The 225,650-nt window shown below is 73.0% G+C and carries 203 protein-coding genes, 3 tRNA genes, 1 riboswitch and 1 other annotated feature (1 of these 208 running past the window's edge); of the genes, 103 read left to right on the plus strand and 103 right to left on the minus strand.

Annotation, left to right across the window (positions count from 1 at the left end; translation table 11 throughout):
- The first annotated feature begins 123 nt into the window (after positions 1-123).
- The 3 genes from ACZCLJ_RS12890 to ACZCLJ_RS12900 are packed head-to-tail and all read left to right on the plus strand — an operon-like array spanning position 124 to position 4,125.
- On the plus strand, positions 124-3,090 hold the full coding sequence (locus ACZCLJ_RS12890; RefSeq protein WP_463103987.1) for a response regulator: 2,967 nt from the start codon (positions 124-126) through the stop codon (positions 3,088-3,090).
- Positions 3,087-3,593, plus strand: a complete 507-nt coding sequence (locus ACZCLJ_RS12895; RefSeq protein WP_251153018.1) for a pyruvoyl-dependent arginine decarboxylase — start codon at positions 3,087-3,089, stop codon at positions 3,591-3,593. The genes ACZCLJ_RS12890 and ACZCLJ_RS12895 overlap by 4 nt, the downstream gene beginning before the upstream one ends.
- Positions 3,583-4,125, plus strand: coding sequence for a hypothetical protein (locus tag ACZCLJ_RS12900; RefSeq protein WP_463103988.1), 543 nt, complete (start codon positions 3,583-3,585; stop codon positions 4,123-4,125). The genes ACZCLJ_RS12895 and ACZCLJ_RS12900 overlap by 11 nt, the downstream gene beginning before the upstream one ends.
- A 58-nt stretch (positions 4,126-4,183) precedes the next feature.
- Here the strand turns inward: ACZCLJ_RS12900 and ACZCLJ_RS12905 are convergent, their stop codons facing one another.
- The 4 genes from ACZCLJ_RS12905 to gcvP all read right to left on the minus strand — a co-directional run bounded on the left by ACZCLJ_RS12905 (position 4,184) and on the right by gcvP (position 12,964).
- Positions 4,184-8,230 (minus strand): phosphodiester glycosidase family protein, encoded by a 4,047-nt coding sequence (locus ACZCLJ_RS12905; protein ID WP_463103989.1) that lies wholly within the window; start codon positions 8,228-8,230, stop codon positions 4,184-4,186.
- A gap of 226 nt (positions 8,231-8,456) precedes the next feature.
- The gene (gene gcvH / locus ACZCLJ_RS12910; protein ID WP_463103990.1) at positions 8,457-8,834 is read right to left on the minus strand and encodes a glycine cleavage system protein GcvH; all 378 of its coding nucleotides are present in this window, start codon (positions 8,832-8,834) and stop codon (positions 8,457-8,459) included.
- Positions 8,835-8,865: 31 nt separating this feature from the next.
- Positions 8,866-10,095 carry a glycine cleavage system aminomethyltransferase GcvT gene (gene gcvT / locus ACZCLJ_RS12915; protein WP_463103991.1) on the minus strand — a complete coding sequence of 410 codons (1,230 nt, stop codon included), beginning with the start codon at positions 10,093-10,095 and terminating at the stop codon, positions 8,866-8,868.
- Between the two features lie 22 nt (positions 10,096-10,117).
- Entirely contained in the window at positions 10,118-12,964 is a 2,847-nt protein-coding gene (gcvP, locus tag ACZCLJ_RS12920) for an aminomethyl-transferring glycine dehydrogenase (RefSeq protein ID WP_463106406.1), read from the minus strand.
- A 284-nt stretch (positions 12,965-13,248) separates the two neighbouring features.
- Positions 13,249-13,350, minus strand: a riboswitch (glycine riboswitch).
- A 132-nt stretch (positions 13,351-13,482) separates the two neighbouring features.
- Here gcvP and ACZCLJ_RS12925 point away from each other — a divergent pair.
- Positions 13,483-13,638, plus strand: a complete 156-nt coding sequence (locus tag ACZCLJ_RS12925; protein ID WP_463103992.1) for a hypothetical protein — start codon at positions 13,483-13,485, stop codon at positions 13,636-13,638.
- A 29-nt stretch (positions 13,639-13,667) separates the two neighbouring features.
- Here ACZCLJ_RS12925 and ACZCLJ_RS12930 read toward each other — a convergent pair whose 3' ends face one another.
- The 3 genes from ACZCLJ_RS12930 to ACZCLJ_RS12940 all read right to left on the minus strand — a co-directional run bounded on the left by ACZCLJ_RS12930 (position 13,668) and on the right by ACZCLJ_RS12940 (position 17,144).
- Positions 13,668-14,552 (minus strand): formate/nitrite transporter family protein, encoded by an 885-nt coding sequence (locus ACZCLJ_RS12930; protein ID WP_463103993.1) that lies wholly within the window; start codon positions 14,550-14,552, stop codon positions 13,668-13,670.
- Positions 14,553-14,673: 121 nt separating this feature from the next.
- On the minus strand, positions 14,674-16,089 hold the full coding sequence (locus ACZCLJ_RS12935) for a lactate/malate family dehydrogenase (RefSeq protein ID WP_463103994.1): 1,416 nt from the start codon (positions 16,087-16,089) through the stop codon (positions 14,674-14,676).
- Between the two features lie 134 nt (positions 16,090-16,223).
- On the minus strand, positions 16,224-17,144 hold the full coding sequence (locus tag ACZCLJ_RS12940) for a LysR family transcriptional regulator (RefSeq protein WP_251153008.1): 921 nt from the start codon (positions 17,142-17,144) through the stop codon (positions 16,224-16,226).
- Positions 17,145-17,357: 213 nt separating this feature from the next.
- Between ACZCLJ_RS12940 and ACZCLJ_RS12945 the strand changes: the two genes are divergently transcribed.
- Positions 17,358-17,666: a CBU_0592 family membrane protein gene (locus ACZCLJ_RS12945; RefSeq protein WP_251153007.1), complete on the plus strand. Its 309-nt coding sequence runs from the start codon at positions 17,358-17,360 to the stop codon at positions 17,664-17,666.
- A gap of 61 nt (positions 17,667-17,727) precedes the next feature.
- Here ACZCLJ_RS12945 and ACZCLJ_RS12950 read toward each other — a convergent pair whose 3' ends face one another.
- The 4 genes from ACZCLJ_RS12950 to ACZCLJ_RS12965 all read right to left on the minus strand — a co-directional run bounded on the left by ACZCLJ_RS12950 (position 17,728) and on the right by ACZCLJ_RS12965 (position 22,635).
- Positions 17,728-18,156 (minus strand): DUF1761 domain-containing protein, encoded by a 429-nt coding sequence (locus ACZCLJ_RS12950; protein ID WP_463103995.1) that lies wholly within the window; start codon positions 18,154-18,156, stop codon positions 17,728-17,730.
- A 94-nt stretch (positions 18,157-18,250) separates the two neighbouring features.
- The gene (locus tag ACZCLJ_RS12955) at positions 18,251-20,392 is read right to left on the minus strand and encodes an MSCRAMM family protein (protein ID WP_463103996.1); all 2,142 of its coding nucleotides are present in this window, start codon (positions 20,390-20,392) and stop codon (positions 18,251-18,253) included.
- 81 nt (positions 20,393-20,473) lie between these two features.
- Positions 20,474-21,409, minus strand: coding sequence for an endonuclease/exonuclease/phosphatase family protein (locus ACZCLJ_RS12960; protein WP_463103997.1), 936 nt, complete (start codon positions 21,407-21,409; stop codon positions 20,474-20,476).
- A complete protein-coding gene (locus tag ACZCLJ_RS12965) occupies positions 21,406-22,635 on the minus strand; it encodes a pyridoxal phosphate-dependent aminotransferase (protein WP_463106407.1) in 1,230 nt (409 codons plus the stop codon). Before ACZCLJ_RS12965 ends, ACZCLJ_RS12960 begins: the two co-directional genes overlap by 4 nt.
- Before the next feature lie 111 nt (positions 22,636-22,746).
- Between ACZCLJ_RS12965 and ACZCLJ_RS12970 the strand changes: the two genes are divergently transcribed.
- The 3 genes from ACZCLJ_RS12970 (at position 22,747) to ACZCLJ_RS12980 (ending at position 26,105) form a co-directional block, all read left to right on the plus strand.
- Positions 22,747-23,328, plus strand: a complete 582-nt coding sequence (locus ACZCLJ_RS12970; protein ID WP_463103998.1) for a DnaJ family domain-containing protein — start codon at positions 22,747-22,749, stop codon at positions 23,326-23,328.
- Between the two features lie 9 nt (positions 23,329-23,337).
- A complete protein-coding gene (locus ACZCLJ_RS12975; RefSeq protein WP_463103999.1) occupies positions 23,338-24,579 on the plus strand; it encodes an alpha/beta hydrolase in 1,242 nt (413 codons plus the stop codon).
- 77 nt (positions 24,580-24,656) lie between these two features.
- The gene (locus tag ACZCLJ_RS12980; protein WP_463104000.1) at positions 24,657-26,105 is read left to right on the plus strand and encodes a nucleobase:cation symporter-2 family protein; all 1,449 of its coding nucleotides are present in this window, start codon (positions 24,657-24,659) and stop codon (positions 26,103-26,105) included.
- A 71-nt stretch (positions 26,106-26,176) separates the two neighbouring features.
- Here the strand turns inward: ACZCLJ_RS12980 and ACZCLJ_RS12985 are convergent, their stop codons facing one another.
- Complete coding sequence (locus ACZCLJ_RS12985) at positions 26,177-26,722, minus strand: low molecular weight protein-tyrosine-phosphatase (protein ID WP_251153001.1); 546 nt, start codon at positions 26,720-26,722, stop codon at positions 26,177-26,179.
- Positions 26,723-26,840: 118 nt separating this feature from the next.
- Here ACZCLJ_RS12985 and ppk2 point away from each other — a divergent pair, with 118 nt between their 5' ends.
- Positions 26,841-27,749, plus strand: coding sequence for a polyphosphate kinase 2 (gene ppk2 / locus ACZCLJ_RS12990; protein ID WP_251153000.1), 909 nt, complete (start codon positions 26,841-26,843; stop codon positions 27,747-27,749).
- A 48-nt stretch (positions 27,750-27,797) separates the two neighbouring features.
- A complete protein-coding gene (locus tag ACZCLJ_RS12995; RefSeq protein WP_251152999.1) occupies positions 27,798-28,703 on the plus strand; it encodes an SDR family oxidoreductase in 906 nt (301 codons plus the stop codon).
- 331 nt (positions 28,704-29,034) lie between these two features.
- Here ACZCLJ_RS12995 and ACZCLJ_RS13000 read toward each other — a convergent pair whose 3' ends face one another.
- Positions 29,035-29,856 carry a class I SAM-dependent methyltransferase gene (locus tag ACZCLJ_RS13000; protein WP_463104001.1) on the minus strand — a complete coding sequence of 274 codons (822 nt, stop codon included), beginning with the start codon at positions 29,854-29,856 and terminating at the stop codon, positions 29,035-29,037.
- A 178-nt stretch (positions 29,857-30,034) separates the two neighbouring features.
- On the opposite strand from ACZCLJ_RS13000, the gene ACZCLJ_RS13005 reads away from it, so the two are divergent.
- From ACZCLJ_RS13005 to ACZCLJ_RS13015, 3 genes are read left to right on the plus strand one after another with little or no spacing between them, the layout of a single operon-like run.
- Entirely contained in the window at positions 30,035-31,042 is a 1,008-nt protein-coding gene (locus ACZCLJ_RS13005) for a WXG100 family type VII secretion target (protein WP_251152997.1), read from the plus strand.
- Positions 31,039-31,860, plus strand: coding sequence for a hypothetical protein (locus tag ACZCLJ_RS13010; RefSeq protein WP_463104002.1), 822 nt, complete (start codon positions 31,039-31,041; stop codon positions 31,858-31,860). Before ACZCLJ_RS13005 ends, ACZCLJ_RS13010 begins: the two co-directional genes overlap by 4 nt.
- On the plus strand, positions 31,857-32,642 hold the full coding sequence (locus ACZCLJ_RS13015) for a hypothetical protein (protein ID WP_463104003.1): 786 nt from the start codon (positions 31,857-31,859) through the stop codon (positions 32,640-32,642). The genes ACZCLJ_RS13010 and ACZCLJ_RS13015 overlap by 4 nt, the downstream gene beginning before the upstream one ends.
- Before the next feature lie 45 nt (positions 32,643-32,687).
- Here ACZCLJ_RS13015 and idi read toward each other — a convergent pair whose 3' ends face one another.
- Complete coding sequence (idi, locus tag ACZCLJ_RS13020) at positions 32,688-33,284, minus strand: isopentenyl-diphosphate Delta-isomerase (protein WP_463104004.1); 597 nt, start codon at positions 33,282-33,284, stop codon at positions 32,688-32,690.
- A gap of 168 nt (positions 33,285-33,452) precedes the next feature.
- Here idi and ACZCLJ_RS13025 point away from each other — a divergent pair, with 168 nt between their 5' ends.
- The 3 genes from ACZCLJ_RS13025 (at position 33,453) to ACZCLJ_RS13035 (ending at position 36,618) form a co-directional block, all read left to right on the plus strand.
- A complete protein-coding gene (locus ACZCLJ_RS13025; RefSeq protein ID WP_463104005.1) occupies positions 33,453-34,577 on the plus strand; it encodes an iron chelate uptake ABC transporter family permease subunit in 1,125 nt (374 codons plus the stop codon).
- Positions 34,574-35,674 (plus strand): iron-enterobactin ABC transporter permease, encoded by a 1,101-nt coding sequence (gene fepG / locus ACZCLJ_RS13030; RefSeq protein ID WP_463104006.1) that lies wholly within the window; start codon positions 34,574-34,576, stop codon positions 35,672-35,674. Before ACZCLJ_RS13025 ends, fepG begins: the two co-directional genes overlap by 4 nt.
- Positions 35,675-35,835: 161 nt before the next feature.
- Positions 35,836-36,618, plus strand: a complete 783-nt coding sequence (locus ACZCLJ_RS13035) for an ABC transporter ATP-binding protein (RefSeq protein ID WP_463106408.1) — start codon at positions 35,836-35,838, stop codon at positions 36,616-36,618.
- Between the two features lie 123 nt (positions 36,619-36,741).
- On the opposite strand, the gene ACZCLJ_RS13040 is transcribed toward ACZCLJ_RS13035, so the two are convergent.
- From ACZCLJ_RS13040 to ACZCLJ_RS13050, 3 genes are all read right to left on the minus strand, one after another.
- A complete protein-coding gene (locus ACZCLJ_RS13040) occupies positions 36,742-38,100 on the minus strand; it encodes a permease prefix domain 1-containing protein (RefSeq protein WP_463104007.1) in 1,359 nt (452 codons plus the stop codon).
- Entirely contained in the window at positions 38,100-38,474 is a 375-nt protein-coding gene (locus tag ACZCLJ_RS13045) for a PadR family transcriptional regulator (protein WP_251152990.1), read from the minus strand. Before ACZCLJ_RS13045 ends, ACZCLJ_RS13040 begins: the two co-directional genes overlap by 1 nt.
- A gap of 97 nt (positions 38,475-38,571) precedes the next feature.
- A complete protein-coding gene (locus ACZCLJ_RS13050; protein ID WP_463104008.1) occupies positions 38,572-39,546 on the minus strand; it encodes a squalene cyclase in 975 nt (324 codons plus the stop codon).
- Positions 39,547-39,769: 223 nt separating this feature from the next.
- Here ACZCLJ_RS13050 and ACZCLJ_RS13055 point away from each other — a divergent pair, with 223 nt between their 5' ends.
- The 4 genes from ACZCLJ_RS13055 to ACZCLJ_RS13070 all read left to right on the plus strand — a co-directional run bounded on the left by ACZCLJ_RS13055 (position 39,770) and on the right by ACZCLJ_RS13070 (position 43,798).
- Complete coding sequence (locus ACZCLJ_RS13055; protein WP_251152987.1) at positions 39,770-40,135, plus strand: hypothetical protein; 366 nt, start codon at positions 39,770-39,772, stop codon at positions 40,133-40,135.
- 83 nt (positions 40,136-40,218) lie between these two features.
- On the plus strand, positions 40,219-41,484 hold the full coding sequence (locus ACZCLJ_RS13060) for a glycosyltransferase (RefSeq protein WP_463104009.1): 1,266 nt from the start codon (positions 40,219-40,221) through the stop codon (positions 41,482-41,484).
- A gap of 127 nt (positions 41,485-41,611) precedes the next feature.
- Positions 41,612-43,090, plus strand: coding sequence for an NAD-dependent succinate-semialdehyde dehydrogenase (locus ACZCLJ_RS13065; RefSeq protein WP_463104010.1), 1,479 nt, complete (start codon positions 41,612-41,614; stop codon positions 43,088-43,090).
- 114 nt (positions 43,091-43,204) lie between these two features.
- The gene (locus tag ACZCLJ_RS13070; RefSeq protein ID WP_251152984.1) at positions 43,205-43,798 is read left to right on the plus strand and encodes a hypothetical protein; all 594 of its coding nucleotides are present in this window, start codon (positions 43,205-43,207) and stop codon (positions 43,796-43,798) included.
- Positions 43,799-43,942: 144 nt separating this feature from the next.
- Here the strand turns inward: ACZCLJ_RS13070 and ACZCLJ_RS13075 are convergent, their stop codons facing one another.
- Entirely contained in the window at positions 43,943-46,678 is a 2,736-nt protein-coding gene (locus ACZCLJ_RS13075) for a pectate lyase family protein (protein WP_463104011.1), read from the minus strand.
- Positions 46,679-47,047: 369 nt separating this feature from the next.
- Positions 47,048-49,366, minus strand: a complete 2,319-nt coding sequence (locus ACZCLJ_RS13080) for a helix-turn-helix domain-containing protein (protein ID WP_463104012.1) — start codon at positions 49,364-49,366, stop codon at positions 47,048-47,050.
- A 161-nt stretch (positions 49,367-49,527) separates the two neighbouring features.
- Here ACZCLJ_RS13080 and ACZCLJ_RS13085 point away from each other — a divergent pair, with 161 nt between their 5' ends.
- The 3 genes from ACZCLJ_RS13085 to ACZCLJ_RS13095 are packed head-to-tail and all read left to right on the plus strand — an operon-like array spanning position 49,528 to position 51,559.
- Entirely contained in the window at positions 49,528-50,349 is an 822-nt protein-coding gene (locus tag ACZCLJ_RS13085) for an alpha/beta fold hydrolase (RefSeq protein WP_463104013.1), read from the plus strand.
- Positions 50,349-50,813: a RidA family protein gene (locus tag ACZCLJ_RS13090; protein WP_463104014.1), complete on the plus strand. Its 465-nt coding sequence runs from the start codon at positions 50,349-50,351 to the stop codon at positions 50,811-50,813. The genes ACZCLJ_RS13085 and ACZCLJ_RS13090 overlap by 1 nt, the downstream gene beginning before the upstream one ends.
- Positions 50,814-50,839: 26 nt before the next feature.
- Positions 50,840-51,559: an alpha/beta fold hydrolase gene (locus ACZCLJ_RS13095; protein ID WP_463104015.1), complete on the plus strand. Its 720-nt coding sequence runs from the start codon at positions 50,840-50,842 to the stop codon at positions 51,557-51,559.
- A 92-nt stretch (positions 51,560-51,651) separates the two neighbouring features.
- Here ACZCLJ_RS13095 and ACZCLJ_RS13100 read toward each other — a convergent pair.
- Positions 51,652-51,734 (minus strand) — tRNA-Leu (locus ACZCLJ_RS13100).
- Between the two features lie 416 nt (positions 51,735-52,150).
- Here ACZCLJ_RS13100 and ACZCLJ_RS13105 point away from each other — a divergent pair.
- From ACZCLJ_RS13105 to pknB, 7 genes are all read left to right on the plus strand, one after another.
- Positions 52,151-52,858 carry an FhaA domain-containing protein gene (locus tag ACZCLJ_RS13105; RefSeq protein WP_251152977.1) on the plus strand — a complete coding sequence of 236 codons (708 nt, stop codon included), beginning with the start codon at positions 52,151-52,153 and terminating at the stop codon, positions 52,856-52,858.
- A gap of 10 nt (positions 52,859-52,868) precedes the next feature.
- Positions 52,869-53,375: an FHA domain-containing protein FhaB/FipA gene (locus ACZCLJ_RS13110; protein WP_463104016.1), complete on the plus strand. Its 507-nt coding sequence runs from the start codon at positions 52,869-52,871 to the stop codon at positions 53,373-53,375.
- A 6-nt stretch (positions 53,376-53,381) separates the two neighbouring features.
- The gene (locus ACZCLJ_RS13115) at positions 53,382-54,779 is read left to right on the plus strand and encodes a Stp1/IreP family PP2C-type Ser/Thr phosphatase (protein WP_463104017.1); all 1,398 of its coding nucleotides are present in this window, start codon (positions 53,382-53,384) and stop codon (positions 54,777-54,779) included.
- The gene (locus ACZCLJ_RS13120; protein ID WP_463104018.1) at positions 54,779-56,356 is read left to right on the plus strand and encodes an FtsW/RodA/SpoVE family cell cycle protein; all 1,578 of its coding nucleotides are present in this window, start codon (positions 54,779-54,781) and stop codon (positions 56,354-56,356) included. The genes ACZCLJ_RS13115 and ACZCLJ_RS13120 overlap by 1 nt, the downstream gene beginning before the upstream one ends.
- Positions 56,353-57,816: a peptidoglycan D,D-transpeptidase FtsI family protein gene (locus ACZCLJ_RS13125; protein ID WP_251152973.1), complete on the plus strand. Its 1,464-nt coding sequence runs from the start codon at positions 56,353-56,355 to the stop codon at positions 57,814-57,816. Before ACZCLJ_RS13120 ends, ACZCLJ_RS13125 begins: the two co-directional genes overlap by 4 nt.
- Positions 57,813-59,450 (plus strand): serine/threonine-protein kinase, encoded by a 1,638-nt coding sequence (locus ACZCLJ_RS13130; protein ID WP_463104019.1) that lies wholly within the window; start codon positions 57,813-57,815, stop codon positions 59,448-59,450. The genes ACZCLJ_RS13125 and ACZCLJ_RS13130 overlap by 4 nt, the downstream gene beginning before the upstream one ends.
- A 110-nt stretch (positions 59,451-59,560) precedes the next feature.
- Positions 59,561-61,624, plus strand: a complete 2,064-nt coding sequence (gene pknB / locus ACZCLJ_RS13135; protein WP_463104020.1) for a Stk1 family PASTA domain-containing Ser/Thr kinase — start codon at positions 59,561-59,563, stop codon at positions 61,622-61,624.
- A 166-nt stretch (positions 61,625-61,790) separates the two neighbouring features.
- On the opposite strand, the gene ACZCLJ_RS13140 is transcribed toward pknB, so the two are convergent.
- Genes ACZCLJ_RS13140 through ACZCLJ_RS13155 form a run of 4 tightly spaced genes read right to left on the minus strand, consistent with a single transcriptional unit; the run spans position 61,791 to position 64,223 of the window.
- Positions 61,791-62,441 (minus strand): aminodeoxychorismate/anthranilate synthase component II, encoded by a 651-nt coding sequence (locus ACZCLJ_RS13140; RefSeq protein WP_251152970.1) that lies wholly within the window; start codon positions 62,439-62,441, stop codon positions 61,791-61,793.
- Positions 62,438-62,641 (minus strand): hypothetical protein, encoded by a 204-nt coding sequence (locus ACZCLJ_RS13145; protein ID WP_463104021.1) that lies wholly within the window; start codon positions 62,639-62,641, stop codon positions 62,438-62,440. The genes ACZCLJ_RS13140 and ACZCLJ_RS13145 overlap by 4 nt, the downstream gene beginning before the upstream one ends.
- Positions 62,638-63,417 (minus strand): class E sortase, encoded by a 780-nt coding sequence (locus tag ACZCLJ_RS13150; protein WP_251152969.1) that lies wholly within the window; start codon positions 63,415-63,417, stop codon positions 62,638-62,640. The genes ACZCLJ_RS13145 and ACZCLJ_RS13150 overlap by 4 nt, the downstream gene beginning before the upstream one ends.
- Positions 63,414-64,223 (minus strand): DUF881 domain-containing protein, encoded by an 810-nt coding sequence (locus ACZCLJ_RS13155; protein ID WP_463104022.1) that lies wholly within the window; start codon positions 64,221-64,223, stop codon positions 63,414-63,416. The genes ACZCLJ_RS13150 and ACZCLJ_RS13155 overlap by 4 nt, the downstream gene beginning before the upstream one ends.
- 279 nt (positions 64,224-64,502) lie before the next feature.
- On the opposite strand from ACZCLJ_RS13155, the gene ACZCLJ_RS13160 reads away from it, so the two are divergent.
- On the plus strand, positions 64,503-64,757 hold the full coding sequence (locus tag ACZCLJ_RS13160; protein ID WP_251152967.1) for a cell division protein CrgA: 255 nt from the start codon (positions 64,503-64,505) through the stop codon (positions 64,755-64,757).
- Positions 64,758-64,846: 89 nt separating this feature from the next.
- Here the strand turns inward: ACZCLJ_RS13160 and ACZCLJ_RS13165 are convergent, their stop codons facing one another.
- Positions 64,847-65,569 (minus strand): rhomboid family intramembrane serine protease, encoded by a 723-nt coding sequence (locus tag ACZCLJ_RS13165; protein WP_463104023.1) that lies wholly within the window; start codon positions 65,567-65,569, stop codon positions 64,847-64,849.
- A gap of 203 nt (positions 65,570-65,772) precedes the next feature.
- Positions 65,773-66,312, minus strand: a complete 540-nt coding sequence (locus tag ACZCLJ_RS13170; RefSeq protein ID WP_463104024.1) for a peptidylprolyl isomerase — start codon at positions 66,310-66,312, stop codon at positions 65,773-65,775.
- A 149-nt stretch (positions 66,313-66,461) separates the two neighbouring features.
- Between ACZCLJ_RS13170 and ACZCLJ_RS13175 the strand changes: the two genes are divergently transcribed.
- Positions 66,462-67,619 carry a hypothetical protein gene (locus ACZCLJ_RS13175; protein ID WP_463104025.1) on the plus strand — a complete coding sequence of 386 codons (1,158 nt, stop codon included), beginning with the start codon at positions 66,462-66,464 and terminating at the stop codon, positions 67,617-67,619.
- 95 nt (positions 67,620-67,714) lie between these two features.
- Here the strand turns inward: ACZCLJ_RS13175 and ACZCLJ_RS13180 are convergent.
- The 6 genes from ACZCLJ_RS13180 to gyrB all read right to left on the minus strand — a co-directional run bounded on the left by ACZCLJ_RS13180 (position 67,715) and on the right by gyrB (position 74,129).
- Positions 67,715-67,787: transfer RNA gene (locus tag ACZCLJ_RS13180), tRNA-Ala, on the minus strand.
- Positions 67,788-67,828: 41 nt separating this feature from the next.
- Complete coding sequence (locus tag ACZCLJ_RS13185) at positions 67,829-67,948, minus strand: DLW-39 family protein (protein ID WP_251152963.1); 120 nt, start codon at positions 67,946-67,948, stop codon at positions 67,829-67,831.
- Positions 67,949-67,976: 28 nt separating this feature from the next.
- Positions 67,977-68,050, minus strand: a tRNA-Ile gene (locus tag ACZCLJ_RS13190).
- A gap of 137 nt (positions 68,051-68,187) precedes the next feature.
- The gene (locus ACZCLJ_RS13195) at positions 68,188-69,138 is read right to left on the minus strand and encodes a DUF3566 domain-containing protein (RefSeq protein WP_463104026.1); all 951 of its coding nucleotides are present in this window, start codon (positions 69,136-69,138) and stop codon (positions 68,188-68,190) included.
- Positions 69,135-71,750: a DNA gyrase subunit A gene (gene gyrA / locus ACZCLJ_RS13200; RefSeq protein ID WP_251153053.1), complete on the minus strand. Its 2,616-nt coding sequence runs from the start codon at positions 71,748-71,750 to the stop codon at positions 69,135-69,137. The genes ACZCLJ_RS13195 and gyrA overlap by 4 nt, the downstream gene beginning before the upstream one ends.
- 300 nt (positions 71,751-72,050) lie before the next feature.
- Positions 72,051-74,129: a DNA topoisomerase (ATP-hydrolyzing) subunit B gene (gyrB, locus tag ACZCLJ_RS13205; protein ID WP_285821147.1), complete on the minus strand. Its 2,079-nt coding sequence runs from the start codon at positions 74,127-74,129 to the stop codon at positions 72,051-72,053.
- 594 nt (positions 74,130-74,723) lie between these two features.
- Between gyrB and ACZCLJ_RS13210 the strand changes: the two genes are divergently transcribed.
- Positions 74,724-76,235, plus strand: a complete 1,512-nt coding sequence (locus tag ACZCLJ_RS13210; RefSeq protein ID WP_463104027.1) for a hypothetical protein — start codon at positions 74,724-74,726, stop codon at positions 76,233-76,235.
- Positions 76,236-76,315: 80 nt separating this feature from the next.
- Here the strand turns inward: ACZCLJ_RS13210 and ACZCLJ_RS13215 are convergent, their stop codons facing one another.
- The 5 genes from ACZCLJ_RS13215 to dnaA all read right to left on the minus strand — a co-directional run bounded on the left by ACZCLJ_RS13215 (position 76,316) and on the right by dnaA (position 82,881).
- Positions 76,316-76,816: a DciA family protein gene (locus tag ACZCLJ_RS13215; protein WP_463106409.1), complete on the minus strand. Its 501-nt coding sequence runs from the start codon at positions 76,814-76,816 to the stop codon at positions 76,316-76,318.
- Between the two features lie 109 nt (positions 76,817-76,925).
- Positions 76,926-78,248, minus strand: a complete 1,323-nt coding sequence (locus tag ACZCLJ_RS13220) for a DNA replication/repair protein RecF (protein ID WP_463104028.1) — start codon at positions 78,246-78,248, stop codon at positions 76,926-76,928.
- A 55-nt stretch (positions 78,249-78,303) separates the two neighbouring features.
- Entirely contained in the window at positions 78,304-79,239 is a 936-nt protein-coding gene (gene gnd / locus ACZCLJ_RS13225; RefSeq protein WP_251152958.1) for a phosphogluconate dehydrogenase (NAD(+)-dependent, decarboxylating), read from the minus strand.
- Between the two features lie 43 nt (positions 79,240-79,282).
- On the minus strand, positions 79,283-80,413 hold the full coding sequence (dnaN, locus tag ACZCLJ_RS13230) for a DNA polymerase III subunit beta (protein ID WP_251152957.1): 1,131 nt from the start codon (positions 80,411-80,413) through the stop codon (positions 79,283-79,285).
- 1,034 nt (positions 80,414-81,447) lie between these two features.
- A complete protein-coding gene (gene dnaA, locus ACZCLJ_RS13235) occupies positions 81,448-82,881 on the minus strand; it encodes a chromosomal replication initiator protein DnaA (RefSeq protein WP_463104029.1) in 1,434 nt (477 codons plus the stop codon).
- A 583-nt stretch (positions 82,882-83,464) separates the two neighbouring features.
- Between dnaA and rpmH the strand changes: the two genes are divergently transcribed.
- The 9 genes from rpmH to ACZCLJ_RS13280 all read left to right on the plus strand — a co-directional run bounded on the left by rpmH (position 83,465) and on the right by ACZCLJ_RS13280 (position 91,111).
- Complete coding sequence (rpmH, locus tag ACZCLJ_RS13240; protein ID WP_012880118.1) at positions 83,465-83,602, plus strand: 50S ribosomal protein L34; 138 nt, start codon at positions 83,465-83,467, stop codon at positions 83,600-83,602.
- A gap of 4 nt (positions 83,603-83,606) precedes the next feature.
- Complete coding sequence (rnpA, locus tag ACZCLJ_RS13245) at positions 83,607-83,975, plus strand: ribonuclease P protein component (protein WP_463104030.1); 369 nt, start codon at positions 83,607-83,609, stop codon at positions 83,973-83,975.
- Positions 83,972-84,343 carry a membrane protein insertion efficiency factor YidD gene (yidD, locus tag ACZCLJ_RS13250; RefSeq protein WP_463104031.1) on the plus strand — a complete coding sequence of 124 codons (372 nt, stop codon included), beginning with the start codon at positions 83,972-83,974 and terminating at the stop codon, positions 84,341-84,343. The genes rnpA and yidD overlap by 4 nt, the downstream gene beginning before the upstream one ends.
- A gap of 54 nt (positions 84,344-84,397) precedes the next feature.
- Positions 84,398-85,462, plus strand: coding sequence for a membrane protein insertase YidC (gene yidC, locus ACZCLJ_RS13255; RefSeq protein WP_463104032.1), 1,065 nt, complete (start codon positions 84,398-84,400; stop codon positions 85,460-85,462).
- Between the two features lie 44 nt (positions 85,463-85,506).
- The gene (locus ACZCLJ_RS13260) at positions 85,507-86,037 is read left to right on the plus strand and encodes a Jag family protein (protein ID WP_463104033.1); all 531 of its coding nucleotides are present in this window, start codon (positions 85,507-85,509) and stop codon (positions 86,035-86,037) included.
- A gap of 150 nt (positions 86,038-86,187) precedes the next feature.
- Positions 86,188-86,850 (plus strand): 16S rRNA (guanine(527)-N(7))-methyltransferase RsmG, encoded by a 663-nt coding sequence (rsmG, locus tag ACZCLJ_RS13265; protein ID WP_463104034.1) that lies wholly within the window; start codon positions 86,188-86,190, stop codon positions 86,848-86,850.
- A gap of 116 nt (positions 86,851-86,966) precedes the next feature.
- Positions 86,967-88,391 (plus strand): ParA family protein, encoded by a 1,425-nt coding sequence (locus ACZCLJ_RS13270; protein ID WP_463104035.1) that lies wholly within the window; start codon positions 86,967-86,969, stop codon positions 88,389-88,391.
- Positions 88,388-89,746 carry a ParB/RepB/Spo0J family partition protein gene (locus ACZCLJ_RS13275; protein ID WP_463104036.1) on the plus strand — a complete coding sequence of 453 codons (1,359 nt, stop codon included), beginning with the start codon at positions 88,388-88,390 and terminating at the stop codon, positions 89,744-89,746. The genes ACZCLJ_RS13270 and ACZCLJ_RS13275 overlap by 4 nt, the downstream gene beginning before the upstream one ends.
- 672 nt (positions 89,747-90,418) lie before the next feature.
- Entirely contained in the window at positions 90,419-91,111 is a 693-nt protein-coding gene (locus ACZCLJ_RS13280; RefSeq protein ID WP_463104037.1) for a hypothetical protein, read from the plus strand.
- A gap of 335 nt (positions 91,112-91,446) precedes the next feature.
- On the opposite strand, the gene ACZCLJ_RS13285 is transcribed toward ACZCLJ_RS13280, so the two are convergent.
- From ACZCLJ_RS13285 to ACZCLJ_RS13320, 8 genes are all read right to left on the minus strand, one after another.
- Positions 91,447-92,373: a D-alanine--D-alanine ligase family protein gene (locus tag ACZCLJ_RS13285; protein ID WP_251152951.1), complete on the minus strand. Its 927-nt coding sequence runs from the start codon at positions 92,371-92,373 to the stop codon at positions 91,447-91,449.
- A gap of 234 nt (positions 92,374-92,607) precedes the next feature.
- Positions 92,608-93,957, minus strand: a complete 1,350-nt coding sequence (locus ACZCLJ_RS13290) for an aminotransferase-like domain-containing protein (protein WP_251152950.1) — start codon at positions 93,955-93,957, stop codon at positions 92,608-92,610.
- A gap of 75 nt (positions 93,958-94,032) precedes the next feature.
- Positions 94,033-94,365: a thioredoxin gene (gene trxA, locus ACZCLJ_RS13295; RefSeq protein WP_251152949.1), complete on the minus strand. Its 333-nt coding sequence runs from the start codon at positions 94,363-94,365 to the stop codon at positions 94,033-94,035.
- A 74-nt stretch (positions 94,366-94,439) separates the two neighbouring features.
- The gene (gene trxB, locus ACZCLJ_RS13300) at positions 94,440-95,468 is read right to left on the minus strand and encodes a thioredoxin-disulfide reductase (RefSeq protein ID WP_463104038.1); all 1,029 of its coding nucleotides are present in this window, start codon (positions 95,466-95,468) and stop codon (positions 94,440-94,442) included.
- A gap of 121 nt (positions 95,469-95,589) precedes the next feature.
- The gene (locus tag ACZCLJ_RS13305) at positions 95,590-97,515 is read right to left on the minus strand and encodes a protein kinase family protein (RefSeq protein WP_463104039.1); all 1,926 of its coding nucleotides are present in this window, start codon (positions 97,513-97,515) and stop codon (positions 95,590-95,592) included.
- Positions 97,516-97,636: 121 nt separating this feature from the next.
- Complete coding sequence (gene murJ / locus ACZCLJ_RS13310; protein WP_463104040.1) at positions 97,637-99,550, minus strand: murein biosynthesis integral membrane protein MurJ; 1,914 nt, start codon at positions 99,548-99,550, stop codon at positions 97,637-97,639.
- Positions 99,547-101,685 carry a DUF6049 family protein gene (locus tag ACZCLJ_RS13315; protein ID WP_463104041.1) on the minus strand — a complete coding sequence of 713 codons (2,139 nt, stop codon included), beginning with the start codon at positions 101,683-101,685 and terminating at the stop codon, positions 99,547-99,549. Before ACZCLJ_RS13315 ends, murJ begins: the two co-directional genes overlap by 4 nt.
- Positions 101,682-102,425 carry an NUDIX hydrolase gene (locus ACZCLJ_RS13320; RefSeq protein WP_463104042.1) on the minus strand — a complete coding sequence of 248 codons (744 nt, stop codon included), beginning with the start codon at positions 102,423-102,425 and terminating at the stop codon, positions 101,682-101,684. The genes ACZCLJ_RS13315 and ACZCLJ_RS13320 overlap by 4 nt, the downstream gene beginning before the upstream one ends.
- A gap of 58 nt (positions 102,426-102,483) precedes the next feature.
- Here ACZCLJ_RS13320 and ACZCLJ_RS13325 point away from each other — a divergent pair, with 58 nt between their 5' ends.
- Positions 102,484-103,968, plus strand: coding sequence for a CCA tRNA nucleotidyltransferase (locus ACZCLJ_RS13325; RefSeq protein ID WP_463104043.1), 1,485 nt, complete (start codon positions 102,484-102,486; stop codon positions 103,966-103,968).
- A gap of 300 nt (positions 103,969-104,268) precedes the next feature.
- On the opposite strand, the gene ACZCLJ_RS13330 is transcribed toward ACZCLJ_RS13325, so the two are convergent.
- Positions 104,269-105,828 carry an MDR family MFS transporter gene (locus tag ACZCLJ_RS13330; protein ID WP_463104044.1) on the minus strand — a complete coding sequence of 520 codons (1,560 nt, stop codon included), beginning with the start codon at positions 105,826-105,828 and terminating at the stop codon, positions 104,269-104,271.
- A gap of 380 nt (positions 105,829-106,208) precedes the next feature.
- Between ACZCLJ_RS13330 and ACZCLJ_RS13335 the strand changes: the two genes are divergently transcribed.
- Positions 106,209-107,492 carry an epoxide hydrolase family protein gene (locus tag ACZCLJ_RS13335; RefSeq protein ID WP_463104045.1) on the plus strand — a complete coding sequence of 428 codons (1,284 nt, stop codon included), beginning with the start codon at positions 106,209-106,211 and terminating at the stop codon, positions 107,490-107,492.
- Here the strand turns inward: ACZCLJ_RS13335 and ACZCLJ_RS13340 are convergent, their stop codons facing one another.
- The 3 genes from ACZCLJ_RS13340 to ACZCLJ_RS13350 all read right to left on the minus strand — a co-directional run bounded on the left by ACZCLJ_RS13340 (position 107,493) and on the right by ACZCLJ_RS13350 (position 110,915).
- Positions 107,493-108,824 carry an MFS transporter gene (locus ACZCLJ_RS13340; RefSeq protein ID WP_463104046.1) on the minus strand — a complete coding sequence of 444 codons (1,332 nt, stop codon included), beginning with the start codon at positions 108,822-108,824 and terminating at the stop codon, positions 107,493-107,495.
- 307 nt (positions 108,825-109,131) lie between these two features.
- Complete coding sequence (locus ACZCLJ_RS13345; RefSeq protein WP_251152940.1) at positions 109,132-110,223, minus strand: inositol-3-phosphate synthase; 1,092 nt, start codon at positions 110,221-110,223, stop codon at positions 109,132-109,134.
- The gene (locus tag ACZCLJ_RS13350) at positions 110,220-110,915 is read right to left on the minus strand and encodes a PadR family transcriptional regulator (RefSeq protein WP_463104047.1); all 696 of its coding nucleotides are present in this window, start codon (positions 110,913-110,915) and stop codon (positions 110,220-110,222) included. Before ACZCLJ_RS13350 ends, ACZCLJ_RS13345 begins: the two co-directional genes overlap by 4 nt.
- Positions 110,916-111,318: 403 nt before the next feature.
- Between ACZCLJ_RS13350 and ACZCLJ_RS13355 the strand changes: the two genes are divergently transcribed.
- From ACZCLJ_RS13355 to rplI, 5 genes are all read left to right on the plus strand, one after another.
- A complete protein-coding gene (locus tag ACZCLJ_RS13355) occupies positions 111,319-113,706 on the plus strand; it encodes a transglycosylase domain-containing protein (RefSeq protein WP_463104048.1) in 2,388 nt (795 codons plus the stop codon).
- A 192-nt stretch (positions 113,707-113,898) separates the two neighbouring features.
- Positions 113,899-114,189 (plus strand): 30S ribosomal protein S6, encoded by a 291-nt coding sequence (gene rpsF / locus ACZCLJ_RS13360; protein WP_251152937.1) that lies wholly within the window; start codon positions 113,899-113,901, stop codon positions 114,187-114,189.
- 160 nt (positions 114,190-114,349) lie between these two features.
- Complete coding sequence (locus ACZCLJ_RS13365) at positions 114,350-114,892, plus strand: single-stranded DNA-binding protein (RefSeq protein WP_251152936.1); 543 nt, start codon at positions 114,350-114,352, stop codon at positions 114,890-114,892.
- A 91-nt stretch (positions 114,893-114,983) separates the two neighbouring features.
- The gene (rpsR, locus tag ACZCLJ_RS13370; protein ID WP_021481584.1) at positions 114,984-115,220 is read left to right on the plus strand and encodes a 30S ribosomal protein S18; all 237 of its coding nucleotides are present in this window, start codon (positions 114,984-114,986) and stop codon (positions 115,218-115,220) included.
- Positions 115,221-115,239: 19 nt separating this feature from the next.
- Positions 115,240-115,686: a 50S ribosomal protein L9 gene (gene rplI / locus ACZCLJ_RS13375; RefSeq protein ID WP_251152935.1), complete on the plus strand. Its 447-nt coding sequence runs from the start codon at positions 115,240-115,242 to the stop codon at positions 115,684-115,686.
- Positions 115,687-115,886: 200 nt separating this feature from the next.
- Here rplI and ACZCLJ_RS13380 read toward each other — a convergent pair whose 3' ends face one another.
- Positions 115,887-117,242 (minus strand): MATE family efflux transporter, encoded by a 1,356-nt coding sequence (locus ACZCLJ_RS13380; protein WP_463104049.1) that lies wholly within the window; start codon positions 117,240-117,242, stop codon positions 115,887-115,889.
- 331 nt (positions 117,243-117,573) lie between these two features.
- Between ACZCLJ_RS13380 and ACZCLJ_RS13385 the strand changes: the two genes are divergently transcribed.
- Complete coding sequence (locus ACZCLJ_RS13385) at positions 117,574-120,222, plus strand: replicative DNA helicase (RefSeq protein ID WP_463104050.1); 2,649 nt, start codon at positions 117,574-117,576, stop codon at positions 120,220-120,222.
- A gap of 252 nt (positions 120,223-120,474) precedes the next feature.
- Here the strand turns inward: ACZCLJ_RS13385 and ACZCLJ_RS13390 are convergent, their stop codons facing one another.
- The gene (locus tag ACZCLJ_RS13390; protein WP_463104051.1) at positions 120,475-122,667 is read right to left on the minus strand and encodes a KAP family P-loop NTPase fold protein; all 2,193 of its coding nucleotides are present in this window, start codon (positions 122,665-122,667) and stop codon (positions 120,475-120,477) included.
- Positions 122,668-122,776: 109 nt separating this feature from the next.
- Here ACZCLJ_RS13390 and ACZCLJ_RS13395 point away from each other — a divergent pair, with 109 nt between their 5' ends.
- Together ACZCLJ_RS13395 and ACZCLJ_RS13400 are read left to right on the plus strand one after the other, a co-directional pair.
- Positions 122,777-123,298, plus strand: coding sequence for a hypothetical protein (locus ACZCLJ_RS13395; RefSeq protein ID WP_463104052.1), 522 nt, complete (start codon positions 122,777-122,779; stop codon positions 123,296-123,298).
- Positions 123,291-124,181, plus strand: coding sequence for a hypothetical protein (locus tag ACZCLJ_RS13400; RefSeq protein WP_463104053.1), 891 nt, complete (start codon positions 123,291-123,293; stop codon positions 124,179-124,181). The genes ACZCLJ_RS13395 and ACZCLJ_RS13400 overlap by 8 nt, the downstream gene beginning before the upstream one ends.
- Before the next feature lie 122 nt (positions 124,182-124,303).
- On the opposite strand, the gene ACZCLJ_RS13405 is transcribed toward ACZCLJ_RS13400, so the two are convergent.
- Together ACZCLJ_RS13405 and ACZCLJ_RS13410 are read right to left on the minus strand one after the other, a co-directional pair.
- Positions 124,304-125,541, minus strand: a protein-coding gene (locus ACZCLJ_RS13405) for an IS3 family transposase (RefSeq protein WP_463104054.1) whose coding sequence is annotated in 2 segments (ribosomal slippage) — positions 124,304-125,262 and positions 125,262-125,541 — 1,239 coding nt in all. Because the reading frame shifts where the segments join, the coding sequence is not laid out codon by codon here.
- Positions 125,150-125,263: a sequence feature (AL1L pseudoknot), on the minus strand. (Overlaps the previous gene by 114 nt.)
- Positions 125,542-125,985: 444 nt before the next feature.
- Complete coding sequence (locus tag ACZCLJ_RS13410; RefSeq protein WP_463104055.1) at positions 125,986-126,510, minus strand: DnaJ family domain-containing protein; 525 nt, start codon at positions 126,508-126,510, stop codon at positions 125,986-125,988.
- An 82-nt stretch (positions 126,511-126,592) separates the two neighbouring features.
- On the opposite strand from ACZCLJ_RS13410, the gene ACZCLJ_RS13415 reads away from it, so the two are divergent.
- On the plus strand, positions 126,593-127,222 hold the full coding sequence (locus ACZCLJ_RS13415) for a TetR/AcrR family transcriptional regulator (protein ID WP_463104056.1): 630 nt from the start codon (positions 126,593-126,595) through the stop codon (positions 127,220-127,222).
- 106 nt (positions 127,223-127,328) lie between these two features.
- On the opposite strand, the gene otsB is transcribed toward ACZCLJ_RS13415, so the two are convergent.
- Positions 127,329-128,102: a trehalose-phosphatase gene (gene otsB, locus ACZCLJ_RS13420; protein WP_463104057.1), complete on the minus strand. Its 774-nt coding sequence runs from the start codon at positions 128,100-128,102 to the stop codon at positions 127,329-127,331.
- Positions 128,103-128,374: 272 nt separating this feature from the next.
- Here otsB and ACZCLJ_RS13425 point away from each other — a divergent pair, with 272 nt between their 5' ends.
- Positions 128,375-128,722: a DUF1330 domain-containing protein gene (locus ACZCLJ_RS13425; RefSeq protein WP_463104058.1), complete on the plus strand. Its 348-nt coding sequence runs from the start codon at positions 128,375-128,377 to the stop codon at positions 128,720-128,722.
- A gap of 155 nt (positions 128,723-128,877) precedes the next feature.
- Here the strand turns inward: ACZCLJ_RS13425 and ACZCLJ_RS13430 are convergent, their stop codons facing one another.
- Entirely contained in the window at positions 128,878-129,378 is a 501-nt protein-coding gene (locus ACZCLJ_RS13430; protein ID WP_463104059.1) for a DinB family protein, read from the minus strand.
- 301 nt (positions 129,379-129,679) lie between these two features.
- Here ACZCLJ_RS13430 and ACZCLJ_RS13435 point away from each other — a divergent pair, with 301 nt between their 5' ends.
- Entirely contained in the window at positions 129,680-129,814 is a 135-nt protein-coding gene (locus ACZCLJ_RS13435) for a hypothetical protein (RefSeq protein WP_463104060.1), read from the plus strand.
- Between the two features lie 196 nt (positions 129,815-130,010).
- On the opposite strand, the gene ACZCLJ_RS13440 is transcribed toward ACZCLJ_RS13435, so the two are convergent.
- Positions 130,011-131,690: a discoidin domain-containing protein gene (locus ACZCLJ_RS13440; protein WP_463104061.1), complete on the minus strand. Its 1,680-nt coding sequence runs from the start codon at positions 131,688-131,690 to the stop codon at positions 130,011-130,013.
- 235 nt (positions 131,691-131,925) lie between these two features.
- On the opposite strand from ACZCLJ_RS13440, the gene ACZCLJ_RS13445 reads away from it, so the two are divergent.
- Both ACZCLJ_RS13445 and ACZCLJ_RS13450 read left to right on the plus strand, forming a co-directional pair.
- On the plus strand, positions 131,926-133,482 hold the full coding sequence (locus ACZCLJ_RS13445; protein ID WP_463104062.1) for an HD domain-containing phosphohydrolase: 1,557 nt from the start codon (positions 131,926-131,928) through the stop codon (positions 133,480-133,482).
- Positions 133,483-133,527: 45 nt separating this feature from the next.
- Positions 133,528-134,745: an MFS transporter gene (locus ACZCLJ_RS13450; protein WP_463104063.1), complete on the plus strand. Its 1,218-nt coding sequence runs from the start codon at positions 133,528-133,530 to the stop codon at positions 134,743-134,745.
- A 137-nt stretch (positions 134,746-134,882) separates the two neighbouring features.
- Here ACZCLJ_RS13450 and ACZCLJ_RS13455 read toward each other — a convergent pair whose 3' ends face one another.
- Complete coding sequence (locus ACZCLJ_RS13455) at positions 134,883-135,380, minus strand: MarR family winged helix-turn-helix transcriptional regulator (protein ID WP_463104064.1); 498 nt, start codon at positions 135,378-135,380, stop codon at positions 134,883-134,885.
- Between the two features lie 135 nt (positions 135,381-135,515).
- Between ACZCLJ_RS13455 and ACZCLJ_RS13460 the strand changes: the two genes are divergently transcribed.
- Positions 135,516-136,307: an SDR family NAD(P)-dependent oxidoreductase gene (locus ACZCLJ_RS13460; RefSeq protein WP_463104065.1), complete on the plus strand. Its 792-nt coding sequence runs from the start codon at positions 135,516-135,518 to the stop codon at positions 136,305-136,307.
- Positions 136,308-136,421: 114 nt separating this feature from the next.
- Here the strand turns inward: ACZCLJ_RS13460 and ACZCLJ_RS13465 are convergent, their stop codons facing one another.
- Positions 136,422-137,222 carry a methyltransferase domain-containing protein gene (locus ACZCLJ_RS13465; protein WP_463104066.1) on the minus strand — a complete coding sequence of 267 codons (801 nt, stop codon included), beginning with the start codon at positions 137,220-137,222 and terminating at the stop codon, positions 136,422-136,424.
- Between the two features lie 202 nt (positions 137,223-137,424).
- Between ACZCLJ_RS13465 and ACZCLJ_RS13470 the strand changes: the two genes are divergently transcribed.
- Together ACZCLJ_RS13470 and ACZCLJ_RS13475 are read left to right on the plus strand one after the other, a co-directional pair.
- A complete protein-coding gene (locus ACZCLJ_RS13470) occupies positions 137,425-138,219 on the plus strand; it encodes a 3-ketoacyl-ACP reductase (RefSeq protein ID WP_463104067.1) in 795 nt (264 codons plus the stop codon).
- 11 nt (positions 138,220-138,230) lie between these two features.
- Positions 138,231-140,360, plus strand: a complete 2,130-nt coding sequence (locus ACZCLJ_RS13475; protein ID WP_463104068.1) for an FAD-binding protein — start codon at positions 138,231-138,233, stop codon at positions 140,358-140,360.
- Positions 140,361-140,419: 59 nt separating this feature from the next.
- Here ACZCLJ_RS13475 and ACZCLJ_RS13480 read toward each other — a convergent pair whose 3' ends face one another.
- Positions 140,420-141,085, minus strand: coding sequence for a class I SAM-dependent methyltransferase (locus tag ACZCLJ_RS13480; protein WP_463104069.1), 666 nt, complete (start codon positions 141,083-141,085; stop codon positions 140,420-140,422).
- 181 nt (positions 141,086-141,266) lie between these two features.
- On the opposite strand from ACZCLJ_RS13480, the gene ACZCLJ_RS13485 reads away from it, so the two are divergent.
- From ACZCLJ_RS13485 to ACZCLJ_RS13505, 5 genes are all read left to right on the plus strand, one after another.
- Positions 141,267-142,202: an ABC transporter ATP-binding protein gene (locus tag ACZCLJ_RS13485; RefSeq protein WP_463104070.1), complete on the plus strand. Its 936-nt coding sequence runs from the start codon at positions 141,267-141,269 to the stop codon at positions 142,200-142,202.
- The gene (locus ACZCLJ_RS13490) at positions 142,202-142,996 is read left to right on the plus strand and encodes an ABC transporter permease (protein WP_463104071.1); all 795 of its coding nucleotides are present in this window, start codon (positions 142,202-142,204) and stop codon (positions 142,994-142,996) included. The genes ACZCLJ_RS13485 and ACZCLJ_RS13490 overlap by 1 nt, the downstream gene beginning before the upstream one ends.
- A gap of 6 nt (positions 142,997-143,002) precedes the next feature.
- A complete protein-coding gene (locus tag ACZCLJ_RS13495; protein ID WP_463104072.1) occupies positions 143,003-144,346 on the plus strand; it encodes a sensor histidine kinase in 1,344 nt (447 codons plus the stop codon).
- Entirely contained in the window at positions 144,343-144,963 is a 621-nt protein-coding gene (locus ACZCLJ_RS13500; RefSeq protein WP_251152915.1) for a response regulator, read from the plus strand. The genes ACZCLJ_RS13495 and ACZCLJ_RS13500 overlap by 4 nt, the downstream gene beginning before the upstream one ends.
- 137 nt (positions 144,964-145,100) lie before the next feature.
- Positions 145,101-145,661 (plus strand): hypothetical protein, encoded by a 561-nt coding sequence (locus ACZCLJ_RS13505; protein WP_463104073.1) that lies wholly within the window; start codon positions 145,101-145,103, stop codon positions 145,659-145,661.
- A gap of 50 nt (positions 145,662-145,711) precedes the next feature.
- Here ACZCLJ_RS13505 and ACZCLJ_RS13510 read toward each other — a convergent pair whose 3' ends face one another.
- Positions 145,712-146,698, minus strand: a complete 987-nt coding sequence (locus tag ACZCLJ_RS13510; RefSeq protein ID WP_463104074.1) for an aldo/keto reductase — start codon at positions 146,696-146,698, stop codon at positions 145,712-145,714.
- Between the two features lie 58 nt (positions 146,699-146,756).
- Positions 146,757-147,983, minus strand: coding sequence for a D-mannonate dehydratase ManD (gene manD / locus ACZCLJ_RS13515; RefSeq protein ID WP_463104075.1), 1,227 nt, complete (start codon positions 147,981-147,983; stop codon positions 146,757-146,759).
- Positions 147,984-148,173: 190 nt separating this feature from the next.
- Between manD and ACZCLJ_RS13520 the strand changes: the two genes are divergently transcribed.
- On the plus strand, positions 148,174-149,163 hold the full coding sequence (locus ACZCLJ_RS13520) for an adenosine deaminase (protein ID WP_463104076.1): 990 nt from the start codon (positions 148,174-148,176) through the stop codon (positions 149,161-149,163).
- Positions 149,164-149,217: 54 nt separating this feature from the next.
- Here ACZCLJ_RS13520 and ACZCLJ_RS13525 read toward each other — a convergent pair whose 3' ends face one another.
- Both ACZCLJ_RS13525 and ACZCLJ_RS13530 read right to left on the minus strand, forming a co-directional pair.
- Positions 149,218-150,234 carry an aldo/keto reductase gene (locus tag ACZCLJ_RS13525; protein ID WP_463104077.1) on the minus strand — a complete coding sequence of 339 codons (1,017 nt, stop codon included), beginning with the start codon at positions 150,232-150,234 and terminating at the stop codon, positions 149,218-149,220.
- Positions 150,235-150,236: 2 nt separating this feature from the next.
- The gene (locus ACZCLJ_RS13530; protein ID WP_463104078.1) at positions 150,237-151,130 is read right to left on the minus strand and encodes an aldo/keto reductase; all 894 of its coding nucleotides are present in this window, start codon (positions 151,128-151,130) and stop codon (positions 150,237-150,239) included.
- A 144-nt stretch (positions 151,131-151,274) separates the two neighbouring features.
- On the opposite strand from ACZCLJ_RS13530, the gene ACZCLJ_RS13535 reads away from it, so the two are divergent.
- The 4 genes from ACZCLJ_RS13535 to ACZCLJ_RS13550 all read left to right on the plus strand — a co-directional run bounded on the left by ACZCLJ_RS13535 (position 151,275) and on the right by ACZCLJ_RS13550 (position 154,937).
- Entirely contained in the window at positions 151,275-152,039 is a 765-nt protein-coding gene (locus ACZCLJ_RS13535; RefSeq protein ID WP_463104079.1) for a flavodoxin, read from the plus strand.
- Positions 152,032-152,769, plus strand: a complete 738-nt coding sequence (locus ACZCLJ_RS13540) for an SDR family oxidoreductase (protein WP_463104080.1) — start codon at positions 152,032-152,034, stop codon at positions 152,767-152,769. Before ACZCLJ_RS13535 ends, ACZCLJ_RS13540 begins: the two co-directional genes overlap by 8 nt.
- A gap of 91 nt (positions 152,770-152,860) precedes the next feature.
- On the plus strand, positions 152,861-153,763 hold the full coding sequence (locus ACZCLJ_RS13545; protein ID WP_251152907.1) for a helix-turn-helix transcriptional regulator: 903 nt from the start codon (positions 152,861-152,863) through the stop codon (positions 153,761-153,763).
- Positions 153,764-153,911: 148 nt separating this feature from the next.
- The gene (locus ACZCLJ_RS13550; protein ID WP_463104081.1) at positions 153,912-154,937 is read left to right on the plus strand and encodes an NAD(P)H-binding protein; all 1,026 of its coding nucleotides are present in this window, start codon (positions 153,912-153,914) and stop codon (positions 154,935-154,937) included.
- 20 nt (positions 154,938-154,957) lie between these two features.
- Here the strand turns inward: ACZCLJ_RS13550 and ACZCLJ_RS13555 are convergent, their stop codons facing one another.
- The 3 genes from ACZCLJ_RS13555 to ACZCLJ_RS13565 are packed head-to-tail and all read right to left on the minus strand — an operon-like array spanning position 154,958 to position 158,382.
- Positions 154,958-156,631 (minus strand): ABC transporter permease, encoded by a 1,674-nt coding sequence (locus ACZCLJ_RS13555; protein ID WP_463104082.1) that lies wholly within the window; start codon positions 156,629-156,631, stop codon positions 154,958-154,960.
- Complete coding sequence (locus ACZCLJ_RS13560) at positions 156,628-157,641, minus strand: ABC transporter ATP-binding protein (protein ID WP_463104083.1); 1,014 nt, start codon at positions 157,639-157,641, stop codon at positions 156,628-156,630. The genes ACZCLJ_RS13555 and ACZCLJ_RS13560 overlap by 4 nt, the downstream gene beginning before the upstream one ends.
- A 54-nt stretch (positions 157,642-157,695) precedes the next feature.
- Entirely contained in the window at positions 157,696-158,382 is a 687-nt protein-coding gene (locus ACZCLJ_RS13565) for a TetR/AcrR family transcriptional regulator (RefSeq protein ID WP_251152903.1), read from the minus strand.
- 152 nt (positions 158,383-158,534) lie between these two features.
- On the opposite strand from ACZCLJ_RS13565, the gene ACZCLJ_RS13570 reads away from it, so the two are divergent.
- Genes ACZCLJ_RS13570 through ACZCLJ_RS13580 form a run of 3 tightly spaced genes read left to right on the plus strand, consistent with a single transcriptional unit; the run spans position 158,535 to position 162,185 of the window.
- Complete coding sequence (locus ACZCLJ_RS13570) at positions 158,535-159,443, plus strand: hypothetical protein (RefSeq protein WP_463104084.1); 909 nt, start codon at positions 158,535-158,537, stop codon at positions 159,441-159,443.
- A 43-nt stretch (positions 159,444-159,486) separates the two neighbouring features.
- The gene (gene glsA / locus ACZCLJ_RS13575) at positions 159,487-160,533 is read left to right on the plus strand and encodes a glutaminase A (protein ID WP_463104085.1); all 1,047 of its coding nucleotides are present in this window, start codon (positions 159,487-159,489) and stop codon (positions 160,531-160,533) included.
- A complete protein-coding gene (locus ACZCLJ_RS13580; RefSeq protein WP_463104086.1) occupies positions 160,530-162,185 on the plus strand; it encodes an MFS transporter in 1,656 nt (551 codons plus the stop codon). Before glsA ends, ACZCLJ_RS13580 begins: the two co-directional genes overlap by 4 nt.
- Here ACZCLJ_RS13580 and ACZCLJ_RS13585 read toward each other — a convergent pair.
- Positions 162,143-163,255 carry a helix-turn-helix transcriptional regulator gene (locus ACZCLJ_RS13585; RefSeq protein WP_463104087.1) on the minus strand — a complete coding sequence of 371 codons (1,113 nt, stop codon included), beginning with the start codon at positions 163,253-163,255 and terminating at the stop codon, positions 162,143-162,145. The two genes, ACZCLJ_RS13580 and ACZCLJ_RS13585, sit on opposite strands and share 43 nt — an antisense overlap.
- Before the next feature lie 134 nt (positions 163,256-163,389).
- Between ACZCLJ_RS13585 and ACZCLJ_RS13590 the strand changes: the two genes are divergently transcribed.
- Positions 163,390-163,785 (plus strand): RidA family protein, encoded by a 396-nt coding sequence (locus ACZCLJ_RS13590; RefSeq protein ID WP_463106410.1) that lies wholly within the window; start codon positions 163,390-163,392, stop codon positions 163,783-163,785.
- Between the two features lie 69 nt (positions 163,786-163,854).
- Here ACZCLJ_RS13590 and ACZCLJ_RS13595 read toward each other — a convergent pair whose 3' ends face one another.
- On the minus strand, positions 163,855-169,926 hold the full coding sequence (locus ACZCLJ_RS13595) for a PKD domain-containing protein (protein ID WP_463104088.1): 6,072 nt from the start codon (positions 169,924-169,926) through the stop codon (positions 163,855-163,857).
- A 243-nt stretch (positions 169,927-170,169) separates the two neighbouring features.
- Between ACZCLJ_RS13595 and ACZCLJ_RS13600 the strand changes: the two genes are divergently transcribed.
- Complete coding sequence (locus ACZCLJ_RS13600; protein WP_251152898.1) at positions 170,170-170,574, plus strand: hypothetical protein; 405 nt, start codon at positions 170,170-170,172, stop codon at positions 170,572-170,574.
- 7 nt (positions 170,575-170,581) lie between these two features.
- Here the strand turns inward: ACZCLJ_RS13600 and ACZCLJ_RS13605 are convergent, their stop codons facing one another.
- On the minus strand, positions 170,582-171,277 hold the full coding sequence (locus ACZCLJ_RS13605; RefSeq protein ID WP_463104089.1) for a M23 family metallopeptidase: 696 nt from the start codon (positions 171,275-171,277) through the stop codon (positions 170,582-170,584).
- A 128-nt stretch (positions 171,278-171,405) separates the two neighbouring features.
- Between ACZCLJ_RS13605 and ACZCLJ_RS13610 the strand changes: the two genes are divergently transcribed.
- Positions 171,406-172,029 carry a dihydrofolate reductase family protein gene (locus ACZCLJ_RS13610; protein WP_463104090.1) on the plus strand — a complete coding sequence of 208 codons (624 nt, stop codon included), beginning with the start codon at positions 171,406-171,408 and terminating at the stop codon, positions 172,027-172,029.
- A gap of 126 nt (positions 172,030-172,155) precedes the next feature.
- Here the strand turns inward: ACZCLJ_RS13610 and ACZCLJ_RS13615 are convergent, their stop codons facing one another.
- Positions 172,156-172,806: a fasciclin domain-containing protein gene (locus ACZCLJ_RS13615; RefSeq protein ID WP_251152895.1), complete on the minus strand. Its 651-nt coding sequence runs from the start codon at positions 172,804-172,806 to the stop codon at positions 172,156-172,158.
- A gap of 284 nt (positions 172,807-173,090) precedes the next feature.
- On the opposite strand from ACZCLJ_RS13615, the gene ACZCLJ_RS13620 reads away from it, so the two are divergent.
- From ACZCLJ_RS13620 to ACZCLJ_RS13630, 3 genes are all read left to right on the plus strand, one after another.
- Positions 173,091-173,645: a hypothetical protein gene (locus ACZCLJ_RS13620; RefSeq protein ID WP_463104091.1), complete on the plus strand. Its 555-nt coding sequence runs from the start codon at positions 173,091-173,093 to the stop codon at positions 173,643-173,645.
- Between the two features lie 70 nt (positions 173,646-173,715).
- The gene (locus ACZCLJ_RS13625; protein ID WP_463104092.1) at positions 173,716-174,732 is read left to right on the plus strand and encodes a metalloregulator ArsR/SmtB family transcription factor; all 1,017 of its coding nucleotides are present in this window, start codon (positions 173,716-173,718) and stop codon (positions 174,730-174,732) included.
- Positions 174,733-174,758: 26 nt separating this feature from the next.
- The gene (locus ACZCLJ_RS13630; RefSeq protein WP_463104093.1) at positions 174,759-175,196 is read left to right on the plus strand and encodes an arsenate reductase ArsC; all 438 of its coding nucleotides are present in this window, start codon (positions 174,759-174,761) and stop codon (positions 175,194-175,196) included.
- Between the two features lie 111 nt (positions 175,197-175,307).
- On the opposite strand, the gene ACZCLJ_RS13635 is transcribed toward ACZCLJ_RS13630, so the two are convergent.
- Positions 175,308-176,723, minus strand: coding sequence for an FAD-dependent oxidoreductase (locus ACZCLJ_RS13635; protein ID WP_463104094.1), 1,416 nt, complete (start codon positions 176,721-176,723; stop codon positions 175,308-175,310).
- A 60-nt stretch (positions 176,724-176,783) separates the two neighbouring features.
- Between ACZCLJ_RS13635 and ACZCLJ_RS13640 the strand changes: the two genes are divergently transcribed.
- Positions 176,784-177,176: an ArsR/SmtB family transcription factor gene (locus ACZCLJ_RS13640; protein WP_463104095.1), complete on the plus strand. Its 393-nt coding sequence runs from the start codon at positions 176,784-176,786 to the stop codon at positions 177,174-177,176.
- On the opposite strand, the gene ACZCLJ_RS13645 is transcribed toward ACZCLJ_RS13640, so the two are convergent.
- On the minus strand, positions 177,154-177,900 hold the full coding sequence (locus ACZCLJ_RS13645) for a cation diffusion facilitator family transporter (RefSeq protein ID WP_463104096.1): 747 nt from the start codon (positions 177,898-177,900) through the stop codon (positions 177,154-177,156). The genes ACZCLJ_RS13640 and ACZCLJ_RS13645 overlap by 23 nt on opposite strands.
- Positions 177,897-178,232 (minus strand): ArsR/SmtB family transcription factor, encoded by a 336-nt coding sequence (locus ACZCLJ_RS13650; protein WP_251152887.1) that lies wholly within the window; start codon positions 178,230-178,232, stop codon positions 177,897-177,899. Before ACZCLJ_RS13650 ends, ACZCLJ_RS13645 begins: the two co-directional genes overlap by 4 nt.
- A 145-nt stretch (positions 178,233-178,377) precedes the next feature.
- On the opposite strand from ACZCLJ_RS13650, the gene ACZCLJ_RS13655 reads away from it, so the two are divergent.
- Entirely contained in the window at positions 178,378-178,866 is a 489-nt protein-coding gene (locus tag ACZCLJ_RS13655) for an SRPBCC domain-containing protein (RefSeq protein WP_251152886.1), read from the plus strand.
- Positions 178,863-179,201 carry an ArsR/SmtB family transcription factor gene (locus ACZCLJ_RS13660; RefSeq protein ID WP_251152885.1) on the plus strand — a complete coding sequence of 113 codons (339 nt, stop codon included), beginning with the start codon at positions 178,863-178,865 and terminating at the stop codon, positions 179,199-179,201. The genes ACZCLJ_RS13655 and ACZCLJ_RS13660 overlap by 4 nt, the downstream gene beginning before the upstream one ends.
- Positions 179,202-179,287: 86 nt before the next feature.
- Here ACZCLJ_RS13660 and ACZCLJ_RS13665 read toward each other — a convergent pair whose 3' ends face one another.
- The 8 genes from ACZCLJ_RS13665 to ACZCLJ_RS13700 form a co-directional block, all read right to left on the minus strand.
- Complete coding sequence (locus ACZCLJ_RS13665) at positions 179,288-180,013, minus strand: anti-sigma factor (protein WP_463104097.1); 726 nt, start codon at positions 180,011-180,013, stop codon at positions 179,288-179,290.
- Positions 179,997-180,650, minus strand: coding sequence for an RNA polymerase sigma factor (locus ACZCLJ_RS13670; RefSeq protein ID WP_353050473.1), 654 nt, complete (start codon positions 180,648-180,650; stop codon positions 179,997-179,999). The genes ACZCLJ_RS13665 and ACZCLJ_RS13670 overlap by 17 nt, the downstream gene beginning before the upstream one ends.
- Complete coding sequence (locus ACZCLJ_RS13675; RefSeq protein ID WP_251152883.1) at positions 180,647-181,333, minus strand: class F sortase; 687 nt, start codon at positions 181,331-181,333, stop codon at positions 180,647-180,649. The genes ACZCLJ_RS13670 and ACZCLJ_RS13675 overlap by 4 nt, the downstream gene beginning before the upstream one ends.
- A complete protein-coding gene (locus ACZCLJ_RS13680) occupies positions 181,330-182,220 on the minus strand; it encodes a DUF4397 domain-containing protein (protein WP_251152882.1) in 891 nt (296 codons plus the stop codon). The genes ACZCLJ_RS13675 and ACZCLJ_RS13680 overlap by 4 nt, the downstream gene beginning before the upstream one ends.
- A 94-nt stretch (positions 182,221-182,314) precedes the next feature.
- The gene (locus ACZCLJ_RS13685; protein WP_463104098.1) at positions 182,315-183,139 is read right to left on the minus strand and encodes a cytochrome c oxidase assembly protein; all 825 of its coding nucleotides are present in this window, start codon (positions 183,137-183,139) and stop codon (positions 182,315-182,317) included.
- Positions 183,136-183,669, minus strand: coding sequence for a DUF2243 domain-containing protein (locus ACZCLJ_RS13690; protein WP_251152880.1), 534 nt, complete (start codon positions 183,667-183,669; stop codon positions 183,136-183,138). Before ACZCLJ_RS13690 ends, ACZCLJ_RS13685 begins: the two co-directional genes overlap by 4 nt.
- Before the next feature lie 109 nt (positions 183,670-183,778).
- The gene (locus ACZCLJ_RS13695; protein ID WP_251152879.1) at positions 183,779-184,432 is read right to left on the minus strand and encodes a response regulator; all 654 of its coding nucleotides are present in this window, start codon (positions 184,430-184,432) and stop codon (positions 183,779-183,781) included.
- A complete protein-coding gene (locus ACZCLJ_RS13700; RefSeq protein ID WP_463104099.1) occupies positions 184,429-185,526 on the minus strand; it encodes a sensor histidine kinase in 1,098 nt (365 codons plus the stop codon). Before ACZCLJ_RS13700 ends, ACZCLJ_RS13695 begins: the two co-directional genes overlap by 4 nt.
- Positions 185,527-185,693: 167 nt before the next feature.
- Here ACZCLJ_RS13700 and ACZCLJ_RS13705 point away from each other — a divergent pair, with 167 nt between their 5' ends.
- The 6 genes from ACZCLJ_RS13705 to ACZCLJ_RS13730 all read left to right on the plus strand — a co-directional run bounded on the left by ACZCLJ_RS13705 (position 185,694) and on the right by ACZCLJ_RS13730 (position 191,781).
- Complete coding sequence (locus ACZCLJ_RS13705) at positions 185,694-187,841, plus strand: hypothetical protein (protein WP_463104100.1); 2,148 nt, start codon at positions 185,694-185,696, stop codon at positions 187,839-187,841.
- A gap of 136 nt (positions 187,842-187,977) precedes the next feature.
- Positions 187,978-189,114: a winged helix DNA-binding domain-containing protein gene (locus tag ACZCLJ_RS13710; RefSeq protein WP_463106411.1), complete on the plus strand. Its 1,137-nt coding sequence runs from the start codon at positions 187,978-187,980 to the stop codon at positions 189,112-189,114.
- A 53-nt stretch (positions 189,115-189,167) separates the two neighbouring features.
- Positions 189,168-189,797 (plus strand): VOC family protein, encoded by a 630-nt coding sequence (locus ACZCLJ_RS13715; RefSeq protein ID WP_463104101.1) that lies wholly within the window; start codon positions 189,168-189,170, stop codon positions 189,795-189,797.
- 31 nt (positions 189,798-189,828) lie between these two features.
- Complete coding sequence (locus ACZCLJ_RS13720) at positions 189,829-190,263, plus strand: VOC family protein (RefSeq protein WP_251152875.1); 435 nt, start codon at positions 189,829-189,831, stop codon at positions 190,261-190,263.
- 35 nt (positions 190,264-190,298) lie between these two features.
- Positions 190,299-190,964 carry a pentapeptide repeat-containing protein gene (locus ACZCLJ_RS13725; RefSeq protein ID WP_463104102.1) on the plus strand — a complete coding sequence of 222 codons (666 nt, stop codon included), beginning with the start codon at positions 190,299-190,301 and terminating at the stop codon, positions 190,962-190,964.
- 34 nt (positions 190,965-190,998) lie between these two features.
- The gene (locus ACZCLJ_RS13730) at positions 190,999-191,781 is read left to right on the plus strand and encodes an inositol monophosphatase family protein (RefSeq protein WP_463104103.1); all 783 of its coding nucleotides are present in this window, start codon (positions 190,999-191,001) and stop codon (positions 191,779-191,781) included.
- Between the two features lie 21 nt (positions 191,782-191,802).
- On the opposite strand, the gene ACZCLJ_RS13735 is transcribed toward ACZCLJ_RS13730, so the two are convergent.
- The 4 genes from ACZCLJ_RS13735 to ACZCLJ_RS13750 form a co-directional block, all read right to left on the minus strand.
- The gene (locus ACZCLJ_RS13735) at positions 191,803-193,524 is read right to left on the minus strand and encodes an ATP-dependent DNA ligase (RefSeq protein WP_463104104.1); all 1,722 of its coding nucleotides are present in this window, start codon (positions 193,522-193,524) and stop codon (positions 191,803-191,805) included.
- A gap of 56 nt (positions 193,525-193,580) precedes the next feature.
- On the minus strand, positions 193,581-194,249 hold the full coding sequence (locus ACZCLJ_RS13740; RefSeq protein ID WP_251152871.1) for a PAS and ANTAR domain-containing protein: 669 nt from the start codon (positions 194,247-194,249) through the stop codon (positions 193,581-193,583).
- A gap of 104 nt (positions 194,250-194,353) precedes the next feature.
- Positions 194,354-195,058: a GAF and ANTAR domain-containing protein gene (locus ACZCLJ_RS13745; RefSeq protein WP_251152870.1), complete on the minus strand. Its 705-nt coding sequence runs from the start codon at positions 195,056-195,058 to the stop codon at positions 194,354-194,356.
- Positions 195,055-195,795: an ANTAR domain-containing protein gene (locus ACZCLJ_RS13750; RefSeq protein WP_463104105.1), complete on the minus strand. Its 741-nt coding sequence runs from the start codon at positions 195,793-195,795 to the stop codon at positions 195,055-195,057. The genes ACZCLJ_RS13745 and ACZCLJ_RS13750 overlap by 4 nt, the downstream gene beginning before the upstream one ends.
- Before the next feature lie 147 nt (positions 195,796-195,942).
- Between ACZCLJ_RS13750 and ACZCLJ_RS13755 the strand changes: the two genes are divergently transcribed.
- From ACZCLJ_RS13755 to ACZCLJ_RS13780, 6 genes are all read left to right on the plus strand, one after another.
- Positions 195,943-196,464: a hypothetical protein gene (locus ACZCLJ_RS13755; RefSeq protein WP_463104106.1), complete on the plus strand. Its 522-nt coding sequence runs from the start codon at positions 195,943-195,945 to the stop codon at positions 196,462-196,464.
- Positions 196,461-197,690 (plus strand): Nramp family divalent metal transporter, encoded by a 1,230-nt coding sequence (locus ACZCLJ_RS13760; RefSeq protein WP_463104107.1) that lies wholly within the window; start codon positions 196,461-196,463, stop codon positions 197,688-197,690. Before ACZCLJ_RS13755 ends, ACZCLJ_RS13760 begins: the two co-directional genes overlap by 4 nt.
- The gene (locus tag ACZCLJ_RS13765) at positions 197,687-198,085 is read left to right on the plus strand and encodes a hypothetical protein (RefSeq protein ID WP_251152866.1); all 399 of its coding nucleotides are present in this window, start codon (positions 197,687-197,689) and stop codon (positions 198,083-198,085) included. Before ACZCLJ_RS13760 ends, ACZCLJ_RS13765 begins: the two co-directional genes overlap by 4 nt.
- The gene (locus tag ACZCLJ_RS13770; protein WP_463104108.1) at positions 198,082-198,537 is read left to right on the plus strand and encodes a PRC-barrel domain-containing protein; all 456 of its coding nucleotides are present in this window, start codon (positions 198,082-198,084) and stop codon (positions 198,535-198,537) included. The genes ACZCLJ_RS13765 and ACZCLJ_RS13770 overlap by 4 nt, the downstream gene beginning before the upstream one ends.
- 119 nt (positions 198,538-198,656) lie before the next feature.
- Positions 198,657-199,259 carry a flavodoxin family protein gene (locus tag ACZCLJ_RS13775; protein WP_463104109.1) on the plus strand — a complete coding sequence of 201 codons (603 nt, stop codon included), beginning with the start codon at positions 198,657-198,659 and terminating at the stop codon, positions 199,257-199,259.
- 219 nt (positions 199,260-199,478) lie between these two features.
- Complete coding sequence (locus ACZCLJ_RS13780) at positions 199,479-200,540, plus strand: NAD-dependent epimerase/dehydratase family protein (RefSeq protein WP_463104110.1); 1,062 nt, start codon at positions 199,479-199,481, stop codon at positions 200,538-200,540.
- Between the two features lie 53 nt (positions 200,541-200,593).
- Here the strand turns inward: ACZCLJ_RS13780 and ACZCLJ_RS13785 are convergent, their stop codons facing one another.
- Complete coding sequence (locus tag ACZCLJ_RS13785; RefSeq protein WP_463104111.1) at positions 200,594-201,097, minus strand: GNAT family N-acetyltransferase; 504 nt, start codon at positions 201,095-201,097, stop codon at positions 200,594-200,596.
- A gap of 117 nt (positions 201,098-201,214) precedes the next feature.
- Between ACZCLJ_RS13785 and ACZCLJ_RS13790 the strand changes: the two genes are divergently transcribed.
- Both ACZCLJ_RS13790 and ACZCLJ_RS13795 read left to right on the plus strand, forming a co-directional pair.
- Complete coding sequence (locus tag ACZCLJ_RS13790) at positions 201,215-201,748, plus strand: MarR family winged helix-turn-helix transcriptional regulator (RefSeq protein ID WP_463104112.1); 534 nt, start codon at positions 201,215-201,217, stop codon at positions 201,746-201,748.
- Positions 201,741-202,604, plus strand: a complete 864-nt coding sequence (locus ACZCLJ_RS13795; RefSeq protein ID WP_463104113.1) for a haloalkane dehalogenase — start codon at positions 201,741-201,743, stop codon at positions 202,602-202,604. The genes ACZCLJ_RS13790 and ACZCLJ_RS13795 overlap by 8 nt, the downstream gene beginning before the upstream one ends.
- A 13-nt stretch (positions 202,605-202,617) precedes the next feature.
- Here ACZCLJ_RS13795 and ACZCLJ_RS13800 read toward each other — a convergent pair whose 3' ends face one another.
- From ACZCLJ_RS13800 to ACZCLJ_RS13835, 8 genes are read right to left on the minus strand one after another with little or no spacing between them, the layout of a single operon-like run.
- On the minus strand, positions 202,618-203,760 hold the full coding sequence (locus ACZCLJ_RS13800) for a glycosyltransferase family 9 protein (protein WP_463104114.1): 1,143 nt from the start codon (positions 203,758-203,760) through the stop codon (positions 202,618-202,620).
- A complete protein-coding gene (locus ACZCLJ_RS13805; protein ID WP_463104115.1) occupies positions 203,751-204,485 on the minus strand; it encodes an SDR family oxidoreductase in 735 nt (244 codons plus the stop codon). The genes ACZCLJ_RS13800 and ACZCLJ_RS13805 overlap by 10 nt, the downstream gene beginning before the upstream one ends.
- Positions 204,482-206,764 (minus strand): PfkB family carbohydrate kinase, encoded by a 2,283-nt coding sequence (locus ACZCLJ_RS13810; protein WP_463104116.1) that lies wholly within the window; start codon positions 206,762-206,764, stop codon positions 204,482-204,484. The genes ACZCLJ_RS13805 and ACZCLJ_RS13810 overlap by 4 nt, the downstream gene beginning before the upstream one ends.
- Positions 206,761-208,119 carry a glycosyltransferase gene (locus ACZCLJ_RS13815; RefSeq protein ID WP_463104117.1) on the minus strand — a complete coding sequence of 453 codons (1,359 nt, stop codon included), beginning with the start codon at positions 208,117-208,119 and terminating at the stop codon, positions 206,761-206,763. Before ACZCLJ_RS13815 ends, ACZCLJ_RS13810 begins: the two co-directional genes overlap by 4 nt.
- Complete coding sequence (locus ACZCLJ_RS13820) at positions 208,116-209,141, minus strand: glycosyltransferase (RefSeq protein WP_463104118.1); 1,026 nt, start codon at positions 209,139-209,141, stop codon at positions 208,116-208,118. Before ACZCLJ_RS13820 ends, ACZCLJ_RS13815 begins: the two co-directional genes overlap by 4 nt.
- A complete protein-coding gene (locus ACZCLJ_RS13825) occupies positions 209,138-210,316 on the minus strand; it encodes a glycosyltransferase family 9 protein (protein ID WP_463104119.1) in 1,179 nt (392 codons plus the stop codon). The genes ACZCLJ_RS13820 and ACZCLJ_RS13825 overlap by 4 nt, the downstream gene beginning before the upstream one ends.
- Complete coding sequence (locus ACZCLJ_RS13830; protein ID WP_463104120.1) at positions 210,313-211,989, minus strand: HAD-IIIA family hydrolase; 1,677 nt, start codon at positions 211,987-211,989, stop codon at positions 210,313-210,315. The genes ACZCLJ_RS13825 and ACZCLJ_RS13830 overlap by 4 nt, the downstream gene beginning before the upstream one ends.
- Positions 211,986-213,656: a carbamoyltransferase family protein gene (locus ACZCLJ_RS13835; protein WP_463104121.1), complete on the minus strand. Its 1,671-nt coding sequence runs from the start codon at positions 213,654-213,656 to the stop codon at positions 211,986-211,988. The genes ACZCLJ_RS13830 and ACZCLJ_RS13835 overlap by 4 nt, the downstream gene beginning before the upstream one ends.
- Before the next feature lie 188 nt (positions 213,657-213,844).
- Here ACZCLJ_RS13835 and ACZCLJ_RS13840 point away from each other — a divergent pair, with 188 nt between their 5' ends.
- Complete coding sequence (locus tag ACZCLJ_RS13840; protein WP_463104122.1) at positions 213,845-215,287, plus strand: aldehyde dehydrogenase family protein; 1,443 nt, start codon at positions 213,845-213,847, stop codon at positions 215,285-215,287.
- 147 nt (positions 215,288-215,434) lie between these two features.
- Here ACZCLJ_RS13840 and ACZCLJ_RS13845 read toward each other — a convergent pair whose 3' ends face one another.
- The 7 genes from ACZCLJ_RS13845 to ACZCLJ_RS13875 all read right to left on the minus strand — a co-directional run bounded on the left by ACZCLJ_RS13845 (position 215,435) and on the right by ACZCLJ_RS13875 (position 220,649).
- Complete coding sequence (locus ACZCLJ_RS13845) at positions 215,435-215,869, minus strand: Hsp20/alpha crystallin family protein (protein WP_463104123.1); 435 nt, start codon at positions 215,867-215,869, stop codon at positions 215,435-215,437.
- Positions 215,870-216,019: 150 nt separating this feature from the next.
- The gene (locus ACZCLJ_RS13850) at positions 216,020-216,235 is read right to left on the minus strand and encodes a CDGSH iron-sulfur domain-containing protein (protein WP_463104124.1); all 216 of its coding nucleotides are present in this window, start codon (positions 216,233-216,235) and stop codon (positions 216,020-216,022) included.
- Complete coding sequence (locus ACZCLJ_RS13855; RefSeq protein ID WP_463104125.1) at positions 216,232-217,242, minus strand: glycosyltransferase family 2 protein; 1,011 nt, start codon at positions 217,240-217,242, stop codon at positions 216,232-216,234. The genes ACZCLJ_RS13850 and ACZCLJ_RS13855 overlap by 4 nt, the downstream gene beginning before the upstream one ends.
- Positions 217,229-218,392, minus strand: a complete 1,164-nt coding sequence (locus ACZCLJ_RS13860) for an iron-containing redox enzyme family protein (protein WP_463104126.1) — start codon at positions 218,390-218,392, stop codon at positions 217,229-217,231. Before ACZCLJ_RS13860 ends, ACZCLJ_RS13855 begins: the two co-directional genes overlap by 14 nt.
- Positions 218,393-218,588: 196 nt before the next feature.
- Positions 218,589-219,212 (minus strand): DUF3618 domain-containing protein, encoded by a 624-nt coding sequence (locus tag ACZCLJ_RS13865; RefSeq protein ID WP_463104127.1) that lies wholly within the window; start codon positions 219,210-219,212, stop codon positions 218,589-218,591.
- Positions 219,209-219,718 carry a phage holin family protein gene (locus ACZCLJ_RS13870; protein ID WP_463104128.1) on the minus strand — a complete coding sequence of 170 codons (510 nt, stop codon included), beginning with the start codon at positions 219,716-219,718 and terminating at the stop codon, positions 219,209-219,211. Before ACZCLJ_RS13870 ends, ACZCLJ_RS13865 begins: the two co-directional genes overlap by 4 nt.
- Positions 219,702-220,649 (minus strand): hypothetical protein, encoded by a 948-nt coding sequence (locus tag ACZCLJ_RS13875; RefSeq protein ID WP_463104129.1) that lies wholly within the window; start codon positions 220,647-220,649, stop codon positions 219,702-219,704. The genes ACZCLJ_RS13870 and ACZCLJ_RS13875 overlap by 17 nt, the downstream gene beginning before the upstream one ends.
- A gap of 316 nt (positions 220,650-220,965) precedes the next feature.
- Between ACZCLJ_RS13875 and ACZCLJ_RS13880 the strand changes: the two genes are divergently transcribed.
- The 3 genes from ACZCLJ_RS13880 (at position 220,966) to ACZCLJ_RS13890 (ending at position 222,515) form a co-directional block, all read left to right on the plus strand.
- Entirely contained in the window at positions 220,966-221,223 is a 258-nt protein-coding gene (locus tag ACZCLJ_RS13880) for an acyl carrier protein (protein ID WP_251152845.1), read from the plus strand.
- Between the two features lie 23 nt (positions 221,224-221,246).
- Positions 221,247-221,489 (plus strand): hypothetical protein, encoded by a 243-nt coding sequence (locus tag ACZCLJ_RS13885; RefSeq protein WP_251152844.1) that lies wholly within the window; start codon positions 221,247-221,249, stop codon positions 221,487-221,489.
- A gap of 189 nt (positions 221,490-221,678) precedes the next feature.
- Positions 221,679-222,515: an alpha/beta fold hydrolase gene (locus tag ACZCLJ_RS13890; RefSeq protein ID WP_251152843.1), complete on the plus strand. Its 837-nt coding sequence runs from the start codon at positions 221,679-221,681 to the stop codon at positions 222,513-222,515.
- 127 nt (positions 222,516-222,642) lie between these two features.
- Here the strand turns inward: ACZCLJ_RS13890 and ACZCLJ_RS13895 are convergent, their stop codons facing one another.
- Positions 222,643-222,798, minus strand: a complete 156-nt coding sequence (locus tag ACZCLJ_RS13895; protein WP_463104130.1) for a hypothetical protein — start codon at positions 222,796-222,798, stop codon at positions 222,643-222,645.
- An 81-nt stretch (positions 222,799-222,879) separates the two neighbouring features.
- Positions 222,880-223,068, minus strand: a complete 189-nt coding sequence (locus ACZCLJ_RS13900; protein WP_463104131.1) for a hypothetical protein — start codon at positions 223,066-223,068, stop codon at positions 222,880-222,882.
- Positions 223,069-223,289: 221 nt separating this feature from the next.
- On the opposite strand from ACZCLJ_RS13900, the gene ACZCLJ_RS13905 reads away from it, so the two are divergent.
- From ACZCLJ_RS13905 to ACZCLJ_RS13915, 3 genes are all read left to right on the plus strand, one after another.
- On the plus strand, positions 223,290-223,727 hold the full coding sequence (locus ACZCLJ_RS13905) for a DUF6098 family protein (protein WP_463104132.1): 438 nt from the start codon (positions 223,290-223,292) through the stop codon (positions 223,725-223,727).
- A gap of 104 nt (positions 223,728-223,831) precedes the next feature.
- A complete protein-coding gene (locus ACZCLJ_RS13910; protein ID WP_251152839.1) occupies positions 223,832-224,914 on the plus strand; it encodes an acyl-CoA dehydrogenase in 1,083 nt (360 codons plus the stop codon).
- Positions 224,911-225,650, plus strand: partial view of a PIG-L family deacetylase gene (locus ACZCLJ_RS13915; protein ID WP_463104133.1) — the 5' portion only. The gene runs 706 nt beyond the window's last position; 740 of the gene's 1,446 nt are visible here — the first part of the coding sequence; the start codon lies at positions 224,911-224,913; its stop codon lies beyond the right edge, outside the window. Before ACZCLJ_RS13910 ends, ACZCLJ_RS13915 begins: the two co-directional genes overlap by 4 nt.

The raw sequence follows: 225,650 nt of genomic DNA on the forward strand, positions 1-225,650 counted from the left end.
CCCCCTGCTACCACCTGTGCCGTCCCCGTCCGCTCGCTCGTCGCCGCCCGATCGACCGTAACCCAGGGCGGCGCCGGTCGCCGCCGGACGGCGAGCACGTCACCCTTCACCTACGCTCGTCGCATGCAGGAGGGGCAGCGCGCGGCGGCGCGAGCCTGGGAGAGCTTCGTCCGCTGGTCCTGGGTGGCGGGCGTCGGGGTGCTCGTCCTCGTGGTGCTGCTCGCCAGCCCGCTCGACCAGGCGGTGCGCGAGGAGATCTCCCGCGCCTCGATCGCCGCGGCCGGGGTGGTCGCCGCAGTGAGCTGCGGCTGGCGCGCGTCGCGGTCGACGGGACGCCGACGCCGGGCCTGGGGCCTCCTCTCCCTCGGCGGCGTGGTGGGTCTGCTCGGCAACGTCTACGCGGCGGTCGTCGGCGACCCGACGACCGGGGACGTCGCCTACATCGCAGCCCTCTGCCTGGGGATCGTCGGCCTCGCGCTGTTCCCGACGGTGCGCCCCCGCGGGCAGGAGATCGTCCGCATGCTGTTCGACAGCGTGGTCGTGGGCGGGTCGGTCCTCTACATCGCGGTGTTCGCGGTCGTGCTCGAGGGCGAGTCGTGGCAGACCGCGCCCTCCGTCACGGCGTACGCCCTCCCGGTCGTCGACGCGCTGCTCGCCACCCTCGCCGTGCTCGTCATGACCCGTTCGAGCGCGTCCGAGCGCGTGCCGTTGGTGCTCGTGGGCAGCGGCTTCGTCCTCTACGCCGTCGCCGACGTCGCGTTCGCCCTCCTCTCGGCGGGCGGCGAGTTCGCGTTCGGCAGCCCCGTCGACGTGGCATGGGTGGGCGGCTACCTCGCCATCGCCCTCGCCGCACGGCATCCCGCGGCGTCGGGAAGCCCGCTCGCGGACCGGCGCGCCGAGGGTTCGGCCGTCCTCGGCACGGCAGTGACCTTCCTCCTCTTCCTCGCCGCGGCGCTCGTCCGCGTCGCCCAGGCGGACGACACGATCCCGGCGATCGCCAACGTCCTGTGGGTCGCGGTGCTCGTGGCCGTGGTCGCGCGCCAGATCCTCGTGGTCGTGGACAACGAGTCGCTCCGGCACGGGCTCGAGCGACGCGTGGAGGAGCGCACGGCGCAGCTGCGCTCGCTCGCGAGCGAGCGCGAGCGCACGCTCGAGTCGGTCGCGGACGGCATCTACGGCGTCGACGCGTCCGGCCGGGTCACGTTCGTCAACGCCGCCGGAGCACGCACGCTCGGGGCGTCGGCCGCGGACCTCGTGGGGCGCGAGGCCCACACGACGTTCCACGCACCGGCCGAGGACGGCACGGCGTACCCGGTCGAGCGCTGCTACATCACGGAGGCCGTGCGCGACGGCGTCACGGCCACGGCGGAGCTGGACGTGTACCGCCGCCTGGACGGCAAGGACGTCCCGGTCGAGGTGACCGCCAGCCCGCTGCGCGACGACGGGACGATCCGGGGCGCGGTGGTCGTCTTCCGCGACGTCGCGGAGCGACGCGAGGTCGAACGCATCAAGGACGAGTTCGTCTCGGTCGTCAGCCACGAGCTCCGTACGCCCCTCACGTCCATCCGCGGCGCGCTCGGCCTGCTCGAGAGCGGCATCCTCGACGGGGACCCGGCACAGGCGTCACGCATGGTCCACATCGCCCTCGCCAGCAGCGAGCGCCTCAACCGGCTCGTCGACGACATCCTCGACGTCGAGCGCATGGACGCCGGGACGACGTCGCTCGAGCTGGCGGACCACCCGGTGGACGAGCTCGTCGCCGCCGCGGTCGAGCAGGTCACGATCCTCGCGCACGACGCGGGTGTCCTCCTCGACACCTCCGGCACGGGGCCGGAGGTGGTGCACGCCGACGGGGAACGCATCGTCCAGACCCTGACGAACCTCCTCAGCAACGCGGTGAAGTTCTCCCCCGGTGGCGGGACGGTCCGCGTGTCCTCGGTCGCGGTCGGCGAGATGGTCGAGCTGCGCGTCGACGACGAGGGGCGTGGCATCCCGCCGGACAAGCTGGAGACCGTGTTCCGTCGGTTCGAGCAGGTCGACGCCTCTGACGCCCGGGAGCGCGGAGGGACCGGGCTGGGCCTCGCGATCGCGCGCAGCATCGTGGAGCGTCACAGCGGTCGCATGTGGGCCGTGAGCGACGGCGAGGGGACGGGCTCCAGCTTTCGTCTCACCGTCCCGCGTGTGGCGAGCCCGGCGTCCCGGGTCCGGCCCCCCGACCCGGAGGGCTCGGGGACGGTGGCGGACGGTCGTGCGATGCGGGGCGACACGGCAGACGACCTCGGGCTGCCGACGCCGCGGGTCGTCGTCGTCGACGACGACCCCTACGTGGTCGACGTCCTGCGCGAGGTCCTCGAGGCGCGCGGGTACGACGTCGTCGGGGTGACGGACGGCGACGAGGCGGTCGCGCTCGTCGAGGAGGAGCACCCCGCCGCGCTCGTCCTCGACCTCGCCATGCCCGGCACCGACGGGACCGAAGTGCTCGGCCGGCTGCGTCGCACCGCCGCGACCGCGGACGTGCCCGTCGTCGTCGTGTCGGGGACGCGTCCGACGGAGGCGCGCGAGGTCGCAGTGCTCGCGGACGGCTGGCTCGTCAAGCCGGTCGACCCGGCCCGGCTCGCGCAGACGGTGCACGACGTCATCAGGCTGCGTCCCCACCACGGCCGCGTCCTCGTCGTGGAGGACGACGACGACCTGCGCACCGTGCTCGCCACCGTCCTCGAGAGCGGTGGGCTCGTCGTGACGCAGGTGGCGTCGGTCGCCGAGGCCCGGGACGCCCTGACCCGCGCGGACGACCCCGACCTCATCGTGCTCGACCTCGCCCTGCCCGACGGCACGGGCAAGGACCTCGTCGCGGCGCTCCGTCGGGACGGCAGGCTCCGCCGGCTGCCCGTCGTCGTGTACAGCGGCTCCGAGCTGGGCTCCGACGAGCGTGCCGACCTCGGCCCGGGCCCCACAGTGTTCCTGACCAAGGGTCGGGCCGCACCGGAGACCATCCTCCGGCCCGTGCTCGACCTTCTCGACGCCGCCTCGGGGCTCACGCCCCGTGTCCACGTCGACGTCCCCCCGGCCCCGACCCAGAGGACCCCATGACCGACGCACTGACCATCCGTGTGAGCTCCGGCGCCGGTACCGGCCGGACCACCCTGGCCGCCTTCGACGCCGCGCTCATGGCCGCGGGGGTGGCCGACTACAACCTCGTGCGTCTCAGCTCGGTCGTCCCGCCGGGCAGCCGGGTGCTGGAGGTCGCCGGCGCCGACCAGCTGGTCGGAGCGCACGGCGACGCCCTGTACTGCGTGTACGCGGAGGCCCACGCGCAGCTCCCCGGGCACGAGGCGTGGGCGGGCGTGGCCTGGTCCCTGCGGGACGACGGGAGCGGCGCCGGGCTGTTCGTCGAGCACGAGGGCCCGTCGCACGAGCAGGTCGAGACGGACCTCACGCACAGCCTCGAGGACCTCTCCGCCACCCGCGGCGGGACGTACCACGAGGCCGGTCGCCACCTCGTCGGCATCACCTGCGAGACGCTGCCGGTGGCGGCCGTCGTCGTGGCGACGTTCCGCCGGGCGGGCTGGGAGGAGGCCGGCGATGCGCGCTGACGTGACGTTCGAGACCACGGTCACGGACGACGTCGCGGAGCGGTTCTGGCGTCTGTACCTCAAGGCGTTCGAGCCGTTGCGGACGCGCGCCGCGGCGCGGCACGTGCTGCACCACGAGGAGTTCGTGGAGGAGATGGAGGACCCGCGCGTCCTGAAGCTCCTCGCGCACGACGGTCAGGGCGAGGCGGTGGGCATGACGACGCTCGCGACCGACCTCGCTGCCGTGCCCTGGGTCAGCCCCGAGTTCTTCGCCGCGCGCTACCCCGAGCACGCGGCGCGCGGTGCCGTCTGGTACATCGGCTTCACGCTCGCCCACCCGGGCCGTCGCGCGACGCGGACGTTCATGGACATGATCGATGCCCTGGTCGCGCACCTCGCCGAGCACCGCGTGGTGTGCGCGTACGACGTCTCGCGCTTCAACGACGACTCCCTGCGCTTCGCGGACAACCTCCGGCGCCACCTCGAGCGCAACCAGGACGTCACCGTCGAGACGGTCGACCAGCAGTCGTACTACGCCACCACGTTCCACTGACGGTGCCACCGACGCGGCGCCGCGGGCGACCTCGGGTCGCCCGCGGCGCGGACGAGCGTCACCGCACCGTGACGGTGACCTCCCTGCTCCGTGTCTCCCCCGCGGCGTTGGTCAGCACGGCGACGTAGGTGTAGCGGCCGGGGGCCTTGCCCGTGAGGACGGTCGACGCCGCCTGCGCGGCCCCGCCCTCGCCCGGCACGAGCTCCTGCCGGTCGATCTCGACCCCGCCCTCGTACAGCACGTACCCGGTGGCCTGCGTGCCCCACCACTTGTTCACCGTGACGGTGTAGTCGCCGTCGCGGTCGTGGTTGTCGTGCGACAGGTCCGGCGTGCCGGGGTTCGCGTCCGCCACCAGGACGGTGTGCGCGCCGGCGCACGGGGTGACCCCCACGGCGTTCTCGAGCTCGCACGTGTAGGTGTACGCACCGTTCGTCCGGCCCGTGACCGGGACGGCGACCCGCTGCGCCCGCGTGCCGCCGTGGACGAGCGGCTGCGTGCTGACCAGCTCGCCGTCCTCGTACAGCCGCAGCGTCGTCGCGTTCTCGCCCCACCACAGGTCGACCATGACGGCGTAGTCGCCGTCCCGCAGGCCCGTGTCCCAGCCGTTGTCGTCGGTGATCCGCGCCTGCCCCGGCTTCCCGGCCGGGACGAGCACGTCGAGCGTCCCGACGACGTCGTTCACCTCGACCGTCAGCGTCGCCCGTCCGGGTGCGACGGCCGTGACCTCGTGGGAGACCGGGTCCAGCGCGACCACCGTCCCGCGCGGCGCGTCCTGCGCAGCGCCGACGAAGACGCCGTCCGTCCCGCCCCAGGCCGCCGAGACGGGCCAGGCGACCGGGACCACGCGGTCGTCGTCCTGGTTCACGGTCGCGCTCACCGCACCCGACGCGCCGACGGCCAGCTCGGCGGGACCCGCGACCTCCACGGTGTCCGCGCGCGCGTTGACCTCGACGGCGAGCCACCCGGCTCCCGGTCCCTCGGGCACCTCTCCGGACGGATCGGACCACCGGCCCTGCGCGGGGTCGATCCCGAGCATCGTCCAGCCCGTGAAACCACCGTCGTCGGGCGTGCTCGCGGGGCTCTTGCCGGAGTTGCCGTTGACGACGTACGGCACGCCGTCCTCGGTCTTCGCGTGGAAGACGCCGACGTGCGAGCCGACGCTCGCGACCGACTTGCCCGACGTCTCGCGGAAGTCCTCCAGCCAGCCGCGCACGACGTCCGCCTCGAGCCGGTCGACGAGCTGGCTCGCCTTCGTGGGCAGCGGGTCGTCGACGGGGTGGTGCGCCACGACGACGACGCCCGTCACCGCGTCGTCCGTCGCCGCGGCGTCGAGCTGCTCGCGCAGCATCCGGAGCTGGGCGTGGTCGGCGTTGAGCGTGCCGGCCGCGGTGTCGAGCAGCACGAGGCGTGTGCCGTCGACGTCGAGGTGGTGCGTGGTGTCGCCGAACTCGTCGACGAAGTTCTCGATCGAGCCGCCCATCACCTCGTGGTTGCCGGGCACGTAGTACCAGGGCAGGTCGGTCCCGCCGAGCTCGTCGTCGAGGATCTCGCGCGCGAGGTCGAAGTCGGCGGGCGACGCCTCGTCGACCAGGTCGCCGTTGATGACGAGCACGTCCGGCCGGGACGCGACGATCTCCCGGAGCGTGCGGCGCGCGCCCTCCACCGCCCCCGACTCCGGCGACCGTGCGACGAACTGCGCGTCGGACATCACGGCGACGCGGAGCGGGGACGCGTCGGTGGCGTTCTCCGCGACGACGACGTCGTCCTCGACGCGGCCTGCCGGCGGCGTCTCGACGGCCGGCGGGACGTGCGCCCGCAGGTCGCTGATCGTGATCGCCCCCGCGTACTGCGCGGACGCGCGCGTCTCGAGCACGCGCACGCGCTGCAGGCGCAGCGGGAAGTCGACGCCCGCGGGGACGGCGAAGGTGGCCTGCTGCCAGCCCTCCCACGAGACGTTCGGCCCGTCGAGCTGCGTCGTCACACCGTTGCGCTGCTGGACCTGCAGGCGCAGCCACGCGCCGCTCGCGTCGCCGTCGACCCACATCGTCAACCGCTGCGGCTGTCCCGCGATCTCGCGGGTCGCCTCCGGGACGACGGCGTACTGGCCGCGCGTCGCCGTGGACTGCGTGAAGTCGTAGGTGAGGCGCAGGCCGGGCGCGCCGTCGTGACCCTCGGCGGGAGCGACGCCGCCGCCGGGGGCACGGTCGTTCGCGGCCTTCCACGTCGCGGCGTCCGCGAAGTCGGCCACCGGGACCTGCTCGAGGGAGACGGCGACCGCCACCTGGGCCCGGTGCTCCCCGACGGCGAGGTCGAGCGTCGCGGCCCCCGACGGCGCGGTGCCGCGGACCGTGAACGTGCCGGACGTCCCCGGCTCGAGCGCGACGACGCCCTCTCCCCCGCTGACGACGACGTCGCGCGACTCGATCGGGGCGGAGTACCCGTCGGCGTCGTACCCCGTGAGGGTGAGCGTCGCGGTCGACCCGGCGTCGGCGAGGCTGACGACCGGCTCGTCGACGGCCACGCGGACCAGCGGCCCGAGGACCCGCAGCTCCTGGCTGCCGGTCGCCGTGCCGTCGGGGCCACCGACGGCGGTGACTGTGGCGGTGCCCGGTGCGACGCCGGTCACCGTGCCGTCGGTGGCGACCGCGACCGCGTCGTCGGTGCTCGCCCAGGCGGACGGCCCGCCCTCGACGGGCGACCCGACCTCGTCGTACGCCCTGGCGGTCAGCGTCCGGTGCAGCCCGGGGAACACCCGGTCGGCGTCGTCGACCGTGAGCGCCGGGGCCACGGCGAAGGCGCTCGCGACGCCCGAGCCGCCCGCGACGAACAGCCCGAGGCCGTTCGCGTCGCGGCGCTCGGTGCCGTCGGCCGGGGAGTTGAGGACCGTCGTCGACGCGTCGCCGGGCAGGCGCGCGTTCATCTGGCTCGACCCGCCGCCGTCGAGGTTGATCGCGTCGTCGGCGCCGAGCTGGCCCAGGAACTCGCCGAGCTCGGGCAGCGTCATGCCGGTGCTGTGCGACTGGCGCCCGTCGACGACCACGAGGTATGCGGTCGCGCCGTCCTCGCTGAAGCCGATCGCCGTGCGGGGGTGCCGGACCAGCGAGTGCCCGCCCTCCCAGGAGGTCGGCTCGCCGTCCTCGAGGAGCCAGTCGCCCTGGTCGCCACCGACCGCGACGGCGACGTCGCCCGCGTCCGCGCGCAGCCCGTACTCGAGAGTCACCGGGTCGCCGGGGGCGACCGCCGCGAGGGCGTCCGCCGCCGCGCCCGGCCGTGCGACGACGGCGCGCACGCCCTCGTCGAGCCGGCCGCTCCCGGGCGTGCCGACGGAGGTCGCCGTCCCGTCGGGGCTCACGAGCACCTCGACGCCCTGCTCCCCCGCCGCGAGGACGCGCGTGCGGGTGTGAGCACCCCACGCGCTGTCGAAGACGGCGACCCCTCCCGCCTGGACGGCCGTGACGTTGAGGCCGGCGACCGGGTGCGCTGCCTGCTCCGCGCCGACGCTCACGCTGCCCTCGAGGAACAGCTCGGCCAGGCGTCCGAGCCCGTCGGAGTCGATGACCGCGGAGCGCTCGCGACCGGATACCGCCGAGGACAGGAGGGTGCCGTCGTCCACGGCGGTGCCCAGCGGCGCACCGGAGCCGTTGATGTCGAAGAAGTCGCCGTTCACCGCGGCGACGGCGCCGCGCGACGCGGCCATCTCGCTGACGGTCGCGCTCCCGGCCACCGCGTCCGGGCCGAGGTACCCCACGCGCACGTCGTCCGAGCCGAGCTCGGCGACGAGCACCTCGCCGCTCAGCCACCCGTCCGGGCCGAGGCGCGTGAAGCTCGTCTGCTCGAGCCCCGGCGCGATCGTCCGCTGCACCACGTCGGTGACGAGGGCGTCGCCCGCGTCGTCGAGCGCGAGCTCGCGCGGTGCCGGCCACGCGGCGGTGGGTGCCGGTCGGGTGACGGTCCCCGCGGCCACCCCGCCGGGGGCTGCCGACGCCGGCACCGCGAGGCCCGTCGTCACCAGGCCGGCGGCGACGAGCGCCCCGGCGAGCCGCGTCGCCCGGTCCCGGGCCGTTCGGTGGGCGGGTGCCGGTCTCGGCACGGTGTCGAGCGTCATCGCTGAGGTCCTCCGGTCGGTCCTGTCATCGTATGGCGAACACTTTCACGCCATGGGTGACATGTGAAGGTTTTCGCCGTGACGTCTCGTGACCGGCCGCTCGGGCCGGACCGGACGTCGTCGTCCACGGTCCGGCACGGACCTTTCCGACAGGGCACCTCCCGGTGAACGCACGGGGCACCCCGGGCGAACTCGCCCGGGGTGCCCCGTCAGGTGTCGTGGCCGGTCAGTCGGCGACGAGCGCCTCGTAGGCGTCCGCCGAGAGGAGGTCGCCCGTCGCCGTGACGTCGACCTTGAAGAGCCAGCCGTCGGTGTACGGGTCGGAGTTGACGACGGCCGGGTCGTCGATCGCGGCCTGGTTGACCTCGGTGACGGTCCCCGTCACCGGCGAGAAGAGCTCCGAGACCGACTTCGTGGACTCGACCTCGCCGACGACGCTGCCGGCCGTGACCTCGGCGCCGACCTCGGGCAGCTCGAGATAGACGATGTCGCCGAGCGCCTCCGCGGCGGTCGAGGTGATGCCGACGACGGCCGGCTCGGACCCGTCGATCCACTCGTGCTCGGCGGTGTACTGCAGGTGCGACGGGAACTGGGCGTCGGTCATGGGGACTCCTTCGGGCGGGTGGCGACGGTGGTCAGGACTGCTGAGGACGACGGTAGAACGGGAGCGGCACGACCACCACGGGCTCGGCGCGCCCGCGGACGTCGACCGCGAGCTCCGTACCCTCGGCCGCGAGCTCGGGGCTCACGTACGCCATGGCGATGGGGTACCCGAGCGTGGGCGACGGCGCCCCCGACGTAACGGTGCCGATCCGTCGCGGCTCTCCCCCGGCCGCGGGCAGCACGACGGCGTACCCCGCGCGCGCAGGACGACGACCGAGGCCCTTCAGACCGACGAGGACGCGCGCCGGCGGCGAGACCTTGCGCGCGGCCAGGGCGTCCCGGCCGACGAACGGGACCGTGGACCCGTCGGACCGTGTCACGTCTGCCTTCTCGAGCTTCACGACCCGCCCGAGCCCCGCCTCGTAGGGCGTGGTCGTCGTGTCGAGCTCGTGCCCGTACAGCGGCATCCCGGCCTCGAGCCGCAGCGAGTCGCGCGCGGACAGCCCCGCCGGCACGAGCCCGTGCGGCACGCCGGCGGCGAGGAGGGTGCGCCACAGCGCCGCCGCGCGGTCGGCGGGGACGAACAGCTCGAAGCCGTCCTCCCCCGTGTACCCCGTGCGGGCGACGAGCGCGTCGACGGTGCCGTCCTCCACGGTGAGCGCGACGGACGCCGACGCGTAGTACTTCATCGAGCGGATCGTCTGTACAGGATCGTCCTGGTCACCTGCCGCACCGCTCGCGTCGACGAGGCCAGCGACGATCGCCTCGGCACGCGGACCCTGCACCGCGACGAGCGCCGTCTCGCTCCCCCGGTCCGTCACGACCGCGTCGAAGCCTTCGGCGCGCGCGACGAGCTCGCGTGCCACGAGCGGTGCGTTGCCCGCGTTCGCGACGACGAGGAACCGCTCCGCGGCCAGGCGGTACACGACGAGGTCGTCGAGCACCGAGCCGTCCTCGGCGCAGATCATCGTGTACCGGGCACGCCCGGGCGCGACCGCGGTGAGGTCACCGACGAGCGCGTGGTCGAGCGCCGCCGCGGCCTGCGGGCCGGTGACGTGGATCTCGCCCATGTGCGAGAGGTCGAACAACCCGGCCGCCTCGCGCACCGCGCGGTGCTCGGCGAGGTCCGACGTGTACCGCAGCGGCATCTGCCACCCGCCGAAGCTCGTGAGGCTCGCCCCGAGGGCGACGTGCTCGTCGTGCAGCGGGCTGAACCGGTCCGGCTCCCCTGCGGCTGCCTGCTCGGTCGACTGCTCCGTCATCGTGTGGTCCTTCCTGGTCGCGTCAGTGCGCGTAGGCGTCGAGGGGCGGGCACGAGCACACGAGGTTGCGGTCGCCGCGTGCGCCGTCGATCCGGCGCACGGGCGGCCAGTACTTCCCGGCGCGCAGGCTCGCGACGGGGTACGCGGCGAGCTCGCGGGAGTACGGCTTGTCCCACGAGTCCGCGGTGAGCGCCGCGGCCGTGTGCGGCGCTCCGCGCAGCGGCGACTCCTCGACCGACCAGCGGCCCGAGGCGACCGCGTCGATCTCGCCACGGATCGCGACGAGCGCGTCGACGAACCGGTCCAGCTCGGCGAGGTCCTCGCTCTCGGTCGGCTCCACCATGAGCGTCCCGGCGACGGGGAACGAGAGCGTCGGTGCGTGGAAGCCGTAGTCCATGAGGCGCTTCGCCACGTCCTCCGCGGTCACACCCGTCTCGGCGGTGATCCCCCGCACGTCGAGGATGCACTCGTGCGCCACGAGCCCGTTCGGGCCGGTGTAGAGGACCGGGAAGTGGTCGGCGAGCCGGCTCGCGACGTAGTTCGCGGTGAGGACGGCGGTCTTCGTCGCCTCCGTGAGCCCGTCCGGACCCATCAGCGCGACGTACGCGTAGGAGATCGGCAGGATGCCCGCCGAGCCGTACCGCGTCGCGGACACCGGGGTGCCCGACGGCGCGGCTCCCCCCGGTGCGCTCTCCGCGCCCGCGAGCGGGTCGCCCGGGAGGAACGGCACGAGGTGCTCCGCGACCGCGACCGGCCCGACGCCGGGACCACCGCCACCGTGCGGGATGCAGAAGGTCTTGTGCAGGTTCAGGTGCGAGACGTCGCCGCCGAAGTCGCCGGGACGGGCGAGCCCGACGAGGGCGTTGAGGTTCGCGCCGTCGATGTACACCTGGCCACCCGCCTGATGTACGAGGTCGCAGACCTCGCGCACGTGCTCCTCGTACACGCCGTGCGTCGACGGGTACGTGATCATGATCGCGGCGACGCGCGGCCCGTGGTCCTCGAGCTTGGCGCGCAGGTCGTCGAGCAGGATCTCGCCGTCGGCGGCCGTCGCGACGACCTCGACCTTCATCCCGGCGAGCGCCGCCGACGCCGCGTTCGTCCCGTGCGCCGAGGCGGGGATGAGGCACACGTCGCGCTCCGTGTCGCCACGCGACACGTGGTACTCCCGGATCGCCAGGAGGCCGGCGAACTCGCCCTGCGACCCCGCGTTCGGCTGGACCGACACGCCCCCGTAGCCGGTGATCTCCGCCAGCGCTCCCTCGAGCCCGTCGATCAGCTCCGCGTAGCCCTGCGCCTGGTCCGTCGGGACGAACGGGTGGATGTTCGCGAATCCCGGCCAGGAGATCGCCTCCATCTCGGCCGTCGCGTTGAGCTTCATCGTGCACGAGCCCAGCGGGATCATCGTGCGGTCCAGAGCGAGGTCCTTGTCCGAGAGACGGCGCAGGTAGCGCAGCATCGAGGTCTCGGAGCGGTGCAGGTGGAAGATGGGGTGCTGGAGGTACGTCGTCTCACGTCGGGCCCAGGACGGCAGCGCGTCGTCGCCTTCGGCGGGGGAGGCGCTCTCGGCAGCGACGCCGAAGGCCTCCAGCACCGTGGCGACGGTTGCGGGGGTGGTGGTCTCGTCGCAGGCGATCTGTACGTGATCGGCATCGGGGTTGTACAGGTTGATGCCTGCCGCTGCGGCTGCCTCGACGACCTGCGCGGCGCGGCCGGGGACGACCGCGCGCACGGTGTCGAAGAAGACGTCGTGCTCGACGGTGACGCCGCCCGCGCGCAGCGCCGCGGCGAGGGACGCGGCGTGGCCGTGGGTGCGCTCGGCGATCGCGCGCAGGCCGTCGGGGCCGTGGTAGACCGCGTACATCGACGCGACGATCGCGAGGAGAGCCTGCGCGGTGCAGATGTTGCTCGTCGCCTTCTCACGACGGATGTGCTGCTCGCGCGTCTGGAGGGCGAGGCGGTAGGCGGTGTCGCCGTCCGCGTCGATCGACACGCCCACGAGACGCCCGGGCAGTGACCGCTCGAGGCCCTTGCGCACGGCCATGAACGCCGCGTGCGGGCCGCCGTAGAAGAGCGGGACGCCGAAGCGCTGCGCCGAGCCGACGGAGACGTCGGCACCGAGCTCGCCGGGCGAGACGAGCAGCGTCAGCGCCAGCAGGTCGGTCGCGACGGTGACCAGCGCGGCGCGCTCCTTCGCCTCCGCGACGACGGGCCTCCAGTCCACGACGCGCCCGGACGCCCCGGACTGCTGCACGACGACGCCGACCAGCGCCGCCTCGTCGGGCAGGTCCGCGGGGTACGTCCCCGCGGCACGCGCCGCGGAGAGTCCCGCCTCGAGGCCGCCGGAGAGGTCCGCGACGACGACCGGGAGGCCGATCGCCCGGGCGCGGCCCAGCGTGACGGCGAGCGTCTGGGGGAACAGGTCGGCGTCGACCACCACGTACCCGGTCTTCGCGCGCGACGCGCGCCACATGAGTGCCACGGCCTCCGCGACGGCGGTCGCCTCGTCGAGCAGCGACGCGTTCGCGACGTCGAGACCGGTGAGGTCCTCGACGACCTGCTGGAAGTTGAGGAGCGCCTCGAGCCGGCCCTGCGAGATCTCCGGCTGGTACGGCGTGTACGCCGTGTACCAGGCGGGGGACTCGAGCACGTTGCGGCGGATCACCGGGGGAGTGGTGGTGCCGTAGTAGCCGAGTCCGATCATCTGCGTCTTGACGACGTTCTTCCCCGCGAGCTCGCGCAGGTGGTCGAGCACCTCGGTCTCGGTGCGCGCCGCCGGGAGGTCGAGAGGTCGGTCGGCCCGGATCGAGGCGGGCACGGCGGCGTCGACGAGCGCGTCGAGCGACGCGTACCCGAGCTGGTCGAGCATCGTCTGCACCTCGCGGCCGCGGGGGCCGAGGTGGCGCGGGGCGAAGGCTCCCGTGCTGGCGCCGTGCGGGGCGGCGGGGTCGAACGACTGCTGGGTCACGAGGGACCTCCGGTGGCGGGGGACGACGAGGGGTCCCTCCCCGCTCTGTCATCGGACGCACGCGTCGACCTGAGAGTTTTGCCGGTCCGCCATGCCCTCACGAGGGCCGGGGCGCGCCGGCTTGCACCGTCGGTGGGCCGCGCGTCGCCGGGTCCCGACGTCGAGCGGCCGCTTTCCAGAGTTGCCTCGCCGCGACGGTACGTGGGCCTGAGAGATTCCCGGGGAGGAAATTGCTCCTTCGGCGCCGGCGGTCACGTGGACCGTCCGGGCTCTCCCGTCGTGGTTCGGGCGGCACGGCAGCACTGTCCGTCGACGACGGGCGCAGCGCTACCGCTGAAGCATGAAGTTGTGAGGCCATCGTACCGGCAGCGCCCCCGGCGCAGTCCGTCTCGGGTCGCGCGTCTGGCAGGGTGGTCGCCATGCCCTCCGACACGATCGTCGACGTGGTCCTCCTGCTCGTCCTCGCCGGAGCGGGGATCCTGGGGCTCACCGTCGCGGGCGCCGCCGTGGTCGGGACCCGTGCGGTGCGGGCCACCACTGCCGGGACACGTCGGGGCGGTACACGGGCCTGCTGAGCCGGAGCGGGCGCAGCCCTCGCGGTCCGTCAGGCGGGCTCGGAGACCAGCTCGCGCTCCGGCGTCGGCCCCGCGACCGGTGCGACCGGCGCTGCGGGCGCGGCGTCGGCTCCCCCGCGCGCCTTCTGCCGCCCGTGCGTGGAGTAGAGGGGCAGGCCCGTCAGGAGGAGCCCGCCGACGAGGTTGCCGAGCACGGTGGGGATCTCGTTCCAGACGAGGTAGTCCATGATCGTGAACTGCCCGCCGAGCAGCAGGCCGGACGGGAAGAGGAACATGTTGACGATCGAGTGCTCGAACGCCATGAAGAAGAAGAGCATGACGGGCATCCACATGGCGATCGCCTTGCCCGGGACGTCCTTCGCGACCATCGCGCCGATGACTCCCATCGACACCATCCAGTTGCACAGCATGCCGCGCACGAACAGCGTCAGCATGCCCGACGCCCCGTGCTCCGCGTACCCGACGGTGCGTCCCTCGCCGATGTGGCCGATGGCCTGACCGACCTCGTTCGGCGGTGTGTCGAACCCGTACGTCACGACGATCGCCATCATCACCGCGACCGCGAACGCGCCGATGAAGTTGCCGACGAACACGAGACCCCAGTTGCGGAGGACGCCCCGCAGCGTGACGCCCGGGCGCTTGTCGAGCCACGCGAGCGGCCCGAGCACGAACATGCCCGTGAGCAGGTCGTACCCGAGCAGGTACAGCATGATGAAGCCGACGGGGAAGAGGATCGCGCCGAGAATCGCCTGACCCGTCGTCACCGTCACGGTGACGGCGAACGCGGCGGCGATCGCGAGGATCGCACCGCCCATCGTGGAGCGGATCAGCGTGTCGCGCGTGGAGAGCAGGACCTTGTTCGCGCCGGCCTCGACGAGGGTCGGGACGAGCTCGGCGGGCTTGACGTAGGACATGGGGCACGGCTCCGGGGGAGAGGTCGGCGTTGGCCTGCCGCGTCGTGCGGCGCTCCCGACGCTAGGCGCGGGGCGTTACCCCGGCGTGTCCCCGTCCGCGCGGTCTCGTTACGGTCTTCGCTCAGCCACGGCCGGCGTGCTGTGAGATCGCCGCGCGCTGCACGACGACGGACTTCACCGTGGCCAGCCGGCCCACCGCCCGCTCGAGCGCGCGCGTGCGGCGCTCCGTCGCGCTGAAGGTGACGTCGATGCGACCGACCCGGCCGCCGTCGACGGCCGGCCGTGTCGCGAGCGAGTCGAAGCTCACGCCGCGCGTGGAGAACACGCCGGTGAGCGCGGTGAGCGTCCCGGGCCGGTCGTCCCCGTGCACGGTCGCGACCCAGTCGACCTCGGCCGCCGTGCGCTCGTCGGTCCGCGGTGCGGACCGCTCGGCGAGCTCGGTGGGATCGGCCGGGCCCTCCGGGCGTCCTGTGACGGCGGCGAGCATGTGCCCGACGCCGTCCGCCGCCTCGGCGAGGCGGCGCGCCTCGTCGTCGGGCAGGGGATCGAGGAGGATGCGCGTCCAGCCCTCCGGTCCGAGCACGAGCGGAACGCCGAGGACCCCCCGGAACGGCTCGCCCGCGACACCGGTCGAGACCTCGCCGTCGAGGGCGACCTGGCCGGCGACGACGATCTCGCGCCCGTCGAGGAGCGTCTCCACGAGGTCGACCGTCGCGCTCGCCGTCCCCGCCGGGGTCTTGGCCCCGGACTGGTGGGTCATCCACGGCCGGGTGACCGTCCGCAGGTCGGCAGGCCACGAGTCGATGAGGTCGAACGCCGCGCCGATGTCCTGCGCGGCGACGGCCGCGAGCTCGCGCTTCGCCGCGGCGATCTCGTCGGGCAGGACGTCGAGGGACCGTCCGCGGCGCAGGGCCGCCACGGCGCGACGACGCTCGTCGAGGTCGAGGCCGCTCACCCGGACGGTCGACCACAGCGGCACGGCGTCCTCGCCGTGCTGCCCGCCGACGAAGCCCCCGACGCGGTGCCGCCGCACCCCGAGCTCGACCGCGATCTCGCGGCGGAACCGCAGGGTGTCGAGCCATGCACCCATCCCGAGCACCCGGTGCCGCCCGAGTCGTCCGGCCATGACGGCGACGCCGAGCTCGACGGGGTTCGTCACGACGAGCACGACCTCGTGGCCGGACCCGTACCGCGCGATGGCGTCGGCGTGCTCGGCGAGGACGGCCAGGTTCGTCGCCGCGAGCAGGCGGCGGTCCGGGTCCGCTCCGGCACGTGCCGGAGCCGTGAGACCTGCGGCGACGACGATCACGTCGGCCACGACGTCGGCAGGGGAGTGCGCGACGTCGAGCAGCGGCGCGTGCTCGTCGTAGGCGTCCACGAGGTCGGCCCGCAGCCCGTGCACCGCGCGCGCCGACGAGCCGTCGCGCCGTCCGACGAGCTGGAGGCGCGACGTCGGCGGCAGGACCCGCCGCTCGACGAGCTGCGTGCACACCTGGCGCCCGACGTCCCCCGTCGCGCCGATCACCGCTACGTCCACCCCGGCAGCGTACGTCGCAGCGTGTCCTACCCGGCCCGACCGGATGCGACCCGTTGCCGCGCGAGCGTCGGCGAGCCGACGTCGCCCCGCTGGGCGACCATGACGAGGACGGCCCCTGCTCTCGTCTCGCGGCGTCAGGCGAAGGAGATCTCCGCCGCGGCGTCGACCATCTCGTCGAGCACCGCGCTGACGACCGGCCGCGGCTCGTGCCGGGTGGCGCGGTGCCGCGCGACGAGCCGGCGCGAACCGAGACCCGGGAGACCGACGACCGTGACGCCGTCGGGCACCTCGTCGGACGCGCCGCCCTCGACCGCGAGCGCCGGGAGCATCGCCACGCCGAGACCGACGGCGACGAGCGAGAGCGCGACGTCGAAGTCGTAGTAGAGGTGCTGCGTCCGCAGGGTGCCGCCGAGGCCCTGGGAGAGGCGGCGCAGCGCGCGCGCCGCGGCGGTGTCGGGCTGCGGGCCGAGCCAGACGGCGTCGCGCACGTCGTCGAGCCGAGCGGGCGTGGGCATCGACGCCGGGACGACGAGGCGCCAGGGCTCCTCGAGCAGGACGACCTCGTGCGTGCCGCGCGGCGCGGGTGCCTCCGCCGCCTCGAAGTCGCGCTCGAGGAGGACGACGTCGAGCTCGCCGGCGCGCAGGAGACGCAGCGCCTCGGCGGGCTCGCGTTCCTGCACGGCAAGGTCGATCCCGGGCGACGTCTCGGCGAGCCGTGCCGCGACGGGGGCGACGACCGCGCGGATCGCGGACTGGAAGGCGCCCACGGCGACCCGACCCGCGACCTCGTCACCCAGGGCGGCGAGCTCCTTGCGCGCCTCGACGAGCTCGGTCTCGATGCGCTCGGCAACGTCGGCGAGCACGCGCCCGGCCGGTGTGAGGGTCACGCCGCGAGGGCCGCGGTCGAGCACGAGGACGCCCTCCTCGGCCTCGAGCCGCTGGATCTGCTGCGAGACCGCGGAGGGGGTGACTCCTAGCAGGTCCGCGGCCGCGAGCACACCTCCACCCCGGTGCACGGCAAGGAGGAAGGCAAGTCTGCGTGGGTCCGTCGCCATGTAGCGATACTAAACGGCTGGTCCAGCAACGTTCGATTGTGCTGAACGAGATTCCGCCCCACACTGGTGCACGGCGCCGATCGGTTTCCTCCTCCTTACGGGTCGGCGCCAGAGCTTCGCACCACCCGCGCCACCAGCCACGAGCCCGGAGCGCACAGCCACCGCAGCGTCGCGGAACCCCCTCCACCCACCTCCTCGTCGCCGGAGTCTGCTGTGCCCATCACCCTCGACACCTTCGTCATGTTCCTCGGCTGGATCGGCGCCGCCGCCGGCGTCGTCGCCTACGCGCAGGTCACCCGCGGCCGCTGGGCCGCGTCGTCCGCGCCGTTCCAGCTCACCAACCTCACCGCCGCCGGTCTCATGGGTCTCGTCGCGGCGGCCAACGGCGTGTGGCCGTCCGTCTTCGCCAACCTCGTGTGGATCGTCATCGGCGTCCAGGCCGTCGTGCTCATCGTCCGCGCCCGACGCCGCCGGGTCGTGGCGCCGGTCGCGGTGCCGGACGAGGTCGAGCTCGCCGCCTGACGACGGCGTCGAGCGCTGAACACCGGCCGCGAGTGCGTCGCTCGCCGCGACACGGCGGGTGTCAGACGCCGCCCGGTGGGATGAGGCCGATCAGCAGGCCCATGACCAGGAGCGTCACGAGCTCGTGCGCGCAGTTGAGCACGGTCAGCCCCACGGGCCGGCCCTCGAACGCGTCGTGCGTGACGAACCGCGCGGCCGTGAAGCCTGCCCAGAGCACGAGCGCCGTCAGCACCGCGTTGCCCAGGTAGCCGCCGCCGTAGAACGACCACGCCAGGTAGGTCGCACCCGCGAGCACCCAGGCGGTCACGAAGCTCACGACGAGGGTGACCACGATCGGCACGACGGCGTCCCGGCCCTCCCCGGACGGTTCCACCTTCGCGACGCGCGTCCAGTAGGTCCCGAACACCTTCGGCGTGTACCAGACCGATCCCACGAGCATGCTCGACACCGTGGCGGCCAGGACCGCCCAGTAGTTGATCTCCGGAACCATCGGACCGCTCCTTCGCCGTCGACGCCCTTGGTCGGAGCGTATCGACCACGGCCGCGGGGTGCGCGGAGTGCGCGGCGCCCGACGGCCCGCGCCGTCAGCGGTCGGACCGTGCCGGTGTCCCGGCTACGGGTGCCACCGCCGCCACCGCGCGAGCGCGTCGCCGGGCGGTCGCTGCGAGCACGCCGCCGACCACGACCAGTCCGAGCGCCGCCGCGAGGAACGGCGACGTCGTCGTCCCGGTCGCGGCGAGCGGGCCCCCGCTCTCGTCACCGCCGCCGGTGCCGGACGTTCCGCCGCCCGGTGTGCCGCCCGGCCCAGTCTGTCCGGGCGGCCCCGTCTGTCCGGGTGGGTCCGTCGGCCCGGGCGGGTCCGTCGGCTCGGGCGGGACGACCTGCGCGAGCGAGAAGTCCTGGTCGAGACGGCTCTCGCCGGCGGCGCTCAGCGTCGTCTGCCGCTCCGTGGACGTCGCGGTGTAGCCGTCGGGCACCGTGAGGACGATCGAGTAGTCGCCCGGGGCGAGGTCGCCGAGGAAGTAGGTGCCGCCTGCATCGGTCACGAGATCGACCGGGCCGCCCGGTCCGTCGACCGTCACGGTCGCTCCGGGCACGGGGACGCCCTCGTCGTCGGTGACCACGCCGCCGACCGCGCCCGGTCGCGCGAGCGCGAAGTCGACGTCCGTGACGTCCTCCGCCGCGACCGTCACCGTCTGCGTCGTGGGGCCGTCGGCCGTGTAGCCGAACGGGACCTCGACGCTCACCGTGTACTCGCCCGGTGGGAGGAGGTCGGTCGCGTAGGTGCCGTCGGCCGCGGTCGGGACCGTGACCGTGCCGCCCGGACCGGCGACCGACACGACGGCGCCCGCGACCGGCGCACCGCCCGCCGTGACCGCCCCCGACAGCGACGGCGGCGACTGGACGACGAAGTCGTTGCCCGTGCTGGGTGCCTCCTCGCCCACCTCCACCGTGATCGCCGGCGGCGTCGTCGTCACCGTGTATCCCTCCGCCAGGTCGGTGAGCGCGAACGCGTACTCGAGCGGCTGACCGGCCTCGACGTCCCACGCCACGTCGTCGATCACGTACCCGCCCTGGGAGTTCGTGACCGCCGTGAGCGGCGCACCCCCGCCCGCCGGCGTCAGGGTGACGGTGGCTCCGGGGACGGGCGTGCCGTCGTCGGACAGGACGGTACCGCTCACCGCGATCGGCCGGATCTCGCGCGCCGCGAGGTCGACGCCGGTCGCGTCGGTCTCGGAGAGGTCGACGCCCGCCACCGTCGGGGACCCGGAGGGGACGAGGCCGAACGGGAAGTCGCCGCCCGCCGCGGGCAGGGCGGTCAGCTCGACCGCGTACCCGTCCGCGGCGGTGTAGCCGAGGAAGGAGTAGGTCCCGTCGGCGGCGGACGTCGTCGTCGCGAGCGCCGTCCCGTCCGGGCCGAAGAGCGTGAGGGTGGCGCCCGGGACCACCGAGCCGGTGGGGGCGCCCGCGGCGTCGACGAGGTCGACGACGCCCGTGATGTCGCGCGCCAGCGACGCGAACCAGGTCTGGTAGACCGGGAGGCCCGACCGCTGGAAGAAGAAGACCGTCAGGCTGGTGACGGAGACGGTGGGCCGGAACCAGCCTGCCGCGCCGGACGTGTCGGTGGCGGCCGCGTTCCCGATCACCTCGCCGGTGACCGGGTCCCACGTCGCGACGTCGGTCGCGCTGCCCGTGCACGACGGCCCGGGCGTCACAGCGCAGTAGTTGAACCCGCCCTGCCAGCCGAGCTCGGCGCCCGTGAGCAGCCCGCCGCCCTCGCCGCGCGCGATCACGACGGCCCGGTCGGCGTCGATGTCACCCAGGACGAACGCCCATCCGCCCGCCGGCGTGGGCCGCTCGAACGTGTAGGTCGTGGTGGACGGCGAGATGGCGTTGTCCGCACGCGGCCGCAGGTTGAGGTACCCCTGCCCCTGGCTGGACCCGAACACCGCACCCGGTGGGGTCGCGGTGCTCAGCCAGCTGCTCGCGCCCGACTGGACGCCGACCTGCCCGCCGCGTGAGTCCGAGGTCACGGTCGCGGCGGGGAAGCCGCCGGCCGGGAGCTGCATCGTCGTCGTCCATCCGCCCGCCGAGCCGGTGAGCGGCTGCCAGTCCGCCCAGCCCGCCGTCGTCACGGCGCCCGCCGACGTCGTGGGGACGAGCGCCGCGAGCAGCACGAGGAGGAGCGTGGCGCAGCCAGCGAGGCCTCGTGTGACGTGGGGCACACCGCACACGGTAGGAGACGCCTGGCCTCACCGCGCGGGAAGCAGCGGCCGAGCCCGGCCGGCAGAGGGCGCGCGGGCACCTCAGCCCGGCACACCCTTCTGGTCGACGACGACGTCCACGACGAGCGCGCGATGGTCCGAGAGCCCCGTGTCCACGGCCACCGCGGGGCCGACCGGCCGCACGACCGGGCAGCCGGGACCGGTGTGGGCGAGCACGTGGTCGATCTGCCGCACCGGGTGGTCGACCGGGTGCGTGAGCCCGTGCGCGAGCGTGCTCCACCCGCTGAGCTCGGTGGGCTCGGGCGCCCGGAGGTTGAGGTCGCCGAGCACGACGAGCGGCCGGGGGAGCGGCGCGCACGCACGCACGAACGACCGGAACTGGTCGGCCGTGAACTCCGGCCGCGACGTCGTGTGCGTCGTGACGACGGTCAGCGTGCCCCAAGGGGTGCGCACCGCCCCCGCGAGCGCCGCCCGCGGCTCGTCCGGGACCACCCGGAAGGGGACGAGCCGACGAGCGCCCGGCACGGCGTCGCGGCGCCGCACCCGGGAACGCCACGGCATGCGGTCGAGCTCGAGGCGCAGCCATCGGTCGACGGGGTACCGGCTCACGAGCCCGATCCCGAACGACGCGACCCCGGGCATCCGCCGGGCACCGCGGCCCGGTCGACCTGCGGGTGCCCAGGCGCCGGACACGCCACGCAGCGTGGGGGACAGGTGGTGGTGCTCGGCGCCCAGCACCTCGGCGGCGACGGCGACGAGGTCGGCCCGGTGCGAGCGTGGCGAGTCGCGCTCGACCTCCTGGAGCGCGAGGACGTCGGCGTCCAGGGCGGCGACGGCGCGCGCGAACCGCTCGACGTCGACCGTCCCGTCGAGCGCGGCACCGTGCAGGGTGTTGAAGGTCGCGAGGCGGAGCGTCCCGGGAGCGCGCGGGGGCAGCGCCGTCGGTCTCGGCGCAGCCGTCGCGCTCGGCGCAGCCGTGGCGCTCGGCGGGGGCGTGGGGTGTCGCGGGGGCGTCACCGCTGCAGGGTGGCACGCCACGCGACGACTCGCTCGACGGCCTCGGCGACCGTCGTGGGCGCCGCTGCGAAGGAGAGCCGGACCCAGTCCCTCCCGTGCACGCCGTCGAAGTCGGTGCCCGGCGTGAGCGCGACCCCCGCCTCCGCCAGGAGCCGCTCGCACCAGGTCACGGAGTCCATGCCGTCGCCGGACACGTCGGCGTAGACGTAGAACGCGCCGTCGGCGGGGGCGACGCGCGACCAGCCGAGGTCGTCGAGGCGCGACAGGACGAGGTCGCGCGACGCCGCGTAGCGCGCGACGTTCTCCTCCGCGGCGGCGTAGCCCTCGGGCGAGAAGGCCGCGACCCCGGCGTGCTGCGCGAGCGCGGGCGGCGACAGCGCGACGTTGCCCGCGAGCGCGTCGACCGGTCCGACGAGCTCGTCGGGCAGCACGAGCCACCCGAGGCGCCAGCCCGTCATCGCCCAGTACTTCGAGAACGAGCTCACGACGACGGCGCCGTCGGGCGTGTACCGGGCCGCCGTCGGCGACCCGCCACCGATCGCCGAACCGCTCCGCGACACCAGGGGCGGCGATGTACGAGAGGAGGAGTCGTCGTCGTACACGATGCCGTGGTAGATCTCGTCGCTGACCAGCCGTACGTCGTGGTCGGTGCACCACGCGGCCACCGCCGCGAGCTCGTCCGGCAGGATCATCGTGCCCGTCGGGTTCGCCGGGCTCGCGAGCACCAGCCCGTCGAGACCCCCGCCGTAGTACGCCTCCATGAGCTGCGACACGGTCGGCTGGTAGCGCGTCTCCGGCCCGCAGTCGAGCTCGACCACCTCGCACCCGAGCGCGGCGAGGATGTTCTTGTACGCCGGGTAGCCGGGCCGGGCGAGCGCGACACGGTCACCGACGTCGAACGCCGCGAGGAACGCGAGCAGGAAGCCGCCCGACGACCCCGTCGTCACCGCGACGCGCGCCGGGTCCACCTCGACGTCGTACCAGCGGCCGTAGTGCTCGGCGATGGCGTGCCGCAGCGCGGGGACGCCGAGCGCCTCGGTGTACCCGAGGTCGCCGCTCTCGAGGAGCTCGATCGCGCGGCGGCGCACCACGTCCGATGCCCCGGTCGCGGGCTCGCCGGCGCACAGGTTGAGCACCGACGCCCCCGCGTCCCGGAGGCGGTTCGCCTCGGCCAGCACCTGCATGACGGCGAACGGCGGCACGTGCGAGCGCCGCGAGACCTTCATCGACCCGGACATGCCCCCATCATGCCGCCGCGGTCGCTCTGCCTAGGCTGGTACCGAGACGAAGCACCGAGCGATGCGACTGGAGGCACCGTGTTCCGCAGACGACGGAGAGTGCCCGACGACGACCCGGTCCGCCGCGCCGCGCAGTACCGCGTGGACCGCGAGGTCCAACGGGAGGACGCCGAGGCCGCAGCGGGGACGTCGGACGACGCGAGCCTCCCCGTCCGTGACGCCGGGGTCGACGACACCGGGACCGACGACGCCGAGACCGTCCGCACCCCGCGCCGGGTCCGACCGGAGGACCGCGCGCGCTACGTCGACGTCGTGATCGACCAGGCGATCCGACGCGGCGAGTTCGACGACCTGCCGCTCGCGGGCAAGCCCATCCCCGGCCTGACGGGCCGCCACGACCCGGACTGGTGGCTCAAGAGCGTCATCGAGCGCGAGCAGCTCACCGGGCTGGGGCCGCCCGCGATGCTGCTCAAGGCCGAGGACCGTGGCCTCGACGACCGCCTCGACCAGGAGCTCGACGAGCAGACCGTGCGCGACCTCCTCGCGGACTTCAACGCGCGCGTCGTCGACGCCCGCCGCCAGCTCCTCGGCGGGCCGCCCGTCGTGACGCCGACGCGCGACGTCGAGGCCGAGGTCGCGCGCTGGCGGGCTCGGCGAGCGCCCGGAGGACGCCGCTCCTAGGGTCGGTGCATGGCCGGCTGGGAGCCCGACGTCCTGGGCGACGACTACGAGCAGCTCACGCTGCCCCTCGTGCCCGACGACGAGGGCGACGTGGTCGCCACGCTCGTGCGGCGCCGTCGGGCGGGGGAGGGCGAGCCGGGCGCCGGCACCCCGGGTGGTCCCGAGCCCTACCTCGACGTCCTCTACGTCCACGGCTGGTCCGACTACTTCTTCCAGACCGAGCTCGCCGAGTTCTGGGAGGCCCGCGGCGCCCGGTTCCACGCGCTCGACCTGCGCAAGTACGGCCGCTCGCTGCGCCCCGGTCAGACGCCCGGGTACGTCACGGACCTCGCCACGTACGACGAGGACGTCGAGGCGGCCCTGGACGCGATCGGTCACGGCGTCCGGCGCACGAGCCGTCGCCGCCTCGTCCTCATGGGCCACTCCACGGGCGGGCTCACGCTCAGCCTGTGGGCGGCGCACCACCCGGGGCGGGCGTCGGCCGTCGTGCTCAACAGCCCGTGGCTGGAGTTCCAGACGCGTGAGGTCGGCCGTCTGCTGCTCGAGCCCGTGATGGGCGCCCGCGCGCGCCTCACCCCGACCCGGCCGCTGCCGAACGTCGACCTCGGTTTCTACACGCGGACCGTGAGCAAGGACTTCGACGGCGAGTGGACGTACGACCTCGCGTGGCGGCCGCAGCACGGGTTCCGGACGACGCCCGCGTGGCTGAGCGCCGTCTTCCACGGCCACCAGCAGGTCGCGCGCGGCCTCGGCATCGGGGTGCCCGTCCTCGTCCTGCTGTCCACGCGCAGCACGCTCGCGCCCCGCTGGGCACCGGAGATGATGCACACCGACACGGCGATCGACGTGGACGGCGTCGCGCAGCGGTCCGTCCAGCTGGGAGACCTCGTGACCGTCGCGCGCATCGACGGCGCGCTGCACGACGTCGTGCTCTCCGCCCGCCCGGTGCGTGCGCTCGCGTACGGGCGCCTCGCGCAGTGGCTCACGGCGTACCTCCCGGCCCCGGTCCCGCCGGCCGACGACGAGGCCCCCGCGCCGGGTCCCGAGCAGCCCGGCGCAGGGTCCGTGGACGACGGCGCGTCCACCGGGCACGGGCCGCGTCGCCTCGTGCGCGCCCTGCACGGCTGGGGCCGCCGGGTCGCGCGGACCGCGGGGGACGTCGTCGGGCACGTCCGGGGACGGGCACGCGGACGAGCACGGGGGCGGGAGCGACGCCGCCAGACCCGTCACACCGCGGAAACGCGGCGGTGACCGTGCGGTGACGGCCCGGCCCTAGCGTGCGGTCGACGGCGGCCTCCGGCCGCCGACCGGACGAGGAAGGGCTGCCCATGACCCAGGCGACCGCGCGCGACACGGAGCGCACCACGGATCCCGTCGACGAGGTGCCGCGGCTCGCACGGCTCTTCCCGCTCGGGCTGCAGCACGTCCTGGCGATGTACGCCGGCGCGGTCGCCGTACCGCTCATCGTGGGCGGGGCGCTCGGCTACTCGCCGAAGGACCTCGCGTTCCTCATCAGCGCCGACCTGTTCGTCGCGGGCATCGCGTCGATCATCCAGTCGATCGGCTTCTGGCGGTTCGGCGTCCGGCTCCCGCTCCTGCAGGGCGTGACGTTCGCGGCCGTCGGACCGATGATCACGATCGGCACGACGTACGACATCACCGCGGTGTTCGGCGCGACGATCGCGTGCGGGCTCTTCATGATCCTCGTCGCGCCGTTCTTCTCCGCGCTCCTCAGGTTCTTCCCGCCGATCGTCACCGGGACGGTCATCCTCATCATCGGCGTGACCCTCATGGACGTCGCCGCGGGCTGGATCACCGCCCAGGGCGAGAGCGCGGCGCCGTCGGACCTCGCGCTCGCCGCGGGGACGCTGCTGTTCGTCGTGCTCGTCGAGCGGTTCGCGCCGCCCGCGCTCGCGCGCGTGTCGGTCCTGCTGGGCCTCGCGCTCGGCACGCTCGTCGCGCTGCCGATGGGCAAGGTCGACTGGTCGGGCGTCGGCGACGCGGGCTGGTTCGCTCTCGTCACGCCGTTCCACTTCGGCCTCCCGACGTTCCCCCTCGCGGCGGTCCTCTCGATGCTCGTCGTCGGGCTCGTCATCATGACCGAGACGACGGGCGACATGATCGCGGTCGGCGAGATCGTCGAGAAGCCGGTGACGAAGAGGCGCCTCGCGGACGGCCTGCGCGCCGACGGCCTCTCGACCGTGATCGGCGGCGCGTTCAACACGTTCCCGTACACGGCGTTCGCGCAGAACGTCGGCCTCGTGAGCCTGACGAACGTCAAGTCGCGCTACGTCGCGACGATGGCGGGCGGCATCCTCGTCGTGCTCGGTCTCGTCCCGAAGGTCGGCGCGGTCGTCGAGGGCGTGCCGAGCGCGGTGCTCGGCGGCGCGGGCGTCGCGCTGTTCGGCATGGTCGCGGCGTCGGGCATCCGGTCCCTGACCAAGGTGACGTTCACGAACAAGAACATCCTCGTCGTGGCCGTCTCGCTCGGCGTCGCGCTCCTGCCGACCGTGAAGCCCGAGATCTACGCCGAGTTCCCGCAGTGGTTCCGGCTGATCTTCGACTCGGGCATCAGCTCGGGCGCGATCTGCGCGATCCTGCTCAACCTGCTGCTCAACGGCGACCAGCTCCGTGCCTCGCGGGACGGGTCGCGGCAGGACGAGCAGGAGCTCGCGCCGCACGACGCGCTGCGCGGCCCGGCCCCCGCGGTCACGTCGTACGAGGAGGCGACCTCCGCGCCGTCGGGCGAGCCGCAGCCGGGTACGCCCGACCGCTGACGTCGTGGGGGAGATGGGCCCGGTTCCGACCGCGGGACCGGGCCCATCTCCCGCCCACAGCGTGTCCCCGGTCAGCGGAGCGCGGCGCGCACGTGCTCGACGATGCCGTCCGCCGCCGCCTCGACCTCCGCCAGGCAGTCCTCGAAGTCCTGCGCCCCGCCGTACCAGGGGTCGGCGATGTCGAGGACCGACTCCGTCCCACCCGGTTCGACGTGCGGCGCGGCCGGGTCGAACGACCGGTACATCCGCAGGCGGTCGGCGAGGTCCTGGATGCCGGGGCGCTGCCCGGGGCCGCGCCGACCCTCGACGAGGCGGCGGAGCGCCCGCGCGTGCTGCGCCGTCATCGCGAGGACGAGGTCGCGCGACGCGAGGTCGTCGGGCCGGACCTGACGTGCGCGGTGCGTGCCGTCGACGGCATACCCGTGCTCGAGGAGGACGGTCCGCGCCCGGCGGTCGATCGGGTTCCCGCGCTCCTCGTCGCTCACCCCCGTCGAGTCCACCACGACCCGGTCGCCGAGCCCAGCCGCCTCGAGGCGGTCGCGGAGCACGATCTCGGCCATCGGTGAGCGGCAGATGTTGCCGGTGCAGACGGTCATGACACGGTACGGCTCGGGCATGCCATCATTCTGCCCGCCGCAGCCGCGTCCGCTGCCGGGAGCGCCCGGTGGCGCCAGCGCGCCGGAGGAAGCAGGTTGGACCTGCGGGGCGAACCCGTCGAGCACCGAGGAGACCTGCATGACCGTCGTGAACCCCCCGAACGACCTGCGCGAGTACATCGAGTTCCTGCGGGACCGCGGCTACACGGTCCGCGACGGGCACTCGCCCGACCCGGACCTCGTCGACCCCGAGGGGAACCCGGTCTACACGTGGCAGGAGGGGTACCCGTACGAGTCGCTCATGGACCGGGACGAGTACGAGCTCGAGAAGTACCGGCTCCAGGTCGAGCTGCTCAAGTTCCAGTACTGGCTCGAGGACAACGACCGGCGCGCGATCATCCTCTTCGAGGGCCGTGACGCGGCGGGCAAGGGCGGGACGATCAAGCGGTTCACGGAGCACCTCAACCCGCGCACCGCGCGCGTGGTCGCCCTGTCCAAGCCGAGCGACCGCGAACGCGGCCAGTGGTACTTCCAGCGCTACGTCCAGCACCTGCCGACGGCGGGCGAGATCGTGATGTTCGACCGCTCCTGGTACAACCGCGCGGGCGTCGAGCGCGTCATGGGCTTCTGCACCGACGAGGAGTACCGGACCTTCATGACGCAGGCGCCCGCGTTCGAGCGGATGCTCGTCGACTCCGGCATCCACGTGACCAAGCTGTGGTTCTCCGTGTCCCGCACCGAGCAGCGCACGCGGTTCGCGATCCGCCAGCTGGACCCCGTGCGGCGGTGGAAGCTGTCCCCGATGGACCTGGCCTCGCTGGACCGCTGGGAGGACTACACGGCGGCCAAGGAGGAGATGTTCCGGAGCACCGACAAGCGGTACGCGCCGTGGACGATCATCCGGTCCAACGACAAGAAGCGGGCGCGGATCAACGCGATGCGCCACTTCCTCACCCGGTTCGACTACGACGGCAAGGACCACGCCGTCGTCGGGACACCCGACCCGCTCCTCGTCATCCGGAGGAAGAACGAGCCGGCCGACGAGTAGCGCCCGGCTCGTCGCGCACCTGCGCGGGGTCGCACCTACCGTGGACGCATGACCATCAGGGCGGGATCCGGGCGCATCGCGGTGACCGGTGCGAGCGGCCTGCTCGGCTCGAAGCTCGCGTTCCGGCTCGCGGCCGAGGGTGCGCCGCAGCGGCTCGTCGTACGAGACCCCGCGCGCGCGCCGAACCTCGGCGACGACCCGCTGCCCGAGTCCGACGTCGCGGTCGTCGAGGACTACACCGACACGCCTGCGATGGTCCGGGCGTTCACGGGCTGCGACACGGTGTTCCTCGTGTCCGCGCGCGAGGACGCGGACCGGGTCGCCACGCACCGGGCCGCCGTCGACGCGGCGATCGTCGCGGGCGTCGGGCGGCTCGTCTACGTCTCGTTCGTCGGTGCCGCCCCGGACGCCGTGTTCACGTTCGCGCGCGACCACTGGCACACCGAGGAGTACGTCCGGGGGACCGGGCTGCGCCACACGTTCCTGCGCGACAACCTGTACCACCGCGGCCTCGCGCTCATGGTCGGGGACGACGGCGTCATCCGCGGTCCGGCGGGGGACGGCCGCGTGGCCTCGGTGTCGCACGACGACATCGCCGACGTGGCGACCGCCGTGCTCCTCGACGAGCGCCCGCACCGGCACGACGACGCCGTCTACGACCTCACCGGCCCCGAGGCCCTGACGCTCACCGAGGTCGCGGCGCTGCTCTCGGCCGCCTCGGGACGGGAGATCACGTACCACCCCGAGACGGTCGAGGAGGCCTACGCGTCGCGTGCGGGGTACGGCGCGCCGCCGTTCGAGGTCGACGGGTGGGTGTCGTCGTACACCGCCATCGCCGCGGGCGACCTCGCACGGGTCAGCGACACCGTGCGGCGCTTCACCGAGCGCCCGGCACGCTCGTTCGCCGGCTGGCTCGACGACTACCCCGACGAGTGGGCGCACCTGCGCCGCTGAGGACGTGGTCACGGGGGTTCTTCTCCGTGCGCGAAAACCTCTGGCGCGGTCCGCGCGGTCGGACGTACCGTCGTCGTACACGCGAAAGGAGGTGATCCGAGAAGTGAAGACTCTTCGGACTCGTGAGGTGGTTGCGCGCTAGTCGTCGCGCAACCGATTCGACTGACGGACCGGATGCGGTGAGCCCGTGAACCGGGCGGGACCTCCCGAAGGGAGGTTCCCGACGGCGAGCGAGTACCACGCGACCACCGGGGCCCGCGGGCGTCGTGCCCTCGTCCAGCACGACAGGGGAGGTCATCTCTCCGGCCCGCGGGCCTTTCCGTGCCCGCTGTCAGTACGCGCGGCGCGCGACGACGAGGAAGCGCGGCGCCTCGTCGACGAACTCGTGACCCGCCGCGAAGTGCAGGTGCAGGGCGCGCAGCGGCGCCTCGAACCGGGCGACCGCCGCGGGCGACAGGCTCGCGAGGTCGGGGACCTGCCACGCGACGACGCGCAGGTACCAGAGCAGCGACCCGAGGTCCCGGAAGCGGCGCAGCCCGCCGTGCTCGCGTGCGACGTCGACCACGAGGCCCGCGTCGCGCAGCACCTCGACCGCGCCGTCGAGCGTCACCGAGTCGGGGTCCCACGCGGGCTCGACGCCGAGCGCCGTGCACAGGCGGATGCCGTCGCGCGTGTCGACCTGCTGCGTGAGGAACACGCCGCCGGGCTCCAGGACCCGGCGCACCTCGTCCGGGTCGAACTCCTCGTGGCGGTCCAGCACGACGGCGAACTGGCCGTCGAAGAACGGCAGCACCTGGTCCTCGCCCCCCTCGACGGCGCGGACCTCCACGCCCAGCGGCGCGAGCCGACGTCGCGCCAGCGGCAGGTTCGGCGCCCAGCCCTCGGTCGCGGCCGACCCGGCGGGGAACGGTGCGAGCGACGCGAGCACCTCGCCGCCCCCGGTGCCCAGGTCGAGGACGGGCCCGCGGTCGCTCGCCACGAGCTCGCGCGCGAGCGCGGCGTAGTCCCACGGGAGCGGGTCCTCGACGACCCGTCCGTCCACCGCGGACAGGTCGGACCCGACCACCGGCACGGAACGGGCCCACGCGACGTGGGCCTCGAAGGACGCGTCGCGGGCGGGTGGGGCAGGGCGCTCGGGGACCGCGTCGGACATGCAGCGATTGTGCCCCGCGCGCCTGGGAGGCGCCCGGAGGCGGCGCGAGGCGTGCACCACGCGACTGCCGGTGCGGGCGGGGATGGGGACCTCTCCCCGTCGCCACGGCCCGACGCCGCGCGATAGCCTCCCGGAGCGCGTGCCGTCCCGGCACGGCGGGCGAGAGAGGACGGACGACGTGAGCGGTTTCTGGGGAGCCGACGTCAACCAGCTGCGCAGCCTCGCGCAGTCGCTGCAGTCCGCGTCGGAGCAGCTGAGCTCGACGACGGCCCAGGTGTCGTCGCTGGTCGAGTCCTCCACGCGCTGGCAGGGGGACGACGCGTCGCAGTTCCGCAGCGACTGGTCCGGGACGTCGATGGCGCTCCTGCGCGGGGTGAGCCAGACGCTCGCGGACGCGTCGCAGGCCGTGCTCCGCAACGCGCAGCAGCAGCACGACACGAGCACCGAGGGTGGCTCGATCCCGTCGCCGGGCGTCCCCTCGCCGGGCATCCCGACCGGCCCCGGCGGCGGCCCCCTCGGAGGCGGCGCGCCGGGCCTGCAGGGCTCGATCTGGGACGTCGGGCAGGTCGCGTGGGGTGGCGTGTCGCTCGTGCTCGCCGGCATGAAGGGCTGGAAGGTCGGCACCGCGCTCAACGGGTTCCTCCAGGCGAGCCGCCTCGCGGACGTGTCCGACGCCGCGGCGAGCGCCTCGGTCTTCGCGCGCGGCATGGTGCTCGACGACGCGATGGGCATGCTCGGCGGGCTCGGTACCGCGGGCCGGCTCCTGGGCGGTGTCGGCGGGGCGTTCGGCGTGATCGGCGGCTTCCAGCAGATGTTCGCGTCCGAGTACGACGGCGTGCGCGGCGGCGTGGACCGCGTGATGGGTGGCGTGTCCGTCATCGGTGGCGCGGGGACCATGCTCATGATGGCCGGCCTGCTCACCAACCCCGTGGGCATCGGGATCGTGGTCGGGGCCGGCGTCGTCGCGGGCGCATGGGCCCTCGGCAACCTCGTCGTCGACAACTGGGACGCGATCTCCGGCTTCGCCACCAACCCGGGTCCGTACCTCGCGGACGGGTGGGAGAACGTCCAGGACTTCGCGGGCGACGCGGTCGATACCATCGGGGACGTCGCGTCCGACGTCGGGGACGCGGTCGGCGACGGGCTCTCCGCCGCCGGTGACTTCGTCGGAGGGCTCTTCTCGTGACCGAGCAGACCGAGCAGCACATGCGGTGGTCCGTCAGCGACATCGCCGCGGCCGAGCAGACGCTCGCGCGCTCCACCGCGGGCGAGGTGACGCACGTCGTCACGCTCACCGACGAAGAGGTGACGATCCTCGACGGCCTCCACCACGAGCAGCTCGTCGCCCTCCCGTGGCTCGACGCCCAGGAGGGCGCGGACCGCGCGCTCGTCGGGCGGGTCGCGCTGCGCTCGCTCCTCGCGCGCGGTCTCGTCGTCCCGTCGGACGGCGCCGCCGCCCCCGGCCCCGACGGCGACCCGCAGGTCGGCATCGAGGCCGCGCCCGAGGTCACGGGGCCGCTCGTGCTCCGGCGCACCGCGAACGCGATCCTCTCCGCGGAGCGCACGACGGCGCTCGGCAAGCACTGGGTGTACGTGTACCTCCACGAGGACGACCGTGTGCTCGAGGAGGAGGTCGCGCCGAGCGGGCACCATGCGTTCAGCGTCTACCCGCTCGCGGACCTCGCCGGGCGTCTCGCCGTCTTCCTCGACCCCGCGACGAAGGCCGTGCTCGACGGCCGGTCGCAGACCTTCACCGTGGAGGAGTTCACGGCGCAGGCCCCGACCCTGCCGGAGATCTCCGACGCGGTCGCCGTGACGACGCTCGCGGGCGTCCGGGCCGGATCGGACGTGCTCGTCCAGGTCAGCGTCTACGCGACACCGGACGGTGTGTACGTCGTGCGCGGCGAGGAGCACGGAGCCGACGGCGCACCCGTGACGCTCACGCTGTCCGAGGTGGGTGCCGCGACGGTCCGCCGTCTCCCGCTCGAGCTGCTGGGCCGATGACGGCCGTCCCCGGCGCGCGCCCAGGTGCTCCCCTGCCGACCGGCGACCGCGCGACGGCCAAGGTCCGGCACCTCGCCGCGGCGTCGGGTCTCGGCGAGGTGCGCCACGTGTCCGCCGCGACGCTCAACGGGCCTGCGTGGACGGTCCTCGTGCTGATCGTGCTCGTGTTCTCGGCAGGGCCGTCACTCGTGGGCAACGCCGCGCCGTCGTCCGTCGCGGTGCTGCTGCCGGCGTTCGCGGCCCTCGCGGCCCTGGCCCTGTGGTTCCTCGCGTCGGAGAAGCTCGTGGTGCTCGACCACGGGATCCTCGTCGGCTCGTTCGCGCCGTTCCTGCGCCCTGCCGTCCTGCCGTTCACGGCGATCGACCCGCGCACGGTGCGGGCGGTCGTCGGCAACCAGCGCACGACGGGGCTGCTGCTCGCCGACCGGGGCGTGTCGGGCGCCTCGCGCACGGTGCTGTGGTCGCGCCGGTGCGTGACGTTCGTCGGGGTCAGCCCCGTCCTGGCACGCCGTGCCGCCGCCCGTCGCGAGCCCGTGTCGCTCGCGACGGCGCAGAGCGCCGACCTGTGGATGTTCTCCGCGCGCGACCCGCGCCGGCAGGAGGCGCTCGTCCGCGCGCTCGGCGAGACCATGCGGGCGGCCGGAGTGCCCGGCGCGCAGGACGTCGAGGCGCTCGCCCTGCCGCCGCGTCCGGTCGAGGTGTCGCCCGACGGCGCGGACCGCCTCGCGATCCCCGAGTGGATGCGCGGCCCGCGCGCGCGGCGCACACAACCGACCCGCTGATCCGGACCGCCGCGGCGGCACGTGGACGCCGGCCGGCCCGCCCCGTCAGGCCGTCGGCGACCCGAGCGCGGCGGCGAGCTGCGCCGTCGGGCCGTCGCCCGTGCCGGCAGCGGTGCGCAGCGCCGCGACCTGCAGGACCATCCACGGGCTGAACGCCCAGGGCGTGGCGTCCACGGCGCGCACGACGTCGCCCGGTTCGGCCCACGCGAGCTCCATGACCTCGTCGGGGTTCGGGTCGACGCCGCCCTCGGCGCGCGCCGTGTAGACGGGGCAGATCTCGTTCTCGACCACGCCGGACGCGTCGACCGCGCGGTACCGGAAGCCGGGGACGGCGACCTCGAGGTCGGTGACCTGCAGCCCGAGCTCGTGCTGCGCGTGGCGGGTGATCGACTCCTCGGTCGTCTCCGTCCAGCGCGGGTGGCCGCAGAACGAGTTGGTCCATACGCCGGGCCACGTGCGCTTCGCGAGCGCGCGGCGTGTGAGCAGGAGGCGGCCGGCGTCGTCGAGCACGTAGCAGGAGAAGGCCAGGTGGAGGGGCGTCTCCGTCGTGTGGACGGCGGAGCGCTCGAAGGTTCCGGTGCGGCGACCCTCGTCGTCCACGGTGACGACGTGGTCGGCGGCGACGGGGACGTGACGGGTCATGCCGTCACTCTCGCACACCGGGCGGGGCGACCCGAGACCGCGGGCCCGCCGTCAGGCGGTTTGCCGAGAGCACCGGTCGGTGAAATAAGGTGAGGCTGACCTTCGCCCTGAGGGTGCGACCGGGCGGGCCAGCCGGCCCGGTTCCGCCGAGCAGATCCTGAGAGCCGCATGTCCCCGTCCGCCGACACCCGTGCGCCGCGCGTCCCCACGCCGCGCGACGCGTCCGGCACGGTCGGCCCGCCCCCTCACGTGACGTCGTACGCACCCGACGACCGCCCCGCGCCGGGCCTCGCCCGCAGCAACGCCGCCCGCGGGCTCGGCCTCCTCCTCGCGGTCGTCGTGCTCGCCGGCGCGGTCGTGCTCAGCCTGGTCGTCGGGTCCAAGGCCGTCCCGGCCTCGACGGTCTGGGACGCGCTCACCGCGTACGACGGGTCCGCGGACCACGTGATCGTGCGCGACCTGCGCCTGCCGCGCACGGTCGTCGGTCTCCTCGTGGGCGCGGCGCTCGGCGTCGCGGGGGCGCTCATCCAGGCGATGACCCGCAACCCCCTGGCAGACCCCGGGATCCTGGGCGTCAACGCGGGCGCCGCGTTCGTGGTCGTGCTCGCGGTCGCCCTCCTCGGGATCACCGACATGTCGTCGTTCGTCTGGTTCGCGTTCCTCGGCGCGATCCTCGCGACGGTCGCGGTCTACGCGATCGGCTCGCAGGGGCGTGGGGGAGCGACCCCGGTGCGGCTCACGCTCGCCGGCGTCGCGCTCGCCGCGGTGCTCGGCGGGATCTCGCAGGGGATCATGCTCCTCGACCCCACCGTGTTCGACCGCATGCGGTTCTGGACCGCGGGCTCGCTCGCGGGTCGGACCATGGAGATGGCGGGGACGATCGCGCCGTTCGTCGTCGTCGGCCTGGTGCTCGCGCTCCTCGTCGCGCGACCGCTCAACGCCGTCGCCCTCGGCGACGACCTCGCGAGCTCGCTCGGCGCGCACGTCGGGCGCACGCGCGTGCTGGTCGGCATCTCCGTGACGCTCCTGTGCGGCGCCGCGACGGCCGTGGCGGGGCCGATCGCGTTCGTCGGGCTCATGGTCCCGCACGTCGCGCGCTGGACGGTCGGTCCCGACCAGCGGTGGATCATCCCGTACTCCGCGGTGCTCGCACCCGTCCTCCTCCTCGTCTCCGACGTCATCGGGCGTGTCATCGCGACCCCCGGCGAGGTCCAGGTCGGCGTCGTCACCGCGTTCGTCGGCGCCCCCGTGCTCATCGCGCTCGTGCGGCGCGCGAAGGCGAGCGGGCTGTGATCGCCCCGGCACCGGTACAAGGTACGCCGTCGGTCCCGCCCGACGACGGCGCCCGCGTCGACTTCGGACGCCCGACCCGCGTCGTGCGCGGGCTCGGCGGCCGCCTGAGCCAGCGGCTCGACCTGCGCACGATCGCCGTGTGCCTGGGCCTGCTGGTCGTCGCGCTCGCCATCGGGGTGGTCGCGCTCACGACGGGCGACTACCCGCTGACCGTCGCTCAGGTGCTCGGTGCGCTCGTCGGCGGCGCGGACGGCCCCGTCCAGATGGTCGTCGTCGAGTGGCGGCTCCCGCGAGCCCTCCTGGCGCTCGTGCTCGGGGCGTGCCTCGGGGCGAGCGGCGCGATCTTCCAGTCGCTCACGCGCAACCCCCTGGGCAGCCCCGACATCATCGGCTTCAACACGGGCGCGTACACGGGCGCGCTCGTCGTCATGACCGTGCTCGGGAGCGGGTACACGTCCGTCGCGGGCGGCGCGCTGCTCGGCGGGATCGCCACCGCCGCGGTGGTCTACGTGCTCGCGTACCGGCGCGGGGTCCAGGGCTTCCGGCTCATCATCGTCGGCATCGCGGTGTCGGCGATGCTCGCGTCGCTCAACACGTGGCTCATCCTCAAGGCGGACCTCGAGACCGCGATGGCCGCCGCCGTCTGGGGCGCGGGGTCGCTCAACGGGACCACCTGGGCGCAGGCGGCGCCCGCGTGCGCGCTCGCCGTGGTCATCGCCCTCCCGCTCGTGTGGCTCGCACCGCGCATGGCGATGCTCGAGCTCGGCGACGACGCCGCCACGGCGCTCGGCCTGCGCGGCGAACGGGTGCGCCTCGCCCTGGTCCTGCTGGGCGTCGCCCTCACCGCGCTCGCCACCGCCGCCGCCGGGCCCATCGCGTTCGTCGCGCTCGCCGCGCCGCAGCTCGCGCGCCGACTCACGGGCAGCGCGGGCGTCCGCATCCTGCCCGCCGCGGCGATGGGCGCCGTCCTGCTCGCCGCGAGCGACCTCGTCGCACAGCGCGCGTTCGCGCCGACCCAGCTCCCCGTCGGCGTGGTGACCGTGAGCGTCGGCGGCGCGTACCTCGTGTGGCTCCTCGTGCGGGAGGCCCGCCGATGAGCCGCCGACCGCTCGACCGCCAGCTCTCCCGACAGATCCCCCGACGTGGAAGGACACCCGTGAGCGCCACGACCTCCGCCGACCTGGTCGACGGCGACGCCGACCTCCGGACCGGGGACGCGCCGTCGGGCACGGCCGCGGACGTCCCGTCGGCCGACCGTCTGCACGCCGACGGCGTGACGCTCGGCTACGACGACCGCGTCATCTCCACGGACCTCGACGTGACGATCCCCGACGGGTCGTTCACGGTGATCGTCGGACCGAACGCGTGCGGCAAGTCGACGCTCCTGCGCGCGCTGTCGCGCCTGCTCAAGCCGTCGCGAGGCCAGGTGGTGCTCGACGGCCGGACCATCTCGTCGATCCCGGCGAAGGAGGTCGCGCGCCGCCTCGGCCTGCTGCCGCAGACGTCGATCGCGCCCGAGGGCATCACCGTCGCGGACCTCGTCGCGCGCGGCCGGTACCCGCACCAGAAGCTCCTGCGGCAGTGGTCGCGCGAGGACGAGGCCGCGGTCGTCGAGGCGATGGCTGCCACGGGCGTCACCGAGCTGTCTGCCCGGCTCGTCGACGAGCTCTCGGGCGGGCAGCGCCAGCGCGTCTGGGTCGCGATGGTCCTCGCGCAGGAGACCCCGATCCTGCTGCTCGACGAGCCGACGACGTTCCTCGACATCGCGCACCAGGTCGAGCTGCTCGAGCTGTGCACCGACCTCAACCGCGACCGCGGCAACACGCTCGTGGCGGTGCTCCACGACCTCAACCACGCGTGCTGGTACGCGACGCACCTCATCGCGATGAAGGACGGTGCGGTCGTCGCCGAGGGCGCGCCGGGCGACGTCGTGACGGCCGACCTCGTCGAGGAGGTCTTCGGGCTGCCCTGCCGCATCATCGACGACCCGGTCACGGGCACGCCCCTCGTCGTCCCGGAGGCACGGCCGCGCCGGGCTTGACGACAGTCGCCGTCGGGACCGGCACGCGCTGGCCTGGGGTGGCGTGCCGAACCCCGGGTCATGCGTCGATCGCAGGCTCGATCGGCGCGCAAACCGGGGTTCGGCGGGAGAAGTCTGAGCCGCTCAGACGAAGCCGAAGACCGGCGGGACCACGATCACGACGGCGGCCGCCCACACCGCGTAGACCGGCAGGAACCGGGTCTGCCAGCGCACGAGCGCGTCGAACGGCCGGTGCCTCAGGAACCGGACCATGAGGACGGCCGACCCGACGAGGTGGACGAGCAGCAGCAGGTTGAGCCCGAGCGCGACGGCCTTGTTGGGGCTGACGCCGAACTCGGCGATGCGCGTGAGCATGGCCGTCAGCGCGATCGCGTCGACCGCGAGCGCCCCGACGACGAGCGCGAGCTGCAGTCCGTCGAAGACCGTCGGCGGCGCGAGCGGGTCGCGGGCCGAGACCGAGTACAGCAGCAAGCACACGACGAGCACGAGGATCGCGTCCATGAGGATGAGCAAGTCGCGGTCGACGTCGGCGAGGTTCCCCGACGTGGCGAGCACGGCGAACAGCGCGACGAGCATGACGACGGTCAGCGGCGTGAACACGCGCGTGAGGACGGGTGCGATGTTCTCGACGACGTTCTGCTTGGCCTCCACGAGCCATGCCGCGACGACGAGCGCGCCGGGGACGCAGAACGGCAGGATCCAGTCCTCGAGGTACGGCTCGAGATCGACGTCGGCGAGCGAGAACACGCCGGCCGTGAGCCCGACGAGCACGCCGCCGCCGAGCGCGAGGAGCGTGAAGTACACCGCGAGCTCGCCGGTGAACCGCGCGAAGTCCATGCGCCGCGCGTCGGACCGCCATCGTCCGCCGACGTACGCGACGCCGACGAGCGCCCACAGCACGACCGGCGTGTGGATCGCCGCGATGATCTCGGTGGACCCGCCCGGGACGAACGGGTACGCGTTGAGCACGACGGCCAGAACGACGAACGGCACGAGCAGCGTCAGCCCCACCTGCCACGTGAGCCGCCGCTTCCAGGCGAAGTAGCCGGCGAGGAACGGGAAGACCAGCAGGGCGACGTTGCGCAGGAGCACCCACTCGTCGTCGACGAGCGACGTCGCCGTCCTGACCGCTACCCCCGCACCCACGGCCAGCGCGAGGACGACCGCGAGCTCGCGCCACGACCGCGTGCGGTCCGCCGGCTCCTCGCGCACGAGGACGAGCTGCTTCCACAGCCGGTCGGAGTGCTCGCGCGCGAACTCGCGCGAGACGGTGTCGAGGTCGCCCATGCGCTTCACGGCGACGAGGAACGCCTCCTCGTCGTCGAGCCCGGTGGCACGCAGGTCCTCGACGCGCTCGCGCAGGTGGTCCTCCATCTCGTCGACGTCCGCCGACGAGATGGCCTCACGACGGCGCACGTAGCCGCGCCACTGGTCGATCTGCGCCTCCAGCTCGGCGTGCGGCCCGGCCGTCGTGGGCGCCATCAGGCCCACCCGTCCGCGAGGCGCGGCGGTCGTGCGGGGTCCGGCTGCGCCGCCTGCCACACGCGCTGGAGCGCGTCGGCGACGACGACCCACTGGTCCTGCCGCTCCGCGAGCGCCTCGCGGCCCGAGGCCGTGATCGCGTAGTGCTTGCGGCGGCGACCGACGTCGGACACGCCCCACGACGCCTCCACGTGGCCGAGGCGCTCGAGCCGGTGCAGCAGCGGGTAGAGCATGCCGTCGGTCCACTGCATCCGGCCGTCGGACAGCTCGTCGACGCGCTTGAGGATCGCGTACCCGTAGGACTCGCCCTCCGCGAGGATGCCGAGCACGAGCGGGGTGGCCGACGCCGCGACCAGGTCCTTGTCGATGCGCACGGGGCGCCTCCTTCATACCTAGGACTGCTAGGGCTCGATAGCCTAGCAGGTCTAGGGGTAGGAGCCCGAGGTGTGACGTCCCCCGCGTGGGCCGCTCTCAGCGACCGTCCCACCACCGGAGGACGAGCGTCGCGTAGAGCGTCAGCCACCTCGACGGCTCGCCGGGCGGGACGTCGACCTCGAACCAGACCTGCCCCGGGTGCCGGTGCTCCTGGAGCCACGTGCCGTCGGGCCGGCGTCGCTCGCGCACGACCTCGACGGCCTCGGCCAGGCGGGGGTCGGGCGGCGTCCCGTCGACGATCGAGGCGCGGCGGAAGTAGTCGGTCGCGTGGAGCACGCTGTAGTACCAGCGGAACGGGTAGGCGAACCGCGTCGCCCAGTCACCGACGGGCTCTCCCGTGGAGAGGCGGTGGAGCAGGTGCCGCCGCAGCAGGTACTCCTCGCCCGTGGCGCGCGCGGCGCGGACCTCGTCGTCGCTCCCCGTGAGCTCCTCGTACGCGAGCAGCCCCCGCAGCGTGTTGAGCGTCGAGTGGAACGAGGAGACCGTGGCGCCCGCGACCCACTCGCAGTTCCAGCCGCCGTCGTCCAGGCGCCCGTCGATGATCCGACGCCGCAGTCCCGAGACGTCGACGCCGAGCCACGCGCCGTTCGCGAGCGTGTACCCGTTGATGCACCAGTCGACCTCGCCGTCCCAGTACGGCAGCTCGTCGTACTCCCAGCGGCAGCTCTCGGCCAGGAGCTCAGGGGTACGGCGGGCCCGCAGGACCGCGGGGTCGAGCCCCCACTCCCGCAGCGCGTTGAGCGACCACGTCGTCGCGGTCCACGGCTGGCCCTCCTCGGCCCGGCCCTCCGCGTCCGTCGCGGCCGAGCTCCCCGGGAAGTACGCGCCGCCCGCCCACCGACCGTCGGGGTCCTGGTGCGCGAGCAGCCGCGCGCAGAATCCCTCGGTCGCCACGCGGGATCTCGTCGCCTCCCACACGTCCGACGGCGCGTGGACCAGGTCGCGCTCGACCTGCCACCGCAGCGCCGGGTCGGCGTCGAGCAGCCAGCCGGTCAGGTCGTCGTCGCCCATGGACCGAGCGTAGGACCGCAGCGCAGCGCCTTCCAGGCCCCCGGCGGTCGGCACCTGGTGCGGCGGGGTCCGGGCCCGCCTGCTCGATCCGCCGTCCCGTCGTGGGAACCGGTGGCACGGCACGCCCGTGGAGAGAGCCGTCGCCGGGTTGCGTGCGCTGCCGGCCCCGACAAGGTGGTGGGACGCGGGCCGCCGGTGCCCGACGGCGAGCACAGGAGGAACGATGAGCGTGCCGACGAGCAACCCCGGGCCGATCGCGGACGTCTACCCCGGGCTGCGGGTGGTGGACAGCGCCGGCGAGGACGTCGGCACCGTGGAGGACGTCCGCACGGGCGACGCCGGCCTCGACGACAACGGCCCGGAGGACCGGGGCGGTCTCGACGACCTCCTCGGCGCGGTGATGGACGCCGTGACGACGGGCGAGGGCATCGCCGACACGGACCGGGAGCGCCTGCAGCGCCTGGGCTACGTGCGGATCGACGGCGCCGGGTTCCTCAGCGGCAACCGGTATGCGGCGGCCGAGGACATCGCCGCCGTCGAGGACGGCGTCGTGCGTCTCTCCGTCCCCGGCTCGCACCTCGTCGGCTGAGCGGTCCGGCGCGCTGCCGCGTACCGTGAGGACCGCGAGACAGCAGCCCTCGACGGCTGCACGTACTCCCGGACGGGGCGCCGATGCCGCACACCTACCTCTTCGCCCTGACCGACGGCGGCGGGACGGTCCCGCCCGAGCTGGGGGCCGCGCGTCGGCTCGTGGAGCGCGGGCACCGCGTGCGCGTGCTGGGCGAGGACTCGATGGCGCCCGAGGTGCGCGCGACGGGCGCGACGCTCGTCCCGTGGCGCCGCGCGCCGAACCGCCCCGACCGCGACCCGGCGAACGACCCGCTCAAGGACTGGGAGGCGCGCGGTCTCCTCGCGCAGGCCCGGGACATGGGCGAGCTCGTCATCGCCGGGCCCGCGCCCGCCGTCGCGCACGACGTCCTCGAGGAGATCGACCGCGAGCGACCGGACCTCGTCGTCACGTCCGTCTTCACGTTCGGCGCGATGGTCGCCGCGGAGTCGCGCGGCATCCCGTTCGACGTGCTGATCCCCAACGTCTACGCCCTGCCCACGCCGGGGCGCACGCCCTTCGGGGCAGGACTGCGACCCGCGCGCGGACCTCTCGGGCGCGCCCGGGACCGCGCCGTGACGAGCCTGTCGTCGCGCGTGTTCGACCGGTACACGATCGACGGGCTGAACGGGCTGCGCGCCCGCCTCGGGCTCGGCCCGCTGACGCACTCGTGGGAGCAGATGAGCGCCGCACGCCGCCACCTCGTCCTGACGAGCCCCGCGTTCGACCTGCCCGGCCCGCTCCCAGCGAACGCGCGGTACGTCGGGCCCGTGCTCGACGACCCGTCGTGGGCCGACGACGCCCCGTGGGCCCCTCCGCCCGGCGACGACCCGCTCGTCCTCGTCGCGCTGTCGTCGACGTTCCAGGACCAGGCCGCGCTGCTCGGTCGCATCGTCGACGCGCTCGCGATGCTTCCCGTCCGCGGCATCGTCACGACCGGGCAGAGCCTGGCGCCCGACGCGGTGCCGGGTGCGGCGAACGTCGCCGTCGTCGCGTCCGCGCCGCACCACGCGGTGCTGCCCGGCGCCGCGCTCGTCGTCACGCACGGCGGGCACGGCACGCTGGTCAAGGCCCTCGCAGCGGGGCGCCCCGTCGTGGTGCTCCCGCACGGCCGCGACCAGGCCGACAACGCGGTGCGCGTCACGCTGCGCGGCGCGGGCGTCGCGATCTCGCGACGGTCGTCCGCCGACCGCATCGCGCGGTCGGTGCGACGCGTGCTCGACGACCCCGCCTACGCCCGCGCGGCGTCCGTGCTCGGTGCCGCGATCCGCCACGACGCCGAGCACAGCACGCTCGTCACGGAGCTCGAGGGCCTCGACGCCCCGCAGTGAGGGCCGTGATCTCCGGCTCCGTCCGGCAAGCGGCCCCTCCGGCAAGCGGCCTCGTCCGGCAGACCGACGCGACATACCGCACGGTATGCTCGCTGCTGCCCTCTCAGCCGCCGGACGAAGGAGTCCCATGACCGACACCCGCGAGACCGCGCTGCTGGCCACCGTGCCCGACGCCCTGTTCGTCGGAGGGCGCTGGCGCGCCGCCGAGGACGGCGCGCTGCTGGGCGTCGACGACCCCTCGACCGGGGAGCGCCTCAAGGACGTCGCGGACGCGACGGTGGCCGACGGCGTCGCGGCGCTCGACGCCGCGTGCGACGCGTTCCCGACGTGGTCGGCGACGCCCGCGCGGCAGCGTGCCGAGGTCCTGCGGCGCGCGTTCGACCTGGTCCAGGAGCGTGCGGAGGACCTCGCGCTCCTCATGACGCTGGAGATGGGCAAGCCGCTGGCCGAGGCGCGCGGCGAGGTCGCCTACGGGGGCGAGTTCCTGCGCTGGTTCAGCGAGGAGGCGCCGCGGGTCCAGGGCCGCTACGGCCCGAACCCCGAGGGGACGGGCCGCATGGTCGTCTCTCAGCATCCCGTCGGGCCGTGCTTGCTCATCACGCCGTGGAACTTCCCGCTCGCGATGGCGACGCGCAAGATCGCGCCGGCGCTCGCGGCAGGGTGCACCGTCGTCGTCAAGCCCGCAGGCCTCACTCCCCTGACCACCCTGTTCCTCGCGCGGATCCTCGAGGACGCGGGCCTGCCGGCCGGCGTCGTCAACGTCGTCACGACGTCGCGCACCGGCCCGGTCTCGGAGGCGATCCTCCGGGACCCCCGCCTGCGCAAGCTGTCCTTCACAGGCTCCACGCCCGTCGGTCGGAAGCTCCTCGAGCAGGCCGCGGGCGGGGTCCTGCGCACCTCGATGGAGCTCGGCGGGAACGCACCGTTCGTCGTGTTCGACGACGCCGACCTCGACAAGGCCGTCGACGGCGCGATCGCGGCGAAGTTCCGCAACATCGGGCAGGCGTGCACGGCGGCCAACCGGTTCGTCGTGCACCGGTCGGTCGCGGAGGAGTTCGCGCGCCGCGTCACCGAGCGCGTGCAGTCGTTCCGCACCGGGCGGGGCACCGAGGACGGCGTGACGATCGGCCCGCTCATCGACGACCGCGCCGTCGCGTCGGCGACCGCGCTCGTGCGCGACGCCGTCGAGCGCGGCGCGAGGCTGCGCACCGGCGGGTCCGCGATCGACCGCCCCGGGTCCTTCTTCGCCGCGACGGTGCTCAGCGACGTCGCACCCGGCAGCGCGATCCTGCGCGAGGAGATCTTCGGACCGGTCCTGGCGATCGCCCCGTTCGACGACGAGGACGAGGCCGTCCGCCTCGCCAACGACACGGAGTACGGTCTCGTGTCCTACGTCTTCACGCAGGACCTCGCCCGCGGGCAGCGCATGATCGAGCGCCTGCAGACCGGGATGATGGGCCTCAACGTCGGCGTCGTGTCGAACGCCGCCGCACCCTTCGGCGGCTGGAAGCAGTCCGGGCTCGGCCGTGAAGGCGGCGCCGAGGGCATCCACGAGTACCTCCAGACGAAGTACACGCTCACGCCCGACCCGTTCGCGGCGTCGTGAGGACGACCTGCGCAGGACGCCCGCCGCGCGCTTATACCCCGCGTCGACCGTCCACGCACGTCAGACCGGACGAACGTGTAGATGTCCACCCGGATTAGACGTAGTGTCTGCGGCGTGAACATCTACCTCGTGCTGTCGCGGAGCCGCACCGTCCTGTCCCGGACGATCGCCCTGGCGACGCGCGACGAGTTCACGCACGCCTCCCTCGCCCTCGACCCAGGGCTCGACCTCATGTTCAGCTTCGCGCGACGGCGCGCGAACAACCCGTTCGTGGGGTGCTTCAAGCGCGAACGGCTCGACGACGGGCTCTACCGTGGCATGGACGTCGTGCCCGGGCTCGTGCTCGAGATCCCGGTGACCCCGGACCAGCACGCGGTGGTCTGCGCCCGGATCAGCGAGTTCCTCCTGGACTCGCACGCCTACTCGTACAAGAAGACCGGGCTCGTCAGCGTCCTGACCGGGCGCGGTTCGGAGGACGACACGCGCTTCGTGTGCTCCGAGTTCGTCTACCACGTGCTCCACGGTGCGGGCGTGTGCGACCTCGGGGTCGCTCGCTGGCAGGTGCGACCGCAGATGCTGCTGGACCTCCCCGGCGAGGTCGTCTTCCGCGGCGACCTCAAGGAGTACGCGGCGCGGCACCGTCCGGGCGGGGTCCCGACGGCACCCGCGCTGACGTTCGCCCCGACCGGGACGCGCGCGCTCGCCTGACCGTCCCGGGCGCCGTCGGGCACCGGACGCCCGGGCCGCGCGTCCGGCACCGCCTCGGTCGCACCGGGCCGGACGTGCGGAGGGGCGGGGCCGGGGGCCGTGACGGCCCCACGACCCCGCCCCTGCGCGGGACGACCTGGCCGGCTACCCGGCGTAGGTCTCGAGCTCGGCGATGCGCGGCGTGCCCGACGCGCTCGTGATCACGAGGTTGATCTTCTTCGTCGACGTCGCCGGGAACGTGACCGTCCCCGCGCCCGAGCCGGTCTTGAGGACCGCACCCGTGTCGTTGTTCACGAGCCGCCAGGCACCGAGCGTGCCGCCGCCCGAGGCCGTGCGGATGACGACCGACGACACGGTCTTCGCCGTGCCCCACTTGACCGAGATCGTGCCCGTGGAGCCGCTCGGCGACCAGTAGGTGCTGGCGTCACCGTCGATCGCGTTCCCGTAGCTCGTCCCGCTGGCCTTGCTCGAGCCGTCCGCGCCCGCTCCGATGCTCAGGTTCGTGCCCGACGGCGGGTCGGTGGGCTCGGTCGGGTCCGTCGGGTCCGTGGGATCCGTCGGGTCGGTCGGGTCGGTCGGGTTCGTCGGCTCGCCGCCGAACGTGACGCGCAGCGTGCCGTCGGCCGCAAACGACCAGCCGAGCGCGCCGTCGTAGGCACCGCACGCGGAGCCGTTCGACCCGCTGTAGAACGAGTTCCCGCCCGCGTCCGTGCCGACGGTCTTGTCGTTCGACCCGGAGTCGCACGACACGTTCCCGCTGTAGCGGTGGGTGCCCGCGTCGAAGCTGAAGTTCCGCTCCTCGTTGCCGACGGCCACGTTCCCGCTCATGGTGATCGAGCCCGGGTTGGAGTTGTAGGTGAAGCCGTGCTTGCCGTTGTCCACGGCGAACGAGTTCCGCACGACGTGGTTCACCTTGATGTCCTCGCCACCGAGCTTGAAGCCGTTGCGGTCGCCGTTGCCGGCCTGGCCGCCGTTGGACAGGGTGCCGTTCTCGTAGGCGAGGGAGCTCTCGATCGTCACGGCACCGATGGGCCCGGTGTCGGACTTGGTGTACAGGTCCCAGCCGTCGTCGATGTTGTTGTGGGCGACGGTGTTGCGGAACACGTTGCCCGGGCCGGACGTGAGCTTGGCCGCGAAGCCATCCGCGTCCTCGCCGTCGGAGTCGACGTTGTCGTGCGACTCGCTCGAGACGATGAGGTTGTTCGACGGCCACTCGCTCGACGGCGCACCCGCGACGAGGCGGGACAGCTGCAGGCCGGTGTCGTGGTTGTGGCGCGTCACGACGCGCTCGATGACGTTGTTGTTGCCACCGAGGAGGATCCCGTTGTCACCCGCGTGCTCGACGACGATCCCGTACACGTGCCACCAGTCGCCGCCGATCGCGAGACCGCGGTTCGCGGGGTCCTCGGCCTGGGCCGAGAAGTTCAGCACCGGCCGCTCGCCGGGGTAGGCCGACAGGAGCGTGCGGTTGCCCGACGTGCCGTCGTTGCCCGGCTCGATCGTGACGGTCTGCGACAGGTTGTAGGTCCCGCCCCGCAGGAAGATCTCGCCGCCGGAGGCGACGCGGTCGATCGCGGCGACGAGAGTCGTCGGCGCGGCGAGCGTGCCGGCCGCGCTCGCGCTGCCGTTCGGCGCGACGTAGATCGTCTCGGCGCTCGGCTCCGGCGGGTCGGTCGGGTCCGTGGGCTCCGTCGGGTCGGTGGGGTCCGTGGGCTCCGTCGGGTCCGTCGGGTCCGTCGGGTCGGTCGGGTCCGTCGGGTCCGGGTTCTGCGGCGTGCACGAGCCGTCGGAGACCTTGAGGCCCTTGTTCGCGCCGGCCGTCTGGTTCACGAGGGCCGGGACGCAGCTCGCGCCGTCCATCGTGTACGAGTAGGGGATCGAGACGCTCGTCGTCGACGTCACGTTCGGGCCGGCCGGCTGGATGTCGCCGCCGGGGGTCGACCACGTGATGTTGTCGAAGACGTTGCCCGCGACCTGCCACGTGCCCTTCTGGTCCGTGTAGAACGTGCCGAGGACGTCCTTCGAGTCCTCGAAGTAGTTGTTCTCCACCTTGGCCTTCGCCCCGGCGCGCGAGTTGATGCCCGACTCGTTGAGCTGGACGTAGTGGTTGTTGTAGATGTGCGCGATCCCGCCGCGCAGCAGCGGGGTGCGCGAGTCGAGGTTCTCGTACTTGTTGTGGTGGAACGTCACGAAGCCGTTCGAGGTGTCGCTCTCGCTCGAGCCGATGAGGCCACCACGCCCGGAGTTGCGCAGGATGCTGTAGGACAGCGTCACGTACTGCACGCCGGCCTTCATGTCGAAGAGGCCGTCGAAGCCCTCGGACTCGCCGCCCGACGCCTCGAGCGTGACGTGGTCGACCCACACGTTGCGGACGCCGCTCTCCATGCCGATCGCGTCGCCGCCGTTGGAGGTCGGGGAGCCCGACTTCTTGACGTTCTTGACGGTCACGTTCTGGATGATGATGTTGCTGGCCTCACGGATGTGGATGCCGAGCTGGTCGAACGTGGCGCCGCTGCCCACGCCGACGATCGTGACGTTGCTGATCTGCTTGAGCTCGATGACGCCTGCTGCGGTGTTGCAGCTGTCGCCCGAGACCTTGGCGGTGTTGCCGTGGTTGATCGTGCCCTCGACCTGGATCGTGATCGGGGTGTCGTCGCTGGCCCGGTTGCACAGGGCCGCGTGGATCTGCGTCCCCGTCGTGGCCCGCACGGTCTGGCCGCCGGCGCCGCCGGTGGTCCCTCCGTTCTGGGTCGCGTAGCCCGTCGGGCTCCCGGTCACGGCTGCGGTGGCCGTCGTCGCCAGGGCGGTCACGCCCAGGGCTGCTGCGAGGGACATCGCGGCCCCCGCCGCGACGAGTCGTCGTGCGACTGGTCGTCTCATCGTTGCCTCACCTTTCGTCATCGAAAATCGGGGCAGTTCTGTTGATGCTGTTGGTGCCGTGGTGCTCCGCCGACAGGTCTGGCTGACCCGTGCGCACCGGCGCCGACGTCGTCCGCTCCTGTGCGGACGGTCGTCGAGCTCGCTCTCACGTCCCCTCGACGAGCACGAGTCGTCCTGGGCAGTGCCCGCTCCGCCGTCGGAGCGGGCACACCCATGGAGACCCGGAGGAGGACGGGTAACCGGTTTCTCGATACTAAGAGACCGGTTTCTCAGGCGCAACCCCGAGTTCTTTGACCACATCCGGGACGATCCGAGAACTTTGCCGCTCGCGGCCTCTCGGCGTCCCGGACCGAGCCGGCGAAGCAGCCGTCAGCTGGAGCGGACGGACGGCGTCCCGCCGCTTGCGGACAGCCGAGCGGCCTCGTCCAGCAGCGGGAGCAGGGTGTCCCGGAACGCCGTGTTCACCCCGGTGGTCGACGTCACGTCGAGCCCTTCGAGAGCGCGCTCGATGTCCGCCCGGGCCTGTCGGCCGTCGCCCGTCGAGAGGTGGGCGATCGCGCGTGACCGCAGGGACATCCGGACGAGGGTGAGTCCCCGCACCTCCTCCGCGATGGCGATCGCGCGGTCGGCCGCGTCGATCGCCTCGGCAGGCCGGTCGAGCGCCACGAGCGCCTCGGACATCCGGTAGTGCAGGGTGCTGACCAGGAGCGTCATGGCCCGCGTGAAGACCGGCGCCCCGGCATGCACCTGGTCGTACGCGGCACGGTACTCGTCGAGCGCGAGCTGGTGGTGACCCGTCGCCCGCGCGAGGTCGCCGAGGAGGGACGCGGCGCTCGTCGTGCCCTCGCTGTCGCCGGCGAGACCGAACTTCAGCAGTGCGGTGCGACAGGCCTCGAGGCTCCCGTCGAGCCCGTTCTCCTTGAGCATCCAGCTGAGGTAGAAGTTCGCCCAGCCCAGCTGCTGGTGGTCCTCCGACGCCTCGGCGGCGGTGACCGCGAGCCGCGCGAGCCGGAGCCCTTCCACGCGGTCCGACGACTCGACGACGGTGGCCCACACGAGGTAGCCCAGGTGCATGGCCTCGAGCCGCTCGTCCCCGAGGGCGCGCGCCGAGTCCACCGCGAGGCCGAAGAACTCCGTCCAGTGCCCCCACTCCGCCCAGAGCTCCGAGAACCAGTGCATCGCGTCGGCCACGTCGACCACCAGGGTGTGCTCGCCGGCCTTCGCCGCCGCCTGCATCGCCGGCCACCAGTGATGCTCCTCGAGGCGGATCCAGGCGTCGGCCGCCTCCGCGTCGGCGAACGTCACGCCGGCGGGGCCGGCTCCCGCCGGCGACCGCTCCGGTTCGAACCAGGCACCGGCACGCTCGAGACTCCCGAGCAGCCAGTGCCGCAACCGGTCGCGCCGCGCCTGCGTCGCCTCGGCGGCACCGTCGGCGTCGGCGGCCTCCGCGTCGGCAGCGACCCGTCGCGAGGCGGCGAACAGGCGGACCAGGTCGTGGAGGTGGTACCGGTTGCCACCGCGGGCCTCCAGCAGACCGAGGTCGGTCAGCTCGTCCAGCCAGTCCTCGACCTCACCGGGGCTGACGGGGGACGCGAGGGTCGCGGCGGCGATCCGGGCGTCGAACGTTCCGGCGTCGAGCACGGAGATCGCGCGGAACAGCGTCGCGACCGCCGGCTCGAGGTCTTCGTAGGACAACGTGAAGGCTGCCTCGACCGCCAGGTCGCCGGCCACCAGCATCCGGAAGCGGTTCTCCGCAGACCTGATCCGCGCCGAGAAGTCGCCCGCGTGGACAGCCGGCGTGCTGGCGATCCGGTTCCCCGCGATCCGCATCGCCAGCGGGACGTGGCTGGAGAGCTCCGCGAGCTCGCGCAGGTCACCGACCTCACGCTGATCCGCGGGGATGATCTTCGCCAGGAGCTCGACGCTCTCCTCCGGCCTGAGGGGACCGAGCGTGATCCGACGCACCCCTTCCAACCCGGCGAGGGCGCGCCGCGACGTGACGACGACCGCGCTGTCGGCGTGGAGCGTGAGAACGGGCCGGACCTGCCGTTCCGAGTCGGCGTTGTCCAGCAGGACGGTCACCGACGTCTCGGCGGTCACGGCACGCCACCTGAGCACCGCGTCGTCGAGAGTTCTGGGCACCGCCTCACCGAGACCGGGGACCTGACGGAGCAGCGCGCCGACGACCTGGATCGGGGTCAGGGGAGACGAGCTCAGGCCGTCGAGGTCGAGGAACAGGACCGGACGCCGGGAAGGCTCGAGGCGGTGGATCGCCTCGAGCGCTGTCGTGGTCTTGCCGATCCCCGCCAGCCCGCAGATCACGACCGGTGCGACGCGGCCCTCTCCGGACGGGGTGAGGAACGACGTGATCTCGGAGATCTCGCGCTCCCGACCGCTGAAGTCCCAGACCCGGTGCGGCGCGACCGCCGAGGCACGTGGCCCCTGCGCGGGGACGGCTCGTCGGGCCCGCGACTCGCGCAGCAGCGCCTCGCGGTCCGCGGAGCCGAGCCGGAGACCACGGGCGAGCGCGTCGACGGTCCGACGGTGCGGCGCGACGCTGACGCCGCGCTCGACGTCGCCGATCGTCCGCACGCTCACCCCCGAGCGTTCGGCGAGCGCCTCGAGGGTGAGGTCGGCCGACGTCCGCAGGCGACGGAGCTGCTCGCCGAGCGTGGGGGGTCGGTTCACCGGAGGTGACTTCCCATTTCTGCCTGCTTTCTGCCTGGTCACCCGGCCGCGACGGCGGTGAGGTGGGGACAGGCGTTCGCCCGCGGCCCCGCTCGAGCGGGCGCAGACCCCACGTCCGGCCCATCAGCCGGGACGACATCATCAGCAGCAGAGGATATTTCATGCCCTACATCACGACGTCCGACGGTACCGAGATCTACTTCACGACCCAGGGATCGGGCCAGCCGGTCCTGTTCAGCCACGGCTGGCCGCTGAGCTCGGACGCCTGGCAGGTCGAGCTCAAGCTGCTCGCGGACGCGGGCTACCAGGCCATCGCGCACGACCGGCGCGGTCACGGCCGCTCCTCGAAGACGTCCACGGGCAACGACATGGACACGTACGCGCGCGACCTCGCGGAGCTGGTGGAGGCCCTCGACCTCCGTGACCTCGTCGTGGTCGGTCACTCGACAGGTGGGGGCGAGGTGGTGCGCTACGCCGCGCAGCACGGCGCCGGTCGGGTCTCCCGCGTGGTCACGGTGGGTGCCGTGCCCCCGCTCATGGTCCAGACCGAGGACAACCCCGGCGGGCTGCCGATCAGCGTGTTCGACGACATCCGTGCCGGCGTGCTGGACGACGCCTCGCAGTTCTACCAGGACCTCGCGGAGCCGTTCTTCGGAGCCAACCGCGAGGGAGCGAACGTCTCCCAGGGCGCGAAGGACGACTTCTGGCGGCAGGGCATGCTGGTGAACCTGTCGGCCGCGTACGACTGCGTGAAGGCCTTCTCCGAGACCGACTTCACCGAGGACCTCAAGGCCCTCGACGTGCCGATCCTCATCGCGCACGGCGACGACGACCAGATCGTGCCGATCGGTGCCGCGGCGCTCCGCTCCGCCGAGCTCGTGAAGCACGGCACCCTGAAGGTCTACCCGGGAGCGCCGCACGGCGTCTACGGCGACTTCCGGAAGGCGCTCGGCGCCGACATCCTTGAGTTCCTGGCCCGCTGATGCCGGACGTGAACGCGCGCCTCGCGGACCTCGGCATCACGATCCCGCACCGGTCGCCAGCACCCGCCGGCGTCTACGTGCCCGCGGTCGTCAGCGGCAACCTCGTCCTCACGGCCGGCCAGCTCCCTCTCGTCGACGGGAGGCTCCCCGTCACCGGGAAGGTCGGCGCCGAGGTCAGCCCCGAGGTCGCCGCCGACTGCGCACGCACCAGCGCGCTCAACGCCCTCTCGGCCGTCGAGGAGGTGCTGGGCACGCTCGACCGGGTCACGCGCGTCGTGAAGGTCGTCGGGTTCGTGGCGTCCGACCCGGCCTTCACCGGCCAGCCCGGTGTGCTCGACGGGGCGTCCGAGGTGCTCGGCGCCATCTTCGGGGACGCCGGGGTGCACGCGCGGAGCGCGGTCGGCGTCGCCGCCCTGCCGTTGGACTCGCCCGTCGAGGTCGAGCTGATCGTCGAGTTCGCATGACCCACCCCCACGAAGGAGCATCGAGAATGTCTGAAGAGATCACCGTCGTCCTGGTCCACGGCGCGTTCGCCGAGTCGGCCAGCTGGTCCGGTGTGATCCCCCGGCTCACCGACGCCGGGGTGGCCGCCGTCGCCACGCCGAACCCCCTGCGCAGCGTCACCACCGACGCGGAGAACGTGCGACGGGCCGTCGAGGGGATCGGCGGCCCGGTCCTCCTCGTCGGCCACTCCTACGGCGGCGCGGTCATCACCGAGGCGGCCGTGGACAACCCTGCCGTCGTCGGTCTCGTCTACGTCGCGGCGTTCGCCCCCGACCACGGCGAGAACGCGCTCGAGCTGACCGGCCGGTTCCCCGGGAGCACCCTCGGCGAGACCGTGCGCCCGTACCCGCTCGGTGACGGGACCCACGACCTGGTCGTGGACCGGGACCTCTTCCCCGGCCAGTTCGCCGCCGACGTCCCGGCCGCCGACGCCGCGATCCAGGCACGCACGCAGCGCCCGATCCGGGACTTCGCCCTCGGCGAGCCGCAGCCGGCGCAGACCCCTGCGTGGAGGTCGCTCCCGTCGTGGTTCGTCTTCGGTGACGCAGACAAGAACATCCCGGTGGAGGGCCTGCGGTTCATGGCCGAGCGTGCCGGCGCCGTCTCGATCACGGAGATCCCCGGCGCGTCCCACTCGGTCATGGTGTCGCAGCCCGGTGCGGTGGCCGACCTGATCACCGAGGCGATCGCCCACCTGTCCAGGTAGTCGTCTCGTCGAACGCAGAAAGTCCCGGTCAGGATCACCTGACCGGGACTTTCTGAAGGTCTTCCGACTGAGAAGTCGAAACCCTCTCCACGTGCGCGAGGGGGGACTTGAACCCCCACGCCCTTTCGGACACTGGCACCTGAAGCCAGCGCGTCTGCCATTCCGCCACTCGCGCGTGCCGCAGAAGACTAGCAGGACCAGGCGTTCCCCCGGAAATCGCGCCGTCGAGCCGGGAGCCACCGCAGCCGCTGCTCGCCGACCACGACCCCACGCGCCGTCGAGCACGACATCACCGTCGTCCCGGGCCGCTCGACGACCTCCAGGTCGTGCTCGGCACCCAGGGGCGACGCGCGTCGCGCGCGGGCGCCTGCCCGACGTTCACATCGTCCGCCACGAACGCGCCACATCCGTCCCGGATTCTCCCGGCGAAACGGGCCGACGCCGCAGACGTGGTCGATACGATCTAGGTAGTCTGCCTGGACGCGGGTCCGCAGGCGGACCAGCAGCCGGACCAGCAGTCGGGCCGCCGAAGAGATCAGCAGGCTCGTCAGCAGCACGGACGTGAGCGAGCGACGAACGGGAGGAGGTGGCATGGGAGTCCTGGACCGCTTCGAGAAGGGCGTGGAGCGCGTCGTGAACAACGCGTTCTCCAAGGTCGGGCGCAGCGAGGTCAAGCCGGTCGAGCTGGCGAGCGCGCTGCGCCGGGAGGTCGACGACCGCGCCGCCGTCGTGGACCGTGACCGCACGGTCGTGCCCAACGAGTTCACCATCGAGCTGTCGGTGGACGACTTCGGCCAGGTCGAGGGGTGGGGCGCGGAGACGCTCGCCGACGAGCTGGCGTCGAACGTCACGCAGTACGCGGCGTCGCAGCACTACGCGTTCGTCGGCCCGGTGAGCGTGAGCTTCGAGCAGAACGACGTGCTCGACGTCGGGCGCTTCCAGCTGCGGTCGGCGAGCGTGCGCGGGAACGTCGCACCCGCGACCTCGGCATCGCCGAGCACGCGGCACCCTCTCGTCGACATCGACGGCCAGCGCTACCTCCTGACGGGCCCCGTGACGGTGATCGGGCGCGGGTCGGAGGCCGACATCGTGGTCGACGACCCGGGCGTCTCGCGCCGGCACCTCGAGATCCGTGTGACCCCGGAGGGTGTCATCGCGTCCGACATGGGCTCGACGAACGGGCTGTTCGTCGAGGGCCACCAGGTCCCGGCGGCGACCCTGCTCGACGGCAACTCCCTCACCATCGGTCGTACCCGCATCATGTTCTGGACCGGCGCGTCCGACAACGAGGAGTGGTGATCCGGCCCGCATGACCGACCTCACGTTCACCCTGCTCCGGCTGGGCTACCTGGTGCTGCTCTGGGTGTTCGTGCTCTCCGCGATCGGGGTGCTGCGTCGGGACCTGTACGGCACCAAGATCACCCCGCGCCGCGGGAAGAAGTCCGACGCCGGTGCTCGCCCCGCGCCTCCGGCCGCCACCGGCGCACCCGCCGCCCCCGAGCCCGCCCGGCAGTCCGCGCCGGCCGGCCCGTCCCGGCTCGTCGTCACGGCAGGCCCGCTGCGTGGGACGACGGTCCCGCTCACCACGTCGTCGATCCTCATCGGCCGTGCGCCGAGCTGCACGCTCGTCCTCGACGACGACTACTCGTCGTCGCGGCACGCCCGGATCTTCCCCCAGCACGGCTCCTGGTTCGTCGAGGACCTGGGTTCCACGAACGGCACCTACGTCGACGACCAGCGCATCACCCAGGTGATGCCGCTCGGTCCGGGGACGCACGTGCGGATCGGTCAGTCCGTCGTCGAGCTGCAGAGGTAGCCCGCAGTGAACATCGCCCTGCGCTACGCCGCGCGCTCCGACGTCGGGCTCGTGCGCTCGAACAACCAGGACTCGGGGTACGCGGGACCGCACCTCCTCGTCGTCGCCGACGGCATGGGCGGTCACGCGGGGGGCGACGTCGCGTCGTCCATCGCGATCGCCGCGCTCGCGCACCTCGACGGCGAGTCGCACGGGTCCGACGACGCGCTGACCGAGCTCGAGCAGTCGATCGACCACGCGCGACAGGACCTCGTCGAACGCAGCGTGTCCGACCCCGAGCTCGCGGGCATGGGGACCACGGTCACCGCGATCCTGCGCGCCGGCAACAAGCTCGCGATGGCCCATCTCGGCGACTCGCGCGCCTATCTCCTGCGCGAGGGCGAGCTCGCACAGGTCACGACGGACCACACGTTCGTGCAGCACCTCGTCGACACGGGCCGCATCTCGGCGGACGAGGCGGAGACGCACCCCCAGCGCAACGTCGTCATGCGTGTGCTGGGCGACTTCGACATCGACCTCACGCCCGACATGTCGGTGCGCGAGGCGAAGCCGGGGGACCGCTGGCTGCTGTGCTCCGACGGCCTGTCGGGCTTCGTGAGTACCGAGACCCTCGCCCAGACGATGACGGACGAGCCCGACGTCGACGAGTGCGCCGACCGGCTGCTCCAGCTCGCGCTGCGCGCGGGCTCGACGGACAACGTCACGGTGGTCGTCGCCGACGTCGTCGACGTCGACGCGCTGCCCGACGGCGGGGCGCCCTCGACGCACGCGCAGGTCGTCGGCTCGGCCGCGATCGACCGAGACCGCCCGACCTCTGCGGCCGACGGGCCCGCCGCGCGCGCCGCCTCGCTCGTCGCGAGCGCGAAGGTCACCACGGCCGACGGCGAGACCGCTGCCGGCGAGGGCGACGACCCCGAGACCGGCGAGGACGACGCCGACGGCACGGACGACGTCCGGCCCGGCCGTGCGCCGCGCCGGTGGGTCACGGTCGTCGCGATCGCGCTCGTCGTCGTGGGGCTCGGCGTCGCCGGCTGGGCGGGCTACCGCTGGACGCAGACGCAGTACTACGTGGGCGTCGCCGACGGGCAGGTCGCCGTCTTCCGAGGGATCCCGGAGAGCGCGGGCCCGGTGACCCTCTCGACCCCGGTCGAGCTCACCGGCGCGCGCGTCGACGACCTGCCGGGCTACGTCGTCGACCGTCTCGAGACCACCATCCCGGCGTCGTCGCTGGACGACGCCCGCGCCCGCGCGGACCGGCTCGTCGCGGAGGCGACGGCCGACCAGGAGGAGGACGCGACGTCGGGCGACGAGCCCGGGAGCAGCACGGACCAGCCGAGCGACGCGCCCACGGACGAGCCGACGAGCACCCCGAGCGTCACCAGCAGCAGCGACGCGGGGGACTGATGGCCACGGTGGAGACCACCGACGTGCGCCCCGGGCGGGGTGCGGAGCTCGGTCTGCTGTTCCTGGCGCTCGCGCTGGGCATCGGCGCGTACGCGATCGTGGGCCTGCAGCTCACGGGCGAGCTCCCGGGCCGGTTCTACGTGTACAGCGGGGGCATGATCGTCCTCGCCGGGGCCGCTCACGTGCTGCTGCGGATCAAGGCGCCGTACGCGGACCCGGTGATCCTCCCCGTCGCGGTCGCGCTCAACGGCATCGGCCTCGCGATGATCTTCCGGCTCGACCTCGGATCGCAGGTCACCGGAGGCAGCCAGGACCTCGCGCCGCGCCAGCTCCAGTGGACGGCGCTGGGGATCCTCTGCGCGTTCCTCGTCATCTGGTTCCTGCGCGACCACCGCACGCTGCGCCGGTACACGTACACCGCGATGATCGCGGGCATCGTGCTCGTCGCGCTGCCGCTCGTCCCCGGGCTCGGCACGCGCATCAACGGCGCGCAGATCTGGATCCAGGTCGGCGGCTTCTCGCTCCAGCCCGCCGAGTTCGCGAAGATCGCGTTCGCGATCTTCTTCGCGGGCTACCTCGTGACCAGTCGCGACACGCTCGCCCTCGCCGGGCCGAAGCTGCTCGGTCTCCAGCTCCCGCGCCTGCGCGACCTCGGGCCGATCATCATCGTGTGGCTCGTCTCGCTCGCGATCCTGGTGTTCGAGCGCGACCTCGGCACCTCGCTGCTGTTCTTCGGCCTGTTCGTCGCGATGCTGTACATCGCGACCGAGCGCGTGAGCTGGGTCGTGATCGGCCTCCTGCTCTTCGCGGTGGGCGCGGTCCTCGCCGCGTCGACGTTCGGGCACGTGCAGGCCCGCGTCGACGTGTGGCTCGACCCCCTCGCCCCCGAGATCTACAACCGCACCCCGGGCGGCTCCGGCCAGCTCGTCGGCGGGCTCTTCGGCATGGCCAACGGGGGGCTCTTCGGCACCGGCTGGGGCGAGGGATACCCGCGCCTCGTCCCGTACGCGTTCTCCGACTTCATCTACGCGTCGCTCGGCGAGGAGCTCGGCCTCACGGGTCTGCTGGCGATCCTGCTCGCCTACCTGGTGCTCGTCGAGCGCGGCCTGCGCACCGCGATCGGCGTGCGCGACGGCTTCGGCAAGCTCCTCGCCGGCGGCCTCGCGTTCGTCATGGCGTGGCAGCTGTTCGTCGTGGTCGGCGGCATCACGCGCATCATCCCGCTCACGGGCCTGACCATGCCGTTCGTCGCGCAGGGTGGCTCGTCCCTGCTCGCGAACTGGATCGTGGTCGGCCTGCTGCTGCGCATCTCCGACGACGCGCGACGCCCGTCGTCGCTGCCCGTGCGCGGTCTCGTCGCGCCCGGTGGGGCGCGCCAGCGCACCGACAGCGACCCCGTGGAGGTCGTCGGCGGCACCGGCGCGGTCCCGGTCGGCGCGATGCCCGACGACGCCCCCACCACGGTCGGGAGCGCGCACCCGGGCACGGGACCGCAACCCGACCAGCACGCCGACGACCAGCGCACCGAGGTGGTGCGGAGACCGACCGACGCCGACCCGTGGGGAGGAGCCCGATGAACGTCCCCCTGCGCCGCGTCGCGAGCGTCGTCCTCGTGATGTTCCTCGCGCTCATGGTGTCGACGACGTACATCCAGGTGTTCCAGGCCGACAGCCTGAACAGCGACTCGCGCAACGTCCGCACGATCTACAGCGAGTACGGCAACTTCCGTGGGCCGATCGTCGTCGCGGGCGAGGCGATCGCGTCGTCGACCCCCGTGGACGACCCCTTCGGCTTCCAGCGCGCCTACGCGAACGGTCCGCTCTACGCGCCCGTGTCCGGGTACTTCTCGGTCGTCAACGGCACCTCGGAGATCGAGCGCGCCGAGAACGAGTACCTCAACGGCGAGGCGAGCTCGCTGTGGCTCGACCGCCTCACCGCGCTCTTCACGGGCGAGCAGCCGCAGGGCGCGTCCGTCGAGCTGACCATCGACCCGGCCGCCCAGCAGGCCGCGTGGGACGCGCTGGGCGACCAGCGCGGTGCGGTCGCCGCGATCGAGCCGAAGACCGGCCGGGTGCTGGCCCTCGTCTCGAAGCCGAGCTTCGACCCGAACGAGCTCGCGACGCACGACACCGGGGCCGCCAACGCGGCGTTCCAGGAGCTCGCGAACGCCGACGGGGACCCGATGAGCAACCGGGCGATCCGCGGCAACACGTACCCTCCCGGGTCCACGTTCAAGCTCGTCACGTCGGCCGCCGCGATCGAGAGCGGGCAGTACACGTCGGAGTCCGTCGTCCCCGCACCGGACGTGTACCAGCTGCCCCAGTCCGGCCAGCCGATGAACAACTTCGGCGGCATCCGGTGCTCGCCGACGGGGGAGATGACCCTCGCCGACGCCCTGCGCATCTCGTGCAACTCCGCGTTCGCCGACCTCGCCGTGACGCTCGGCGACGACGCGATGCGTGACCAGGCGGAGGCCTTCGGGTTCGACGACGACTCGCTGACCATCCCCATGGACGTCACCGCCAGCCGCTACCCGACCGAGGAGCAGTCGGCGCCCGACGACCTCGCCCGTGCGGGGATCGGCCAGGGCGAGGTGAAGGCCACCCCGCTGCAGATGGCGATGGTCTCGGCCGCGATCGCCAACGACGGCGTGCTCATGGCGCCGTACACCGTGGAGACGATCCGCAACCCGGACCTCGAGGTCGTCCAGCAGACCGAGCCGCGCCGCCTGCGCACCTCCGTCTCGCCGTCGACGGCCGACCAGCTCACGCAGATGATGCTCGGCGTCGTCCAGAACGGCTCGGGCACCGCCGCGCAGATCCCCGGCGTGCAGGTGGCGGGCAAGACGGGCACCGCCGAGAACGATCCGGCCCTGCCCCCCCACGCGTGGTTCACGGCCTTCGCGCCGGCGGACGACCCGCAGGTGGCCGTCGCCGTCATCGTCGAGAACGGCGGGTCCTCGGGCAGCGAGGCGACGGGCGGCGCGGTCGCCGCACCGATCGCCCGCGCCGTCATGGAGGCGGTGTTGAACGGATGAAGCCCGTTCGAGGGCTCCACCTCGGCAACCGGTACCGCCTGGTCCGGCGCATCGCCGTCGGTGGCATGGGCGAGGTCTGGGTCGCCGCCGACGACGCGCTCGGCCGCGAGGTCGCGGTCAAGGTGCTGCGCTCCGAGTACGCGGGCAACGAGGACTTCCTGAACCGCCTGCGCACCGAGGCCCGCAACAGCGCCGCCCTGTCGCACCCCAACATCGCGCAGATGTACGACTACGGCGAGCAGGACCGGTCCGGCTACCTCGTCATGGAGCTCGTCGTCGGCGAGCCCATGGCCGACCTGCTCGAGCGCGAGCCCGTCCTGCCGCCGTCGCGGCTCCTGCCGATCCTGTCGCAGACGGCCCGCGCGCTGCACGCCGCGCACGTGGCGGGCGTCGTGCACCGCGACGTGAAGCCCGGCAACATCCTCATCGACCGCTCCGGGACGGTGAAGATCACCGACTTCGGGGTGTCGCTCGCGGCCAACCAGGTCCCCATGACGGCCACGGGCATGGTCATGGGCACGGCGCAGTACCTGTCCCCCGAGCAGGCGGTCGGTCAGGCCGCGACCGGCGCCTCCGACGTCTACGCGCTGGGCATCGTCGCGTACGAGTCGGTCGTCGGGAACCGGCCGTTCACCGGCTCGACCCCCGTCGACATCGCCGTCGCGCACGTCAACGAGGCCGTCCCGCCGCTGCCGTCGTCGGTGGACCCGGAGCTGTCGGCCCTCATCATGGCGATGCTCGCCAAGGACCCGCTGGCACGCCCGCGGACCGCGGCGAAGCTCGCCCAGGTGCTCGACGAGATCGCCGCCCGGCTCGCCGCCGACCCGTGGTCCGCGCGCGTGAGCGGGCCGCCGACGCGGCGGTCCCGGCGCGGGCGGCACGAGCCCGACGACGCCGCTCCGTCGCACCCCGCGTCCCCCGGCCCCGCGGCCGCGGAGGCCGCACGCGGAGGCGCCTCCCGCGAGGACCTCGCCCCCGTCATCACGCCGATCGTCATCCCGGCGACGGTCCGCGAGCCGCACCCGGACGACGAGCACGCGGCGACCCCGCCGGCACCGCCCGCACCGCCCGCCCCCGTGAAGGCCGGGCCCCCGGCGGCCGGGCCCGCGCTGCCGTGGGAGCGGCCCTCGTCGCCCACGCCCGGCCCGCCGGACGAGGACGACGACCCGACGACCCCGCGCTCCTACCCGCCCCGCCGGGAGATGCACGGCACGTCCCGCACACGGCGCCCGGCACCCGCGGCCGCACGGCCCGGCTCGCCGCGCGCCGCGACGCGGAGCACCGGTCCCGCGGGTCGCCCCGACGGGCCCGGCGACCGCCCGGGTGCGGGCGACCGGTCGCCGTCGGGCCCCCCGTCGACCCGTGCGGAGATGCGCCGCCAGACCCAGGACCCGCCCGGGCGCACGGCCACGGCGCGCCGGACCTCGACCACGACCGGCCAGCGGATCGGTGGCATCCCGAAGGGCATGACGTGGCCGCTCGTCGCGCTGCTCGGGCTGCTCCTCGTCGTCCTCGTGGCGACGATCGTGACGGGCGGCGACGGCTCTACGGACGACGCCGCACGGTCCGGCGTGCCGACGACGACCCTGTTCGCCCTGGTCCAGGGCCCGGGGGACCACGGGGTGACATCGTGACGACATCGTTGTGTTCCCGTCCCTCCTGGACGCCCTCGGGTGGGATGATTGCGCCAGATGTGCCGTGCGCGGACGCGCCCGCGGCTCCGACGACTCCGAAGGACGAATGAGTGGTGGACAACGCTCCCCGAGTGCTTGCCGGTCGCTACGAGGTCGGTGAGCTCATCGGCCGCGGCGGCATGGCCGAGGTGCACATCGGCCACGACGCCCGGCTCGGACGCACCGTCGCGATCAAGATCCTGCGCTCCGACCTCGCGCGCGACCCGTCGTTCCTGGCCCGCTTCCGCCGCGAGGCGCAGGCGGCCGCGTCGCTGAACCACCCCGCGATCGTGGCCGTGTACGACACGGGCGAGGACGTGCACACCGACACTCAGGGCGCGTCGGTGCACGTCCCGTTCATCGTCATGGAGTACGTCGAGGGCCACACCGTGCGGGACATCCTGCGCGACGGCCAGGCCGTGCCGATCGACGAGGCCGTCGAGATCACGGCGGGCGTGCTCGCGGCGCTCGAGTACTCGCACCACGCCGGCATCGTGCACCGCGACATCAAGCCGGCCAACGTCATGATCACGCCCACGGGTGCCGTGAAGGTCATGGACTTCGGCATCGCGCGCGCCGTCGCGGACTCCGCGGCCACCATGACGCAGACCCACGCCGTCATCGGGACCGCGCAGTACCTGTCGCCCGAGCAGGCGCGCGGCGAGACCGTCGACGCACGCAGCGACCTCTACTCGACCGGCTGCCTGCTCTACGAGCTCCTCACGGGCCGCCCGCCGTTCATCGGCGACTCGCCCGTCGCCGTCGCCTACCAGCACGTGCGCGAGGCCCCGGCCACGCCGAGCGCCGTCGCGCCCGACGTGCCCGAGGTGCTCGACCGCATCACGCTCAAGGCGCTCGCCAAGGAGCGCACGGCGCGCTACTCGAGCGCGGCCGAGTTCCGGGCCGACCTCGAGAACGCCGTGCGCGGCGGGGCGATCACCGCTCCGTCCCTCGGCGTCGCCGCAGCGGCCGCCGGTCTGGGAGCCGTCGCCGCGGCGGACATGCAGCCGACGATGGTCGAGTCGGCCACCCAGGTCATGAGCCCCGCCGCGCCGCCGTCCCCGTGGGCGACGGCGGCAGCGCCCGCCGTCCCGCCCGGCGAGGTCCCCGGCGAGGACGAGGAGGAGAAGAAGAGCCGCAAGGGCCTCATGTGGACCCTCATCGCGGTCGGTGTCCTCGCGATCGCTGCGATCGTCACGTTGTGGCTGCTCAACCGGCCGCCGGCCGAGCCCGACACCGTCACCGTCCCCACGGTCCAGGCCGGGATGACGGAGGACGAGGCGCGTGCGCTGTTCGAGGACCTCGACCTCGAGTTCACGCCGGTGCTCGAGCAGAGCGCCGAGATCCCCGAGGGCGAGTTCGTCCGCCAGGACCCGGCGGGCGCGGAGGACGTCCCGCCAGGCACCGAGGTGAGCGTCTGGTTCTCCACCGGCCCGGACAGCGTGCAGGTGCCCGACGTCGCGGGCAGGAGCCAGGACGAGGCGCGCCAGCTCCTCACGGACGCCGGTCTCACGGTCGGCACCGTGAACACCGAGAACTCCGCGAGCGTGCCGGAGGGCAGCGTGACGCGCAGCGAGCCGGCCGCGAACGAGACGGTCGCGGCGAACTCCGCCGTCACGCTCTACACGTCCGACGGGCGCGTCGAGCTCGGAGAGCTCGTGGGGATGAACCGGCAGGACGCCGAGGCGGCGATCACCGACCTGGGCCTCAACCCCGTCGTCGAGGAGACCGAGTCCGACGAGGCCGAGGGCACCGTCCTGTCGCAGCAGCCGAACGCCGGTCAGGTCCCGCAGGGCTCCGACGTGACGATCGCGGTCGCGATCCCGCGGGCCGTCGAGACGACCACCGTTCCGACGAACCTCGCGGGCATGACGGAGGCGCAGGCGAACGAGGCACTGGGGGGCGCCGGGTTGAACCCGTCACCGAACCGCCAGACGCAGGAGTCGGAGACGTGGCCTGCGGGCATCGTCATCGGCTCGGACCCGCGCGGCGGGTCCGAGGTCCCGGAGGGCACCGAGGTCTCGCTCATCGTCTCGACCGGCCCCGGGCCCGCCACCGGTGACGAGAACGGCGGCGGCGGCAACGGCGGCGGTGGTGGTGGTGGCAACGGTGGCGGCGACGAGGGCGAGGGCTGACGCCCGAGCCTGACGGCGCACACCTGGATCCCTCGCAGCAGCACGCCGGCCCTCACCTCGGAAGGTGAGGGCCGGCGTCGTGCACGGTCCTGTCGTGCACGGTCCTAGGGGGGACTGCTGTCGGCGAGGTAGCGGCGTTCCCGGTCCGGGAAGCGCCACCCGGAGGTCACTGCCGCACGAGGGGCGCCATGCCCGCGGACCGCTCGACGGCGCCGTCGAGTCCGCACGCCTCGAGCCAGTTGGCGAGCAGGCGGTGACCGCCCTCGGTGAGCACGGACTCCGGGTGGAACTGGACGCCGTGCAACGGCAGGTCGCGGTGCTGCAGACCCATGACGACCCCGCCCGCCGTCTCCGCCGTGACCTCGAGCACGCCCGGGACGGTGTCCCGCACGACGGCGAGCGAGTGGTACCGCGTCGCCGTGAAGGGCTCGGGGAGCCCGCCCAGGACCCCTGCGCCGTCGTGCTCGACGAGGCTCGTCTTGCCGTGCATGAGCTCCGGGGCGTGCGTGACGGTGGCGCCGTACACCTCGGCGAGGGCCTGGTGGCCGAGGCACACGCCGAGCATCGGCGTGCGCGACGTGGCGCACGCACGGATGACCTGCTCGCTCTGCCCGGCCTCCTTCGGGGTGCCGGGCCCGGGGGAGACCAGCACGCCGTCGAAGGGCGTGCCGTCGGCGTCGCGGAAGACGCCGTCGGCGTCCGGCTCGGGGACGGCGTCGTTGCGCACGACGACCGTCTGCGCCCCGAGCTGGTCGAGGTAGCCGACGATCGTGTAGACGAACGAGTCGTAGTTGTCGACGACGAGGATGCGGGTCATCTCGGGGTCACTCCTGCCTCCGTCAGGCTGCCGGCGGCGCCCGTCTGGACGTTGGGGTCGTTGAACGGCATGCGCTCGGCGACGATCGGGAACAGCCACTCGAAGCACGCCAGCACGACGGCGGCCGCGAGGACCAGCAGCAGGAGCACCCGGACCCACGCGGGCCCCGGCAGGATGCGCCACAACGCCCCGTACATCATGCGCTCCCGTCGGTCGGTGCGGTCTGGCCCACGAGGTCCGGCGGCGTGCCGTCCGCGACGGGCAGCCAGTAGTCGAGCTTCGCGTTGACGATGAAGCGCGCCTGGAGCGAGTTGAGACCGATGGGGTGGCACGTCGTGAGCGTCAGGTACCGCTCGGTGGGCTCCACGCCGGGCTCCCACGGGACGGGCGCGACGGCCTCGACCTGGTCCGGCTGCACCGCCTGCAGGTGCGTCACGCGGTACACGTACCAGGTGTCGTTCGCCTCGACGACGATCGGGTCGCCGACCTGCAGCTCCTCGGCACGGTGGAAGATCGCGCCGTACGTCATCCGGTGACCGGCGAGCGCGAAGTTGCCGATGTCGCCGGGCATGACGGACTCGGGGTAGTGGCCGGCCATGGCCTTGTCGAGGATCGCGCGCTTGTCGGTGCCCTCCGCCATCGGCATGACGGCGTCGTCCCAGCGGGGGACGTGCAGCGTGCCGAAGACCTCGCCGGCGGCAGGTGGTTCCATGACGGGCGGAGCGTCCCGGCGGACCTGGACCGCCACGTCGTCCGCGTCGGGGACCGGGGCGTCGAGCTCGGCGAGGATCTGCGCCTGCTCGCGGTCGGCCTGGACGTCGGTCCACCAGAGCTGCCACACGACGTACAGGCCGAGCAGGACCCCGAGGGTGATGAGGACCTCGCCCAGCACGCCGACGACGGCGGAGACCGGCCCGCCGCGTCGAGACCGTCCGCCGGAACGGTGCCGGATCGGCGGTGCGGTGAACGTGCTCACGGGGCGACCTCGCCGGGCCGGTCGTCGTCCGTCTCCGGGGTGTCGTCCGGTGCGGACGTGCCCGAGGAGGAGCGCGCGAACTTCAGCTCGAGGGCGCCCTCGTAACGCGGCATGTCGATCCGGTCGTGCTCGTCGACCGCCCAGCCGAGGTTCACGGCCTCGACGTACTCCTGGTAGATGTCGATCCGGTCCGAGCGGTCGAGCGCGTCGCGGAGCTGCTGCGGGTCGCCGACGGCCTCCACGACGTACGGCGGCGAGTACACGCGTCCGTGCAGGAGCAGGATGTTGCCGGCGCAGCGGAAGGCCGAGGTCGCCGTGACGCGCTGGCCCTGGAGGGTCATCGCCTCCGCGCCGCCCGCCCACAGGGCGTTCACGACGGCCTGGATGTCCTGCTGGTGCACCACGAGGTCGTCCGGACGGATCGACGCGGGATAGCTCCCCTCGGGCGGGGCGTCGTCGAGCATGACCGAGACGCCCGGACCGCTGACGGCCACGGTTCCCGCGGCGACGCCCGACCGGCTCGCGAGCCCGGGGTCCACCGCGCCGGACGCGGGGTCCGCGGCCGAGAGCGTCGCGATCTCGTCGTCGAGCGCGTCCACCTGGGCCGCGAGGTCCGCGACCCGACCGGACTCGCGGTCGACGAGCTGGGCCAGGTTCTCGGGGTGCCGGCTCTCCTCGCCGCGGGCGAGCCGTGCGTTCGCGGTGAACATCAGGCCGGCGAGGGCCAGCACGAAGGCGACGGTCAGCGCGGACCGCCAGCGCCGGGCGCGCGAGGGTGCGGGCGCGGGTGCCTGCTCGGTGCTCATGCGCCCATCCTTCCTGCGCTCGGTGCGGTGCTCGACAGGTGCTCGACGGTGGTCGACGGTGTGCGGACCGCGGTCGGACGGCGATCGTCCGGCACCCGGTGGCGTGGTCTATTGTGTGCGCCCACTACGCTAGACGACGAACGCCGTCCACGGACGGGACGACTGCCGCGACCCGGGCAAGAGGCCCGGACCGCGACCGCCCGTCGACGACGTCCACCCGAGCCACGCACGGTTCCTGCACGACGGCGGCAGGAACCACCAGGACAGGAGCCATCCCTCGTGCCCGAGTCGAAGTCCCGCAAGAAGCCGGCGCGCCCGGCCCGCGAGCCACGCCAGCCCAAGCCCGACACCGGGAACCCGCGCTGGCTCGTCCCGACCATGCTCGGGCTGATGCTCCTGGGCCTCGCCTGGATCGTGCTGTTCTACCTCAGCGGCTCGGCGCAGCTGCCGATCCCGGCGCTCGGTGCCTGGAACCTCGGGGTCGGGTTCGCATTCATCATCGCCGGCTTCGCGCTCACCACACGCTGGAAGTAGCGAGCCCAGGACGCTGGTCCGCCGGCGGAATGACACACACGTAGTTCGTTCCACACCTGTGAACAAACCTGTGGACAACTCCGCGACGGTCAGCCGACGAACCCGGCGGGGAGAGCGACGGACCGGTACGTCAGCCATGCCGTGAGGATCAGGGCCAGGGTGACGACCGCCGTGGCACCGACCGACACCAGGGTGCGCTGTGCCCTCGGCGCGTACGCGTACGCGAGCCCGAGGAGCACACCCACGACCAGTCCGCCGAGGTGCGCCTGCCACGCGATACCGGGGAAGAACAGGCCGATCGCGAAGTTGATGCCGATGAGGACGACGATCTGCATCGCGTTGCGACCCGTGCGGCGCAGCACGAGCAGGATCGCGCCGAAGAGCCCGAAGACGGCACCGGAGGCACCGACGACGGCCGTGTACCAGGCCTGCTCGGTGGGCCCGCCGGCGAGCACGAGGTAGCCGACCGAACCACCGAGCGCCGACAGCAGGTACAGCGCGGTGAACCGCCAGCGGCCCAGCATCTGTTCCAGGAACGGCCCGGTGATCCACAGGGCGTACATGTTGAACAGGATGTGGACCGGGCTGGTCGAGTGCAGGAACGCGGCCGTGAGGAAGCGGTACGGGTCCTGCTCGCCGACCACGGGGGCGAACGCCAGCATGCGGGTCCACTCGCCACCGGTGACGAGCTGCAGGATCCAGCTGACGACGCACAGCCCGATGATCGTGAAGGTCACGACCGGCGGGCCACCGCGCACCTTCCCGCCGAGCACCGTGCGCTGCTCCGGCGCGTTGCGGGACGCCTCGCGCACGCAGTCGACGCACTGGATCCCCACTGCCGCGGGGCGCTGGCACTCCGGGCACGTCGGCCTGCCGCACCGCTGACAGCGGACGTAGGAGACGCGGTCGGGGTGCCGCGGGCACACGGGCGGGACGGCGGGGCCGTCGTGCGGCCCGGCCGTCCCGTACGCGGGAGGTCCCGGGGGACCCGGGGGTACCGGTGGCTGCGAGATGATCAGTCCTCGATGGTGACGGAGCTGATGACGATGTCCTCCTGCGGGCGGTCGCCCGGACGCGTCGGCGTGTTGTTGATCCCGTCGACGACCGCGCGCGAGGCGTCGTCCGCCACGGTGCCGAAGATCGTGTGCTTGCCGTTGAGCCACGGCGTGGCGACCGTCGAGATGAAGAACTGGGAACCGTTGGTGCCCTCGACCTCGCCCGTCACCGGGTTGCGGCGGAGCCCCGCGTTGGCCATGGCCAGCAGGTACGGCTCGTCGAACTGCAGCTCGGGGTGGATCTCGTCGTTGAACGTGTAGCCCGGGCCGCCGGTACCCGTCCCGAGCGGGCACCCGCCCTGGATCATGAAGTCGGAGATCACGCGGTGGAAGATCAGGCCGTCGTAGAACGGCTCGGTGCGCTCGGCGCCGGTGCGGGGATCCGACCAGGACTTCGTGCCCTGGGCGAGCCCGACGAAGTTCGCCACCGTCTTCGGGGCGTGGTTCGGCAGGAGCTCGATCCGGATGTCACCAGCGGTCGTGTGAAGGGTTGCGAACATGCCCACCATCTTCCCACGACACCCGCGCGGTACCCGTCCGACGCCGATGCGCGGGACATCTCGCGGGCGGGCCTCGCTGGTGGCAGAGTGGGCGGAATCGTGACCTTCCACCACTCGTCCACCCGGACGACGACACCCGAGGAGCGCGCATGACTCGTTCTCGCTCAGGGTCCAGCCCGATCAAGGAGACGATCGACTCGCTGGACACCGAGAAGATCAAGGACCAGGCGGCCGTCGCCGCCGCATCGGCACAGAGCGCGGCGGTCCAGCTCGCGGACCAGGCGAAGGACGCGGCGGTCCACGCCAAGGAGTGGAGCACCCCGAAGGTCGAGGCGTTCCTCGAATGGCTGCAGCCGCGCGTCGAGAAGGCGTGGCAGGACAGCATCCAGGCCGCGGCACCGCGCGTCGAGAAGGCGGCGGACAAGGCCGCACCGGTGATCGACACGGCGCACGACAAGATCGTCGACGACGTGCTGCCGAAGATCGTCGCGAGCTTCAACGCCGCGGCGGCCAGCGCCTCCGAGGCCGCGCAGCGCGCCGCCGACGATGCCGCAGCAGCGACCGCTGCCGCGGCGGCCGCCAGCGGTCGGAAGGGCCGCAAGCTCGCGAAGCAGGCGAAGAAGGCCGCCGAGGACGCTGCCAAGCAGGCGAAGAAGTCGTCGGGCAAGGCGGGCAAGAAGGCGGCGAAGGCCGCCGACAAGGCTGCCGACAAGGCGAGCAGGAAGTTCGCCGAGGTCGCGGACGCGGCGAGCAAGAAGGCCGCGGAGAGCGACGCGTCGGGCAGCAAGGGCAAGACGCTGTGGTGGATCGCCGGCGGCGTCACCGCCGCCGGCGTCGGCTACGTGCTGTACCGCCGGTCGCAGCCCACCACCGACCCCTGGGCCGAGCCCTGGGAGCAGGAGGAGCAGCAGGTGCGCTTCGACGACGTGGTGGGCGACGCGCGCCACGCCGTCGGGGACGCCGCCGAGACGCTCGGGGAGGCGGCAGGCGCAGCCGTCGCCAAGGGACGCGAGGCGACCGACAAGATCGCCGAGCGTGCCGCGGAGGTCCGCGAAGACGTCAGCGACCGCGTCACGGACGCCGTCGGCGACGCCAAGGACGCCGCGAAGAAGGCGACGAGCCGGACGCGAGGCACCGCGAAGAACGCCGCAGGCACCGCCTCGGCCGTCCCCGCCGACACGACGGAGACGACCGCCGGGGGTGACGCCGACAAGGCGGCGGAGCACGTCGAGCAGGCGGCGAAGAAGGCCCGTGAGGCCGCCGAGACCAAGGCCGCGGACGCCGCGGACAAGGCCGACGACGCCTGAGGCCGGTTCCCGGGACGGCGGCTCGCCCGCCGTCCCGGGAGGGACGACGAAGGCCCCGCACCGTGAGGTGCGGGGCCTTCGTGCTGTTCGGGACGTGGAGCCAGGGGGACTCGAACCCCCAACCCCCTGCTTGCAAAGCAGGTGCGCTACCAATTGCGCCATGGCCCCGGGATCTCCGGCCGAGGGCCGGAGGTGTCGAGCCGTAGAGATCACTCGAACGTGTCGGTGACCTCTGCCCACAGGTCGCGCTCGGCGTTGTCCTCCGAGTACTTGCGCCACAGGAGGTAGCCGGCGCCGGCAGCGAGCAGAAGGACCAGGAGCTTCTTCATCACGTTCCCCCTCGAGTGGGTTCGGCAGTGGGCCTAAGAGGACTTGAACCTCTGACCTCTTCCTTATCAGGGAAGCGCTCTAACCGTCTGAGCTATAGGCCCGTTCGCCGGCAGCGAGACAGGCTCCGACACCAGGTCAGGAGCTGTTCCGCACGCAGGCAGCGATTGAGATTACCCCACGGGAGGCCGGACGCCCAAACCGAGACCGGGCTCCGACACTCTCCCGGAGCGCTCGGGCGTCAGTCGTCGGTCAGCGTCAGGTGCACGCCACCGACGAGAGCAGCGACGATGTTGTACAGGAACGCCATGATCGTCGACAGAGCCGTGATGATCACCACGTTGACCACGCCGAGCAGGGTGGCGACGGAGATGACGCGCCCGAACTCGACGAACTGCAGCATGTCGACGTTGCTCTCCTCGCCCGCGATCTGCGTGACGAAGTCCTGCACCTTCTGGAAGACCATCATCCCGTCGAGGACGTACCAGACGACCGCGGTCGCCACGACGGTCATGATGCCGATCGCGACCGCCAGCAGGAAGCCGAGCTTCATGGCCGACCACGGGTCGACGCGGGAGACCGACAGCCGCACGCGACGCGGTCCGTCGTGACGGACCGTCGGGGTCGCGCCCGTCGCGGTCGACGCCGTCGGGGTCGCCCCCGTCACCGGGTTCGCGGTGCCGGTGACCCCGGCCGCGGAGTAGTGCATCGACGAGGAGCCCGTGGAGGAGCCGTTCGTCGCCGTGGACGGCGCAGCGGCGCCCACCGACGCGGGAGCTGACGTCGTGGTCACGCGCTTTACCGTCCGATCGTCGATCTCGTCGTCGTGCGTGGTCTCCGCCGGGGCGGCCGGGACGGACGCGGACACCTTCTTGGCCGCCGACTTCGCAGCCGCGATCGCCGCGGCCGCAGCCTTCACCGCACCGGCTCGGGCGACCGCGACGCGGCTCTCGCCGGACGCGACCTCCATGCCGTCCGACGGGCCTGCGACCTGGGCAGAGCCGTTGCCCGCAGACCCGTTGCCCGCCGTCCGGTGACCGGACGTGCCGTTGCCGGACGTCCCGTTGCCGGAGCTGCCGTTGCTCTCCGTCGAGGACGGCGGAGGAGGCGGAGGAGGCGGAGTGCTCGTGTCAGGGCGCGGCACTGTCAGCCTCGGCGTGATCGCCGGCGGTGCGTTGTTCTCGGTGCTCATCTGGCTTCCTCGGTGGTTCCGTGCGCCGTGTCGGTCCCACCGGCCTCCTCGGCCGTGGCGCTCTGGTCGGTCTCCGGGGCGGAGTCGTTCGACGTGCTCTCCTCGCCCACGGTATCCCGATCCTCTCCGAGACGACGCTCGACGTTCCGGGCGACGGCGATGATGCGGTCCCCCTTGTCCGGCTTCGCGAAGGTCACGCCCTGGGTGTTGCGACCCGTGAGGTTGACCTCGTCGACTGCCGACCGGACGATCTTCCCCCGCTCCATGATGACGAGGACCTCGTCGTCGGAGTCCGTGACCAGTGCCCCCACAAGATCTCCACGAGCCTCGACAAGGTTGGCGACCTTGATGCCCAGACCGCCACGTCCCTGGACCCGGTACTCGCCGAGCCGTGTGCGCTTGGCGAAGCCGCCCTCGGTCACGACGAACAGGTCCGCACCCTCCTCGACGACGTCCGCCGAGAGCAGCTCGTCGTCCTCGCGGAACTTCATGCCCGTCACGCCCGACGTCGCGCGTCCCATCGGGCGCAGCGCGTCGTCGTCGGCCGTGAAGCGGATCGACTGGCCCTTGCGCGAGACGAGGATGAGGTCGTCCGTCGAGTCCACGAGCCGGGCCGAGACGAGCTCGTCGGGCGTGCCCGCGTCGTCCTCTCGTAGGTTGATCGCGATGAGGCCGCCCGAGCGGGGCGAGTCGTACTCGGTGAGCCGCGTCTTCTTCACCAGCCCGCGCCGTGTGGCGAGCACGAGGTACTCCGCCGCCGCGTAGTCCCGCAGGTCGAGGACCTGCGCGATCTTCTCGCCCGGCTGGAAGGCGAGGAGGTTCGCGACGTGCTGACCCTTCGCGTCCCGGCTGCCCTCGGGCAGCTCGTACGCCTTGGCCCGGTAGACGCGGCCGAGGTTGGTGAAGAACAGCAGCCAGTGGTGCGTCGTCGTCACGAAGAAGTGGTCGACGATGTCGTCCTCGCGCAGCTGCGTCCCCCGTACGCCCTTGCCGCCCCGTCGCTGCGACCGGTAGTTGTCGCTGCGCGTCCGCTTGGCGTACCCGCCGCGCGTGATCGTGACGACCATCTCCTCCTCGGCGATGAGGTCCTCGATCGAGACCTCCCCGTCGAAGGGCAGGATCGTCGTCCTGCGCTCGTCGCCGTACCGGTCCACGATCTCGCGCAGCTCGTCGCCGACGATCGCCCGCTGCCGCTCGGGCGACGCGAGGATCGCCTCGTACTCGAGGATCTCGCGCTGCAGCTTGTCGTGCTGGTCGACGATCTCCTGGCGCTGCAGCGCGGCGAGACGCCGCAGCTGCATGTTGAGGATCGCCGTCGCCTGGATCTCGTCCACGTCGAGGAGCGCCATGAGGCCCTCGCGGGCCTGGTCGGCGTCAGGCGAGCGACGGATGAGCGCGATGACCTCGTCGAGCGCGTCGAGCGCCTTGAGGTAACCGCGGTAGATGTGGATCTGCTTCTCGGCCTCGCGGAGCATGTACTGCGTGCGCCGCACGACGACGTCGAGCTGGTGCGCCGTCCAGTGGCGGATGAACGCGTCGAGGCTCAGCGTGCGCGGCACGCCGTCGACCAGCGCCAGCATGTTCGCGCCGAACGTGTCCTGGAGCTGGGTGTGCTTGTACAGGTTGTTGAGGACGACCTTGGCGACGGCGTCGCGCTTGAGCACGACGACGAGGCGCTGCCCGGTGCGGCCCGACGTCTCGTCGCGGATGTCCGCGATGCCCTGCACGCGGCCCTCCTTGACGAGGTCCGCGATCTTCGCGGCGAGGTTGTCGGGGTTGACCTGGTACGGAAGCTCCGTGACGACCAGGCAGATCCGTCCCTGGATCTCCTCCACGTTGACGACGGCGCGCATCGTGACGGAGCCGCGCCCGGTGCGGTACGCCTCCTCGATGCCCTTGTGCCCGAGGATCGTGGCGCCCGTCGGGAAGTCCGGCCCCTTGATCCGCAGGAGGAGCGCGGCGAGCAGCTCCTCGCGGCTCGCGTCCGGGTGGTCGAGGTGCCACTGCACGCCCTCCGCGACCTCGCGCAGGTTGTGCGGCGGGATGTTCGTCGCCATGCCGACGGCGATGCCCGCCGAGCCGTTGACCAGCAGGTTCGGGAACCGGGCGGGCAGGACCGCCGGCTCCTGCGTGCGGCCGTCGTAGTTGTCCTGGAAGTCGACCGTGTCCTTGTCGATGTCCCGGACCATCTCCATGGCCAGCGGAGCCATGCGGCACTCGGTGTATCGCGGGGCGGCCGCCGGGTCGTTGCCCGGTGACCCGAAGTTCCCCTGGCCGGCGACGAGCGGGTAGCGCAGCGACCAGTCCTGCACGAGCCGCACGAGGGCGTCGTAGATCGCGGTGTCGCCGTGCGGGTGGAACTTGCCCATGACGTCGCCGACGACGCGCGAGCACTTCGAGAACGACCTGTCCGGCCGGTACCCGCCGTCGTACATCGCGTACAGCACGCGCCGGTGCACCGGCTTGAGACCGTCGCGCACGTCGGGCAGCGCGCGCCCGACGATGACGCTCATGGCGTAGTCGAGGTACGACCGCTGCATCTCGAGCTGCAGGTCCACCTGCTCGATGCGCCCGTGGTGCACCGCGACGGCCGTCCCGTCGGCGTGCACGATCTCCTCGGCCCCGTCGCCGGGAACCGCAGGCTCGGTCTCGGGGTTCTGCTCGTCGGTCACGATCTACCTCGTTCGTCGTCTTCTCGTCGTGCTGCTGTCGCCGTGCGCCGCGTCATGGACGGCCCCGTGCAGGGCGCGCCGCCTGCGCGACCGTGCCGGACCGGGGCCGGAGGGGCGGCCGCGCCGGGTCGTGGCGGGTCTGGCGGGAGCGGCCGAGGAACGAGGACGCGGATGATAGACCCGGCGCGGCCGCCCCGGAGAGCCTCGGCCCGGCACACACGCGCACCCTCGACCAGCGGCTCAGATGTCAAGGAAACGCACGTCCTTGGCGTTGCGCTGGATGAAGTTCCGTCGCGACTCGACGTCCTCGCCCATGAGGACGGAGAAGATCTCGTCCGCGGCGGCGGCGTCGTCCAGGGTCACCTGGTTGAGCGTGCGGTGCTCCGGGTCCATGGTCGTGTCCCACAGCTCGGAGTAGTCCATCTCGCCGAGACCCTTGTAGCGCTGGATGCCGTTCTCCTTGGGGATCCGCTTGCCGGCGGCCTGGCCCTGCGCGAGGAACGCGTCGCGCTCCCGGTCGGAGTACACGTAGTCGTGCGGCGCGTTGGACCACTTGAGCCGGTACAGCGGCGGCTGCGCGAGGTACACGTGGCCGTTCTCGATGAGGGGCCGCATGTAGCGGAACAGCAGCGTGAGCAGGAGCGTCGCGATGTGCTGGCCGTCGACGTCGGCGTCGGCCATGAGCACGATCTTGTGGTACCGGAGCTTGGCGAGGTCGAAGTCCTCGCCGATCCCGGTGCCGAACGCCGTGATGATCGACTGGACCTCCTGGTTGGACAGGGCCCGGTCGAGGCGCGCGCGCTCGACGTTGAGGATCTTGCCGCGGATGGGGAGGATCGCCTGCTTGTCGGGGTTGCGCCCGCGCACTGCGGAGCCACCCGCGGAGTCGCCCTCGACGATGAAGATCTCGCACTCCTCGGCGCGGTTCGACTGGCAGTCGCGCAGCTTGCCCGGCATGCCGCCGGACTCGAGCAGGCCCTTGCGGCGCGTCGCCTCGCGCGCCTTGCGGGCGGCGAGACGGGCCTGCGACGCCTGGATCGCCTTGCGGATGACGTCGCGGCCCTCGGTGGGGTGCGAGTCGAACCAGTCGACCAGCCGTTCGTTGACGACGCGCTGGACGAACGTCTTCGCCTCGGTGTTGCCGAGCTTCGTCTTGGTCTGGCCCTCGAACTGCGGTTCGCCGAGCTTCACGGAGACGACGGCGGTCAGCCCCTCGCGGATGTCGTCACCGGTGAGGTTGTCGTCCTTCTCCTTGAGGATGCCCTTGTCCCGCGCGTAGCGGTTGACGAGGGACGTCATGGCCGCGCGGAAGCCCTCCTCGTGCGTGCCGCCCTCGGTCGTCGAGATGGTGTTCGCGTAGGTGTGCACGGACTCCGAGTAGGAGCCGGTCCACTGCATGGCGATCTCGACGGAGATGCGCCGCTCCGTGTCCTCGGACTCGAAGTCGATGACGTCGGGGTGGACGAGCTCGACCTTCTTCGCGGAGTTGAGGTGCTTCACGTAGTCCACGAGACCGCCGTCGTACTTGTACGACACGGTCCGCGCCTTCGGTGCAGGAGCCTCGGACGAGGCCTCGTCACCCTCCTCCGGGTCCGCACCCGTGACCTCGTCGCCCGTGTCGAGGTGCGCGGGACGCTCGTCGGTCAGGTTGATGCGCAGTCCCTTGTTGAGGAAGGCCATCTGCTGGAACCGGGCGCGCAGCGTCTCGAAGTCGAACTCTGTGGTCTCGAAGATCTCCGGGTCCGCCCAGAAGGTCTGGGTCGTGCCCGTGGCGGTCGTCGCCTCGCCCCGCTCGAGCCCGGTGAGGGGCTTGCCGCCGTCCCCGAACTCCTGGCGCCACGAGTAGCCGTCGCGCCGCACCTCGGTCACGACGTGGCGGGACAGCGCGTTGACCACGGAGATGCCGACGCCGTGGAGGCCGCCGGACACGGCGTAGCCGCCCCCGCCGAACTTTCCACCGGCGTGGAGGATGGTCATGACGACCTCCACGGTCGGCTTGCCCTCGGTCGGGTGCATCGCGACGGGGATCCCTCGACCGTTGTCGACGACTCGTACACCTCCGTCCGCGAGAAGTGTCACGTCGATGGTGTCCGCATGCCCCGCGAGGGCTTCGTCCACAGAGTTGTCCACAACCTCGTACACCAGGTGGTGGAGCCCTCGTTCGCCCGTCGAGCCGATGTACATCCCGGGACGCTTGCGGACCGCCTCGAGACCTTCGAGGACGGTGATGTTGCTCGCGTCGTAGCCACCGCCTGCGGGAGGTGCTCCGTCGGCGGGTGCCGCGGAGACGGGCTGGGCGGTGTCGGTGTGATCTGCCACGGGCAGGACTGCTCCTCGTCGTCGCGCGCGACGACGGCTGCCGCGGCGGGAAGGGGCGCGGATCCGGCCAGGATCCGGCCGTATCCCGCTGCAGGACGGTCGTCGACGGCTCATAGGTTCCGGGCCCTCGACCGGCCGTCGACGCCGCTGTCCCCTCGCGTGAGAGCCGTGCCGGTGGTGGCCGGCGCCGACCTCGGCGGAGGGTTGCGTGGACGGTCGGTGAGACGACCCGGAATGACCCTCCCAGTCTACCTGGAACGAGCCGAAAACCGCGGATCTTCGGCGTCCCGGGGACAGCTCGTGCGCATCTCCACGGCCTGTTCCGCATCCTGTGCCCGGAGTTTCTCCACATTGTTGTCCACAGCCTTGCCCACAGGGCTCTGTGCACCGCGCGCGCCGTTCGGCGGGAGGTCCCGCAGGGCCGTGGCCCGAGAAGGTGTGGGGCTGCATGCCTGCCCGTTTCGCTACCGCTCATCAGGTATCTGGGGGAATCGGCTTTTTGCGAGGAAGATGGTTGACTACCACACACGATCCTCTTGTGCACGTCGGCCGCGGCGAAGCGGTCGGCCCCACCCCGAAGGGACACCTCCCCCAGTGAAGAGACTCCTCGCGGGCGCCCTGACCACGGCGCTCGCCCTCGGCGGGCTGCTCGTCGCCACCGCCGCCCCCGCCTCGGCCCACACCCCTGACGTCAGGGCAGACTGCGAGTCGCTCGACGTCCGCCTGTGGGCGTATGCGAAGAAGGGCAACGAGGTCACCGTCGTCGTCGACGGCACGACCGTCGCCGAGGAGCGCTTCGGCCGCTCCTACGAGGCGTCGTTCGAGCTCGACCCGACCGTCGACCACTCCTGGAGCATCTCCGTCGACGCGTCCGACGACAGCCGGTTCGACTGGTCCGACGAGGGCACGACGACTGCCTGCGCCCCCGTCGAGGGCGACGAGGTGCAGGTGGGCATCTACCTGTACCCCAAGCTGGACGCGGCGAAGCCGGCGGCCTGGGAGAACTCTGGCGAGCAGGAGCTCCTCGGGACCAAGACGCTCACGCTGTCCGAGGACGAGCTCCGCAACGACCAGCACTGGTTCACCGAGCTGCCCGAGACGACGCTGCTCGACGATGTCGACCTCTGCCTCGGTTGGGGCGTCCAGCAGGACCTCCTGCGCGGCGGACCGGACGAGTACACGATGCCGCAGAACATCACCTACCCCGACGGGTCGTCGATGGACGGCCGCCTCGTCGACTGGACCCACCAGGAGCTGTCCGACCTCGGCGTCGAGCTCCCGGCCGCGGAGGACTGCGCGACGCCTCCCGTCCCGCCCGCCGAGGACCTCGACGAGCCGGTCGTCGTCGTCCCCGAGGCGCCCGCCCCCGTCACGGTGTGCGGTGCGGACTCGACGAGCCTCGTCGCCCCGGCGAACACCGCGGACGTGACGTACCTCGTCACGGACGCCGGGATCCTCGCGACCCCGACCGAGGGGCGCGTCTTCGGCGACGACCTCGCCGGGTACACCGCCACGGACGACGGCCTGCTGTACCCGGTCGACCAGCTCCTGCCCACCGCCGAGGAGTGCGCCCTGGTCCCCGGCGCGATCGAGGCCGTCTGCGAGGCCGACGTCCCGTACCTGGGCTACGCGGTCGCCCTGCCCGAGGGCGTCGAGGCCGAGGGTGACACCCCGCTGACGATCACGTTCCTGCACCCCAGCGGAGGCGAGAACTACGTCGTGACGGACCAGCCGCTGTCGGGCAGCATCCTGTGGCCCGGCGCGTCGGCGACCGAGCCGAAGCAGTGGCCCGGGTACGTCCGCAACGAGGACGGCTCGTACACGCAGACCGAGGGCAACTTCGCGTGGACGCGCGAAGGTGTCCAGGTGCTGTTCGAGGTGAACCCCTCGTACCAGACGGTGGTCGACTACCCGCCGGCGTCGAGCGAGTGCGCGAACCCGCCGGTCGCTCCCGTCGCGGCCGAGGACGTCACTCTCGTGAGCGCCGGGGACGACGACGAGCTCGCCTCCACGGGTACGACCGTCGCGGGTGCCGCGACGTTCGCCGTGCTGCTCGTCGCGGGCGGCGCGCTCGTGTTCTGGCTGCGGCGCCGCGTGCAGGCCTGATCACCGGCCCACGCACACCGGTCGAACCCGGAGGCCCGTCGCGACGTGTGTCGCGGCGGGCCTCCGCCGTACCCCGGCCGTCAGCCCCAGGTGTCGCGAGGCCCTGGGCCGCGGACGGCGCGCTTCCCCCGGCGGAAGCTGGGCCCCGCCGGGCCCAGCACCGTGACGCTCTCGACGACCCCCTCGCCGACCTCCTGCGCCAGACGTTCGAGCAGGCGGGGGACGAGCAGCCGCACCTGGGTCGCCCACGCCGTCGAGTCCGCGCGCACCACGAGGACCTTGTCCTCGAAGGTCTCCGGCTCGCAGTGGTCGGCGACCTGGTCGCCGACCACCTGGCGCCAGCGGCCGATCACGCCGCCGACCGACACGTCCGCGACCCAGTCGCGCTCCCGCAGCAGGTGCGCCAGGACGTCCGAGAGCAGCTGCGGGTCACGACCGCTCGGACGCGCTCCCGACGTCGGAGAGTCCGCCAGGATCCGACGACGGGGCTCCTGACCGGGCCGCAGACCCTTGGCGCGCGCGGCCGCCTTCGCCCGGTTGAGCGCCTGGCGCGCGACCTCCGCGGGCGGTGTCAGGTCCACCACGTGCCCGACGGGGATGCCCGTCGCTCGCGGAGCGCGGGTGTCGTCGTCGTCGCGTCCGCCACGGTCGTCCGGCTCCGCGCGGCCCTGGGCCGACGAGCTCTCGTCGTCAGGCGTCGACACGGGTCACCGTCCCGTCCTGGACGGCGAAGCGTGCGCCGTCGAGGATCGCCGGGACGTCCTCGGCGACCGCCGCGGTGATGACGACCTGTCCCGCGCCCGCGACGAGCTCGGCGAGGCGGTCGCGACGTCGCGTGTCGAGCTCGGCGAACACGTCGTCGAGCACGAGGACGGGCTCGCCGTCGGGGCCCCACTGGTCCGCCCACAGGAGCGAGTCGAGCCCTGCGGGAGCACCGTCCTTGAGCAGCCGGTAGGACGCGAGGCGCAGCGCGAGAGCGAACGACCACGACTCCCCGTGGCTCGCATAGCCCTTGGCGGGCAGACCGCCCAGCGTCAGGACGAGGTCGTCCCGGTGCGGGCCCACCAGGTTCACCCCGCGCTCGATCTCCTTCGTCCGTACCTCGCGCATGGCATCCAGCATGCGCTTCTCGAGCGTCGCCACCTCGGGGATGCCCGACGTCGGACCGTCACCCGCCACGACGCCCACCGGTGCCTCGGTCCCGCCCGCGTACGCTGTCGCCTCCCCGAGCGCCTCGTCGACCGACGACCGGTAGGCGACGAGCGCCTCTCCCTGCCCTGCGCTCACCTGCTCGTAGGCGTGCGCGACGTAGGGCGTCAGCGCGGCGACGAGCTGGAGCCGCAGGGCGGTGATCTCGGCGCCGAGGCTCGCGAGGCGCGTGTCCCACACGTCGAGGGTGGCGAGGGCGGCCTCCGTGCCGCCCGCCTGCGCGAGGCCCGCACCGTCGTCGGGCACGGGCGGCTCCGACGCGCGCGACGGGCGTCCCCTGCCCTTGCCGCGCAGCGCCGACGCGGACTTCAGCAGCGCGCCACGCTGCCGCAGGACCCTGTCGTAGTCGGCGAGGAGCGCGGACACGCGCGGCACCAGGAGGACGGCGAGCTGGTCGAGGAAACGACGACGACCGTCGGGGTCGCCCTTCACGAGGGCCAGGTCCTCCGGGGCGAACAGGACCGTGCGGAGCACCCCCAGGACGTCGCGGGGGCGGGCGGCAGGGGAGCGGTTGATGCGCGCGCGGTTGGCCTTCCCCGGGTTGAGCTCGATCTCGACCGTGCTCGCTCGCTCCCCGCGCACCACGCGGGTCCGCACGACGGCGCGTGGGGCGCCCGCGCGGACGAGGGCGACGTCCCCTGCGACCCGGTGGCTCGCCAGCGTCGCGACGTAGCCGATCGCCTCGACGAGGTTCGTCTTCCCCTGCCCGTTGGGCCCGACCAGGGCGTTCACGCCCGGTTCGAGCTCGACGTCGACCGTCTCGTAGGAGCGGAAGTCGACGAGGGACAGGTGGGAGACGTACATGGTCTTCTCGGGTAGAGCTCGTCGGGGTCGGGCCGGCGTCGCGTGACCGCGCGGGTCAGGCGGGCGGCTCGAGCGGGCCCGCGCCGGGTGAGGCCGGTCCGGCCGCCTTGACGGCGTGCCCGCCGAACTGCTGCCGCAGCGCCGCGACCGCCTTGAGCGCGGGGGACTGCTCCTGGCGCGACGCGAACCGCGCGAAGAGTGCGGACGAGATGACCGGGAGCGGGACCGCGTTGTCGATCGCCTCGTCGACGGTCCAGCGCCCCTCGCCCGAGTCGTCGACCCAGTCGTCGATCGCGGTGAGCTGCGGGTCCTCCTCGAGCGCCTTGACAAAGAGGTCGAGCAGCCACGAGCGGACGACCGTGCCGCGCGTCCACGCCTTCATCGTGCCGTGCACGTCGGTGACGAGGTCCTTCGCGGCGAGCAGCTCGTAGCCCTCCGCGTACGCCTGCATGAGGCCGTACTCGATGCCGTTGTGGACCATCTTCGCGAAGTGGCCCGCGCCCACCCCGCCCGAGTGGACGAAGCCCTCCTCGCGCGGTCCCTCGGGGCGCAGGGCGTCGAACACCGGCATCGCGGCGTCGACGAGATCCTTCTCCCCGCCGACCATGAGCCCGTAGCCGTTCTCGAGGCCCCAGACGCCGCCGGACACGCCGACGTCGAGATAGCCGACGCCCTTGTGCGCCAGCTCAGCGGCCCTCGCCTGGTCCTCCTGGTAGTACGAGTTGCCGCCCTCGATGACGACGTCGCCCGCACCGAGCAGCTCGCCCAGCTCCGTGACGACGCCACGCGTGGGGTCGCCCGCCGGGACCATGACCCACACGATCCTCGGACCGTCCGTCGGCAGGGCGGCCACGAGGTCGGCGAGCGACGCGACGTCGGACACCTCCGGCCGAGGGTCGTACCCCGTGACCTCGATACCCGCGGCGCGGACGCGCTCGCGCATGTTGTTGCCCATCTTGCCCAGGCCGACGAGTCCGATGCGGGTGACCATGCGAGTCCTCCGGGTCCGTGTGGTGCGCTGTCGGGCGGGTGCCTCAGCCGGCGAAGCGGATGGGGACGAGCAGGTAGCGGTAGGCGGACGAGTCCTCGCCGTCCAGGGACTCCTGCCCGGTGAACTCGACCGGCTTGTTCGGGTGCGTGAAGCTCAGTCGGACGAAGTCCGTGCCGAGCGCGCCCAGGCCGTCGAGCAGGAACTGGGGGTTGAAGGCCACCGAGATCTCCTCGCCGACGAGAACGGCCTCGAGAGCCTCGGACGCCTGTGCGTCGTCACCCTGCCCGGCGTCGAGGACGACCTGGCCGTCCGTGAACGACAGGCGGATCGGGGTGTTGCGCTCCGCGACGAGCGAGACGCGCTTCGCGGCGTCGATGAGGGGCGCGGTGGGGACGACGGCGTGGATCGGCGTCTCGTCGGGGAAGAGACGGCGCACCGCGGGGTAGTCGCCGTCGACGAGCTGCGAGGTCGTGTGGCGGCCGCCCGCCTCGAAGCCGATGAGGTCGACGCCGGCACCCGTGTTCAGGCCGACGTTCACGAGGCCCGAGCCGCCGAGCGACTTCGCGACGTCGTTGAGCGTGCGCGCCCGCACCAGCGCGACCGCCGAGTAGCTGGGCGTGACGGGCGTCCAGGTGAGCTCACGCAGCGCGAGGCGGTACCGGTCGGTCGCGAGCAGCGTGATGCGCTCACCCTCGATCTCCACCCGGACCCCTGTGAGGAGGGGCAGCGTGTCGTCGCGGCTCGCGGCGACGGTGACCTGGGCGACGGCGTGGGTGAGCTCGTCACCGGAGACCGTGCCGGTCAGCTCGGGCATCGCCGGGAGGGCGGGGTACTCCTCGACCGGCATCGTCAGGAGCGTGAACCGGCTCGCACCGCACGTCACGATGACCTTGGTGCCCTCGAGGACGACGTCGACCGGCTTCGCCGGCAGCGCGCGGGAGATCTCGGCCAGCAGACGCCCCGAGACGAGGACCGTGCCCGGTTCGCTCACCTCGGCGGGGATCTCCGAACGTGCGGACACCTCGTAGTCGAAGCTCGAGAGACCGATCGTGCCCGAGGCGTCGGCCTCGAGGCGGACCCCGGCGAGGACGGGAGCAGGGGGACGGGTCGGCAGGGTTCGCGCCGTCCAGGTCACCGCGTCGGCCAGGACATCACGCTCAACCCGGAACTTCATCCCACACCCTCTCGTCCCCACGTCCAGGATCGGACTGATCTTCACACGTGCCGGACGTCCCTGCTCGCCCGTGCCAGCCGGTGCCGCCCTGTGCGTCAGGACCGGGGTACCGGCGCCCGCTCGACGGCGGCGTGCGCGGTGCGTCCGGATGGTGCGGTCGGGATCTCGGCGGGGGTGGGGAAGAACGTCCTGTCCAGCATGAACAGTACGCGAGGACGACGTTGGGGAGGAACCGGGAGCGTCGGGGACGTGGACGGTGGTGGCGGTGGCCGGTGAGATCTCGGCAGGGTGCGGCACGGTCGCTCGTCCCGGCCTGATGAAGGCGCTCGAAATTTCTCCCTGATAGATCGTTCGTCGTCGTCATAGGGGTTGTGCAAACGGTGGAAAACGGGTCTTTGGGCAGGTCAGAGGCTACTTCTGGGTGTGGACCGGGCCGTGGGCAGGGTGTGGGTAAGTCGCGCGGCCTGTGGGCGGCGCATCTTTCCCCACACCCTGTCCACCGAGCGGAGGTGCTCTGTCCACACCTGGAGGCCCGTCGTCCACAGTTATCCACAGCGAGATGCACAACTGTGTACACCCATCGGGGAGGAGCAGTCCGCCCGTGGAGCGGTCATCCACAGCATGATGTGGGAAAACGCGGTGATCTCGCTCGTCCCGGGTGGGGATCGTGACGGTGTGGTCGGCTCGGACGGCTGCGGTTCGAACGATGTGGTTGCCCACAGGTGTCCTGTGGATGGGTGTGGATATCTCCGCCCACACCGTGTGCACGACGGACCTCGACGCGGCCGCTCGTGCCGAGCCACGGCGGGACGGGAGAGCAGACGAGTCGGTCCGCGGGCGCGACGAGGACCGGCCACACGGTGCCGTGGCATGCATCACGCTGTCCTCTGCCACGGGTGACGCGGTCGTGCAGCAGGGCTGCAGAAGCGCTGGAGGTCCCGACGAGGTGGGCGCGGGGAAGGGGTGACCACAGCGACGGTGACGTCCGCGGGTGGTGGTGGCGGACGGTCCGACGGCGACGGACGTGCCGACGGTCAGCCGCGGTGCTGCTGCTTGATACGGCTCGTGAGCTCCGTGACCTGGTTGTAGGTCGAGCGCCGCTCCGCCATCTGCTCGGTGATCTTGCGGTTCGCGTGCATCACCGTCGTGTGGTCGCGGCCGCCGAACTGCTGACCGATCTTCGGCAGCGAGAGGTCCGTCAGCTCGCGGCACAGGTACATGGCGATCTGCCGGGCCGTCACGAGGACCCGGGAGCGGGAGCTGCCGCAGAGGTCCTCGATGGTCAGACCGAAGTAGGCCGCGGTCTGCGCGATGATCGCGGCCGGTGTGATCTCCGCGGAGTCCTCGTCCGTGATGAGGTCCTTGAGGACGATCTCCGCCAGCGGCAGGTCCACCTGCTGACGGTTGAGGTTCGCGAAGGCGGTCACCCGGATGAGGGCGCCCTCGAGCTCTCGGATGTTCGTCGAGATGCGCGAGCCGATGTACGACAGCACGTCGTCGGGGGCGTTGAGCCGCTCGCTGCTCGCCTTCTTGCGCAGGATGGCGATGCGCGTCTCGAGGTCCGGCGGCTGGACGTCGGTGATGAGGCCCCACTCGAACCGGGACCGCAGGCGGTCCTCGAAACCGTTGAGCTGCTTGGGCGGCAGGTCGGACGTGATGACGACCTGCTTGTTCGCGTTGTGGAGGGCGTTGAAGGTGTGGAAGAACTCCTCCATCGTCTGCTCCTTGCCCTGCAGGAACTGGATGTCGTCGATGAGGAGGACGTCGACGTCCCGGTAGCGGCGCTGGAACGCTCCCGCCTTGCCCTCACCGATCGAGTTGATGAAGTCGTTGGTGAACTCCTCCGAGTTCACGTACCGCACCCGGACGTTGGGGTACAGGTTGTGGGCGTAGTGCCCGATCGCGTGGAGGAGGTGCGTCTTGCCCAGACCCGAGTCGCCGTAGATGAAGAGCGGGTTGTACGCCTTGGCGGGTGCCTCGGCGACCGCCACGGCTGCGGCGTGCGCGAACCGGTTGGACGAGCCGATGACGAACGTCTCGAAGACGTACTTGGGGTTGAGCCGGCTCGGTTCGGCCTGTGGACGAGGAGGAGGCGGTGGCGCAAGGTCGGGGAGGTCGTCGTCCGGGTCGACGTACGGGCGCTCGACGGCGGGCCGTGAGGCAGGCGCCAGGACGGGCTCCGAGCTCAGCTCGGGGTCGACGGTGATGCCGAAGCGGACGTCCCTGCCGAGGCACGACGACATGGCGTTCACCAGCTCGTCGCGGACCCTGGTCTCGAGATAGGTACGCGTCTGCTCGTGGGGAACGGCGATGAAGACGGTGTCGTCGAGGATCGCGAGCGGCTTCGCCAGGCGGATGAACGCGATCTGGCGCGGGGTGATGTCCGGACTCGCCTCGAGGATGCTCAGGGTCTGTGCCCAGACGTCGGCGATGCTGTCGGCCGGGTTCGCCACGGGCGGTGTCCTCACGAGGTCGAGGGTGTGCGTCGACGTGCGATGGCCGCGCGACGGAAGGCGCGAGTGGCGAGGGTCGACGGGTGTCTGGGGGGTGGTGCTGAGGTCGATCGTGCCACGTCAAGGCCTCATCCACATAGTTGTCCACAGGCTGTGGGTTACTAGCGTGACAATCGGCTGAGGTCAAGACGCGAGGAGGGACGAGGTGAGGATCGGGCCTCGCGGACGGCCGGCGACCCACGCGGCAAGGCCTCGGTAGGGACTGGTGCCGCCATCGGATCGGTGTGGTGCTGTCGTGAGGGCCTCGCCGTACCCGGGCTGGTTTGACCTGAGGACATCCGGCAGCGTAGCGTCATACAGCCGTTCCAGGTGCTCTTGGCGCGCCCGCGTGGTCAGCGTGGGTCGAGCTGCGGCCGAGGCGCTTTCCCACAGGATCAGCGCGCTGCACACGGTCCACGTGCTGCTCGCACCAGGACGGCCGACGAGAGGGAAACCTGTCGTCAGCGCCACCCGAACCACCGACAGGGTCCACCGGAGCCTGTCACTGCATCGTCGAGGACATAGACGGTGTACCTCCCCGACGTTCTTGGAGTACCTCGTGAGCAAGCGGACCTTCCAGCCGAACACCCGGCGCCGTGCGAAGACCCACGGCTTCCGGCTGCGTATGCGGACCCGTGCCGGCCGCGCCATCCTGGCTGCCCGCCGTCGCAAGGGCCGCACCGAGCTCTCTGCCTGATCGCGTGCTCCCCGCGGCGCACCGACTGCGCCGTTCCGTAGATTTCGAACGGGCGGTGCGCCGCGGCGTGCGTGCTGGCAGGTCGACCGTGGTCGTCCACCTCTCCGAGGATGCTCGGGGCGAGGACGCGCCACAGGTCGGCTTTGTCGTATCCAAGGCGGTGGGGAACGCGGTGCACCGGAACCTCGTCAAGCGCCGCCTCCGCGCTTCCGTCGCGACGCATCTCGCAGCCCTCCCGGCGCGCAGTCGGACAGTCGTCAGAGCGCTCCCGGCCTCTGGGTCGGCGACCTTCGAGCAGCTCGACCGTGACGTCGCCCGTGGTCTTGACCGTGCCGTCTCCCGGTGGCGCGAGCACGAGAGCGCGCGGCCGTGACCGCGACTCGGATGCGGGACGCCCAGGCGACGAGCACGGTCGACGACGGTCCCGACTCCCCGGATCAGCAGCCGGACGCTGCCCGTGCGGGCGCGACGCACGCGGTGATCGATCTCCTGCGTCGCGTCCCGGCACTGGCTCTGATCGGGATGATCCGGGCGTACCAGTCCGTGATCTCGCCCATGACCGGGCCCACCTGCAAGTACTACCCGTCCTGCTCCCAGTACGCCCTGACCGCTGTCCGGCGGCATGGTGCGCTGCGCGGCACGGGCCTCGCTCTCTGGAGGTTGCTCCGCTGCAACCCCTGGAGCCTTGGCGGGGTCGACGACGTGCCGCCGGCACGAGACGCGCACACGCACCAGTCCTGAGCCCCGCAGCGGGCGATTCACGAGCTTTGTCAGAAGGTTAGGGAGCAGTCACCGATGGACTTCTTCGCGTTCCTCGCCCCCATCGAATGGGCCGTGGCGTGGATCATGTACCTGTGCCACCAGGGCCTGACGTACCTGGGCTTCTCCGACGGTCCCGGACCGGCGTGGGTCCTGTCGATCGTGGGCCTCGTCATCATCATCCGTATCCTGCTCATCCCGCTCTTCTTCAAGCAGATCAAGGCGTCGCGCGGCATGCAGATGCTGCAGCCCGAGATGCAGGCGATCCAGAAGAAGTACAAGGGCAAGTCGGACCCGGCGTCCCGTGAGGCGATGAGCCGCGAGACGATGGAGCTGTACAGGAAGCACGGGACCAACCCGTTCGCCTCCTGCATGCCGATCCTGCTGCAGTCGCCGATCTTCTTCGCTCTCTTCCGCGTGCTGAACGGGCTCGTGCCCATCTCGACCGGCCAGGACGACCCGATCGGCCCGATCGACGCGTCGGTCGCGAGCGACATCGAGAGCTCGTCGGTCTTCGGCGCGAACCTGTCGGACATCTTCCTGAGGACCGACGATCTCCAGGCACGGATCGTCATCGCGGTGCTCATCGTGGCGATGTGCGCCACGACCTTCTTCACGCAGCGCCAGCTGACGATGAAGAACATGCCGAAGGCCGCTCTCGAGGGCCCGATGGCTTCGACGCAGAAGATGATGCTCTACGTCTTCCCCTTCATCTTCGCGGTCTCGGGTGTCAACTTCCCGGTCGGTGTCCTCGTCTACTGGACCACGACGAACCTGTGGTCCATGGGGCAGCAGTTCTACACGATCCGCCGGATGCCCGCGCCCGGCTCGGAGGCGGAGCGTCTGCTCAAGGAGCGCCAGGCACGCAAGAAGGCGGCCAAGGGCGTCGTCGAGGACGCAGCTCCGGTCATCGAGGAGCCGCGCGGCCAGCGCCAGCAGCCGAAGCGCAAGGACCGCCAGAAGAGCCGGCCGCAGATCTCCGGGCCGGCCGCTGCGACCAACGGGCAGAAGAACCCGATCGAGGACGCACCTGTCGTCGATGAGGGCCCGAGTGATCCGCCAGCCACGGGGCCGGCGAAGAAGCCCAAGAAGAAGCAGTAGACCCCGCGCCGTCGCGCGACCCTGCCGCACCGAGGAGCATCCGTATGCCATCAACCGATACCCCCGTGCCCGACGACACCACCGCCGAGGAGACCACGTCCCGACAGCCGACCCGCCTCGAGGAGGAGGGTGAGATCGCGGCCGACTACCTGGAAGAGCTGCTCGACATCGCCGATCTCGGTGGCGACATCGACATCGACGTCGAGCACGATCGTGCGGCGGTCGAGATCGTCGCGGACGACGACTCCGAGCTCGGGGTCCTGGTCGGCGAGGACGGCGAGGTGCTCGAGGCCCTTCAGGAGCTGACCCGGCTCGCCGTTCAGGCACGGACGGGGGAGCGGAGTCGTCTCATGCTGGACGTCGCCGGGTTCCGTGCGCAGCGGCGTCGTGAGCTGACGGCACTGGCCGAAGAGGCGATCGCGAAGGTCCGTGTCGAGGGGGCAACGGTGACCATGGACCCGCTGAACGCCTTCGAGCGAAAGGTCGTCCACGACGCCGTTGCGGCGGCCGGCCTCCGCAGCGACTCCGAGGGCACGGAACCCCAGAGGTACGTGGTCATCCATCCCGCCCAGTAGTCGTGCCACCGAGCGCCCCCTTGTTTCACGTGAAACGGGGGGCGCTCGTCGTTGGTGAGGATGTGTCGCCGAGGAGTCACGGTCGGCGTCGAGAGGTGTTTCACGTGAAACGATGGAGCGTGGAACGAGACGAGGGAGGACAACGGATTCATGGATGCTGAGATGGAGGCTGAGCTCGGGTCGCGGTTCGGCGAGTCGGAGCTGGCGGCCTACTTCGGTGACGCGTATCCCCAGGTCGCGACCTACGCGCGGCGCCTCGCGGACGAGGGAGAGCTCCGTGGCCTGATCGGTCCGCGCGAGGTGCCCCGGATCTGGGATCGACACATCCTGAACTCCGCTGCTGTGGTTCCGTTCCTTCCGGAGAGCGGCCTGATCGCGGATATCGGGTCGGGTGCGGGTCTCCCGGGGATCGTGGTGGCCGCGCTGCGCCCCGAAGCGTCGGTCTACCTGGTCGAACCGATGGAGCGTCGCTGTGCGTGGCTGACGGAGATCGCCGACGACCTTGGTCTGGCCAACATCGAGGTCAAGCGAGGGCGCGCCGAAGAGTTTCACGGGGCGTTCGAGTGCGACGCAGTGACGTCCCGCGCTGTCGCCTCCCTCGACAAGCTGGTGCGGATGTCGATGCCCCTGGTACGACCGGGCGGAGAGATGATCGTCCTGAAGGGGCGAAACGTCGCCCAAGAGGTCGACCCTGCGCGGAAGGCGATCCGCAAGTTCAAGGGGTCCGACCCTGAGATCTTCGACGCGCCGACGATCCCCGGAGTGGAGAGTACGACCGTCGTCCGTATCGTGCGGCAGACTGGGACCCGCTGAGCAGGCGTCTCGGGATCGACGAGGCGTGTGACGAGAGACCTGTCGGGGAGAGCCTCGAAGGCCCGGTCCATGAAGCTCGGCGTCTGCTGGTCGAAGAGTCGAAGAGGGAGAGGCGCGTGACCGAGAGCACCCACGAGGTCGACACCGGTGCTACGGGCTGGGACGGCGGTGCCGACAGGCTCTCGGAAGGGAGCGTCCCCGCCGAGGACGATCGGCGTGCCGCCCTCATGGCAAGCCTCCCTCAGACGGACGAGAGCACACCGCTGGCGTCACAGCTAGCCATCGATGCGCGTCGTCGGATCGATCTCCAAGGACGCCGGTTCCCCCGACCGACCGCTACGCGGATCATCACCGTCGCCAACCAGAAGGGCGGCGTCGGGAAGACCACCACGACGGTGAACATCGCTGCGGGCCTTGCGCAGGCCGGCTTGAACGTGCTGGTCATCGACAACGACCCTCAAGGCAACGCGTCGACAGCTCTGGGAGTCGACCACCGTGCTGGTACTCCGTCGATCTACGAAGTCCTGGTCGACGGCTCACCTCTGGAGTCGGCGGTTCAGCAGTGCCCCGACATCCCGACCCTGTGGTGCGTCCCGGCAACGATCGACCTCTCGGGTGCGGAGATCGAGCTCGTGTCGATGGTTTCACGTGAAACGCGGCTACGACGCGCGCTCGATGTGTACCTCGAGCAGCGCGTCGCCGCGGGTCTCGACCCGATCGACTACGTGCTCGTCGACTGCCCGCCAAGCCTTGGCCTCTTGACCATCAACGCGTTCGTCGTCGGGCGTGAGGTGCTCATTCCGATCCAGTGCGAGTACTACGCGCTGGAAGGCTTGAGTCAGCTCCTCAAGACCATCGAGCTGATCAAGGCTCACCTCAACCCCGGCCTGCACGTCTCCACCATTCTTCTCACCATGTATGACGGGCGGACGAACCTCGCGCAGCAGGTCGCGTCGGAGGTGAGAGAGCACTTCCCGGACCAGACGCTCCGCACGACTGTCCCGCGATCCGTGAGAATCTCCGAAGCACCCAGTCATGGACAGACAGTCATGACCTACGACGCAGGGTCGACGGGCGCGCTGGCGTACCTCGAAGCAGCGCGCGAGCTGACCCAGCGTGCGCCAGGCGTCGTGGCTCCGTTGGACCCGTCGCAGAACGGACGGTCGATGGATATGAGCACCGCTGGGCAGCAGCTCGAGGCGGACGTGGACGCGGATCGAGGCTCGGAGCCTGCTCCGAGCGCAGGGCGGCCTGCCACCAGCCTCTCGGAGCATGGCGGCGTCGAATCGCTCGACCACCGCGCCGCCAACCCAGAGCAAGGCGTCGACAACCCGGAGCACACCATCACGTCCCCTGACGACAGTCCTGGCAGCTCGCAACGTGCCGATGAGGCTCGGGAGCAGCGCGAGGACGGCTCGGAGCACGGGGCGGGCAGCGTGACGGACGCCGACGACTTGGATGGTGTCCGGATGACGAGGAACGAGCACGAGTTCGCCGCGTCCATCGGTGGACCGGCAGTCCGACTGGAGGAGCAGCGATGAGTGAGAAGCGGCGCGGATTGGGACGCGGTCTCGGTGCGTTGATCCCGACGAGCTCAGAGGGCAAGCGCCCCGTCGACGTGTTCTTTCCGAGCGCGCCGGCGAACGATGGCGACACGCACGGCAAGGAGTCGATCGCGGACGTCACGGCCGCTCCTGGCGTCGACCCCGTGCAGGGTTCCGGTGCGGAGACTGCCGTCGCAACGCTCGACGGCACGCCCGGTCCCGCTGACGTCATCGGAGTCGTCAGCCTCTCGGAGCAGGACCTGGCTGAGCTCAGCGCCCTCGAAGAGGCACAGACGGATCAGGCTGCTCGTGCTGAGCAGCCGTTCATCGCGAGGGAAGCGCCTGCGAGCGAGGCTCAAGGCCCTGCGACAGACGCTGCGGCCATGGATTCCGACACCACCGTTTCACGTGAAACATCCGAGGTTGCCCTGGGCGAGAATGAGGGAACCTCGCCGTCAGCGGGTGCGGACCCGCTCGACGCGGAGCTGCAGTGGGTCGGAGGCGCCGGAGACGACCTCGTGCCCGTCCCGGGCGCGCGATTCGCCGAGATCCCTGTCGAGTCGATCCGGCCGAACCCGCGGCAGCCACGGACCGTCTTCGATGACAGTGATCTCGAGGAGCTCGTCGGTTCTATCCGAGAGATCGGCGTCCTCCAGCCGATCGTGGTTCGTCCCGTGCCGGGGGAGAACGGCTCCTACGAGCTCATCATGGGTGAGCGTCGCTGGCGCGCGACTCAGGCGGCAGGCATGTCCGCCATCCCGGCGATCGTGCGCGAGACCGACGACGCAGACCTCCTGCGCGACGCGCTCCTCGAGAACCTGCACCGGAGTGCGCTGAACCCGCTGGAAGAGGCAGCTGCCTACCGACAGCTTCTGGACGACTTCGGCTGCACTCACGAAGAGCTCGCCGAGCGGATCTCCCGGAGCCGCCCGCAGATCTCGAACACTCTGCGCCTGCTGCGGCTCCCTCCTCTCGTCCAGCGCAGGGTTGCAGCCGGCGTCCTGTCCGCCGGCCATGCCCGCGCGTTGCTGGGTCTCACCGACGGCGGTGAGATCGAGCGACTGGCTCAGCGCATCGTCGCGGAAGGGCTCTCCGTGCGCGCCACGGAGGAGATCGTCGCCATGGGCGGGTTGGACCAGGAGCGTCGGCAGGCTCGGACCCCGAGGGCGGGACAGCGTTCCGCTGCCATCGACGAGCTGGCAACGCGTCTGTCCGATCGGTTCGAGACGCGGGTCAAGGTCGATCTCGGGAAGAACAAGGGCCGCCTGACGGTGGAGTTCGCGTCTGTGGAGGACCTGAACAGGATCCTCGACGTGATGGCTCCGGAGGATCCGGGTCTGCTGCGGCAGTAGTTATGGCGGAGTACGGCAAGGTGCGTGCGGCGTCCGGGTATCTCTCGCCCGCCGGCCCGTCGGCCCGTCGGCCCGTCGGCCCGTCGGCCCGTCGGCCCGTCGGCGGTTGGCCTGGCCTGCCTACGCGTGGCACAGGCGAGCCTCCGGGCGACGCATCGCGGCACGGTCTCCCCAGGCTGCGTCGGACTCAGCCAGTTCGTCCGCGCCTTTGCACGCGGACAACGCATCCATCCGTTCCCCGACGACGGGCTGTTTCACGTGAAACGGGACCGACAACGCCCGATCCCAGAGTTCTCTGGCAGGCCAGAGAGAACGCCCGGCGGCCGTCAGTCGGTCCGGTCGGTTCCACGTGAAACGTCCATGACCCGGATGCCAGAGCGACGTGATGGCGGGGTGCGGAGGCGCTGAGAACGCGTCAGATGCGAACCATCGTCAGGCCGGTACGACCGGTTTCACGTGAAACACGGCTGAGTCCGTCACCAGAGGGATGGAGCTCTTTCGAGCGACTGTTGCCACGCGACGCTCCCGTTCCGACCAGGCGGCACTCGTTCGAGCGGCACGGACGGCAATCGTTCGAGCAGCACTGGCGGCACATCTGCGATCAGTACCGAACTCGCACGCAGCCGGTGAAAAGGACGTGACCCGGCGGATGTTGAGAGGGATCCTCGGTTCGTGCACCCGTCGTTCGCCCCTGAGACCACCGCCGACCAAGCACGTGCTTCGCTCGAGTCGGCAGGGTGGCGCCTGGTCGGAGCGGGGGACTGGGCGTGGGTGCTCGCCTCCCCGGACGATCTCTGGGCGGCTCGCGTCACGCCCTTCGACCCGGCCTTCCGCCTCTTCGCCGATGCCTGCCTCGTAGGCTCGCTGAATCGTTTCCTCGTCCGGATCGACAGTCTCGTCCCGCTGCGCCACAAGGGGTACGTCGTCTACATGGAACGCCTCCACCCCGCAGACGAGGACCGCGCCGCACGACTCGTGAGGTCTCTCGGTATGGGCGGCACAACCAGCGCGCATTCTCAGGGCTCCCGCGCCGACCTGGTGGAGCACGCCGCCATCGACGATCTGCGCCTCCGGATCAACGACCTGCTGGCAACGGGTGTGCGACGCTTTCGGACCTGGGGCGGAGCAGACATCCGTCCGGGCAACATCCTGCAGACGGCGGGCGGTCAGCTGCGCCTCACGGACCCTCTCTTCGTCCACGGCCCGACTATCGTCACGGCGATCCGTGAGGGGCGTGCCGATGCGCTCGGAGACTTCTCGCGCGCGGACCTCGAGGATTTCCTGCGGATCCCCGCCTTCGCGCGAGGCACGGACACGGAAGCACTGCGGTCTGCGTTGGACGCTCTCGGTGTCGAGAGCTCATGACCAGCGCTCCCGATCGCACGATGCCAGCGGCCCCGTCGGTCGGGTAATTCACATTCCCCGCAGTGGGCACGACGGTGCCGACGAGCAGGGAGGTTCCACGTGAAACACCGGAACCTCTCGGGGCTACGGCGTGCCACGATCGAGACCTGAGAGCCGTACGTCGCGGGCCTGGCGTGTTTCACGTGAAACGCTGGTCGTCCCGCGCGAGGGGCAGGGGAGCAGGACAACAGGGTCGCGCGGAGCAAGTGCGCGCGACGACCGCTGTCGCCGGCCGTGGGAGGGCGGGCCAGTCAGGGCTCGCTGTCCGACGCGGCCGGACACGGCCGAGCGCGAGCTCAGCGCGAGCGGACGTGGAGGTCCACGAGAGCACGGTACAGAGCGGGCAGATCAGCCCCGGCCGCTCGCGCTGCCTGCGGGAACAGTGACGTCTCCGTCATTCCCGGTGCCACGTTGACCTCGAGGAACTGCACCACTCCGTCGGGGTCCACGATGACGTCGGTACGGGAGAGGTCGCGCAGCCCGAGAGCGGAGTGCGCCCGAACGGCCACGTCCTGCACCGCCTGGAGAACGGAGTCGTCGAGACGGGCCGGAGCGAAGTACTCGGTTCGGCCGGGGTTGTACCGCGCGTCGTAGTCGTAGGGGCCGTCGGTCACGATCTCGACCGGCGGGAGTGCAGAGGGACCGGAGCCGAGGTCGACGACGCTCACCGCGAGCTCTACCCCCTGCACGGCGCGCTCGATGAGCGCGACCTCCCCATACGCGAAGCAGTTCACCATCGCGCGAGGGAGTGCATCGGCCGAGGTGACGAGCGTGACCCCGAGGGCAGAGCCGCCGTGGGTGGGCTTGACCACGAGGGGCAGTCCCAGGCGTGCCACGACGGCATCGAGGACCGGTTGCGCGCCGAGCTCGCGGAACAGGCTCTGGGGGAGCGTCACGTACTCGGGGGTGGTGATCCCGGCGCCGAGCACGGTGCTCTTCGCCACCGGCTTGCTCCAGGCGGAGCGGCTCTGCCGGGGCCCGGTTCCGACGTAGGCCAGCCCGAGCAGCTCGAGCATGTCGCGAACGGACCCGTCCTCTCCGCTGGCGCCGTGGAGGAGGGGCCACACGACGTCGGGGCGGTGCTTGTCCAGGAAGGACAGGAGCGTCGCGTCGAGGTCGTGCACGGACACGTCGAGGCCGGCGGCGCGCAGGCTCTCGGCGACGCGTCGACCTGACCTCAGAGAGACGTCTCGCTCGTGCGAGAGCCCACCGGCGAGGATCACGACATGCCCTGCAGGCTCCGAAGTCGTGTCAGCGCCTTCTGCACGAAAGCGCTGGTCAGAAGGCTGACCCGTACCCTCCGTCCCCACCGGACGGGATGTGTCGCCCTCTGCCGCGCGCGCCGTGCGCTCGTCGGCCTGCGAGGGGGTGCCTGTGGTCGTGTCCACGGTCGGACTCCTTGTCGACGAGCCCGCGCGGAGTCACGCGCCGAGCCCACGGTGAGATGGCTGTGGCGATCAGGCCAGGTCGGGCGAGGGGTTCTCGACGTCCGTGAGGTCGGGGTCGAGCGCAGCGCCGGTCCCGAAGATCTCGACGAGCTCGCGCTCGGCGTTCACGACGCCGGCGAGGCGGCGCACACCCTCCCGGATACGGTCCGGGGTGGGGAAGCAGAACGAGAGGCGCACGTGGTCGGCCCCGGTGCCGTCCGCGTAGAAGGCCGTGCCGGGGACGTAGGCCACGCGGGCGGTGACCGCTCGCGGGAGCATCGAGCGGGCGTCGAGGCCTTCAGGGAGCCGCACCCAGGTGTAGAAACCTCCCTCGGGGACGGTCCAGCGCGCCGTCGGGAGGTGCTCCGAGAGCGCCCCGATCATCGCGTCGCGACGCTCGCGGTAGAGCTCGCGGAACTGCTTGATCTGGCCCTTCCAGTCGCTGGTGTCCAGGTAGGCCGCGATGGCGAGCTGAGACGCGTTCGACGGGCACAGGATCGCGGACTCGCTCGCGAGGACGAGCTTCTCCCGGACCGCGTGGGGGGCGACGACCCAGCCGACCCGGTAACCCGGGGCGAACGTCTTCGAGAACGATCCCAGGTAGAGCACCCCGTCCTCGTCGAGGGAGCGGAGGGCGGGCAGTGTCTGACCGTCGAAGCCCAGGAGGCCGTAAGGGTTGTCCTCGATGACGAGGACCCCGTGCCGGCGCGCGATCTCCAGCACGCGAGGACGCCTCTCGGCGGACAGGCTCACGCCGGCGGGATTGTGGAAGTTCGGGACCGTGTAGAGCAGCTTGACCCGCCGGCCCTCGGCCGCAAGGGCGGTGAGCGTCTCCTCGAGCGCTTCAGGGACCAGTCCGTGCTCGTCGAGGGGGACGTGGACGACGTCGGCCTGGTAGGAGCGGAAGACGCCCAGCGCTCCGACGTAGCTCGGGGCCTCGGCGACCACGACGTCGCCCGGGTCGATGAAGATCCTCGTGACGAGGTCGAGCGCCTGCTGCGACCCGGTCGTGACGACGACGTCGTCGGGGTGGCAGTCGATGCCCTCGAGCCGGACGATGTCGAGGATGCGTTCGCGCAAGGTCTCGTCGCCCTGGCCCGAGCCGTACTGGAGCGCTGTCGTCCCGCGCGTCGCGACGAGCCGCTGCATCGTGTCGGCGATCGTGTCGAGCGGCAGGCCCTCGAGGTAGGGCATCCCGCCGGCGAGCGACACGACCTCGGGGCGGTTGGCGACCGCGAAGAGCGCCCGGATCTCCGACGCGCGCATCCCGTGCGCGCGCTCTGCGTAGGCGCCGAACCACGGGTCGAGGCGGGTCCCGGCGGAGGTCGGCTGAGGGGGAGGGGTGGGCGCGCTCACGTTTCCCAGTCTCGCACGACGCATCGGGGGATCCCGTGAAGACGCCGGAGGGCGGACCGCTCGAAGCGGCCCGCCCTCCGGCGTCGTGGACGTGGTGCGTCAGGCCGTCGTGGCGAGGACGGCGTCGATCTCCTCGGTCAGCGCACGCTTCGGACGAGCGCCGATGATCGAGCGCTGGAGCTCGCCCCCGACGTAGACGTTGAGGGTCGGGATCGACACGATGCCGTAGGCGCCCGTGGTCTCCGGGTTCGCGTCGGTGTCGAGCTTCGCGATCTTGATCTTGTCGCCGTACTCCTCGGAGAGCTCTTCGAGGATGGGCGCGACCTGGCGGCACGGACCGCACCAGGTGGCCCAGAAGTCGACGAGGACGGGGACGTCGGACGCGAGGACCTCGTCGCGGAAGGTGGCGTCGGTGACGGGAACGGTGGCCATGCGTGACCTCCAGGGTGGAGTGGCGACGGGGGACGACCTCCGTCGCGGGACGGGTGGGAAGATGTCGAGAGGCGTCAGGCGCGGATCTCGGCGAGGGCCTCGGGGAGCTCCTCCGGGTTCGGGCTCTCGGGCGTCCCGGCCAGGTCTGCCAGACCCGCGGCGTCCGCGAGCTCGGTGAGGTAGCGCTGGGCGTCGAGCGCGGCGGAGCAGCCGGAGCCGGCCGCGGTGATCGCCTGGCGGTAGGTGTGGTCGACCAGGTCGCCGCACGCGAAGACCCCGGGCAGGTTGGTCGCGGTGGTGCGGCCGACGACCTGGACGTAGCCCTCGTCGTCGAGGTCGATCTGTCCGGCGAGGAGCTCGCTGCGGGGCTCGTGCCCGATCGCGACGAAGAGGCCCGTGGCGGGGAGTGCGCTCTCGGCGCCGGTCACGGTGTCGCGCAGGCGCACGCCCTCGACCTTGCTCTCGCCGTCGATGCCCACGACCTCGGAGTTCCACGCGAACTCGATCTTGGGGTCGGCGAGGGCGCGGTCGGCCATGATCTTGGACGCGCGCAGCTCGTCGCGACGGTGCACGATCGTCACCTTCGAGGCGAACCGGGTGAGGAACGTGGCCTCCTCCACCGCGGAGTCGCCGCCACCGACGACCGCGATGTGCTGGTCACGGAAGAAGAATCCGTCGCACGTCGCGCACCAGGACACCCCGCGGCCGGACAGCCGCTTCTCGTCGTCCAGGCCGAGCTCGCGGTACGCCGACCCCGTCGCGAGGATCACGGCTCGTGCACGGTACGTGTCACCGTTGCCCGTCACGACGGTCTTCACGGGGCCGTCGAGCTCGAGCGACGTCGCGTCGTCCCACTCGACCCGGGCGCCGAAGCGCTCGGCCTGCTTGCGCAGCGACTCCATGAGGTCCGGACCCATCACGCCGTCTGGGAAACCCGGGAAGTTCTCGACGTCCGTCGTGTTCATCAGCGCACCGCCAGCGGTCACCGAACCGGCCAGCACCACGGGCGCCAGGCCCGCGCGGGCGGCGTAGATCGCCGCGGTGTAGCCAGCAGGACCCGATCCCACGATGATCAGGTTCTCGACGGTCGGCTGCTCGGTCACGTGATGCTCCTCGGTGTCGGTGCGCGACGTACCCGCCGCGCGATGTGGTGAACGCCGGCGACGGCCCATCTGTTCCGCGGCGCGCTCCTCCCACGGTACGGCGTGGGTCCTGCGCTGCGTCTCAGGAGAGCAGGATCTCGTTGATCTCCATGCGGTTCTCGCCCGCCGCGTTCTGCGGCAGCTCGGTGAACCACAGCACGATGGACTCGGCCTCGACGGGCTCGGGGAACGTGAACTCGACGCCGGGTGAGAGCGGACCGGACGCGAGCACCTCGCCCTCGGTCGGGGTGCCCGGCGACGTGGCACGGATCTCGACGTTGCCACCGTTCACACCCGAGTCGATGACGATCGTCTGCACGGGTGCCTTCTCCTCGAGGACGACGGCGAAGCCGATGCCGTCCTTGAGCCCGGCGAAGTCGGGGCTGTTGTACCGACGGGTGTACCAGAACGTCTCGGGCTGGCTGTCGAAGGCGAGCGCGACGGCCTCGGGGTGCTCGCCCTCGTTGCCCGGGTCTGCGTCGCCCTGGGGGTCGAGCGCCTGGGCGGAGGCGATCACGGGCCGGACCTCGGGCGCAGGTGCGGGCTCCTCGCCGCCGCCGTCGGTCGCACCCGGTTCGCCCTCGGCGGGGGTCTCCTCACCCGTCGTCTCGCGGCCGTCGGACTGCACGGCGGGCGAGAAGCCGTCGAACGCGGTGTCGACCGCCCAGAAGACGCCGGCTCCGACGAGCAGGACGACCAGCACGAGGACGAACGGCGTCGCGTTGAAGCGGCGTGGCCCACGGCGGGGGACGGGCTCGCCCCAGCTGCCCTCGGCGCTCTGCGCAGCGGGCAGCTCGACGGCAGGCTGCTGGACCGCGGGAGCGGAGGAGCTGGCTGTCCCGGCGGGCGCGGGGTAGGCCTGGGTCGGGGTGGCGCCCGGGTCGTACGCGGGCGGCGGCGGCACGGGCAGCGGGCCGGTGGGGGGCGGGCCGACCGCGGTGGCGGCGGCCTGCTCCTGGCCGTACGTGGCGGTTCCGGCTGCGTACCCGGCAGCCGCGTAGCCGGCGGCCCCCGGGACGGCACCTACGCGGTGGATCCGCCCGGTGGCGGGGCGGCGGACCGGGGGAGCGGGCGGCGGCGTCCCGGGCGGGGCCGACGCCCCGCCGTCGAACGCGGTCCGTACGGACTGACGGCTCACGCCTGCGGCGGAGGCGGCCGCGCCGGGCTGGACGAACGCGGGCAGCGCGGCGACCACGGACACCTCGCCCCACGGCTCGAGCGCCGAGACGACGTCGGCGGGCGTGCTCGGCCCACCTCCGGCGACAGGCCCGGTCCACGACGCGGCGTCGCCCGTGGCGGCGGTGAAGGTCTCGCTGCACAGCTCGTCCAGCTCGGCCGGCACGTCCGAGCGGACGGCGGACGGCGGGAGGGCCCGGTCGCCGGAGAGCTGGGCGGGCAGCGGGTGGATGGCGTCCGCGGAGATCCAGGGGACGTCCAGGGACGGGCCCGCCCAGCGGGCGGTGACGGCGTAGTAGAGGAGGGCGACGAGCCCGACGGCGTCCGCCCGGGACGTGCGGTCGGGGTCCTGCTGGTCCTGTCCTGCGACGCCGGCGTCGAGGCCCAGCCCGGTCACGACGACGCGGCTCCCGTCGACCCGGACGGCGTCCGGGCGCAGCGCGAGGTGGTGCACCCCGCGGCGTCGGGCAGCCTCGAGCGCGGAGGCGGCCTCTCCGACGATGGCGCGGGCCTGCTGCGGGTCGACGATGCCGCCCGCGACGACCTCGGCGAGCGTGATGCCGACGAACGGTTCGGTGACGACGTACGCCGCGCCGTCCTCCGCCCCGACGTCGAGCACGCGGGTGAGGCGCGGGTCGGCGACGAGCGCGGCACGGCGCGCGGAGTCGAGCGCGTCGGCGACGTGCGCGCCGGTGACGAGCGAGACCCGCACGGGCCGGTCGAGGATCTGGTCGTGCGCCGACCAGGCCGTGACGTCGGCGAGGTCGGACGGGAGCTGCTCGTCCAACCGGTAGCGGGCGACGAGCAGTGTTCCGGGGGCCACGCCGTTCACCGGACCTCCTTCGGGGGACTCGTGGTCGACACCACCACATGGTACGCGGGCCCGGAATGCCCGGGTATCCAGGGAAAGGATCGTCGGCAGACCCGTGCGAGGGCCCGCTCGGGTGCGGCCCTCATCGCCGCACGAGACGTCGGACGCGGCCGAGGACCGGCCCGAGGAGCTGGTCGAGCTCGCGCACGCGCAGCAGCTTGAGGCCGCCGACGTACGCGGCGGTCATGACGACCCCGACCACCCCGACGACGAGCACCGCGTGCCCCCACGACAGGCCGTAGATCTCGCCGAGGAACCGGCCGTGGAGCTGGAGGAGGCCCCATCCGACGCCGGCGCTCAGGGCGGCCGCGAGGATCGCCTTGACGTGCATGCGGACGATCCGGAAGCCGTCGAGACCGCGCAGCGTCCGGCGCAGGCCGACCGTCCGCAGGGCGACGGCGACGAGGTTGGACAGGCTCATCGCGGCACCGACACCGACGACCCACCAGTGCGGGTCGAGCGTCCGGGTCGCGAGCCACGACACGCCGACGAGCACGATCGTGCCCGGCACCTGGATCCAGAAGACGGTCCGGCCGTCCTCGAACGCGTAGTAGACCCACTTCATGAGCACCATGCCGCCGAGCGGGACGAGGCCGAACGCCATCGCGACGAGGACCTGTGCGACGGCGGCGCCGGACGCGGCGTCGACGGAGGGCACGAGGAGCTTGGTGATCGGCAGCGCGAGCACCACGAACACGGCGGTCGCGAACACGGTGAACACGCCGACCGTGCGGACGCCGCGGGACAGGTCGTGCCGCACGCGCGCGACGTCGCCGGCGTGCGCGGCCGCGCTCATGCCCGTGAAGAGCGCGGTGGCGATCGAGACCGTCACGAGGGAGTGCGGCAGCAGGTAGATCATGAGCGCCTGCGTGTAGGCGGCGTTGCCCGCGACGGTGAGCGAGTCGGCGAACGCCTCGGGGGCGCCGGCGGTGAGGCCGGTGACGACGCCGAGCGCGCCGGGGTCGTCGGCGTACCTGCCGAACGCGTCGGTGAGAGCGGCGCGCGGCGCCTCGCTCGCGAACCGCGTCGTGAACAGGACGCCGACCTGCTCGAGGAGCACGGCCGCGAACGTCCACAGCGCGACCTGGCCCGCTGACCGGAGCCCGATGCCGTGCAGCCCGAACCGGACGTGCCACCGGAAGCCGGCGCGCCACAGCGGCACCACGAGGATGAGGGCCTGCGCGGCGACGCCGAGCGTCGCGGTCCCGGCGAGCAGCGCGATCTTCGGCCCGTCCCACTGCGACAGGTCGTCGACGTTGCCCGTGGCCGCGGGGCCGTAGACGGCGATGAACGCCGCGAACCCGGCGATCGACACGACGTTGTTGAGCACCGGGGCCCACATGAACGGCCCGAACTGGCCGCGCGCGTTGAGGACCTGCCCGAGCAGCGTGTACAGCCCGTAGAAGAAGAGCTGTGGCGTGCACCAGAACGCGAACGCCACGGCGAGCGACATCTGGGGCGACGTCCACCCCGGGCCGGTGTACAGCGCGACAAGGATGCTCGACCCGGCCGTGAGCAGAGCGGAGATCGCGAGCAGGACGACGCCCGACAGCGTGAGGAGCTTGTCGAGCCGCTCCTGCGTGTTGTGGGCCCGGTAGGCCCGCACGATCTGGGGCACGAGGACCGCGTTGAGCACGCCGCCCGCGAGGATCGCGAACAGCACGTTGGGGATCTTGTTCGCGACGTCGAAGGCGTCGGCGACCAGGCCCGTGGTGCCGATCGCCGCGACGAGCAGCACGTTGCGCACCAGGCCGAGCGCGCGCGACACGAACGTCCCCGACGCCATGAGCGCCGACGACCGGCCGAGCCCACCGGTGCGCGAGCCGTCGGACGGGGCGTCGGTCACGCCGGCCTCGGCGACCTCGTCGGGCATGCCCGACGCCGCGGGGTCGCCCGGGAGTGTCGACGGCCCGGGGCGGCCGGCCCCGCGCGTCGTGCCGGGCCGGTCGCCGTGGCCCTCGCCCGGTGGGCGCACGTGGCGCGGTGCGCCGGTCATCGGCGCGGCTCGCCGTCGGTCGGCGGGTCGGTCGGGGGGTCGGTCGGGGGAAGGGCGGGCTGGTCGACGGTCGCCCCGGCGAGCCGTCGCGGGGACCTCCCGCGCCGCACCGTCCGCCAGATGCCGGCGAGCATCCCGACGGCGAGGAGGACCGCGACGACGACGGTGCCGACGGACTCCCAGTCCGCACGCACCCGGACCACGAACTTCTGGGGCTCGGCCACGCGCACGTCGGGCCGCACCTGGCTGACCACCTCGACGTCGACGACCACGTTGACGCTGCCCGCGGCCTCGACCGGGACCTGCACGGTGACCTCGGAACCGGCCGGGATCGTCGCGGTCTCACGGTCGGGTGCCTTGAGGCGGGGCTCGTCGGGGCGCAGCACGACCTGGACCACGGCGTCCTGGTCGAGGTCGTTGCTCAGCCGGATCGGAAGGCTCTGCTGCTCGGCGAGCAGCAGGATCGAGGAACCGCGCACGATCGAGATGCTCCCCGTCACCGCCCGGGTCGACTGCTCGGCCTGCCGGACCGCGTCGGTCCGCGCCGCGGGGACGGCGCGGAACGCGACCGAGGTGGGTGTCACGAACCCGCTCTCGAGGGGTCGCGTCAGCGCCGCGGGGTCGGGGGCGACGGTGGCGAACGCGGCGAGGCCGTCGCGCGCGCGGGCGAGCGTCCGGAGCTGCGTCGTCGAGATCTCGTCCGCGGCCGGCGAGCTCTCCGGCAGGGCGGTTCGCGCGACCTCCGGGACGGCCGCGGCGAGCAGGTCGTCGACCGGGACGACGTCCGCCCAGGCGGCGGACTCCAGCGCGGCGAGGCGTGCGGTGAACGCCGCGGGGTCCGGGTCCCACGCGCGCGGCAGCGCGACGAGGACGTTGCGGAGGTCGGCGGGGCGCTCCCGCGCGATCACCGCGGTCTCGGCGAGGAGCCGCTGGGTCGTCACGGGCTCGGCGCTGCTGCCCGCGGCGAGGAGACCCGTGAGCACCGGGTCCGGGACGAGGGCCGTGACGTCGCCCGCCGACGTGGACACCCGCGCGCTGCCGGTCGGCGTGTACGTCAGGGAGGAGTCCGGCGTGAGCGCGTCACCGCCCACCACGACGGTCGACGCGCCCGACGACGCGGCGAGGGTCACGGTCGGGAGGTCCGGGACCGTCTCGGCGGGCCACGCGAGGTCCGTCCGCCAGGCCGCGGTCGCCGTCCGGTCCTCGGGGACCGCGGGAACGGGGTCCGCGCCGGGGAGCGGTGTCCCCTCGGGCAGCGCGACGCTCGCGTGGGCGTAGGCCGCGACGTCGGGGTCGTAGGCGCGCAGAGCGAACGTCGTCCGAGCCTCTGCGGCGGTGAGGACCTCGTCGGCCCACGCGGTCACGGCCGGGTCCGGGGACCCCTGTGCGGCCGCGACGAGCGCCGGGTCGACGACCCAGCCGATCTCGGACGTCGGCCCGGTCGCAGCGGTGAGCCGTGCCAGCCGACCAGGCTCGTCCTCCGTGCCGACCGCGACAGACAGCGCGTCGTCGTACGTCTCGGGGTCGGGGTCGACCGCAGGGCCCGTGACCGCGGCGACGACGCTCAGCCGGACCGGCGGGACCTCGCCCGTCGGCGCCCAGACGACGAAGGTCCGCTGCACGGCGAGGCGTTCCCCGCCGTCGGACACCCGGACGGCGAGCCCGCGCGGCCCCCAGTCGCTCGCGCCGCCGAGGCTCAGCTCGGCCGCGGTCACGGAGAAGGCGACCTGCGTCGTCGCGCCGGGTGCGAGCGGGTCGAGCGTCTCGCGCGCGGCGCGGTTCCCCGGGAGGGTCGAGGCATCGGCGGTCGCCCAGGCGTCGAGCGCCGAGCGGGTCACCGCGGCACCGCGCTGGACACCGAGGTCGACCGCGGGCGCGTCGAGCGTGCGGTCCGTCCCGTTGGCGACGGTCGCGGTCACGGCCAGGGTCCCGCCCGCGGAGAGCACGCCGGGGGACAGGGCGTCGATCGTCACGGTGACCTCGCCGTCGGTCGGCGTGACGTCGGCGGCGACCACGGACGGGGCAGCGCGGCTCGTGACCGGGGCGAGGACCGTGAGGACGAGCACGAGCAGCGCGAGCAGCGCGGCCGGGGCGGCGTGGTGCACGCGCGCGCCGCGAGGGTCGGAGGACGTCATGAGTGGTCGGCGGGGCTCCGTGGGGCAGGCGGTGGCGGCCCGCCCGGCTCGTCGGTCGGCCGGCGGGACGAGCGGACGATCGTCCCGGTCACCCTACTCGTGATCGTCCCGTGGAACCGCGCCGGCCGGCCGGCGAGGACGCTGTGCGCGACGAGGGCGATCCGCCGCTCGTTGGGGTACGCGAGGCGATCGGGCAGCTCGCCGACCGGGATCCAGGCGACGTCCTCCGCCTCGCCGTCGGGGTCGCCCTCGACCGTGAGGTAGCCGCCCGTCGCACGGAGCAGGAAGTGGTGCACGACCTTGTGGACGCGGCGGTCGTCGCCCGTGAACCAGTAGTCGATGACGCCGAGCGGCTCGCGGACCTCCCCCCGGATGCCTGTCTCCTCCGCGATCTCGCGGACGGCCGCCTGCTCGGGCGTCTCCGCGCCCTCGAGGTGGCCCTTCGGCAGGCACCACTCGAGCCGGCCGCCCCGGTTGCGGCGCGCGATGACCGCGGCGCTCGGACCGTCGGCGGTGTCGTGGATGACGAGCCCGCCGGCCGACACCTCCTCCACGACGGGGAGCGGCGTCGGCGTCGGAGCGGCGCGGGCGCGCGGGTCGATGTGCAGGGGATGCCCTCCGGGCGGGGCAGGGACGGCGACGGGACGCTCGTGCCCGCGTCCCCCCGTCGTGCCGCTGTCGTCCGGCCCACCGGCGCCCGGAGACCTCCGGGGGTCGTCGGCGCGCGCAGGGGTGGACATGCACCAACACTACCGAGTGGCGCTCCGCCGACCGTCCCATCTGGCAGGCTTGGGTGTCGTGCCCACGCCACCGTCCTCCCCGCCGACCCCTGCGGCGCTCGAGCTGCAGCGCCGCGCCCTCGCCGTGCTCGCAGAGCTCGCGCCGGCCGCGATCGAGCTGGGCGAGGCGTTCCGCGCGGCAGGCCACGAGCTCGCGCTCGTCGGCGGCCCGGTCCGGGACGCGTTCCTCGGCCGGGCGAGCAACGACCTCGACTTCGCGACGTCCGCGTCCCCGGACGAGACGCAGGCCATCCTCGCGCGGTGGGGCGACGCCCACTGGGACATCGGCAAGGAGTTCGGCACCATCGGCGCGAAGCGGTTCTCGCCCGAGATCGTCGTCGAGGTGACGACGTACCGGTCCGACGAGTACGACGCGACGTCGCGCAAGCCCGTCGTCGCGTTCGGGGACACGCTGGAGGGCGACCTGTCGCGCCGCGACTTCACGGTCAACGCGATGGCCGTCCGCGTGCCGGAGATGACGTTCGTCGACCCGTACGACGGCCTCGGCGACCTCGCGCGACGCGTGCTGCGGACGCCGATCGCACCCGAGCGCTCGTTCGACGACGACCCGCTGCGCATGATGCGTGCCGCGCGGTTCGCGGCGCAGCTCGGGTTCGAGGTCGACGGCGGGACGCTCGCCGCGCTCGTCCTCATGACCGAGCGCGTGGAGATCGTCTCCGCCGAGCGCGTGCGCGACGAGCTGTCGAAGCTGCTGTGCGCGGCCGAGCCGCGGCGCGGGCTCGAGGTGCTCGTCGACACGGGCCTCGCGGACCACGTGCTGCCCGAGCTGCCCGCGCTCAAGCTCGAGATCGACGAGCACCACCGGCACAAGGACGTGTACGAGCACTCGCTCACGGTGCTCGACCAGGCGATCGCGCAGGAGACCGGGCCCGACGGCGCCGTCCCTGCGCCCGACCTCGTGCTGCGCCTCGCCGCGCTCCTGCACGACGTCGGCAAGCCGCCGACGCGGCGGTTCGAGGAGGGCGGCGGCGTGAGCTTCCACCACCACGAGGTCGTGGGGGCGAAGATGGTCGCGAAGCGGCTCAAGGCCCTGCGCTACGACAAGCAGGTCGTGAAGGACGTCGCGCGGCTCGTCGAGCTGCACCTGCGCTTCCACGGGTACGGCGACGGCGCCTGGACGGACTCCGCGGTGCGCCGGTACGTCACCGACGCCGGGCCGCTGCTCGAGCGGCTGCACCGCCTGACCCGTGCCGACTGCACGACGCGGAACCGCCGCAAGGCACAGCGGCTGCGGGAGTCGTACGACGACCTCGAGCACCGCATCGCCGACCTCCGCGCGAAGGAGGAGCTCGACGCCGTCCGGCCGGACCTGGACGGCGCCCAGATCATGGCGATCCTCGGCATCCGTCCGGGCCCGGTCGTCGGTCGGGCGTACAAGCACCTGCTGGAGCTGCGGCTCGACCGTGGACCGGTCGACGAGGACGTCGCCCGCGAGGACCTCCTGCGGTGGTGGGCCGAGCAGCCGGAGTCGACGGCCGGCTGACCGGCGCCGGGTGGGCGCCGTGCGGGTCGGGCGCTGGGCGGGTCGGGCGCCGGACGAGGCGCTCCGGGGCGGCCGTGCCGGGTCTACCATCCGCGGTGCTCGTTCCTCGCACCGCTCCCGCCAGACCCGCCACGACCCGGCACGGCCGCCCCTCCGGCCTCGACCGGCGCCCTCGTGAGCGGACTCCCGTCTCGTCCGGCGTCCTCCAGAGCGCCCTACCGCTCTCGTCCGGCGCCCGTCCGGCGCCTGACGACGACGGCACGTGGTCCCTGCAACACGTCGCCTCGGGACGGTGGCTCGTCAGTGGCCGGACGGGACCGGGGCTCCGCCGGGACCGGCGGGGGCGCGGCGCAGGAGGAACGACAGACCGACGGCGACGAGCATGACCGCGGTGCCCCAGACGAACGCGTCGCCGACGCCCTCGGCGAGCGCGACCTGCGGCGACGCGCCGTCGGCCTCGTAGGCGATCGACCGCGTGGTCATGACCGCGACGAACATCGCCGTGCCGGCGGCGCCGGCGAGCTGCTGGACCGTGCCGATGGCCGCAGAGCCGTGCGAGTAGCGGTTCGGCTGGAGCGACGACAGGGCCGTCGTGAAGAGCGGCGTGAACATGAACGCGAGGCCGAGGCTCAGCGCGACGTGCAGCGCGAGGACGAAGAACGGCGACGAGTCGGCGTGGATGGTCGTGAACGCCGCGAGGGCGACGGCCACGACGCTCACGCCGGGGATCACGAGCGGACGGGGTCCGACGCGGTCGAACAGGCGGCCGACGGTCGGGCCGAGCAGACCCATGAGCAGCCCGCCCGGCAGGACGATGAGGCCCGTCTGCAGCGGCTCGAGACCCATCGCGTCCTGGAGGAACAGCGGCAGCAGGATGAGCGAGCCGAACATCGCGACCATGCCGACGGCCATGATTCCGAGCGGGACGCTGAACCCGCGCGAGGCGAACACGCGCAGGTCGAGCAGCGCCCGGTCCTCGCGCTGGAGGCGCACCTGACGCCACGCGAACGCGCCGAGGGCGAGGGCTCCGAGGACGATCGGGATCCACGGCGCCACCACCGGGGTGTGCCGCGCGGCCTCGCCGATGCTCGACAGGCCGTAGACCAGACCGCCGAACGCGAGCGCGGCGAGCAGGAGGGAGAACGGGTCGAGGCGCGAGTGTGTACGGTCCGCCACGTCCCGGACGTACAGGAAGCCGAGAACCAGGGTGACGAGCCCGATCGGCAGGACGATGCCGAACACCCAGCGCCAGCTCAGCGTGTCGAGGATGAGGCCCGAGAGCGACGGGCCGAGGGCCGGCGCAGCGGCCATGACGATCGAGATGTTGCCCATGACCTTGCCGCGGATCGCCGGCGGGACGAGCGTCATGATCGTCGTCATGAGCAGCGGCATCATGATGGCCGTGCCCGACGCCTGGACCACACGCCCGACGAGCAGCCAGGAGAACCCGGGCGAGAGCGCGGCGAGCAGGGTGCCGGCGCTGAAGAGCGACATCGCGAGCAGGAACGCCCCGCGCGTGCCGAGCCGCTGCAGCAGGAAGCCGCTCGCGGGGATGACCACGGCCATCGTGAGCATGAACGCCGTCGTGAGCCACTGACCGGTGCTCGCCGTGATGCCGAGGTCGGTCATCAGCGGCGCGAGCGCCACGCTCATCGTCGTCTCGTTGAGGATCACGACGAACGCGGAGACGAGCAGCAGCGCGATGACGAGGAAGTCCTCGCGCGGCAGCTTGTCGACGCCGACGTGCGTCGCGGTGCCCGACGGCGCGCCGGTGACCGGAGCGTCGGTGACGGGAGCGTCGGTCACGGCGTCGCCGGGCAGGGGTCGGGCCGTGGTGTCGGGGGAGGGGGAGGCTGGCACGGAGTTCTCCGCTCGCGTCGTTCGGTGCGCCGGTCTCGGTCCAGGCCGGCGGGGGCGGGTTCGGGCTGCACGGGGGCAGCCCGGAGGTCGCGTGCGAGGCACGCGACGGCGGTGTCGGGGGAGGTCGGTCGGGAGGCCCGGGGAGTCGGGCCGGCCGGGCCTCGCGGCGTCCGCCACGAAGATCCGTACCCTGTACGACCGATCCTCATCCTGCGTTATTCCCACCGGACGTGACGACTTCTTTTCGCCCCCGGAGTCATCGGTCTCCGGGCAGTCCGATCCTGCGGGAAGCTCCGCGGACGAGCGGAGATAGAGGACAGGATCTGACCGCTATGACACGTAGCGTCGACGACACACCCCATCGAGCACCGGAGGCCTTCATGGAGTTCCGTCCGTTCACGATCGACGTCCCGCAGGCCGCGCTCGACGACCTGCGCGACCGGCTCCTCCGCACGCGCTGGCCCTCCGAGCCCGAGACGGACGGATGGCAGCGCGGCACCGAGCTCTCGACGATGCGGCGACTCGCCGCGCACTGGACCGACGGCTACGACTGGCGGGCGCACGAGGCGAGGCTGAACCGGTTCCACCACGTCGCGACGACGATCGACGGGCACGAGGTGCACGCGATCCACGAGCGCGCCGTGCGACCGGGCGCCGCTGCTGTCCTGCTCCTGCACGGCTGGGCGGACTCGTTCTACCGCTACGCGCACGTCGTGGACCGCCTCACGGGACGAGACCCCGGCGTCGGTCCCGACGAGCCGGTGTTCGACGTCGTCGTGCCGTCCCTGCCCGGCTTCGACTTCTCGGAGCAGCCCGAGGCCGGGACCGTGAGCGGGACCCGGACCGCCGACGTCGTCGCGCGGCTCATGACAGGGCTCGGCTACGAGCGCTACCTCGCGCACGGTGGCGACTGGGGCTCCGTCGTCGCGCAGGAGGTCGCGCGCGCCCACCCCGACCGCGTCATCGGTCTCCACCTCACGGACGTCCCGTTCCCCAACCTGTTCCTGGTCGACCGGGAGACGGCGAGCGAGGCCGAGCGCACGATGTTCGCCGCGCTCGAGACGTGGAGCGAGACGCGCGGCGGGTACGTCGGGATCCAGTCGTCGCGTCCGCTGACGCTGTCCTACGGCCTGAGCGACTCGCCGGTCGGGCTCGCCGCGTGGCTGGTCGACCACTTCGCGTACCTGTCCGACACCCTGCCGTCCGACGACGACCTGCTCACCAACGTGATGCTCTACTGGGTGGCCAACTCGATCCGCTCGTCGATGCGTTTGTACAACGAGGGTCTCGACGGCGACTGGGGAGACGGAGCCTCGGACGACGCCTGGGAGGGTGCGGGCGACGACGGCGCGGAAGACGACAGCGCGAGCTCGCAGGGCGGTTGGGGCGAGGGGGGCGACGACGCCGGCTGGTCCGTGCGGGTGGACGTGCCGACGGCCCTGGCGATCTTCCCGCGCGACATCCTTCCGCCGCCGCGCGAGTACGCCGAGCGGTTCTTCGACGTCCGGCGGTTCACGACGATGCCGCGCGGCGGGCACTTCGCCGCGCTCGAGGAGCCGCAGCTCGTCGTCGACGACCTGCGGGCGTTCGCCGCGGAGCTCGACGGGGCCGCGCAGCTCGACCGGACCACGGGGCCCGACCGGGCCGCGGAGCCGACCGGCTGATCAGGCGGGCGTCGCGCCCGACGTCGTCGCGGCGTCGGCCACGACGGCGCGCCCGGTCTCGGCGGGCGTGCGCGCGCCGCGCGTCCACAGGACGAGCGCGGCGAGCACGTACGCGACGGCGAGCGCGACGAAGACGCCGCGCGACCACCCGGTGTCCGGGAGGGTGAAGGCGGCGAGGGCCGCGGCGCCGACGAACGCCGCGTTGTAGAGGACGTCGTAGAACGCGAACGCCCGTCCGCGGTACCCGTCCTCGGTGTCGCGCTGGACGATCGTGTCGACCGCGATCTTCGTGCCCTGCGCGGCGAGGCCCAGCAGCGCGGCGCCCGTGTAGACGACGGCGCGCGACGGCGTCGTGACGAGGAGGAGCTGGCTCGCCGCGGCGAGCAGCAGCATGATCGCGATCCACGCCTGCGGGCCGGTGTACCGCGACAGCGTGGGGGTCAGCACCATCGCGCCCGCGCCGCCGACGCCCGTGAGGCCGACGACGATCGCGAACGTCGCCATGCCCGCGTCCTGGTTGCCCGGGTCGAGCAGGTTGCGCGAGATGAGGATCGACGCGATGAACACGACGCCGTAGAGGAAGCGGTGCGTCGCCATCGCGAGCAGCGCCTGACCGGGCGTGCGGCGCGCGACGAGGTAGCGCGCGCCGTCGACCAGCCCGCGCGCGACCTTGACGATCTCGCTCGCGATCGCGGCCTCGGCGGGGCGGTCGGGACCGAGCTGCGTGCGGCCGAGCCGCAGCGCGAGCAGGGACGCGACGGCGAAGACGAGCGCGGCGCACACGAGCGCCGAGGAGTCCTTGACGCGGCCCGGCTCGAACGTCAGGCCCAGGAGGAAGCCGATGCCGCCGCCGACGAACGCGGCCCCCGCGCCGAGCGTCGGGGTCAGCGAGTTGGCCGTGAGCAGCAGCGGGCCGTCGACGACGCGCGGAAGACCCGCGGACAGGCCCGCCAGGAGGAAGCGGTTCACCGAGAGCGCCGCGAGGCCGACCGCGTAGATCCAGGCGCTCACCCCGCCGGACAGCATGAGCACGGCCATGCCGAGCGTCAGGACGACGCGGACCGCGTTGCCCCACACGAGGACCTGGCGGCGCTGCCACCGGTCCAGGAACACGCCGGCGAACGGGCCGACGATCGTGAACGGCGCGAGCATCACCGCGAACGCGCCCGCGATCGCCGACGCCGTGCCCTGCGACTCGGGCGAGAAGAACAGCAGGGACGCGAGGCCGACCTGGAACATGCCGTCGCCGGCCTGCGACACGAGCCGCACCGCGAACAGCCGACGGAAGCCCTCGAGGCGCAGCAGCGCCCGGAGCTCGGAGATCACACCCACACGTCCACCCTACGTTTCAGTTCGTGCCCGACGGCGGTACGGCCCCGATGGTCGGTCGACGGCGGTGGTCGCCCTGGGCCGGCGAGACAGAGACCTGGTCGCCTGGGCGAGACGACGTGCGAGCGGGTGGGGGCGGTCTCGGATGCGAAGGGCGTGGAGCCGCGCTCCTGAACCTCCGGCCGACAAGCCAGGGTGAGGGCGCGGCAGCCCGAGCACCGAGACCGCCCCCACCCGCGGACCCGCGTACTACGTCGGAGCGGTCAGATCAGCGCTCGACCTGTCGGTCGCGCTGATCCTGCGCTCCGGATCAGCGCTCGACCTCGCCGGCGATGAAGGCCTCGAGCTGGGCGCGGCCCTTCGTGTCCTCCATCTGGACCGGCGGGGACTTCATGAAGTAGGTCGACGCCGAGAGGATCGGGCCACCGACGCCGCGGTCCTTGGCGATCTTCGCGGCGCGGACGGCGTCGATGATGATGCCGGCCGAGTTGGGGGAGTCCCAGACCTCGAGCTTGTACTCCAGGTTCAGCGGGACCTCGCCGAACGCACGGCCCTCGAGGCGCACGTACGCCCACTTGCGGTCGTCGAGCCACGCGACGTAGTCCGACGGGCCGATGTGGACGTTGCGGTCCTCCGTCTTGCCGGCCAGGGCACCGGTCAGGTTGGAGGTCACGGCCTGCGTCTTGGAGACCTTCTTGGACTCCAGGCGCTCGCGCTCGAGCATGTTCTTGAAGTCCATGTTGCCGCCGACGTTGAGCTGGTACGTGCGGTCCAGCACGACGCCGCGGTCCTCGAACAGCTTGGCGAGCACGCGGTGCGTGATCGTCGCGCCGACCTGCGACTTGATGTCGTCGCCGACGATCGGCACGCCGGCCTCCTCGAACTTCGCGGCCCACTCCGGGTCGGACGCGATGAACACGGGGAGGGCGTTGACGAACGCCACGCCGGCGTCGATAGCGGCCTGCGCGTAGAACTTCGCAGCGGCCTCGGAACCGACGGGCAGGTAGCAGACGAGCACGTCGACCTGGGCCTCGCGCAGCGTGGCGACGACGTCGACCGCCTCGGCGTCCGACTCCTCGATGGTCTCGGCGTAGTACTTGCCGATGCCGTCGAGCGTCGGGCCGCGCTGGACGGTCACGCCCAGCGGCGGGACGTCCGCGATCTTGATCGTGTTGTTCTCGGAGGCGTTGATCGCCTCGGAGAGGTCGAAGCCGACCTTCTTCGCGTCGACGTCGAACGCCGCCACGAACTCGAGGCTCGACACGTGGTAGTCGCCGAACTGCACGTGCATGAGGCCCGGGACGGTGCTGCTCGGGTCGGCGTCACGGTAGAAGTGCACGCCCTGGACCAGAGACGATGCGCAGTTGCCTACGCCGACGATGGCGACGCGGATGGAGGTCATCCTCGCTCCTTGGTGTTCGAAGTTCCAGGGTCCTCGGGTCGCCGTGCGCCGTCGGGCTCCTGCTCGGGTGGTTCCGCAGGATGCGGGGTGCTGCTGGGTCGTGCGCGAGCGCTCCCTCGGGGGTGCCCGAAGGTCCGGTCGCGCTCGGTGGTGATGAGACCGTCGAGCCAGCGCACCTCGCGCTCGACCTGCTCGAGTCCGTGGCGCTGCAGCTCGAGCGTGTACTCGTCGAGCCGCTCGCGGGTGCGGGCCGCGGACTCCCTGACCGCCTCCAGCCTCTCCGTGAGCCGGGTGCGCCGGCCCTCGAGGATGCGGATGCGGGTCTCGGCGTCGGTCTGCGCGAAGAACGCGAACCGGACGTCGAAGCTCTCGTCCTCCCACGCGGCCGGCCCTGAGGAGGCCAGCACGTCCTGGAGGTGTTCCTTGCCCTCGGCCGTGAGCTCGTAGACGATGCGCGCCCGCTTGCCCGACAGGGCCGGGGCGAGCGCCGTCTGCGCCGCCGTCTGCTGGGTCCCCGTGATGAGGCCCCGCGCGACGAGCGACTTCAGCGCCGGGTACAGCGAACCGTACGACAGCACACGGAACGAGCCGAGCATGATGTTGAGCCGCTTGCGCAGCTCGTACCCGTGCAGCGGCGACTCGTTGAGCAGGCCGAGGATCGCGGTCTCGAGCACCGGTGTCTTGCTGCGCACGATCCCACCTCCTGACTGCCTCACGCCTCGCCGGCCGAGCGGCCGGAGGACTCGATGTATCGAGTCGATACATCGGAAGGTTAGGTCTTTCCGAGGTGTCGCGCAATGCAGGCTCGCCGGTGAGACGCGCGTCACGGGCTCGCCCGGGTTTGTGAAGGACCCGCGGAGGCGCGGGGACGCCCGGGCGAATCAATGGGGCAGCATCCGCCGATCGGCACCGCACACCCTTGTGCGCGCAGGGCGACGCCCTATTGTTCAGGGTGGTCCGCCGTGTGCCGGTCCCGTGCCCGACGACGTCCCTCGCCCCAGGCGGGGATGCGGCGTCGGACCCCGGGCCGGGTCGTGACGGGCCACGAGCGCGCCGAGTGCCGCTCTCCGCTCGCCCCCCAGAGGAAGGTAGACCGTGGCGCGATCCACGAGGACGAAGGGACGGACGACCGCCAGCGGGCGTCGTCGCTTCTTCGACTACCCGCGTTCGCGCGTCCAGGGCTTCCGTCGGTGGCTGCCGTCGTGGCGCGTCGTCGTCGGGACGATGCTCACGGGCGTCGCGCTCGTCGCGGGCGTGCTCGTCGCCGCGTGGTTCACCACCGACGTGCCTGACGAGCTCCCGACCGTCGACGCGCAGACGTCGACGGTCTACTGGGGCGACGGCACGACGACGATGGGTACCTACGCCGTCGAGAACCGCGAGATCGTCGACTTCGCGACGCTCCCCGAGTACGTGGGCGACTCCGTCGTCGCGTCGGAGGACCGCACCTTCTGGACCAACTCGGGCGTCGACGTCCGGGGCATCGCGCGCGCCTTCTACAACAATCTCAAGGGCGGCGGGCGCCAGGGTGCCTCGACGCTCACGCAGCAGTACGTCGAGCGCTACTACACGAACACGGTGACCGACTACGCGGGCAAGGCGCGCGAGGCGATCCTCGCGCTGAAGATCACGCAGCAGCAGGAGAAGTCCGAGATCCTCGGGAACTACCTCAACACGATCTACTTCGGGCGCGGCGCGTACGGCATCGAGGCTGCGTCCCAGAAGTACTACGGCAAGCCGGCCGCGGAGCTGACGCTGTCGGAGTCCGCGATGATCGCGGGCATCATCCCGAGCCCGACGAACTGGGACCCGGCGAACGACCTCGAGCAGGCGACGCATCGCTGGGAGCGCACGCTGCGTCAGATGGAAGAGGACGGTCACATCTCGAAGGCCGACCACGAGGCCGCGATCGCCGCGGGGTTCCCGCAGCCTGTCGAGTACGTGAAGTCGAACAAGTACGCCGGCCCCACGGGCTACCTCCTCACCATGGTCGAGAAGGAGCTCGCGGAGCAGAACATCACCGAGGACATGCTGCAGAGCAAGGGGTACAAGGTCACGACGACCGTCGACCCGGCCCTCCAGCAGGCGGCGGTCGACACGGCCGGCTCCGTCCCGGAAGGGGCGTCCCCGAACCTCCGGGTGTCGATCGTGTCGGTCGACCCGAACGACGGCTCGATCCGGGCGCTGTACGGGGGTCCCGACGCGATCTCCCAGCCGTACAACAACGCGACGCAGGGTGCCGCCCAGGGTGGATCGACGTTCAAGCCCTTCACGCTGGTGGCGGCGCTCGAGGAGGGGCGCACCCTCGACGAGCGCTTCAACGGTGACAACGACGTGGAGATCGACGGCTTCGACAGGCCAGTGACCAACTTCGGCGGCTACGGGTACGGCAGCACCGACCTGGTCGAGGCGACCGCGAAGTCTGTCAACACCGTCTACGCCGCGCTGAACGTCGAGATCGGTCCGGAGAAGACGGCCGACGTCGCGCACCGCGCGGGGATCAGCGAGAAGACCGAGGTGCTGCCGAACCCGGCGAACGTCCTCGGGACGGCGACTGTCCACCCGGTCGATCTCGCGGGCGCCTACGCGACCCTCGCCGCGGACGGTCTCCGGTCGACGCCGCACGTCGTCGCGTCCGTCGTCGACGCGCAGGGACGGCTCGTCTACCAGGCGCCGGGGGCCGACAAGCGGGTGCAGGAGTTCGACCCGCAGGTCGTCGCGGCCGCGACGTACGCGATGACGCAGGTGGTCGAGGCGGAGGGCGGCTCGGGCAACCCCGCCCAGGCGCTCAACCGGCCGGTCGCCGGCAAGACCGGTACCTCGAACGAGAACAAGTCCGCGTGGTTCGCGGGATTTGTGCCGCAGCTCGCAACCGTCGTGGGTCTCTACCAGGTGGGCGACGACGGTGTCTCCGAGTCGGAGATCACGCCGTTCGGCGGGTGGGAGCAGATCACCGGCGGTACGTGGCCGGTCGAGGCCTGGACGTCGTACATGCAGGCGGCGACGGCGAGCATGCCCGTGGAGAACTTCCCCGAGTACACCCCGCCGAAGAAGCCGCTCCCGACCGAGACGCCGACCGAGACCCCGACGGAGACGCCGACCGAGGAGCCGACGGAGGAGGCCCCCGTCGAGCAGCCGGAGAACGTCACGGTCCCCGGCGTCGTCGGCATGGAGCAGGGCGCGGCGCGCTCGGCGCTCCAGGCGGCCGGTCTCAAGGTGCGGGTCACGGAGGAGTTCTCCGACCAGCAGCCGCGCGGGTTCGTGCTGAGCCAGTCGTCGATGGCCGAGGTGCCCCCGGGCTCGACGATCTCGATCGTCGTGTCGAAGGGACCTGACCCGGCGACCCAGCCGACCGAGGAGCCCACCGAGCCGACCGAGCCGACCGAGCCGACCGAGCCGCCGCCGACGGAGGAACCCGGTGGCGGCAACAACGGTGGCGGCCCCGGCGAAGGCGGGAACGGCGGCGGCGGCGCCGGAGGCTGACGCCGCCCGCGGATTTCCCGGGCCCCGCCTCGTGCGGGTAGCCTGGGGAGCTGCTGTCCACGCCGACGCCCGCCCACCTGGGCGAGCGACGTCGTCGGGCAGCAGGTGCGCGAGAGCGCACAGCAGTGCATGAAAACCCTCCTGTCACGGATGGACCGTGACCGCGAAGACCAGAGGAGGTGGGTTACCCGCATGCGCCAGTACGAACTGATGATCATCCTCGACCCTGAGGTCGAGGAGCGCACCGTCGCCCCGTCGCTCGACAAGTACCTGTCGGTCATCAAGACCGACGGCGGCACCGTCGACAAGGTGGACATCTGGGGTCGTCGCCGCCTGGCGTTCGACATCAAGAAGAAGTCCGAGGGCATCTACGCGGTCGTCGACTTCACCTCGACGTCCGACACCGCCAAGGAGCTGGACCGTCAGCTCGGCCTCAACGAGGTCGTGCTGCGCACCAAGATCCTGCGCACGGACGCTCGCTGACCCTCCCCGCACCCCCTCTCGGCCCTCGTCCACGGGTCGTCCCCACGCCGTAGCGCGTGTGGGCGCCGCGTGATGGGATGGGCCGACGCGCGAGCGGCGAGAGATCGTACGAGTCGAGAATCGACGCCGACGACACCGACGAACCACGAAGGAGCAGGCCATGGCAGGTGACACCGTCATCACGGTGATCGGGAACCTCACGGGTGACCCGGAGCTGCGCTTCACCCCTGCGGGTGCGGCGGTGGCCAACTTCACGGTGGCGTCGACGCCGCGGACCTTCGACCGCCAGTCGAACGAGTGGAAGGACGGCGACACGCTGTTCATGCGCTGCTCGATCTGGCGCGAGGCCGCGGAGAACGTCGCGGAGTCGCTGACGAAGGGCATGCGCGTCATCGCGCAGGGCCGTCTCGTCCAGCGCTCGTACGAGACCCGTGAGGGAGAGAAGCGCACCGTCGTCGAGCTGCAGGTGGACGAGATCGGTCCGTCCCTGCGCTACGCCTCCGCGAAGGTCACCCGGGCCCAGCGCTCGGGTGGCGGTGGCGGCGGCAACTTCGGCGGCGGCGGTGGCGGCTTCGGAGGCTCCGGCGGAGCCTCCGGCGGTGGCGGATTCAGCGCTTCCGGCGGCGGTCAGCAGAACGACCCGTGGGCCACGGCTGGTCCCGCGTCGTCCGGTGGTTCGTTCTCGGACGAGCCCCCGTTCTGACCGTTCGCCTCACCCAGAACACCCGACATCTGGTGCCCGACGCCGCGTGAGCGGCCACGGCTCAGATCGCACCTTGTAGAGGAGCAACACCATGGCGAAGCCTGTGGTGCGCAAGCCCAAGAAGAAGTCCAACCCGCTGAAGTCGGCCAAGATCGAGTCGGTCGACTACAAGGACACCGCGCTGCTGCGCAAGTTCATCTCCGACCGCGGCAAGATCCGCGCGCGTCGCGTGACCGGCGTCTCCGTCCAGGAGCAGCGCCAGATCGCCCGTGCGGTGAAGAACGCCCGCGAGATGGCTCTGCTGCCGTACACGTCGACGGCTCGCTGAGCGGGAAGGGGAAGAACTCATGGCCAAGCTGATCCTGACGCACGAGGTCACCGGTCTCGGTGAGCCCGGCGACGTCGTCGAGGTCAAGGACGGGTACGCCCGCAACTACCTCGTCCCGCGCAAGCTCGCCACGCCGTGGTCGAAGGGTGCCGAGTCGCAGGTCTCCGCGATCCGCAAGGCGCGCAAGACCCGCGAGATCGCGTCGCTCGACGACGCGAAGGCGATCCGCGACTCGCTGCAGTCGAAGCCGGTCGTCGTCGAGGCGAAGGCCGGCACCGCCGGTCGTCTCTTCGGCGCCGTGACGACGGCGGACATCGCGTCCGCGGTCGCCGCTGCCGGCTCGTCGGTCGACAAGCGCAAGATCGAGATCGGTCAGCCGATCAAGTCGACGGGCGACTACACGGTCTCCGTCCGCCTGCACCCCGAGGTCTCCGCGACCGTCGCGGTGAAGGTCGTCGCTGCCTGATCCCGCAGTACCGCTGAGCCCTCGGGCTCGGACGTCGAAGGCCCGGTCCCTCTCCCGAGGTGCCGGGCCTTCGTGTCGCTCCCGGACCGTGTCAGGACGACAGGTCACCTGGGTGTCCCGTGGCCCTGACACGATGCGCGACGAGACCGCGTGTCAGGGTCGGGGAACGCTCGGGTGTCCTGTGGTCCTGACACGTCGGCTCAGGCGGTGCCGGTGACCATCCAGCGCGAGCCGCGGGCGCGGAGACCGGTGGTCAGGGCGCGGGCCGCCATGAAGACCCCGGCGAACGCGAGCCAGAGCCACGCGAGGCCTGCCGCGCCGTCGGGCGCCCAGTGCCGGACGGCGAGCGCGAACGGCACGTAGACGACGAGCGTCAGCATGCCGGCCCACGCGAGGAACCGGCCGTCGCCGGCGCCGATGAGCACACCGTCGAGCACGAATACCCACCCCGCCATGGGCAGGAGGAAGCCGCAGACGGCCATGCCCAGCGCGACGGCGGTCCGCACGTCGGGGTCGGACGTGAAGAGCAGGGCGAACCACCAGCCGCCGGCGGCCATGACGAGCCCGAGCAGCGCGCCTGCCGCGACGCCCCACTGCAGGGTGCGGCGCAGGACGGCGCGGACCCGGGGGACGTCGTCGGCGCCGAGGCCGTAGCCGACGAGCGCCTGCGCGGCGATCGCGAGCGCGTCGAGCGCGAACGCGGCGAGCCCCCAGACGGAGGCGACGACCTGGTAGCCGGCGAGGGTGACCTCGCCGAGGCCGGTGGCGACGAAGACGGTGAGGAGGATCGCGAGGCGCAGCGACAGGGTGCGGACGAACAGCGGTGTGCCGGCGCGCGCGTTGGCCCAGATGCCACCGGCGGCGGGGCGGAGGGCCGCGCCGCGTCGTCGGGCACCGCGCACGACGACCGCGACAAGGATCGCGCCCATGCCGAGCTGGGCGACAGCGGTCCCGATGCCCGAGCCGGCGATGCCGAGCCCGACGCCGTAGACGAGGACGACGTTGAGCACGGCGTTGGCCGTCGCGCCGCCGGCGGCGACCCACAGGGGCGTGCGGGTGTCCTGCAGCCCGCGGAGCACGCCCGTGGAGGCGAGGACGAGCAGCATGCCGGGCAGGCCGAACGCGGACCAGCGCAGGTAGACGACGGCGTGCTCCGCGACGTCTCCCGTCCCGCCCATCGCGCCCACGGCCCAGGGTGCGGTGATCCACAGGAGGCCAGCCAGCACGATCCCCAGGCCGAGGGCTAGCCAGAGGCCGTCGACGCCGGACTGGAGGGCCTCGCGCTCCTGCCCGGCGCCGAGGCGTCGTGCGACGGCCGCGGTGGTCGCGTACGCGAGGAAGACGCAGAGGCCGACGAGCGTGACGAGCAACGTCGAGGCGAGCGAGAGGCCGGCGAGCTCCGCGGTGCCGAGGTGTCCGACGACGGCCGAGTCGACGAGGACGAAGAGCGGCTCGGCGACGAGGGCGCCGAGGGCAGGGACCGCGAGGGCGAGGATCTGTCGGTCGAGCAGCGACCGGCGTGTCGTCGGCGTGTCGTCCGACTTTCTTTCATCCACACCCCTGAGGGTAATGAAGATGCTGGTCAGGCGGGCTCCGGCCACCTGTACACAGGGATATCCCGTCGTTGTCCACATGGTTGTCCACCGGGTGTGCACAGCATGAGGGCGCGTGTCCACAGGTTGTGGCTGCCTGTCCACCGGCCCGTGCACAGGCACGTTTGCGGTGCCCGGGAGGCGGATCTAGTGTCGCGGGGTCGTGCCTGTCGGCAGTGGGAGGTGCGGCCACCGGGACAGTCGTGTGGGTGGCCCGCTGTAGGACAGGTGTACGACGCGGGCGATGCCCGGGGCGCCCCCGAGAGGGCCGCGTCCCCGGGGGAACGAGGGGCGCATGTCGATCGACGAGCTCGAGGAGAGCTACGGGGGATCCGGTCACTCCGGCTTCGACCGTACGCCGCCTCAGGACGTCGCGGCCGAGATGAGCGTCCTCGGCGGCATGCTGCTCTCCAAGGACGCGATCGCCGACGTCATCGAGCAGATCCGCGGCAACGACTTCTACCGCCCGGCGCACGAGCTCGTCTACGACGCGATCATCGACCTCTACGGCCGGGGCGAGCCGGCGGACGCCATCACGGTCGTCGCCGAGCTGACCAAGCGCGGGGAGCTGCAGCGTATCGGCGGCGCCCCGTACATCCACGACCTCATGGCCGGCGTCCCGACCGCCGCGAACGCCGGGTACTACGCGCGCATCGTGCGCGAGCGTGCGGTGCTGCGCCGCCTCGTCGAGGCCGGGACGCGCATCGTCCAGCTCGGGTACGCGACCGACGGCGGGGACGTCGACGAGATCGTCAACAACGCCCAGGCCGAGGTCTACGCCGTCACCGAGCGGCGGACGACGGAGGACTACGCGCCGCTGTCCGACATCCTCGGCCCGACGTTCGACGAGATCGAGGCAGCGCAGGGACGCGGCGAGGGCATGACCGGCGTGCCGACCGGCTACTCTGACTTCGACCGGCTGACGAACGGCCTGCACCCCGGGCAGATGATCGTCGTCGCGGCGCGTCCGGCCATCGGAAAAAGCGTCTTGGGAATCAACGTTGCCACGCATGCCGCGGTGCACCACCAGATGGCGTCCGTCATCTTCTCCCTCGAGATGAGCCGCAACGAGATCACCATGCGTCTGCTCGCCGCCGAGGCGAAGGTCCCGTTGACGCGTATGCGCTCCGGAAAGATGGACGACGGCGACTGGCAGAAGCTCGCCGGCACCATGGGCAAGGTCGCCGAGGCGCCGCTGTTCATCGACGACTCGCCGAACATGTCGCTCATGGAGATCCGGGCGAAGTGCCGGCGGCTCAAGCAGCGGCACGACCTCAAGCTCGTCGTCATCGACTACCTCCAGCTCATGTCCTCGGGAAAGCGCGTCGAGTCGCGACAGCAGGAGGTCTCGGAGTTCTCGCGTGCGCTCAAGCTGCTCGCGAAGGAGCTCGAAGTTCCGGTGATCGCCATCTCGCAGCTGAACCGTGGACCGGAGCAGCGTGGTGACAAGAAACCGCAGATGAGCGACCTTCGCGAGTCGGGTTGCCTGACGGAGGACACGAAGATCCTGCGCGCGGACACGGGGGCCGAGACGACGATGGGGGAGCTGTTCGCCCTCAACGCCAAGGACGTCCCGGTGTGGGCGCTCAACGACCGCCTCCAGTACGTGCGCCGGCACCTGACCCACGTCTTCCCGACGGGCGTGAAGCCCGTCTTTCGGATGCGGCTCGCGTCGGGCAAGGAGATCGAGGCGACCGCCAACCACCCGTTCCTCACCTACGACGGCTGGACAGCCCTCGGCGACCTCGAGGTCGGCTCGCGCATCGGTGTGCCGCGCCACGTCCCTGGTCCCGAGCGGAACGCCGAGTGGGACGACCGGAAGGTCGTCATGCTGGCTCATCTCCTCGGCGACGGGTCGTTCGTCAAGCGTCGGCCGATCCGCTACGCCTCGATCGACGAGCGAAACCTCACGGCGGTCAGTGACGCGGCGACCGCGTTCGGGATCACCCCCATCCGTGACGAGTACGCCGCTGCCCGCGTGACGACCCTCCGGCTCCCGGCGCCGTACAGGCTCGCCCGCGGTCGACGGAACCCGATCGCCGAGTGGCTGGACGAGATGGGTCTGTTCGGCGCGCGCAGCCACGAGAAGTTCATTCCGACGAGCGTCTTCCACCTGCCGAAGCGTCAGATCGCGCTCTTCATCAAGCACATCTGGGCTACCGACGGCTCGGTGACGGTGAACAAGAACGGACGCAGCGGGCGCATCTACTACGCCTCCACCTCACGCGAGCTCGTCGATGGCCTGTCGCGGCTCCTGCTCCGGTTCGGCATCTCGACGCGGCTGCGCCGGACGACGATCAAGGGCGACTACCGCTCTGGCTACTCGCTCGACGTCAGCGGTGTGGACGACCAGCGCCGGTTCCTCCAGGAGATCGGCGTCCATGGAGACCGTGGCGACATCGCCGAGAAGCTGCTCGCGATCATCCGCGAGACACGGTCGAACACCAACGTCGACACCGTGCCGCGTCGTGTGTGGGACGACGTGCGGGAGATCCTCGTCGAGAGAGGGATGACGCAGCGGGAGTTCGCCTCGGCGATCGGCACCCAGTTCTGCGGGAGTGCGCTGTGGAAGAACGCCCCCTCCCGGCACCGCCTCGGCAAGATCGCTGCCGTCCTCGAGAGCGAGGAGCTCGAGATCATGGCGGTCAACGACCTGCTGTGGGACGAGGTCGTCGCCATCGAGCCGGTCGGGGAGAAGCAGGTCTTCGACGCCACGGTGCTCGACGGGCACAACTTCATCGCCAACGGGATCGCGGCTCACAACAGCATCGAGCAGGACGCCGACGTGGTGATCCTGCTGCACCGTGAGGACGCCTACGAGAAGGAGTCGCCGCGCGCCGGCGAAGCAGACCTCATCGTGGCCAAGCACCGAAACGGGCCGACGGACACCATCACTGTGGCGTTCCAGGGGCACTACCAACGCTTCGCTGACATGCAGATGTAGTCGCGCAAGTGTTTGTCGACGTACAGCCTAGATTGCACGATCCTCCACCTATGCTGCATGGCTAACGCTTTGCAACGTGTTGGCTAACTGATGGCGTGGTGGCGTTTGGTCAGGGGACCGTTGTCTCGCCCGGTGACCTGGAGGTGCGATAGTCCGGCCGGGCCTCACCGTTCGAGGGGCGGGCTGAACGACCACCAGAGTCTGACTATGACCACATCTGCCTGACGGAGGTTCCGTGGGTCAGCGGGTGTGTCAGGTGTGGTGCTCCCCCACGTCGGTGAGTGATTCCCTCTCCCGCTTCAGGCTGAGCAGTGCGTGCCGAACGCGGTTCTCAGGGGTCGCAGGTACTCGATGACCGCTGCCGCTGAGTGGGGTTGCGGCGTCCAGGTCCGATTCCAGTTCGGCGAACACTCGCTCGAGGCCGAAGATCTCGTCCACGGCGCGGATGTCGCAGTCGCCAATGCGCGGGTCTGGGATCGGCACTCCAACGGCTACCAGCGTGGTGGTGAAGGCGCCCACCGTATCCGTCATGGACCAGCGCCCAGCGTCGACCTGGCTCACCAGCCACGCCTTGGCAGCGGCAGGGTCGAGATGTCGCCATGTCCAGAATCTTGTCATGGCACCGTCATTGAGTGGACTGCTCGCGGCATGCGCCTCAAGGGAAGCCTTGATGACCGCAGACGCGGCGCTCTCCACGGACGGGAAGTCGAACCCAGCGGGCAGGCATTCGTTTACGGAATCGGTGTCCCGAGGCTTTAGGAGACCTACGACGTCGACGACGTACTCCTCGAGTTCCTGGACGTTTCCGAGCTGGGTGACGGTGTTGACGGCTACTTCGGTGCCCATGGTTGCGAGACAAGCGGCCCCACCTCGCACGGCGGCGAGCCAGGGGTTGTCGAAGAGGTCGTTGCGCCGTCGGTCAATCTTGGGCGACGTGCGCGCGATCAGGTCGAAGAGCGCGGTCTCGGGCAGGGGGACCTGGGCTCCTCGGAGCGCGTCGAGCTTTCGCATGGCGCGTGCTGTTTCGTTGGCGATCTCCTCGCAGAGTCGTGCGACCGCCGGGGTGTCTGCCGACCTGGTGACGTCCTCGACTGCCGTCGCGATGTCTGCATCGGATACGTCGTCCTGGGGGATGCCAAAGTTCACGTAGCGGTCGAAGTAGTCGAGATGGCTGATCGACTTCGGCGTCGACCGCTGTCGTGCCTCCGCGAAGTAGTGCGCATCAGTGAATGCGGCCCTGATCTGCGGGAAGAGCGCGGAGAGAACTTCGATCACGCCCGGGAGATCGGCTTGTTGGACGTGCGCGTCGCGAAGACGCTCGTCCCACCGTGCGCGCCGACTTTGTTGAGCAGCCGCGTCGCGACTGAGGGTGAGGTGCGAGAAGTCCTGCCCGAGGAGATCGTCGCGGTAGTTCTGGAGTATTCGGTATACACCTGGCTCCTGGGTGCGCAGCCAGTTGACGAGGAAGAAGTCGACAAAGTCGACCTCTCCGTGCAGCAGCGGGTAGAAGGCCTGGATCTGGCCGAGGAAACGAGTGATCGCGCGCGGAGTCGACAGGCGACGGTCGAGGACGCTGAAGTAGATTTGGCTCAGTCGTCGCTCATCCTCCTCCGTCAGAAGCAGACCGACGGCAGCGCCGATCTTGTCCAGTCCGTCATTGAGCAGCCTTGCTCGTTGAGGAGCGCGGAGGGCGGGCATGTCCAGGCGAACCTGGACGATCTTCTCCAGATAGGCGCGAGCCCGTCCCTCGTCGTTTCCGGAGACCGCGGTACGTAGAAGGACGTCAAGCAGAGTGCGCTCGTCGTAGGACAACAGGTAGTACACGTTCGGGAGGCGCCCGACCAGGCGCACGAGCTTCAGAACCTCTAGCAGTTCGTCGGGCGTCAGCCGGTCAAGGTCATCGACGACCATCAGCACTGGGAGGTCGGCGGCGCGCAGCACATCCTCGGCGGACTTCTTGGCTGCTGAGGCGCTGGCGTCGCCAGCGATGAGATCCCCCGCGGCCTTGAGCAGGTCCTGCGCGTCAAGTCCGACCAGGCTGCCGAGCTTCCCGAGTGGACTGATCGTCCGCGCGAAGTCTCCGACCTTTGCGCGAGCGCCCCCGGGGCGGTTTCCAACGGGGAGGGCGGATGTGAGCTCGTTGAAGAACCCGCGATGCAGGCTCGGGGTGTCGGGGTAGGTCCAGGGGTTGAAGACCGCGACGCGCCAGGGATCCTGGAGCCGACGCTGCAACATCTCGAGGACGGAACTCTTGCCCGACCCCCAGTCGCCAATGAGCGCGAGGACCGTTGACTCGCTCTGCACGCGGACGTTGTTCAGTAGCCTCGTGAGGTGGTCCGCATAGCCTTGGCGGTCCAGTTCGTCGGGACGCGCGTCAGTACCATCACGGGCGTCGTCACTCAGGAGACCTGGCCGTGCTGGTTCGGGGTTGGGGGTGTCCGACATGCCACCGACCGTAGCTGGCATCGCCGACACGAGCCTCTGTCAGACCCGGACCGCAACTCCCATAAGGATGGGCGAGCAATGCGTCGTAGGGCCGGAATAGGATTCCGGCATGACATGCCAAGTGACCGTGGACGAGTGGGGCCCTCTGCCGGGTGCGATCCCCGAGGTCGTTGACCCCGACACGATCTACGTGATTCCGACTCGCACGGTATTGCCCACCGGCAACGATGCCGATGGAGGACTGCGCTACACGGAGAACGTCCGCTATCTCCCGAAGGCTGCGCGATCCGCTGACCTCCCCGTCGAGTTCTCGATGCCTGAGGGCTCGCGCAAGTACCTGTCTGAGTTCAGCATCGACCCAGAGACGTGGGCCTTGGGCTTGGCGTGCCTCACCATGGCGAGCGACTGGCTAATCCTCACGGTGTCGCTGTTCATCGCCCACCGGTCCGACACGCAGGGATGGACACCGGAACAGGCAGCGAAACTGCCGCTGAGGGTCTCGGTTGCCGAGACAGAGACTGGCCACAACTACGAGATCGAGGGGGAGGGGGAGGATGTGCTCCGTGCCCTGCGCGAGCTGAACGGGTCAGCGAAGATGCGGAAGAGGATCGGGGGACAGGAACATGAGTGAGGGTGAACTCCGGTTCAAGTCGTTCTTGATGCAGTGGGGACCGATCCCGCCATCCGGCGGACCGAACCGCGAGCGCTACCTTGACCACTACGGGCGAGAGGCGATGCAGGCGGCCGCTGACGAGTATGCCGCTGTACTTGCCATCCTTGGTGATCGTGCAAAGGAGATGCCCACCCTGGACTTTGAACTGGTCGAGGATGACGAGGACGTGGCATTTGCCATTCAACGACAGAAGCGCGGCGAGTGGGTGCAGTTTAGAGCGACCATTGACCCGGCGACTCTAAACGCGATCGAGCCTCACATCAAGAACTCAATTACTTCGGCGGTGGCGGCTCTGAACTACCTCGAAGAGCATGAACTGAAGGAGAGTGCGCACAGCGCGATTCACCGGGCTGCGTTCGTGAATCGGGGCCTCTTTGGCTGCCCCGTTGTCTGGCGCGACGAAGCGTATTGGACGGATTGTCCCATCAACGTCTCACACCTGCGCATGGGGCTGTCCGTCGGCCTGGTCAGCGACTTCGCGTGCTCGATCTGCGCTCGCCTAGTGGAAGACTGTGATCACCAGATGGGCGAGACCTACCCAAAAGTGGCGGAGCGCAAAGACGGCGAGTGCTCGATCTGCGACGCCGCCGAGTGCCGGCACGTCGTGGGTGAGTCATACCTTGTCGTTGCCTACGCGAGCGCGGTCAACGCTGTTCTGCACGAGACGTCGTTCGTGGCACGGCCTCGGTACCCTCAAGCGCGCATCATTGAAATGACGAAAGACCTCGGAGAGATCGATGATCGCCCTCACGTTCGCGCCGCCGCTGAGCAGGGCCTCCTCAACTGCGACGCGGACCTGGGGCCGTGCAAGGGCTTCAACGAGATGCACAACTCGAAGTAGGGATTTGGAAGCGATTCGGGCAGCCCTCGGGCCGCTGCGGAGGTCGTGGCATCCACGGCGGACCGGTAGCGTCATCCTTGGCGGAGCCGAGAGGTTTCAGGAGAAGGTGAACCGCCCCGGGTTCAGTGGAGGCTCGGTTCTCTGGTTTCCAGCGTCGTTGACGCAGGGTTCTGACGGTAGTGGTTGGTCTCGTGCTCGGCGGGTGGGATGTCGCCGAGCTCGGTGTGTAGGCGGCGGTTGTTGAACCAGTCGACCCATTCCAGGGTCGCGATCTCGACGTCGTCCAGGGTTCGCCAGGGCCCGCGCCGGCGGATGATTTCGGTCTTGAACAGCCCGATCGTGGACTCTGCGAGGGCGTTGTCGTAGGCGTCGGCGACGGTCCCGATCGAGGCGCGGATGCCCAGCGCGGCGAGGCGTTCGGTCAGGGCTAGCGAGACGTACTGGGACCCGGCGTCGCTGTGATGGATGAGCCCGGTCAGGTCGGTGACGCCGGTCCGCCCGCGCGTCCAGGCGGCCATCTCGAGGGTGTCGGTGACCAGGCCGGCGCGCATGTTCGTGTCGGCTTTCCAGCCCACGATCATCCGGGAGAACACGTCGATGACGAACGCGACGTAGGCGAACCCGGACCAGGTGCGCACGTAGGTGAAGTCCGCGACCCACAGCTGGTTCGGGGCGTGGGCGGTGAATGCCCGGTTCACCAGGTCCCCGGCGCGGGTGCCGTCCTTGCTCGGGGTCGTGGTGCGCTTTGCCCGGCCGCGGACCACGCCGCGCAGGTCGGCGGACCGCATCAGCCGCTCGACGGTGCAGCGTGCGACCGGGTGCCCGATACGGTGCAGGTGCCGCCACATCTTCCGCGCGCCGTAGACGCCGTAGTTCGCGGCGTGCTCGACCCGGATCACCTCGGTCAGCTGCACGTCGCTGACGGCACGGGCCGAGGGCGGGCGGGCCTTAGCGGCGTAGTACGTGCTCGGGGCGACCTGCAGCTGGCGGCAGATCGGCTCGACCCCGAACTCGGTGCGGTGGGCGTCGATGAACTCCACTACCTGGGCGACGGGCGGTCGAGCTCCGCCGCGAAGAAAGCCGACGCGCTGCGCAAGATCGCGTTCGCGCGCCGCAGCTCGCGGTTCTCACGCTCCAGGTCAGCCAGCCTCTGCGCGTCGCTCGTGGTGGTCCCGGGGCGGTCTCCAGCATCGGTCTCGGCCTGGTTGACCCATCCGCGCAGCGTCTCGGGGTTGATCCCGAGCTGCTCGCCGATCCGTCGGCACGCCGCCGGACGAGTCACCGGGTCCTTCTTCGCGTCCAGCACGAGCCGGACCGCGCGCTCACGCAGCTCGTCCGGGTACTTCCTCGGTGCAGCCATGACCCTCATCCTCCGTGGGTTGAGAGCCTCTATGGAAGTCGGGGCGGTTCAAAGGTGCAGCGCTTCGTCCACAGACCACTAGTGCGTGCAACCTACTTTTCGCAGCCTGCTCGACACGCCCGGGATCACACAAAGTACAGCGGCGTGTCCGCGCAGTCTGCGTTGCACGTCGACAAGTGTCGTCGACGTGCAAGACGTGGTGTGATGCAGCAGCCTGATTGAGCGATCTGCCGGTAGATCGAACCGACCAGTCCTCAACAAAGGGGACGAGGGCTCGGGCCGGGGGCGGGGGCCGCAGGATCACGGTGGCCCGGAAACGACCGGTTCTGGAGGCGTTCAGAGTCGGGTTCTGGAGGTTCCGGAACCTCAAGGTCTCCTCGTGCGTGGTGGGCACCACCTGGCTCGCCAGCGCGTAGAAGCCGAAGCTCCGTTCGGCGACGGGACCTACCGGCGGCGCTGACGGACTCGTCGACGTCGGTGGCGCCTCTCATCAGGCGCGTCCGCACGTGCCCTGGCTCGTGCCTCCGCGGTCCGCCTCGCGCGGCGACTCGCCCATGCGGCAATCGTCGCTTCGACGTCCCGCGGCATGGTGACCAGGGGCGGTCCGGCGGGCAGCTGGTAGCGGCCACGAAGCACGTGCCTGTTGAACTCCTCGATCTCGTGACGCACGTCCGCCTCGCTCCACATCTCGTCGAGGCGTTCGTCCAGTGCGGCGTCCTCCTGGCGCAGCTGGATCGAGGGCGGCAGCACCACGAGCCTCTCTCGCTTCAGGAGGTTCTTCAGCCACCAGTCGGGGTCGTGGCGGTCGGGCATGTCGAGCGGCTTGCCGCTGCCGGGCAGGTCGTCGAAGTCTCCTCGTTCGATCGCCTTCCGAACATGCATGTCGGCCAGCAGCGCGATCGCCACCTCCTCGTCGATCGCGACCGCGTACGGGTTGAAGAACGCCGGTGGTGGGTCAGGGTCAGCCATCGTCACTCCGTCCCATCGTTGCCATACGGCTGTATTATGTCATGCGTATTGCTAACCGGGAGGGGGCAGGGTGCCGAGAGTCGTGGATCACCAGGAGCGACGAGAGGCGATCGCGCATGCGCTGTGGCGGGTCGTCGACCGGCACGGCTGGGCGCGGGCGACTCTTCGTGAGGTCGCCGGCGAGGCGGGGGTCTCGCTAGGGCAGCTGCAGCACTACTTCGCGTCCCGAGCGGCGATGCTGACCTTCGCGATGGAGTTCGCTGCAGAGGGGACCGCCGACCGGGTCGCGCGCGGGCTGGCCGAGCTCGACCAACCTCCGCACCCCAGAGACGTGCTGCGCGTCGTGCTCGCCGAGATGTTGCCCCTGCATCCCGACGCCCGCGCCTCGTCACGGATGAGCGCCGCCTACGTCCTGGAGGCTCTGCACGAGCCGGCACTGCGCAGGCAGGCGGCCCTCGGGCTCCGTGACGGTCGCGCCATGATCGATCGCCTCGTCCGACAGGCGATCGAGCAAGGCCAGATCGCACCGGACCGCGACCCGGACATCGAGACGGATCTCATCATGGCGCTGACCGGGTTCACCCCCCTGCTCGAGCTCGAGGTGATCGAGCCGCGGGCCGCACTGGCTGCCATCGACCAGCATCTGGACCGCCTCTTCACCGAGACGTCGTTCCCGCGCGCCGGAAAGGGAGGCGGGGCGGAGCCTGTGTAGGGCACGCATCATCGCCACCCGCGGCGCGCCCGAGATGGTGCACGGTGCAGCGGCGTGTCCGTGCCGGCTGCGCTGCACGACGCCCCCCGTCGTCACCAGGGGGCCGTCACTCCAGGGCGCTGTCGAGTTCCCGCAGCCACGCCTGGAAGTCGTCGGGTGAGGTGAAGTGCGCGCCGGGTGCGTCCCGAACCTCTGGTACGGCCTCCGGCCCGTCGACCACCAGTGCGTGACCCCGCGCAGCCGCGATGGCCAGAGCCGGAAGGTCCCCGCGGTCGTCGCCCGCATAGGCGACGGTGCTCAGGTCGTCAGCATCGATGATGGCGCGAAGAGCAGTGCCCTTGTCGAGGTCCAGGGGCATGCGGAGCTCTTCCACGAACTTGCCGGGCTCCCTGCGCAGCTCGCAGACCCCCATCACCCGCGCGATGAGCGGCGCGATCAGGGTCTCCGCGGCGTCACGGTCTGGCGCGCGGCGCCAGTGCACCGCGACGGAGAGGGACTTCTGCTCGACGTGCAGACCATCGACGTCACCGAGCTCCTGGCGCAGGATCTCAGTGGCCTGGTCGACGCGGGCCGCCCACTGGTGAGCCCCCGGCACGACCTCGATCCCGCTCGGCGTGACGCGCTCGAGCCCGTAGGAGCCGTACAGGGCGACGCCGGGAACGGTCGCTCGCGCCGCGAGGAAGCTGGCGGGGCGCCCGGACAGGAGGGCGACGACGGTGAGCTTGCCCGCCAGGCTGGCAAGGATCTCCGCGGTACCGGGAAGCAGCTGGCTGACGGCGGGGTCATCCGTGATCGGGGAGAGGACTCCGTCGAAGTCCATGACCAGTCCGGCGTTCTTCGTGGTGGCAAGCGCATGCATCGCGTCGCGAGCAGGATCCATGCGTCCACCGTAGCCAGGCCGAGCGCATGCCTGCGCTGAAGCGAGCACCAGACCGATGCGGGAGCCGCCCGTCGGGACAACCCGCGGCGCCGTCTCGGTTTCGACCCCCTGCCCGGGCCAAGGGGGAGGCGTAGGCGCTCAGGGCGTCGAGATCGCGACCCTGGAAGGTCCCACCCGCCGAGCCTCCGCTGAACACCGGCGGTCACACTGTCGCGGTGCTCCCGCATGCCATGATCGGCGGCGTAGGGAGACCGACCGACCGGAAGGACACCATGCCCGCTTATGCCATAGCGCACCTGCAAGAGGCCGCCCCGGCCCCTGAGGTCGTGGAGTACATCGAGCGCATCACCGGCACCTTCGAGCCGCACGGCGGTCGATTCCTCGTGCACGCCGCGCAGCACGAGGTCAAGGAGGGGAGCTGGCCGGGGCACGTCGTGGTGATCGGCTTCCCGGGGATCGCCGAGGCACGGGCCTGGTGGGACTCACCTGCGTACCAGGAGATCGCACCGCTGCGCTCGCGGCACATCCAGGGTGACATCATCCTGGTCGAGGGCGTTCCCGCGGGCTACGACGCCACTGCCACCGCCGAGGCGATGCGGCAGACCGCGCCGACCGAGTAGCCCCAGGTCACGGGCCCGGCGAAGCTGCTCCGGGCACGTGCCAGCCGACGTCGGCACCGGTGGGTCTGGGCGGTGTGCAACCGCCGAGGTGGTAGGAGATCGTGGCGGCCGGTCGGGTGGACCCAGCGGGCGTCGAGGGAGGGGCCACCACCGCGTCACGTGCTCTTCGACGGTGTCACGGTGTCGAGCAGCTGCTCACGCAGGATGTCGGCGTGCCCGCAGTGGTGGGCCAGCTCGCGCAGGACCTGCAGGTACACCCAGCGCAGCGTTCGGGGTCCGGCCCGGTGGCCGGTCGCGACGGTGTCCAGCGGCAGGTCGGTGACCACCGCCCGGGCCGTCGCACAGGCCGCGCGGTGGTCGGCCGTGACGGAGGCGACGGTGTCGGCGTCGGTGAGCCGGAAGGACTCGTCCGGGCTCTGGACCAGGCCGAGAGTCCGACGGGAGGTGCCTCCGACGCACTCCTCGAACCACACCCGCTGCATCCACGTGACGTGCTTGAGCAGGCCGAGCAACGTCGTCGCCGACGGAACCAGCCGACGGCGGGCCTGCTCTTCCGTGAGACCGTCGAGGGTCGACTCGAGGGCGCTGCGATACTCGTCCACGAACGCATCGAGCTGTGTGCGTTCGTCGTCCAGCGGCACATCGAACGAGCTCATGAGGGTCTCCCGTGACGTCGTGAGCCGAGGGCGCGTCGGTTCGTGCGAGCGGCGACCTGCGGTGGCGGAGAAATCCTCAGACCCGCTGGCGGCCGGATCGCAACGCGTCCTGCCTGCCAGCAGCGGAGCGTGGTCGTTCTCCGCGGGACGTCACGTATCCCAGCTCTTCATCTCCGCATCAGGGTACCCGGCTGGAAGGCGCTCCGTTCGAGCAGAGCACTTTCTTTGCTGCCCTCTGCCGGAGATCCATACCGGCGGCCACCCTCTCTACGACAGGGCTCCTGTGCTGTACGGAAGATCTGTGGAGATCAGCGCGCTCGACGACGCGATCGCGCGAGCCGGCCAAGGCTGCGGCGGGGCGGGCATGGGCCACACGCTTCCGCCGGAGACCCACCAGGAGCTGGCTGAGGCGATACTCACGCACACGGCCGAGTGAACCGGGTGGCCCGGCGACGCGATCCGCGGTCCAGCTGCACAGTGCCTCAGGCCACCCCGGGCCCCCCGCAGCCCTGTGGCGGACGTGACGAGGGCACCCGCCGGCCTCGTCACGAGGCCGGCGGGTGCCGGGTCAGAGCTCCCGGGCGGCCCGAACGGTCGAGACCGTCGAGGGGATCACGCGGTCCGGGAGACGGTCACGAGCAATCGAGCTCGTCGTGGTCGAGGTCGAACGTCGAGGTGACGGTCTCGCCGTCGACCGCCCCGGTGCCCGTGACGGTCACCGAGCCGCTCGCGACCGAGGTCGAGCGCACGGGGAACGCCTGGTACGCGGCCGTGCCGGGGTCGACGTCCGCGAACTCGCGGGTGCCGAACGCCGTCGCGAGGGTCACGTCGACGGGTGAGTCCTCTCCGTTCGCCGCGCGGACGGCGAGGTAGGCCTGGCCGGCGATGCACCGCGGCTCGACGGCGACGTCGAGGTCGAGCTCCGGCTGTCCGCCGCTCGGCGTGCCGTAGATCTCGAGCTCGTAGAGGGAGAAGCCCCACTGCGTGGCGCGCTCCGTGGCGTAGAGACGCACGTGCCGGGCCGTGCCCGAGACGTCCAGCTCGTCGAAGAAGCCGTCACCGTCGGTGACGGTGTGCACCGTGGTCCAGGTCTGGCCGTCCGCCGAGGTCTGGATCTCGTACCCCGACGCGAACGCGGTCTCCCAGTCGATGACGACGCGGTCCAGGTCGTAGCTCGCGCCGAGGTCCACCGCGATCCACTCGGGCTCGCTCCACGCGCTGCCCCACCGGGTGCCGGCGTTGCCGTCCACCGCCATCTCGGCCTCGTGCCCGGGCTCGTCGATGCTGGAGGCCGTCACCGGTCGGCCGAGTGCCAGCGACTCCTCGTCGTCGCCCCCTTCGCCCCCGTCGTCGGACAGGTAGCAGCGCAGGTACTGGTAGGACTCCGCAGAGGTCTCGAAGGACGGCGCCCAGTCCCACTCGTAGGTGTAGTACTCGACGTACGGCTCGGCCGCCGCGATGATCGCCGGAAGGTCGAGGTCACCGTTGCCGAGCGCGACCTGCCGCATGTCGCCCTCCGCGTCGACGTTCACCGCGTCCTTGATGTGGAGGTGCTCGATGCGGTCCCCGTACTCCTCGATCCACGCCGGGACGTCGATGCCCGCGTCGGCTGCCCAGCCGACGTCGAGCTCGAACGTGACATAGCGCGGGTCGGTGTTCTCCTCGATGACCTGCCAGGCGCTGACCATCTCACCCGTCTCGGGGTGGGGGTACCGCGTGGTGAGCTCGCCCTGGTGGTTGTGCAGCACGATCTTGTTCGCGCCGTTCTCGTGGGCGTACTGGCCGAGCTGGTCGACGTACGCCGCGGTCGCGAGCGCCTCGTCATAGGTGCCGTAGCCACCCGCCATCCCGCCGGTCCCGATGTAGTCCTGGCCCAGCGCGACGGCGTAGGCGACGGTCTCGGGCCACGTGTCCCAGTTGGTGCTGCCGTGGCTCGACGACACCTCGAGACCGTGCTTGTCGAGGATCGCCTTGTACTCGTCGACCGGCATCGAGTAGGGCTGGTTGTAGGGCTCGACGTTGGTGAACCCGGCGGCGGCCACCTCGCCGAGCACGCGGTCGAGCGTCTCGGGGGACGGTGTACCGGACGACCCGAGCTCACCCACGTGCGTGTACAGCTGGATGGAGATCTTGGAGTCCGGGAGGCCCATGTCCTCACCGCATGCTGGGGTCCCTGCGGTGACGAGTGGTGGACCGGTGACGGACTGGGCAGCCAGGGCCGGGGCCGCGGCGAGCGTGGCTGCGAGCATCGCGCCGCCGGTCAGCGCCGCGCCGAGGCGCCGCGCGCGAGGTGAGAGGTGAGAGTTCTGCATGGGACTCCAATTGACAGCGTTGTCTTTTAGGATGGCGATCATGCGACTTCTGACTGATGGGTTTGCAAAAGCACCGTAAGGGCCGATCGCAGGCACGTCAAGGTGAGGCGCTGGCACGCACCGGCGTCTGCGCCGACGAGGACGGGGTGTGGTCCACGGTCTTCCGTCACCGGCGACCCCGGGTGACGCGGCGCGACCGTGGGTCGATCGGTCCCGGGCGTGCCATGGTGGAGGGGTGTACCGGCTGCTGGGGCTTCTCGGCGGGCTGTCGGCCGCGATCGACCTCGGGTCCGGGGCCGCGTTGGACGAGTCGCTGACTCGGTGCGTCGTCGCGACACGGTTCGCGCACGCGCTGGGCTGCCCGCAGGACGAGGTCGCCGAGGTGCTGTACACCGCGCTCCTCCAGCACGTGGGCTGCACGGCGTACGCGTACGAGGCAGGACTCGTCTGGGGCGACGACGTCGCCGTGACCCGGTACGCCGTCCGCACCGACTTCGCCAGCGCCCGGGAGGTGCTGCGGGAGTGGGTCCCGGGGATCGCTGCGGCGAGCGGCCGATCCCGCGCTCGGGTGCTCGCCACGACCCTGGCGACCGCCCGGTCGTTCGGGGCGGCGGCACCGGTCGCGACGTGCGAGGTCGCGCGGGCGGCGTCGCGCGACCTCGGGCTCCCCGACCGGGTGCAGCGTGCGCTCGGCTCCGTCACGGCGTCCTGGGACGGAACGGGGGTGCCGCACCAGCGGGGCGCCGCGATCCCGCGCTCCACCCGGGTCGTCCACGTGGCCTCGGCCGCGGTCGGGACGGCGCTCTACGCAGGTGTCCCCGCAGCACTGGCACGCCTCTCCCGATGGTCGGGATCGGTGCTCGACCCGGGCCTCGTCGCCGCGTTCGTCGCCGACGGCTCGGACCTTCTCGACGGCATCGACGAGCTCGACGCCTACCAGGCGGTGCTGGACGCGGAGCCGGACCCGGTCCGTCGTGTCCCCGACAGGGCCGTGGTCGACGTGGCGCAGACGTTCGGGCGGCTCGTCGACCTCAAGTGCCCGGGGACCCTCGGTCACTCGGACGCGGTCGCCGCGCTCGCCGAACGTGCGGCGCTGGCGCTCGGGCTCGACGACGACGCCGCGCGTCTTCGCCTCGCCGGGCACCTGCACGACCTGGGGAAGGTCGGCGTGCCGAGCTCGGTCTGGGCCCGAGCCACCGCGCCGACCGCGACCGAGCAGGAGCAGGCACGTCTCCACGCCTATCACGGGGAGAGGGTCGTGGGCCGTGTCCCCGAGCTGGCTCTCGTGGCCCGGCTCGTCGGCGAGCACCACGAACGGCTCGACGGCAGCGGGTACCACCGCGGGCTGACGGCGCCGTACCTCTCCCTCGCGTCCCGGGTGCTGGCCGCCGCGGACGCCTACCGGGCGCGGCTCGAGGGCCGACCGGGCACCCCGCCCGAGCCTCCCGCGCGGGCAGCGGCCTGGATGCGCGCGCAGGCAGGCGGGGGTCGCCTCGACCCCGATGCGGTCGACGCCGTCCTCGGGGGCGCCGCCCGCGACAAGGGCGGGCACCGGGTGCGGCCGTCGGGTCTCACCCGCCGGCAGGTGGAGGTCCTGCGCCTCGTCGCGCGAGGACTCTCGAACGCCGAGATCGCGCGCGAGCTCGTGATCTCGCGACGCACCGCCGAGCACCACGTCCAGGACGTCTACGCGCGCGCGGGCGTCTCGAGCCGTGCAGGCGTCGCGATGTACGCCCTGCGCCACGGCCTCGTGGAGTCGCCGGGCACGGGTGCGGCGCCGGGAGATGAGTAGGTCTGCCCATGCGGGCGGGCGCCCGGGGGTCGCAGCCTCGACGGTATGAACACCCACGGCGCTCCTGCTCTCGGCTCGTCCCCGGCCACCGGCACCTCGTCGCCGGAACGGCTCCTCACCCCCGCGTTCCTGCGCCTCACCGCGGCGGACCTCGCCTGGTTCGTCGCGGCGGGCGTCACGATCCACGTGCTTCCCCTGCACGTCACCGGGCCCGCGCGGGGCGGTGTCGCGGACGCGGGGATGGCCTTCGGCGCCTTCGCCGTGACGGCTCTCGTGCTGCGGCCCGTAGCCGGCCGGCTCGGCGACACGTGGGGCCGACGCCCGCTCCTCGTGGGCGGGGCGCTACTGGGCGTCCCGTTGCTGGTCGTCATGGCACACCTCTCCGCGCTCGTCCCGATCGTGCTGGTCCGTCTCGCCGCGGGCGCCGCGGAGGCCGCGTTCTTCGTGGCGTCGTTCGCGATGCTCGTCGACCTCGCCCCCCGGAGCAGGCGCGGGGAGGCTCTCAGCTACAACTCCCTCGGTCTCTACCTCGGCCTCGCGCTCGGGCCCCCGCTCGGCGAGGTGCTCGTCTCCGCCGGCGGCCTGGTCGCCGGATGGTACGGCGCCGCCGCCTCCTGCGCCGTCGCCGCCGTGCTGTCGGCCGGTCTGCCCGAGACGCTCGGGCCCGTCGCACCGGGCGAGCGTGCACCGCTCGTGCACCGTGCCGCGATCGCGCCGTCGCTCGGGTTCCTGACGTCGGTCGTCGCCATCGGGGGCTTCCTCGCCTTCGCACCGTTGCACGCGGTCGACGTCGGCATGGCATCCACGAGTGTGGTGGTCGCCGTCTACGGAGCCGTCGTCGTCGTCTGCCGTCTCGCGCTCGCCCGCGCGGTCGACCGGTTCCAGCCGCTCGCCCTCGGGACCTTCGCGCTCGTCGTGGTCGCGCTGGGCACGGCGCTCTGCGCGGCGTGGTCCTCCCCGGCAGGGCTCCTGCTCGGGACGGCGGTCCTCGGGGTCGGGGTCGCGCTGAGCACGCCCGCGTTCTTCGCCGCCGTCTTCGCGCGGGTGCCGGCCGCCGAGCGGGGGTCGGCGGCCGGCACGGCGACGGCGTGCATCGACCTCGGTCTCGCCGGGCCGCTCGCCCTCGGGCTCGTCGCCGAGAGCCTCGGCATCCCGTGGGCGTTCGCGGCGACGTGCGCGGTGGCGGTCGCCGGGGCGGCGTGGACGGCCCGGCTCGAGCAGCGGCGCCGGTTCGTGGCAGCATCGCAGGACGCCGCGTCGTGAGACCACCCCGCTCGACCTCGTCCCGAGCCGCGTCCGCGCGTACTCCATCGCCGTACGACGCCCCTACAGCGATCCGAGCCCGCCGCACTACGGCGTGGTCGGTGACACCTGACGGTCAACATCCCGGTCCGGGCGGGTCACGAAGGTCGCCAGCCCTCGTCCTCGCGGATGGCCCGCAGGATGCGCTGCGTGATCTCCCGCAGCTGACGGGTCTGCCGCTCGGTGAGGCGGTCGAGGACGAGCCGGTGGACGGTCTGCACGTGGCCCGGGGTGGCGTCCTCGACCTTCGCCCTGCCGAGGTCGGTGAGGACGGCCAGGGTGTAGCGCCCGTCGGTGGGATCGGGCGTGCGTCTCAACCATCCCTGGGACTCCAGCCGGGTCGCCGCGCGCGACAGGCGGGACAGGGTGCTGTTCGCATACCCCGCCAGGACGCTCATCCGCAGCGTGAGATCTGGCGCCTTGGCCAGCGCGTAGAGGACGCCGTACTCGAAGTGGGAGAGCTGGGCGTCGCGCTGGAGCTGTGCGTCGAGAGCGGACGGCAGCCACTCGAGGACCGTCGCCACACCCGCCCAGGTCTCGAGGTCGTCGCCCGTGAGCTCGGCAGGAACGCCGGCAGGGGCGTCAGGGTCGTGCATGACGGCCAGCGTACGCGAGCGGACGGCTCGAACGACCGGTCGTTTACTTGCTCAGGAAAGTCATCCAGAGATACGGTTCGCTTGCTTGAGCAAGTGATGTTCCACGGCGCAGGGGGCGAGAGGAGAGCAGGATCCATGGATCTGGACCTGGTGGGAAAGAGGGCCTTCGTCAGCGGGTCGACGCAGGGCATCGGCTACGCGATCGCCCAGGCGTTGCTCGCGGAAGGGGCGACGGTCGTCGTCAACGGACGCAGCGAGGACCGGGTCGCTGCAGCGGTGGAGAGGCTGGAGGCCGCTGTCCCGGGTGCCGCGGTCTCCGGGCTCCCGGCAGACTTCGAGGACGCCGAACAGGTCCGACGGCTGCTCGGGTCGCTCGGCGAGGTGGACATCCTCGTGAACAACGTGGGCGTCTTCGGCGTCGACGCCTTCGACGAGATCTCGGATGACGACTGGCAGCGGTACTTCGACGTCAACGTCATGAGCGGCGTCCGCCTGTCTCGGCACGCGCTGCCGCACATGCTGGCCCGGGGCTGGGGTCGGATCATCTTCATCAGCAGCGAGTCCGGCGTGAACGTCCCCGCCGACATGACGCACTACGGCATGACCAAGGCCGGGATGATCGCTGTGGGCAACGGGCTGGCCAAGCTCACCCGAGGGACGAGCGTCACCGTCAACACCATCCTCGGGGGACCGACGTACTCCGACGGCGTCGCTCAGGCGGTCGAGGAGATCTCCCAGGCCCGAGGGCAGTCGGTGGACAGCATGAAGAGCGCGATCGCGACGGCGAACCAGACGTCGCTGCTGCAACGCTTCATCGAGCCCGTCGAGATCGCCCGCCTCGCCACCTACCTGGCCAGCCCTGTCTCGTCCGCCACCAACGGCGCCGCACTGCGTGCCGACGGAGGAGTTCTCACGACCACCCTCTGAGCCCATGGACGGCTCGACCTGCCCGTCCCGGAACGCGGGCAGCTGCGGGGTGACCGTCAGGCGCCGCGCAACCCTCCGTCCGGGCCGTCGTCTCTCGGCGGCCCACGGACGGGTTCAGGCGTTCCGGCGCGCCTCGACGAGATGGCGGGTCGAGTGCGCGACGAACGGGGTGGTCGTGGGCCCGCCGTCGCGTGCCCCGGCCCGCATCCGGGCGTCGAGCTCCTCGAGGACGTCGCCGTACCGGTCGACGGAGAAGTCCGGCACCCACCACACGCACTTGCGCAGGAGCCACACGACGGCGCCGACGTCGTAGAGCTCCATCCGGCACCGCGCCGTGCGCAGGTCGACGACGTCGAGGCCGGCCGCGCGAGCCTGCTCGGCCTCGACGTGCGGGTCGCGACCCGCGCGGGCCTCGGGCTGCGGGCCGAGGAACTGCTCGATCAGCTCGAACGCGGAGGCCGGTCCGACGTGCTGCGCGAGGTACGCACCGCCCGGGCGCAGCACGCGGTGGATCTCCGACCACGCCGGGGCGACGGGATGGCGAGCCGTGACGAGGCTGAAGGACGCGTCGTCGACCGGGAGCGCGCCGTCGTCGGGCGTCACGACGCGGGCGCCCCAGGGTTCGAGGCGTTCGCGGGCGAGGGCGGCGTTCGGTACCCAGGTCTCCGTGGCGACCAGCGTGGCGGGTGTCGTCTCGCCGCGCGTGCCTGCGCCCGCCAGCGCCTCGGCCAGGACCTCGCCGCCCCCCGTGTCGAGGTCGAGCGCCGAGTCCGCCGCGGCGAGGCGATGGGACAGGAGGGAGACGAAACGCCACGGCGGGCGTTCCTCGGTCGCACGGCCGTCGAGCCAGCCGAACCCCCAGCCGGTGACGTCCGCGTCCAGGGCCTCGCTGATCAGCGCGTCGTAGGGTCGCACCCGCCCATTCTCGCGCGGCCGGACCGGGCCGCGCGTCGTCGGGCACGACGGCTCCGCGAGGCGCGACGGCGCGTCGGTGCGAGCGGAAAGCGCTTGCCGAACGAGTCCCCGACGTGGCAGGATCGGGCCCGTCGCACCGGCGGCACGCGGGTCGTGCACGCTGTAGGGGTGCGCACCGCACGCTCGAGGAGGAGAGGCGACGATGCCGACTGTCGCACTGGTCACTGGTGGGAACCGCGGGATCGGGCTGGGTATCAGCCGACGTCTGCTCACGGACGGGTTCGCGGTGTCGATCCTGGCGACGCGCGAGGAGCCCGCCGACGTGATCGCGGAGCTGCGCGAGCTCGCGGGGGACGACTCGCGCGTCCGGTACGTGCGGGGATCGGTCGCCGACCTGGACGACCACCGCCGGTACGTCGCGGACGCCGTCGACACGTGGGGCCGGCTCGACGTGCTGGTCAACAACGCGGGTGTCGCGCCGAGCGTGCGCGCAGACCTGCTGGACGCGACCGCCGAGTCGTTCGACCGCGTCCTCGGCATCAACCTGCGCGGGCCGTACTTCCTCACGCAGGAGTTCGCGCGCCGCGTGATCGAGCTGCGCGGACCGCTCGACGTGCTGCCGGAGCCGCCGGTCGGTCCGGTCGCGACGGTCGTCAACGTCTCGTCGATCTCGGCGACCACGGTCTCGACCAACCGGGGCGACTACTGCATCTCCAAGGCCGGCGTCGGCATGGCCACGCAGCTGTGGGCGGCACGCCTCGGCCCCGAGGGGGTCGTGGTGTACGAGGTGCGGCCGGGGGTCATCGCGACCGACATGACCGCGGGCGTCACCGCGAAGTACGACGGCCTCATCGAGCAGGGCCTCGCGCCGATCAACCGCTGGGGCCGCCCGGCCGACGTCGCGGGCGCCGTCTCGATCCTGGCGTCCGGCCAGACCCCGTACTCGACCGGCGAGGTGTTCCACGTCGACGGCGGCATGCACATCCCGGTCCTGTGAGGAGAGAACCCATGAGCCACGAGCCAGAGACGCTCCGCATCGGCGGGCACGACGTGCCCGTCGTGACCGCCACGACCGTCGTCGTCGGCACCGGGTCGGCCGGGTACTGCGCGGCGGACCGGCTCGTCCAGTTCGGGCACGACGACGTCGTCATGGTCGCGGACAAGGTGCACGCCGGGGCGTCGCGCAACGCGGGCTCCGACAAGCAGACCTACTACAAGCTCACGCTCTCGGGCGGCGACGACGACTCGGTGCGCGAGATGGCGCAGACGCTCTACTCGGGCGGCGCGATGGACGGCGACAACGCGCTCGCGGAGGCCGCCCTGTCGGCGCGCGGCTTCCTCCACCTGGTCGACCTGGGCGTGCCCTTCCCGCAGAACCGGTTCGGCGAGTTCATCGGGTACAAGACGGACCACGACCCGCGGCGCCGCGCGACGTCGGTCGGCCCGTACACGAGCCGGACGATGGTCGAGAAGCTCGAGCGGAAGGTCCAGGCCGACGGTACCCGGGTGTTCGACGAGTGCCGCGTCGTCGACGTCGTCACCGCACCTGACCCGCACGGCGGGCCCGGAGAGCGCCGGGTCGCGGGCCTGCTCGTGCTGCGGACCGACGTGCCCCACGACGGCGCCGCGAGCCCGTGGCTGCTGTTCCGCTGCACCAACCTCGTCTACGCGACGGGCGGACCCGCGGGCATGTACGCGACGCGCGTGTTCCCCAACGGGCAGTGGGGTGCGTCCGGTGCGGCCTACCGCGCCGGCGTGCACGGCAAGAACCTCACCGAGTGGCAGTTCGGGCTCGCGTCGACCAAGCCCCGGTGGAACGTGTCGGGGACGTACATGCAGGTCGTGCCGCGGTTCGTCTCGACCGACGCCGACGGCGGCGACGAGCGCGAGTTCCTCACCGAGGCGATCACGGACTACGGGCGGCTCCTGACGCTCGTGTTCCTCAAGGGTTACCAGTGGCCGTTCGACATCCGCAAGGCCCGCGACGGGTCGAGCCTGGTCGACCTGCTGGTGTACCGCGAGACGGTGCTGCGCGGGCGGCGCGTGTTCCTCGACTTCCGGCGCAACCCCGTGCGCGACGACTTCGACCCGACGGCGCTCGCCCCCGAGGCGTACCAGTACCTCGAGAAGGCAGGCGTGCTGTCCGGGACGCCGATCGAGCGGCTGCGGCGCATGAACGAGCCCGCGTACCAGTTCTACCTGGACAAGAACCCGTACGTGGACCTCGAGAAGGAGATGCTCGAGGTCGACGTGTGCGCGCAGCACAACAACGGCGGCCTCGTGGTCGACGCGTGGTGGCAGTCGAACGTCGCCGGGTTCTTCCCCGTCGGCGAGGCCGGCGGCGCCCACGGCGTGTACCGCCCGGGCGGCGCGGCGCTCAACAGCGGTCAGGTCGGCGCGACGCGCGCCGCGCAGTTCATCGCGGCGCGTCGTGACGAGAAGCCGTCCGACGAGGCCGCCTTCGCCGAGGTGGCGGCGCCGGTGCTCGCCGCCGCGCTGGACCTCACGGCCCGCGCGACGGGTCGCGTGGCCGCAGGCGTGCCGGACAACACGGGGGACCTGCTGCGCGACGTGCAGCGGCTCATGAGCGAGAAGGCCGGACCGGTGCGGTCGGAGGCGTCGATCCGCGAGGCGCTCGACCAGGTCCACGCGTGGCTGACCGGCTACGAGGACCTGGTCAGCGCCGACGCCGGGTCGCGGCGCGCCGTGAACCGGACGTTCCTCGTGCGCGACATCCTCACGAGCGCGTACGTCTACCTCTCGGCCATGGCCGACTACGTCGCCCACGGCGGGCGCTCGCGCGGGTCGGTCCTGTACACCGACGCCGACGGCGACCTGCCCCTCGTCGGGTACGGCGACGACGCGGAGCGCGAGCTCGACCTGCCCGACCTCTACCGCTTCCGGCTCGACGGCGGTGCGCTCGACGAGGAGGTCCAGGAGACCGCGTGGGTCGCGCCCGGCGGGACCGCGCCGGCCTCCGCGGACGGCGGCCCGTGGACCCCGGTGGTCCCGCGCGACGCCGCCGACGCCTCGGGCGTCCCGGTGTTCCGCTGGCGTCCCCGGCGCCCGCTCCCGGCGGACGACGACTTCTTCGAGAACGTCTGGCGCGAGTTCCGCGAGCACGGCAACGTGCAGTAGCGGTCGCGGCGGTCCGGCGGGGGCGTCGCGGTGGGCCACGAGCGGGCACGACGTCGCGCTCAGGCCCGCCGGAGCTCCGCGCGCCAGGTCCCGGGTCGGCCGGGGGAGCCGGGACCCGCGAGCTCCTCGATCGACACGGCCGACAGCCCGTCCTGGCCGAACGCCTCGATCTCCGCGCGGGTCAGCGGCCAGGGCGGGCCGTCCTCGTCGGCCGTCCCGGTGGCGGCCTGGACCACCAGCAGGGTCCCGCCCGGCGCCACCAGGGAGCGGACGCCGGCCGTCATGTCGTCCCGCACGCTGCGGCTCACCGCCTGCACGGTGTAGATCTCGACGACCAGGTCGAACGCACCGGCCCACTCGTGCGGCAGGTCGAGCAGGTTCCCGACCACGTACGTGACCGGTGAACCCGCACGGCGCTCGCGGGCCGCGGCGATCGCGGCGGGGGAGACGTCGAACCCCGTCGTGTCGTAGCCGAGCCGGGCGAGATGCTCGGCGTCGGCCCCGAGCCCGCACCCGACGACGACGGCCGTCCCGGTCGCGAGGCCGGGGGCAGGCGCACCGGTCCACGAGGCGAGCGCCGGGTGCGGGTCGTCCCGGTCCCACGGCGTCGTGACGTCGCCGGACCGGGCGGAGGACCAGAGCCGCTCGAACCAGCCGGTCGGGTCGGACGGGTCGGCGTGGCCGAGCCGATCGGCCTCGGACTGCCAGGGACGTGGCGCGCTCATGGCCTCGACGGTAGTGAGCGAGCGTTCGCACCACAATGCCGCCCGGCGACCTGCGCGCCGCTGGAGCTCCGGACGCTCCGCACGGTGCTGACGATCCACCGAACGGTGGATGCGCGGATCAACCCCGGCTCTGGCGCCACGGTCGATGTAGCGGGGTGCCGTGCCCCCGTAGCGTCGCGGCATGACCGCGTTGGACGTACGGAACCTGCACAAGCGCTACGGGGAGCACGTCGCCGTCGACGACGTCTCGTTCACCGTCGAGGAAGGGGAGATCTTCGGCATCATCGGGCCGAACGGCGCCGGGAAGACGACGACCGTCGAGAGCATCGCCGGCCTGCGGACGCCCGACTCAGGGTCGATCTCCGTGCTGGGGCTCGACCCGGTCACGGACCGGGCGGAGGTGCGTGAGCGACTCGGCGTGCAGCTGCAGGAGAGCAGCTTCCCCGACGCGATCACGGTCGCCGAGGCGCTCGACCTCTACAGCTCGTTCTACCGGCACCCCGCCGACTGGCGCGAGCTCATGGAGCTCCTCGGTCTCACCGAGAAGCGCCGCACGCGGTACAAGGCTCTCTCCGGCGGGCAGAAGCAGCGGCTCTCGATCGCGCTCGCCCTGGTCGGAAACCCGGAGGTCGCGATCCTCGACGAGCTCACGACGGGACTGGACCCGCAGGCGAGGCGGGACACCTGGAGCCTCGTCGAACGGGTGCGTGACACGGGCGTCACGATCCTCCTCGTCACGCACTTCATGGACGAGGCGGAGCGTCTCAGCGACCGGATCGCCGTGATCGACGGTGGCCGGGTCGCCGCGGTGGACACGCCGGCAGGACTGATCGCGCGGTCGAGCGCGGTGCAGCAGATCCGGTTCCGCCCGAGCCGGCCGCTGGACGAGAGCGTCCTCACCGGGCTCCCCGAGGTGTCCGACGTCGAGATCGTCGAGGGGCGCTGGCTGGTCACCGGTACGGGACAGCTCCTGAGCAGCGTCGCAGGGGCGCTCGCGAGGGCGCAGGTCGTCGCGGAGGACCTCCGCGTCGACCAGCGCACCCTCGACGACGCGTTCGTGGCCTTCACGGGACGCGCCCTGGAGTCCCCGGCATCCACCGAGAGGAAGATCGACTGATGTCCGCCTCCACCACCTACGGTCTCGGATCGCGTCCTCGCCTGAAGATGGTCGCGGTCGAGACGAAGCTCTTCCTCCGAGACTCCGCCACGGTCCTCTTCGGCGTGCTGTTCCCGGCGGGGCTCCTGCTCGGGCTGGGTGCCGTCCCGGCGCTCAGGGAGCCGACGCCGGAGACCGGCGGGCTCCGGGCGATCGACGTCTGGGCGCCGACCGCGCTGGTGTTCGGGATGGTGATGATCGCCGTGCAGCACGTCCCGGCGGTGATCGCGACGTATCGCGAGCGCGCCGTCCTGCGCAGGCTGTCGACCACTCCTGCGTCTCCACGGAGCGTCCTGCTCGCGCAGATGGTCGTCGCGTTCGCCTCGGTGGTCGTCTCCGCGACGCTCCTGGTCCTCGTCGCGTGGGCGGTGCTGGACATCGCGCCGCCCGAGCGGCCCCTGGAGTTCGTCGTCGCCTTCGTCGTCGGCTACGCCGCACTGCTCGGGATCGGCATGATCTCCGCGGCCGTGGTCCGCACGAGCAGCGCCGCGAACCAGGTCGGCACCGTCCTGTTCGTCGCGCTGATGTTCTTCGGCGGGGCCTTCCTGCCCCGTGTCCTCATGCCGGACGCGCTGCGCGCGGTCGGCGAGCTCGTACCGCCCGGGCTGCAGGCGCTCACCACGGCGTGGTCCGCCGAGGCGGGCGAGGTCACCGCCACCGCCGGTGGGCAGCCGTTCTGGCTGCAGATCGCCATAATGGCGGGGATCGCCGTGAGCGCGAGCGCGATCGCCGCGAAGCTCTTCCGCTGGGAGTAGGTGTCGATGATGCGGGATGCCGGGGCCGACGAGCGCCCGGGCTCCGGGACGCTCGAGCCCGCCCTCGAGCACGAGGCGGCGACGGCTCACCGCTCCCGGTTGGCCTGGAGGCAGGAGCAGCTGCGCGTCTGGGATCTTCTGCAGCTGGTCACACCGTGGCTGCTGCTGACCGTCTCGACGGCGATCTACTTCGCACGGGTGCTCCCGGCGTCCGGTGCACCCTTCTGGCCGGAGGGGGCCACCGTCGCCGGGCTGGTCGCGGTCTCGGCGACGTGGGTGCTGTTCGGCCAGACGCTGCCCCTCAGGAGACGGGCGCTCCGGCCGGTGCCGGCGGGCGTCTACCTCGTCGGGCTGCTCGCACTGTGCGTCGCCCTCATGACGTACTCCGACGCGTTCCTCGTCCTCACCGTCGCGGGCTTCTTCCAGGCGTACCTGCTCAGGCCGTGGCCGGTGGGGGTGCTCGGGGTCCTGGTGACCTCCGTGGTCCTCAACGGCTCGGCGATGCGCGTCGGGGAGGACCCGAGCCCCGACGTGCTCGCGGAGTTCCTCCTGATCGTCGCCGTGCAGACCGCGGCGATCGGCGTGGGCATCCTGCTGACGGCGCGCAGCGAACCGGAGGAGCGCAGGCGCGAGCAGCTCGTCGAGCGGCTCGAGGCGGCTCTGCACGAGAACGCCGGGCTCCATGCGCAGCTGGTCGCCCAGGCCCGGGAGTCGGGGGCGCAGGACGAGCGGCAGCGGCTGGCTGGCGAGATCCACGACACCCTGGCCCAGGGTCTTGCGGGCATCATCACGCAGCTCCAGGCCGCGGAGCGTTCCGCGAGCGTGCAGGGGGAGACGGAGGAGCACGTCGCGCGTGCGCTGCGCCTCGCGCGCAGCAGCCTGACCGAGGCGCGACGGTCCGTGCAGGCCCTCGCTCCCCAGGAGCTCGGGAGAGCGCATCTCCCGGACGCGCTCCGTACGCTGGCCGAGCGATGGTCGGAGGACCAGGGGATCGGCGCGCGGGTGGAGGTCACCGGCACCCGCGAGCCATTGAGCCCGGCGATCGAGGTGTCGCTGTTCCGCGTCGCGCAGGAGTCGCTGACCAACGTGGCGAAGCACGCCGAGGCCTCGCGCGTCGGTGTCACGCTGTCGTACACGGGCACGGAGGTGCTGCTGGACGTGCGCGACGACGGCCGCGGGTTCGCGAGCGGGGGCGGCACCGGCTTCGGCCTGACGAGCATGCGCCAGCGCATCAGAGGCGTCGGCGGCCACGTCGAGGTGCAGAGCGCACCGGGCGAAGGGACGTCCGTGAGCGCGCGCGTCCCGGCGATCGCCCCAGGGGGCACGAGAGCAGAGGAGATCGACCGATGATCCGACTCGTGATCGTCGACGACCACCCGGTCGTGAGGGGCGGCCTCCGCGACACCTTCGCGGACGCCGAGGACATCGTCGTGGTCGGCGAGGCGGGTGACGGCGCCGAGGGCGTCGACCGTGCGAAGGCGCTGGCGGCGGACGTCGTGCTCATGGACCTGCGGATGCCCGGCATGGACGGCGTCGCCGCGACCGCGGACCTGCGCGAGCAGGCGCCGGACGCCCGGGTGCTGATCCTGACCACGTTCGACAGCGAGAGCGACGTGCTGCCGGCGATCGAGGCGGGTGCGACCGGCTATCTCCTGAAGGATGCGCTGCCCGACGACCTGATGCGAGCAGTCCGTGCCGCCGCGCGCGGAGAGCCGGTGCTCGCGCCGTCGGTGACGCAGCACCTGATGGGGCAGGTGCGGAAGCCCGGCGCCGGCACCCTGACCGATCGGGAGAAGGAGGTGCTGCAGCTGGTCGCCAACGGCAGCTCGAACCGTGAGGCCGCCACGGCGCTGTTCATCGGCGAGGCGAGCATCAAGACCCATCTGCAGCACATCTACGACAAGCTCGGCGTGCGTGATCGAGCCTCGGCGGTGGGCGAGGGCTACCGCCGTCGTCTGCTCCGGTGACGCCTGCGCGAGCGCGCACCGGGAGACCGTGAAAGAGGCCACGGAGCGACACCGGGAGGCACTACCCTTCGAAGCGCGCCGCACGGCGCACTCTGCCGTGCCAGCCGCAGAACCCACCGGGACGAAGGAACGAAGCCGTGAGCCAGCCCCCGTACCAGCCGTACCAGGGCGGCGACGCCCCTCAGCCTCCGCAGGGCTCCTCGCCGCACGGTCAGGAGCAGCCCGCCTACGGCCAGCCCGCGCAGCCCGCCTACGGCCAGCCCGCGCAGCCCGCCTACGGCCAGCCGGTCCAGCCTGGCTACGGGCAGGCAGCGCATCCGGCCTACGGGCAGATGGCGCCCCAGGCACCTCCCGTGGCTCCGGCCCCGGCGCCCGGTCAGCCGTACGGTGCCTACCCCGCGCAGGGCCAGCCGTACGGGTCGCCCTACGGCGGTCCCGGCGGCTACGCCCCCTACACCGCCCCCGCCGGCCCTCAGCCCCTGACCTGGCGCACGATCCTCGCGTACGTCTTCAGCCCGATCGCGGTGATCTTCCTGCCCATCGTGTTCGGGGTGCTCGCGATCGTGTTCTCCGCGCTCGCGGTCAAGCGGAACGAGAAGACGGCGAAGATCGCCCTCGGCGTGGCGATCGGCTGCACGGCGCTCGGCTTCGTCCTCGGCGCGGTCACGGCCGTGCAGACGATGCAGCAGCTGGGCTGACCCGCGCGGCGGGCAGGTCGTCGGGTGCGCGGCACGGTCGGGTGGGTCGCCTACCGCCCGACCATGCGCATCCCGGCGTCGTCGTAGCGGTCGCCCTGCACGCCCACCTCGCGGGCCAGCGCGTCGAGCGACGCGAGCTCGTCCGCGGTCAGCGGCACGGTCGCGGCGGCGGCGTTCTCCGCGACCCGCTCGAGGCGGCGCGTGCCGGGGATGGGGACGATCCACGGCTGCTGGGCGAGGAGCCAGGCGAGCGCGACCTGCCCGGGCGTGGCGCCCTTCGCCTCGGCGAGGGTGCGCACCTCGTCGACCACGCGCTGGTTCGCGGCCCGGTTGTCCTCGGTGAAGCGGGGGATCGTGCGGCGGATGTCGCCCTCGGCGAACGTCGTGGAGGGGGAGACCGTGCCGGTGAGGAAGCCCTTGCCGAGAGGGCTGAACGGGACGAACCCGATGCCGAGCTCGGCGAGCGTCGGCAGGACCTCGGTCTCGGGGTCGCGGGTCCACAGCGAGTACTCGCTCTGCACCGCGGTCACGGGGAAGACGGCGTGCGCCCGCCGGATGGTCGAGGCGCCGGCCTCCGAAAGGCCGAAGTGGGCGACCTTGCCCTCCTGGACGAGCTCGCCGACGGCGCCCGCCACGTCCTCGATCGGGACGTCGGGGTCGACGCGGTGCTGGTAGAACAGGTCGATCCGGTCGGTGCGCAGGCGCTGCAGGGACGCCTCGGCCACCCGGCGGATCTGCTCGGGGCGGCTGTCCAGCCCGGCCATCGCGCCGTCCTGGATGTTCCAGCCGAACTTGGTGGCGACGACGACCTGGTCGCGCAGCGGGGCGAGCGCCTCGCCGATGAGCTCTTCGTTGACGTACGGGCCGTAGACCTCGGCGGTGTCGAAGAACGTGACACCGCGGTCGACGGCGCCGCGCAGGACGGCGATCATGTCCTCGCGCGTCCCGGGGTTGGGGCCGTAGGACATGGACATGCCCATGGCGCCGAGTCCGATCGCCGAGACCTGCAGTCCTTGGCCGAGCGTGCGGGTGTGCATCGTGGGTCTCTCCTCGGGTCGTGCCGGATTCGTGGTGGGGGAAGGCGCCCGTCCCGGGTCACCAGTCGTGCACGGTCCCGTCGGCGAGGCGGTTGACGGGCAGGTACGCCGGCGCGTAGGGGTGCGCGGCGGCCAGCTCCTCGTCGAGCTCGACGCCGATGCCCGGGGCCTCGCCCGGGTGGAGGTGGCCGTCGTCGAACGTAAACGCGTGCCGGAAGACCTCGTGCGTCCGGTCCGTGTACCCGGAGTACTCCTGGATGCCGAAGTTGTGGATCGCGAGGTCGAGGTGGATCGCGGCGGCCATGCCGACGGGCGAGATGTCCTCCGGGCCGTGGATCGCGCTCTTGATCTGGTGCAGCGCGGCGTAGTCGAAGAGCTTGCGCAGCGGCGTGACGCCGCCGAAGTGGGTCACGGCCGACCGGACGTAGTCGACGAGCTGCTCGTCGACGAGCGTCTGGTAGTCGTGCACGGTGTTGAAGACCTCGCCGATGGCGAGGGGCGTCGTCGTGTGCTGACGGACCAGCCGCAGGCCCTGCTGGTTCTCCGCGGGGGTGCAGTCCTCGAGCCAGAAGAGGTCGTACTGCTCGATCTCCTTGCCGAGGCGCGCGGCCTGCTGCGGCGTGAGCCGGTGGTGCGCGTCGTGGAGCAGCGGCAGCTCGGGGCCGAACTCGTTCCGCACGGCCTCCAGGACGCGCGGCAGGTGCCGCAGGTAGCCCGCCGTGTCCCAGTCCTCGACGACGGGGCGCACCCGCTGGTCGAGCCGGGCGCCGTCGGCCTCCGCGGCGATCGCCGCGCCGTCGTGCACGCCGTAGACGACCTTCAGGCCGGGGACGCCGGTCTGCACGCGCACGGCCTGGTAGCCCTCGGCGAGCCGTGCGCGGACCGAGTCGAGGAGCTCGGGGACGTCGCGCCCGTTGGCGTGGCCGTAGGTGCGGACCCGCTCGCGCGACGCGCCGCCGAGCAGCTGGTACAGCGGGAGCCCGGCGACCTTGGCCTTGATGTCCCACAGCGCGACGTCGACGGCGGCGATCGCGGCCATCGTCACCGGGCCGCGGCGCCAGTAGGCCCCGCGGTAGAGCGACTGCCAGGTGTCCTCGATGCGGTGCGGGTCGAGCCCGACGAGGAGCGGGGCCACGTGGTCGCGCAGGTAGGAGACGACGGCGAGCTCGCGGCCGTTGAGCGTCGCGTCGCCCAGACCGGTGATGCCCTCGTCCGTCGTGAGCTTCAGGGTGACGAAGTTCCGACCGGGGCTGGTGACGACGACCTGCGCGTCGACGATCCTCATGGCTGCTCGATTCTGGGGAGGTACAGGACGTGCGGGTGCCGGGCGGCGCGCGTCCGGTGCGACCGGTTCGCCGGCACGGCCAGGACGACCGTAGCAACGGGGCGGACGACGCCCCGCGCGTTCCTGTCGCCGTCGGTCCCCGTGCGATGCTCCTGTCACCCCGCCACCGTCCCCACCGGAGGAGTCCCGCGTGACCGCCGACCTGCCGTACGCCGAGCTGCACCTGCACGTCGAGGGCACGCTGGAGCCCGAGCTTGTCATGGCCCTGGCGCGACGCAACGGCGTCGCCCTGCCCTACCGGGACACCGACGAGCTGCGCCGCGCGTACGCGTTCGGCGACCTCCAGTCGTTCCTCGACCTGTACTACGCGACCATGTCGGTCCTGCGCGAGCCGCAGGACTTCGCCGACATGACGCGCGCCTATCTCGAGCGGGCGGCCCGGGCCGGTGTCCGGCACGCCGAGATCATGTTCGACCCGCAGGCCCACGTGTCCCGCGGTGTGCCGCTCGAGACGGTCGTGGACGGCATCTGGTCGGTCCTCAGGACCAGCGAGCGCGACCACGGGGTGACGACCCTCCTCGTCGCGGCCTTCCTGCGGGACCGGGACGAGGACGAGGCGCTCGACGTGCTCGACCGGCTGCTCGCGGCCGGTGCGCCGATCGTCGGCATCGGTCTCGACTCGGCGGAGGTGGGGCACCCGCCGTCGAAGTTCGCCCGGCTGTTCGAGCGCGCCCGGTCCGCAGGGCTGCGACGCATCGCGCACGCGGGGGAGGAGGGGCCGCCCGAGTACGTCGCGGAGGCGCTCGACGTGCTGGGCGCGGAACGGATCGACCACGGGATCCGGTGCCTCGAGGACGACGCGCTCGTGGCGCGCCTCGTCGCCGAGCAGACGCCGCTGACCGTCTGCCCGCTGTCGAACGTCGCGCTGCGTGCGGTCCCGTCCCTGGAGGAGCACCCGGTCCTCGTGATGCTCGAGCGGGGGCTCAACGTGTCCGTGCACTCCGACGACCCCGCGTACTTCGGCGGCTACCTCGACGACACGCTCCACGCGCTGGAGGGCGCGCTCGGGTTGACGTCGGAGCAGCGCGTGGCGCTCGCGGAGAACTCCGTCCGGTCGTCGTTCCTGCCGCCGGAGCGGCGCGACGCCCTGCTCGCCGAGATCCGCGCCGCGTCGCGCTGACCGGCCTGGCCCGCCCTCCGTGCCCGTGGTGGTCCGGAGGACGGGCCCCGGGCGTCAGCGTCGCCGCGCGGTCGGCGTGAGCTCGTGGGCGCCGTAGCTGTTGTCGTCCGGGTTGACGGTGACGCCGGGGGCGACGAGCTCGTCGATCCGGTCGAGGACGTCGTCGCCGAGCGTGATGTCGAGGGCCGGCAGGTACGACTCGAGCTGCTCCGTCGTGCGCGGACCGACGATCGCGGAGGTGACGCCCGGGTGTCGGACCACGAACGCGATCGCCAGCTCGACGAGCGTCATGCCCGCCTGCTCCGCGAGCCGGGCGAGGTCCTCGACGACGTCGAGCTTGCGCTGGTTCGCGGGGCTGCTCATGTCGAAGCGGGCGCTGGGCCGCGCGCTCGAGGTCGGGGCGGACGCGGAGTCCTTGCGCCACCGGCCCGACAGCCAGCCGCCGCTGAGAGGGCTGTACGTGAAGGTGCCCATGCCGTGCCGGAGGACCGTCGGCAGGACGTCCTCCTCGATGCCGCGCACGAGGATCGAGTACGGCGGCTGCTCGGTCACGAAGCGCTCGAGGTTCCGCTCCCTGGACGCCCACTGGGCCTCGACGATCTGCGACGCCGAGTACGACGACGACCCGATGTACCGGACCTTGCCCTGCCGCACGAGGTCGGTGAGCGCGCCGAGCGTCTCCTCCACGTCGGTGTCGGGCGACGGCCGGTGCACCTGGTAGAGGTCGAGGTGGTCGGTCCTGAGGCGCCGCAGCGAGTCCTCGACGGCCCGCATGATCCACCGGCGGGACCCGCCCCGGTGGTTCGGGTCGTCACCCATCGGCATGAAGAACTTCGTCGCGAGGAAGACGTCGTCCCGACGCCCGGAGATCGCCTCGCCGACGATCTCCTCGGAGACGCCGGCGGAGTACACGTCGGCGGTGTCGACGACGTTGATCCCGGCGTCGAGGGCACGGTGGACGATCCGGGTCGCGTCCTGCCGGTCGTCGTTGCCCCAGGGGCCGAGCATCATGGCGCCGAGGGTCAGCGGGCTGACCTGCACCCCGGTGCGTCCGAGCGGTCGGAGGTCCATGCTCACGCCTCGGGGATGTCGCGGCCGAAGGTCTCGAGCGTGATGTCCTCGGGCTCCGGGCCGCCGCGCACGCCGGTGTCGAGGGCGTCGACGGCGGCGATCTCGTCGTCGGTGAGCTCGAAGTCGAGGACGTCGAAGTTCTCCGCGATGCGGTGCGGCGTGACCGACTTGGGGATGGCGGAGCGGCCCTGCTGCAGGTGCCAGCGCAGCATCACCTGGGCTGGGCTCTTGCCGTGCGCCTCGCCGATGCCGACGATCGTCGGGTCCTTCAGCGTGCTGGTGTGCTCGCCGTCGCGGTAGAACGTGATGCCGCCGATCGGCGACCAGGCCTGGGTGAGGATGCCGTGGGCGGCGTCGGTCGCGAGCACGTCGGGCTGGCGGAAGTACGGGTGCACCTCGACCTGGTTGACGGCGGGCACGACGGACGTCTCGGCCAGGAGCCGGTCGACGTGCTCGGGCATGAAGTTGCTGACGCCGATGGCGCGGACCTTGCCGTCGGCGAGCAGCGTCTCCAGGGCCTTGTAGGCCTCGATGGTGAGGTCGAAGCGGGAGGGCAGGGCCTGGTGGAGGATGAAGAGGTCGATCTGGTCGACGCCGAGCTTGCCGGAGCTCTTGTCGAACGCGTGCAGCGTGGTGTCGTAGCCGTAGTCGCTGATCCAGACCTTCGACTCGACGAACACGTCGGAGCGGTCCAGGCCGGAGCGGCGGATCGCCTCGCCGACGCCTGCCTCGTTGCCGTACGCGGCGGCGGTGTCGATGTGCCGGTAGCCGGTGGACAGCGCGGCCTCGACCGCGGTCACCGTCTCGTCGGGCGGCGTCTGGAAGACGCCGTAGCCCAGGGCGGGCATCTCGACGCCGTTGTTCAGGGTGAGCGTGGGTACCGGGTTCGTGGTCATGCTCTCGACGGTAGGCGCGGTCAGCCGAGCACGGGAGGTCCTGCTGGTACCCCGCTCCTCAGGACGGCGGTGCGAGGAGGACCGGACGGGCGGGGTACTGCCAGGGCCTCCCACGTCCTGCGCTGCGGTCCTACCGTCGGGGAGGTGGACATCACGCACGCGAACCTCGCCGAGGTCAGGACGATGGGCGGGCCCGCACCGAGCCGGCGGACGCTGCTGCGTGCCGCGCTCGCGGGTGCGGCGACGATCGCCGCCGGGTGCGCCGGAGACCCGCGACCCGGGCCGAGGACGACCGCGGTGCCCGGCGACCCGTCGCAGGACGGCACCCAGCAGTCGGAGGAGACCACGGAGATGACGGCAGACCCCACGGCGAGCGTGCTGCTCGTGTACTTCTCGCGTGCCGGGGAGAACTACCACGAGGGAGGCCGACGGGACCTCGAGGTCGGCAACACGGCGGTCCTGGCCGGGATGATCTCGGACCGGGTCGACTGCGACGTCTACGAGATCGAGGCGGCCGACCCCTACCCGGAGGCGTACGACCCGACGGTCGAGCGCAACGTCCGGGAGCAGGAGTCCGACGCCCGGCCGGCGATCGCGGGGGATCTCCCGGACGTCGCGGGGTACGACGTCGTGCTGCTCGGCAGCCCGGTGTGGAACGTCCGGGCGCCGATGATCATGTCCACGTTCGTCGAGGGCGTCGACCTGCGCGGCAAGAGCGTCCTGCCGTTCGTCACCTACGCCGTCTCCGGCATGGCCGGGATCGACGACGACTACCGTGACGCCCTGCCGGACTCCGACGTGGGCGCCGGCCTGGCGGTCCGCGGGGAGACCGTCGCGGACGCGGGTGCGGAGCTCGAGGACTGGCTCACCGCAGTCGGCCTCCTGGACGAGAGGGAAGCAGATGAGTGAGAACACCGGGAACCAGGGCCGCGTCGCGGTCATCACCGGCGCGTCGTCCGGGATCGGCGCGGCGACCGCTCGCGCGCTCGCGGCCGACGGCTACCGCGTCGCGCTGCTGGCGCGCCGGGCCGACCGCATCGACGCCATCGCCGCGGAGATCGGCGGCGGCGCGATCGCGATCCCGGCTGACGTGACCGACAGGGGCGCGCTCGTCGCGGCCGCCGGGCGCGTCCGGGAGGAGCTCGGCGGTACCGACGTGCTCGTCAACAACGCCGGAGTGATGCTCCTGGGCCCGTTCTCCTCCGACCGCCACGACGACTACCGCGCGATGGTCGAGGTCAACCTGCTCGGTGCCATCACCACCACGGAGGTGTTCCTCGACCAGCTCAAGGACGGCGGCGGCGACCTGATCAACATCTCGTCCGTGGCGGGGCGCGCCGCTCGGGCGTCCAACGGCGTGTACGCCGCGACGAAGTGGGGCGTCAACGGCTGGTCGGAGTCGTTGCGCCAGGAGCTCCTGCCCGACGTGCGTGTGACCCTGATCGAGCCCGGCGTGGTCGACACCGACCTGCCGAGCCACATCACCGACGAGGCGACGCGCGCAGCCGTGCAGAAGGGCTACGACGTCGCGACCGTCCAGCCCGAGGAGATCGCGGAGGTGGTCGCGTTCGTCCTCGCCCGCCCTCGTCACCTCGCGATCAACGAGATCCTCCTGCGTCCCGCAGACCAGCTCGGATAGCGACCTCTCGGTGCGGGAGCGGCGACGGGCCTCCCTTCCCGGGTAACACCAGTGCCTCCCACGCCGCGGCGCCCGGACGTACCGTCGAGGCATGGACCTGAAGGCCGAGACCCGCGAGTTCCTCGCGTCCCGCCGCGCACGCATCACGCCGGACCGCGCCGGTCTGCCCGCCTGGGGCGGCAACCGTCGCGTGCCCGGCCTGCGGCGCGAGGAGGTCGCGATGCTCGCCGGCGTGAGCGTGGACTACTACACCCGCCTGGAGCGCGGCAACCTCGCGGGCGCGTCCGAGGAGGTGCTCGAGGCGCTGTGCGAGGCCCTCCAGCTCGACGACGCCGAGCGCGTCCACCTCTTCGACCTCGCTCGGGCGGCGAACGCCTCGGGTGCGGCGCGGTCCCGCGCACGCCGGGCCCCGGCGCCCGTCCTGCGGCCCGCCGTCCAGAGGATCCTCGACGCGATGGAGGGTGCCCCCGCCTTCGTCCGCAACGGCCGCCTCGACGTGCTCGGGGCGAACCGGCTGGGCCGGGCGCTCTACGCGCCGCTGTACGACTCGCCGGAGCAGGTCGCGAACCAGCCGGTCAACAGCGCGAGGTTCCACTTCCTCGACCCGCGGGCGGCGCGCGAGTTCTGGGGCGAGCGCTCCGAGCGGATCGCGCACGACGCCGTCGCCATCCTGCGGGCCGAGGCCGGGAAGAACCCGTACGACAAGAAGCTCACGGCCCTGGTCGGCGAGCTGTCCACGCGCAGCGAGGACTTCCGGCGGATGTGGGCCTCGCACGACGTGCGGCTGCACCGCACGGGCACCAAGACGTTCCACCACCCCGTCGTCGGTGCGCTCGAGCTCGACTACGAGGCGCTCGTGCTGCCCGCCGACACGGGGCTCCAGCTCAACGTCTACACCGCGGTGCCGGGATCGCCGTCGGACGACGGCCTCAAGCTGCTCGCGTCCTGGGCCGCGACCGCGCTGACCACGACCGCGGAGGGCGCAACCCGCTGAGCGACGCCCAGCTCCGGCGACTCGGCAGGCCTGGCAGGAAATGGACGATGTGTGTCAGTCCGGACACTGGGCTCGGACGACCTCGCACGGCATGATCACCGTCATGGGCGATGAGCGCGCACGTGAAGACAGCAGCCAGGGTCCGGTCGTGGCCGTGCTCGGCGCCACCGGGCACACGGGACGGTTCGTGGTCGCCGAGCTGCGCGAGCGCGGGTACCGGCCGCTCCTCCTCGGTCGCAGCGGGGACCGGCTGGCGGCGATGGTGCAGGACCGGCCCGACCTCGAGGCGCGACAGGCGTCGGTGGACGACCCGGGTTCCCTCGACCGCGCCCTCGCCGGCGCGGCCGCCGTGATCAACTGTGCCGGGCCGTTCGCCACGACCGCGGCGCCGCTGATCGAGGCCGCGCTGCGCGCGGTGATCCCGTACGTCGACGTGGCGGCGGAGATCGAGGCGAACGTCGACACGTTCGCCCGCTTCGGGGACCGGACGCGCGCCGCAGGTGCGCTCGTGGTCCCTGCGATGGCGTTCTTCGGCGGCCTCGGCGACCTCCTCGTCACGACGGCCAAGGGTGACTGGGAGGCCGCGGACGAGGTGCACGTCGCGTACGGGCTCAGCAGCTGGCACCCCACCGCGGGCACGCTCGACGCGGGTGCGGTCTCGGGCCGTCGGCGTGGTGGACGCCGCGTCCGCTTCGCGGGAGGGCGGCTGGAGTACCACGACGACCCGCTGCCGACGCTGAAGTGGGCCTTCCCCGCCCCGCTCGGCCCGCAGCCCGTGCTCGGCGAGTTCACCATGGCCGACGTCGTGACGGTGCCCAGTCACCTGGACGTCCCGGTGGTGCGCACCTCCATGACGGCCGTCGCGGCGGCAGACCTGTCGGCCCCCGACGCATCGGCCCCGGTCGCGGTCGACGCGCAGGGGCGCTCCGACCAGACGTTCGTCGTCGACGCCCGGGTGCGCAGCGGCGGGGTCGAGCGGCGCGCGGTGGTGAGCGGCCGGGACATCTACGCCGTCACCGCGCCGCTCGCGGTCGAGGCGGTCGAGCGCATCCTGACGGGCCGGACCAGGACGACGGGCGTCGCCTCCGCGGGGGCGGCATTCGACGCACCGGACTTCCTCGCCGCGTTGTCGGACCACCTCGCGCTGCACGTCCCGCTCGACGCGCAGGTCTGACGGCGAGCGGGACGTGGCGCTCAGGCCGAGGCGACGTCCCGTCGTCGGAAGCCCGCGACGGCTGCGCCGAGCAGCAGGACCACGACGGCGGACAATCCGAGCAGGTAGCCGACGTCGAGATCCTCGCTGAACGCCGTCGGGACCCAGTGGAACGGGGAGACCCAGAGCGCGGCGTCGGGCAGGTCCTCGATCAGCCCGCCGAACATCCCGATCACGAACGTGTAGGCGAGCAGCGCCCAGCCGGCCCCGGTCGCGCGCGGCACCCACGCGTAGAGCGCCGCGGTGAGCGCGAGGTACACGAGCACGGCCGGGAGGTAGCCCACGAGCACGGTCGTGTAGGCGCCCAGGTCGGGGCCGCCGCCGTCGACCGCCACGCCCCCGAGCCACACCGCGTAGACGCTCACGGCGAGGAGGACGGCCGTGCCGACGCCCGCGACGAGGAGCTGCGCGCCGAGCCAGCGCGCGCGGGACACCGGCAGCGCGAGCACGACCTCGGCGCGCCCGGCCGACTCCTCCGCCTTCGGCCGCAGCCCCATGACGACGGCGTACGCGGCGCAGCACAGCGCCCCGTACAGCATCATCACGCCGAGGAACCCGAGGGTGAACTGGTCGGGGTCCGCGCCGAAGATCGCGGCGACGGTCGGGTTGTCCTGGGCGATCCCGCCGACCATCTCGTCGATGTCGGGAAGCATCGTGCCCGACGCGAACCACATCAGGCCGAGCCCGATGCACGACCACAGCAGGGCGGAGCGCTGCTGGAGCCAGGCCAGCGACACGGGACCGCGCAGGGAGGCGCGCGCGGTCGCCCGCCCCCCGCGCGTCGCGAGCAGGCCGGCGCCGAAGTCCCGGTGCGACGCGAGCACGGCCGCGAGCCACAGGAGGAGCGCGATCGCGACCACGCTCAGCAGCGCCGGCCACCAGCGCAGGTCGACGAACGCGCGCATCTGCTGCGCCCACGCGATCGGCGAGAACCAGGACAGCGCGCTCCCGCCGAGCTCTCGCATGTCGCCCGCGGCGCGGACGACGAACGCGACCCCGAACACCGCGAGGCTCAGACCCGTCGCGGTGCGCCCGTGCTCGGTGACCTGGCACAGCACCAGGGCGACCGCGCCGAAGACCATCGCGCTGAGCGCCGACCCGAGGGTCATCGCGAACGAGTCGACGACGGCGAGCCCGCCCGTGCCGACCATCGTCAGCGCGGACAGGGTCGCGATGACGAGCTGGGCGGCCACGAGCGTGACCGTCGTCGCGACGGCGGGCGCGTGGCGGCCCACGGGAGCCGCACGGACGAGCTCCGCGCGGTTCGACTCCTCCTCCGCGCGCGTGTGCCGCACGACGTGCAGGATGCTGAACAGCGCGAGCGCCAGCACGACCCACGTGATGCCCTCGTTCGCCATCGCGACACCGGTCGTGTAGTGGTCGACGCCGTAGCCCGGGCCGCCCATGACGATGCCGGCCGGCGTCTCCATGACCGTGGCGCGCGCCTGCTGGGCGGCGGGGTCGGCGAACAGCGTGTCGAGCGCGAACGTGAAGTAGGCGTAGAACAGCACGACGGACCCGGCCCACACCGCGAGGCGCACCCGGTCGCGCCGCAGGATCGACCGGACCAGGGTCCACGTGCCGGTGAGCGTCGTCCCGCCGGTGGAGCGGTCCACGGGACCCGCTGCCGCGGGTCGCGTCAGCGTCGTCGTCATCGCGCACCTGCCGTGCTGCGCGCGCCGTGGCGGCCGGGTGCGTCGCCGTCGGACGCGCTCTCGGGACCGTCGCCCGAGACGTCGTCGCCGTAGTGGCGCAGGAACAGCTCCTCGAGGGACGGCGGGGCCGCGGTGAGGCTGTGCACGCCGAGGGCGCTCAGGGCGGCCAGGACGCGACCCACCTGCGCGTCGTCGACGTCGAACCCGACGCGCGTCCCCGCGTCGGTCCGCGTGGAGGCGAGGTCGTGGACGCCGTCCATCGCGGCGAGCGGTGCCGGGTCGCCGTCGACCACGGCGGTGACCGTGGACCGGGTCAGGTGCCGCAGCTCCGCGAGGGTGCCGGACTCGACCGCGCGCCCGGCGCGGATGATCGTCACGGTGTCGCACACCTTCTCCACCTCGGAGAGGATGTGGCTCGACAGCAGCACCGACGTGCCGGCGGCCTTGGCCTCGCGCACGTGCTCCGTGAACACGGCCTCCATGAGCGGGTCGAGGCCCGAGGTCGGCTCGTCGAGGACGAGGAGGTCGACGTCCGACAGGAAGGCGGCGACGAGCGCGACCTTCTGCCGGTTGCCCTTGGAGTACGTGCGCGCCTTCTTCGTCGGGTCGAGCTCGAAGCGCTCGAGCAGCTCCCGGCGGCGGCGCGCGGTGCTCTCGCTGCGACCGCGGCCGCGCAGGCGCGTGAGGAGGTCGATCGCCTCGCCGCCCGTGAGGTTCGGCCACAGCGTGACGTCACCGGGGACGTACGCCAACCGGCGGTGCAGCGCGACGGCGTCGCGCCACGGGTCGCCGCCGAGCAGGTGCACCGAGCCGGAGTCGGCGCGCAGGAGCCCGAGCAGGACGCGGATGGCGGTCGACTTCCCGGCCCCGTTGGGGCCGAGGAACCCGGCGACCTCGCCGGGCCGGACCGTGAGGTCGAGCCCGTCGAGGGCGGCGACGGTCCCGAAGGACTTGCGCAGGTCGTGGGTCTCGATGGCGGGGGCCTCGGCGGCCCGGGTGCTGGTGGTCATGGTTCCTCTTCTCGCGACGGTGGGAGCACGTGTCGGACGGCGCGCGGTGCCGGCTCAGGCCGACGGCGCGCCCGGCTCGGCGGGCGGGTCGCCCACGTAGAGGAGGTACTCGTCGAGCATGCGGCGGGACGTGAGGAAGCCCTCGGTGTACAGCTCGAGGGCGGGGAGCGTGATCTCGTCGAAGATGCGGCGCATGGAGGCGCTCACGTCGCCGAGGTCCTCGGGCGGGTCGATCGTGATCGACAGGAGGATCGCGCCCAGGGCGGACAGCGTGAGGTAGCGCGCGCGGCGTCGTTCGTCGCGGCTCGCCACGGCGACACCGGCGGCCACCGCGGTGCCGACGTACTCCTCGGAGTCCTCGATCATGTGCGCGACGAACGCACGGGCGAGCGGGCCGCCGTCGAGCAGCGAGCGCAGCACGTACCCCATGGCCGTCGAGTAGCGGTCGGCCGTGGCGAAGTACTGGAGGAACGCGCCGGAGTCCGTCCGGACGATCGCCTCCGACTTCGCCGTGCGGATCTGCTCGAGGACGCGCTCGTCGCACGCCTCCCGCAGCCCGTCCTTGGACCCGAAGTGGTGGACGACGAGGGCCGCGCTCACCCCGGCGTCCGTCGCGACCGCACGCAGCGGGGCGCCGAACCCGTCGCGCGCGAACCGCTCGACCGCGGCGTCCCGGATCCGGGCGCGCGTGGTGAGGTCGGAGCTCGTCCCGCTCGGCCGGTCGTCCGTCGTTGAACGCATGTTCAGCATGCTAACCGCGTGTTCAGTCCCGTGTCGAGAGGACGTCGGGCCGGCATCCCTGTGGACGATCGGCTCCCGGGGACGCCGGGCCCCCGTACCGTGGCCGTCGGCAGGAGCCGCCTGCCGACGAGAGCCTCGGAGGCACCGCGACCGTGACCGTCCCGCACGACGCCGCACACCAGGTGGAGCACCGCGTCCCGCCTCCCGTCCGCCGCGAGCGCACCGGCCTGTTCGTCGGCCTCGTGAGCGGCGGCGCCGTGGTCGTGTGGGGGGCCGGGCTCGCGATCCTCGCCGCCGTCTGGGGCCCGGACCCGGGTCCACGACCCGCGCAGGCCGAGTCCTCGGTCGCCCAGCCCGAGCCGAGCCGGAGCGCCGAGGAGCCGGGCGATCCGGCGGCGGGCGGTCCGGCCGAGGGGGAGGTCACGGACGACGAGACTGCCGACGAGCGCGCGGAGCCCGAGGAGGCGGAACCGGCCTGGCTCGAGGAGGAGTACCGCACGGGCGCGGAGATGGACCCGGCCTCAGGACCGTCGCTCGCGCCGATGTCGTGGGAGTTCTACGGCGACAACGACTGGACGGTGAACGACTACCCTCTGTCCCTCGCGGCCCGCCAGGACGTCGCGTGCGACGCCCTGCCGCAGGTGCCGGCACTGACGCAGGGCGTCGCCGACGACTGCGTGCAGGGCTTCGCGGTGCGCGTGGTGTCGCGGCAGGGCCCGCAGGTCGCGGCGGACCTCGTCGTGGTCGAGGTGGGCTCCGAGGAGGTGGCCGACGAGATCGTGGCGGCGTACGACCGGGTCGCCGGATCGGGGAGCGAGCTCGCCGACGCCTCGGGCGCGGCCGACGCGGCGCTGCAGGTCGCACCCCCGCCGGGCTACGAGGACTCGTACGCGGTGCTCGACGACGGGAGCGGGACGCCGATCCTGCACGCCACCGGGAGCGTCGTCGTGCTCGTCCGGCTCGGCGACACCACCGCGGCGCACAGAGGCCCGGCGACCGAGCTCGCGAGCGCCGCGCTGTTCGTCGTGGCGGACCACGAGGTGGCGCAGCTCTTCGGCTGACCCGTTGCGCGTGCCGTGCCCTCTCGTCCGTGGAACCATCGCGATGGTCGCGCGCAACCGGACGGGGGTGGACGTGGACACGGACGTCGAGGGCGTCGAGCAGGAGGTGTCGACCGGCTCGCTGCCGGGCTGGGACCGCGTCGAGGAGCTCGTCCACGCCGCGCACGAGCGGTACCGCGACCACGCGGGCGGCACGGTCGCCGACTACATCCCGGTCCTCGCCGAGGCGGACCCGGCGTGGTTCGGGGTGTGCGTCGCCGAGTCGGGCGGGGCGGTGCACGCGGTGGGCGACGCCGACGTGGAGTTCTCGGTGCAGTCGATCTCCAAGGCGTTCGTCTACGCGCTCGTGTGCGAGGAGTACGGGCACGAGCGCGTGCTCGAGCGCGTCGGCGTGGACAACACGGGTCTCGCGTTCGACTCGGTCATGGCTGTCGAGCTGCACGACGGCCACCCGCGGAACCCCATGGTCAACGCCGGTGCGCTGGCCACGACGGCGCTCGTGCCCGGCGGTTCGCCGGCCGAGCAGTGGGAGACCGTCCGCACCGGGCTGTCGCGCTTCGCCGGCCGCCAGCTCGAGCTCGACGGTGTCGTGTACCGGTCGGAGTCCGCGACGAACATGCGCAACAAGGCGATCGCACGACTGCTCGAGAGCTATGGGCGCATCGAGACCGACCCGCTCGAGGTGGTCGACGTCTACACGCGCCAGTGCTCCCTGCGCGTGACCGCGCGGGACCTCGCGGTGATGGGCGCGACGCTCGCAGACGGCGGGGTCAACCCGCTCACGGGCGAGCGTGTCGTCTCCGCGCAGGTGTGCCGGGACACGCTCGCGGTCCTCGCGTCGACCGGGTTGTACGAGCGGTCGGGGGAGTGGCTCTTCGAGATCGGGCTCCCGGCGAAGTCGGGCGTCGCGGGCGGCATCGTCGCGGTCGCGCCGGGCAAGGGCGCGATCGGGACGTTCTCCCCGCCGCTCGACCCCGCGGGCAACAGCGTGCGCGGGCAGCGTGCGACGGCCTACCTCTCGCGCGCCCTCGGGCTCAACCTCTTCGCCTCCTCGGTCCACGTCCCCGAACGAACGGAGCGCGGCTCGTGACGCACGACGACGCGGCCGGTCCCGCGCACGGGTCGACCGCTCCGCCGCCCGCGGCCGAGGAGCGGCGGTCCTGGGTCCCGATGGTCGGCCTGTTCCTCGCGCAGGTCCTCATGTCCTTCAACGTCGCGGCCCTCCCCGTGTCCCTGGGCGGGATGGTCGAGGAGTTCGGCGTGCCCCCGACGGTCGTCAGCTCGACGATCGTCGTCTACGGGCTCGCCGTCGCCGCGCTCGTCATGACGGGCGCGAAGCTCGGTCAGCGGATCGGGTGGGTCACGGTCTTCCGCGTGGTCGTCGCGACGTTCGCAGGCTCCGCGGTGCTCATGATCCTCTCGCCGTCGGTCGGCTGGGCGATCGCGGGGCAGGCCGTCGCGGGGGCGTCCGCCGCGATCATCGTCCCCGCGCTCGTGGCCCTCATCGCCGAGAACTACCACGGCGCGCAGCAGGCGACGGCGATCGGCTCGCTCGGGTCCGCCCGGGCCATCTCCGGGGTGAGCGCGTTCTTCATCGGCGGCGCGCTCGGCACGCTCGTCGGGTGGCGGCCGGTGTTCGGCATCGTGCTCGCCCTCGCGATCACCGTGTTCGTCTTCAGCTTCCGCCTGCGCTCCGACCGCGGCGACCCCGGGATCCGGATCGACCTCGTCGCGGCGGTGCTCATCGGCGCGGCGATCGTCCTCCTCACGCTCGGGTTCAACAACCTCAACTCCTGGGGCCTGCTCACCGCGACCCCCGACGCGCCGTTCAGCGTCGCCGGCGCCTCGCCCGCGCCGCTCTTCGTGGTCGTCGGCATCGTGCTCGGCCAGACGTTCTTCTGGTGGACGAGGCGACGTGCCGCGCAAGGCCGGACGCCGCTCGTCGACCTCACCGTGCTCGGCTCGCCGAGCGAGCGCGCCGCGGTCTACGCGATGTTCGTGGTCGTCGCGCTCGAGGCCGCGCTGAACTTCACCGTGCCGTTGTACATCCAGATCGTGCAGGGTCGTACACCGTTCGACACCGCCCTCGCGATGATGCCGTTCAACCTCACGGTGTTCGTCACGGCGACGCTCGTCGTGCGCTTCTACGGGCGGTTCTCGCCGCGGGTCATCGGCGTCTTCGGCTTCGTCCTCACGACCGTCGGGCTCGCGTGGCTCGCGCTCGTCGTCACCAACAACTGGGAGACCTTCCCGACCATCCTCGGGCTCTTCGTCTTCGGGGTGGGCCAGGGCGCGCTCGTCACCCTGGTGTTCAACGTCCTCGTGACGGCGGTGCCCAAGACCCTCGCGGGCGACGTCGGGTCGATCCGCGGGACCACGCAGAACCTCGCGTCGGCGGTCGGCACCGCCCTGGTCGGCGCGCTGCTCGTGACGATCCTCGGGATCAACGTGGGGCGTGCCGTCGTCGAGCACCCCGAGCTGCCGCCGACGCTCGTCGCACAGGTCGACCTCGACAGCGTGAACTTCGTGAGCAACGACGACCTCAAGGAGGTGCTCGACCGCACCGACGCGGACGCGGTCCAGGTCGACGCCGCCGTGGCGCTCAACGAGGAGGCGCGTCTCGACACCCTGCGACTCGGTCTGCTCATCCTCGCGGGGATCAGCGCGACGGCGATCCTCCCGGCGAGCCGCCTCCCGCGCTACCGCCCGGGCGAGATCCCGGACCCGTCACCCGAGACCTGAACGGACGCGGCGGGCAGTACCGGCGGCACCCGCGCCGCCTCGGTCCTGCTGGAGGCGCGGCTCGGCCCGGTGCGGGGTCCCGTCGGAGACCGTGCTCCGGGCCTGTCCTCGTAGCGGGTGGCGATCGCGACGGCCCGATCGCGGAGGGAGGCGCGCAACGACGCCGGGGACAGGGCTTCCGCATCCGTGCCGAGCTGCCAGAGGGCCCACTCGGCGTGCCGTGCGTCCTGAAAGGTCACCTCCAGCCGTGTCCAGCGGTCCTCGTCGAGCTCCTCGGCGAGGACGGCCAGCGCGGTGTCCACCAGCTCCTCGCGCCTCCCCGGGTGCACCCGGACCAGGACGGTCACCTGGTCGCCCCCGGTCCGGAACTGGGTGCTGCGCTCCTGCCAGAGGCGGTCCAGGTCGACCTGGGCCGGTCGGTCCGCGGGTTCGGCCAGCTCCTCCGCGGCCTCGATCCGGGACAACCGGTACGTGCGGTCCGCGCTCGACGTCGTGGCGAGCAGGTATCCGGTGCCGCGCACGGTGACCAGTCCGATCGGGTCCACCGTGCGCCAGGCCGCGGTCCGGCCCACCGGGCCGTAGCGGATCCGCAGCCTGCGCCCGGCCAGCACGGCCCGCCGCACCGCGACCATGACCGGGCGGGGGACCTCGTCGGTGGCCTGCCGGCGAGAGAGCAGGTCCATCTCGGGGTCGACGAGGATGCGCCGGGCTGCGTCGCTCGCCGTCGCCCGGTGCCCCTCGGGCAGGGCGTCCAGCACCTTGCGCACGGCGGAGGCGTGTGCGGACCCGAGGCCGAGCGGCCGACCGCCGCGCACCGAACCGGCGGTCAGCACCGCGAGCGCCTCGTCGTGGCTCAGCCCGGTCAGCTCCGTCCGGAAGCCGGCCAGGAGCGCGAACCCGCCGTGGCGGCCGCGCTCGGAGTAGACCGGCACGCCGGCCGCGGCCAGCGCCTCGATGTCGCGCAGCACGGTGCGGGTGGACACCTCCAGCTCGCGGGCCAGCGTGGTCGCGGACAGCCGACCGCGCTGGCGCAGCAGCAGCACCAGCGAGACCAACCGATCGGCGCGCACGGGAAAGATCCTACGGACATACATGACACAGGGTGTCGTGATGCACCGGGAGGCTCGTCGTACGAAGCACGGACGGCGGCTGTCGAGCCGGCGCGAGCGCTTACCTCGATGAGCGGACGGAGACTGACGTGGCAGTGGAACGAACGGCGATCAACCCGGTGACGTGGTCGGAGGAGCTCGGTTTCAACCAGGGCGAGCTGGTCTCGGGGCACACCCGGACCCTGTACTGCTCGGGTCAGACGGCAACCGGCACCGACGGCTCGCCCCGGTTCGAGGGGGACATGGCGGCGCAGCTCGCGCTGAGCCTCGACAACGTGGAGGCCGTGCTCGGTGCGGCCGGGATGTCCCTGGCGAACCTCGTGCGGCTCGACGTCCACAGCACGGACACCGATCTGCTCCTCCGGCACTACGGGGTGCTGGCCTCGCGTCTCGGCGCCGCGGGGGTGGCACCCACCACGACGATGCTCGGGGTGTCGCGCCTGGCGGTCCCCGGGCAGATGGTCGAGCTCACGGGCACGGCCGTCGCGTGAGCCGGGGCGGGCGTCCCGCGCGACGTGTGGGACGCCCGCATCCGGCCTGGCGGTGCGGGGCGCGGATCCTCACGACCCGCAGAGCGTCGCCACCACCTCTCCGGTGCCCGGGTGGCCCGGGTTCCCCGCGTACCCCGCGTCGGTCCGCACGACGACGACCTTCTCGACCGTGCCGGTGGTCGTCGACCCCGTCTTCACCGGGTCGGACGTGACGACGACCGCCATGAAGGGCGGCACGGTCGCCGGCGGGTGCGAGCTGTTGCCCGGGCGCGACGTCCAGGTCCCGCCGCACACGGGGGCCGCGGCGCCCGCACCGACGAAGCCCTTGAAGGCCGCCGGACCGCCCGCGTTGCGGCCGGCCCACTGCGCGCCCCAGAAGTACACGTCGTCGCCGTCGGCGTGCGCTGCGTCCGCGCCGACCGCGTAGAAGCCGCCCACGGGCCACGACCACGGCTCGCACGCGTCGCCGGTCCCGTCGCCGTCCGTGTCGGTCTGCGCCGGGTCGGGGTAGGTCGGGCAGACGTCCTCGCCGTCGTCCACGCCGTCGCCGTCCGTGTCGGTCTCGAGGAACGTCGCGTGCACCGTGCACGCGGCGTCCTGGCCGAGCGTCAGGGTGACGGTGCCGTCCGCCGCGCAGTCCCCGCCGACGGCGACCGCGTACCCCGCGGGCGCGGTCGCCACGAGCGTCCGCACGCCGGCGGTGGTGGTGACCGGCGAGCCGCTGGTGACCGGGGCGCCGTCGAGCGTGAGCCCGACGTCGTGGACGGCGGCCGTACCGCCCTCGACGATGACGGTCGAGGAGAGGACGGGCGCCACGTCGTCGACCGTGACCACGCACGTCACGTGGTCGCCGTACGCCAGGTCGAGCGGCGCCGTGCAGCCCTCGCGCGCGCCCTCCGCGTAGCCGGCCGGGACGGTCGAGGGCGCGACCGCGTACGTCCCCGGCGCGAGCTCGTGCGTGACGCCGGACCCCGATCCCGACGAGACCGCGACGACGGTGCCGTCGCGCGTCACCGAGACCGCGACGTCGGCGGGCGAGGCCGCCCCGCCGGCGTCGTTCACGACGCGCGTCACGATCGTCAGGCGAGGCCGGGCGACCACCGTGTCCGTGTCCGTGGCGGTGTTGTTGGCGGGTGTGAGGTCCGCACCGTGCGTCCCGTCGTCCGTGGCCGTCGCGGTGACCGTGAGCTCGTCGCCGTGACCGCCGTCCGCGCGCACCGTCACCGTGCGGACCAGCTCGGCGCCGGCGGCGAGGTCGGTCGTCGGGAACGTCACCGTCCCGTCGGTGGCCGTGCCGCCGTCGGACGCGGCGACGAACGTCGCGCCCGCCGGGAGGTCGACGCTCACCGCGACGCCCGTCGCGTCCGCCTCGCCCGCGTTCGCGACGGTGACGGTGTGCTCCACCTGCTCGCCGGCGCCCACCTCGGTGCGGCCGTCGTCGATCGTGACGACGAGGTCGGGCCGCTGCGTGATCTGCGTGACGCAGCCCGACAGCAGCGCCTCGAGCACCGGCGTGGGGTTCACGCCGAACGTGCCGATGTCGAACACGGCGCCGCCGCTCTCGACCGCGAGGTCCTGGTACCCCTGCGAGCCCGCACCGGGCGTGACGATCGAGTACAGCACCGCCCCGCGCGCGGCGAGGGCAGCGCGGGCGTCCGCGAGCGTCACGCCGAGGGCCTGCTGGACCGGCTCGTCCGCGACGAGGACGAGGCACGCGCCCGCGCCGGGCCGCAGCCCGGCCGTCGGGCCGAGCGCGTCGACGATCGCGTTGACCCCCGGCTCGGTGCCGCCGCTCGTGGTGAGCGCCGCCGCGGCCGCGGAGACCTCGTCGAGGTTGTCCGTCGGCGGGACGTGCAGGTGCGGGAGGTACCCGGCGCGGCCCGGGAGGTCGTGGTCGCTGCCCGCGCCGAAGCCCCACAGGCCGATCTGGTGGTCGATGCCCGCCGCGAGCTGGTTCGAGATCGAGACGACGTTGTTGCGCACCGCGGCCTGGTACGTCCCCATCGACCCCGACTCGTCCACGAGGAACACGACGTCGCCCGGCGGGCGCAGGGCCGTGGTCACCGCGTCCGTGTCGGTGGCCGCGCCGCGGACGCGGTCGCCGGCGAACGACCCCGTCACCGAGCCCTCGGACCCGGCGAGGGGCAGGGTCGCGCGCACGACGCCGTCGGCGTCGGTCGTCAGCGTGCGGGACTCCGCACCGAGCGCGAGCGTCACCGGGGCCCCGCCCAGCGGGGCCCACGACTCGCGGTCCCACAGGACCGCGCGCACGTCGACGTCGCCGCCTGCGGCGGTGCCCGGGACCGGGTGCACCGACAGGTACGAGCGTCGGGTGCCGACGGTCGCCGTCGTCGTGTCGGTCCGCGTCCCGCCGTCCTTGTCCGTCACGGTGAGCGTCGCGGTGTAGGTCCCCGCGGCGGTGTACGCGTGCGGCACGCGGACCGTGCTCGTCGAGCACGGCTGCACGTCGGCGGTCGTGCCGTCCCCGAAGTCCCAGCGGCACGCGAGCGTGCCGCGGTCGCCGGTGCCGGGGTCGGTCGCGCTCGCGGCCGGCGTCCAGAGGGCGTCGACGAAGAGCGACGCGTTCGCTCCGGCGTCGGCCGTCGGCGGGGCGTTGGTCACGGTGACCGAGCGGGTCGTGCTCGCCCGCTGCCCGAAGGTGTCGGTGACGGCGAGGGTCACGTCGTACGTGCCGTCGTCGGGGAAGGAGTGGCTCGGGGCCACGGTGCCGGCGGTCGTGGTGCCGTCGCCCCAGGTCCACGTGCGGTCCACGACACCGCGGTCTGTCGTCGGGGTCGTGTCGCGGAACGCGGCGCCCGACCCCTCCGCGACGGTCACGGGCCCGGTGGTCGCGACCGCGGGCGGACCGACGACGGTCTGGGGCAGGGTCGTGCCGGCCGTGCGGCCGGTCGCGTCGGTGACGGTGAGCGTCACGGGGTAGGTGCCCGGCGCCGCGAAGGTGTGCGTCGGGCTCGCCTCGGTCGAGGTCGCCCCGTCGCCGAAGTCCCACGCCCACGCGACGACGTCCCCGTCGGGGTCCTGGGAGGCGTCGCTGAAGGTGACCGTCGCGTCGCCCACCTGCCCGGTGAGGAGCCGCAGCTCGTCGACGGCGAGGTAGGCCGTCGTGCCCCAGCGGTCCTTGGCGTCGAGTCGCACGTACCGTGCGGCGACCGGGCGGTCGAGCTCGAAGGTCTGCAGCGTGGCGTCGTTCGCGACGCGACCCCGGAGGACCGTCGTGAGGTCCGCCGGGTCGGTGCCGGTCGTCGAGACGGCGAGCTCGACGTCGCGCACGCGCGCGCCGGACGCCGCGGAGCGCAGCTCGACCGCGCTCACGAGGTAGTCGGCCCCGAGCCGGAGCGTCGCCCACTGGTCGGTGACCTGGCCGTTCGCGGTGCGCCAGGGGCGCGAGGCGTCCGGGTAGTCGACGTCCACCATCTCCTGCGGCGCGTACGTCGCGGACGCCTGGCTGGACGACCCGACGACGGTCGCGCCGTGGGCGAGCAGCGCGACGTCGGTGCGGCCGCCCGCCGGGAGCGGCTCGAACGACGCGACGGGCGGGCCCGACACGTCGACGCGCCGCGTGACGACCTCCGAGACCGCGCCGAGCGCGTCCGTGACGCGCAGCGCGACCGTCGCGTCGGCCGCGAACACGTGCTGCGGGGACTGCTCGGTGCTGTCGACGTCGAACGTCGTGCCGTCGTGGTCGAGGTCCCACTCCCAGGAGGCGATCCCGTCAGCGTCGGTCGAGGCGTCCGCGAGCAGGACGGTCGCGCCCACCTCGGGCTCGGCCGGCTCGACGGAGAACGCCGCCACCGGGCGGTCGGTGACGACCACCTCGCGGGTCACGCTCGCGCTCTCGCCGTCGTCGTCGGTGACGGTGAGCGTCACGGGGTGGGGGCCGGCCGTCGTCCACGTGTGCACGACCTCGCGGGTCGTCGCGTCGGGCGAGCCGTCCGCGTCGAGGTCCCACGCCCGGTCGCGCACCTCGCCGTCCGGGTCGGTCGAGGTGTCGGTCAGGGTGACCTCCTCGCCGAGGATCCCCGGCTGCGGCCCGACGTCGAACCCCGCCTCGGGCGGACCGGAGTCGCGCGTGCCCGGGTCGCAGTCGTCGTCGAGCCCGTTCCCCGGGACCTCTGGCGTGGCCGGGTGCACGGCGGCGTCGTCGTCGGCGCAGTCGGCGTTCGCGGTCCAGCCGTCACCGTCCGCGTCGGGGTGCGTGACGAGCACGGACCAGTGCGCGGTGCGCTTCGAGACGCCGTCGGACACGGTGACGCGCACGTCGCGGGCCGCCGGGTCGGCGGTCGTCGCCGTGACGGTGAACGTGCCACCCGTCCCGGCCGGCTGCCCGTCGAGCTCCCACTGCGGCGTGAGCGTCTCGCCCGCCGGCCCCGTTCCGGTGGCGGCCAGCTCCACGGCGGAACCGAGCGGGATCTCGACGACGCCCCCGTCGGGCGGCGGGGTGAGGCCGCCGAGGGCCACGCCCGGGTCGCGCGCGGCGACCGAGAGCGTCGCGACGTCGACGCCGAGGCGACCGCCGCCGTCGGTCACCTGCACGGCCACGAGCGTGTCGCCCGTGCTCGTGGGGGTGACGGTCGCCGTCGGGCCGGTCGCGTCGTCGAAGGCGCCGTCGGCGTCGAGGTCCCACGCCGCCTGCGCGCAGTCCGCGCACGACGCCGCGACCTGCACCGGGGCGCCGACCGTCGTGGCGTACGGGCCGCCCGCGTCGACCACGGGGTACGCGGGGACGCCGCGGGCGGCGACCGCCGTCTCGAGCTCCGCGACGACCGGGTCCATCGCGTCGGCGACGCCGACGAACGCCGACGACATCGATCCGTTGGCCGCGGCCTGCGCGTCGACGAGGTCCTGGACCGACGCGAACGGGTGCTCGAGCTCGACGTCCTCCACGAGGACCCGGTTCAGCTCCGTGATCTCGGTCGTCGAGAAGCCCGCGTTGCGCAGGTGGCGCTGCTCCTCGTCGGTCAGCCCGTCCGTGGCGACACGTGCCTGCAGGTCGCGGAGGTCCTGGACGGCGGTGTCGAGGTCCACGCCCTGCTCGTCCAGCGTCGTGGTGAGCGCGGCCGCCGCCGCGTCCTGCTGCTCGAGCACGAGGGCGAGGTCGGCCGCGCGGGCCTGGACGTCCCGGCCGTGCATGAGGGCCGCGGCGACGTCGTCCTGCTCGGCGGCGCCCTGGTACTTCTCCATCGAGGCGAGATAGGCCTGGGTCAGCGTCTCGCCCTGCGCCGCGGTGTCGGCCCAGTCGGCGAGCGCCGTGCCGACCGGGTCGCCGGACGGCCAGTCGAACGTCGCGACGGCGCCGGGGAGCGCGGGGTCGGCGAAGTCGGGGTCCGGCGGGTCGGCCGCGATGCCCTCGTAGTGGCGCGAGTGGTTGACGACCGTGCGCACGACCTCCATCTGGAGCCGCAGCGTGTCCTGGATGCTCACCGTGGGGCACCACGGGCTGACCGGCGACCCACCCGGTGCCGCCGGCACGAGCGGGGTGCTGCACACGTAGGTCAGGTAGAACATCATGAAGCCCTTCATGTCGCGGACCATCGCCGACGACACGAGCTCGTACGTGCTGTACGCGGTGAAGAGCACGGTGTACGCCAGGGCGGCGTCGCGCCAGTGGTCCGCCTCGGCCGAGGCCGCGGACTTCATGGCGGCGATCGCGCCGCTCGGCAGCCCGGGCACGCTGCTCGGGATCGCGACGGAGAACGCCTCGCGCTGGATCGAGTCGGAGCCGTCGAAGACGCCGTTCTGGCACGTGTCCTCGACGACGTCGTACGTCCCGGTGCCGAGAGTGCCGCCCGGCGCCGTGATCGCGACCTGCTCGTCGATCACCGCGCTGCCGAGCAGGAAGCTCTGGAGCGTGTTCGGCGTCCCGCTCACGTCGGACAGGCTGCCGCCGGGACCGACGGTGCCCGTCGGCACGACGTACACGTCCGACGTCGTCTCGATGAAGTCGCAGTCCCGGGTGAGGCCGCCCGTCTCGATGAGGACGACCTCGTTCGGGCCGTAGACGGCCTTGCCGAACAGGAACGTCGCGGCGTTCGCGGAGGCCGGTGCCGCGACGACGACCGACCCTCCCACGGCGAGGACGGCGGCGAGGCCACCGGCGATCAGGGCGCGTGCGGTGCGCATGCAGGTCTCCCGTCGGGTCTGGCCGGCAGTGGCCGAGCGCCTTCATCCTGGGGGCAGCACCGCAGGGTGTCGAGGGTGAAGTTCGGCGTCGTCGCAGGTGGGGGCCGCGGGCTCGCCACGGCCGGGGGCCCGGCTCACACACCGACCAGGCGGTCGAGTTCGTCCACGCGCGCCCATGGGTCACACTGTTCGAGCCCGACGTGGGGTGAACGCCGGTGCCGGGTCTGGCCGTCAGGGGATGTGATGAGCACGTTGCGGTGGACTGCGCAGGAGGACGACGCGTGGCGCGCGGCCTCCGAGGACCGTTCGTACACGGTCCGTCCCGAGGCGACCCACGGGACGTGGGAGCTCGAGACCGAGGACCGCACGTGGCACGAGCTCCCGACGCGGGAGGTCGCCCAGGAGGTCGCGCAGCACGCCCACGAGGTGCACGTGAGCGACACGGGCACCACGCGGTACCAGGTGGTCACGGCGGGAGGTGCGGTCCGGGGCGAGGTCTTCGGCGCCGTCGACGACGCCGCGGCGCTCGACGTCCTGCGGTCCCGGCTGCGGGCGGGCAACCTGCCCCTCGCCCCGTTCCGGCTCGTGACCGACGACGGCCGCCTCGTCGGCTCCTGGCAGCGCGCGCACGAGGTGCGCCAGGCGTGACGCCCGGCTAGGAGCCTGCCGGACCGGCAGCGAGCGGCTCCACCACGGACCTCTCGTCCGGCACGCCGACGTCGCGCTCGAGCGCCGCACCACCCCGGTGCTGCCGCTCGCGGAAGTCGCGGAACGCCGTCGGGAGCCCGCGCGCGACGGCGAGGTCCGGGCTGTCGGTGACCTGCACGTGCACGTGCGGCTGCGTCGAGTTCCCCGAGTTCCCGCACTCGCCGAGCACCTGGCCCTCGGCGACCTCCTCGCCCGGACGGACGCGGAGCGACCCGAGCCGCAGGTGCACGAGCGTGACCCACGCGCGCCGCCCGGCGAGCGCCACGACGACGTGGTTCCCCGCGATCGCCGCCGGGCCCTGGCGCACGCGCCCCGCCTGGCCGAGCGCGTAGGGGGCCAGGGCGAACGGTGACCGCCGTGCCTCGTGGTCGGGCTCGCCGTCGTGCACGTGCACGACGACGCCCGCACCGGGCGCGAGGACCGGTCGCCCGAACGCGACGAACCGCTCCGGCGGCTCGGTCGTGAGCACGGTCCGCCAGTCGCGGACGGGGCTCGTGCGGTGCCGCTCGTCGACGCCGACGAAGTCGATCGCGTACCGCATGCCGTAGAGCTCGACGCCGTGGCTGGGGACCCGCCGCGCCGGGCTGTTCTGCACGAGCCACCGTCCGGTGAACGGCAGCGAGAGGACGACGGGCTCGGGCACACGGACCTCCGGGGTCGGGCGAGTGGTCCCACCGTACGCAGGCCGATGAGTCGGGGGCACCGGTCCGGTCGGACCACGGGTGGGCCCGCGCACGAGCGCGGGCCGTCGAGACGGAGGGAGCGGACGGCATGGGCATCGTGACCACGAGCGCGAGCGTGTCGCTGGACGGGTTCATCGCGGGACCGCAGGGCACCGGGTTCGAGCACCTCTTCGCCTGGTACGACGGCGGGGACCAGGAGTTCCCGAGCGCGAACCCGGACGTGCACTTCCACCTGTCACCGGCCGACCACCGCTACCTGAGCGCCGTCATGCCGCAGATCGGGGTCCTCGTCGTGGGTCGGCGGCTCTTCGACATGACCGACGGCTGGGGAGGGACGCACCCGCTCGACAAGCCCGTCGTCGTGCTCACGCACACCGTCCCGCAGGAGTGGGTCGACGCGCACCCCGGCGCGCCCTTCCGGTTCGTCACGACGGGGATCGAGGACGCCGTCGCGGCGGGGCACGAGCTCGCCGGCGGCCTCGACGTCGCGGTCAACGCGGGGGAGATGGCGAGCCAGGCGCTCGCGGCCGGTCTCCTCGACGAGGTCGTGCTCGACCTCGTCCCCGTCCTGCTGGGCGACGGCGTGCGGTTCTTCGACGCGATCGGCCCGGCCCCGTACGTGCTCGACGGCCCGGCCGTGACCCCGGGCGAGCGCGTCACCCACCTGCGCTTCCGGCTCCGCCCCGCGTCCGACGACACCGGTCCTGCCTGACGAGAGGACGCCGCGGAGGACGGTTCGGCACCTCGTGCGCTCGTCCGGCAGCTGCAGACGCCGAGGAGCGCACGAGGTGCCGAGCGGCGCACGGGGTGCCGAACCGTCGGGGTGTGGTGCGAGGGCTCAGAGGTCGAGCGGGCGCAGCACGGCCGAGATCCCGTGCGCGATCTGCACGTTGCCCTTGTTGAGGTCGAGCCTGCTCGCCACGAGGAACGGGTTGAGGTCGTTCCGGTCCTGGTCGACCAGCCGGACGAGGGCGAGCTTCTTGCTCAGGACGTCGACGCGGAAGGTGCCGCCCTGGGCGGTGGTGAGCGCGGCGTCGTCGGACGCGAGCGCGGTGCGGGCGTCGATCGTCGCGCCCGGGACCACGTGGTAGAGGAGCACCTGCTCGACGGCGTCGATGCCGACGGCCTCCGCGATCGCCGTCAGCGTGCCGCTCTCGGTCCGCTGCCACCGGTGCGTGAGGTCGAACGCGAGGAGCTGGAAGGCGCGGTCGTTGGGCAGGAACGCGGTGAGCGGGACGGTCCCGTCGGCGAGGACGGCGACCGGGCTGTCCGGCTTCGCGGCGAGCACGGCGGCGACCGCCTGGTCGACGATGTCGAAGTCGTACCAGTTCCGGTCGAACGTGTCGCCGTCCGCGGCGAGCACGGAGGCCAGGCTGGTGGTGCCGGGCGCGGCGGAGGCCGAGGTCGCGGCGACCGCGACGCCCGTCGAGGCGAGAAGGACCGCCGTCATGGCGGCGGTGGTGCGGCGGAGCGTGCGTCGGAGGTTCATCGTCGAGTCCCTTCGTCGGAGCACGGCGGCCCGGGGCCGCCGGACGTCGTGGCGACGTCCACCTGCTCTTCCCCCGGGACGGTCCGCGCGGATGCACCGGACGGCGACCAGGTCCGTCTGAGGGGCCTCAGCCGGGACGGCCGTGCCGCCGAGGTGTGCCTGAGTCCCCGCGTCGCCGGTCGTGCGCGATCGCCCGATGCGGCCGACGCGGCCTCAGGACGAGCGTGGGTCGCACGACCGGGACGGACGTCGCCCGGCGCGCGGACCGCACGGAAGGACGAGCCATGACCTGGAGCACGACCACGACGCGGGCGACCCGGACGAGGACCACCCGGGAGGCTCGATCGACCCGGCCGACCGGGACGACCCGGAAGACCCGTCCGGCCGGCGGTCGCGCGACGCGCGCCGTCGTCGGCGCGGCAGCCGCCCTCGTGGCGGGCCTCGGGCTGACGGCGTGCCTCGCGGACCCCGCCGTGCACGTCAGGTCGGTCGCCGACGTCACCTACCTCGGGCTCCCGGCGGAGGGCGGCGAGCTCCGTCCGGCGGTCGATCCCGAGGAGCACGGCGTCGGTTTCGCCAGGGGTGGCGAGCCGCAGACGGTGAACGTCGTGACCGTCGGGTCGAGCTCGTGCCCGCTCACCCCGGTCGACGTCGAGTGGGACGCCGCCGAGCGCACCCTCGCCTTCACGTTCGGCCGGAGAGCGGCCACGGACACCCGTCCCTGCACGCTCGACGTCGTCCCGAGCACGAGCGTCGTGCGCGTCGACGGGCTGCCGGCCGACGAGCCCGTCACCGTGCTCACCAGCACGCGGGAGGTCGTGCTGCCGCCGACGCGCTAGCGAACGGGACGTCGCCGCGACCTTCGAGCGGCTCCTTGCGCGCTACATCGACAGGTGTCAATATAGACATATGTCGATACAGGACGAAATCACCGTCGGCTCCCTCCCGGACTGCGCCCCGCAGATCGAGTCCCACGCGATCGGCACCGAGGTTGCCGGCGCCGTCGCCACCACGCTCAAGGCGCTCGCGGAGCCGCTGCGCCTGCGGATGCTGTCCTTCATCGCGACCTCTCCGGCGGGGGAGGCGTGCGTGTGCGACCTCGCGGCGCTCACGGACGTCTCCCAGCCGACCGTGTCCCACCACCTGAAGGTGCTGCGCGACGTCGGCGTGCTGACCTCCGAGCGTCGTGGCACCTGGGTCTGGTACCGCATCACCCCCGGCTACAAGGGAGCGGTCTCCACCCTGCTCGAGTCCTTCGCCCCGGCCGCCCTGGAGGCGCTCGTCGCGCCCCACGAGCTGACCGGGCTCGAGGACGTCGACGCGGCGCTCGACCGCCTCGCCGCCGACCTGGCCGCCCGGTACCCGGCTCTGGAGACGGGCGTCGTGGTGCGGACCGTGCGCGAGTCGTACACGGCTCTCGCCCGCTCGGCCACGGTCTCGGCCCACCTGCTCACCCTCACCGACCGTTTCGCCCGCCAACGCCTCGCGGACCTGTCCCGACAGCCCGACGCCCGCCCGCAGGTGCTCTTCGTCTGCGTCGCCAACGCCGGCCGCTCCCAGCTCGCCGCGGCCCTGGTCCGCCGCTACGCCGGCGACCGCGTCGTCGTGCGCTCCGCAGGCTCCACACCGGCCGCGGACGTGCACCCCGCGGTGCGTCCCGAGCTCGCAGCCCTCGGCACCACCGAGGGAGAGGCGTTCCCCAAGCCGCTGACCGACGACGCCGTCCGCGCCGCCGACGTCGTGATCACCATGGGCTGCGGCGACGTCTGCCCGGTCCTGCCCGGCACGCGGTACGAGGACTGGCTCGTGGGCGACCCCGCCCTGGCGTCCCCCGCCGGCGTCGCCGCGATCCGCGACGAGCTCGACACTCGCGTGCGCGTCCTGCTCACCGACCTGCTGCCCGACCTCACCCTCACCGACCGGTGACCCACCCCGCCCACCAGGAGACCGCCATGACCGAGACCACCACCGCCAAGCCGTCCGCCCTGTTCGTCTGCGTCCACAACGCCGGCCGCTCCCAGATGGCCGCCGGGTACCTGCGCGCCCTGTCCGGCGGCGCCGTCGAGGTCCGCTCCGCCGGTTCCGCACCGGCCGACCAGATCAACCCCGTCGCCGTCGAGGCCATGCTCGAGGAGGGCATCGACATCCGCGCCGAGCAGCCCAAGGTCCTCACGACCGACGCCGTGCAGGCGTCCGACGTCGTGATCACCATGGGCTGCGGCGACGCGTGCCCGATCTTCCCCGGCAAGCGCTACGAGGACTGGGCCCTGGAGGACCCCGCCGGGCAGGGCATCGAGTCCGTGCGCCCCATCCGCGACGAGATCCGCGGCCGCGTCCTCACGCTCCTCGACGAGCTCGGCGTCACGCCCGTCCAGGTGGCCACCGCCTGACCCCGGCACCACGACGCCGGCCGGGACCCCACGGGGTCCCGGCCGATGCACGTCAGGCCAGCGTCGTCCGTGCGACCCCCGCCATGTCGGCGAGGGCCGCGGTCCGCAGGCTCAGGTGTCCAGGCCGTCGCCCGAACGCCCGTGCGCAACACCCGTCGCGAACCCCACGCCCACCGGCGCCCCGACGCCGAGGGTGACGAGCTGCGGCTCGGCCGGGGCGGTGCCGCAGCACGACCCGCCGGCGGCCTCGCCGTCGGCGGCCAGGGCCAGGTCGCTCGAGCAGACGCCGGTCGCCGGCAGGTTCAGCTCGACCGCGTCCGCCGCAGCGCGATCCCCGGCCAGCGCCGCGGCGATCGAGCGCACCTGCTCGTAGCCGGTGGCGAGCAGGAACGTCGGAGCGCGCCCGTAGGACTTCATGCCGGCGAGGTAGAAGCCGTCGTCCGGGTGGGACAGCACCTGCTCGCCGTGCGGCGGCACGGTGCCGCACGAGTGCTGGTTCGGGTCGATGAGCGGGGCCAGCGCGGTCGGGGCCTCGACGACGGGGTCGAGGTCGAGACGCACCTCGCGCAGCATGTCGAGGTCGGGGCGGAAGCCGGTGGCGTTGACGATCTGGTGCACGTCGAGGTTGAGGGCGCCGTCGCGCGCCGTCCCCAGCACCTGGACGGTCTCACCGCCGGGGACGAGTCGCTCGATCGAGACCCGGGTGAGCAGGGTCAGGCGCCCCGCCTCGACGGCGGAGCGCAGGCGCGTGCCCAGCAGGCCCCGCGCCGGGAGCTCGTCGTCCGTGCCCCCGCCGAACAGGCGTCGGGCCGAGCCGCCGCGGATCGCCCACGTGACGGTGGTGCCCGGCTCGGACTCCGAGAGCGCGACCAGGCTGAGCAGCGTGTTCGCCGCGGAGTGCCCCATCCCGACCACGAGCGTGTCGCGGCCGGCGAACCGGTCGCGCTGCGATCCGAGGACGTCCGGCAGCGGTCCGGTGACGTACGCGGCGGCCTCCGGCTCGCCGGCTGCGGGCAGACCCGAGACGCCCAGCGGGTTCGACGTCGAGAAGGTTCCCGACGCGTCGATCACCGCGCGGGCGAGGACGTCGCGGACCACCCCGCTCGCGTCGACGGTGCGTACCCGGTAGCCGCTTCGTTCCCGTCCGAGGGTCCGTGTCTTGTCCGCGCCGTCTCGCGCCACGGCCAGCACCCGGGTCCCGGTGCGCAGACGCGTCGCGATGGCCGGGGTCGCCGCCAGCGGCGCCAGGTACCGTCCGACGAGCTCCCCGCCGGTCGGCAGGGTGTCCGGGTCCGGCTCGACCCACCCCGTCGGCTCCAGCAGGCGCCGGGCCGCGGCGTCGACGTCGAACCGCCACGGCGAGAACAGACGCACATGACCCCACGACGCCACGGCCGCACCCGGGCCGCTGCCGGACTCGAGCACCAGCGGTTCCAGCCCGCGCTCCAGCAGGTGTGCCGCCGCCGCCAGCCCCACCGGGCCCGCGCCGATCACCACGACCGGCAGCTCTGCACGCTCCACGCTCATCGCACTCTCCTCGCATCGACGAACTTCGATCAACCAGGGTCAACGTATCCATAGTTGTCGATGCGTGGCAAGATGGACGTCATGACGACGTTGGAGCTGACGCCCACGACCCAGGCATCACCGGCCGTGGCGGGGTGCTGTGCGCCCCTCGTCCGTGAGGCCGCGGACCCGGAGGTCGCGCGCGAGCTCGCCCGCGTGTTCAAGGCGCTGGGCGACCCGACGAGGGTGCAGCTCCTGTCGATCGTCGCCGCGCACGACGGCGGGGAGGCGTGCGTCTGCGACCTCACCGGGCCGGTGGGTCTCGCGCAGCCGACCGTCAGCCACCACCTGAAGATCCTCGTCGACGCCGGACTGCTCACCCGTGAGCAGCGCGGCCGCTGGGCGTACTACTCGCTGGTCCCGGGCGCCCTGACGGCCCTGGCGACCGTGCTCACGGAGACCGCCCAGGGGTGAGCGGGCCGGCCGGCTGTCGGGCCGGCGGCCCCGGGGTGCAGCAGCCGTCGTCGCACCCGTCCTCGTCATCGGTGGCCAGGAGCGCTCCGACGGGGGCGCAGCACGCGTCGCCGCGCCAGGCCTCGACGCCCTCGCGCACGGCGAACGCCGCGATGACGAGGGCCGCGACCGGGTCCGCCCAGGTCCAGCCGAGCGTGCTGTTCAGCACCAGCCCGACGAGCAGCACCGCCGACAGGTAGGTGCAGATCAGCGTCTGCTTCGAGTCGGCCACCGCCGACGCGGAGCCGAGCTCGCGGCCGGTGCGCCGCTCGAACCATGACAGGAACGGCATGACGGCGAGGCTCACGGCGGCGAGGACGATGCCGACGGTCGAGTGGTCGGGCTCCGCGGCGCCGAGCAGGGTGCGCGCGGCGTCGACGGTGACGAAGGCCGCGAGGCCGAAGAACGAGACCGCGACGAGGCGCAGGGCGACGCGCTCGCGCCGCTGCGGGTCCGGGGCGGCGAACTGCCAGGCGACCGCTGCGGCGGAGAGCACCTCGACGACGGAGTCGAGGCCGAACCCGACGAGCGCGGTGGATGAAGCCACGCGTCCGGCGGTGATCGCGACGACCGCCTCGACGACGTTGTAGGCGATGGTCGCGGTGACGACCCAGCGGATCCTCCGCTCGAGGACGGCCCGGCGTGCCGTCGGCAGGGGGCGGGGGCCGAGGGAGGTCGACGTCATGAGCAGGTGCACCCCTCGGGTGCGCAGCAGGTGGGGTCGACGGTCACGACGAGGCGCAGGAGGTCGTCGAGCGCGGGGACGAGGTGCGGGTCCGCGAGCCGGTACCAGGTGCGGCGCCCGTCGGGGATCGCCTCGACGAGGCCGCAGCCACGCAGGCACGCGAGCTGGTTGGACATGACCTGCCGGGAGACGCCGAGCGCGTCGGCGAGGTCCGACGGGTATGCCGGCGCCTCGCGCAGGGTCAGCATGATGCGCGCGCGGGTCTCGTCGGAGAGCGCGTGGCCCAGCCGCGCGAGCGCGGCGGTGTGGGTCAGGGTGACGGTCTCGGCCATGGGGCTGACAGTACACGGAACGCTGTATCGACAAAAGGGCTGCCGGAAGCGCGTCATATGCAACTGAGGGGTTGCGCATGGACACCACGCGTGCAACTGTGGAGTTGCACAAGTTCGAGAAGCCCATCCCGAGAGGAGCACGACCATGACCACGACCAACGAGCCGGCCGTCGTCGACCAGGAGACGTTCACGGTGACCCGCACGGTGCACATCCGTGCGTCCGCGGACCGCGTCTGGGCGGCGCTCACGCAGGAGGACCTCATCAGCCAGTGGTTCGGGCAGCGCGCCACGCTCCCCGACCTGCGCGTCGGCGGGGAGGGCGTCTTCGGCTGGGACGGCGAGACCGACGCGCCCGTCCGCATCGAGGAGTACGACGAGCCGTCCGTGCTCGCGCTGCGCTGGAGCGCTCCGGCCGGGGAGGCGCTGACGGAGGAGAACTCGACCGTCGCGCGCTTCACGCTCGAGCCCGACGGCGCGTCGACCGTCCTCACCGTCGTCGAGACCGGCTTCGAGCACCTCGCGGACGCGCGCGCGGCGCTCGAGGACCACCGCCAGGGCTGGACGAGCGAGCTCGACGAGCTCGTCGACCTGCTCGAGGGGGCGACCGTCCCCCCGGCGGGCGCGTCGGCGTGAGCAGCCCGCTCGCGGGAGAGGCGCTGACGCCCGTCTTCGCCGCCCTCGCGGACGACACGCGCTGGCGCATCCTCACCGAGCTGGGCGGCGCCGAGCTCTCGGCGTCCGCGCTCGCCGAGCTGCTGCCCGTGAGCCGGCAGGCCATCGCGAAGCACCTCACGGTGCTCGCGGAGGCCGGCCTCGTCGAGGCGTCGCGTGCGGGCCGCGAGGTCCGGTACCGCGCTCTCGGCGCACGCCTCGCCGAGACCGCCCGCGCCCTCGACGCCATCGGCGCCGGGTGGGACCGCCGTCTCGCGGCGCTCCGCCGGATCGCCGAGTCGCCGTCGTCGTCCTGACGGACCCGCAGATCGACCCGTACGTCCCGCGATCGACCCTCAGAAGGTCGATCGCGGGACGTACGGGTCGATCTCGCGTTCGGGGTTCAGACGTCGAGCGGGCCCCGCACGACGGAGTCGCCCGAGTGGGCCGGGTCGCCGTCGAAGTGCTCCTCCGAGACGTCGACCACGGGGAAGGCCGCGAGGTCGAGGCCCGCCGGGAGGTCGAACCGGCCCTCCGAGCCCTCCAGAACGCCGAGGCTCACGAGCCCGCTGACGTCCTCGGCGAGCAACCACACCTCGCGGAACGTGCCGTCCGGCGCGGGGGCGTCGAGCGAGACGACGACCTGGCGCCGGCCGTCGGCCGTCTCCTCGACCCGTGCCTCGCCGCTCGCGTCGTCCCAGCCAGGCAGGGGGGCGAGGTCGGCCGTCGCGACGGTCGTCTCGACAGGGGTGAGCTCGCGCCGCTCCCACCAGACGCCGCCCGCGACGCCGACGACGAGCGCGAGGCACGCGGCTGCGGCGACCGGGAGCCACGTGCGGCGCCGCCGCCCCGCGAGCGGCGTCACGGTCGCGAGGTCGCTCGCTGCGGCACCGGTCGAGGTCGACGACGCGGATCCCAGACCGAGCTCGGTGTGGATGCGGTCCCAGACCTCCGGGCCGGGCGCGACGAGGTCCGGACCGCCGGCCCGCGCGTCGTCGACCACCGAGCGCAGGCCGTCGACCTCGGTGGCGCAGTCGGGGCACGTGCCGAGGTGGGCGCGCGCGGCGTCGTCGAGCACGTCCTCGCCGAGCGCGAGGAGCGCGAGGGTCTCGTCATCGATGTGCTGCACCGTCCACCTCCATTCGGTCGCGCAGCCGGATCAGGCTCCGTCGTACGTGGCTCTTGACCGTACCGAGCGGCAGGTCGAGCTCCTCGGCGATCTGCACGTGCGTCAGGTCACGGAAGAACGCGAGCTCCAGGATCGTCCGACCCGGGTCTCCGAGCCGTCTGAGCTCGTCCGCGACGAGCACGCGGTCGGCGACCCGGCGCACGTCGTCCTCCGTCGTCTCAGGGTTCGGAGCCGACGCCGCGACGGCTTGCTCGGAGCGTCGGGCCCGGGACCGTGCCTCGTGCGCGTCGGCGACGCTGTGCCGCGTGATGCCGACGAGCCAGGCGGGCAGCCGCGCGCGGTCCGGGTCGAACCGGTGCCTCCCGCGCCACGCCCCGACGAAGACCTGCTGGGTCACGTCCTCGGCGTCGGCACGGTTCCCGAGCGACCGCAGGGCGATGGTGTGCACGAGCGTCGACCAGCGGCGGTACGCCTCGGCGAGCGCCTCCTCGTCGCCGTCGGCGAACCGTCGGCCGAGGAGGGCGACGTCGGCGTCGTCGACCGCGGTGTCGGGGGAGCTCAGCTCGGGTCCTCCGTGCTTCGGGGCCGTCCTCGTCGTCGCCGGCCGTGTGCGCGTGGGGCGATCGTAGCCCGTCACGCACCGCCCGTCCGCTCTGCGGTGACGACGACGTTCTCCGTGTACGACCGTCGCTCCCGGTCCCACTCGCCCCCGCAGGTGACGAGCACGAGCCGGGGCGGGCCGCCGCGGTCGAAGACGACGTCGAGCGGGAGGTCCGCCTTCGCGATGTCCTCCACGCCGTTCACTGTGTAGGTGTAGGTGGTGCCCGTCGCGTCGACGACGTCTACCGTCGTGCCGGCGGCCACCTCGGGCAGCCGGGCGAACGGTCCTGCTCCGTCGAGGTCGTCCACGTGCGCGGCGACCACGACGGCTCCCTCGGGGCTCGCGGGGCCGGGTCCGAACCGGTACCACGCCGCCGAGCGGGCGTCGTCGGGCAGGGCCATCTGGCCCTCGCCGTCGACGCCCGCCGGCTCCACGGCCATGTCCAGCCCGATCGACGGCACGACGACCCGGGTGGCCGCCGGAGGCGCCTCCGCCGGCTGGTCCCGAGCGGGACGGACGGGGACGTCGGGCACGGGGCCCGACGTCGCCGCGTCCGCCCCGCCGGTGCCCCCGCCCGGGGCGGGCCGGGCGGGAGCCTCCGCCGCCGGGACGTGACCTCCGGCGGCGGTCTCGTCGGCGGGTGCAGGGGCACACCCGCCGACGAGGAGGGCGGCACCCACGGCGAGGGTCGCGAGCGCCGTCGCGTGCCGTGACCTCATGCCGAGCGGTGCCCGCGCGTCGTCCGGCCGGCCGTGGCCACGTGCTGCTCGCGCCATGCCCGCGTGCCCATGACGACCGCTGCGACGAGCAGCAGACCGAAGAGGCTCGCGCCGAACGCGATGGCGGCCGTGGTGAAGACGGAGGACGTCGACGCCTCCGCCGCGAGCCCGGACTGCCCGCCCGGGACCCCGGCCGGCGCGGAGTGCAGGCCTTCGACGGTCTGCGTGGCGAGGGCGAGGTTGCCCGCGTCGAGGCTGCCCCACGCGTAGGCGATGGTGTTGACGCCTTCGGCGACGGTGACGTCGACCGGGCCGAGCACCGGTTCGGTGGTCCCGGCCGCCGCGATCGCTGCGGAGACGGTGCTCGCCGGCAGGTTCAGCACGGACTCGTCGGGGTTCTCCAGACCGGAGACGACGGCCGTGCCGCCCGCGAGGACGTCGACGGCCGGAGCGGCGGCGATGTGCCGGACCGTGAGCCGGCCCTCGCCCGCGGCGGTCGGGGACGTGTCGTTCGTGAACAGGGTCGCGGTGGGCTCCCCGGCGGCGTCGAGGTGGGCCGCGGCGGTGTAGTTCCCACCGGCCTCGAGGGGCAGGTCGACCGGCCCGATCACGGGTGCGCTCGTGTCCGTCGCGTCCGGGGCGGTGATCGCCACGCTGTACGTGCCGGCGGGCAGGTCGAGCGGCCCTGCGAGGTCGCCCGGCTGGAAGTCGTCGAGGGTGAGCTCGTCGTTGACCCAGACGTCGACGGGCGTGTCCGGGACGCCGTGCAGGACGGAGAGGCTGGCGTTCTCCGCGGTGTCGGCCGAGGCCGGGGCCGCGAACGCGCCGAGGGCGACGAGTCCGACGGCGCCCGCGAGCGCGGCGCTGCGTCGTGCGGTGCGGTGCATGGTGTCCTCCAGATGGCGGGCCCGGCGTTGCTGCCGGGCGCGAGTGCTGCTGACACCACTACTTCCGGTGGGAGGACGGTCTTGGATGCACCGATCAGGGAGAAGTCGTCGTCCTGGCCGTGACCGTGTGCACGGCGCGCGTCGGCGCGCGCACCGGGCGCCAGGTCGAGACGAGGGCGAGCGCGAGCAGGACCACCGCGAGGTCGCCCCCGTAGTACATGAGCTCCGCTCCCGTCCGCCGGTCCGCGGCCGGGCCGGGAACGGCGACGAACGCCCCGGCGTACAGGAGCTGCGCGAGCACTGCGTGCGCGGCGATCGCGACGCCCAGCACGACGAGGCGGGCGCGGACCGACGGCCGGTGCGGCGCCGGGTCCGGGCCGGCGAGGGCGTACGCGAACAGGTAGCCCGCGGCCAGGAAGTGCAGGTGCACGAGGTGGTGCAGGGTCGGGTGCTGCGTGGTCGCCGCGTAGAGCGGCGTCAGGTAGAGGGCGTACAGGGTGCCGACGCTCAGCAGCACGGCGGTCACCGGATGGGCGAGCACCTGCACGGGACGACGGCGCAGCAGTCGCCCGACGCGGCGTCCGGCGCGCGGGCCAACGGACCGCAGGACGAGCGTCACCGGCGCGCCGAGCACGAGGGCGAGCGGCGCGTATATGCCGACGAGCAGGTGCCGGTACATGTGGTCGGCGAACGAGCCCGTGGGCAGCGGCGACAGCGCCGGCACGAGAGCGGCCGCGAGCAGGGCCACGCCGCCGAGGAAGCTCGCGGTGCGCCACGGGCTCCATCCGCGCGGGTCGGCGTGCTGGCGCAGCGCGAGGACGAGGTACGCCAACGCGACGACCCCGAGCACGGCGAGGACGAGCAGCGACTCCCCGTCCAGACCGAGCCCCGCGCCGCCGTGGTCGCCGTGGCTCGTCACGGCTCGACGGGCCGGCCCGTGCGCTGCAGCAGCCAGCCGCCGACCACGAGCAGGGCGCCGAGGACGAGGAACGCGACGTCCGCGAGCGTCTGGTACCGACCGCTCACGACGTGGTGGATCGCGAGGAGGTGGTGGTCGACCAGGCCCTCGACGAGGTTGAACAGACCCCAGCCCACGAGCATCCAGCCCCACAGCGTCCGCGACGTCCAGACCCGCCCGCGCGCCTCGGTGACGCGTGCGTAGAGCAGGCCCAGCCCGACGAGCACCGCGACCCAGGTCACGGTGTGGAAGAGCCCGTCCCAGAGCGTGTTCATCTGCAGGCCGTGGACCGTCGTCGGCGGGTAGCTGCCGATGTCGATGTTCGCGCTGCCCGCGCTCGACAGCATGTGGTGCCACTGCAGGATCTGGTGCAGCAGGATGCCGTCGACGAACCCGCCGAGCCCGACGCCCAGGACGATGCCGGGCAGGGCGATGCCGGGAGGGCCCGCGGTCGTGCGGCCGGACGCAGGGACACTGGTGCTGGTGCTCATGGCAGGCCTCCTCGGGGGAGGTGGCACGGGGCTTCTTCCCGTGGACGAGCCACGCTACGCGGACCACCGGCACTCGCCCGGCGGGCACCCGCCGTCCGCCGGTGGTCGGTCAGTCCGCGCGCAGGTCCGCCTCGTGGGCCAGGATCGCCGTCTGCGTCCGGTTCGTGGTGCCGAGCCTCGCCATCGCGTGCGCGAGGTAGGCCTTGACCGTGGACTCCGCGAGATAGAGCCGTCCGGCGATCTCGGCGTTCGACAACCCGTCGGCGAGCGCGACCACGACCTCGCGCTCCTTCGGCGCGAGCGCGTCGAGACGACGGCGAGCCTCGCTGCGCCGGGACGAGCGGTCGTCCCCGGCGGCTGCGAGGAGATGTCGTGCGACGGCGGGGGAGAGGATCGCGTCGCCGGCGACCGCGGCACGGATGCCGTGGTGGAGCTCTTCGGGCGTCGAGTCCTTGAGCAGGTACCCGACGGCGCCCGCGCGGAGGGCGGGGAGGACGTACTCGTCCGAGAGGAAGCTGGTCAGGACGACGACCGCCGTCCCCGGGTGCTCGCGGTGGACCGCCACGGTCGCGTCGAGCCCGTCCATCACGGGCATCTGCATGTCGAGGAGCAGGGCGTCCGGCGCCAGCTCCCGCACGAGCCGGACCGCCTCCGCGCCGTCCCCGCCCTGCCCGACGACCTCCAGGTCGGCGGCGACGTCGACGAGCCGGACGATCCCGGCGCGGAGCAACGCCTCGTCGTCCACGACCACCACGCGGATCATGCGTCCCTCCTCGGCAGGGTGGCGCTCAGCCGGAACCCGCCCGAGCCGGTCGGACCCGCGTCCAGGGTCCCTCCCAGGAGCTCTACGCGCTCGCGCAGCCCGGCGATCCCGAACCCGCCGGTCGTCAGCCCGGTGGGCGGCCCCGCGGGACGGTCGTTCTCGACCGTCACCTGGACGCCGCGCCCGGCCGGGGTGACGGTGACGCTCGTCGCGCTCCCCGGCGCGTGGCGGACGACGTTCGTCAGTCCCTCGGAGACGACGCGCTGCACGGTCCGGTCCACGAGGTCCGGCGTCGCGTGCGGTGGTGGGACCTCGACGTGGACGCGGACCGGCAGGCCCGCCCGCCGCGCCTCGTCGGCCAGGCGCTCGACGTCCCCGACCGCAGACGGCGGCCCGGGGGCACCGGCACCTGTGGACCCGGAGCCCTCGGACGTCAGCGCACGGAGGAGGTCGCGCGTCTCGGCCAGCGCGGCGCGCCCCCCGTCGCCGATCTCGGTGGCGATCCGCCGGGCCTCCTCGTCCGGGCTCGTCGCCGTGATGAGGCCTGCCTCGACCACGAGATAGCTGATCCGGTGCGCGACGACGTCGTGCAGGTCGCGTGCGAGCGAGGCTCGCTCCGTCGCGCGGGCCGCGTCCTCCGCGGCGGCGGTCGCGCGCGCGTCCGTCTCGGACTGGAGGCGTTCCAGGGTGCCGGCGAAGAAGGCGAAGAGCAGCACGAGCGTCCCCGCCCACAGCAGGCTCGCTCCGGTCGTCTCCGACGTCACCAGCCAGGATGGCCAGGTCGTCGCCACGGCCACCAGCACCGCAGCGACGCGGACACGGGCGCGGTCGACGTAGCGCGCGGTCGCGTGGAGCGCACCGAGAGCCGCGACGACGGGCGCGACGAAGGACAGCGCCAGGCACGTCGCGAGCACGGCGAGCGGGTGCCTGCGCCGCGCCAGGAGGGTGGCCGCAGCCGTGAGCTGGGCCGTGAGCTCGAGCCAGGCAGGCGCCCAGCCCGGAGGCGACGGTGCCCGCAGCACCGTGAGGACGGCGCCGCCCAGGGCGCAGGCCGCCGCCACGAGCACATCGGTCCGCGAGACGTGGACGGCCACCGACCCAGGCTAGCGAGGGCCCTCGGGCGCGGCGACGGGACCCGCCCCGCAGGAGTCGACTTTCGGAGGTAGTGCCGACCGCCGTTCGGGCGTGCCGGCAGGACCCCGACGGGCGGGAACGTGGAGTCATCAGGAAGACACCCGCACCGCACCCGAGGAGCTCGATCATGAAGGTCCGTCGCACCGCCACCGTCTCCGCCGTCTCGGCCGCCCTCGTCCTGGGCGCCCCGCTCGCGGCGATCGCGTCCGAGGGAGAGGCCGTCCCGACGACCGCCCCCGAGGCGTCCTCCGAGGAGACGTCGACCGAGGCTCCCGCCGCCCCGTCGGTCGAGCAGCCCGCCGCCGAGGCTCCCGCCGAGGTCGTCGCACCGGTCGACCCGGCCCCGGCACCCGAGCCTGCGAGCGTCGAGCCGGCACCCGAGGCCGCGCCCGTCGAGCCGGCGCCCGTCGAGCCTGCATCCGAGGCCGCACCCGTCGACCCGATCGTCGCGCCCGCGGCCGAGGAGGACCCTGAGGCCGAGCCGAGCGGCGAGCCGGTGACGGAGACGGGCACCGAGTCCGAGGCGGGGACGACGGAGACCGGCACCGAGCCCGAGGCAGGCCCGGAGGGTGCCGAGGCCGCGGCTGCCGCCGACGCCGCACCCACCGCGGCGACCACCCTGGCTGCCTCGGCGTCCGCGCTGGGCGCGGCCCAGGCGGCGTACCCCGACGCCGAGTACGAGCCCCATTGGCACGACGGCTACTACCACGGCTTCCCCTGCGACTACTGGTACTTCCAGGAGCCCGCCGAGGACGGCTCCGGCAAGGACTGGAGCGGGTGGAGCGGTCAGCCGCAGCTGCACATCCTCCACCACGAGCTCGTGGACGACGACGGCACGACGCACATGGTCTACGACCGGGACATCGCCGGCTCGTGGTGGCACGCGTGGAACGGCGAGGTCGCGAAGGCCGACCCCGAGGGGATGCACTGGGAGAACACGGACGCCCACCAGACGATCCTCGTCAACGGGTTCACGGGGGGCGCCGACATGACGGCACGTGCCGCGAACGCGGCCGAGCTGCTCGAGCGCGCGGGGGTCGCGATGGCGCCGGGCCAGTCCTGGGAGGAGTTCCAGACGTCCTACCAGTGGTACCTCGACGAGGGCTACTACACCGAGGAGCAGGTCCGCGACATGTGGGAGGAGCAGGTCCAGCGACGCGTCGAGTACACGGGCTACGAGGCGACGCAGTTCGCCGTCTGGTACTTCTCGACCGGCCACGACGTCATGGGCCTCTTCTTCGACGTCGACGAGGACGACCACGTCACCCTCTCCGACTTCGCGCTGCAGCAGTTCGAGACCGACGAGTGGGGCTACGCGCAGTGGTCGTCGGGATCGAGCGATCGCAGGGCGACCCTGGAGACGGCTGCCTGGCTCATCGAGCAGGCGCTCACCGAGAACGTCGTCATGCCGCAGCCGGGCTTCGTCTCGAACGGCTTCGTCCGCAACGCCGACGGCTCGACCGACTACGGCTTCACGGCCTCGCTCGCCGGCGGCACGGGCGACGTGCACGTCGAGCTGCGCACCGCGGACGGCTCCGCGATGCCCGCGGGCGTCGTGCTCGTGAACGCGAAGGGCCAGGTCGTCAGCTCCGTGACCCCGGGTCAGAAGGTGTTCGTGCGTGTCCCGGCCGGCACGGACGTGAGCAGCCTCCCGTCGTTCCAGGTGTGGGGCTCGGCCGAGGGCACCACCAAGGGCAGCCCGAACTTCTACACCGGCAACGACCTCAACAGCTCCGCGTGGGACGAGGCGACGCAGACGTGGATCCAGACCGGCCAGCAGCACTGGCTCATCGGCCTGGGTGGTCTCGACAGCGTCTCCGTCGCCTGGGACTGGATCGGCGTGACCCTCGCCGACGAGCCGGAGGACCCGACCGACCCGACCGACCCGACCGACCCGACCGACCCGACCGACCCGACCGACCCGACGGACCCGACGGACCCGGCCGACCCGACGCGCCCGACGAACCCGACGGACCCGGCCGACCCGACGCGCCCGACGAACCCGACGGGCCCGGCCGACCCCGCAGAGGCGGACCCGGTCGCCCCCGTCTACGTCGACGACTCGGGTGCGGTCGTGGCGACGAGCCCGTCGACCGAGCCGACGAACCTGGGCCTGACGGACACGGTCCCTGTCGCCGACGTCGCGACCACCGCGTCGCCCGACGCACTGGCGCAGACCGGCAGCGACGCGGGCGTGCTCGCCGCGGGGGCGTTCATCGTCCTGGCGGGCACGGGCCTGGTCCTCGCCGCGCGTCGTCGGACCGCCGACCGCTGACCCGTCCGAGCAGTCGCGGAGCCCGGCACCGCGTGCGGTGCCGGGCTCCCGTGCGTATGCCGCAGCGCGCGCGGGAGCCCCGAGCCTGGCTCCGGGTGCGGACGGGGGCCGCGAGCGCGAGGGTCAGGACGTGACGATGTCGCCACGCGCCCTCAACCGCGCGACGCTCGCGCGTCAGCTCCTGCTCGAGCGAGCGGATCTCACCGTCCCCGAGGCGGTGCGGCGCGTCGTCGCGCTCCAGGCGCAGCACCCCGCGTCGCCGTACGTCGCGCTGTGGAACCGCGTCGCGCGCTTCGACCCGGCAGACCTCGACGCGGCGCTCGCGGACCGCGCGGTGGTCAAGGCCTCGCTCCTGCGCATCGCGCTCCACCTCGTGCACGCCGAGGACTACGAGACGGTGCACACCGCGATGCAGCCGTCCCTGCGCGCGGCGCGCCTGCACGACCCGCGCTTCGCGGTGAGCGGGATCTCGATCGACGAGGCGCACGCCCTCGTCCCGTACCTCCTCGCCTACGCCGCGGGCCCGCGCACGGGCGCCGAGCTCGAGGCGTGGGTCGACGCGCGCGTCCCCGAGACGCCGCGAGGCGCGTGGTGGGCGCTGCGGACGTTCGCGCCGCTGCGCCACGTGCCGACGGGCGGGCCGTGGTCGTTCGGCACCAGCGCGTCGTACGTCGCGGCCGGCACGGACGCGCTCCCGCGCGTGACGACGGCCTTCGACGACGCGCTCCCCTCCCTCGTGCGGCGCTACCTCGAGGGGTTCGGTCCGGCGTCGGTCGCGGACGTGTCGCAGGTCGCGATGATCCCGCGCGCCCGGGTCCGTGCCGCCGTGAAGACGCTCGGCGACACGGTCGACCGGTTCGCCGGCCCCGACGGTGCGGAGCTGCTCGACGTCCCCGGCGCGCCGCGACCCGACGAGGACGTGCCCGCACCGCCCCGGCTCCTCGGCATGTGGGACGAGACGCTGCTCGCGTACGCGGACCGCTCGCGGGTCGTCCCGCCGGACGTGCGTCCGCTCGTCACGCGCTCGAACGGCGACGTGCTCCCGACCGTCCTCGTCGACGGGTACGTCGTCGGGGTGTGGCGTCCGGTCGCGGCCGGGGTCGAGGTCACCACGTACCGGTCGGTGCCCGACGACGCGTGGCCGGCCCTGGAGGCCGAGGCCCGGTCGCTCGTCGCGTTCCTCGCGGGCCGTGACCCGGCGCCGTTCGCCCGCTACGGCCACTGGTGGGCCAAGCTCCCGGCCGGGGACGTCCGGACGATCGGGGCCGCGTGACCGGTCAGGAATCGAGAAGCGCGCGCCGTCCCGCCGCTCCTACCGTTCTGGGCATGGACACCACGAACCGCACCGCCATCGACCACGTCACCCTCGAGGTGACCGACGTCGCCACCGCCGAGGTCTTCTACGACCAGGCCTTCGGCCTCGGCGGCACCGTCCGTGTCCGGGAGTCGGACGCACCGACGTCCGGCTTCCGCGGCTTCACGCTGTCGCTCGTCGTCGCGCAGCCGAGCACCGTCGACAGCCTCGTCGGCACGGCTCTCGACGCCGGCGCGACCGTGCTCAAGCCGGTCGCGAAGAGCTTCTGGGGGTACGGCGGTGTCGTCCGCGCTCCTGACGGCACGATCTGGAAGGTCGCGTCGACGGCGAAGAAGGACAGCGGCCCGCCCACGCGCGAGGTGGACGACGTCGTGCTCCTTCTCGGCGTGCAGGACGTCAGGGCGACCAAGCAGTTCTACGTCGACCGCGGTCTCGCGGTGGGGAAGAGCTTCGGGAGCAGGTACGTCGAGCTCGACACCCCCGGGTCGGCCCTGAAGCTGGCGCTCTACACGCGCCGCGCGGCCGCGAAGGACGCCGGGGTGGACCCGGACGGGGCCGGCTCGCACCGCCTGGTCGTCCACGGCGACACCGGCACCTTCACCGACCCCGACGGCTTCAGCTGGGAGTCCGGGCCGCGCTGACCCGTCGGGCGGGCGCCGCTACGGTGGGCCGATGGCAGCGGTGAGGCAGGTACAGGTCACGTTCGACTGCGCGGCGCCCGAGCGGGTCGCGCGCTTCTGGTGCGAGGTGCTGGGGTACGTCGCGCCGCCGCCGCCCGAGGGGTTCGCCGGCTGGGACGACTACACCGCCTCGCTCCCGCCCGAGGACCGGGACGCGTGGTTCGTCGCGAGCGATCCCACCGGCGCGGGACCGCGGCTGTACTTCCAGCGGGTCCCCGAGGGCAAGGTCGTGAAGAACCGGGTGCACCTCGACGTGCGCGCCGGCACCGGGCTCGTGGGCGAGGAGCGCCTGGCCACGCTCGAGGCCGAGTGCGCACGGCTGGTCGCGCTCGGTGCGGTCCACGTGCGCACGATGCTCGCGGACGGCGAGGAGGAGTCGTGCATCGTGATGCAGGACGTCGAGGGCAACGAGTTCTGCCTCGACTGAGACGTGGTGTCGGCGACCTGTAGCACCATCGGGTCATGCCGCCGAAGAAGCCCACGACCGAGCCGCCGGTGCTGGACCCCGTCGTCCTCGCCGACCTGACGCCCGGCGACCGCTACGACCTCGAGGACGAGGCCGACCTCGAGGGGTTCGGGTTCGTCGACCTCGAGCTCGACGCGCTGTCGCTGAACCACGCGAGGCTGTTCGGGTCGCGGCTCGAGGGTGTGCGCGCCGACGAGGCCGAGCTGCGCGCCGCGACCCTGACCGAGGCAGTGCTGGAACGTCTCGACGTCCCGGTGCTGCGCGGCGTGCGGAGCCGGTGGCGCGACGTGGAGGTGCGCGGGGCGCGCATCGGGTCGGCCGAGCTGTACGAGTCGACGTGGGACGGCGTGCACCTCGTCGGGTGCAAGCTCGGGTTCGTCAACCTGCGTGGCACGGTGCTGCACGACGTCGCGTTCACGGACTGCACCATCGACGAGCTCGACCTCGTGCAGGCCGACGCCACGCGGGTCTCCTTCACGGACACCCGGGTGCGGCGCCTCGACGTGCAGTCGTCCACGCTCGCCCACGTCGACCTGCGCGGCGCGGACCTGCACGACCTCGCCGGCGTCGGCTCGCTGCGCGGCGTGACCATCAGCCCACCGCAGCTCGCCCAGCTCGCCGACCTGCTCGCGCGCGACCTGGGCATCACGGTCGCCGACTGATCGCGGGTCCTGAGGTGGCCGCTACGGTCGGGGCATGCACCTGACCGACGCCGACGTGGGGATCGCCGCGAGCCGCGCCGGGGCCGAGGTGGTGCGCAGAGGTTTCGGGGGAGTGCACGTCCGCACCGCGAAGTCGGCCACCGATCTCGTCACCGAGACCGACGTCGAGGCCGAGCGGGCGATCATGGGCGTCCTGTCCACGCACCGGCCCCGGGACTCGCGGACGGGTGAGGAGTCGGGTGCGTCCGACGTCGGGCACTCCTCGCGGCGCTGGCTCGTCGACCCGCTCTGCGGGACGGCGAACTTCGCGGCCGGGACGCCGCTCGCCGTCGTCAACGTCGCGCTGGTCGACGGCGGCCGCGTCCGTGCCGCGGCGGCCGCGGACCCGCTCACCGCCGAGGTGTTCTGGACCGACGGGGCGCAGGCCTTCCGCCGTCACGACGAGCGCGACCGCCTCCTCGTGCCGACCTCGGAGTCAGGTCTCGTCGACGTCAACTGCGACGGGCCGACCGACCGGCCGTTCGTCGGCGGCCAGCTCGTCGCCGATCCGCGACTCCGGTCGGTCTTCGGCCCCCGGGTCGTCTCGTCCACCCTGGCCGTCGCCTGGGTCGCCGCCGGGCGGCGGGCGGCCTACGTCTCGGACGGCTCCTTCCTCGAGAATGTCCACTTCGCGGCAGGCATCGCGCTGTGCGAGGCGGCCGGCTGCATCGTCACCGACCTCGCCGGAGACCCGCTCCACACCGGCCGTGGCCTCGTCGTCTCGGCAGACCTGGAGACGCACGCGCGGCTCGTGGACCTCGTCGCGCCCCACCTGTGAGCGGTCGGCCGGCATGCCTCGTCAGGCGCCCGCGAGCGCGCGGACGGCGTCGATCGTGTCGGCCTCGGCGGCCGTCTTGTCGTCGCGGTAGCGCACCACGCGCGCGAACCGCAGCGCGAGGCCGCCGGGGTAGCGGGTCGAGCGCTGCAGGCCGTCGAACGCGGTCTCCACGACCTGCTCGGGCCGCACGTGCACCACGGGTCCTTCGCGCGACGTCTCGAGCTCGGTGAACCGTGCGGTCTGCCACGCGAGCATCTCGTCCGTCATGCCCTTGAACGTCTTGCCGAGCATCACGAAGCCGCCGTCCGGGTCTCGCGCGCCGAGCCAGATGTTCGACAACCACCCGCTGCGCCGGCCGGAGCCCTGCTCGACGGCGAGCACGACGAGGTCGAGCGTGTGCCGCGGCTTGACCTTGACCCAGCCCGCGCCGCGGCGCCCGGCCGCGTAGGGCGCGTCGAGCGACTTCACCACGACGCCCTCCTGGCCCTCGGCCACCGCACCCTCGAAGAACGTGGCCGCCTCCGCGGGGTCGGCGGTGGCGAGGCGTCGCACGAGGTGCGGGCCGGCGACGACGTCGAGCACCGCGAGACGCTCGCGCAGCGGCTCGTCGAGCAGGTCACGGCCGTCGGCGTGGAGCACGTCGAAGAAGAACGGCGTGAGCTCGAATCCGGCGTCCCGGGCGGCGGCGAGCGCGGGTTCCGGGGCCGCCGAAGCCTCCCGGGCCCCCGTGGACTCCGGGGCCGCCGACGGTCCACGGGACGCGAGCCGGTCCCCGGGCTCGCGCGTCGCGGACCGTGCGGCCGTCTCCTGGAACGGCCGGGGGACCCCGTCGTCCCCGACGACGAGCGCCTCACCGTCGAGCACGAGCGCCCGGGACGGCAGCGAGCGGACGGCAGCGACGACCTCCGGCACGCGCGCGGTGATGTCGTCGAGGGAGCGGGTGAAGACGCGCACGTCGTGGCCGTCGCGGTGGACCTGGACGCGGATGCCGTCGAGCTTCACGTCCACGGTGACCGGCGGATCGTCGTCGTACCCCGGCAGCCCGTCCTCACCCGCGGCGTCCGCACCGCCCGAGATCCCGAGCTTCGTGAACGCCTCCGCGACGTCCGGCGCGGACTGCGCGAGCATGGGCCGTACGGGTCGCCCGACCTCGAGCCGGAAGCCGCCGAGCGCGACGAGCGCCGCCTCGGGGCCGGGCGCCGCGAGGGCCGCGCGCGCGACGGGACCGGTCGCGCCGCGCAGCATGACGGCACGCCGCACCGCGTCCGCGGGCACGTCCGCGGCCTCCGCGACCGCGTCCACGACGACCGAGTCGAGCGCGCCCTGCCGCAGCTCGCCCGAGACGAGGCCCGCGAGGAGCGCCTGCTCGCGCGCGGTCGCGGCCTCGAAGAGCGCGGCGGCCTCGGCCTGCCGCGCCGTCGCCGACCCCGGGCCGGACAGCTCCGCCATGCGCGCGAACGCGGCGTCGACCGCATCGAGCGTGAGGGAAGGGACCTCGGCGGGCGGCGGCAGCTCGCGCAGGGACCGCCAACCGAGGCCCGTGCGGCGTTGGCGCAGCTCTCCGGCGAGGTACGCGACGGCGACCTCCACCTCGTCGAGCGCGGGACTGAGCGCGTGCGTCGGCCCGTGGAGCGCCTCGCGCGCAGCGCGGCGCAGCAGGTCGGCGATCGCCGCGCGCTTGGCGAGCCGGGAGCGGGTGGCGGCGACGGCGTCGGACGTGGCGGCGACCTCGGCGAGCAGCATGGTCCATCCTGGCGCCGACGACCGCGTCGGCGCTCGCGGAAGAAGAGGGACCTACGTCAGCTCGCGCGCGGGCCGAGGACGGCGTCGAGGAGCTCGCGGCAGTGCTCCCCGTCCGCGGTGGCTGTCCGCACGACGAGCTTGGCCACCTCGTGGAGGCGCACGTTGCGGTCGTTCGAGGTCGCACGGAGGAGGACGAACGCCTGCTCGGGGTCGATCGTGTAGGTCGCGGCGATCACGCCCTTCGCCTGCTCGATGGTGCCGCGCGACGCGGCGGCGGCGGCGATCTGCTCGGTCGCGCGCTCGTCGCTGCGCTCGGCGACGACGGCCGAGATGTCGACGAAGTACCCGACGATCTCCACGAGGCGGTCGTCCGTGTCGCGCCGGCCCTGCCCCACGACCGCGATGGTCCGCTCGCGCCCGCGCGCGTCCATGATGCGGTGGACGCTGCTGAAGGGTGCTCCGGTCCTGCGACCGGCGTCGAGGATGCGCCGGGCGCGCTCGCGGTCCTCGGGATGCTTGTGCGCCAGCACGAGCTCGGTGGTCGGGACGACCTCGCCCGGCGCGAAGCCGTGCACGAGGAACGCCTCGTCGGACCACCACCAGGTGCCGGTCGCGAGGTCGATGCGGTACTCACCCGTGAGCTGTTGCGGCCCGAGCGCCAGTGCACGCTCGAGAGGCGACGCCTCGACGGCGGACTGCTGGGCGGAAGAGTTGTCGACAGTCATCTCCGTCACCGTTCATGGTGGGCGTAGAAATGAGCCGTGGCCTGACTCGTCCAGACCAACGTACCTCGCTCCGTGCGGTTCTGCACCGCTTCTCGGAGAGCTGTTCAACGGCCTCCGGTCGCCGCCGATCGGACCGTCTGGGCCGCGACGTCGTCGAGCGGGCGACCGCGGTCCGACGCGAGAGCGAGCAGGCGGCGGTACGCCTCGGCCATGTCCACCTCGTCCCGGTAGGCGATGACCCCCTTGGCCTGCTCCACGACGACGCGCGCGTCCAGGGCGCGCGCGACGCGCGCGGCGAGCGCCCCGTCGTCCAACCGGTCCGGACTGACGATCGCGAGCGTGGCGAGGTCGGCGAAGGTGCGCAGCGTGGCGAGGTCCGTCGTGCCCAGGGCGAGCTCCGCCCTCGCGAACACGTTGATGCCGGCGAACGCGGCGCCCTGCCAGTGCATGGGGGTCGCGCACACGGACCGGTACCCGGTGTCGAGCATCCGCGCCCCGACGTCGGGCCAGCGCCGGGTCATCTCGTCCGCAGAGCTCGCGGTGACGACGACGCCGCCACGGATGGCGTCGACGCACGGACCCTCGTGCCGCTGGGCCTGGTACACCTCGAGCGTGGTGGCCTCGTGCGACGTCGCGCTGAGCACGTCGAGGGAGCCGTCGGGCAGGGCGACGAGGACGGCCGCCGAGTCGACGGCGAACAGCTCGGCCACGTCCCCGAGCATCCGGACCAGGAAGTCGGTGACGTTCAGCCCATCGACGAGAGCCGACGTCGTGGAGGCCAGCGTGCGGGCGGCCGTGCGGTCGGTCATCGTCCCTCGTTCTCGTCGTTCTCGTCGTGGTCTGCGGCGTCCGGGGTGTCGTCGGCGTTCGCGAAGTCGAACTGCCGGGCGAGCACGACGCCCGCCAGCTCCTCGAGCGTCGACCCGTCCGCGAACGCGTGGGCACGGAGCAGGGCCATGGCGTCCTCGGTGGAGACCCCGAGCTGAGCGACGACCATGCCGGTCGCCTGGTGCACCTTGGCACGGTCCGGCCAGGAGGAGGTGTCCGTTCCCTCGACGACGTCCGTGTCGCGCAGGAGGGCGGCGCCGACGGCGTCCGCCAGGAACTGGCGGTCGTCGGTGTCGAGGCCCAGCTCGACGCCGTCGTCGTGGTAGACGACGACGACCCCGATCGTGTGGGGCACCGGCAGCATGGGCAGCGCGTGGAGCGTGGCCGGACCGGCGATGCGCCGCGCCTGGTGGACGTACTCGCCGAGGCCGTCCGTGACGTCGTCGGCGAGCCGGAGGACGACGGCACGACCGGACTCCGCGACCTGGTGGCCCGGCCCTGCGCCGAGGACCTCCTCGAGGTCCTCGAGGCCGGCCGCGACGCTGTCCGACGCCGAGACGGTCCACCGCTCGGGGCCCGTCGGGGAGAGCGTGATCGCGCCGCCGCGCGCACCCAGGATGTCGACGCACGCGCGGCACAGCCGCAGGGCGAGGGGCGCGTCCCGGTCGGTGCCGGCGATGCTCGACGCCAGCCGTGCGAGCACCTGGACCTTGTCCACGGCCCACACCTCCTTCGACCGCCCCCGCAGAGCTCCACCCTCCCACACCTGCACCTGCTCGCAGCGCGCGGCACGACCGGTCAGCCGGGCGCCGACCTCGACGCGGTTCCTCGTGCGGACGCCGCGGGTCCGCGGGACGATCCGCTGGTGGGACGCCGACGAGCACGTGCGCGAGCAGCCGCCGGGAAGGTCGTCGCGGCACTCTCCGTGACCGTGACGGTCGCCGTCGGGGTGGCGGGCTGCACCGTCGCGAGCCGTCAGGAGCCGGGACAGGCCACGGCCGCCGTGCGCGACGCGCTCGCCGAGGCGGCGTCCGCGGCGGAGACGACCCGTCTCACCGTCGGTCTGCTCGACGACGACCGCCTCACGCCGACCGTCGCGGACGCCGCCATCCTCGACCAGGTGCGCGTGCTCGCGGACGCGTCGACGGCGCTGACGACGCTCGTCCCGCCCGACGACACGTCGTCCGCGCAGCGGTCCGCCGGGCTCGAGGCGCTGGAGGGCGTGACGGCGGAGGTCGTCGCCGCGCGCGCCTGGGTCGCACGGGAGGCCGGGGGCGACCTGTCCGACGCGGGCGACGTGCCCGCGACGGGCGACGAGGCGCTCGCCCGGCTCGACGCCGTGACCGCCGACCTCGATGCAGCGCTCGCCCTGGCGGGTGGCGCGTGAAGCAGCTCCTCGGGGTCGCGCTCGGCATCCTCACGGCCATCGGCGGTTTTGTCGACATCGGGGACCTCGTGACGAACGCCGTCGTGGGGTCGCGGTTCGGGCTCTCGCTCGTGTGGGTCGTCGTCGTCGGTGTGGTCGGCATCTGCGTCTTCGCGAGCATGTCCGGTCGCGTCGCCGCGGTGAGCGGGCGCGCGACGTTCGAGATCATCCGCGAGCGCCTCGGCCCGCGCGCGGCAGGTGCGAACCTCGTGGCGTCGTTCTTCATCAACCTCCTCACGCTCACGGCGGAGGTCGGGGGCATCGCGCTCGCGCTGCACCTCGTGAGCAGCGTGGAGCCGCGGCTGTGGATCCCGGTGGCGGCGCTCGCGGTGTGGCTCGTGCTGTGGCGCGTGAAGTTCGACGTCATGGAGAACGTCGCGGGCCTGATGGGCCTCCTGCTCGTCGGGTTCGCGGTCGCGCTGTTCCTGCTCGGTCCGGACTGGGGCGAGCTCCTGCGGCAGGCCGTGCCGCCGTCGCCGCCTGCGACAGAGCACGTCGCGTCGTACTGGTACTACGCGGTCGCGCTGTTCGGTGCGGCGATGACGCCCTACGAGGTGTTCTTCTTCTCCTCGGGCGCGGTCGAGGAGCGGTGGACGGCGAAGGACCTCGTGCAGAACCGGATGAACGTGCTGATCGGCTTCCCGCTCGGCGGTCTGCTGTCCGTCGCGATCGCGGCGTGCGCGGCCGTGGTCCTGCTCCCGGCCGGCATCGAGGTGTCGTCGCTGTCCCAGATCGTGCTGCCCGTCGCGCTCGCGGGCGGGAAGATCCTCCTGGCGCTCGTGATCCTCGGCATCGTGGCGGCGACGTTCGGCGCAGCGCTCGAGACCGCGCTCTCGAGTGGCTACACCCTGGCGCAGTACCTCGGCTGGTCCTGGGGGAAGTTCCGCCGCCCGGCCCGGGCCGCGCGGTTCCACCTCACGATGATCGTCGCGCTGCTGCTCGCCGTCGGGATCCTCATGACGAGCGTGGACCCGATCCGGGTCACGGAGATGTCGGTGGTGTTCTCCGCGGTCGCCCTGCCGCTCACGTACATCCCGATCCTCGTCGTCGCGAACGACCCCGAGTACATGGGGGAGCACGTCAACGGGCGCGTGATGAACGCGCTCGGCACGTTCTACCTCGTCGTCGTGGTGGTCGCGGCGGTCGCGGCGATCCCCCTGATGATCGCGACAGGAGCCGGATCATGACCGACGCACCACGCCGGGTCGTGGGGACACGGGTCGTCGACGCGCGCCTGCACCTGCTCAGCCGACAGGTGCTCGACGTCGACGGCGAGCCCGTGACCACGGTGGACGACCTCGAGCTCGTCGGGCCGGACGGCGGCGACGTCGTCCCCGGCCGGGAGGCACGGGTCGCGGCGATCGTCGCGTGGCCGGTGCTCGTGACGCGCATCCTGGGCGGGCACCCGCCACGGTCGCGGCGCGCGCAGATCGCGTGGGACGACGTCGGGCACGTGGGCACGGCCCTCGAGCTCACCGTGCCCGCGGACCGGCTCGACGTCGGGTGGGCCGAGCGATGGGTCCGGGACCACGTCGTCGGGCGCATCCCCGGCGGGACGCACGACCCGGAGGCAGGCTCGTGATCCTCTCCGACCTGCTCGACGCCCCGGTCGTCGGTCCCGACGGCGCCCCGCTCGGGTTCGTCGTCGACGCGCGCCTCGAGCTCGACCTCTTCGCGGAGGACGACGGGCCCGGCGGGGCGCGCGACCGCGAGGACGTCGCCCCCCAGGAGGACACGGAGCAGGAGGCCGGGGCGCACGACGAGCCGCTCAGCGCCGGGACCGCGCGCCGGGGCGCGGTGGGCGACGCGCGCGTCGTCGGGATCCTCGTCAGCCCGCGGAAGGCGGGCTCCTTCCACGGATACGAGCGCACCGACGTCCGGTCGCCGTGGCCGATCCCGCAGCTCGTCCGGCGGCGCCACCGCGGGACGTACCTGGTGCGCTGGGAGGACGTCGCGGACGTGGGGCCGGAGGGCGTCCGGCTCGCCGCCGGGTACACCGAGCACGACCCGGGCCTCGACACCCCGGCCTCGTAGCCTGAGCGGCTGCACGCCCCGGGTGCCGGCCGGGCGAGTCCTGGAGGCCGTGGTTACGGTGTCGGGAGGGTCGAGCAGCGCGCCCACGACGTCATGAACTGCGTCCGGAGGTGGCCGCCGTGAAGGCCCTGTTCGTCAGCTGCACCCTCAAGAAGTCCCCCGAACCGTCGAACACGGAGGCCCTGGCCCGGGTCGTGGCCGAGGCGCTGCAGGACCGTGGCGTCACCGTGGAGCACGTGCGGCTCGTCGACCACGAGGTGCCACCCGGCGTCGTCACGGACCTCGGCGAGGGCGACGAGTGGCCGCAGGTCCACGAGAAGCTGCTCGACGCCGAGATCCTCGTCGTGGTGACCCCGACCTGGCTCGGCCGACCGTCGTCGGTCGTCCAGCGCATGCTCGAGCGCATGGACGCGATGATCTCCGAGACCGCCGACGACGGCACGCCCGTCGCGTACAACCGCGTCGCCGGCGTCGTGGTGACGGGCAACGAGGACGGCGCCCACCACGTCATCTCCGAGATCAGCGGGGCGCTCGTCGACATCGGGTACACGATCCCCGGCCAGTCGTGGACGTACTGGAACCAGGGCCCCGGGCCCGGCCCCGACTACGTGCAGACGGGGCACGGGCACGAGTGGGCCCGCTCGACCGGCAAGCTCATGGCGCACAACCTGCACGCCGTCGCGACGGCGCTCGCCGAGCGTCCCGTGCCGCGGCAGGGCTGACCCGGGAGAAGCGGTTCTCCGCGTGCGGGCGCTCCGGGCCCGTGCCAGCGTGAAGGCGCCGGGTCCAGCAGAGAGCCCGTCGTCCCTTGCGTGAGGAGCGACCATGGCCGAGAAGTTTGAGACCAGGACCACGACCGACCACGACGAGGAGCTCGCCTTCCTCTACCAGGCGCAACGCTCAGGCGGCGGCGGGAGCACCTTCTTCAAGCTCGTGCGCCGGTGAGCGCCCCGACGACGCCGCGGCCCGTGCGGCGCGCAGTGGTCACCGGGGGCGCGGGGTTCGTCGGCAGCCACCTGTGCGAGGCGCTCGTCGCGGGCGGCACCGAGGTCGTGTGCGTCGACGACCTGTCGACGGGCCACGAGCGCAACGTGGCGGGCCTGCGCGACGACCCGCGCTTCGACCTCGTGGTGACCGACGCCTCCGCGGGGCTCGAGATCCCGGAGCCGGACCGTGTCGACCTGGTGCTGCACCTCGCGTCCCCCGCCTCGCCCGCCGACTACCTGCGCCTGCCGGTCGAGACCCTGCTGGTCGGGTCGGCCGGGACGCGGAACGCCCTGGAGCTCGCCGAGCGCGCCGGGGCGCGGTTCGTGCTCGCGTCGACGTCCGAGGTGTACGGCGACCCGGAGGTCCACCCGCAGCGCGAGGACTACTGGGGCCACGTCAACCCCGTCGGACCGCGCAGCGTGTACGACGAGTCCAAGCGGTTCGCCGAGGCCATCACGACGGCCTACCGGCGCAGCCGCGGCGTCGACGCGGGCATCGTCCGGATCTTCAACACCTACGGACCGCGCATGCGGGGCCACGACGGCCGGATGATCCCGACGTTCGTGCGGCAGGCGCTCGCGGGCGAGCCGCTCACCGTGGCGGGGGACGGGTCCCAGACACGGTCGGTCTGCTACGTCGACGACCTCGTCGAGGGCCTGCTCGCGTTCGCGGCGAGCGGCCACACCGGGCCGATGAACCTCGGCAGCACCACCGAGCTCACGGTGGAGCGGGTCGCGCAGGACGTCCTCGCCGCGACCGGGTGCGACGCCGGCATCGTGCGCGTGGACCTCCCCGAGGACGACCCCCGCCGACGGCGCCCCGACACGACGCTCGCGGAGCGCGAGCTGGGGTGGGCGGCCCGTACGTCCTGGCCCGACGGACTGGCGCGCACCGTCGCGTGGTTCCGCGCCAGGCCGCAGGACCGCCCCGACGCGCCCGACGACAGCGACCGCGCAGGCGCTGCGGTCGTGGGGGCCGCGGCGGTCGGGTCGGCGGGCGGGGCGGACGAGGTGTAGCGCCGACCGAGGTCGACCCGGGGTGCCGATAGGGCGGTCGACGAGCCGGTCGCTCAGGCGGTCTCGGCGGACCGGTGCACGTCGAGGGGGCGCCGCATGACGTACCGGTCGAGCGTGACGTCGCCCCGGTGCACCGTCTCGCGCTCGACGACCGTGAACCCGGCACGCTCGAACACCGGCCGGGCGACCTCGCTCGCGTGGGTGCTGAGTGCCGGGATGCCGTCGTGCCGCGCCGTCTCGACCACGTGCGCGAGGAGGCGCGCGCCGATCCCGCGGCGCCCGTGGTCGGGAGAGACGAACAGCATGTCGACGTAGCCGTCGTCGCGCAGGTCGGTGAACCCCGCGACCTCTCCGTCGACGAGGGCCACGACCGTCCCCGCCGCGTCGCGCCGCTGGTGCCACGCCGCCTCGTCCCGCGGGCCGCCCAGCCACGCCAGCACCTGCGCCTCGGAGTACCGCGAGCGAGCCGTCTCGGTGACGGCCCGCTCGAAGATCCGCAGGGTGGCGGCGGCGTCACCGGCTGCGTAGGGGCGGATCGTCACGTGGTCCGAGGTCACCGCAGGAGACTACCCACCGTGGTCGGTGCCGACGCCACCGCCGGCCGCCCGGACCGTGCACGCGTTGAGCGGGCGCAGATGCTTGTCATGTTTACTAAAAAGGTCTAGCGTCGCCGCATGCCCTTCCCGCCCGGCGCCCGGGCCGGCGCGCTCGTCTGGCGCCTGTCGACCCGGTGGCGCACCGCCGTCGACCGCGCCGTGGCACCCCACGGCCTGACGCACGCCACGTATGTCGTGCTCACGACGCTCTTCGCGATGCGCGGTGCCACCCCGGCAGGAGAGGACCCGGGCGCGCCGAGCCAGCGTGCTCTCGCCGAGGTATCGGGCCTGGAGCCGATGTACGTCTCGCGGCTCGTCCGCACGCTGGAGGCCGAGGGTCTGGTGGCCCGCAGCCGGGACGACCAGGACTCCCGCGTCGTCCGCCTGGAGCTGACGGAACGCGGTCTGGCCGTCGTCCGCCCGGCGATGCGCACGGTCCAGGCACTGCTCGACCAGCTGCTCGCGCCGCTCGGCGGTCGCGACAGCCCGCGCAGCGCGGAGCTGGTCGCCATGCTCACCGCGCTGCTCGACGCGCCCCTCGACGCACGACCCGACACACCACCCGACACACCGCCCGACACGCCCCTCGACCCAGGAGCCATCGATGCCTGACGTCCCCGTCCTCGGCTCGACCCTGCACTTCACGGAGTCCTCGACCGGTGCCCCCGGTGCGGCTCCGGTCGTGTTCCTCCACGGCAACCCGTCGTCGTCGTACACCTGGCGCCGGGTGCTGCCGGCCGTCGGGCACGGCCGGCTGCTGGCGCCGGACCTGATCGGCATGGGGGCGTCCGGCAAGCCGGACCTCGCGTACACGTTCGCCGACCACGCCCGCTACCTCGACGCCTGGTTCGACGCCGTGGTGGGGGACGAGCCGGCGGTCCTCGTCGGTCACGACTGGGGCGGGGCGCTCGCGATCGACCGCGCGGCCCGGTTCCCCGAGCGGGTCCGCGGCGCTGTCCTGTTCGAGGCCGTGCTCCGGCCGGTACGACCCGAGCACCTGTCGCCGCAGGCGCGGGCACGCCGCGAGCTCGTGGCGTCGCCGCAGGGCGAGGTGATGTTCCTGGACCAGGACACGGCAGTCCGCCAGGCCTACACGGGCGGCGTGCTGGCCCCGGCCTCCGCGGAGGACCTCGCCGCGTACCTCGCGCCCTACCCCACGCGGGAGAGCCGTCGCCCGCTGCTGGCCTGGGCGCGCCAGCTCGGCGCGCCGCCCCCGGAGCTCGTCGCACGGCTCGAGCGGGCAGGGGTCTGGCTGCAGGACTCCTCGGACGTGCCGAAGCTGCTGCTCGCCTTCGAGGGCTCCCCGACCCTGCTGCTCGACGAGCCGGCGGTCGCGTGGGCCCGGGAGACCATCTCTGCGCTCGAGGTCGAGCACCTCGGTGCAGCAGGCCACCACGCGACCGAGGACAGGCCCGTCGAGATCGGCCGCGCGGTCGGGGCGTGGCTCGACCGCCACGCCCTGCGCTGATCGCGCCGGCTGGTCAGCGGCCGGTCTGCTCGTCCGCGAGCAGCGCGTCGGCCGCGCCCGTCACCTCGTCGACGGTGACGCGCTCGAGCGCCGGGTCGAGGTCCTCGCCGTGCGGGTCGCCCCGGTAGGGCGCGGGCTCGCCGGGGGCCGCCGGGAGCACGTCCTCGCCGTGCCAGAGGACGACGTGCCGGTCCGGCTCGATCGCCGGCCCCCACAGCGCGGGCGGCGTCGGGCCGAACAGCACGACCGACGGCGTCCCGTACGCCGTCGCGAGGTGCGCGACGCCCGTGTCCCCGCTCACCACGAGGAGCGCCGTCGCGACGACGTCGGCGAGCGCGGGGAGGTCGAGCACCCCCGCCGCGTGGTCGACGGCGCCACGACGCGTGCGCGCCCGGTCGCCGGTCGCGCTGCCAATCGGTGTGTCGGTCGGCGAACCGGTCGGGACGTGCGCGTGCGCGTCCGTCGCGTCCCCGACCACCCGCTCGCACAGCTCGCGCTCGTCCGCGCTGCCCGTGACGACGACGTCGTACCCCGCGTCCGCGAGGTGCCGCACCACGGCGGCGAACCGCTCGGCCGGCCACCGCCGGGAACCCGACGCGGCGCCCGGGTGCACGACGACGTGGGCGTCGCGCGGGGCGGGTGGCTCGAGCCGCAGGTCCTCGCGCGCGCACTCGCCCCCGGCGGAGGTGACGAGCCGGCACCAGCGGTCCACCTCGTGCTCGTCCCGGTCCCACGCCGGTCCGTCGAACCCGGCCTCGCGCGACGCGAACGCCACGAGCCGGTCCGGCTCGGTCGCGAGCAGCACGCGGTGGCTCTCCGGCCCGCTGCCGTGGAGGTTCACCGCCACGTGCCCTGCCGCGGGCATGCCGGTGACGGTCTCGGCCTCGTCGACCCAGCGCAGGGGCGCGAGGCCACTCGTCGGGACGACGCCGTCGACGAGCCCCAGCCCTTCGAGCCAGGAGCCGACCTCGGCCGGGGCGGCGAGGAGCACGCGCCGTCCCGGCCACGCGCGACGGATCCCGCGCAGCGCGGGGATCGCGGTCACCGCGTCGCCGAGCCCCAGCGCGCGCAGCACGAGGACCGTGCCCTCGTCCTCACCCTCGACGACCGCGGGCAGGTCGGGGGCCAGCTCGGTCGCGCCGTCGCTCACGGCCACGACGTCTCGCCGGAGGCCATCACCAGCATCTCGCGGATCTCGCAGCCCACGGGCTGGCGCAGCGCGGTGACGACGGCGGCCGCCGTCGCGCGCGGGTCGTTGAGGTCGGCGTCCGGCCCGGGCTTGTACTGCTCGGTCCGGCCGTCGAAGAACGCGGTGCGCATGCCGCCCGGGACGAGGCACGTCACGCCGACCGTGCCGGCGAGCTCGGCGGCGAGCGCCTGCGAGAAGCCCCGCACCGCGAACTTCGACGCGCAGTAGGCGGTCGCGTCCGAGACGCCCTTGAGCCCGAGCGTCGAGGCGACGGTCACGACGGTCCCGCGCCGCTCCGCGAGGTAGGGGAGGGCGGCGCGCACGACGGCCACGGTCCCGAAGAGGTTGACGCGCACGACGCGCTCCCACGTCTCGACGTCGATCTCGTCGAGCCGCCCGCACGCGTCGGTCCCCGCGGCGGTGACCACGGCGTCGGGTGGGCCGACCTCGACCGCGAGCCGCTCGACGGCCGCTGCGGCTGCCGCGGAGTCCGACAGGTCGACGATCGCGTGCAGGCCGCCGTTCGCCGGGGCGACCCGGTCGAGCACGACGGGCTTGCCGCCCGCCGCGGTCACGGCCTCGACGAGCGCCGCCCCGAGGCCGCTCGCGCCGCCCGTGACGTAGACGGTGCCGACCTCGCGGGGCACGGGGAGCGGGGAGTCGGCGGGCTGCTGGAACGTGGGGGAGGTCATGCGGAGGTCTCCTTCGGGGTCGGGGAGGTGGTCGGGACGGGAGCGCGGTCGGTGCCCGGGTGGCCCTCGGGGCCTGCGCCGGGAGCGGCGGCGGGCGCGTAGCGGCCCGAGCGCTCGAGGATCGAGGTCGTGGAGCGGCCGGCCACGTAGGGCAGGACGACGACGCGCCCGCCGTGGCCGCGGACGACCTCCGCCTCGGGAAGCGTCTCCTCGGTGTAGTCACCGCCCTTGGCCCACACGTCTGGACGCAACGCGTAGAGCGCGGCGCGCGGGTCGTCCTCGTCGAACACGACGACGGCGGACACGCAGTCGAGAGCGGCGAGGACCCGCGCACGGTCGGACTGCGCGACGACGGGCCGCTCGGGCCCCTTGAGCCGCCGCACGGACGCGTCACCGTTGAGGAGGACGACGAGGTGGTCGCCGAGCCGGGCCGCGGCCTCGAGCGTCGCGACGTGCCCGGCGTGCAGGATGTCGAAGCACCCGCCCGTCGCGACGACGGTGCCGCCGAGCGCGCGCAGGCGCTCCCCGACCTCCTGGGGTGTCGGCGCGTCGCTCCGCGCGACGCCGCGGGGGTCGCCGTCGGCGAAGGCACCGTCGGCGACGGACCTGCCCGAGCCGGCCGGCCCGCCCGACCCCGTGGTGCCGGACGGCCCGGTCCGGTGCGCCGCGCCGCCGACCTGCCCCGAGGTCTCCGCGCGTCGCCGGTAGCCCTCCGCACCGCCCGTGGCGACCCACGTGGACGCGACGTCGACGCCGCGCGCCACGGCGTCGACGAGGCCGGCGCCGCGCGCGAGCTCGGCCGCGACGGTCGACGCGAAGCGGTCGCCCGCGCCGCACGGGTCGCCCGCGACGGCCGTCGCCGGGACGTAGGCAGGCTCGCCGGTCGGCCGCGCGACGAACGCGCCGCGGTCGCCTGCGGTGACGCAGACCGCGCCGACCTCCCAGCCGCGCGCGAGCGCCTGCGCGAGACCGCCGAGGTCGTCGGGCGACGCCTCGATCCCGAGCGAGTCCGCGGCGTCGAGCGCCTCGGCGAGGTTCGGCGTGACGAGCGCGGCGCCGGGCACCGGGCGCCCGCCGCGCGGGTGCGGGTCCCACACGACCGGCGTCGACGTCGCGGCCTCGGCGAGCAGGTCGCGCAGCGGGCCGTCGTGCGTGGTGCCCGCGCCGTAGTCGGAGACGAGCACGACGGCCGCGTCGGCGAGCGCCGTGCGGACCCGCGCGACCGGGACGTCGACCGGGCGGGCGGGGCCGCCGTCGTCGACGCGGACGACCGTCTGCCCGGCCGAGCGCACGCGCGTCTTGCGGCGCGTCGTGCCCTCCTGCGGCACGGCCACGACCTCGACGTGCCGGCTCAGGAGGCCGCGGAGGTCGAGCCCGGCGTCGTCGTCGGCGAGGGGTGCGACGAGACGCACGCGCGCGCCGTCGGCCGCGAGGAGCGCGGTGAGCCCGGCGCCGCCCGGGCTGCGCCGCACACCGAGTGTGTCGACGACGGGCACGGGGCCGTCGGGGGAGAAGCGCGTCACCTGGCCGTCGACGTCACGGTCGAGCAGGACGTCGCCCACGACGACGACGCGCGGGCGGTCGTCCGCCGGCTCGGGGGTCTCCGGCGAGACCCCCGGTGTGTCGCGCGGAGAGACCCCTGGCGACACGGCCGGGGCCGCCGTCACCGGCTCCGGTACGGGCTCGCCCGAGGCCCCGGTCTCCCGCTGCCGGACGTGCGCGTCGAGCGCGGCGCACAGCGCGTGCGCGACGACGAGGTGCAGCTCCTGGACGGACGACGTCGAGGCACCCTGCATCGCGAGCGTGTCGTCGCAGGCGGCCGAGAGCCCGCACGGGCTCGGCCCGGTGAGGGCCCACGTCGTGAGGCCGAGCTCGCGCCCGCGGTGGGCGGCCGCGACGACGTTCTCGCTGTTGCCCGACGTGGACAGCAGCAGCAGGACGTCGCCCGGGCGGCCGTGCGCGACGACCTGCCGCGCGTACATCTCGCCGATCCCGTAGTCGTTGACGATCGCGGTGAGGCTGGAGGTCTCGGCGTGCAGGCTGATCGCGGACAGCGGGACCCGCTCGCCATCGAACCGTCCCACGAGCTCCGCGGTGAGGTGCTGCGCCTCCGCGGCGCTGCCGCCGTTGCCCGCGACGAGCAGGCGCCCGCCCCCGAGCACGACGTCGGCGAGGTGCTCGCCCCACGCGTCGATGCGCCCGGCCTCGGCGAGGAGCAGGTCGAGGCCCTGGTGGAGGTCGTCGGCGTGCGCGCGCAGCCAGCGCTCGGCCGCGGTCATCGGGCGCTCACCGCCCGCACCGGACGGCCGTCGGGCGCCATGTCGGGAGGCGTGGTGGTGGGCGTGGCGGTGGGTGTGGCGGTACGCATCGCGGGGGGCACCGGGCCGTGCGCGGTCCTCGTGTCCCGTGCGGCCGACCGCCGACCCTCGGCGACGACGCGCTCGTACGACTCCAGCGTGCGCGCCGCGACGGTCGTCCAGCCGTACAGGTGCTCCGCCCGGACCCGTGCCGCCGACCCGAGGCGCTCCCCGAGCGCCGGGTCGTCGGCGATCCGCCGCAGCGCCGCGGCCAGCGCGGCCGGGTCGCGCGGAGGGACCAGCAGGCCGGTGCGGCCGTCGACGACCGAGTCGAGCAGGCCGCCGACGGCGGCCCCGACCACCGGGCGTCCGCAGGCCGCGGCCTCGAGCGGGACGATGCCGAACGGCTCGTACCACGGGTCGCACACCACGACGTCGGCCGTCTGCATGAGGCCGCGCACGTCGTCCTGCGTCACGCTCCCCACGAGCCGCACGCGGTCGAGGACGCCGAGCGCGTCGGCGAGCTTGACCAGGCGGCGCGCCTCCTCGTCCTCCTCGAGGTGCGCGGCCGGCGGCCCGCCGGCGACGACGAGCTCCGCGCCCGGCAGGTCGGGCAGCGCCTCGATGACGGTGTCGACGCCCTTGCGCTCGACGAGGCGACCGATCGACAGGAGCCGCAGCGTCCCCGGTTCGCGATGCCGGTGCACGGACCGCCGCGGGCCGGGGCGGAAGCGCCCGATGTCGACGCCGCACGGCACGACGTCGACGCGGTCCGGGTCCGCGCCGAGCGCGACGAGCTCGGCGACCTCGTCGCTGCACGTCGCGACGATGCGGTCGACCCCGCGGCACAGCAGGCGCTCCCGCGCGACCCGCTCGCGCGGGCTCGTGTCCCGCGCGCCCTGGTGCCGCCGCTTGACCGAACCGAGCGCGTGGAACGTCTGCACGAGCGGGATGCCGAGCGGGGGCGCGGACAGCAGGCCCGCGATCCCCGACATCCAGAAGTGCGCGTGCACGACGTCGGGCACGGCGTCAGGGACGGCCGGGTCCGACCAGCGGCGCAGGAGGTCCGCGCCGAACGCGTCCATGTGGGGGAGCAGCTCGTCCTTGGGGACGGGGACCGGGGGACCTGCGTCCACGTGGACGACCTCGACCCGCCGCGCGAGGGGCACCCGCTCCGGCAGCGAGGCGTCGTCGCGGCGGGTGTAGACCTCCACGTCGTGCCCCTGGGCGCCGAGCCGCGTCGCGAGCGACGCGACGTGGACGTTCTGGCCGCCGGCGTCGACGCCGCCCAGGGCGGCGAGCGGGCTGGCGTGCTCGGAGATCATGGCGATCTTCATGAGGTCACCTCCTGGAGGACCGTGTCCCAGCGGTGCAGGAACCTGGCGTGGGAGTAGTGCTCGAGGACGTGGGCGCGCGCGGCGGAGCCGTGCGCGCGCGCCTCGTCCGGGTCGGCGAGCCAGCGGCGCGCGGTCGCGACGAGCTCGTCGGGGCGGGAGCTGAGCGTCCCGGCGGTGGGCGGCACCGCGACGGGTGCCTCGGTGGTCGGGAGGGCGAGGACGGGCATCCCGAGGGCCATCGCCTCGAGGAGCGACAGGCCGAGGCTCGTCCAGCGGTAGGGGTGCAGGTAGGCGCGCGACGTCGCGAGGCGCGCGTGCATCGCGGCTTGCGGGACGTCGTCGTGCAGGCCGTGCGTGCGGTGACGTGCGGTGCCTGCGGTGACGAGTGCTGCGCCGGGCGCGTCCAGGTGCTCGGCGAGCTTGCCGACGCCCATGCCGTACACGTCGAGCGGCACGTGGCGGCCCACCTCGACGAGGACATCGGTGCCCGCGACGCGCCAGCGCCGCACGGGCTCGTTGACGACGACGCCGACGCTCGCCCGCTCACCCGAGTAGAGGTGGCCGGGGTCGGGGATGCCGTGGTCGACGACGAGGGTCCGCGCGTCGCCGGTGTCCCACATGAGCGCGTTGAACGCCGTGACGTGGACGATCGGGACGAGGCCCTCTTCGACGACGTCCAGGTCGGCGAGCGGGTGGCGCGTCGAGGCGGCGTGGCCGGTGGGCGCGTTGTGCTCCACGTAGACGGCAGGGACGTCCCGGCCGGGGACGAGACCGGTCCAGCGCCGCAGCAGCTCGACCTCCTCGGGACGCTGCAGCACGACGACGTCGATCCCGCCGCCGGCCGCGAGGTCGGCGAGCTGCTCGGGCGTCGCCTCGCGCACCGTCGCTGGCCAGTCCCACGTCTGCGCGCGACCGCGACCCTCGGGCCCGCGGTCCGCGACGACGGGGACGACGTACTCGTGCTCGCCGGCGACGAAGGCCGTGGCCCACGAGCCGTGCACGTGCCAGACGAGGATCCTCATGCGACGACCTCCGCGGTCTCGGGCGCCGGCCCGCGGGCGGGTGGCGCGTCGGTCGGGTGGTGCTGGGGCGTCCGGGAGGGCTCGCCCGGCGGGCCGGCCGTCGAGCCGGGAGCGAGCCGCGCGACGGCGTCGACGACCTCCTGCGGGTCGACGCCGGTCAGGCACGGGTGGCCCGGGACGGGGCACTCGCGGGCACGCGAGCCCTGGCACGCCGCGGACCGGTCGCCGAGGACGACCGTCGGCACACCCCACGGCGCCCAGCGGTCGGCGGGCACGACGGGCGAGAAGAGCGACACGACAGGGGTCCCGACGGCTGCGGCGAGGTGCGCGGGACCGGTGTTGCCCACGACGACGCACTGCGCACCTGCGAGCACCGCCGCGAGGCCGGGGAGGTCCGTCCGGCCGGAGAGGTCGACGACACGTGCGGCGCCGCGTCCGGCGACAGGTCCGGCGGCGACGTGCGCGCCGAGGTCGGTCTCGCGCGGCCCGCCCGTGACGACGACGCGGTGCCCTCGTTCGACCAGCGCTGCGACGACCGCGCGCGCGTGGTCAGGCGACGGGGCGCGGGCGGGCACGGAGGCGCCCGGGTGCACGACGACGTACGGCGCGTCGTCGTCCGCGCCCGCGGCGTCGGTGGGGAAGGGCAGGAGGTGGCGCACGTCGGGCAGCGGCTCGCGCACGCGCAGCCGGTCGTCGCCCGGGGCGGAGGGGAACCCGGCGGCGCGCGCGAGGTCCAGAGCGGCCTCGACCTCGTGCAGGCCGTCGGGTCGGCGGTGCCGCACGTCGAGCAGCGAGCCGGGGTAGTCGTCGCTCGTGCCGGCGACGTGGGCGACCCCGGCGAGCCGGGCCAGCAGCGCCATGGGCAGCGGGCTCTGGTGGAACGACGTGAAGACCACCGCGGCGGCGTACCGGCGCGCGGCGAGCGACTCGACCAGGGCCATGACCTCCGCGCGGTCGAGCGGCGGCGGGTCGTAGCCGGACCACGGCGCGTCGAACGTCAGCACGTCCCGCACGCCGGGAAGCAGGCCTGCCGCCGCGCGACCGGCCGACGACGCGAGCACGTCGACCCGGCCCCCGCGGGCCGCGGCGCCCGCCGCGAGGGCGCGGACCGCCGGCCCGGTGAGGAGCACGTCGCCGTCGCTGTCGAGCCGGACGGCCAGCACGTCGGCGCTCATGAGCCACGCCCCCCGAGATCGGCAGATCGGCGCGAGATCGGCAGTCGCGGGCTGCCGATCTGATGCGATCCTGCCGATCTCGACGTCACGCCCTCAGGCGGCTCGGCGCGGCGCTGGGCGTCGAGCATCGTGACCGCGGCGGCGAGGTCGGGGGCGACGCGTGGGGCGGCGTCGACCTCCTCCGGGCGGGTGACCGGCGTCGGGACGAGCACGGGCACGGCGCCCGCGGCCACCGCGGCCCCGACGTCGGCCCCGATGTCGCCCACGACGGCGCAGCGCCACGGCGGCACGCCGAGCTCAGCGGCGGCGGCGAGGACCATGCCGGGCGCGGGCTTGCGGCACGCGCACGCGTCGTCGGGCCCGTGCGGGCACACCTGCCACGTGTCGAACGGCCCGAGCAGCTCCTCGACGCGCGTGTTGACGGCGGCGACCTGCTCGCGCGTGAGCAGGCCCCGGGCGATGCCCGACTGGTTCGAGACCACGCCGACGCGCACGCCGCGCGCCCGCAGGTCGTCGAGGACCGCGCGCGCACCGTCGACCGGGCGGACCTCGGCCGGGTCGCCGTTGTAGGGGACGTCGTGCACGAGGGTTCCGTCGCGGTCGAAGAGAATGGCGGCGAGCGGCGGCGGCCACGGGTCGAGGCCGCGCCGCGCCGCGACGGTCCCGGCCACGCGGTGGCGCACGGCCGCGAACGGGATCGCGGCGCTCGTCCAGAGCATGCGGCGCAGCTCGGCACCGAAGACGTCGTCGCCGGGTCGCGGGCCGGGCGCGAGGCGGCGTCGCGCGAAGTCGAGGGTGAGACCGGCCCATGCCGCGGCGCCGAGCGCGGCGACGCGCGGTCGACGGGCGAGCATCCCGGCGACGCCGACGCCCGCCGCGGCGACCGTCGCGACGTGCCAGGCCAGCCGACCGCGGCCCGTCTCGGCACGCTCGCGCCAGTCCGGTCCGTGCAGCGCGCGCATCGTCGCGTCGTCGCGCGTCCCGGCCTGCACGCGCAGGCTCACGCCGTCGTCGGTCGGGCGGACGGGGTGGGTGGTGGTGCGACTCCCTCGCGTCAGCTTCCAGCCGGCGTCGCGGACCCGCAGCGCGAGGTCGGCGTCCTCGCGGTAGGCGCGGGGGAACCGCTCGTCGAACCCGGACACCTGCTCGAGCGCCGCGCGGCGGTACGCCATGTCGGCGGTCGGCCACAGCGCGTCCTGCAGGCCCGCGGTCCCGCGCTCCCAGTCGGTGGGACGGCGGTCCGTCGGCAGCGGCACGTGCAGGCGGCCCTGGACACCGCCGGCGCGGTCGTCCGCCGCCGCGAGGTCGGCCGCGAGCAGCCCGGCCCAGCCGTCGGGCAGCTCGACGTCGTCGTCGAGGAAGACGACCCACGGCGCCGAGGTCGAGCGCCACCCGGCGTTGCGCGCCGCGGCTGGGCCCCGCCCGCCCGTGCGCACGACCCGCGCGCCGAGACGGTCGCCGACCTCGCCCAGGTCCAGCGGTCCCGGCACGGAGGATCCGGTCGCGCCCCGGCCGGGCAGGGGGAGGCGACGGTCGTCAGCGACGACCACCTCGGTCGGAGCCGGCGCGCCGGGGGACGACTCCGCCTGCGCGGCGAGCGTCTCGAGCAGCCGCAGGAGCGAGGGGCGGCCGATCGAGGGGACGACCACGGCGTACGGGTCGGGGGCCGTCATGGGCGTTCCTCGGTGGCGAAGACGTCGGCGCGCCGCACGAGGTGCGGGCCGAGCACGAGCAGGTCGACCGGCGCGGACCCGAACAGCTCGAGCGCGTCGCGCGGGTCGTCGACCATCGGGCGGCCCGCGGTGTTGAGGCTCGTGTTGACGACGACGGGCAGTCCCGTGCGCTCCTTGAAGGCCCGGATCATGGCCTGCAGGCGCGGCGTGGACTCGTCGACCGTCTGGATGCGCGCGGTCCCGTCGACGTGCACGACGGTGGCGATCCGGTCCCGCCACTCCGGCGCGACGTCGTGGACGAAGAGCATGTACGGGCTGGGGATCGGGCCGCCGCTGAAGATCTCCGCGGCGTCCTCGAGCAGCACCATCGGCGCGACGGGGCGGAACTGCTCGCGGCCCTTGACGTCGTTGAGCCGCTCGAGGTTCTCGACCGGACCGGGGTGCGCGATGAGCGAGCGGTGCCCGAGCGCGCGCGGGCCGAACTCGGCGCGGCCGTCGAACCATGCCACGACCCCGTTGTCGGCGAGGACCTGCGCGACCTCGCCGGGCAGGTCGTCGGGGGTCGTGAACGGCACGTTCGCGGTGCGCAGCCAGCCGACGAGCTCGTCGTCGGTCCACGATCGTCCCAGAGCGGCCGAGCCCATGGGCTCGACCGTGTCGCCGGCCTCGGCCGCGAGCTGCATCGCCGCGCCGAGCGCGGTGCCGGAGTCGCCCGCGGCGGGCTGGACCCACACCTCCTCGAACGGCGTCTCGCGCCAGATCCGGGAGTTCGCGACGCAGTTGAGCGCGGTGCCGCCGCCCATCGTGAGCACGCGGTCGCCGGTCTGCCCGTGCAGCCACGTCGCGAGGTCGACCAGGACCTCCTCGAGACGCGCCTGCACCGACGCCGCGAGGTCGGCGTGCTCCGCGAGGCCGCCGTGCTCGGTGCCCCACGTGCCGTCGTCGACGCGGCGCGGCGCCCAGCGCGTCCAGTCCGGGGCCTCGGCGACGAACCCGCCGTCGTCCGTGGCGTGCAGGATCTCGCGCAGGTCGTCGAGGAACCGCGGCTCGCCGTACGACGCGAGCGCCATGACCTTGTACTCGTCGCTCGACCGCAGGAACCCGAGGTGCTCGGTGAGCGACTCGTAGACGAGGCCGAGGGAGTGCGGCAGCTCCTGGCTCGCCAGCACCTCGAGCCGGCCGTGGTCGTAGCGGCCCGCGAGGTGCGACGAGCGCTCGCCGCGCCCGTCGAGCGACAGCACGCTGGCCACGGGGAACGGCGAGGCGAGGGCGGCCGACGCCGCGTGCGCCACCTCGTGCGGCACGAACCGGACCGCGGCGGGGGACAGGCCGGGCAGCGCCGTCGCGATGAACTGCGGGGCGCGCTCCGCGTACTGCACGCGCAGCCAGTCCCACGGGTCGGGCAGGCCCATCTCCTCGGCGGGCTTCGCGAGCGCCGGGTCGAACGAGTAGGCGACGGCGTCGAGGTCCTGGGGCCGCAGCCCGCCGGCCTCGAGGCACCAGGCCATCGCCTTCTCGGGCAGCTCCCACGCCGCGAACGGCACGGGCCGCTTGCCGTGCTTGCGCCGGGAGAAGCGTTCCTCCTCCGCGGCCGCGACCACGCGGCCGTCGACGACGAGCGCGGCGGAGGGGTCGTGGAACAGGGCGTTGACGCCGAGGACGCGCATGGGCTGGCGAGCCTTCCTCGATGGGGCCAGGCTCGTGGTGCGCCTCGAGAATCCGTGGGCGCTCGCCTGACGCGTACGGGTCGGCTCTGCTGCAACCCGTCCTCACCCTGACCCCGAGAAGCGCTTCTCGCACCTCGGCCCCGCACGGACAGGTACTTCTCCTCGTGTCATCCCCTCTGGAGGACCGCATGACGACGACCTCGACCTCACGTCCCGCCCTCGACCCGCACGCTGCGCCGACCGCCGTCTCCCCGGGTGGACGCCGGCTCGAACGCACCGACCCCGCGACCGGCCGTCCGGGGACCCCGGTGGAGTGCGCCGGACCGGACGAGGTCGACGCCGCCGTGCGCGCCGCCGTCGCGGCATGGCCCGCGTGGCGCGCGACGCCGCCGGGCGAGCGCGCGGCTGCGCTCCGTGCCGCCGCGACGGCGGTGCGGGAGGCCGCCGACGAGCTCGGGGCGCTCCTGCGCGCGACGACCGGTCGACTCGAGGGCGAGGCGCGCGCGTCCGCGGAGGTCGCGGCAGAGCTCTTCGAGGAGGCCGCCGTCTCGGGCCTCGGCCGGTCCGGGCGCGTGCTCGCCGGGGACCCGGCGGCGCTCGACGTGGTGCGCCGGGAGCCGCGCGGCGTCGTCGCGGTGATCACCCCGTGGAACGACCCGTACCCGGCCGCCGCGGGGCTGATCGCCGCGGCGCTGGTCACGGGGAACGTCGTCGTCCACAAGCCGTCGGAGCGCAGCGACGCCCCGGGGGTGCGGCTCGCCGAGCTCGTCGCGGGCGCCCTGCCGGCCGACGTGCTGCGCGTGGTCAGCGGCGACGGGGCGACGGGTGAGACGATCGTCGCGCACGACGACGTGGCGCTCGTCGCGCACGTCGGGTCGACGGCCGCCGGGCGCCGCATCGCCGCGACGGCGGGCGCCCGCGGCGCGAAGGTGCTGCTCGAGAACGGCGGCAAGGACCCGATCGTCGTCGACGCCGGGGTCGACCCGGCGCTCGCGGCCCGCCAGATCGCGACGGGCGCGTTCACCAACGGCGGGCAGCTGTGCACGGCGGTCGAGCGCGCGTACGTCGTGGAGGACGTGGCCGACGCCGTCGTCGCCGAGCTCGCGCGCATCGCCCAGGACCTGCGGGTCGGCGACCCGGGCGACGAGGCGACCTCGATGGGGCCGCTCGTCGACGAGGACCAGCTCGCCGTCGTCGACGAGCACGTGCGCGGTGCGACCGCCGCGGGCGCCGAGGTGGTGACCGGCGCCGAGCGGCTCGACCGGCCGGGCTCGTTCTACGCCCCGACCGTCCTGGACCGCTGCCCCGACGACGTCGCGCTCCTCACCGAGGAGACGTTCGGCCCCGTCGTCCCGGTCGTGCGGGTCGCGGACTTCGAGGAGGGTCTGCGCCGCGCGTCGGCGTCCGCGTACGGGCTCGCGGCGACGGTGCTCACGCCGTCGCTCGCCCACGCCCTGCACGCGGCCGACGTGCTCGACGTCGGTACCGTGAAGGTCAACGCCGTGTTCGGCGGCGCGCCGGGCGGGTCCGCAGACCCGCGCCGCGGCAGCGGCGGCGGCGCGGGCTACGGGCCGGACCTGCTCGACGAGCTCACCGTCCGCAAGGTGATCCACCTCGAGGGCCTCGCCTGAGTCGTGCGGGGAGGTTCGGCCGAGCCCCGAGTGCCGAACCCCGGCTTGTGCGGCTCTCAGCGGGCTGATGAGCGCACAGCCCGGGGTTCGGCAGGGTGACTACGGCGGTCGGGGACGTCGGCTCGCGTCAGCTGACGTCGGCTGGCGTCACCGGGCGTCCGACCCGGCCTCGATCGCCGTCGGGGCGGCGGAGTGGCTCACCTCGATGCGGCGCGGCTTCGCCTCCTCCGACACCGGGATGGTGAGGGTCAGGACGCCGTCGGCGTACGACGCGCCGATCTGGTCGAGCGCGAGCCCGCGGCCCAGGGTGACCTGGCGTGCGACGGTGCCGGTCGGGCGCTCGCGGAGCAGCCACTGGCCCTCGGCAGAGCGCGCCGTCCGCTCGGCGCGGATCGTCAGCGTCCGGTCCTCGCACGAGACGTCGATGCTGCCGGGATCGATGCCGGGCAGGTCCACGGCGAGGACGTAGTGGTCACCCTCGCGGAACAGGTCCATCGGCATCGTGGGGGCGTTCCGCGAGCTCAGGGCCAGCGAACCGAACAGACGGTCCATCTCCTGGAACGGGTCCCAGTAGGTAGCCATCGCGCATCACCTCCTCGACGAGGCCGCGCACCGCGACCTCGACCGCGATCGGTGCGCCGGGCCTTCCGGCGTCACCTGGCTACAGCACCACTATTAGCACTCGATGGGACCGAGTGCCAAGAGGTCGTGGCCGAGGGCTCCGGAGACTCCTCAGGCGGGCTCGCCGCTGCGGTACCCGTTCACCTTGTGGGTGCCGTCGCACCACGGGGGGATCGCCGTGCCGCCGCACCGGCAGAGCGCGACGGTCGCCCGGTTCCGCTCGATCTCCCGTCCGTCGGCGTCCACCAGGCGCGCGGGGCCACGGACGAGCAGCGGCCCGTCCGGGCACGCGGTGACCGTGACGTCGTCCTGCTCGGGGCGGGTCACGAGGCGCCCCGATCCGGAGCCGCCGGGTGGAGTGCGCGCACCGGGTGCGCCGCGCGGCGCAGCCGCGTCCCCGCGTAGGGGACGCCGCCGAGCGCCCACCACCCGAGCGCGAGCCACGCGCACAGCGCGCGCTCGACCACCCACGCCGGCGCCCACAGGGCGGCGGTGGCGGAGAACACGGCCGTCCCGCCCGCACGTCGGCGGCCGGCCTCGGCGAGCACGACGGCGCCCGTCATCAGCACGAGGAGGACGGCCCACCCCGCCGACCGGGTGAGTCCGCGTCCGCGGACGCCGCAGAGCACGCCGGCGCCCAGCACCGGAGCCACGGCGAGCTCGACGGCGAGGCGCGCCGGCTGCGCCAGCGAGTCGTAGGCCTGGCGCACCCGTTGCTCGGCGAAGCGGCGCACGTCGGGCGGTCGGCGGGGGACCACGAGGTCGACCGCGTGCACGACGCGTCCGCCCCGCGCGACCAGCGTGCGCTCGAGCTCGAGGTTCTCGAACAGCACACGGGCGTCGTAGCCCCCGGGCCCGAGGGCGTCGCGCCGCAGCGCCGCCGTGCCGGCGTAGTCGTGGCCGACGGCCCGGTTGACGAGCGACCGGGCGGTGTCCCAGCGCGCGTGCCACGGCATCGGGTCGAACACGTTCTGCGGCACGACCAGGTCGGCGTCGTCGAGCAGCCCGAGCGCGCGGTCCAGCGACGGACCGTCCCACCGGACGTCGTCGTCCGCCACGACGACGCGCGGCTGGGCCGTCGAGGCCAGCCCGGCGAGGACCCCGACGACCTTGCCGTTGGTCCCCGGCGGGACCGGCGGGACGGCCACGAGCCGGACGGCCCCGGCCCACGACGCTGCGTGCCGCGCCCGGACGTCCGGCGGTGAGCCGTCGGCGACGACGACGGGCAGCTCGCGCGCGAGCCGGCGCAGGTAGGCCGCGAGCTCAGCGAGCTCGTTGTCGTCCACCGCCGGGCGTCGGAGCGGGAGGACGTAGACGGCGTCAGTCCTGGGCACGCGCCGGCTCCCCGGGCCGTCGAGGCTCAGCCGCGAGCGGCGTGCGCAGCGCGGACAGGCCCCCCTGCCAGCGCTCCAGGGCGTACGCGGCGACGTCGCCCTCGACGGCGAGGCAGGCCGCGGCGCCGAGGAGGACGTCGTCGCACAGCGCCGGCTCCTGCTCGACGAGCCGGCCGGCCAGGTCACGCGCGGCGATCTGCTCGTGGACGGCGTCCGCCTCGACGTGCTCGTCGAAGTACCACGTGGTGCCCTCGTCGTGGCCGAGACGTCGGAACCCGTTCCCGTACAGCCGGCTCGGGACCGACGACGTCATCTCGAACGCCGCGAGGTGGCCCACGATCGCTCCCCGCAGGCGACGGTGCAGACCGAACAGCGACATCGTGTTGAGCGCGACGAGGACCGGCGTGGGCACGGCGTCGACGTACCGGCCGTACGTGTCGTCCAGCCCGACCCCGCGCATCGTGCGCGCGAACAGCTCGGCATGCATGCGACCCGGCCGTCCGCCGCCGTACTCGTCCGCCTGGATCTCGACGAGCGCGGCCTTCGGCGCACCGGCGAGCCGTGGGACCGCCCACGTGTGCGGGTCCGCCTCCTTGAGCTGGTAGAGCGACTTCAGCGCGAGCAGCTCGCGCACCTGCGCGTCGTCGGCCCGCTTGGCGACGTAGCGCGACAGGCTCGGCCCGTCGTCCTCCGCGGCGAGCTCGAAGAGCCGCCGTGCCACCGTCGCGGCGTCCGTCCCCGGGCAGGCCGGGCTCCCGGCGCGCTCGCGCACCGCGGCCTCGAACGGCCGCTCGATCGTGGCGCGCACGGCGAGCAGCGACGGCTCCCACTCCCACGCGTCGTCCACGCCGTCGACGCCCCGGTAGTGCAGCTCGTAGAGGACCGTGAGCGTGAGCTGGAGGTCCTCGTCGTCGAGCACGTCGCGGCCCGACGTCGCCCGGTGCAGCCGCTCGGCCACGGTCGCCCGGACCGCCTCGAGCCGGACGTCGGCCGAGTCGTCCGACGAGCCGTCCGGCGGGCCCGCCGTGAGCGCGGCGAGCAGCGCGGTGCTCGCGGGCCCGCGGGGGGCAGGGAGCGGCAAGCGGGTGGAGGCGGCGGTCGCGGTGGTGGCCGCGTCGGCGGCGCCGGTGCGTACCGGGGTCGAGGTCATCGGGGCGCTCCAGGGTCGCGGGAGAGGCGCCCCTGCTCGACACCACCGTCATCCTGCGCCCGGCGCGCCGCGCTCGCTCGCCGGGAGGCGCGGACGCTCGGACCGTGGGGCCGCGCGGACCTGCGCACCCGCCGACGTCGCACACGCGCGGCGCGCGAAGGCCCGGGCGACGGGGTCGCCCGGGCCTCCGACGTGCTCAGCCCTCCGTGGCCTGCGAGCGGACGTCCTGGGCGGCCTCGCGCCCGTGCTCGCCGACCGAGCGGGCCGCGTCCTTCGCGGAGTCCGCGACCGCCTGCGCGCTCTCCTTCGCCGGCTCCTTCAGGTCGTCGACCATCTCGGTGGCCGTCGCCCTGACGTCGTCGACGAGCGGTGCCGCCTTCTCCTTGACGGTCGTCGCGGCGCGCTGCTCCGTGCGGCTCGCCGGGATGAGCGAGGCCGCGACCAGACCGAGGCCGAAGGCCACGAGGCCCACCGCGAGCGGGTTGCCCTGCGTCTGCTCCCGGACCGCGCGGGGCGCCGAGCGGGCGGTGTCGGCGACCGACGACGCGGCGCCGCGCGCGGAGTCCGCGACGGACGACGCCGCCTCGCGACCGCGGTCCGCGAGGTCGTGCGTCGTGTCGCGCGCGGAGCCCGCGGTGTCGTGGGCGCTGCCCATGACGCGGTCCTTCACGGAGCCGACGCCGGACTTCACGCGGTCGGCCTGACGCCGTGCCACGTTGCCGGGGCTCACCTTGTCGCCGAGCGCGTCGACGTCGCGGCTGAGGTCGCTCCGCGTGCGCTCGATGTCGGCGCGGATCTCCTCCGGGTCGCTGGTGCTCATGAGTTCTTCTCCTCGTGTCCTCGGACGGCGTTCGGGATCTTCTTGATCGTGTCGGCGGTCTCGGGCATGCCCTCGACGGTCTTGAGCTGCTTGCGACCGACCGCGGCGAGGATGGCCGCGACCACGGCCCACAGGACCGCGACCACGAGCGCCGACCAGCCGTGGCCCATGACGGTTCCCAGCGACCACCACAGGGCGATCGACAGGAACAGCAGGACCATGTGCCCCGCGACGCCCGCGCCGGCGAGCATGCCGGCGCCCTTCCCGGCGCGCTGCGCCGACTGCTTCGCCTCGGCCTTGGCGAGCTCGACCTCCTGCCGCATGAGCGTGGAGAGGTCGCGGCTGACCTCGGCGACGAGCTCGCCGACGCTCTGCTGCTCGGGCGAACGGGCCGGGTCCACGGCCTCCGCGCCGAGGCCCGGACCGCCGGTCCCGAGGTCCGGCCCCGTGGCGGCGGCGTGCCGCGACGTGCTCGCCGCGGCGAACGGGTCAGGTGCGCTCGACATCGGCCTCACCCCCGAGCGTGGAGGTCCCCGCGGCGCCGCCCGTGGGCGTCGGCGGGAACGACGGCGGCGGCGTCGGCTCCGCGGTGGTCGGCTGCTCGGGATCCGGCACGAGCGCGTCGTCCCCGAGTCCGTACGTGCCGGTCGTGCGGGCACCGGGCTCCCCGCCTGCCACGCCGGACCCGGACACCCCGCCGGCCGTCGTGCCGACGGACCCGGTCGTCGCCCCGGTCGCGTACGCGGAGCCCGTGCCGTAGCCGCCCGTGCCGTAGCCCGTCGTCGTCCCCGTCGACCGGTAGTCCCCGGTCCCGTAGCCCGCGGTCGCCCCGGTCGTCCCGTAGCCCTCGGTGCCGTAGCCGGTCGAGCCGGCGCCCTCGGACCGGTCGGGTCCGGTGTCGGACGCGTCCTTCGCGCCCCGCAGGAGGCGGCCGACGACCAGGCCCGCCCCGGCCGCGATCGCGATGAACAGGCCGGGACGCCGGCGCGCGAAGTCCTCGACGTCGCGCAGGACCGACGAGGGATCGCGCTCCTCGAACCAGTCCGCGACGCGGCCGGTCGCGTCGCCCGCGCGCTGGACGAGGTCGCTCGCGTACCCCGGGTCCTGCGTGCCGTCGGCCATCTGCCGCAGCTCGTCGCCCAGCGAGCGCAGGCCACCGGCGAGGCGTTGCTGCTGCGACGACGCCTGCGTGCTCAGCTCGTCCCGCGTCTGCTCGACCAGACCTCGAGCTCGGTCCTTCGCCTCGTGCGCGACGTCGCGCGCCTTCTCCTTCGCGTCACCGGCGACCTCGCGCCCGGCGTCGCCCGCGTGGGATGCCGCGTCGCCGACCCGGTCCTTGACCCCGGTCGCGTGCTTGCCCCCCGTGCCCCCGTCGTCCGGCGTCGCGGAACCCGGCGAACCGGGGCCGGTGCCGTAGGGAACGTTCGTCTCGCTCATGGTCGGACTCCTGTCGTCGTCCTCGCCCGTAGAGGATCTGGGACTGACGGCGGAGCGGAGACCGCGCCGGGCTCTGCTCCACCGGTGCGGCCGCTTCATGACCAGTTCTCACGGTAGGCACGTGCGCGCCGCTCGCAACGTACGAGGAGTGGTCCGTCCGCCGTCCGCTCGGATCGTGCGGATGGACCGGCTGCGGTTGCGAGCCCCGCGAGCCTTGCGACGGTGGAAGTGGTCCAGCAGCAGGCCGTCGCACGCGCCGGGCTGCGGCTCGGCACCACGACCACGCACCGACGCCGGTGCGCCGGAGGAGCAGATCATGGCTACAGGAGAGACCGGGTTCGACGACGTCACGTTCGACCTCATCTCGGTGCAGTACCACTCGCTCAAGGCCGGGCACGACTACGGCCAGTACGTCCGTGACGCACGGAACGCGGGCAAGGAGGAGATCGCGTCGTTCTTCGAGAAGGTCATGCAGGAGGACTCCGAGCGCGCGCAGCAGTGCCACCGCTTCCTGGCCGAGCTGACGCAGCACGGCACGTCCGCCACCTCGCCGCAGGGCTCGCAGCAGGGCTGAGGTCGACCACGGAGGGAGCCGTCATGGCTACCTGTGACATGTGCGGGAACGACTACGACCGCACCTTCACCATCACGCGGCACGACGGGTCGAGCGGCGTCTTCGACTCCTTCGAGTGCGCGGTGCACGCGATGGCGGTCAGGTGCGCGCACTGCGGCTGCGCGGTCCTGGGCCACGGCGTCGACGTCGGGGACCAGACGTTCTGCTGCAGCCATTGCGCGCGCGAGACCACGGGGGCGGACCTCACCGACAGCGTGCGCGGCTGAGCCCTCGCCCGAGCGGGCCGCGGTGCGCGACGCGCCGCGGCCCACGTCGTGCGCTCGCGACCGGCGAGAGAGGCGACGCAACAGCGGCTGCGGGGTTCCTCCGTGGCGTCGCGGTGGTCAGAGCGCTTGAATCGTCGAGCCGGGCGGTGTCCGCCGCCCGGATCATCTGCACGAAGGACGAGGACCCTCATGCCCACGATCACCACCACCGACGGCGTCGAGATCTTCTACAAGGACTGGGGCAGCGGCCAGCCCATCGTGTTCAGCCACGGCTGGCCCTTGTCGTCGGACGACTGGGACGCCCAGCTCATGTTCTTCCTGCACCAGGGCTTCCGGGTCGTCGCCCACGACCGCCGCGGCCACGGCCGCTCCGAGCAGGTCGCCACCGGTCACGACATGGACCACTACGCCGACGACCTCGCCGCGGTCGTGTCGCACCTCGACCTGCACGACGCCGTCCACGTGGGCCATTCCACCGGCGGCGGCGAGGTCGTCCACTACCTCGCCCGCCATGGCCAGGACCGGGCTGCGAAGGCCGTGCTGATCAGCGCCGTACCGCCGATCATGGTGCAGACCGAGGCCAACCCCGGTGGTCTGCCCAAGGAGTTCTTCGACGGCGTCCAGGAGCAGGTCGCGACTCGGCGGGCCGCGTTCTTCCGCGAGTTCGCCGAGGGCCCGTTCTACGGCTACAACCGCGACGGCGCCGAGCCCGCGGAGGGCGTCATCGCCAACTGGTGGCGCCAGGGCATGGCCGGCGGCGCTCAGGCCCACTACGACGGTGTCGTGGCGTTCTCGCAGACCGACTTCACCGCCGACCTGCAGGCCGTGACGCTGCCGACCCTGGTGCTGCACGGCGAGGACGACCAGGTCGTGCCGATCGCCGACTCCGCCGAGCTGTCGGTCAAGCTCCTGGTCAACGGCACGCTCAAGACCTACCCGGGCTACCCGCACGGAATGCCCACCACCCACGCCGACGTCATCAACGCCGACATCCTCGACTTCATCCGCGGCTCCAGCGTCGACTGACCGGCTCCTCACGACTCGCGCCCGCGTCGCCGCGACCTTCCGTCTCCCGGCGACGCGGGCCCACCACCGGCCGATTCACGGGGAGACAGGACGGATCCCCGCACGCCGGCAGAAGACCCGAGGGTCGTCACCACCACGCCCGCATCCCGGCCGCGCGGCCGGCGGCGAGGCCGAGATCGGCGTTCTCGACGACCCTCAGCGCGGCGCCGCCGAGAGCACGGCCCACCGTCTCGCTCGCACCGGTGCAGCCCCCGACATCGACATCCGAGGGGGTACGACTCACGGCCGGGAGCCTCCCGCCGCCTCGAGTGCGAGGTCGGACGGTCCGGGGAGGACGAAACGGCGGCGAGACCGCCCGGTGGCGTCAGACGCCGTCGTCGCCGGACGCCTCGCCGCCGGAGCGCGGGTTGAGGTTCGCCGGGTCGGCGTCGGGGTCGCCCCCGTCGTCGGTGTCCTGGGCCCCCTCACCCACCCGTGGGTTGAGGGAGCGCGGGTCGGCGTCGGGGTCCTCGCCGGGGTCGTAGCCTCGGCCCTGCTCGTCGCTCTCGCTCATGTCGGCACCTCCGCAGACGACGTCGTTCCGGCGCCCGGGCGGGCGGCGGTCCCGTCACCGTCGCACGCGCCGTCGGCGCTCGCAGGCCCGGGGTGCCCACGGCGGCCGACCCTCGTAGCCTGACGTCGACGGCCGCCGCGTCGCCCGGTCGTCACGGAGTCGAGAACTGGCCCCGCCCGGTCGCACGGCACGAGCCGTGCGGTGGAGTCAGGAAGGTCCCGATGACGACCCAGGACAGCGGCACTCTCGACGGGCTCCCGCGGCTTCGGAATATCGCAGAGGTCGGGGAGTTGGTCGGCGTCGTCGACCCCCTGTACGTCCGGTTCAGCGGGGGGCCCGAGGACGACCGGCGGAGCGTGAGCCGCGACCACGAGAGCGGCTGCCTCCTGCCGGGGCTGAGCGTCAACCCGATGAACCCCGAGCCGTGGTGGGACCGGCCCGTCGAGCACTGGGTGGCGAGGCAGCTGTGCCAGTACGCCCATCTCATGACGACCGAGCGCTTCCCCTGGTTCCTCACGGGCGAGATCTCCGGGCGGGGCCCGGACTGCGAACCCCTCCTCGTCCGGGTGCTGCCCGTCGCCTCGCTCGACCCGGGCGTGGTGGACGAGGCGGGGCGCCTCTACCGCGAGGTGTTCGACGCCGGCGACGACGGCACCTGACGGAGCGCACGGGGCCGCGGTGCAGCGGTTGCGGGGGGCGACGACCGCACCGACCCTGGGGCTGGCCCGGACGTGGCCGCTGGACCGGCGCCCGGGAGGCCCTCATGACCGCGCTCGCGCGCACCGACGTGTCCGCCCTCGACGGGGTGCCCCTGGCAGCGCCGGGCTCGACGGGTGGTGGGGTGCTCACCGCCGACGACCTGGACACCGTGCGTCGCCTGGGCACCGACGTCCCCGCGACGATCGCGTGGGTCGCCGACGTCGCCGCGCGGCTCCCGCTCCCCGGCACGGGTCGCACCGCGGACCTGTGGGCGGCGCTCGCGGCCGTGGCGGCCGTCGACGTGGGCGTCGCCCGGACGCTCGAGCCGCACCTCGACGCGCTCGCGATCCTCGCCCAGGCCCCCGTCCCGGTCGATCTCGACGCCGTCGGGGCGGGCGAGCGCAGCACGTGGGGAGTCTTCGCCGCCGAGGGGCCGGGCGCGCGGCTCGAGGCGACCGCGACGCACGACGCGTGGTCGCTGACCGGCACCAAACCCTGGTGCTCGCTCGCGGCCGACCTCAGCCACGCGCTCGTCACGGCGTGGACCGACGAGGGCCGGCGCCTGTTCGCCGTCGACCTGCGCCCGGCGTCGGTCGTGCCGGCCGAGGGGCCGTGGGTCGCCCGGGGCCTCGCGCAGGTGGTCAGCGCCCCCGTCCGGTTCGACGCCGCCCCGGCCGTGCCCGTCGGAGCGGCGGGCTGGTATCTCGAGCGGCCCGGGTTCGCGTGGGGCGGGATCGGCGTCGCCGCGTGCTGGTGGGGCGGCGCCGTCGGGCTCGCTCGCACGCTCTGGGAGGCGCTGAGCCGTCGGGAGCCGGACCAGCTCGCGCTCGCGCACCTCGGGGCGACCGATGTCGCCCTGGGCGCGGCCCGCGCGGTCCTCGCGGAGGCGGCCGCCGCCGTCGACGCCGGTGTGGCGGGCGCGGACGCCGCGCTCGTCGCCCGGCGTGCCCGGTCGGTCGTCGCCGACGCCGTGGAGGAGGTGCAGCGCCGGTGCGCCCACGCACTCGGGCCCGGTCCGCTGACGACGGACGAGGAGTTCGCGCGCCGGGTCGCCGACCTCGGCCTCTACGTGCGCCAGCACCACGCCGAGCGGGACGAGGCCGCGCTCGGGCGGGACCTGCTCGCGGCGGGGGAGCGGCCGTGGTGAGCTTCGACCACAGGGAGCCCGGGACGTCCGAGGACGACTGGGTGCGCGCGGGCGTCCTCGACCGGCCGCGCGACCTCGACGTGGACGACGTCGCGGCGCTCGTCGTGCTCGCGGCGCACCCCGACGACGAGTCGCTCGGCGCGGGAGGCCTCGTCCACCGGCTCGCCGCACGCGGCGTGCCCGTGACCCTCGTCGTCGCGACCGACGGCGAGGGTTCTCACCCGGGCTCGACGACCTCGCCCGCGGAGCTGCGCGCGACGCGACGCCACGAGCTGCTCGAGGCGGTGGACGCCCTGGCGGAGGGCTCGCGCGTGCTCCTGCTCGGTCTCCCCGACGGGGGCCTGCGCGAGCGCCGGGACGCGCTGCGCACCGCGGTCGGCGCGGCCCTGGACGTCGCCCGCGCCACCGCGACCGGCCTGGCGTCGACCGGCCCGGAGGGGCGCAGCACCCTCCTGTGCGCGCCGTGGCGGGGCGACGGGCACCGCGACCACCGCATCGCCGGGGAGGTCGCCGCCGAGGTCGCGGCGCGGCGCGGCGTCCGGCTCGTCGAGTACCCGTTGTGGCTCTGGCACTGGGGCGACCCGACAGGTCCCGACGTGCCGTGGGACGCGCTGCGCGGTCTGCGCCTCACCGACGCGGAGACCGCGGCGAAGGCCAAGGCCGTCGCCGCGCACGCGTCGCAGGTCGGCCCGCTGTCCCCGCGTCCGGGCGACGAAGCCGTCGTCGGCCCCGAGAT

It is taken from the genome of Cellulosimicrobium sp. So1_17 (assembly GCF_055181235.1).

Coding starts and splice junctions, on each gene's coding strand:
- dnaN (WP_251152957.1), bottom strand. CDS start 80,413: ATGAAGTTCCGGGTTGAGCGTGATGTCCTGGCCGACGCGGTGACCTGG.
- ACZCLJ_RS12985 (WP_251153001.1), bottom strand. CDS start 26,722: ATGCCCGAGCCGTACCGTGTCATGACCGTCTGCACCGGCAACATCTGC.
- ACZCLJ_RS13790 (WP_463104112.1), top strand. CDS start 201,215: ATGCCCTTCCCGCCCGGCGCCCGGGCCGGCGCGCTCGTCTGGCGCCTG.
- ACZCLJ_RS13765 (WP_251152866.1), top strand. CDS start 197,687: ATGACCGACGCACCACGCCGGGTCGTGGGGACACGGGTCGTCGACGCG.
- ACZCLJ_RS13735 (WP_463104104.1), bottom strand. CDS start 193,524: ATGCTGCTCGCCGAGGTCGCCGCCACGTCCGACGCCGTCGCCGCCACC.
- ACZCLJ_RS13440 (WP_463104061.1), bottom strand. CDS start 131,690: ATGCAGAACTCTCACCTCTCACCTCGCGCGCGGCGCCTCGGCGCGGCG.
- ACZCLJ_RS13910 (WP_251152839.1), top strand. CDS start 223,832: ATGACCGCGCTCGCGCGCACCGACGTGTCCGCCCTCGACGGGGTGCCC.
- ACZCLJ_RS12975 (WP_463103999.1), top strand. CDS start 23,338: ATGGCCGGCTGGGAGCCCGACGTCCTGGGCGACGACTACGAGCAGCTC.
- ACZCLJ_RS13110 (WP_463104016.1), top strand. CDS start 52,869: ATGACCGACCTCACGTTCACCCTGCTCCGGCTGGGCTACCTGGTGCTG.
- ACZCLJ_RS13710 (WP_463106411.1), top strand. CDS start 187,978: ATGTCGCCACGCGCCCTCAACCGCGCGACGCTCGCGCGTCAGCTCCTG.
- yidC (WP_463104032.1), top strand. CDS start 84,398: ATGGACTTCTTCGCGTTCCTCGCCCCCATCGAATGGGCCGTGGCGTGG.
- ACZCLJ_RS13540 (WP_463104080.1), top strand. CDS start 152,032: ATGAGTGAGAACACCGGGAACCAGGGCCGCGTCGCGGTCATCACCGGC.
- murJ (WP_463104040.1), bottom strand. CDS start 99,550: ATGACCGGCGCACCGCGCCACGTGCGCCCACCGGGCGAGGGCCACGGC.
- ACZCLJ_RS13065 (WP_463104010.1), top strand. CDS start 41,612: ATGACCGACACCCGCGAGACCGCGCTGCTGGCCACCGTGCCCGACGCC.
- otsB (WP_463104057.1), bottom strand. CDS start 128,102: ATGGATCCTGCTCGCGACGCGATGCATGCGCTTGCCACCACGAAGAAC.
- ACZCLJ_RS13860 (WP_463104126.1), bottom strand. CDS start 218,392: ATGACCTCGACCCCGGTACGCACCGGCGCCGCCGACGCGGCCACCACC.
- ACZCLJ_RS13530 (WP_463104078.1), bottom strand. CDS start 151,130: ATGACCACGAACCCGGTACCCACGCTCACCCTGAACAACGGCGTCGAG.
- ACZCLJ_RS13500 (WP_251152915.1), top strand. CDS start 144,343: ATGATCCGACTCGTGATCGTCGACGACCACCCGGTCGTGAGGGGCGGC.
- ACZCLJ_RS13175 (WP_463104025.1), top strand. CDS start 66,462: ATGACTCGTTCTCGCTCAGGGTCCAGCCCGATCAAGGAGACGATCGAC.
- ACZCLJ_RS13320 (WP_463104042.1), bottom strand. CDS start 102,425: ATGTCCACCCCTGCGCGCGCCGACGACCCCCGGAGGTCTCCGGGCGCC.
- ACZCLJ_RS12950 (WP_463103995.1), bottom strand. CDS start 18,156: ATGGTTCCGGAGATCAACTACTGGGCGGTCCTGGCCGCCACGGTGTCG.
- manD (WP_463104075.1), bottom strand. CDS start 147,983: ATGAGGATCGTCGACGCGCAGGTCGTCGTCACCAGCCCCGGTCGGAAC.
- ACZCLJ_RS13690 (WP_251152880.1), bottom strand. CDS start 183,669: ATGAGCACCAGCACCAGTGTCCCTGCGTCCGGCCGCACGACCGCGGGC.
- ACZCLJ_RS13830 (WP_463104120.1), bottom strand. CDS start 211,989: ATGACGGCCCCCGACCCGTACGCCGTGGTCGTCCCCTCGATCGGCCGC.
- ACZCLJ_RS13490 (WP_463104071.1), top strand. CDS start 142,202: ATGTCCGCCTCCACCACCTACGGTCTCGGATCGCGTCCTCGCCTGAAG.
- ACZCLJ_RS13345 (WP_251152940.1), bottom strand. CDS start 110,223: ATGACCTCCATCCGCGTCGCCATCGTCGGCGTAGGCAACTGCGCATCG.
- ACZCLJ_RS13025 (WP_463104005.1), top strand. CDS start 33,453: ATGTCCCCGTCCGCCGACACCCGTGCGCCGCGCGTCCCCACGCCGCGC.
- ACZCLJ_RS13610 (WP_463104090.1), top strand. CDS start 171,406: ATGGGCATCGTGACCACGAGCGCGAGCGTGTCGCTGGACGGGTTCATC.
- ACZCLJ_RS13155 (WP_463104022.1), bottom strand. CDS start 64,223: ATGAGCACCGAGCAGGCACCCGCGCCCGCACCCTCGCGCGCCCGGCGC.
- ACZCLJ_RS13455 (WP_463104064.1), bottom strand. CDS start 135,380: ATGCACGACCCTGACGCCCCTGCCGGCGTTCCTGCCGAGCTCACGGGC.
- ACZCLJ_RS13705 (WP_463104100.1), top strand. CDS start 185,694: ATGAAGGTCCGTCGCACCGCCACCGTCTCCGCCGTCTCGGCCGCCCTC.
- ACZCLJ_RS12940 (WP_251153008.1), bottom strand. CDS start 17,144: ATGGCGACGGACCCACGCAGACTTGCCTTCCTCCTTGCCGTGCACCGG.
- ACZCLJ_RS13075 (WP_463104011.1), bottom strand. CDS start 46,678: ATGAGACGACCAGTCGCACGACGACTCGTCGCGGCGGGGGCCGCGATG.
- ACZCLJ_RS13615 (WP_251152895.1), bottom strand. CDS start 172,806: ATGAACCTCCGACGCACGCTCCGCCGCACCACCGCCGCCATGACGGCG.
- rsmG (WP_463104034.1), top strand. CDS start 86,188: ATGGATGCTGAGATGGAGGCTGAGCTCGGGTCGCGGTTCGGCGAGTCG.
- ACZCLJ_RS13715 (WP_463104101.1), top strand. CDS start 189,168: ATGGACACCACGAACCGCACCGCCATCGACCACGTCACCCTCGAGGTG.
- ACZCLJ_RS13390 (WP_463104051.1), bottom strand. CDS start 122,667: ATGTCGGACACCCCCAACCCCGAACCAGCACGGCCAGGTCTCCTGAGT.
- ACZCLJ_RS13805 (WP_463104115.1), bottom strand. CDS start 204,485: ATGACCTCCCCCACGTTCCAGCAGCCCGCCGACTCCCCGCTCCCCGTG.
- ACZCLJ_RS13485 (WP_463104070.1), top strand. CDS start 141,267: ATGACCGCGTTGGACGTACGGAACCTGCACAAGCGCTACGGGGAGCAC.
- ACZCLJ_RS13120 (WP_463104018.1), top strand. CDS start 54,779: ATGGCCACGGTGGAGACCACCGACGTGCGCCCCGGGCGGGGTGCGGAG.
- ACZCLJ_RS13880 (WP_251152845.1), top strand. CDS start 220,966: ATGGCTACAGGAGAGACCGGGTTCGACGACGTCACGTTCGACCTCATC.
- ACZCLJ_RS13060 (WP_463104009.1), top strand. CDS start 40,219: ATGCCGCACACCTACCTCTTCGCCCTGACCGACGGCGGCGGGACGGTC.
- ACZCLJ_RS13865 (WP_463104127.1), bottom strand. CDS start 219,212: ATGAGCACCAGCGACCCGGAGGAGATCCGCGCCGACATCGAGCGCACG.
- ACZCLJ_RS13680 (WP_251152882.1), bottom strand. CDS start 182,220: ATGCACCGCACCGCACGACGCAGCGCCGCGCTCGCGGGCGCCGTCGGA.
- ACZCLJ_RS13870 (WP_463104128.1), bottom strand. CDS start 219,718: ATGTCGAGCGCACCTGACCCGTTCGCCGCGGCGAGCACGTCGCGGCAC.
- ACZCLJ_RS13525 (WP_463104077.1), bottom strand. CDS start 150,234: ATGGACCTCCGACCGCTCGGACGCACCGGGGTGCAGGTCAGCCCGCTG.
- ACZCLJ_RS13095 (WP_463104015.1), top strand. CDS start 50,840: ATGTCTGAAGAGATCACCGTCGTCCTGGTCCACGGCGCGTTCGCCGAG.
- ACZCLJ_RS13400 (WP_463104053.1), top strand. CDS start 123,291: ATGAGTGAGGGTGAACTCCGGTTCAAGTCGTTCTTGATGCAGTGGGGA.
- ACZCLJ_RS13315 (WP_463104041.1), bottom strand. CDS start 101,685: ATGACGTCCTCCGACCCTCGCGGCGCGCGCGTGCACCACGCCGCCCCG.
- ACZCLJ_RS13655 (WP_251152886.1), top strand. CDS start 178,378: ATGACCACGACCAACGAGCCGGCCGTCGTCGACCAGGAGACGTTCACG.
- ACZCLJ_RS12905 (WP_463103989.1), bottom strand. CDS start 8,230: ATGACGCTCGACACCGTGCCGAGACCGGCACCCGCCCACCGAACGGCC.
- ACZCLJ_RS13510 (WP_463104074.1), bottom strand. CDS start 146,698: ATGCACACCCGCACGCTCGGCCAAGGACTGCAGGTCTCGGCGATCGGA.
- ppk2 (WP_251153000.1), top strand. CDS start 26,841: ATGACCGTCGTGAACCCCCCGAACGACCTGCGCGAGTACATCGAGTTC.
- ACZCLJ_RS13480 (WP_463104069.1), bottom strand. CDS start 141,085: ATGAGCGCGCCACGTCCCTGGCAGTCCGAGGCCGATCGGCTCGGCCAC.
- ACZCLJ_RS13835 (WP_463104121.1), bottom strand. CDS start 213,656: ATGCGCGTCCTCGGCGTCAACGCCCTGTTCCACGACCCCTCCGCCGCG.
- ACZCLJ_RS13475 (WP_463104068.1), top strand. CDS start 138,231: ATGAGCCACGAGCCAGAGACGCTCCGCATCGGCGGGCACGACGTGCCC.
- ACZCLJ_RS13185 (WP_251152963.1), bottom strand. CDS start 67,948: ATGAAGAAGCTCCTGGTCCTTCTGCTCGCTGCCGGCGCCGGCTACCTC.
- rplI (WP_251152935.1), top strand. CDS start 115,240: ATGGCCAAGCTGATCCTGACGCACGAGGTCACCGGTCTCGGTGAGCCC.
- ACZCLJ_RS13905 (WP_463104132.1), top strand. CDS start 223,290: ATGACGACCCAGGACAGCGGCACTCTCGACGGGCTCCCGCGGCTTCGG.
- ACZCLJ_RS13745 (WP_251152870.1), bottom strand. CDS start 195,058: ATGACCGACCGCACGGCCGCCCGCACGCTGGCCTCCACGACGTCGGCT.
- ACZCLJ_RS12900 (WP_463103988.1), top strand. CDS start 3,583: ATGCGCGCTGACGTGACGTTCGAGACCACGGTCACGGACGACGTCGCG.
- ACZCLJ_RS13105 (WP_251152977.1), top strand. CDS start 52,151: ATGGGAGTCCTGGACCGCTTCGAGAAGGGCGTGGAGCGCGTCGTGAAC.
- ACZCLJ_RS13335 (WP_463104045.1), top strand. CDS start 106,209: ATGGAGTTCCGTCCGTTCACGATCGACGTCCCGCAGGCCGCGCTCGAC.
- ACZCLJ_RS13290 (WP_251152950.1), bottom strand. CDS start 93,957: ATGCGTCGTGCGAGACTGGGAAACGTGAGCGCGCCCACCCCTCCCCCT.
- ACZCLJ_RS13430 (WP_463104059.1), bottom strand. CDS start 129,378: ATGAGCTCGTTCGATGTGCCGCTGGACGACGAACGCACACAGCTCGAT.
- ACZCLJ_RS13640 (WP_463104095.1), top strand. CDS start 176,784: ATGCGTGGCAAGATGGACGTCATGACGACGTTGGAGCTGACGCCCACG.
- ACZCLJ_RS13650 (WP_251152887.1), bottom strand. CDS start 178,232: ATGGCCGAGACCGTCACCCTGACCCACACCGCCGCGCTCGCGCGGCTG.
- ACZCLJ_RS13275 (WP_463104036.1), top strand. CDS start 88,388: ATGAGTGAGAAGCGGCGCGGATTGGGACGCGGTCTCGGTGCGTTGATC.
- ACZCLJ_RS13085 (WP_463104013.1), top strand. CDS start 49,528: ATGCCCTACATCACGACGTCCGACGGTACCGAGATCTACTTCACGACC.
- ACZCLJ_RS13720 (WP_251152875.1), top strand. CDS start 189,829: ATGGCAGCGGTGAGGCAGGTACAGGTCACGTTCGACTGCGCGGCGCCC.
- ACZCLJ_RS13620 (WP_463104091.1), top strand. CDS start 173,091: ATGACCTGGAGCACGACCACGACGCGGGCGACCCGGACGAGGACCACC.
- ACZCLJ_RS13825 (WP_463104119.1), bottom strand. CDS start 210,316: ATGAGCGCCGACGTGCTGGCCGTCCGGCTCGACAGCGACGGCGACGTG.
- ACZCLJ_RS13015 (WP_463104003.1), top strand. CDS start 31,857: ATGACGGCCGTCCCCGGCGCGCGCCCAGGTGCTCCCCTGCCGACCGGC.
- ACZCLJ_RS13875 (WP_463104129.1), bottom strand. CDS start 220,649: ATGAGCGAGACGAACGTTCCCTACGGCACCGGCCCCGGTTCGCCGGGT.
- gcvP (WP_463106406.1), bottom strand. CDS start 12,964: ATGCTCGACCAGCTCGGGTACGCGTCGCTCGACGCGCTCGTCGACGCC.
- ACZCLJ_RS13170 (WP_463104024.1), bottom strand. CDS start 66,312: ATGTTCGCAACCCTTCACACGACCGCTGGTGACATCCGGATCGAGCTC.
- ACZCLJ_RS13565 (WP_251152903.1), bottom strand. CDS start 158,382: ATGCGTTCAACGACGGACGACCGGCCGAGCGGGACGAGCTCCGACCTC.
- ACZCLJ_RS13450 (WP_463104063.1), top strand. CDS start 133,528: ATGAACACCCACGGCGCTCCTGCTCTCGGCTCGTCCCCGGCCACCGGC.
- glsA (WP_463104085.1), top strand. CDS start 159,487: ATGGTCGCGCGCAACCGGACGGGGGTGGACGTGGACACGGACGTCGAG.
- trxA (WP_251152949.1), bottom strand. CDS start 94,365: ATGGCCACCGTTCCCGTCACCGACGCCACCTTCCGCGACGAGGTCCTC.
- ACZCLJ_RS13635 (WP_463104094.1), bottom strand. CDS start 176,723: ATGAGCGTGGAGCGTGCAGAGCTGCCGGTCGTGGTGATCGGCGCGGGC.
- ACZCLJ_RS13890 (WP_251152843.1), top strand. CDS start 221,679: ATGCCCACGATCACCACCACCGACGGCGTCGAGATCTTCTACAAGGAC.
- ACZCLJ_RS13130 (WP_463104019.1), top strand. CDS start 57,813: ATGAAGCCCGTTCGAGGGCTCCACCTCGGCAACCGGTACCGCCTGGTC.
- ACZCLJ_RS13810 (WP_463104116.1), bottom strand. CDS start 206,764: ATGACCGCGGCCGAGCGCTGGCTGCGCGCGCACGCCGACGACCTCCAC.
- ACZCLJ_RS13555 (WP_463104082.1), bottom strand. CDS start 156,631: ATGACGACGACGCTGACGCGACCCGCGGCAGCGGGTCCCGTGGACCGC.
- ACZCLJ_RS13090 (WP_463104014.1), top strand. CDS start 50,349: ATGCCGGACGTGAACGCGCGCCTCGCGGACCTCGGCATCACGATCCCG.
- ACZCLJ_RS13795 (WP_463104113.1), top strand. CDS start 201,741: ATGCCTGACGTCCCCGTCCTCGGCTCGACCCTGCACTTCACGGAGTCC.
- ACZCLJ_RS13545 (WP_251152907.1), top strand. CDS start 152,861: ATGGACCTGAAGGCCGAGACCCGCGAGTTCCTCGCGTCCCGCCGCGCA.
- ACZCLJ_RS13725 (WP_463104102.1), top strand. CDS start 190,299: ATGCCGCCGAAGAAGCCCACGACCGAGCCGCCGGTGCTGGACCCCGTC.
- ACZCLJ_RS13055 (WP_251152987.1), top strand. CDS start 39,770: ATGAGCGTGCCGACGAGCAACCCCGGGCCGATCGCGGACGTCTACCCC.
- ACZCLJ_RS13740 (WP_251152871.1), bottom strand. CDS start 194,249: ATGACTGTCGACAACTCTTCCGCCCAGCAGTCCGCCGTCGAGGCGTCG.
- ACZCLJ_RS12980 (WP_463104000.1), top strand. CDS start 24,657: ATGACCCAGGCGACCGCGCGCGACACGGAGCGCACCACGGATCCCGTC.
- ACZCLJ_RS12925 (WP_463103992.1), top strand. CDS start 13,483: ATGCCCTCCGACACGATCGTCGACGTGGTCCTCCTGCTCGTCCTCGCC.
- ACZCLJ_RS13365 (WP_251152936.1), top strand. CDS start 114,350: ATGGCAGGTGACACCGTCATCACGGTGATCGGGAACCTCACGGGTGAC.
- gcvT (WP_463103991.1), bottom strand. CDS start 10,095: ATGACGGAGCAGTCGACCGAGCAGGCAGCCGCAGGGGAGCCGGACCGG.
- ACZCLJ_RS13220 (WP_463104028.1), bottom strand. CDS start 78,248: ATGTACGTCTCCCACCTGTCCCTCGTCGACTTCCGCTCCTACGAGACG.
- rpsR (WP_021481584.1), top strand. CDS start 114,984: ATGGCGAAGCCTGTGGTGCGCAAGCCCAAGAAGAAGTCCAACCCGCTG.
- ACZCLJ_RS13395 (WP_463104052.1), top strand. CDS start 122,777: ATGACATGCCAAGTGACCGTGGACGAGTGGGGCCCTCTGCCGGGTGCG.
- ACZCLJ_RS13410 (WP_463104055.1), bottom strand. CDS start 126,510: ATGGCTGACCCTGACCCACCACCGGCGTTCTTCAACCCGTACGCGGTC.
- idi (WP_463104004.1), bottom strand. CDS start 33,284: ATGACCCGTCACGTCCCCGTCGCCGCCGACCACGTCGTCACCGTGGAC.
- ACZCLJ_RS13625 (WP_463104092.1), top strand. CDS start 173,716: ATGTCGATACAGGACGAAATCACCGTCGGCTCCCTCCCGGACTGCGCC.
- ACZCLJ_RS13040 (WP_463104007.1), bottom strand. CDS start 38,100: ATGGCGCCCACGACGGCCGGGCCGCACGCCGAGCTGGAGGCGCAGATC.
- ACZCLJ_RS13050 (WP_463104008.1), bottom strand. CDS start 39,546: ATGGGCGACGACGACCTGACCGGCTGGCTGCTCGACGCCGACCCGGCG.
- ACZCLJ_RS13630 (WP_463104093.1), top strand. CDS start 174,759: ATGACCGAGACCACCACCGCCAAGCCGTCCGCCCTGTTCGTCTGCGTC.
- ACZCLJ_RS13470 (WP_463104067.1), top strand. CDS start 137,425: ATGCCGACTGTCGCACTGGTCACTGGTGGGAACCGCGGGATCGGGCTG.
- ACZCLJ_RS13815 (WP_463104117.1), bottom strand. CDS start 208,119: ATGAAGATCGCCATGATCTCCGAGCACGCCAGCCCGCTCGCCGCCCTG.
- ACZCLJ_RS13385 (WP_463104050.1), top strand. CDS start 117,574: ATGTCGATCGACGAGCTCGAGGAGAGCTACGGGGGATCCGGTCACTCC.
- ACZCLJ_RS13730 (WP_463104103.1), top strand. CDS start 190,999: ATGCACCTGACCGACGCCGACGTGGGGATCGCCGCGAGCCGCGCCGGG.
- ACZCLJ_RS13140 (WP_251152970.1), bottom strand. CDS start 62,441: ATGACCCGCATCCTCGTCGTCGACAACTACGACTCGTTCGTCTACACG.
- ACZCLJ_RS13820 (WP_463104118.1), bottom strand. CDS start 209,141: ATGAGGATCCTCGTCTGGCACGTGCACGGCTCGTGGGCCACGGCCTTC.
- ACZCLJ_RS12895 (WP_251153018.1), top strand. CDS start 3,087: ATGACCGACGCACTGACCATCCGTGTGAGCTCCGGCGCCGGTACCGGC.
- ACZCLJ_RS13260 (WP_463104033.1), top strand. CDS start 85,507: ATGCCATCAACCGATACCCCCGTGCCCGACGACACCACCGCCGAGGAG.
- gcvH (WP_463103990.1), bottom strand. CDS start 8,834: ATGACCGACGCCCAGTTCCCGTCGCACCTGCAGTACACCGCCGAGCAC.
- ACZCLJ_RS12995 (WP_251152999.1), top strand. CDS start 27,798: ATGACCATCAGGGCGGGATCCGGGCGCATCGCGGTGACCGGTGCGAGC.
- ACZCLJ_RS12930 (WP_463103993.1), bottom strand. CDS start 14,552: ATGTCCTACGTCAAGCCCGCCGAGCTCGTCCCGACCCTCGTCGAGGCC.
- ACZCLJ_RS13145 (WP_463104021.1), bottom strand. CDS start 62,641: ATGATGTACGGGGCGTTGTGGCGCATCCTGCCGGGGCCCGCGTGGGTC.
- ACZCLJ_RS13425 (WP_463104058.1), top strand. CDS start 128,375: ATGCCCGCTTATGCCATAGCGCACCTGCAAGAGGCCGCCCCGGCCCCT.
- ACZCLJ_RS13845 (WP_463104123.1), bottom strand. CDS start 215,869: ATGGCTACCTACTGGGACCCGTTCCAGGAGATGGACCGTCTGTTCGGT.
- ACZCLJ_RS13460 (WP_463104065.1), top strand. CDS start 135,516: ATGGATCTGGACCTGGTGGGAAAGAGGGCCTTCGTCAGCGGGTCGACG.
- ACZCLJ_RS12965 (WP_463106407.1), bottom strand. CDS start 22,635: ATGAAGGTCTCGCGGCGCTCGCACGTGCCGCCGTTCGCCGTCATGCAG.
- ACZCLJ_RS13125 (WP_251152973.1), top strand. CDS start 56,353: ATGAACGTCCCCCTGCGCCGCGTCGCGAGCGTCGTCCTCGTGATGTTC.
- ACZCLJ_RS13675 (WP_251152883.1), bottom strand. CDS start 181,333: ATGAGGTCACGGCACGCGACGGCGCTCGCGACCCTCGCCGTGGGTGCC.
- ACZCLJ_RS13900 (WP_463104131.1), bottom strand. CDS start 223,068: ATGAGCGAGAGCGACGAGCAGGGCCGAGGCTACGACCCCGGCGAGGAC.
- ACZCLJ_RS13600 (WP_251152898.1), top strand. CDS start 170,170: ATGAGCACGTTGCGGTGGACTGCGCAGGAGGACGACGCGTGGCGCGCG.
- ACZCLJ_RS12890 (WP_463103987.1), top strand. CDS start 124: ATGCAGGAGGGGCAGCGCGCGGCGGCGCGAGCCTGGGAGAGCTTCGTC.
- ACZCLJ_RS13595 (WP_463104088.1), bottom strand. CDS start 169,926: ATGCGCACCGCACGCGCCCTGATCGCCGGTGGCCTCGCCGCCGTCCTC.
- ACZCLJ_RS13495 (WP_463104072.1), top strand. CDS start 143,003: ATGATGCGGGATGCCGGGGCCGACGAGCGCCCGGGCTCCGGGACGCTC.
- gnd (WP_251152958.1), bottom strand. CDS start 79,239: ATGGTCACCCGCATCGGACTCGTCGGCCTGGGCAAGATGGGCAACAAC.
- ACZCLJ_RS13195 (WP_463104026.1), bottom strand. CDS start 69,138: ATGAGCACCGAGAACAACGCACCGCCGGCGATCACGCCGAGGCTGACA.
- ACZCLJ_RS13695 (WP_251152879.1), bottom strand. CDS start 184,432: ATGATCCGCGTGGTGGTCGTGGACGACGAGGCGTTGCTCCGCGCCGGG.
- rpsF (WP_251152937.1), top strand. CDS start 113,899: ATGCGCCAGTACGAACTGATGATCATCCTCGACCCTGAGGTCGAGGAG.
- ACZCLJ_RS13840 (WP_463104122.1), top strand. CDS start 213,845: ATGACGACGACCTCGACCTCACGTCCCGCCCTCGACCCGCACGCTGCG.
- ACZCLJ_RS13560 (WP_463104083.1), bottom strand. CDS start 157,641: ATGACCACCAGCACCCGGGCCGCCGAGGCCCCCGCCATCGAGACCCAC.
- ACZCLJ_RS13645 (WP_463104096.1), bottom strand. CDS start 177,900: ATGACGTCGACCTCCCTCGGCCCCCGCCCCCTGCCGACGGCACGCCGG.
- ACZCLJ_RS13000 (WP_463104001.1), bottom strand. CDS start 29,856: ATGTCCGACGCGGTCCCCGAGCGCCCTGCCCCACCCGCCCGCGACGCG.
- ACZCLJ_RS13885 (WP_251152844.1), top strand. CDS start 221,247: ATGGCTACCTGTGACATGTGCGGGAACGACTACGACCGCACCTTCACC.